At 71.7% G+C, this 230,686-nt stretch carries 195 protein-coding genes and 1 pseudogene (1 of these 196 running past the window's edge); 122 read left to right on the top strand and 74 right to left on the bottom strand.

All coding sequences use genetic code 11. The features are described 5' to 3' along the window. Positions 1-59: 59 nt before the first annotated feature. The gene (locus ABZX61_RS38735; RefSeq protein WP_355201353.1) at positions 60-1,250 is read left to right on the top strand and encodes an Ig-like domain-containing protein; all 1,191 of its coding nucleotides are present in this window, start codon (positions 60-62) and stop codon (positions 1,248-1,250) included. A 203-nt stretch (positions 1,251-1,453) separates the two neighbouring features. Here ABZX61_RS38735 and ABZX61_RS38730 read toward each other — a convergent pair whose 3' ends face one another. Both ABZX61_RS38730 and ABZX61_RS38725 read right to left on the bottom strand, forming a co-directional pair. Beyond that, positions 1,454-2,119: a response regulator transcription factor gene (locus tag ABZX61_RS38730; protein ID WP_355201456.1), complete on the bottom strand. Its 666-nt coding sequence runs from the start codon at positions 2,117-2,119 to the stop codon at positions 1,454-1,456. A gap of 62 nt (positions 2,120-2,181) precedes the next feature. Beyond that, the gene (locus ABZX61_RS38725) at positions 2,182-3,303 is read right to left on the bottom strand and encodes a sensor histidine kinase (protein WP_355201351.1); all 1,122 of its coding nucleotides are present in this window, start codon (positions 3,301-3,303) and stop codon (positions 2,182-2,184) included. A gap of 197 nt (positions 3,304-3,500) precedes the next feature. On the opposite strand from ABZX61_RS38725, the gene ABZX61_RS38720 reads away from it, so the two are divergent. From ABZX61_RS38720 to ABZX61_RS38710, 3 genes are all read left to right on the top strand, one after another. Beyond that, complete coding sequence (locus ABZX61_RS38720) at positions 3,501-3,944, top strand: hypothetical protein (protein ID WP_355201350.1); 444 nt, start codon at positions 3,501-3,503, stop codon at positions 3,942-3,944. Further along, positions 3,941-5,398: a multicopper oxidase domain-containing protein gene (locus ABZX61_RS38715; RefSeq protein WP_355201348.1), complete on the top strand. Its 1,458-nt coding sequence runs from the start codon at positions 3,941-3,943 to the stop codon at positions 5,396-5,398. Before ABZX61_RS38720 ends, ABZX61_RS38715 begins: the two co-directional genes overlap by 4 nt. A gap of 72 nt (positions 5,399-5,470) precedes the next feature. Next, the gene (locus ABZX61_RS38710) at positions 5,471-6,346 is read left to right on the top strand and encodes a fumarylacetoacetate hydrolase family protein (RefSeq protein WP_355201346.1); all 876 of its coding nucleotides are present in this window, start codon (positions 5,471-5,473) and stop codon (positions 6,344-6,346) included. Between the two features lie 39 nt (positions 6,347-6,385). Here the strand turns inward: ABZX61_RS38710 and ABZX61_RS38705 are convergent, their stop codons facing one another. Then, positions 6,386-8,371: a glycosyl hydrolase family 28-related protein gene (locus tag ABZX61_RS38705; RefSeq protein WP_355201344.1), complete on the bottom strand. Its 1,986-nt coding sequence runs from the start codon at positions 8,369-8,371 to the stop codon at positions 6,386-6,388. 162 nt (positions 8,372-8,533) lie between these two features. On the opposite strand from ABZX61_RS38705, the gene ABZX61_RS38700 reads away from it, so the two are divergent. Genes ABZX61_RS38700 through ABZX61_RS38685 form a run of 4 tightly spaced genes read left to right on the top strand, consistent with a single transcriptional unit; the run spans position 8,534 to position 12,437 of the window. Continuing rightward, positions 8,534-9,568, top strand: coding sequence for an ABC transporter ATP-binding protein (locus ABZX61_RS38700; RefSeq protein ID WP_355201342.1), 1,035 nt, complete (start codon positions 8,534-8,536; stop codon positions 9,566-9,568). A gap of 9 nt (positions 9,569-9,577) precedes the next feature. After that, positions 9,578-10,780, top strand: a complete 1,203-nt coding sequence (locus ABZX61_RS38695) for an ABC transporter substrate-binding protein (RefSeq protein ID WP_355201341.1) — start codon at positions 9,578-9,580, stop codon at positions 10,778-10,780. After that, positions 10,777-11,634, top strand: a complete 858-nt coding sequence (locus ABZX61_RS38690; protein ID WP_355201339.1) for an ABC transporter permease — start codon at positions 10,777-10,779, stop codon at positions 11,632-11,634. Before ABZX61_RS38695 ends, ABZX61_RS38690 begins: the two co-directional genes overlap by 4 nt. Beyond that, positions 11,631-12,437, top strand: coding sequence for an ABC transporter permease (locus ABZX61_RS38685; RefSeq protein ID WP_355201337.1), 807 nt, complete (start codon positions 11,631-11,633; stop codon positions 12,435-12,437). Before ABZX61_RS38690 ends, ABZX61_RS38685 begins: the two co-directional genes overlap by 4 nt. 35 nt (positions 12,438-12,472) lie before the next feature. Here ABZX61_RS38685 and ABZX61_RS38680 read toward each other — a convergent pair whose 3' ends face one another. The 6 genes from ABZX61_RS38680 to ABZX61_RS38655 are packed head-to-tail and all read right to left on the bottom strand — an operon-like array spanning position 12,473 to position 19,955. Further along, on the bottom strand, positions 12,473-14,698 hold the full coding sequence (locus tag ABZX61_RS38680) for a family 43 glycosylhydrolase (RefSeq protein ID WP_355201335.1): 2,226 nt from the start codon (positions 14,696-14,698) through the stop codon (positions 12,473-12,475). Further along, on the bottom strand, positions 14,695-16,164 hold the full coding sequence (locus ABZX61_RS38675; RefSeq protein WP_355201333.1) for a sulfatase-like hydrolase/transferase: 1,470 nt from the start codon (positions 16,162-16,164) through the stop codon (positions 14,695-14,697). Before ABZX61_RS38675 ends, ABZX61_RS38680 begins: the two co-directional genes overlap by 4 nt. Further along, positions 16,161-17,129 (bottom strand): aliphatic sulfonate ABC transporter substrate-binding protein, encoded by a 969-nt coding sequence (locus tag ABZX61_RS38670; RefSeq protein ID WP_355201331.1) that lies wholly within the window; start codon positions 17,127-17,129, stop codon positions 16,161-16,163. Before ABZX61_RS38670 ends, ABZX61_RS38675 begins: the two co-directional genes overlap by 4 nt. A gap of 38 nt (positions 17,130-17,167) precedes the next feature. Then, entirely contained in the window at positions 17,168-17,938 is a 771-nt protein-coding gene (locus ABZX61_RS38665; RefSeq protein WP_355201330.1) for an ABC transporter ATP-binding protein, read from the bottom strand. Further along, positions 17,935-18,735, bottom strand: a complete 801-nt coding sequence (locus ABZX61_RS38660) for an ABC transporter permease (protein ID WP_350736847.1) — start codon at positions 18,733-18,735, stop codon at positions 17,935-17,937. Before ABZX61_RS38660 ends, ABZX61_RS38665 begins: the two co-directional genes overlap by 4 nt. Continuing rightward, positions 18,732-19,955, bottom strand: a complete 1,224-nt coding sequence (locus ABZX61_RS38655; protein ID WP_355201328.1) for an ROK family protein — start codon at positions 19,953-19,955, stop codon at positions 18,732-18,734. The genes ABZX61_RS38660 and ABZX61_RS38655 overlap by 4 nt, the downstream gene beginning before the upstream one ends. 222 nt (positions 19,956-20,177) lie before the next feature. Here ABZX61_RS38655 and ABZX61_RS38650 point away from each other — a divergent pair, with 222 nt between their 5' ends. Next, complete coding sequence (locus tag ABZX61_RS38650; RefSeq protein ID WP_355201326.1) at positions 20,178-23,027, top strand: beta-galactosidase; 2,850 nt, start codon at positions 20,178-20,180, stop codon at positions 23,025-23,027. 241 nt (positions 23,028-23,268) lie between these two features. Here ABZX61_RS38650 and ABZX61_RS38645 read toward each other — a convergent pair whose 3' ends face one another. Beyond that, on the bottom strand, positions 23,269-23,601 hold the full coding sequence (locus ABZX61_RS38645; protein WP_355201324.1) for a putative quinol monooxygenase: 333 nt from the start codon (positions 23,599-23,601) through the stop codon (positions 23,269-23,271). A gap of 112 nt (positions 23,602-23,713) precedes the next feature. Here ABZX61_RS38645 and ABZX61_RS38640 point away from each other — a divergent pair, with 112 nt between their 5' ends. The 15 genes from ABZX61_RS38640 to ABZX61_RS38570 all read left to right on the top strand — a co-directional run bounded on the left by ABZX61_RS38640 (position 23,714) and on the right by ABZX61_RS38570 (position 40,319). Next, positions 23,714-25,324, top strand: a complete 1,611-nt coding sequence (locus tag ABZX61_RS38640; protein WP_355201322.1) for an ABC transporter substrate-binding protein — start codon at positions 23,714-23,716, stop codon at positions 25,322-25,324. Continuing rightward, positions 25,321-26,316, top strand: coding sequence for an ABC transporter permease (locus ABZX61_RS38635; RefSeq protein WP_355201320.1), 996 nt, complete (start codon positions 25,321-25,323; stop codon positions 26,314-26,316). Before ABZX61_RS38640 ends, ABZX61_RS38635 begins: the two co-directional genes overlap by 4 nt. Then, positions 26,313-27,119 (top strand): ABC transporter permease, encoded by an 807-nt coding sequence (locus tag ABZX61_RS38630; RefSeq protein ID WP_355201319.1) that lies wholly within the window; start codon positions 26,313-26,315, stop codon positions 27,117-27,119. Before ABZX61_RS38635 ends, ABZX61_RS38630 begins: the two co-directional genes overlap by 4 nt. Continuing rightward, positions 27,116-28,735 carry an ABC transporter ATP-binding protein gene (locus ABZX61_RS38625; RefSeq protein WP_355201318.1) on the top strand — a complete coding sequence of 540 codons (1,620 nt, stop codon included), beginning with the start codon at positions 27,116-27,118 and terminating at the stop codon, positions 28,733-28,735. Before ABZX61_RS38630 ends, ABZX61_RS38625 begins: the two co-directional genes overlap by 4 nt. Positions 28,736-28,767: 32 nt before the next feature. Beyond that, positions 28,768-30,096, top strand: a complete 1,329-nt coding sequence (locus ABZX61_RS38620; RefSeq protein WP_355201317.1) for a lanthionine synthetase LanC family protein — start codon at positions 28,768-28,770, stop codon at positions 30,094-30,096. A 96-nt stretch (positions 30,097-30,192) separates the two neighbouring features. Beyond that, on the top strand, positions 30,193-31,515 hold the full coding sequence (locus tag ABZX61_RS38615) for an NtaA/DmoA family FMN-dependent monooxygenase (RefSeq protein ID WP_355201315.1): 1,323 nt from the start codon (positions 30,193-30,195) through the stop codon (positions 31,513-31,515). Next, positions 31,512-32,726, top strand: coding sequence for an LLM class flavin-dependent oxidoreductase (locus ABZX61_RS38610; RefSeq protein WP_355201314.1), 1,215 nt, complete (start codon positions 31,512-31,514; stop codon positions 32,724-32,726). Before ABZX61_RS38615 ends, ABZX61_RS38610 begins: the two co-directional genes overlap by 4 nt. 5 nt (positions 32,727-32,731) lie before the next feature. Beyond that, the gene (locus ABZX61_RS38605; RefSeq protein ID WP_350736999.1) at positions 32,732-33,757 is read left to right on the top strand and encodes an LLM class flavin-dependent oxidoreductase; all 1,026 of its coding nucleotides are present in this window, start codon (positions 32,732-32,734) and stop codon (positions 33,755-33,757) included. After that, on the top strand, positions 33,754-34,878 hold the full coding sequence (locus ABZX61_RS38600; protein ID WP_355201313.1) for an LLM class flavin-dependent oxidoreductase: 1,125 nt from the start codon (positions 33,754-33,756) through the stop codon (positions 34,876-34,878). The genes ABZX61_RS38605 and ABZX61_RS38600 overlap by 4 nt, the downstream gene beginning before the upstream one ends. A 173-nt stretch (positions 34,879-35,051) precedes the next feature. Next, on the top strand, positions 35,052-36,062 hold the full coding sequence (locus ABZX61_RS38595; RefSeq protein WP_355201312.1) for an ABC transporter substrate-binding protein: 1,011 nt from the start codon (positions 35,052-35,054) through the stop codon (positions 36,060-36,062). Beyond that, positions 36,059-36,865 carry an ABC transporter ATP-binding protein gene (locus ABZX61_RS38590; protein ID WP_355201310.1) on the top strand — a complete coding sequence of 269 codons (807 nt, stop codon included), beginning with the start codon at positions 36,059-36,061 and terminating at the stop codon, positions 36,863-36,865. Before ABZX61_RS38595 ends, ABZX61_RS38590 begins: the two co-directional genes overlap by 4 nt. Continuing rightward, positions 36,858-37,766, top strand: a complete 909-nt coding sequence (locus ABZX61_RS38585) for an ABC transporter permease (RefSeq protein WP_355201308.1) — start codon at positions 36,858-36,860, stop codon at positions 37,764-37,766. The genes ABZX61_RS38590 and ABZX61_RS38585 overlap by 8 nt, the downstream gene beginning before the upstream one ends. Then, a complete protein-coding gene (locus ABZX61_RS38580; protein ID WP_355201306.1) occupies positions 37,763-39,109 on the top strand; it encodes an LLM class flavin-dependent oxidoreductase in 1,347 nt (448 codons plus the stop codon). The genes ABZX61_RS38585 and ABZX61_RS38580 overlap by 4 nt, the downstream gene beginning before the upstream one ends. Continuing rightward, positions 39,106-39,630, top strand: a complete 525-nt coding sequence (locus ABZX61_RS38575; protein WP_355201304.1) for an NADPH-dependent FMN reductase — start codon at positions 39,106-39,108, stop codon at positions 39,628-39,630. The genes ABZX61_RS38580 and ABZX61_RS38575 overlap by 4 nt, the downstream gene beginning before the upstream one ends. 164 nt (positions 39,631-39,794) lie before the next feature. Beyond that, positions 39,795-40,319, top strand: a complete 525-nt coding sequence (locus ABZX61_RS38570) for a flavin reductase family protein (protein WP_350736894.1) — start codon at positions 39,795-39,797, stop codon at positions 40,317-40,319. A 121-nt stretch (positions 40,320-40,440) separates the two neighbouring features. Here ABZX61_RS38570 and ABZX61_RS38565 read toward each other — a convergent pair whose 3' ends face one another. The 3 genes from ABZX61_RS38565 to ABZX61_RS38555 form a co-directional block, all read right to left on the bottom strand. Further along, a complete protein-coding gene (locus ABZX61_RS38565) occupies positions 40,441-41,343 on the bottom strand; it encodes a TauD/TfdA family dioxygenase (protein ID WP_355201302.1) in 903 nt (300 codons plus the stop codon). Between the two features lie 176 nt (positions 41,344-41,519). Beyond that, positions 41,520-43,247, bottom strand: a complete 1,728-nt coding sequence (locus tag ABZX61_RS38560) for a hypothetical protein (protein ID WP_355201301.1) — start codon at positions 43,245-43,247, stop codon at positions 41,520-41,522. Positions 43,248-43,351: 104 nt separating this feature from the next. Next, entirely contained in the window at positions 43,352-44,104 is a 753-nt protein-coding gene (locus ABZX61_RS38555; protein WP_355201299.1) for an NAD(P)H-binding protein, read from the bottom strand. A gap of 233 nt (positions 44,105-44,337) precedes the next feature. Here ABZX61_RS38555 and ABZX61_RS38550 point away from each other — a divergent pair, with 233 nt between their 5' ends. Beyond that, positions 44,338-44,865, top strand: a complete 528-nt coding sequence (locus tag ABZX61_RS38550; RefSeq protein WP_355201298.1) for a GNAT family N-acetyltransferase — start codon at positions 44,338-44,340, stop codon at positions 44,863-44,865. On the opposite strand, the gene ABZX61_RS38545 is transcribed toward ABZX61_RS38550, so the two are convergent. Further along, positions 44,842-45,453, bottom strand: a complete 612-nt coding sequence (locus tag ABZX61_RS38545; RefSeq protein ID WP_355201296.1) for a DUF6461 domain-containing protein — start codon at positions 45,451-45,453, stop codon at positions 44,842-44,844. The two genes, ABZX61_RS38550 and ABZX61_RS38545, sit on opposite strands and share 24 nt — an antisense overlap. 47 nt (positions 45,454-45,500) lie before the next feature. After that, entirely contained in the window at positions 45,501-45,953 is a 453-nt protein-coding gene (locus ABZX61_RS38540; RefSeq protein ID WP_355201294.1) for a helix-turn-helix domain-containing protein, read from the bottom strand. Positions 45,954-46,039: 86 nt separating this feature from the next. Between ABZX61_RS38540 and ABZX61_RS38535 the strand changes: the two genes are divergently transcribed. From ABZX61_RS38535 to ABZX61_RS38440, 20 genes are all read left to right on the top strand, one after another. Continuing rightward, positions 46,040-47,254, top strand: coding sequence for an MFS transporter (locus tag ABZX61_RS38535; RefSeq protein WP_355201292.1), 1,215 nt, complete (start codon positions 46,040-46,042; stop codon positions 47,252-47,254). 227 nt (positions 47,255-47,481) lie between these two features. Next, a complete protein-coding gene (locus tag ABZX61_RS38530; protein WP_355201290.1) occupies positions 47,482-47,817 on the top strand; it encodes a thiocillin family RiPP in 336 nt (111 codons plus the stop codon). A gap of 189 nt (positions 47,818-48,006) precedes the next feature. Next, positions 48,007-48,786: a hypothetical protein gene (locus ABZX61_RS38525; RefSeq protein ID WP_355201288.1), complete on the top strand. Its 780-nt coding sequence runs from the start codon at positions 48,007-48,009 to the stop codon at positions 48,784-48,786. 127 nt (positions 48,787-48,913) lie between these two features. Beyond that, on the top strand, positions 48,914-49,204 hold the full coding sequence (locus tag ABZX61_RS38520) for a hypothetical protein (RefSeq protein WP_350736923.1): 291 nt from the start codon (positions 48,914-48,916) through the stop codon (positions 49,202-49,204). A gap of 89 nt (positions 49,205-49,293) precedes the next feature. Beyond that, positions 49,294-49,587 carry a hypothetical protein gene (locus ABZX61_RS38515; RefSeq protein WP_350736926.1) on the top strand — a complete coding sequence of 98 codons (294 nt, stop codon included), beginning with the start codon at positions 49,294-49,296 and terminating at the stop codon, positions 49,585-49,587. A gap of 6 nt (positions 49,588-49,593) precedes the next feature. Next, positions 49,594-50,310: a hypothetical protein gene (locus tag ABZX61_RS38510; RefSeq protein WP_350736928.1), complete on the top strand. Its 717-nt coding sequence runs from the start codon at positions 49,594-49,596 to the stop codon at positions 50,308-50,310. Continuing rightward, positions 50,303-52,468 (top strand): cysteine peptidase family C39 domain-containing protein, encoded by a 2,166-nt coding sequence (locus ABZX61_RS38505; RefSeq protein ID WP_355201285.1) that lies wholly within the window; start codon positions 50,303-50,305, stop codon positions 52,466-52,468. Before ABZX61_RS38510 ends, ABZX61_RS38505 begins: the two co-directional genes overlap by 8 nt. After that, entirely contained in the window at positions 52,465-55,044 is a 2,580-nt protein-coding gene (locus ABZX61_RS38500) for an ATP-binding cassette domain-containing protein (RefSeq protein WP_355201283.1), read from the top strand. The genes ABZX61_RS38505 and ABZX61_RS38500 overlap by 4 nt, the downstream gene beginning before the upstream one ends. Before the next feature lies 1 nt (position 55,045). Beyond that, complete coding sequence (gene lanM / locus ABZX61_RS38495; RefSeq protein WP_355201281.1) at positions 55,046-58,258, top strand: type 2 lanthipeptide synthetase LanM; 3,213 nt, start codon at positions 55,046-55,048, stop codon at positions 58,256-58,258. A gap of 28 nt (positions 58,259-58,286) precedes the next feature. Further along, positions 58,287-60,545, top strand: coding sequence for a TOMM precursor leader peptide-binding protein (locus ABZX61_RS38490; RefSeq protein WP_355201279.1), 2,259 nt, complete (start codon positions 58,287-58,289; stop codon positions 60,543-60,545). Continuing rightward, positions 60,542-61,927 carry a SagB family peptide dehydrogenase gene (locus tag ABZX61_RS38485; protein ID WP_355201278.1) on the top strand — a complete coding sequence of 462 codons (1,386 nt, stop codon included), beginning with the start codon at positions 60,542-60,544 and terminating at the stop codon, positions 61,925-61,927. Before ABZX61_RS38490 ends, ABZX61_RS38485 begins: the two co-directional genes overlap by 4 nt. Beyond that, positions 61,927-62,241 (top strand): hypothetical protein, encoded by a 315-nt coding sequence (locus ABZX61_RS38480; protein ID WP_355201276.1) that lies wholly within the window; start codon positions 61,927-61,929, stop codon positions 62,239-62,241. Before ABZX61_RS38485 ends, ABZX61_RS38480 begins: the two co-directional genes overlap by 1 nt. Positions 62,242-62,286: 45 nt before the next feature. Next, entirely contained in the window at positions 62,287-62,595 is a 309-nt protein-coding gene (locus tag ABZX61_RS38475) for a hypothetical protein (protein ID WP_355201274.1), read from the top strand. Continuing rightward, positions 62,592-63,509 carry an ABC transporter ATP-binding protein gene (locus tag ABZX61_RS38470; RefSeq protein WP_355201272.1) on the top strand — a complete coding sequence of 306 codons (918 nt, stop codon included), beginning with the start codon at positions 62,592-62,594 and terminating at the stop codon, positions 63,507-63,509. Before ABZX61_RS38475 ends, ABZX61_RS38470 begins: the two co-directional genes overlap by 4 nt. Further along, positions 63,506-64,309: an ABC transporter permease gene (locus tag ABZX61_RS38465; RefSeq protein WP_355201271.1), complete on the top strand. Its 804-nt coding sequence runs from the start codon at positions 63,506-63,508 to the stop codon at positions 64,307-64,309. Before ABZX61_RS38470 ends, ABZX61_RS38465 begins: the two co-directional genes overlap by 4 nt. Continuing rightward, the gene (locus ABZX61_RS38460; RefSeq protein ID WP_355201269.1) at positions 64,288-65,481 is read left to right on the top strand and encodes a histidine kinase; all 1,194 of its coding nucleotides are present in this window, start codon (positions 64,288-64,290) and stop codon (positions 65,479-65,481) included. The genes ABZX61_RS38465 and ABZX61_RS38460 overlap by 22 nt, the downstream gene beginning before the upstream one ends. Continuing rightward, the gene (locus tag ABZX61_RS38455; RefSeq protein ID WP_355201267.1) at positions 65,478-66,116 is read left to right on the top strand and encodes a response regulator transcription factor; all 639 of its coding nucleotides are present in this window, start codon (positions 65,478-65,480) and stop codon (positions 66,114-66,116) included. The genes ABZX61_RS38460 and ABZX61_RS38455 overlap by 4 nt, the downstream gene beginning before the upstream one ends. 69 nt (positions 66,117-66,185) lie before the next feature. Further along, the gene (locus ABZX61_RS38450) at positions 66,186-67,316 is read left to right on the top strand and encodes a histidine kinase (protein ID WP_355201265.1); all 1,131 of its coding nucleotides are present in this window, start codon (positions 66,186-66,188) and stop codon (positions 67,314-67,316) included. Further along, positions 67,313-67,936 (top strand): response regulator transcription factor, encoded by a 624-nt coding sequence (locus tag ABZX61_RS38445; RefSeq protein ID WP_355201263.1) that lies wholly within the window; start codon positions 67,313-67,315, stop codon positions 67,934-67,936. The genes ABZX61_RS38450 and ABZX61_RS38445 overlap by 4 nt, the downstream gene beginning before the upstream one ends. Positions 67,937-68,154: 218 nt before the next feature. Then, on the top strand, positions 68,155-68,658 hold the full coding sequence (locus tag ABZX61_RS38440; protein ID WP_355201262.1) for a hypothetical protein: 504 nt from the start codon (positions 68,155-68,157) through the stop codon (positions 68,656-68,658). Here the strand turns inward: ABZX61_RS38440 and ABZX61_RS38435 are convergent. Both ABZX61_RS38435 and ABZX61_RS38430 read right to left on the bottom strand, forming a co-directional pair. Then, on the bottom strand, positions 68,549-68,887 hold the full coding sequence (locus ABZX61_RS38435) for a transposase domain-containing protein (protein WP_355201454.1): 339 nt from the start codon (positions 68,885-68,887) through the stop codon (positions 68,549-68,551). The two genes, ABZX61_RS38440 and ABZX61_RS38435, sit on opposite strands and share 110 nt — an antisense overlap. A 425-nt stretch (positions 68,888-69,312) precedes the next feature. After that, positions 69,313-70,944, bottom strand: coding sequence for a restriction endonuclease (locus tag ABZX61_RS38430; protein ID WP_355201260.1), 1,632 nt, complete (start codon positions 70,942-70,944; stop codon positions 69,313-69,315). 271 nt (positions 70,945-71,215) lie between these two features. Between ABZX61_RS38430 and ABZX61_RS38425 the strand changes: the two genes are divergently transcribed. The 3 genes from ABZX61_RS38425 to ABZX61_RS38415 all read left to right on the top strand — a co-directional run bounded on the left by ABZX61_RS38425 (position 71,216) and on the right by ABZX61_RS38415 (position 73,603). Continuing rightward, positions 71,216-71,878 (top strand): hypothetical protein, encoded by a 663-nt coding sequence (locus ABZX61_RS38425; RefSeq protein ID WP_355201259.1) that lies wholly within the window; start codon positions 71,216-71,218, stop codon positions 71,876-71,878. A 132-nt stretch (positions 71,879-72,010) separates the two neighbouring features. Next, a complete protein-coding gene (locus tag ABZX61_RS38420; protein ID WP_355201258.1) occupies positions 72,011-72,346 on the top strand; it encodes a metalloregulator ArsR/SmtB family transcription factor in 336 nt (111 codons plus the stop codon). A gap of 12 nt (positions 72,347-72,358) precedes the next feature. After that, positions 72,359-73,603, top strand: coding sequence for a GNAT family N-acetyltransferase (locus tag ABZX61_RS38415; RefSeq protein ID WP_355201257.1), 1,245 nt, complete (start codon positions 72,359-72,361; stop codon positions 73,601-73,603). Between the two features lie 184 nt (positions 73,604-73,787). On the opposite strand, the gene ABZX61_RS38410 is transcribed toward ABZX61_RS38415, so the two are convergent. Further along, a complete protein-coding gene (locus ABZX61_RS38410; RefSeq protein ID WP_355201255.1) occupies positions 73,788-74,444 on the bottom strand; it encodes a helix-turn-helix domain-containing protein in 657 nt (218 codons plus the stop codon). A 127-nt stretch (positions 74,445-74,571) separates the two neighbouring features. On the opposite strand from ABZX61_RS38410, the gene ABZX61_RS38405 reads away from it, so the two are divergent. The 8 genes from ABZX61_RS38405 to ABZX61_RS38370 all read left to right on the top strand — a co-directional run bounded on the left by ABZX61_RS38405 (position 74,572) and on the right by ABZX61_RS38370 (position 85,761). Further along, a complete protein-coding gene (locus tag ABZX61_RS38405) occupies positions 74,572-75,468 on the top strand; it encodes a maleylpyruvate isomerase N-terminal domain-containing protein (protein ID WP_355201253.1) in 897 nt (298 codons plus the stop codon). 125 nt (positions 75,469-75,593) lie between these two features. Then, positions 75,594-75,875 (top strand): hypothetical protein, encoded by a 282-nt coding sequence (locus ABZX61_RS38400; RefSeq protein ID WP_355201251.1) that lies wholly within the window; start codon positions 75,594-75,596, stop codon positions 75,873-75,875. A 410-nt stretch (positions 75,876-76,285) separates the two neighbouring features. Next, positions 76,286-77,311 carry a hypothetical protein gene (locus tag ABZX61_RS38395; RefSeq protein WP_355201249.1) on the top strand — a complete coding sequence of 342 codons (1,026 nt, stop codon included), beginning with the start codon at positions 76,286-76,288 and terminating at the stop codon, positions 77,309-77,311. A 38-nt stretch (positions 77,312-77,349) separates the two neighbouring features. Then, positions 77,350-78,813 (top strand): hypothetical protein, encoded by a 1,464-nt coding sequence (locus ABZX61_RS38390; RefSeq protein WP_355201248.1) that lies wholly within the window; start codon positions 77,350-77,352, stop codon positions 78,811-78,813. Then, the gene (locus tag ABZX61_RS38385; RefSeq protein WP_355201247.1) at positions 78,810-79,760 is read left to right on the top strand and encodes a DUF6569 family protein; all 951 of its coding nucleotides are present in this window, start codon (positions 78,810-78,812) and stop codon (positions 79,758-79,760) included. Before ABZX61_RS38390 ends, ABZX61_RS38385 begins: the two co-directional genes overlap by 4 nt. Positions 79,761-79,995: 235 nt before the next feature. Further along, complete coding sequence (locus ABZX61_RS38380) at positions 79,996-82,884, top strand: M36 family metallopeptidase (RefSeq protein WP_355201246.1); 2,889 nt, start codon at positions 79,996-79,998, stop codon at positions 82,882-82,884. Positions 82,885-83,010: 126 nt separating this feature from the next. Further along, positions 83,011-84,231, top strand: a complete 1,221-nt coding sequence (locus ABZX61_RS38375) for an amidohydrolase family protein (RefSeq protein WP_355201245.1) — start codon at positions 83,011-83,013, stop codon at positions 84,229-84,231. A 288-nt stretch (positions 84,232-84,519) separates the two neighbouring features. Further along, entirely contained in the window at positions 84,520-85,761 is a 1,242-nt protein-coding gene (locus ABZX61_RS38370; RefSeq protein ID WP_355201243.1) for a low temperature requirement protein A, read from the top strand. Here the strand turns inward: ABZX61_RS38370 and ABZX61_RS38365 are convergent. After that, complete coding sequence (locus ABZX61_RS38365; RefSeq protein WP_355201241.1) at positions 85,725-86,666, bottom strand: RNA polymerase sigma-70 factor; 942 nt, start codon at positions 86,664-86,666, stop codon at positions 85,725-85,727. The genes ABZX61_RS38370 and ABZX61_RS38365 overlap by 37 nt on opposite strands. A gap of 68 nt (positions 86,667-86,734) precedes the next feature. Next, a pseudogene (locus ABZX61_RS38360) lies at positions 86,735-86,890 on the bottom strand (aldehyde dehydrogenase family protein); the annotation flags it as partial. Between the two features lie 262 nt (positions 86,891-87,152). Between ABZX61_RS38360 and ABZX61_RS38355 the strand changes: the two are divergent. From ABZX61_RS38355 to ABZX61_RS38335, 5 genes are all read left to right on the top strand, one after another. After that, positions 87,153-87,893 carry an SDR family oxidoreductase gene (locus ABZX61_RS38355; RefSeq protein WP_355201239.1) on the top strand — a complete coding sequence of 247 codons (741 nt, stop codon included), beginning with the start codon at positions 87,153-87,155 and terminating at the stop codon, positions 87,891-87,893. A gap of 14 nt (positions 87,894-87,907) precedes the next feature. Next, the gene (locus ABZX61_RS38350) at positions 87,908-88,138 is read left to right on the top strand and encodes a hypothetical protein (protein WP_355201237.1); all 231 of its coding nucleotides are present in this window, start codon (positions 87,908-87,910) and stop codon (positions 88,136-88,138) included. A 34-nt stretch (positions 88,139-88,172) separates the two neighbouring features. Next, positions 88,173-89,216: a ferritin-like protein gene (locus ABZX61_RS38345; protein ID WP_355201235.1), complete on the top strand. Its 1,044-nt coding sequence runs from the start codon at positions 88,173-88,175 to the stop codon at positions 89,214-89,216. 77 nt (positions 89,217-89,293) lie between these two features. Further along, on the top strand, positions 89,294-90,268 hold the full coding sequence (locus ABZX61_RS38340; protein ID WP_355201233.1) for an alpha/beta hydrolase: 975 nt from the start codon (positions 89,294-89,296) through the stop codon (positions 90,266-90,268). 37 nt (positions 90,269-90,305) lie between these two features. Beyond that, positions 90,306-90,911 carry an NAD(P)H-dependent oxidoreductase gene (locus ABZX61_RS38335; protein WP_355201232.1) on the top strand — a complete coding sequence of 202 codons (606 nt, stop codon included), beginning with the start codon at positions 90,306-90,308 and terminating at the stop codon, positions 90,909-90,911. A gap of 177 nt (positions 90,912-91,088) precedes the next feature. Here ABZX61_RS38335 and ABZX61_RS38330 read toward each other — a convergent pair whose 3' ends face one another. Further along, positions 91,089-91,496, bottom strand: coding sequence for a hypothetical protein (locus ABZX61_RS38330; RefSeq protein ID WP_355201230.1), 408 nt, complete (start codon positions 91,494-91,496; stop codon positions 91,089-91,091). Positions 91,497-91,620: 124 nt separating this feature from the next. Beyond that, positions 91,621-92,940, bottom strand: a complete 1,320-nt coding sequence (locus ABZX61_RS38325; protein WP_355201228.1) for a serine hydrolase domain-containing protein — start codon at positions 92,938-92,940, stop codon at positions 91,621-91,623. A 254-nt stretch (positions 92,941-93,194) separates the two neighbouring features. Here ABZX61_RS38325 and ABZX61_RS38320 point away from each other — a divergent pair, with 254 nt between their 5' ends. The 12 genes from ABZX61_RS38320 to ABZX61_RS38265 all read left to right on the top strand — a co-directional run bounded on the left by ABZX61_RS38320 (position 93,195) and on the right by ABZX61_RS38265 (position 106,974). Continuing rightward, on the top strand, positions 93,195-94,187 hold the full coding sequence (locus tag ABZX61_RS38320; RefSeq protein WP_350733999.1) for a LacI family DNA-binding transcriptional regulator: 993 nt from the start codon (positions 93,195-93,197) through the stop codon (positions 94,185-94,187). Positions 94,188-94,474: 287 nt separating this feature from the next. Then, complete coding sequence (locus ABZX61_RS38315) at positions 94,475-95,371, top strand: sugar ABC transporter permease (protein WP_350734011.1); 897 nt, start codon at positions 94,475-94,477, stop codon at positions 95,369-95,371. Beyond that, positions 95,364-96,191 carry a carbohydrate ABC transporter permease gene (locus tag ABZX61_RS38310; protein ID WP_350733998.1) on the top strand — a complete coding sequence of 276 codons (828 nt, stop codon included), beginning with the start codon at positions 95,364-95,366 and terminating at the stop codon, positions 96,189-96,191. Before ABZX61_RS38315 ends, ABZX61_RS38310 begins: the two co-directional genes overlap by 8 nt. Before the next feature lie 22 nt (positions 96,192-96,213). Then, complete coding sequence (locus ABZX61_RS38305) at positions 96,214-97,494, top strand: extracellular solute-binding protein (RefSeq protein WP_355201226.1); 1,281 nt, start codon at positions 96,214-96,216, stop codon at positions 97,492-97,494. Between the two features lie 25 nt (positions 97,495-97,519). Beyond that, positions 97,520-98,617: a Gfo/Idh/MocA family oxidoreductase gene (locus tag ABZX61_RS38300; protein ID WP_355201224.1), complete on the top strand. Its 1,098-nt coding sequence runs from the start codon at positions 97,520-97,522 to the stop codon at positions 98,615-98,617. Continuing rightward, positions 98,614-99,519, top strand: coding sequence for a PmoA family protein (locus ABZX61_RS38295; protein ID WP_350733993.1), 906 nt, complete (start codon positions 98,614-98,616; stop codon positions 99,517-99,519). The genes ABZX61_RS38300 and ABZX61_RS38295 overlap by 4 nt, the downstream gene beginning before the upstream one ends. Then, a complete protein-coding gene (locus ABZX61_RS38290; protein WP_355201222.1) occupies positions 99,516-100,331 on the top strand; it encodes a cupin domain-containing protein in 816 nt (271 codons plus the stop codon). The genes ABZX61_RS38295 and ABZX61_RS38290 overlap by 4 nt, the downstream gene beginning before the upstream one ends. A 58-nt stretch (positions 100,332-100,389) precedes the next feature. Continuing rightward, a complete protein-coding gene (locus tag ABZX61_RS38285; RefSeq protein ID WP_355201220.1) occupies positions 100,390-104,319 on the top strand; it encodes a carboxypeptidase regulatory-like domain-containing protein in 3,930 nt (1,309 codons plus the stop codon). Beyond that, entirely contained in the window at positions 104,316-105,359 is a 1,044-nt protein-coding gene (locus tag ABZX61_RS38280) for a LacI family DNA-binding transcriptional regulator (RefSeq protein ID WP_355201218.1), read from the top strand. Before ABZX61_RS38285 ends, ABZX61_RS38280 begins: the two co-directional genes overlap by 4 nt. Before the next feature lie 125 nt (positions 105,360-105,484). After that, positions 105,485-105,895 (top strand): hypothetical protein, encoded by a 411-nt coding sequence (locus ABZX61_RS38275; protein WP_355201216.1) that lies wholly within the window; start codon positions 105,485-105,487, stop codon positions 105,893-105,895. Next, on the top strand, positions 105,876-106,199 hold the full coding sequence (locus ABZX61_RS38270) for a transcriptional regulator (protein WP_350733985.1): 324 nt from the start codon (positions 105,876-105,878) through the stop codon (positions 106,197-106,199). Before ABZX61_RS38275 ends, ABZX61_RS38270 begins: the two co-directional genes overlap by 20 nt. Positions 106,200-106,251: 52 nt before the next feature. Then, complete coding sequence (locus tag ABZX61_RS38265) at positions 106,252-106,974, top strand: class I SAM-dependent methyltransferase (RefSeq protein WP_355201214.1); 723 nt, start codon at positions 106,252-106,254, stop codon at positions 106,972-106,974. Here the strand turns inward: ABZX61_RS38265 and ABZX61_RS38260 are convergent. After that, positions 106,971-108,101, bottom strand: coding sequence for a hypothetical protein (locus tag ABZX61_RS38260; RefSeq protein ID WP_355201212.1), 1,131 nt, complete (start codon positions 108,099-108,101; stop codon positions 106,971-106,973). The genes ABZX61_RS38265 and ABZX61_RS38260 overlap by 4 nt on opposite strands. Then, positions 108,101-108,382, bottom strand: a complete 282-nt coding sequence (locus ABZX61_RS38255) for a hypothetical protein (RefSeq protein ID WP_355201210.1) — start codon at positions 108,380-108,382, stop codon at positions 108,101-108,103. The genes ABZX61_RS38260 and ABZX61_RS38255 overlap by 1 nt, the downstream gene beginning before the upstream one ends. Positions 108,383-108,527: 145 nt before the next feature. Between ABZX61_RS38255 and ABZX61_RS38250 the strand changes: the two genes are divergently transcribed. The 4 genes from ABZX61_RS38250 (at position 108,528) to ABZX61_RS38235 (ending at position 114,645) form a co-directional block, all read left to right on the top strand. Continuing rightward, a complete protein-coding gene (locus ABZX61_RS38250) occupies positions 108,528-108,944 on the top strand; it encodes a YbaB/EbfC family nucleoid-associated protein (RefSeq protein WP_350733978.1) in 417 nt (138 codons plus the stop codon). Positions 108,945-109,073: 129 nt separating this feature from the next. Next, positions 109,074-111,194 (top strand): hypothetical protein, encoded by a 2,121-nt coding sequence (locus ABZX61_RS38245; protein ID WP_355201208.1) that lies wholly within the window; start codon positions 109,074-109,076, stop codon positions 111,192-111,194. Beyond that, a complete protein-coding gene (locus ABZX61_RS38240) occupies positions 111,191-112,315 on the top strand; it encodes a DUF58 domain-containing protein (protein ID WP_355201206.1) in 1,125 nt (374 codons plus the stop codon). The genes ABZX61_RS38245 and ABZX61_RS38240 overlap by 4 nt, the downstream gene beginning before the upstream one ends. Before the next feature lie 134 nt (positions 112,316-112,449). After that, positions 112,450-114,645 (top strand): transglutaminaseTgpA domain-containing protein, encoded by a 2,196-nt coding sequence (locus ABZX61_RS38235; RefSeq protein ID WP_355201204.1) that lies wholly within the window; start codon positions 112,450-112,452, stop codon positions 114,643-114,645. Positions 114,646-114,651: 6 nt separating this feature from the next. On the opposite strand, the gene ABZX61_RS38230 is transcribed toward ABZX61_RS38235, so the two are convergent. From ABZX61_RS38230 to ABZX61_RS38220, 3 genes are read right to left on the bottom strand one after another with little or no spacing between them, the layout of a single operon-like run. After that, the gene (locus ABZX61_RS38230) at positions 114,652-116,403 is read right to left on the bottom strand and encodes a protein kinase (protein ID WP_355201203.1); all 1,752 of its coding nucleotides are present in this window, start codon (positions 116,401-116,403) and stop codon (positions 114,652-114,654) included. After that, positions 116,400-117,596, bottom strand: a complete 1,197-nt coding sequence (locus ABZX61_RS38225; protein ID WP_355201201.1) for a hypothetical protein — start codon at positions 117,594-117,596, stop codon at positions 116,400-116,402. Before ABZX61_RS38225 ends, ABZX61_RS38230 begins: the two co-directional genes overlap by 4 nt. 10 nt (positions 117,597-117,606) lie before the next feature. Continuing rightward, positions 117,607-118,239: a hypothetical protein gene (locus tag ABZX61_RS38220; protein ID WP_355201200.1), complete on the bottom strand. Its 633-nt coding sequence runs from the start codon at positions 118,237-118,239 to the stop codon at positions 117,607-117,609. A 301-nt stretch (positions 118,240-118,540) separates the two neighbouring features. Between ABZX61_RS38220 and mycP the strand changes: the two genes are divergently transcribed. The 8 genes from mycP (at position 118,541) to ABZX61_RS38180 (ending at position 123,389) form a co-directional block, all read left to right on the top strand. Beyond that, positions 118,541-119,599 carry a type VII secretion-associated serine protease mycosin gene (mycP, locus tag ABZX61_RS38215; protein WP_355201198.1) on the top strand — a complete coding sequence of 353 codons (1,059 nt, stop codon included), beginning with the start codon at positions 118,541-118,543 and terminating at the stop codon, positions 119,597-119,599. A gap of 84 nt (positions 119,600-119,683) precedes the next feature. Beyond that, entirely contained in the window at positions 119,684-120,007 is a 324-nt protein-coding gene (locus tag ABZX61_RS38210) for a WXG100 family type VII secretion target (RefSeq protein WP_192791395.1), read from the top strand. Between the two features lie 16 nt (positions 120,008-120,023). Then, positions 120,024-120,323: a WXG100 family type VII secretion target gene (locus tag ABZX61_RS38205; RefSeq protein WP_350733964.1), complete on the top strand. Its 300-nt coding sequence runs from the start codon at positions 120,024-120,026 to the stop codon at positions 120,321-120,323. A 5-nt stretch (positions 120,324-120,328) separates the two neighbouring features. Beyond that, the gene (locus ABZX61_RS38200) at positions 120,329-120,664 is read left to right on the top strand and encodes a hypothetical protein (protein WP_350733962.1); all 336 of its coding nucleotides are present in this window, start codon (positions 120,329-120,331) and stop codon (positions 120,662-120,664) included. Positions 120,665-120,678: 14 nt separating this feature from the next. Beyond that, positions 120,679-121,929, top strand: a complete 1,251-nt coding sequence (locus tag ABZX61_RS38195) for a hypothetical protein (protein ID WP_355201196.1) — start codon at positions 120,679-120,681, stop codon at positions 121,927-121,929. A 4-nt stretch (positions 121,930-121,933) separates the two neighbouring features. After that, positions 121,934-122,260 (top strand): hypothetical protein, encoded by a 327-nt coding sequence (locus ABZX61_RS38190; protein WP_355201195.1) that lies wholly within the window; start codon positions 121,934-121,936, stop codon positions 122,258-122,260. Positions 122,261-122,262: 2 nt separating this feature from the next. After that, complete coding sequence (locus ABZX61_RS38185; RefSeq protein ID WP_355201193.1) at positions 122,263-122,964, top strand: hypothetical protein; 702 nt, start codon at positions 122,263-122,265, stop codon at positions 122,962-122,964. After that, the gene (locus ABZX61_RS38180) at positions 122,961-123,389 is read left to right on the top strand and encodes a hypothetical protein (protein ID WP_350733955.1); all 429 of its coding nucleotides are present in this window, start codon (positions 122,961-122,963) and stop codon (positions 123,387-123,389) included. The genes ABZX61_RS38185 and ABZX61_RS38180 overlap by 4 nt, the downstream gene beginning before the upstream one ends. On the opposite strand, the gene eccCa is transcribed toward ABZX61_RS38180, so the two are convergent. Continuing rightward, complete coding sequence (eccCa, locus tag ABZX61_RS38175) at positions 123,386-127,381, bottom strand: type VII secretion protein EccCa (RefSeq protein ID WP_355201191.1); 3,996 nt, start codon at positions 127,379-127,381, stop codon at positions 123,386-123,388. The genes ABZX61_RS38180 and eccCa overlap by 4 nt on opposite strands. 102 nt (positions 127,382-127,483) lie before the next feature. Between eccCa and eccD the strand changes: the two genes are divergently transcribed. Then, positions 127,484-128,866 (top strand): type VII secretion integral membrane protein EccD, encoded by a 1,383-nt coding sequence (gene eccD / locus ABZX61_RS38170; protein WP_355201189.1) that lies wholly within the window; start codon positions 127,484-127,486, stop codon positions 128,864-128,866. On the opposite strand, the gene ABZX61_RS38165 is transcribed toward eccD, so the two are convergent. Both ABZX61_RS38165 and ABZX61_RS38160 read right to left on the bottom strand, forming a co-directional pair. After that, a complete protein-coding gene (locus ABZX61_RS38165) occupies positions 128,863-129,702 on the bottom strand; it encodes a hypothetical protein (RefSeq protein WP_355201187.1) in 840 nt (279 codons plus the stop codon). The two genes, eccD and ABZX61_RS38165, sit on opposite strands and share 4 nt — an antisense overlap. Continuing rightward, positions 129,699-130,016, bottom strand: a complete 318-nt coding sequence (locus ABZX61_RS38160) for a hypothetical protein (RefSeq protein ID WP_350733947.1) — start codon at positions 130,014-130,016, stop codon at positions 129,699-129,701. The genes ABZX61_RS38165 and ABZX61_RS38160 overlap by 4 nt, the downstream gene beginning before the upstream one ends. Before the next feature lie 151 nt (positions 130,017-130,167). Here ABZX61_RS38160 and eccB point away from each other — a divergent pair, with 151 nt between their 5' ends. After that, positions 130,168-131,586 carry a type VII secretion protein EccB gene (eccB, locus tag ABZX61_RS38155; protein WP_350733945.1) on the top strand — a complete coding sequence of 473 codons (1,419 nt, stop codon included), beginning with the start codon at positions 130,168-130,170 and terminating at the stop codon, positions 131,584-131,586. On the opposite strand, the gene ABZX61_RS38150 is transcribed toward eccB, so the two are convergent. The 3 genes from ABZX61_RS38150 to ABZX61_RS38140 are packed head-to-tail and all read right to left on the bottom strand — an operon-like array spanning position 131,580 to position 133,947. Beyond that, the gene (locus ABZX61_RS38150; RefSeq protein ID WP_355201185.1) at positions 131,580-132,659 is read right to left on the bottom strand and encodes a transglycosylase SLT domain-containing protein; all 1,080 of its coding nucleotides are present in this window, start codon (positions 132,657-132,659) and stop codon (positions 131,580-131,582) included. The genes eccB and ABZX61_RS38150 overlap by 7 nt on opposite strands. Further along, a complete protein-coding gene (locus ABZX61_RS38145) occupies positions 132,656-132,931 on the bottom strand; it encodes a hypothetical protein (protein WP_355201183.1) in 276 nt (91 codons plus the stop codon). Before ABZX61_RS38145 ends, ABZX61_RS38150 begins: the two co-directional genes overlap by 4 nt. A gap of 14 nt (positions 132,932-132,945) precedes the next feature. After that, entirely contained in the window at positions 132,946-133,947 is a 1,002-nt protein-coding gene (locus ABZX61_RS38140) for a winged helix-turn-helix domain-containing protein (RefSeq protein ID WP_350733940.1), read from the bottom strand. A gap of 451 nt (positions 133,948-134,398) precedes the next feature. Here ABZX61_RS38140 and ABZX61_RS38135 point away from each other — a divergent pair, with 451 nt between their 5' ends. Next, a complete protein-coding gene (locus tag ABZX61_RS38135; protein WP_350733938.1) occupies positions 134,399-134,587 on the top strand; it encodes a hypothetical protein in 189 nt (62 codons plus the stop codon). An 83-nt stretch (positions 134,588-134,670) separates the two neighbouring features. Here ABZX61_RS38135 and ABZX61_RS38130 read toward each other — a convergent pair whose 3' ends face one another. Then, entirely contained in the window at positions 134,671-136,095 is a 1,425-nt protein-coding gene (locus ABZX61_RS38130; protein WP_355201182.1) for a vanadium-dependent haloperoxidase, read from the bottom strand. 332 nt (positions 136,096-136,427) lie between these two features. On the opposite strand from ABZX61_RS38130, the gene ABZX61_RS38125 reads away from it, so the two are divergent. Beyond that, entirely contained in the window at positions 136,428-138,767 is a 2,340-nt protein-coding gene (locus tag ABZX61_RS38125; protein WP_355201180.1) for a glycoside hydrolase family 3 N-terminal domain-containing protein, read from the top strand. Here the strand turns inward: ABZX61_RS38125 and ABZX61_RS38120 are convergent. Beyond that, positions 138,764-139,753, bottom strand: a complete 990-nt coding sequence (locus tag ABZX61_RS38120; RefSeq protein ID WP_355201178.1) for an endonuclease/exonuclease/phosphatase family protein — start codon at positions 139,751-139,753, stop codon at positions 138,764-138,766. The two genes, ABZX61_RS38125 and ABZX61_RS38120, sit on opposite strands and share 4 nt — an antisense overlap. Before the next feature lie 470 nt (positions 139,754-140,223). Between ABZX61_RS38120 and ABZX61_RS38115 the strand changes: the two genes are divergently transcribed. Together ABZX61_RS38115 and ABZX61_RS38110 are read left to right on the top strand one after the other, a co-directional pair. Further along, positions 140,224-140,790, top strand: coding sequence for a sigma-70 family RNA polymerase sigma factor (locus ABZX61_RS38115; protein ID WP_355201176.1), 567 nt, complete (start codon positions 140,224-140,226; stop codon positions 140,788-140,790). Next, entirely contained in the window at positions 140,787-141,854 is a 1,068-nt protein-coding gene (locus ABZX61_RS38110) for a CU044_5270 family protein (RefSeq protein ID WP_355201175.1), read from the top strand. Before ABZX61_RS38115 ends, ABZX61_RS38110 begins: the two co-directional genes overlap by 4 nt. A gap of 6 nt (positions 141,855-141,860) precedes the next feature. On the opposite strand, the gene ABZX61_RS38105 is transcribed toward ABZX61_RS38110, so the two are convergent. Together ABZX61_RS38105 and ABZX61_RS38100 are read right to left on the bottom strand one after the other, a co-directional pair. Then, on the bottom strand, positions 141,861-142,328 hold the full coding sequence (locus tag ABZX61_RS38105; protein WP_350733926.1) for a hypothetical protein: 468 nt from the start codon (positions 142,326-142,328) through the stop codon (positions 141,861-141,863). A 61-nt stretch (positions 142,329-142,389) separates the two neighbouring features. Continuing rightward, a complete protein-coding gene (locus tag ABZX61_RS38100) occupies positions 142,390-143,142 on the bottom strand; it encodes a SpoIIE family protein phosphatase (protein ID WP_355201174.1) in 753 nt (250 codons plus the stop codon). Between the two features lie 280 nt (positions 143,143-143,422). Here ABZX61_RS38100 and ABZX61_RS38095 point away from each other — a divergent pair, with 280 nt between their 5' ends. The 4 genes from ABZX61_RS38095 (at position 143,423) to ABZX61_RS38080 (ending at position 147,602) form a co-directional block, all read left to right on the top strand. Then, entirely contained in the window at positions 143,423-144,577 is a 1,155-nt protein-coding gene (locus ABZX61_RS38095; RefSeq protein ID WP_355201172.1) for a hypothetical protein, read from the top strand. A 49-nt stretch (positions 144,578-144,626) separates the two neighbouring features. Continuing rightward, positions 144,627-145,766: a hypothetical protein gene (locus tag ABZX61_RS38090; RefSeq protein ID WP_355201170.1), complete on the top strand. Its 1,140-nt coding sequence runs from the start codon at positions 144,627-144,629 to the stop codon at positions 145,764-145,766. Continuing rightward, positions 145,763-146,446, top strand: a complete 684-nt coding sequence (locus tag ABZX61_RS38085) for a response regulator (protein WP_355201169.1) — start codon at positions 145,763-145,765, stop codon at positions 146,444-146,446. Before ABZX61_RS38090 ends, ABZX61_RS38085 begins: the two co-directional genes overlap by 4 nt. 97 nt (positions 146,447-146,543) lie before the next feature. Beyond that, entirely contained in the window at positions 146,544-147,602 is a 1,059-nt protein-coding gene (locus ABZX61_RS38080; protein WP_355201167.1) for a TauD/TfdA family dioxygenase, read from the top strand. Here ABZX61_RS38080 and ABZX61_RS38075 read toward each other — a convergent pair. After that, the gene (locus ABZX61_RS38075) at positions 147,599-148,219 is read right to left on the bottom strand and encodes a Uma2 family endonuclease (RefSeq protein WP_355201165.1); all 621 of its coding nucleotides are present in this window, start codon (positions 148,217-148,219) and stop codon (positions 147,599-147,601) included. The two genes, ABZX61_RS38080 and ABZX61_RS38075, sit on opposite strands and share 4 nt — an antisense overlap. Positions 148,220-148,497: 278 nt before the next feature. Between ABZX61_RS38075 and ABZX61_RS38070 the strand changes: the two genes are divergently transcribed. Continuing rightward, entirely contained in the window at positions 148,498-149,166 is a 669-nt protein-coding gene (locus ABZX61_RS38070; RefSeq protein ID WP_355201164.1) for a lytic polysaccharide monooxygenase, read from the top strand. 7 nt (positions 149,167-149,173) lie between these two features. On the opposite strand, the gene ABZX61_RS38065 is transcribed toward ABZX61_RS38070, so the two are convergent. Further along, complete coding sequence (locus ABZX61_RS38065; RefSeq protein WP_355201163.1) at positions 149,174-150,451, bottom strand: substrate-binding domain-containing protein; 1,278 nt, start codon at positions 150,449-150,451, stop codon at positions 149,174-149,176. Positions 150,452-150,910: 459 nt separating this feature from the next. Here ABZX61_RS38065 and ABZX61_RS38060 point away from each other — a divergent pair, with 459 nt between their 5' ends. Genes ABZX61_RS38060 through ABZX61_RS38020 form a run of 9 tightly spaced genes read left to right on the top strand, consistent with a single transcriptional unit; the run spans position 150,911 to position 160,549 of the window. Then, the gene (locus tag ABZX61_RS38060) at positions 150,911-152,809 is read left to right on the top strand and encodes a primary-amine oxidase (protein WP_355201162.1); all 1,899 of its coding nucleotides are present in this window, start codon (positions 150,911-150,913) and stop codon (positions 152,807-152,809) included. Between the two features lie 14 nt (positions 152,810-152,823). After that, positions 152,824-154,446, top strand: a complete 1,623-nt coding sequence (locus ABZX61_RS38055) for an ABC transporter substrate-binding protein (RefSeq protein WP_355201160.1) — start codon at positions 152,824-152,826, stop codon at positions 154,444-154,446. A 2-nt stretch (positions 154,447-154,448) separates the two neighbouring features. Continuing rightward, positions 154,449-155,429, top strand: coding sequence for an ABC transporter permease (locus ABZX61_RS38050; RefSeq protein ID WP_355201158.1), 981 nt, complete (start codon positions 154,449-154,451; stop codon positions 155,427-155,429). Next, entirely contained in the window at positions 155,426-156,244 is an 819-nt protein-coding gene (locus ABZX61_RS38045; protein ID WP_185072287.1) for an ABC transporter permease, read from the top strand. Before ABZX61_RS38050 ends, ABZX61_RS38045 begins: the two co-directional genes overlap by 4 nt. Next, positions 156,241-157,167 (top strand): ABC transporter ATP-binding protein, encoded by a 927-nt coding sequence (locus tag ABZX61_RS38040; RefSeq protein WP_355201156.1) that lies wholly within the window; start codon positions 156,241-156,243, stop codon positions 157,165-157,167. The genes ABZX61_RS38045 and ABZX61_RS38040 overlap by 4 nt, the downstream gene beginning before the upstream one ends. Then, positions 157,164-157,901, top strand: a complete 738-nt coding sequence (locus tag ABZX61_RS38035) for an ABC transporter ATP-binding protein (RefSeq protein WP_350733905.1) — start codon at positions 157,164-157,166, stop codon at positions 157,899-157,901. The genes ABZX61_RS38040 and ABZX61_RS38035 overlap by 4 nt, the downstream gene beginning before the upstream one ends. Further along, positions 157,898-158,884, top strand: coding sequence for a P1 family peptidase (locus ABZX61_RS38030; RefSeq protein WP_355201154.1), 987 nt, complete (start codon positions 157,898-157,900; stop codon positions 158,882-158,884). The genes ABZX61_RS38035 and ABZX61_RS38030 overlap by 4 nt, the downstream gene beginning before the upstream one ends. Before the next feature lie 4 nt (positions 158,885-158,888). Then, positions 158,889-159,485, top strand: a complete 597-nt coding sequence (locus ABZX61_RS38025) for an FMN-binding negative transcriptional regulator (protein ID WP_355201152.1) — start codon at positions 158,889-158,891, stop codon at positions 159,483-159,485. Continuing rightward, complete coding sequence (locus ABZX61_RS38020; RefSeq protein ID WP_355201150.1) at positions 159,482-160,549, top strand: C45 family peptidase; 1,068 nt, start codon at positions 159,482-159,484, stop codon at positions 160,547-160,549. The genes ABZX61_RS38025 and ABZX61_RS38020 overlap by 4 nt, the downstream gene beginning before the upstream one ends. Here ABZX61_RS38020 and ABZX61_RS38015 read toward each other — a convergent pair whose 3' ends face one another. Next, entirely contained in the window at positions 160,550-161,713 is a 1,164-nt protein-coding gene (locus ABZX61_RS38015) for an acyl-CoA dehydrogenase family protein (protein WP_355201148.1), read from the bottom strand. It lies immediately after the preceding gene. 67 nt (positions 161,714-161,780) lie between these two features. Here ABZX61_RS38015 and ABZX61_RS38010 point away from each other — a divergent pair, with 67 nt between their 5' ends. From ABZX61_RS38010 to ABZX61_RS38000, 3 genes are all read left to right on the top strand, one after another. Further along, entirely contained in the window at positions 161,781-163,214 is a 1,434-nt protein-coding gene (locus ABZX61_RS38010) for an aldehyde dehydrogenase family protein (RefSeq protein WP_355201147.1), read from the top strand. 64 nt (positions 163,215-163,278) lie between these two features. Next, complete coding sequence (locus ABZX61_RS38005; protein ID WP_355201145.1) at positions 163,279-164,403, top strand: CoA transferase; 1,125 nt, start codon at positions 163,279-163,281, stop codon at positions 164,401-164,403. Continuing rightward, on the top strand, positions 164,400-165,068 hold the full coding sequence (locus tag ABZX61_RS38000) for a GntR family transcriptional regulator (protein ID WP_355201143.1): 669 nt from the start codon (positions 164,400-164,402) through the stop codon (positions 165,066-165,068). The genes ABZX61_RS38005 and ABZX61_RS38000 overlap by 4 nt, the downstream gene beginning before the upstream one ends. 65 nt (positions 165,069-165,133) lie before the next feature. Here the strand turns inward: ABZX61_RS38000 and ABZX61_RS37995 are convergent, their stop codons facing one another. From ABZX61_RS37995 to ABZX61_RS37970, 6 genes are all read right to left on the bottom strand, one after another. After that, on the bottom strand, positions 165,134-166,465 hold the full coding sequence (locus tag ABZX61_RS37995) for a hypothetical protein (protein ID WP_355201141.1): 1,332 nt from the start codon (positions 166,463-166,465) through the stop codon (positions 165,134-165,136). Positions 166,466-166,517: 52 nt separating this feature from the next. Then, the gene (locus tag ABZX61_RS37990; protein ID WP_355201139.1) at positions 166,518-168,008 is read right to left on the bottom strand and encodes a carboxylesterase family protein; all 1,491 of its coding nucleotides are present in this window, start codon (positions 168,006-168,008) and stop codon (positions 166,518-166,520) included. Between the two features lie 109 nt (positions 168,009-168,117). After that, positions 168,118-168,915, bottom strand: a complete 798-nt coding sequence (locus ABZX61_RS37985) for an alpha/beta fold hydrolase (RefSeq protein WP_355201137.1) — start codon at positions 168,913-168,915, stop codon at positions 168,118-168,120. A gap of 42 nt (positions 168,916-168,957) precedes the next feature. After that, positions 168,958-170,169 carry an amidohydrolase family protein gene (locus ABZX61_RS37980; protein ID WP_355201135.1) on the bottom strand — a complete coding sequence of 404 codons (1,212 nt, stop codon included), beginning with the start codon at positions 170,167-170,169 and terminating at the stop codon, positions 168,958-168,960. Continuing rightward, entirely contained in the window at positions 170,166-170,609 is a 444-nt protein-coding gene (locus tag ABZX61_RS37975) for a GAF domain-containing protein (RefSeq protein WP_355201133.1), read from the bottom strand. The genes ABZX61_RS37980 and ABZX61_RS37975 overlap by 4 nt, the downstream gene beginning before the upstream one ends. Further along, on the bottom strand, positions 170,606-171,991 hold the full coding sequence (locus tag ABZX61_RS37970) for an MFS transporter (protein ID WP_355201131.1): 1,386 nt from the start codon (positions 171,989-171,991) through the stop codon (positions 170,606-170,608). Before ABZX61_RS37970 ends, ABZX61_RS37975 begins: the two co-directional genes overlap by 4 nt. A 113-nt stretch (positions 171,992-172,104) precedes the next feature. Between ABZX61_RS37970 and ABZX61_RS37965 the strand changes: the two genes are divergently transcribed. The 4 genes from ABZX61_RS37965 to ABZX61_RS37950 all read left to right on the top strand — a co-directional run bounded on the left by ABZX61_RS37965 (position 172,105) and on the right by ABZX61_RS37950 (position 177,331). Next, complete coding sequence (locus ABZX61_RS37965) at positions 172,105-173,004, top strand: MurR/RpiR family transcriptional regulator (protein ID WP_350733881.1); 900 nt, start codon at positions 172,105-172,107, stop codon at positions 173,002-173,004. 81 nt (positions 173,005-173,085) lie between these two features. Further along, positions 173,086-174,888, top strand: a complete 1,803-nt coding sequence (locus ABZX61_RS37960) for an ABC transporter ATP-binding protein (protein ID WP_350733880.1) — start codon at positions 173,086-173,088, stop codon at positions 174,886-174,888. Next, positions 174,885-176,603, top strand: coding sequence for an ABC transporter ATP-binding protein (locus ABZX61_RS37955; protein ID WP_355201128.1), 1,719 nt, complete (start codon positions 174,885-174,887; stop codon positions 176,601-176,603). Before ABZX61_RS37960 ends, ABZX61_RS37955 begins: the two co-directional genes overlap by 4 nt. 47 nt (positions 176,604-176,650) lie before the next feature. Beyond that, entirely contained in the window at positions 176,651-177,331 is a 681-nt protein-coding gene (locus ABZX61_RS37950) for a TetR/AcrR family transcriptional regulator (RefSeq protein ID WP_355201126.1), read from the top strand. Positions 177,332-177,338: 7 nt separating this feature from the next. Here the strand turns inward: ABZX61_RS37950 and ABZX61_RS37945 are convergent, their stop codons facing one another. The 3 genes from ABZX61_RS37945 to ABZX61_RS37935 all read right to left on the bottom strand — a co-directional run bounded on the left by ABZX61_RS37945 (position 177,339) and on the right by ABZX61_RS37935 (position 179,873). Further along, positions 177,339-177,878: a hypothetical protein gene (locus ABZX61_RS37945; RefSeq protein WP_355201124.1), complete on the bottom strand. Its 540-nt coding sequence runs from the start codon at positions 177,876-177,878 to the stop codon at positions 177,339-177,341. 74 nt (positions 177,879-177,952) lie between these two features. Then, positions 177,953-178,513, bottom strand: a complete 561-nt coding sequence (locus ABZX61_RS37940) for a hypothetical protein (RefSeq protein ID WP_355201123.1) — start codon at positions 178,511-178,513, stop codon at positions 177,953-177,955. Between the two features lie 73 nt (positions 178,514-178,586). After that, positions 178,587-179,873, bottom strand: a complete 1,287-nt coding sequence (locus tag ABZX61_RS37935) for an ArsB/NhaD family transporter (RefSeq protein ID WP_350733872.1) — start codon at positions 179,871-179,873, stop codon at positions 178,587-178,589. Positions 179,874-180,195: 322 nt separating this feature from the next. On the opposite strand from ABZX61_RS37935, the gene ABZX61_RS37930 reads away from it, so the two are divergent. Together ABZX61_RS37930 and ABZX61_RS37925 are read left to right on the top strand one after the other, a co-directional pair. Then, positions 180,196-181,188: a histidine kinase gene (locus tag ABZX61_RS37930; protein ID WP_350733871.1), complete on the top strand. Its 993-nt coding sequence runs from the start codon at positions 180,196-180,198 to the stop codon at positions 181,186-181,188. Then, a complete protein-coding gene (locus ABZX61_RS37925) occupies positions 181,185-181,841 on the top strand; it encodes a response regulator transcription factor (RefSeq protein WP_185072310.1) in 657 nt (218 codons plus the stop codon). The genes ABZX61_RS37930 and ABZX61_RS37925 overlap by 4 nt, the downstream gene beginning before the upstream one ends. Before the next feature lie 17 nt (positions 181,842-181,858). Here the strand turns inward: ABZX61_RS37925 and ABZX61_RS37920 are convergent, their stop codons facing one another. Genes ABZX61_RS37920 through ABZX61_RS37905 form a run of 4 tightly spaced genes read right to left on the bottom strand, consistent with a single transcriptional unit; the run spans position 181,859 to position 188,256 of the window. After that, the gene (locus tag ABZX61_RS37920; protein WP_355201121.1) at positions 181,859-183,250 is read right to left on the bottom strand and encodes a glycoside hydrolase family 28 protein; all 1,392 of its coding nucleotides are present in this window, start codon (positions 183,248-183,250) and stop codon (positions 181,859-181,861) included. A 9-nt stretch (positions 183,251-183,259) separates the two neighbouring features. Continuing rightward, the gene (locus ABZX61_RS37915; RefSeq protein ID WP_355201120.1) at positions 183,260-184,255 is read right to left on the bottom strand and encodes a hypothetical protein; all 996 of its coding nucleotides are present in this window, start codon (positions 184,253-184,255) and stop codon (positions 183,260-183,262) included. Continuing rightward, positions 184,252-186,744 carry a family 78 glycoside hydrolase catalytic domain gene (locus ABZX61_RS37910; protein WP_355201118.1) on the bottom strand — a complete coding sequence of 831 codons (2,493 nt, stop codon included), beginning with the start codon at positions 186,742-186,744 and terminating at the stop codon, positions 184,252-184,254. Before ABZX61_RS37910 ends, ABZX61_RS37915 begins: the two co-directional genes overlap by 4 nt. A gap of 15 nt (positions 186,745-186,759) precedes the next feature. Continuing rightward, positions 186,760-188,256, bottom strand: a complete 1,497-nt coding sequence (locus tag ABZX61_RS37905) for an alpha-L-fucosidase (protein WP_355201116.1) — start codon at positions 188,254-188,256, stop codon at positions 186,760-186,762. Positions 188,257-188,406: 150 nt separating this feature from the next. On the opposite strand from ABZX61_RS37905, the gene ABZX61_RS37900 reads away from it, so the two are divergent. Together ABZX61_RS37900 and ABZX61_RS37895 are read left to right on the top strand one after the other, a co-directional pair. Further along, complete coding sequence (locus ABZX61_RS37900; RefSeq protein ID WP_355201114.1) at positions 188,407-191,367, top strand: glycoside hydrolase family 2 TIM barrel-domain containing protein; 2,961 nt, start codon at positions 188,407-188,409, stop codon at positions 191,365-191,367. A gap of 15 nt (positions 191,368-191,382) precedes the next feature. Next, the gene (locus ABZX61_RS37895; protein WP_355201113.1) at positions 191,383-193,005 is read left to right on the top strand and encodes an acyltransferase; all 1,623 of its coding nucleotides are present in this window, start codon (positions 191,383-191,385) and stop codon (positions 193,003-193,005) included. On the opposite strand, the gene ABZX61_RS37890 is transcribed toward ABZX61_RS37895, so the two are convergent. Genes ABZX61_RS37890 through ABZX61_RS37880 form a run of 3 tightly spaced genes read right to left on the bottom strand, consistent with a single transcriptional unit; the run spans position 192,942 to position 198,542 of the window. Beyond that, positions 192,942-194,153, bottom strand: coding sequence for a GDSL-type esterase/lipase family protein (locus ABZX61_RS37890; protein ID WP_355201111.1), 1,212 nt, complete (start codon positions 194,151-194,153; stop codon positions 192,942-192,944). The two genes, ABZX61_RS37895 and ABZX61_RS37890, sit on opposite strands and share 64 nt — an antisense overlap. Before the next feature lie 22 nt (positions 194,154-194,175). Continuing rightward, complete coding sequence (locus tag ABZX61_RS37885; protein ID WP_355201109.1) at positions 194,176-196,842, bottom strand: family 78 glycoside hydrolase catalytic domain; 2,667 nt, start codon at positions 196,840-196,842, stop codon at positions 194,176-194,178. Further along, complete coding sequence (locus ABZX61_RS37880; protein WP_355201107.1) at positions 196,836-198,542, bottom strand: hypothetical protein; 1,707 nt, start codon at positions 198,540-198,542, stop codon at positions 196,836-196,838. The genes ABZX61_RS37885 and ABZX61_RS37880 overlap by 7 nt, the downstream gene beginning before the upstream one ends. 338 nt (positions 198,543-198,880) lie before the next feature. Between ABZX61_RS37880 and ABZX61_RS37875 the strand changes: the two genes are divergently transcribed. Beyond that, positions 198,881-200,752 (top strand): beta-L-arabinofuranosidase domain-containing protein, encoded by a 1,872-nt coding sequence (locus tag ABZX61_RS37875; RefSeq protein ID WP_355201106.1) that lies wholly within the window; start codon positions 198,881-198,883, stop codon positions 200,750-200,752. A 76-nt stretch (positions 200,753-200,828) separates the two neighbouring features. Here ABZX61_RS37875 and ABZX61_RS37870 read toward each other — a convergent pair whose 3' ends face one another. From ABZX61_RS37870 to ABZX61_RS37790, 17 genes are all read right to left on the bottom strand, one after another. Continuing rightward, positions 200,829-202,142: a glycoside hydrolase family 28 protein gene (locus tag ABZX61_RS37870; protein ID WP_355201104.1), complete on the bottom strand. Its 1,314-nt coding sequence runs from the start codon at positions 202,140-202,142 to the stop codon at positions 200,829-200,831. Further along, positions 202,139-204,145: a hypothetical protein gene (locus ABZX61_RS37865; protein WP_355201102.1), complete on the bottom strand. Its 2,007-nt coding sequence runs from the start codon at positions 204,143-204,145 to the stop codon at positions 202,139-202,141. Before ABZX61_RS37865 ends, ABZX61_RS37870 begins: the two co-directional genes overlap by 4 nt. Continuing rightward, on the bottom strand, positions 204,142-205,137 hold the full coding sequence (locus ABZX61_RS37860; protein WP_355201100.1) for a DUF5605 domain-containing protein: 996 nt from the start codon (positions 205,135-205,137) through the stop codon (positions 204,142-204,144). The genes ABZX61_RS37865 and ABZX61_RS37860 overlap by 4 nt, the downstream gene beginning before the upstream one ends. A gap of 2 nt (positions 205,138-205,139) precedes the next feature. Continuing rightward, positions 205,140-206,528 carry a DUF5060 domain-containing protein gene (locus ABZX61_RS37855; protein WP_355201099.1) on the bottom strand — a complete coding sequence of 463 codons (1,389 nt, stop codon included), beginning with the start codon at positions 206,526-206,528 and terminating at the stop codon, positions 205,140-205,142. Further along, positions 206,525-207,967 (bottom strand): ABC transporter substrate-binding protein, encoded by a 1,443-nt coding sequence (locus ABZX61_RS37850; RefSeq protein ID WP_355201097.1) that lies wholly within the window; start codon positions 207,965-207,967, stop codon positions 206,525-206,527. Before ABZX61_RS37850 ends, ABZX61_RS37855 begins: the two co-directional genes overlap by 4 nt. Continuing rightward, a complete protein-coding gene (locus ABZX61_RS37845; protein ID WP_355201095.1) occupies positions 207,964-209,145 on the bottom strand; it encodes a sialidase family protein in 1,182 nt (393 codons plus the stop codon). The genes ABZX61_RS37850 and ABZX61_RS37845 overlap by 4 nt, the downstream gene beginning before the upstream one ends. Beyond that, positions 209,142-210,176 carry a sialidase family protein gene (locus ABZX61_RS37840; RefSeq protein WP_355201094.1) on the bottom strand — a complete coding sequence of 345 codons (1,035 nt, stop codon included), beginning with the start codon at positions 210,174-210,176 and terminating at the stop codon, positions 209,142-209,144. Before ABZX61_RS37840 ends, ABZX61_RS37845 begins: the two co-directional genes overlap by 4 nt. Further along, positions 210,173-211,213 (bottom strand): oligopeptide/dipeptide ABC transporter ATP-binding protein, encoded by a 1,041-nt coding sequence (locus ABZX61_RS37835; protein WP_355201092.1) that lies wholly within the window; start codon positions 211,211-211,213, stop codon positions 210,173-210,175. The genes ABZX61_RS37840 and ABZX61_RS37835 overlap by 4 nt, the downstream gene beginning before the upstream one ends. Continuing rightward, positions 211,210-212,205, bottom strand: a complete 996-nt coding sequence (locus tag ABZX61_RS37830) for an ABC transporter ATP-binding protein (protein WP_355201091.1) — start codon at positions 212,203-212,205, stop codon at positions 211,210-211,212. The genes ABZX61_RS37835 and ABZX61_RS37830 overlap by 4 nt, the downstream gene beginning before the upstream one ends. After that, positions 212,180-213,310 carry an ABC transporter permease gene (locus ABZX61_RS37825; RefSeq protein WP_355201089.1) on the bottom strand — a complete coding sequence of 377 codons (1,131 nt, stop codon included), beginning with the start codon at positions 213,308-213,310 and terminating at the stop codon, positions 212,180-212,182. The genes ABZX61_RS37830 and ABZX61_RS37825 overlap by 26 nt, the downstream gene beginning before the upstream one ends. Positions 213,311-213,316: 6 nt before the next feature. After that, positions 213,317-214,315 (bottom strand): ABC transporter permease, encoded by a 999-nt coding sequence (locus tag ABZX61_RS37820; protein ID WP_355201087.1) that lies wholly within the window; start codon positions 214,313-214,315, stop codon positions 213,317-213,319. Between the two features lie 9 nt (positions 214,316-214,324). Beyond that, positions 214,325-216,307, bottom strand: a complete 1,983-nt coding sequence (locus ABZX61_RS37815; protein ID WP_355201086.1) for an ABC transporter substrate-binding protein — start codon at positions 216,305-216,307, stop codon at positions 214,325-214,327. Between the two features lie 16 nt (positions 216,308-216,323). Further along, complete coding sequence (locus ABZX61_RS37810) at positions 216,324-218,582, bottom strand: Ig-like domain-containing protein (RefSeq protein ID WP_355201085.1); 2,259 nt, start codon at positions 218,580-218,582, stop codon at positions 216,324-216,326. A 697-nt stretch (positions 218,583-219,279) separates the two neighbouring features. Beyond that, positions 219,280-220,302, bottom strand: a complete 1,023-nt coding sequence (locus ABZX61_RS37805) for a sugar-binding transcriptional regulator (RefSeq protein WP_350733827.1) — start codon at positions 220,300-220,302, stop codon at positions 219,280-219,282. A gap of 598 nt (positions 220,303-220,900) precedes the next feature. Beyond that, positions 220,901-221,764 (bottom strand): nucleoside hydrolase, encoded by an 864-nt coding sequence (locus ABZX61_RS37800; protein WP_355201083.1) that lies wholly within the window; start codon positions 221,762-221,764, stop codon positions 220,901-220,903. A gap of 89 nt (positions 221,765-221,853) precedes the next feature. After that, positions 221,854-223,194 carry a hypothetical protein gene (locus ABZX61_RS37795; RefSeq protein ID WP_355201081.1) on the bottom strand — a complete coding sequence of 447 codons (1,341 nt, stop codon included), beginning with the start codon at positions 223,192-223,194 and terminating at the stop codon, positions 221,854-221,856. Between the two features lie 374 nt (positions 223,195-223,568). Continuing rightward, entirely contained in the window at positions 223,569-224,888 is a 1,320-nt protein-coding gene (locus ABZX61_RS37790; RefSeq protein ID WP_355201079.1) for a pectinesterase family protein, read from the bottom strand. A gap of 211 nt (positions 224,889-225,099) precedes the next feature. Here ABZX61_RS37790 and ABZX61_RS37785 point away from each other — a divergent pair, with 211 nt between their 5' ends. The 5 genes from ABZX61_RS37785 (at position 225,100) to ABZX61_RS37765 (ending at position 229,776) form a co-directional block, all read left to right on the top strand. Next, entirely contained in the window at positions 225,100-225,615 is a 516-nt protein-coding gene (locus ABZX61_RS37785; protein WP_355201077.1) for a hypothetical protein, read from the top strand. Positions 225,616-225,781: 166 nt separating this feature from the next. Further along, entirely contained in the window at positions 225,782-227,065 is a 1,284-nt protein-coding gene (locus ABZX61_RS37780; protein ID WP_355201075.1) for a sugar ABC transporter substrate-binding protein, read from the top strand. A 119-nt stretch (positions 227,066-227,184) separates the two neighbouring features. Continuing rightward, a complete protein-coding gene (locus ABZX61_RS37775) occupies positions 227,185-228,045 on the top strand; it encodes a sugar ABC transporter permease (protein WP_355201073.1) in 861 nt (286 codons plus the stop codon). A gap of 2 nt (positions 228,046-228,047) precedes the next feature. Beyond that, positions 228,048-228,866: a carbohydrate ABC transporter permease gene (locus ABZX61_RS37770; protein ID WP_355201072.1), complete on the top strand. Its 819-nt coding sequence runs from the start codon at positions 228,048-228,050 to the stop codon at positions 228,864-228,866. A gap of 31 nt (positions 228,867-228,897) precedes the next feature. Beyond that, positions 228,898-229,776, top strand: a complete 879-nt coding sequence (locus tag ABZX61_RS37765) for a nucleoside hydrolase (protein ID WP_350733814.1) — start codon at positions 228,898-228,900, stop codon at positions 229,774-229,776. 3 nt (positions 229,777-229,779) lie between these two features. Here the strand turns inward: ABZX61_RS37765 and ABZX61_RS37760 are convergent, their stop codons facing one another. Further along, a protein-coding gene (locus tag ABZX61_RS37760) for a serine/threonine-protein kinase (protein WP_355201070.1) crosses the window boundary here: on the bottom strand, positions 229,780-230,686 show its 3' portion. Its footprint extends 602 nt past the window's final position; the window shows 907 of its 1,509 coding nt (coding positions 603-1,509); its start codon lies off the right edge, out of view; the stop codon is at positions 229,780-229,782.

The raw sequence follows: 230,686 nt of genomic DNA, 5'->3' as shown, positions 1-230,686 counted from the left end.
ATAGAAATACCGTCTAGTGTGAAATGTCCCTATTTGTCAGGTTGTGGGAGGCATTAGCGATGCGGAACGCCCGGACCGTACTCGTCGGCACCTTCGCCACGGCCCTGGTCCTGGCCGCCGGCTGCACCTCGGGTGGAGGCTCGGGCGGCGGCCCCGGCGCGCCCGGCACGTCGCAGGAGCAAGGACCGGTGGCCAAGCTGTCGATCACCCCCGCGAACGGCACGGAGAAGGTGGCCCCGGACGCCGGGGTCAGCGTCAAGGCCACCGACGGCAAGGTCACCAAGCTGACCGTCGCCGACGCCAAGGGGCGTGAAGTGCGCGGGACCCTCGGTGCGGACGGGGCGTGGCACCCGACGTGGCCGTTGCGGCCCTCGACCGCGTACACGGTGAGCGCGCAGGCGACCGGCACGGACGGCAAGCCCGTCAGTGCGCAGGCCACGTTCACCACGCTCAAGCCGAAGCGGGTGCTGGAGAGCGGCATGTCCCCGCTGGACGGCGAGAAGGTCGGCGTCGGCATGCCCGTCCAGCTCCTGCTCTCGCAGCCCGTGACCGCCGAGAAGGACCGGGTCGCGGTCGAGAAGTCGCTGGTGGTGCGGATGTCGAAGCCGGTCGAGGGCGCGTGGAGCTGGGTGAGCGACCGCGAGGTCCAGTTCAGGCCGCGCGAGTACTGGCCGGTCGGCGAGAAGGTCACGGTGGTTGCGCACCTGGCCGGGCTGCGGGCGGGCCGGGACCTGTGGGGCACGAAGGACCGCAGCCTGGCGTTCACCGTCGGCGACGAGCACATCACCGAGGTCAGCAACGCCACCCACCAGGCGGTCGTGCGGGAGAACGGCGAGGTCGTCAAGACCATCCCGGTCAGCCTCGGCAAGCCCGGGGACGACAGCTACTCCGGCGTCATGATCGCCCAGGAGAAGGCCGCGTCGACCGTCATGGACTCGGCCACCATCGGCAAGCCGGGCGAATATCGCATCACCACCAAGTGGAACGTCCGGATGACCTACAGCGGCACGTTCTTCCACGCCGCCCCCTGGTCGACCGGCGCGCAGGGCAACAGCAACGTCAGCCACGGCTGCGTGAACGCCAGCCCGGCCAACGCCCGCTGGTTCTACGAGTTCACGCAGCGAGGAGACATCATCGAGGTCAAGGGGACGTCGCGGAAACTGCGCTTCGGCAACGGCCCGACGCCGTGGGCGAAGTCGTGGGACGACTGGCTGGCGGGCAGCGCCCTGGGCAAGCCGATCAACAGCTAGTCGTCCTGGATCACCCTGTTACGTCACCATCCGGGCCGGGCATGGTCTGGGAGGCACACCGGAATTGTCATCGCCGTCGAGAGAAGGGCGTTGTGAAACTGCGTGCTGAATGACGGAATCGGACGGGGGATGGCCCGGCTTCCCGCCGTAGCCCTGTGGCTGCTGGTCTGGCTCTTGAACGCCTACGAGTTCCTGCTGACGATCTAGGCGCTCGTACCCGGGACCACCAGGCCGGACTCGTACGCGACGACGACCAACTGCGCCCTGTCGCGCACGCCGAGCTTGGTCATCGACCTGCTCACGTGGGTCTTGGCGGTGGCACCGCTGATCACCAGGTGCTCGGCGATCTCCTCGTTGGACATGCCCCGGGCCACCAGGGCCACGATCTCGCGTTCGCGGTCGGTCAGGCGTTCGAGGCCGGGCGCGGGAGTGGGGCGGGGAGGGGTGCTGACGTACTCCTCGATGAGGCGGCGGGTCACCGAGGGCGACAGGAGCGCGTCGCCGCGGGCGGCCACCCGCACCGACTGGAGCAGGTCGCCGGGCTCGATGTCCTTGAGCAGGAAGCCGCTGGCCCCGGCCCGGAGCGCGGCGAAGACATATTCGTCGAGCGCGTAGTTCGTGAGGATCACCACGCGGACGCCGTCGAGGTCGGGGGTGGCGCCTATCCTGCGGGTGGTCTGGATGCCGTCGAGCAGCGGCATGCGCACGTCGAGCAGGGCCACGTCCGGGAGCAGGCGTCTGGCCAGCTCCACGGCCTCAACGCCGTTGGCCGCCTCGCCGACCACGGTGATGTCGTCGGTGAGCTCCAGCAGCGCCCGGAACCCCGCACGGATCAGCGGCTGGTCGTCCGCCAGCAGAACCCTGATCACCGCAGGACCCGCGCCGCCGGCCGCTGTCACGTCGGGACCGTCACCGCCGCCGTCGGACGCCGTCATGCCGGGACCCGGACGGGCAGCTCGGCGCGGACCGCGAAGCCGCCGTTCTCGTGGGGCCCCGCGGTGAGCGAGCCGCCGATGGCGACCGCGCGCTCGCGCATCCCGATCAACCCCATCCCCGGCCCGGCGGTGCCCGCCTCGCCGTCGTTCTCCACCCGCAGCACGATCCTCGACGGATCGTATTCGACCGCGACCGTGACCGTCGCGGCGCCCGCGTGGCGCAGCACGTTGGTCAGCGCCTCCTGCGCGATGCGGTACGCGGCCCGGTCCACCTCGGGCGGCAGCGCGTACGGCGTCCCGGCCACGGTGTGCGCCACCCGCAGCCCCGCCCCCTCGGCCCTGGAGACCAGGCGCGGCAGCCTGGACAGCCCTGCCTCCTCCGGCTCGCTCTGGCGCAGCACGCCCAGCGTGGCCCGCAGCTCGCGCATCGCCTCGTGCCCCGACTCCTTGATCGCGACCAGCGACTCCCTGGCCCGCGCCGGGTCGCGCTCCAGCAACTGCATGGCCACCGCCACCTGCACGTTGACCACGGAGATGCTGTGGGTGAGCGAGTCGTGCAGCTCCTGCGCGATCCACAGCCGCTCCTCGCCGGCCCGGCGCAGCGCCGCCTCCTCGCGGGTGCGCTCGGCCTCCTCGGCGCGCTGCTCCACCGCCCGCAGGTACGCGCGGCCCTGCCCGGTCAGCCGGCCGATCACCACCATGGCCACCAGCCACCCGCTCAGCAGCCCCATCCAGCTGCCCGGGGGCGGATCGTCCGCGCCGATCGCCATGAGCCCGTACATCCCCGCGGCCAGCGCCAGCGACAGCCAGATCGCCGCCTTGCGGCGGCCGAGCGAGGCCAGCGTGTAGATCGAGGCCAGCGCGGGCGCCGAGGTGAACACGCCCGGGTAGTGCAGCGCGTAGTAGACGACCCCGGCGGCCGCCGCGACCACGCCCGCCGCCAGCGGCGCGGCGCGCCGGAAGGCCAGCGTCAGCGACGCGACCACGATCAGCGTCAGGCCCATCGGGTCGAGGGGGCGCTCCAGCGGGCCGGTCCACGAGAGGTTCGCGTACGTCCCTCCCGTGATCGCCGCCAGGGCGGCCGCCGCGACGAGGGCGTCCGTTCTCCGGCTGTCCATGCTCACAAGGTAGGCGACCGGGCCCGGGCCGGTCGTCGCCCCACGGTTGTATGTTCGCGGCCCTGGTGCAGGCCCGGCGTCATCCCACGGTCGTACGTTCGCGGCCCCGGACGGGCGGCGTACTCCACGGGGCGTATGCCGGGAAGCCCTCCTGCGTGGGACGCGGCTCCAGGGGGCCTGCCTGGAGCATTCCGTGCATGACCGCATCACCCTCCCCTCCGCCCGGCTGGATCGTCTGGCCGCTGCGGGTGCTCGCCACCGGGCACCTGGCCGGAGTGCTCGGGCAGGCCGCGCTGGCCGGGCTCTTCGTCACCGGCGACGTCGACCTGCTGACCTGGCACCAGAACAACGCCGGGTTCACGCACGGCCTGCTCTACCTGCAGCTGGTGGCCGCCGTCCTGCTGTGGCGACCGGGGCGGGGGCCGGGCTGGCCCGCGCCGGCCAGTCTGGGCCTCGTGGCGCTGGAGACGGCGCAGGTGGCGCTGGGGCAGTGGCGGGTGCTGGGGCTGCACTTCCCGATCGGCATGGCGATCTTCGGGCTGTCCGCCGTCTTCACCGTCTGGACCTGGCGCGCGCTCCGCCGCGGCGTCGGCGCGAAGGTCTCACGCGGCGTCGGCGCGGACCGCCCGAGCGCCGCATGAGCGCCCTGACCAGGCGGGGGTTCCTCGGGGTGCTGGGCGGGGCCGCGCTGGCCGCCGCCGGGTGCGCCGAGATCTCGGGAGAGCTGCTGCGCAGCCGGCTGACCCTGCCCCGGCCGTTCACTGTGCCGCTCCCGATCCCCGAGGTCGCCCGCCCGGTACGCCCCGGCCGCTACGAGGTGACGCAGCGGGCCGCCAGGATCGAGATCATCCCCGGCACCACCACCGAGGTCCTGGGCTACGGCGGGACCTTCCCAGGGCCCACGTTCGACCTGCGGCGCGGCAGCCGCGTCACGGTCGCCGTGCGCAACGAGCTGAGCGTGCCCACCTCCACCCACCTGCACGGCGGCGTCACCCCGCCCGGCTCCGACGGCTACCCGACCGACCTCGTGGCGCCCGGAGGCGGGGCGAAGGACTACGACTACCCGCTGGAGCAGCGGGCCGCCACCCTCTGGTACCACGACCACCGGATGGACTTCACCGGGCCGCAGGTGTGGCGGGGGCTGGCCGGGATGGCGCTGGTGCGCGACCAGGAGGAGGACGCGCTGCCGCTGCCGAGAGGGGAGCGGGAGCTGCCGCTGATGATCTGCGACCGGGCGTTCGACGAGGACGGCTCCTTCCGGTACCCGAGCCCGCCCGAGAGCGGTCACACCGGTCACATGGGCGGCCACATGGCCGCGGTCGACGGCGACTACATGGAAGGCGTCGAGGGGGACGTGATCCTCGTCAACGGGGCGCCCTGGCCGGTGGCCGAGGTGACGGCCACCCGCTACCGGCTGCGGCTGCTGAACGCCTCGAACGCCCGCCGCTACCGGCTCCGGCTCGCGCCGGGCGGCCGGTTCACGCAGATCGGGAGCGACTCCGGCCTCCTGGCCGCGCCCGTCGCGCACGACGAGCTCCCGATCTCGCCGGGCGAGCGGTACGACGTGGTGGTCGACTTCTCCGCCTACCCCGTCGGCACCGCGGTCACCCTCGTCAACACCCTCGCCGACGGCCCCGCCCGGAACGTCATGCGGTTCGTCGTCGCCCGCCGGGCCGCCGACGACACCGCCGTACCGGCCGTGCTGTCCCGCCCGCCCGGTCGCGTGGCGCCCGTGACCACCCGCGGGTTCGACTTCCGCAGATCGGCGGAGGGGGTCTGGACGATCAACGGCCGGCCCTACCGGCCCGGCGTCCCGCTGGCCCGCCCCCGGCTGGGCACCGCTGAGGTCTGGCGCCTGTCCAGCGACTTCCACCATCCCGTGCACGTCCACCTGGCCCACTTCCTGGTGCTGGCCAGGAACGGCCGGGCCCCCGCGGTCTCGGACGCGGGGTGGAAGGACACCGTGGACGTGCGCCCGTACGAGGTGGTGGACGTGCTCGCCCGCTTCGACGGCCACCGCGGCCGGTACATGCTCCACTGCCACAACCTGGAGCACGAGGACATGGCGATGATGGCCGATTTCGAGGTGATCTGACCCACCAGAAGCCCGCCCGGCCGGGTAGGGAAGACTCTCATCAGACTCGTCTGATGAGAATGAGGAGCAGGCATGCACATCGTACGGTTCGTCAGCCCTTTGACCGACGCTCCCGCGGTCGGCGTCGACGACGGCGAGCAGGTGGTGGAGCTGGCCGGCGTCACGACCGTGGCGGAGCTGCTGCGGCTCCCGGTCGAGGGGCTGCGCGAGCGGCTGGCGGGGGCCGACGGGCAGGGTCACCCGTCCGCGTCCGTGCGGCGGCTCGCGCCGGTGGACGGGCTGATGGAGGTCTGGGCGGCCGGCGTGACGTACCGGCGCTCGCGCGAGGCGCGGGTGCTGGAGAGCGAGCGCGCCGCCGACGTGTACGAGCTGGTCTACGACGCCGAGCGCCCGGAGCTGTTCTTCAAGTCGGTGGCCTGGAAGGTCTCGGGTGACGGCGGGAGCATCGCGGTGCGGTCGGACTCCGAGATCGACGTGCCGGAGCCGGAGCTCGGCCTGGTGCTGAACACGGCCGGGGAGATCGTGGGCTACACGGTCGTCGACGACGTGAGCTCGCGCACCATCGAGGGCGTCAACCCGCTCTACCTGCCGCAGGCCAAGATCTACCTGGGCGCGTGCGCGGTCGGCCCGGCGATCCGTCCCGTGTGGGAGGTCTCCGACCCGTACGCGCTGGACATCACGCTCACGATCGCCAGGGGCGGCGAGACGGTGTGGGACGGCAAGGCGTCCACGTCGGGCCTGCACCGGCGCCTCGACGAGCTGGCGGGCTACCTGTTCCGCGCCGACTCCTTCCCCGACGGCGCCGTGCTGGCCACCGGCACCAGCCTGGTGCCCGACCTGCCGTTCACGCTGCAGGACGGCGACACGGTGACGATCGGCATCGCCGAGATCGGCATCCTGACGACCACCGTGGTCAGGGGCCTGGAGGCTATGCAGCGTCCGGTGTGAGCCCCCGGCGGGGCCGGCGCGGCGAGCGCGCCGGCCCGGTCACCAGGGAGACGGAGGCGGGGGCGCCACGACCGGCGGACGGTCGTCGCAGGTGATGGTGTTCGGCAGGAGCCACGGCGCCAGCCAGGGCCCCGCCGCGCCGCCACCGTCGTTCCCGCCGAGATCGGTCAGGGCGAACTCCGAGCCCGTGGGCGGGAAGCCGAACGAGCCGCAGTTGTTCACCCCGACCGCGCCGACGTTCCGCGCGTCCACGTTCTCGAACGTCGCCGACCCCTTCACCCGCGCGCTCACCACCGACGTCCCGGTCCCGTCGACCCGGATGTCCTTGAAGTGCACGTTCGTGATCGAGTACAGGTCCTTCACCGACCACTCGCTCACCAGCATGATCGCGTTGTACGTGTTGTCCAGGAAGTGGTTGCCGACCACCTGGACGTCCGCGGAGATGTCCCTCTCCAGCGCGTAGAACCAGATGGCCCCGAGCCCGATGTTCCAGTTCAGCTCGTACGTCCCGGACCTGACCGTGGTGTTGCCGGTGATCAGCAGCCGCCCGGTGAACGGCTCGGCGCCGAAGCGGGAGCCGACCTGGATGGCGCTGCCCTCCCTGACCGGGTCGGCCACGAGGTTGTTCGAGATCGTGTTGTCCCTGCCGCCGTAGACGGCGATGCCGTTGGCGAGCACGGGCGTCTGGACGGTGTTGTGGTCGAACGTGTTGCCGCTGTCGGCGCTCTTCTCCGACCACATGGCCAGCGCGTCGTCGCCGCTGTTGCGGATGAAGTTGTTCGACACGACGGAGCCGGTGACGCCGGTGTGGAAGTTCACGGCGTCGGCGATCTGGTCGACGATCACGTTGTTCGTGATCCGCACGTTCGTCATCGGCCCGTCGAACCACACGCCGACCTTGGTGTGCCGGATGTGCAGGCCGTCGATGGTGGAATCGCTCATCGCGCCGCCGATCGCGTTCACCTGGTCGGTGTCGACGCGCTCCCGCACGTCCCCCTCGATGGCGAAGCCCGACAGGTGCACGTTCGTGCTGCCGCCGGGCTTGCCGTAGAAGCCGACGCCCGTGTGCACCGAGCCGTCCGGCGCCGGGCTCCCGAGCGGGACCTCATGGCCCTTGATGATCGTGTACCAGTTCCCCGCGCCCGTGATGGTCACGTCGTCCACGATGATGTGCCGGTTCACCTGGTACGTGCCCGGCGGGACGTACACCTCCAGCCGCTTGCGCTTGGCGAAGGCGATGGCCCGGTCGAACGCGTCCGACGACTCGCGGCGTCCGGACGGGTCGGCCCCGAACGCCAGCACATCGGCCGCCGCGAGCCTGACCCGCGGCGGTCCCACGAGCTGGGAGTCCAGCAGGTCGATGACCGTCCACGCGGCGGCGCTCCCCGCGGGGGCCGTGAGGCGTACCCGGTCGCCCGCGCGGTACGTGCGGCCGAGCAGCAGGCGCTGCTCGTCGTAGAAGTGGTTCGGGCGGAACGGCTTCGCGATCACGGGCGGCGGCGTCGTGGCGCTCGGCACGCACGAGCACTCGGTGATCCACCAGTCGGGGTGCAGCAGGCCGGCGCCGGGGTCATTGGAGAACGGGTACTGGTTGTACAGCCACGCGTACCGGGACGTCAGCGTCATGGTCCTGCGGCCCTTGCCGTTGACCGTGACGTCGAGCGGCGCGGTGATGCCGCCCCCGCCGGGCGCGTCGGGGATGCTGTAGCGGACGGTGATCGCGTCGGCCGCGCGCGGCAGCGTGAACTCCACGTGCTGCCCCGGCGCCAGCCGCACCGCCTTCCGGCCCGACGCCTCCGCGGGCAGCGTGTACGCGCCGCGGTCGGGGCCGATGACCGTGCCGTTCGTGACGGCGTTCTCCGCCTCCTGCTCCAGGAAGTCCACGGCGGCGCCCCGCCCCGCGACGAGCGCCGGATCGAGGGCCGCCCGCGTCACGACGGGGGCGGGGCCGGAAGAGGCGTGGGCCGGGGAGACGGAGAGGGCCGTCGCGGCCGCGCATAAGACAGCCATGACCGTGCGTGGCATCCGGTGCTCGTTTCTCTCGGGGGGTGAGGCGACAGTAGGCGTCCGCACACCGATACACAAGATGTTGTGAAGTAGTTTCGCGAATCTGCTGATTTCTTGCATCGACTTGCGTTCTGTTGCGGACCATGGCTTTGTCGGGGATGCGCATTTATGTTCATGAATATGAGCGAGACGGCCGTCGGCCTGCGCGGGCTGCGCAAGGAGTTCGGTCCCGTCACGGCCGTCGACGGCGTCGACCTGGACGTACGCGACGGGGAGTTCTTCGCCATGCTCGGGCCGTCCGGCTCGGGCAAGACCACCGTGCTGCGGATGATCGCCGGATTCGAGGCGCCGACGGCGGGCCGCGTCGAGCTGGACGGCAGGGACGTGACCCGCCTGGCTCCGTTCGAGCGGGACGTCAACACCGTCTTCCAGGACTACGCGCTCTTCCCCCACATGAACGTGCTGGCCAACGTCGAGTACGGGCTGCGCGTGAAGAGGGTGCCGCGGGCCGAGCGGCGCGAGCGGGCACGGGACGCGCTGCGCTCCGTGCGCCTGGAGGGCTTCGAGGAGCGGCGCCCGGCCCAGCTCTCCGGCGGCCAGCGGCAGCGTGTCGCGCTCGCCCGCGCGCTGGTCAACCGCCCGCGCGTGCTGCTGCTGGACGAACCGCTCGGCGCGCTCGACCTCAAGCTGCGCGAGGAGATGCAGGTCGAGCTGAAGGAGCTGCAGCGCGAGGTCGGCATCACCTTCCTGTTCGTCACGCACGACCAGGAGGAGGCGTTGACGATGAGCGACCGGGTGGCCGTGTTCGACCGGGGCAGGATCGAGCAGGTCGGCACGCCGGCCGAGGTCTACGAGCGGCCCGCCACCGAGTTCGTGGCCGGGTTCGTGGGCACCTCCAACCTCATCTCCGGCGCCGCGGCCGAGAAGGTGCTCGGCCGCGCGGGCACCTACAGCATCCGCCCCGAGAAGCTGCGCGTCGCCCTCGACGGCGCCCCGGACGCCGGTCCGGGGGAGCAGTCGGCCGCGGGCACGATCGCGGAGATCGTGTACGCCGGCGCCGCCACCAGGTTCGTCGTGGACCTCGATGCCGGCGGCAGGCTGATCGCGCTCCAGCAGAACCTCCAGGTCTCGTCCATGGACGTGACGGGCCTGCGAGGTGCCCGCGTCCGGCTCGTGTGGCAGCGGCGGCACGAGTTCGCGATCACGTCCAGGTAAGGAGAGGACATGCGACCGAGCGGATTAGCCATCACCGCGGCGGCACTCGCGCTCGTCACCGCCTGCGGTGGCGGCCCCGCCACGACCGGCGGCGCGCCGGCGCCGGGCCAGAGCGGCTTCGTGCCGCCCAAGATCGACGCGCTGGGGAGCCTCGGCGCGGGCGAGGGCCAGGTCAACCTCGTGGCCTGGGCCGGCTACGTCGAGGACGGCGGCAACGACCCCAAGGTCGACTGGGTCACCCCGTTCGAGCAGGCCACCGGATGCCAGGTGAACACCAAGGTCGCGGGCACCTCGGACGAGATGGTCAACCTCATGAAGACCGGCCAGTACGACGCGGTCTCGGCCTCCGGCGACGCCTCGCTGCGGCTGATCGCGGCCGGCACGGTCGCGCCCGTCAACACCGCCCTGATCCCGAACTACGCGGACGTGTTCGACGGCCTGAAGGAGAAGCCGTGGAACTCGGTCGGCGGCGTCCCCTACGGCGTCCCGCACGGCCGCGGCGCCAACCTGCTGATGTGGCGCACCGACACCGTGAAGCCCGCGCCCGACTCGTGGAGCGTGGTGTTCGACCCGGCCTCGCCGTACAAGGGCAAGGTGACGGCCTACGACTCGCCCATCTCCATCGCGGACGCGGCCGTCTACCTGATGGCGACCAGGCCGGAGCTCGGCGTCAAGAACCCGTACGCGCTGGACGACCGGCAGTTCCAGGCCGCGGTCGACCTGCTCAAGCAGCAGAAGCAGATCGTCGGCGAGTACTGGTCCGACTACACCAAGGAGATCCAGGCGTTCAAGAGCGGCGACTCGGTGGTCGGCACCACCTGGCAGGTGATCGTCAACGTGGCGCAGGGCGAGAAGGCGCCGGTCCAGGCCACGCTGCCGAAGGAGGGCGCGACCGGCTGGTCGGACACGTGGATGGTGGCCGCCAAGGCCGCGCACCCCAACTGCGCGTACAAGTGGCTCGACCACATCATCTCGCCGAAGGCGAACGCCCAGGTGGCGGAGTACTTCGGGGAGGCGCCGTCGAACGCGAAGGCGTGCCGGGAGACCGCCGACCCCAAGCACTGCGACACGTTCCACGCCACCGACGAGGCGTACTTCTCCAAGGTCCACTACTGGACGACGCCGATCGCGCAGTGCCTCGACGGGCGTACCGACGTGAAGTGCAAGGACTACGCCGAATGGACGCGGGCCTGGACGGAGATCAAGGGGTGAGAGCGGCCGCCTGGGGCCCGGCGCGGCGGTGGCTCGCGGGCTTCCTGCACCGCCGGGCCGGGGTGCGGCTGTCGCTGCTGCTGTCGGCGCCGCTGGCGTGGCTCGGGCTGGCGTACCTGGGTGCGCTGGCGGCGCTGTTCGTCACCGCGTTCTACACCACCGACACCTTCACCGGGAACCTGGTCAGGACGTTCACCTGGGCGAACTTCCGGGACCTCGGCACCGCCGAGGTCTACAGGACGGTCGCGCTGCGCTCGGTCGGCGTGGCGCTCGCGGTGACCGCGATCGACCTGGTGGTGGCCTTCCCGATGGCGTTCGCCATGGCCAAGCTGGCCTCGCCGCGGGCGCGACGCTGGCTGGTGATCGCGGTGCTGACGCCGCTGTGGGCGTCGTACCTGGTCAAGGCGTACGCGTGGCGGGTCATGCTGTCGTCGGGCGGGCTGCTGGGGTGGGGGTTCGGGGTGACGGCGACGATCCTGACACTGGCGTACCTGTGGCTGCCGTACATGATCCTGCCGATCTACGCGGGGCTCGAGCGGCTGCCGGACTCGCTGCTGGAGGCGGCCGGGGATCTCGGGGCGCGGTCGTGGCGGGTGTTCCGCACGGTGGTGTGGCCGCTGGCGTTCCCCGCCGTGGTCGCGGGGTCGATCTTCACCTTCTCGCTGTCGCTCGGCGACTACATCGCCGTCAAGATCGTCGGCGGGCGCAGCCAGCTCATCGGGAACGTCGTCTACGACAACATCGGGGCGGCCAACAACCTGCCGTTCGCGGCCGCGGTGGCGACCGTGCCCGTCGTGATCATGCTGGCGTACCTGGCGGCGGTGCGCCGTACCGGGGCCTTGGAGAACCTGTGAACCTTTCGCGCACGGCCCGGCTGCTGTTCCGCCTCGCGCTCTTCGCGGGGCTCGGTGTGATCTACGTGCCGCTGCTCGTCGTGCTGCTCAACTCCGTCAACGCCGACCGCACCTTCGGCTGGCCGCCCCCGGGGCTGACGACCCGCTGGTGGGGCGCGGCCTGGAACTCGTCGGGGGTGCGCGACGCGCTGTGGACGTCCGTGCAGGCGGGGCTGGGGGCGACGGCCGTCGCGCTGGTGCTGGGGACGATGGCGGCCTTCGCCGTGCAGCGCTACCGCTTCTTCGGGCGCGACACGGTCTCCCTCGTGATCATCTTGCCCATCGCCCTGCCGGGCATCGTGACCGGGATCGCGCTGAACAACGCCTTCCGCACCGTGCTGGAGCCGTTCGGGATCGGCCTGGGGCTGTTCACGGTGGTGGTGGGGCACGCCACGTTCTGCGTGGTGACGGTCTACAACAACGTGCTGGCGCGGCTGCGGCGGATGGGCGGCTCGCTGGAGGAGGCGTCGGCGGATCTGGGGGCGGACCCGTTCACCACCTTCCGGTTGGTGACGTTCCCGATGATGCGCTCGGCGCTGCTGGCGGGCGGGCTGCTGGCGTTCGCGCTGTCGTTCGACGAGATCATCGTCACCACCTTCACGGCGGGGGCGGGGGTCCGGACGCTGCCGATCTGGATCTTCGAGAACCTCTTCAGGCCGAACCAGGCTCCGGTGGTGAACGTGGTGGCCGCCGTGCTGATCGTCGCCTCGGTGGTGCCGGTCTACCTCGCCCAGCGACTGTCCACCGACGTGGGCGCCCACTGACCCGCCTTCAGGGGGCGCCCACGGGATGGCGTGTGTCAGTCGCGGTACGTGCGGACGTAGTCGAACTCGGCGAGGGCGCCCGACCGGTTCATCGAGATCAGCCCGATCCTGAGCGGCCCCTTCGCCGGAAGGGTCCACACGCCGTTGCGCACCCAGCGCCGGCCGTCCCGGCTGGTCGCCGCGCGCACCTCGTTCTCGCCGTTCGCCGCGTCGAAGTGGTACGACATCCGCAACCACATCGTCCCGGCCGTCGGCCCCCCGAACATCGGCCCGTTGAACACGGCGGTCGGCGGCGTGGTCGTCGGCCGCTCGCCCTCCTTGGAGAACTCGCTGACCTGCAGCATCGCCCCGTTGCCGCGGGCCAGCGGCAGCACCGAGTGGGCCATCTTGAAGTACCGGTCGTCGTTCTCGTACAGCACGAGCCCGGCCTGCTGGTTGCCCTGCGTCGGCGCGAAGTCCAGCTTCGCCTCCACCGTGTAGTCGCCCTGCGGCGCCTCCCGCAGCAGCACCGACGCCGTGTTGGTGCCCCGGTGCAGCTCGGCGTTCTGGGTGGGCCAGGACAGCGCGCCGCCGGAGACGGCGACTCCCGCCGCCGGGCCGCGCACCCACTGCCACTTCGCGTCGATCGCCGTGCCGTCGAACTCGTCGCCGAACTCCGGCAGCAGCTCCCCGGGCGACGGCTCGGGCACCCGTCGGGTGACGGGCGTGTACAGCCTGGCGGCCCCGACGTTGTCGGCGTCGGCCGCGCCGCGCGCCACCACGCCGACCGAGCCGGGACGGGCGGCGGCCCGCGGCAGGGAGCGCGTCTGCTCCGCGACCGGATCGCCGAGCTTGTCACCGCTCACCTGGACGGTGAGCCGGGTGCCGCGCAACTCGGCGACCACGGTGTGCCAGGTGCCGAGGTCGAATCCGGCGGGCAGCGCCGTCACCTGCGCGCCGCGACTCGTGCCGCCGATCACCACGTCGGTGACCAGGGCGTTGCGGTCCCGGTCGAGCCAGGCCGCCACGTGGTTGTTCCGGTTGACGTGGGCGAGCGTGAGCCCGGCCGCGCCGGAGGACACCCGCAGGTCCGCCTGCGCCCGCACGTCGGCGGACGGCGTCTTCTTCGCCGAGACCAGGTAGGACAGGGCGCCGGTGTGGCTCGCGTACCCGTGGGCGTCCTGGCCGGTCCTCGCCTGCCAGCCGGGCCCGGTCTGCCAGCCGTTCAGCGAGCCGTCGCCGAAGGTGCCCCCGGCGTCGTACGAGGTGACCGGCGCGGGCTGGGCACCCTCCGACGGCCCGGCCCCCGCGCGGACCACGGGCCAGCCGTCGATCCAGTCCAGCCGGTCGATCAGCAGCGGGCGCTTGGTCAGCCCCGACGGCCCGTTGGCGATCGGCGGGAAGTCCGGGTCGGCCGTCGAGATGGCGTGGTAGACCAGCCAGTCCTGGCCGGACAGGTCCGTGACGAAGCCGCTGTGGCCCGGCCCGGCCCAGCGGTTGCCGTTCGCGCCGACGACGATGGCGCCCTTGGAGGTCAGCTCCATCAGGTCCAGGCCCTCGTCGTCCGTGAACGGGCCGAGCGGGCTGGTCGCGCGGCCGGCCTTGACCTGGTAGCCGCTGTAGGAGCCGTCGCAGCAGCCGGCGTCGGAGTAGAACAGGTAGTAGAAGCCGCCGCGGCGGACCACGTACCCGCCCTCCATCCGGCGGCCCCTGGCGATCTGCGTCACCGGGCCCTCGACGCGGGTGGCGTCGGCGTTCATCCGCGCGACGCAGATGGTGTCGTAGCTGCCCCAGTACAGGTAGTGGCCGCCGTCCACGTCCGTGAACTGGGCCTGGTCGATGGTGTTCGTCGGGCACGCGTCCTGGGCGGCGGCCGGGATCACGTCGCCCCGGTCCGTCCACGGGCCGGTCGGGCCCGGCGCGGTGGCCAGGCCGACGTCGCCGGAGGCCAGCGAGTAGTAGAGGTGGTACTGCCCGTCGACGTAGCGGATGTCGGGGGCCCAGAGCCGGGCGCCGGCGTGCCAGGCGGGCTTGGTCTGCGGGGTGAAGACCTCGCCTGCGTACTCCCAGCTCACCAGGTCCTTGGAGCGCAGGATCGGCAGCATCCGCTCGCCGGCCTCGCCCTTGCTGCTGAACACGGGGTTCTGGGTGCCGTAGGCGTACCAGAGCCCGTCCCTGGCGTGGATCACCGTCGGGTCGGGGAGGGAGTCGACCACGCCGGCCGAGACCGGGTTGGTGAACAGCCCGGACAGCAGGGCGGCGACGCCTAAGAGGATCTTCATCCCGTGGTGCCCTCTTTCTCGAAAGCGCTCAGCGTGGGGTCGTAGTCGGAATGGCCGATGTCGTACATCGGGGTCATCCAGTGGTAGAAGTTGTCGCCGCGCTCGCGCAGCAGGTCGTACATCCTGCGCATCAGGCGGCGGCGGACCGGGGCCAGCTCGGGGTGGGTGTAGCGGTTGCTGAGCTCGTACGGGTCGGCGTGCAGGTCGTACAGCTCGTTGACCGACTCCGGGTTGACGACCAGCTTGTAGCGGTCGTCGCGGAGCATCCGCTGCGGGTAGGGAAAGTGGTGGCCGTGGAACTCGGCGAGCAGCTCGCCCGGCCACTCCGGACGCTCGCCCCGGACCAGCGGCACCAGGCTGCGGCTGTCCACCGCGGGCCCGGTGTCGCAGCCCGCCAGCTCCAGGATCGTCGCGGTGCAGTCGGTGAGCGTCACGAACTCGGTCCTGACCTGCGGTTCCGCGCCGGGGATCCGGACGATGCCGGGGATGCGGTAGATGTCCTCGTACATGGCCGGGCCCTTGTCGTGCAGCCGGTGCGCGCCGGTGAACTCGCCGTGGTCGGCGGTGAAGAAGACCGAGGTCTGGTCCGACAGACCCAGCTCGTCGAGGCGGTCGAGGACCCGCCCGAGCTGCCGGTCGATCAGCGTCACGTAGCCCCAGTAGACCGCGATCAGCTTCCGCGTGACCTCGATCGGGATCGTGTCGAACGTCCAGTGCTCGCTGTAGTTGCGCTGCACCGGCGGCTTGCCCTCGAACGTCTCCGCGATCGACGGCGGCAGCTCGACCAGCGCCGGGTCGTACATGTCGAAGTACTCGTCCGGCAGCAGGTAGGGCAGGTGCGGCCCGAAGAAGTGCGCGGCCAGGAAGAACGGCCGGCCGTCGGCCGCGTACCTGTCCAGGTGCTCGATGGTCCGGGTCGCCAGGTAGTGCTCGAACGTGGCCTCCTCCGGCTGGTGCAGCCGGGCGGCCAGCAGGTTGCCCTGGTTGCCGTTGGGCGTGGTGCCCCGGATCAGGTCCGAGATCCGGTACGGCGGCAGCCCCCGCTCCTCCAGGTACGCCAGGTAGTCGGGATGATCGACCGGGTTGTGCCAGCCGGGCAGGTCGGGCCCGTCGAAGCCGTAGGAGGCGGCGTTGCGCGTGGTGCCCCCGTGCCACTTGCCGATCAGCCCCAGCTGGTAGCCGCGCTCCTTCAGCGCGCCGGGGAAGGTGAAGGCGTCCTCCCGCAGGTCCTCCAGGTAGCCGACGTTGCGCTCGTAGTTCGCCAGCAGCCGGTGCCGGAACGGCGCCTGCCCGGTGAGCAGGCTGGCCCGCGCCGGCGTGCAGATGGCCGTCGGCGTGTAGAACCGGTCGAACCGGGTGCCGGTCGCGGCCAGCCTGTCCAGGTTCGGCGTGGCCACGTGCGGGTTGCCGTAGCAGCCCAGGGTGTCGACGCGGTGCTGGTCGGTCATCAGGAACAGCAGGTTCACTTGCTGAACGCCTTCTCGTAGAGGTCGCCGGTGTAGTACGTGGCCGGGTCGGGCCGCGACTTGAGCTGGCCGGTGCCGACGAAGAAGTCGCCCAGGCTGTTCAGCCACTTGGCGACCGTGCCGTCCTTGGTCTTGGCGACCAGGTCGGCCGTCGTCATCGTCTGGACGTTCGCCGCGTCGGCCTTGACCTTGGCCGGGTCGAGCTTGAGCAGCGCGGCGGCCTCGGTGATCGCCTCGTCGGGGTGGGCGGCCCGCCAGTCGTTGGCCTCCTGCAGCACCTTGATGACCTTGCCGGTGAGCTCCTGGTCCACCTCGGTGCCGCCGACGAACGCGGTCGGGAACGAGTTGTCCGGGAACTCCCTGGTGCTGGCCACCTCCACCATGCCCGGCACCTTCTGCTTGATCGTGTCGATCAGCGGATACCAGATGCCGGCGCCGTCGATCTGCCCCGCCGAGAACGCCGACACGACGGTGGCCGGGTCCATCGGCACCTTCTGGATGTCCTGGGCGGTCATCCCGGCCTTCTTCAGCGCCAGGTTGAGCACCATGTCGCCGGACGTGCCCTCGGGCACGCCGACCTTCTTGCCCTTGAGGTCCTGCATGGTCGAGATGCCGGGGCGGCCGATGACGCGGTCGGCGTACGCGAGCGTGTTGATCGCGACGACCTTGGCCTTGCCGGTGGCGGGCAGCCACATGGCGCCCGGGCCGATGTAGCCGAAGTCGAGGTCGCCCGCGCCGAGCGCCTGGATCTGCAGCGGCCCGTTGGTGAAGACCTTGATCTCGGGGGTGAGGCCCTGCTTCTGCCACAGGCCCTGCTTGTTCGCGATCGCGAGCAGGCTGGCGCCGTTGTAGTCGCTGATGTAGCCGAAGCGGACCGTGCTGCCGTCGCCGGAGCAGGCGGTCACGGAGAGTGCCAGCACGGTCGCCGCCGTGGCGGCCGTCAGGGCGCGGCGAAGAGAACGCATGGCGGGTGGCTCCTTTCGGGAGGCCGAAATGGGGAGGGTCAGGCCGCGGGTGCCTGGTGGTAGACGGAGTGCCAGACCTCGTTGCGGATCCGCCCGAACTCGGGCGACAGCCGCATCTCCTCTGTCCTCGGGTAGGGCAGGTCCACGTCGATGACCTGCTGGACGCGGCCGGGTCTGGCCGCCATGACGATCACGCGCCTGGCCAGGTAGACGGCCTCGTCCACGTCGTGGGTGATGAACATGACCGTGCGCTGCTCCTGGCTCCAGGTGTCGAGGAGCTGGTCCTGCAGCTGCACCCGGGTGAGCGCGTCGAGCGCGCCGAACGGCTCGTCCATGAGCAGGACCTGCGGGTTCACCGCGTACGCGCGGGCGATCGCGCAGCGCTGCTTCATGCCGCCGGACAGCGTCTTGGGCAGCGCGTCGGCGAAGTCGGACAGCCCGACCAGCTCGATCGCCCGCTCGGCCCGCTGCCTGCGCTCGTCGGCGGGCAACTGGGCCAGCTTCAGGCCGAACTCGACGTTCTTGCGCACGGTCAGCCACGGGAACAGCGCGTACTGCTGGAAGATCACCCCCCGCTCGGGCCCCGGCCCGGTAACCGGCACGCCGTCCACCAGCACCTCGCCCGACGTGGGCTCGACCAGCCCGGCCGCCATGCTCATCAGCGTGCTCTTGCCGCACCCCGACGGGCCCACGACCGTGACGAACTCGCGGTCGGCGATGTCCAGCGACACGCGGTCGAGCGCGGTGAACGTGGTGTCCTTCATCGGGTACGTCTTGATGACGTCCCGGAACGAGATCTTGCTGTTCATCGGCGTTCCTGCCAGTCGGTGAGGTGGCGCTCGGCCAGCAGCAGCAGCCGGTCCATCAGCAGGCCGAGCACGCCGATGGCGATCAGGCCCACGAAGATCGTGGACAGGTCGTAGTAGAGCTGGGCCTGCTGCATGCGGAAGCCCAGGCCCTCCTGGGCGGCGATCAGCTCCGCGGCGACCAGCGTGCCCCAGGCCGAGCCGAGCCCGACCCGCATGCCGACCAGGATGAACGGCGTGGAGGCCGGCACCACGACCTTGAGGAAGATCGTCCGGTCGGACGCACCGAGCACGCGGGCGGCGTTGATCAGGGTCCTGTCCACGTCCACCACGCCTTGGAAGGTCGCCACGACGCTGGACAGGAAGGCCGCCAGGAAGATCACGAAGACCTTCGGCACCTCGCCGATGCCGAGGAGCACGATGGCCAGCGGGATGATGGCCAGGGGCGGGATGGTCCGGAAGAACTGGATGTAGGGCTCGAGCAGGCCGCGCGCGGTGGCGTACCAGCCCATGAGGAAGCCGATCGGGACGGCCAGCAGGGTGCCGAGCAGGAAGCCCAGCAGCACCCTGCGCAGGCTGGCCAGCGCGTCGCCCAGGAGCGTGCCGTCGGCGATCAGCTCGCCTGCCTTGGCCGCGACCTCAAGGGGGGTCGGCAGGGCCTGCACGCCCAGAACGCCCAGCAGCGTCCAGACGGCCAGCCCGGCGGCGACCGCGATCAGGTTGAGCGCGACGGCCCGCTGGGGACGCCTGGGGGCGCGCCGCACCGCCGGGGATTTGGCCAGCGTGGTGAGCTGAGTCATGGTTGCCTCTGCTTGGTTTCCTCGAGGAGGTCGGGCGCGAGATCGGGGCCCGCGGGGTAGCGGGACAGCAGCGGGGACTCGTGCAGCACCAGGGCGATGCCGCCGAGGGCGCCCGCGGCCTCGCCGAGCGTGGCCCGGCGCAGGCTGACGCGGTGCCTGGAGACCGGCATGACCTGGGCGCGCAGCGCCCGCTCGACCGGCTCGATCAGCGCGGGGCCGGTCTCCGCCAGCTCGCCGCCGACCACGATCGCGGAGGGGCCGATCGCGTTGCACACGGCCGCGAGCACGCCGCCGATCGCGCCGCCGACGTCCTTCAGGAGGGTCAGGGCCGTGCCGTCGCCCGCCCTGATCGCCTTCACCAGCTCGGGCACGTCGTCGGCCCGCCCGCCCGCGGCGCGGTAGGCGTCCAGCACGGCTCTTATCGAGGCCACGGTCTCCAGGCAGCCGGCGCCGCCGCAGTCGCAGGGCGCGCCGTCCGGGTCGACCGTGATGTGGCCGAACTCGCCGGACAGCCCGTACGCGCCCCGGTGCAGCGCGCCGCCGACCACCAGGCCGCCGCCGACACCGTGGGACAGGCGCAGGTAGAGCACGTCCCGGTCGCCGGCGGCGGCGCCCCAGATCGCCTCGCCCAGGGCGGCCAGCCTGGTGTTGTTGTCCAGCAGCACCGGCGCGCCGAACCGCTCGCGCAGCAGCGACTGCACGGGGTGGGCGGGCTCGTCCGACTCCAGGTCGTCCTCGGGCTCCGGCCAGCCGACCGGGCCGACCACGCCGGCGCCGATCGCGCTGAGCGCGCCCAGCCGCAGGCCGCCGTCGTTGAGGGAGCCGACGAGCCGTTCGGCCAGGTCCACCCGCTGCCCCCAGGGCAGGTCGGCGTCGTGCGGCTCGCTGGCCGAGCCGACGATCTCGTGGGCCAGGTTGACGGCGGCGACGTGCACCGCGCGGCGGGCGAAGTCGATGCCGATGGCCTGGCCGGCCTCAGGGTTGAGGGTCAGCGTCTCGGCCGGCCGGCCGCGGCCGCGCGGGGCGTCCTGCGGGCTGGCGGTGACGACCGCGCCGCCGGCGACCAGCCCGGCGAGGATGTCGTACAGGGTGGTGCGGGAGAGCTGGCAGAGCTTGCCGAGCTCGCCCCGGCTGAGCGGGCCGTGCTTGCGCAGCAGCCCGAGCACGAGCTCTTCGTGCCCGCGCCTCAGCTGCGCCAAGGGACCACGGGGGTGTGACATAACGCGAAGTGTGCCGACCTTGCGTGTTTTTCGTCAATAACCCGGAAAAAACCACAAATATGGCGATGAGCTGGGAGAACGCCGTGCGAAGGGTTTCGCGGCGCTCGTAACTTTCCGGTAACAGGCCGTGCGCGGTGATCGCCCCGCAAGTCCGATCCGTTGACTTTTGTTTGGATGGTCGCCAAATTAAAGACTGTCCGCAGCCGACCCTGGAAGGCGACCATGAGGCGCTTGCTCGCGGTGTTCCTGGTCCTGCTCTGCGTCCTGCTGGGAGCGCCCGCGGGCGTCGGCGCGGCCGCGCACGAGGTCACGTACGACAGGTACTCGCTGAAGGTGGACGGCGAGCGGCTCGTCCTGCAGTCGGCCGAGTTCCACTACTTCCGGCTGCCGAGCCCCGAGCTGTGGCGGGACGTGCTGGAGAAGCTCAGGGCGGCCGGGTTCAACGCGGTCTCGATCTACTTCTCGTGGGCGTACCACTCGCCGAAGCCCGGCGTGTACGACTTCACCGGCGTGCGCGACGTGGACCGCCTCCTGCGGACCGCCCGGCAGGCCGGCCTGTACGTGATCGCCCGCCCCGGGCCGTACATCAACGCCGAGAGCACCGGCGGCGGCCTGCCCGCCTGGGTGAAGACCGTGCCGGGACGGGCCCGCAGCAGCGCGCCCGGCTACCAGGCCGCCTACCGCGAGTGGCTGCACCGGATCAACCCGATCATCGCCCGGCACCAGGTCACCGGCGGCGGCCCGGTCATCCTCTACAACGCGGAGAACGAGTACCAGGTCAACACCGACGCCGCGTACATGCAGGACATCCAGGACCAGGCGCGGGCGGACGGCATCGACGTGCCGATCACCACCAACGACTGCTGCGACGCCGGGAGCTGGAGCTCGACGTGGGCGACCGGCCCGGGGGCGGTGCAGATCCCGGGGGTGGACGACTACCCGCAGTCCTTCGAGTGCGCCACTCCCGAGGTCTGGGGGCCCTGGGGGGAGGGGCTGACCGAGCGGCTGCGCGACGACATCCCGGTGTTCGCCGCCGAGTACCAGGCGGGCGCGATCGACCTGGGCAACGCCGGGTACGACAGGTGCCGCGAGCTGACCGGCCCGGCCTACATGAAGTACTTCTACAAGAACAACCTGGTCACGACCGGGGCGACCATGTTCTCGTACTACATGGGGTACGGCGGCACGAACTGGGGCTGGCTGGCCCAGCCCAACGACGTCTACACCTCCTACGACTACGGCGCCGCCATCACCGAGGCCCGGCAGCTCACGCCCAAGTACGACGAGTTCAAGCGCCAGGGCTACTTCCTGGAGGCCGTCGCGCCGCTGGCCAAGACCGATTCGGTCACCTCGCCGGCCGCGCCGGACAACCCCGCCCTCACCACCACGGCCCGCGCGAACCCCGACACCGGCACCCAGTTCGTCCTGGTGAAACATGCCGACCGGGCCGCCACCGGCACGGACGACGCCACCCTCGACTGGGCCGCCCCCGACGGCCGCCACCGGGTGCCCGTGCGGGTCAAGGGGCGCGACGCGCACGTCCTGGTCGCCGGGTACGACCTGGGCGGCCAGCGCCTGGTCCTGTCCACGTCCGAGATCATGACGCACGCCTCCATCGGCGGCCGTGACGTCGCCGTCCTGTACGGCACCGCGGGCTCACCCGGCGCCACGATCCTGCGCTACGGCTCGCGGCCGGCGGTCAAGGTGCTCGAAGGGGACGTACGGGCCGAGTACACCGGGGGTGACCTGCGCCTCGACTACACGCACGACGGCCTGGCCCGGGTGCTCGTCACGGGCGGCGGGCGGCGGCCGCTGCTGCTCCTGCTCGGCATGGACGAGACGGCGGCCGGGTTCTGGCGGGCCGAGACGGGGGCGGGGCCGGTGCTCGTCCGCGGCACCGCGCTGGTCCGCTCGGCCTCGGCGAGCGGCGACACCCTGAGGCTGGCGGCGGACACCGCGGGCGGGCAGGTCGAGGTGTTCGCGGGCCCCGCGACGAGGCGGGTGCGGATCGGCGCGGAGGACGTACCCGTCACCCGCACCCCGAGCGGCTCGCTCCTGGGCTCCACCCGCGCCCCCGAACCGGTCCGCCTGCCCGCGCTGACCGCCTGGCGCTCCCGCGCCGAGGCCCCGGAGGCCGCGCCCGGCTTCGACGACTCCCGCTGGACCGCCGCCGACCACACCACGACCATCAGCCCACACCAGCCGAAGACCCTGCCCGTCCTGTACGCCGACGACTACGGCTACCACTACGGCAACGTCTGGTACCGGGGCCACTTCACCGCCGCCGGATCCGAGACCAGGATCGACCTGAACGCCGTCACCGGCCTGCGCGGCAACTACCTGGTCTGGCTGAACGGCCGCTATCTCGGCTCGGCCGCCGGAGGCGTGGAGGCGGACTCCGGCGACGCGTCGACCCCGCCCAACCCCGACCCGGGCCCCGGCCACTTCGACCTCCCGGCGGGCGTGCTCAGGCCGGGCGCGGACAACGTGATCTCCGTCCTCGTCGCCAACATGGGCCACAACGACGACTGGATCGCCGACGACCTGCGCTTCAAGCAGCCGCGCGGCCTGGTGGCCGCCACCGTCGGCGGCACTGTCGGCGGCCCTGTAGGCGGCACCCCGATCTCGTGGCGCATCCAGGGCTCACCGGGCACGGACCCGCTGCGCGGGCCGCTCAACAACGGCGGCCTGTACGGGGAGCGCACCGGCTGGCATCTCCCGACTTATCCCGATAAATCCTGGAAAACTGCCAGCGCTGAGCTGACCCCCGGCGTCACCTGGCTCCGGACCGCGTTCCGCCTCGACCTCCCCAAGGCCCAGGACGCGCCGGTCGGGCTCCGCTTCGGCGGCGACCCGTCGCCCGCGTACCGCGTGCAGATCTTCCTGAACGGCTGGAACGTCGGCCAGTACGGCGGCGACATCGGCCCGCAGCGCGACTTCGTGCTCCCCGCCGGGATCCTGGACGAGCACGGGACCAACACGATCGCCCTGGCCGTCACCGCCGAGCACCCCGTGGCGGGCCCCGGGCCGATCAGCCTGTTCACCTACGGCAACGTCCGCCAGGGCCCCTGACCGCCGTACTCCGGCGAAGGTCCCTTTGGGGGGAAGGGGGCGCCGCGCTCGGGCCCTACTAGGGCTTCGGAGGGCCGGCTGCCACACACGGGCCCCTGGACTTCGGAAGGTCGGCCGCGGCGCTCGGCCCTCGCGACCTCAGAGGGTCGGGCCGCCGCGCCCGGGGTCCCTGAGCCCCGGAGGGTCGGCCGCCACATGCGGGTCCTAGGCCCTCGGAGGGCCGCTCGCCATGCCCGGGGCGCTAGTCGCGGTCCGGGACGGCCAGTTCGCCGAGCAGGGACCAGTCGTCCTGCGGGACGGTGGCGTTCACGATGCGCGGCGTCTCGGCGAGGTAGGGCGGCAGCGTCTGCTGGGCCTGCTTGAAGTGGGCCGACTGGACGTGTGCCGCCCCGGCGTCGCCGCCGCGGAACGCCTCCACCAGGACGTACTCCACCGGATCCTCGACACTGCGCGACCAGTCGAACCACAGGCAGCCCGGCTCGGCCCTGGTCGCCTCGGTGAAGTCGGCGACGATCTCCGGCCAGCGGTCGGCGTGCTCGGGCAGGATGCGGAACTTGGCGGTAATGAAGATCATCAGGCTGGCTCCTTCGAGTCCGTGGGGATCAAGCGTATCGAGATGACGTTGACAGGCATTCATGCATTACCTACCGTTTAGCTAGGTAATGCCTCGGCCCCAAGGAATGCGTGTGAAGAGACTCAAGGGCATCGTCCCCTTCGTCCTCGTCGTCTCCCTGACCGCCTGCGGCTCTCAGCAGCCCGCCCAGCAAACCCAGGACACCTCCCTGACCTGGGCCATCGAGACCCAGCCGCTCACCTTGAACCCCCAGCAATGGGGCCAGAACAAGGTCCGGCTGCTCGTGTTCAACCAGTTCGACGCGCTGCTCTCGCGCCAGAAGGACGGCACGTTCCAGCCATGGCTGGCCAAGTCGTGGAAGGTGTCGGACGACGGTCTGACGTACACGCTGGAACTACGCGACGACGTGACCTTCCACGACGGCACGAAGTTCGACGCGGCGGCGGTCAAGGCGAACCTGGAGCAGTTCCTGGTGCCCGGCTACAACCCCGGCATCGCCTCCATCCAGCTCAAGTCCTTCGCCAAGGCCGAGGTGAAGTCGCCGACCACCGTCGAGATCACACTGAAGGAGCCGGACGCGCTCTTCCTCGACTTCCTCGCCTCGCCCCTCGCGGGGCAGGTCTCGCCGAAGTCGCTGAAGGCGGCCAAGGACCTCAAGTCCGGCGGGCCCGACCTGGTCGGCACCGGGCCGTTCATCCTGGAGTCGTACGTGCGGGGCCAGGAGATCCGCTACCGGCGCAACCCGGACTACAAGTGGCCGCCCGCCGGGTCCGGGCACCAGGGGCCGGCCTACCTGTCGCGGATCACGTACCGGTTCCTGCCGGAGGCGGCGGTGCGCGTCGGCGCGCTCACCTCGGGGCAGGTGCAGGTCATCGAGGGCGTCCCGGCCACCGACGCCGCCATGATCAAGCAGGATCCGGGTCTGACGTACCAGACCTCGCTCAACTCGGGCACCTCCTTCTCCTACTACTTCAACACCGCCCACGCCCCCTTCGACGACCAGCGCGTACGGGAGGCGTTCCGCGAGGCCGTGGACGTGGACGCGGTGCTGAAGGCCGTCTACCAGGGCACCGCCACCAGGGCGTGGAGCGTCGTCACCAAGGGCGGGCCGTTCTACGACGCCTCGCTGGAGGGCGCCTTCGGCGGCGACACCGCCAAGGCCAATGCCCTGCTCGACGCGGCCGGCTGGAAGCAGCGCGACGCCCAGGGCTACCGCGTCAAGGACGGCAGGCGGCTCACCGTGCGCTCCGTCGCCTCCGCGCCGTTCGTCCGCGACCGCCGCGACATCCTCGCCCAGGCCATCCAGGCGCAGGTCAAGCAGAGCGCAGGGATCGACTTCCAGGTCAAGATCGTGGACCAGGGAACGGCGCAGAAGGCCTACACCGAGGGGGAGTACGAGATCTTCGAGAACTCCCGCGGCGACGCCGACGCGGGCGCCGCGCTCAACCTGATCCTGCCGCGCAAGGGGCCGATCAACCGCACCGGCTTCTCCGACCCCGACGTGGAGAAGTGGCTGGCCACGGCCGCGGCCTCCGCGTCCCTGGACGAGCGGAAGGCGCTGTACGCCAAGGTGCAGCAGGCCGTGGTGAAGGACAAGGCGATCGTGTTCCCGGTCTACGTGCCCGCCGACCAGATCGCGGCGCAGAAGAGCGTCCAGGGCCTGGGCTTCGAGGCCGGCTCCGGCACGCCGCGCAGCGCGTACGACGTCCGGATCGGCACATGACCGGACAGCCGGTGACGGCCCGCGCCAGGGACGCCGCTAAAGCCCGCGACAGGGACGCCGTCAGAGCCCGGGTCAGGGGTGTCGTCAAGCGGGTGCTCGCCGGGCTCGCGGTGCTGTGGGCGGCGGCCAGCGCCTCGTACGTCGCGCTGCTGCTCGCGCCGGGCGACACCATCGACATCCTGGTCGGCGACGGCCCCGACACCCCCGAGATCCGGGCGCGGATCGTCGCCGAATGGGGGCTCGACCGGCCGGAGGTCGTCCAGTACGTGTCCTACCTGTGGCGGCTGCTCCACGGCGACCTCGGCCGCTCGTACCAGCTCCAGCTCGGCGTCGGCGAGATCCTGTCCACCCAGCTGGGCCCGACCCTGCAGCTCACACTGGCGGCGGCCGGGGTCGGGGTGTCGCTCGCCGGGGTGATCGCCGTCGTGACCGCGGGGCGGGGCCGGTGGCTGCGCGGCGCGGCCTCGGCGGCCGAGCTGGTCTCGGTGTCGGTGCCGCCGTTCCTGATCGGGCTGGTGCTGCTGGCGGTGTTCTCGTTCACGCTCGGCTGGTTCCCCGTGTCGGGCGCGTCCGGGCCGCAGGCGCTCGTGCTGCCCGCGCTCGCGCTGGGCCTGCCGATCGCGGGCGTGCTCGGCCAGGTGCTGCGCGGCGGCCTGGAGCGGGCGCTGGAGCAGCCGTTCGCCGTCACGGCCAGGGCCCGCGGGCTGAGCGAGCCGCGGCTGGTGGCCAGGCACGCGCTCCGGCACGCGCTGATCCCCGCCGTGACGCTGGCCGGGTGGTTCACCGGCACGCTGCTCGGCGGGGCCGTCATCACCGAGGTGCTCTTCGGCCGGCCGGGGCTCGGGCAGGTGGCGATGCAGGCCGTCACGGGCCGGGACATGCCGGTGGTGATGGCCGTCGTCCTGCTGTCGGCCATCGTGTACGTGACCATCAGCACCCTCCTCGACCTGGCCTACCGCGCCATCGACCCCCGGATCGGAGGCCGGCCGTGACCTCGTCGCGCTCGCTGCTCGCGCCCGCGGCGTTCCTCGTCCTGCTGGCGGTGGCGGTGGCCGCACCCGGGCTGCTGACCGGCGTGGACCCGCTGGCGGCCGACCCGGTGAGCGCGCTCGCGCCGCCCGGCGGCGCGCACTGGTTCGGCAGCGACCACCTCGGCCGCGACGTGCTGTCCAGGGTCGTGCACGGCGCCCGCCACTCGCTCAGCATCGGCGTCACCGCGACCGCCCTGGCCGTGACCGCCGGGGTGCTGCTCGGCCTGGCCGCCGGGCTGTCGCCGAAGTGGCTGGACGAGGCGCTGGCCAGGTCGTTCGACGTCCTGTCCACCCTGCCGGAGCTGCTGCTCGCCTTGCTCGTCATCGCCGTCACCGGCCCCGGCACGGGCAATGTCATCTTCGCCATCGCGGTCGCCCAGATCCCCAACTACGCCCGCGTCATCCGCGCCCAGACCTTCGTCGTGCGCCACGCCGGATACGTCGAGCAGGCCGTCACGTTCGGCCGGTCCAGGGCCGCGATCACGGCCGGGCACGTGCTGCCGAACGTGCTCGGGCCGATCCCCGTCCTGGCCACCATCGGGCTCGGCCAGGCCGTCATCGCCGCCTCCGGGCTCAGCTTCCTCGGCATGGGCCCGCAGCCCCCGGCCGCCGAATGGGGCGCGATGCTCTCAGAGGCCCGCAACTACCTGCGGGTGGCCTGGTGGGAGGCGCTGTTCCCGGGCGTCGCGATCACGCTGACCGTGGTCAGCCTCACCGTCGTCGGCCGCCGGCTCCAACGCCACTTCGAGGGGAGAACCCCATGACGACCTTTGTCTCCCCTCCGACGGTCGCCACCCTGGTCGCCGTGGAGGACCTGCGCGTGAGCTTCGGCGGGACCGAGGTCGTGCGCGGCGTCTCCTTGTCGCTCGCCCCGGGCGAGTGCGTGGCCGTCGTCGGCGAGTCCGGGTCCGGCAAGAGCGTCACGGCCCGCACGCTGCTCGGCCTGGCCGGGCCGGGCGCCACCGTGCGGGCGGCCGCGTTCAGCGTCGGCGGCCGGGACGCGCTCGGCTTCGGACCGGCGCAGTGGCGCGGGTTGCGCGGCGGGTTCGCCGGGCTGGTGCTGCAGGACGCGCTGGTCTCCCTCGACCCGCTGCGGACCGTGGGGGCCGAGATCGGCGAGGTGCTGACCGTCCACGACGTCGTCCCGCGGGCACGGCGCCGCGACAGGACGCTCGAACTGCTCGACGCGGTCGGCGTGCCCGATCCGCCGCTGCGTGTCGGGCAGCACCCGCACCAGCTCTCCGGCGGGCTGCGGCAGCGGGTGCTGATCGCCTCGGCCATCGCGGCCGGACCCGAGCTGATCATCGCCGACGAGCCGACCACCGCGCTCGACGTCACCGTGCAGGCCCAGATCCTGCGGCTGCTGGCCGCGCGCCGGGCCGCCGGCTGCGCGCTGCTGCTGATCAGCCACGATCTGGCCGTCGTCGCCTCGATCGCCGACCGCATCCTCGTCATGAAGGACGGCCGCGTCGTCGAGGAGGGCCCTGCCGGGAGCGTGCTGTCGGCGCCGTCGCACGACTACACCCGCTCGCTGCTGGCCGCCGTCCCGTCGGCCGCCTCCCGGGGCACCCGCCTGTCCACCACCCTGTCTACCGCGCCGCCGGGCTCGCCGCTGCCGCGCCGCACGCCGGACCCCTCGGCGCCGGTGCTCGCCGGCACCGGCCTGTCCAGGTCGTACGGGCCGCGCCGGGTGGTCGACGACGTCTCGTTCACCCTGTGCGAGGGCGAGACGCTCGGCGTCGTCGGCGAGTCGGGCTCGGGCAAGACCACCCTGGCCCGCCTGGCCCTCGGCCTGCTCGAACCGGACGCGGGCCGGGTCACCCTGCACGGCCGCCCGTGGAGCCAGGTGCCGGAACGCAAGCGTCGCCCGCTCCGCCGCCGGATCCAGCTCATCTCCCAGAACCCGCTCGACTCCTTCGACCCCCGCCACACCGTCGGCCGCCTGGTCGCCGAGCCACTCGACCTGCCCGCGGCCGAGCGCCGGGCGCGGGTGCTCGACCTGCTCGAACGCGTCGGCCTGCCGCCCGGCGTCGCCGGCCGCCACCCGCGCGAGCTGTCGGGCGGCCAGCGGCAGCGCGTCGCCATCGCCAGGGCCCTCGGCCCACGCCCCGACGTGCTGGTCTGCGACGAGCCGGTCTCCGCGCTCGACGTCTCGATCCAGGCTCAGGTGCTGGACCTGCTCGCCGAGATCCAGGCCGAGTACGGTACTGCCATGCTGTTCATCAGCCACGACCTCGGCGTGGTGCACCACGTCAGCGACCGGGTCCTGGTCATGAAGGACGGCCGGGTGGTCGAGGAGGGCGACGTGACGGAGGTGTTCACCCGCCCCCGGCACTCGTACACGCGGGAACTGGTCGCGGCGGTTCCTCGGCTTTCCTGAATTTCCTACCAAATGTGTGGGATACTGGACGGGTGAGTCTGGACAGGATCCGCGCGTCGAGCGCCCGAGCCGATTCCCCGCTGACCGCCGCCATCCTGGCGGGGCGATGGATCAGATCCGCCGCGGCCGACGACGAGCACGGAAGGCGCTGGCTGGCCAATCCCGATCCGCACGGCGGGTCGGCGGTCACTTCCGAGCCCTCGTCTCTCTACTCGGGGGCGGCGGGCGTCGTGCTGTTCTTCCTCGAACTGGCCGCGGCCACCGGCCACGAGGCGTACCTGGAGGACGCCAGGCAGGGGGCCCGCAGGCTCGCCGCCACCTGGCGCGAGCAGGACGACGTCTCCCTCTACCACGGGCTGACCGGCACGATGGTCGCGCTCATGGAGGCGGGCTGGGTGCTCGGCGACGGCGCGTTCGAGGCCGAGGCCGCCGCCATCGCGGACGTGATCGTCCGCCGGGGCCGGGAGTCCGAGGGCGGCGTCGGGTGGTCGCGGGATCCCGCGCAGCGCGGCGAGGGTGGCGTCATCCTCGGGCTGCTGCGGGCCGCCGCCCACCTCGGCGTGCCCGCGTACGAGGAGGCGGCCGTCGAGGCGGGCCTGCGGATCGCCCGGCTGCCCGTCCCCGGGCACCGGTTCGGCGACTGCGCCGACCTGCCCGTGGACGCCGTCACGCCCGGCTTCCTCGCCGGCACGGCCGGGACCGCGTTCCTGCTGGCCCGCCTGTACGGGGTGACCGGCGACGAGCGCTTCCTGTTCGCCGCGCGCAGCGGCGCGGCCTTCGTCCGCGAGGTCAGCGTCGTGGCCGGCGGTTGCGCGGTCGTGCCGCACCACGTGCCGCACGCCAGGGAATTGCACTATCTGGGCTTCTGCTCCGGCTCCGCGGGCGTGGCCAGGATGTTCTACGAGCTGTACCGGGTGGGGGGCGACCCCGGCGATCTGGAGTGGGTGGAGCGGCTGGCCAGCGGCATCGTCAAGAGCGGCGTGCCGCGCCGCCGTACCGAGGGCTACTGGAACGTGGCCTGCCAGTGCTGCGGGACGGCCGGGCTCATCGAGTTCTTCGTGGGGCTGTGGGCGGCGACGGGGGAGGAGTCCCACCTGGAGTACGCCCGCGGGCTCGCCACCGACCTGATCGGCCGGGCCACCGACCACGACGGGCGCGGCTACCGCTGGTACCAGGCCTACCGGCGGCTGCGGCCGGGCGAGGTGACGGCCGACACCGGCTACATGGTGGGCGCGGCCGGCATCGGCGCCGCCCTCCTCCACCTCGACGCCGCAGGTCAGGCCGACCATCCGCGCCGCGTCATCCTGCTGCCCGACAATCCGTTCCCCGCGATCCCGCTGCCTGCCACCGCGCTCCGTTGACAGCAATACCCAGTTTTCCTACTGTTTAACTGGGTATTGAGCCAAGGAGCACATCATGACCGAATGTGACGTCCCCTGCCGCCGCGAGCAGGTCGCATGAAGCAGGTCCACCTGGCCGCGCACTTCCCCGGCGTCAACAACACCACCGTCTGGACCGACCCCCGCTCCCGCAGCCAGATCGACTTCGAGTCGTTCGCCGACCTGGCCCGCACCGCGGAGCGGGGCAAGTTCGACTTCTTCTTCCTGGCCGAGGGCCTGCGGCTGCGCGAGCTGAAGGGCCGCATCCACGACCTGGACGTGGTCGGCCGCCCCGAGTCGCTCACCGTGCTGGCCGCGCTGGCCGCCGTCACGGAACGCCTCGGGCTGGCCGCCACCGTCAACGCGACCTTCAACGAGCCGTACGAGCTGGCCAGGCGGCTGGCCACGCTCGACCACCTCAGCGCGGGCCGGGCCGCCTGGAACGTGGTCACCACCTCCGATGCCTTCACCGGCGAGAACTTCCGCCGTGGCGGCTACCTGGATCGTTCCGAGCGCTACACGCGGGCCGAGGAGTTCGTCCGGCTGTCGCGCGAGCTGTGGGACTCCTGGCGGCCCGACGCCGTGCTCGCCGACCAGGAGAGCGGGCGGTTCCTGCGGCCCGGGTCCGTCTCGGCGGTCAGCCACCGGGGCCGCCACTTCACCGTCGAGGGGCGCTTCAACATCCCGCGCGGCCCGCAGGGCCACCCCGTGGTCATCCAGGCGGGGGACTCCGACGAGGGCAGGGAGTTCGCCGCGGCCAACGCCGACGTCATCTTCAGCCGCCACGGCACGCTGGAGGAGGGCCGGGCCTTCTACGCCGACGTCAAACGCCGGCTGGCCACGTACGGGCGGCAGCCGCACCAGCTCAAGATCATGCCGGCGGCGACGTTCGCGCTCGGCGACACCGACGCCGAGGCGGCCGAGCGCGCCGCCGAGATCCGCCGCCAGCAGGTGGGGCCGCAGACCGCGATCGCCTTCCTGGAGCAGATCTGGGGCCGGGACATGTCCGCCTACGACCCCGAAGGGCCGCTGCCCGACGTGGAGCCCGCCGTCGAGCAGGGCGTCTCCCAGGGCCGGGTGCAGGTGGCCGACCGGGTCGCCGTGGCGGCGCGATGGCGGGCCGTTGCCGAGGAGAAGGAGCTGAGCATCCGCGAACTGGTGATCCATATGACCGGGCGGCAGTCGTTCGTGGGCTCGCCCGCGACCGTGGCCGCGCAGATCGAGGAGTTCGTGCGCACGGACGCCGCCGACGGGTTCATCCTGGTCCCGCACCTCACGCCGGGCGGGCTGGACGACTTCGTGGCCGAGGTGGTGCCGCTGCTGCAGGAACGCGGCGTGTTCCGTACCGACTACGAGGGGGCCACGCTCCGCGACCACCTCGGGCTGGGAGGCACGGCATGACGCGGGCGCCCCTGCACCTGGCCGTCGCGCTCGACGGCGCCGGCTGGCATCCCGCCGCCTGGCGGGACCCCGCCGTCGACGCGCGGGAGCTGTTCACCGCCCGCCACTGGGCCGGGCTGGTCGCCGAGGCCGAGCGCGGGCTGCTCGACTTCGTCACCATCGAGGACGCTCTGGGCCTGCAGTCCTCGGGCCTCGACGGGCCCGACGACCGCACCGACCAGGTGCGCGGCCGGTTCGACGCGGTGCTGCTCGCGGCGGCGCTCGCGCCGCTGACCACGCGCATCGGGCTGGTGCCCACGGCCACGACGACGCACACGGAGCCGTTCCACGTGGCCGTCGGCATCGCGAGCCTGGACCACGTCAGCCTGGGGCGCGCGGGGTGGCGGGTCCAGGTCTCGGCCCGCGCCGGGGAGGCGGCCCACTTCGGCCGCAGGGAGATCCCGGCGCTCATCCCCAAACGGGACACGGCGGGCCGGTGGGAGCCCGACGAGGGGGCCCGGGAGCTCATCGCGGACCTCTTCGAGGAGGCGGCCGACGCCGTGGAGGTGGCCAGGCGGCTGTGGGACAGCTGGGAGGACGACGCCGAGATCCGCGACGTGGCCACCGGCCGGTTCGTCGACCGGGACAAGCTCCACTACATCGACTTCGCCGGATCCCGGTTCTCCGTCAAGGGGCCGTCGATCACGCCCAGGCCGCCGCAGGGGCAGCCGGTCGTGACCGTGCTCGACCACGGTGGGTCGCCGGTGCCGTACGAGCTGCCGGCCCGCGCCGCCGACGTCGTCTTCGTCACCCCGCACAGCCGTGACCAAGCGCGGGACATCGTCGAGCAGGTCAGGAGCCGTCCCAGGGACGGGCACCCGCTCAAGATCCTGGCCGACCTGCTCGTCCACGTCGGCGACGACGCGGCCGAGCGCAGGGCCCGGCTCGACGGGCTCGCCGCGCCGCCCGAATCGGACGCGTACACCTTCGCCGGCACCGCCGCCGAGCTGGCCGACCTGCTGCTGGACTGGCAGGAGGCCGGGATCGAGGGGTACCGGCTGCGGCCCGGCGCCGTGTCGCACGACCTGGCGGCGATCACCCGCGAGCTGGTCCCCGAGCTGCGGCGGCGCGGCGCCTTCAGGAGCCGGTACGAGGCCGCCACGCTGCGCGGGCACCTCGGCCTGCCGCGCGCGACCAACCGTTACGCCTCCCAGAAAGCAGATATTGCGTGAAATTTCTGGCCATCACCTTGATCGTTCATGACGGCCGCACGTCCACCAACGAGCGATTCCGCGAGGTCGTCTCCAACGCGGTCCTGGCCGAGGAGCTCGGGTTCGACGGGTTCGGGGTGGGGGAGCGGCACGAGCGGCCGTTCATCTCCTCCTCCCCGCCCGTGGTGCTCAGCCACATCGCCGCCCGGACCTCCCACATCCGGCTGTTCACCGCGGTCACCACGCTCAGCCTGCTGGACCCGGTCCGGGCGTACGAGGACTACGCCACCCTCGACCACCTGTCCGGCGGGCGGCTCGAACTGATCATCGGCAAGGGGAACGGCGCCGCCCAGGCCCAGCTCTTCCACGTCACCGCCGAGGACCAGTGGGAGCGCAACCGCGAGTCGTACGAGCTGTTCCGCAGGCTGTGGCGGGAGGACAAGGTCACCTGGGAGGGGCGGTTCAGGCCGTCGCTGACCGAGGCCGAGACCTGGCCGCGCCCGCTCCAGCGGCCGGTGCGCGTCTGGCACGGCAGCGCCACCAGCAAGGAGTCGGTGGACCTGGCCGCGCGCTTCGGCGACCCGCTCTTCTCCGCGAACGTCACCAACCCCATCGAGCCCTACGCCGAGCTGATCGAACACTACCGGGAGCGGTGGGCGCACTACGGGCACGACCCGGCCGAAGCCCTGGTCGGAGCGGGCACCGCGGGCTACTACGCCGCGAAGACCTCGCAGGAGGCCATCGAGACGTACCGGCCGATCTTCGAGGCCCGCCAGGAGACCTTCAAGCGGTACGGCGCCCCGCTCGTCTTCCACTCGCTGGAGGACGCCATCGAGCGCAGCTCCATCCTGGTCGGGAGCCCGCAGCAGATCATCGACAAGGTGCACCGCTACCACGACCGGTTCGGGCACGAGGTGATGCACCTGCACGCGGACGCCGACGGGCTGACGGACGCGCAGCACCGCTCGGCGCTGGAGCTGTTCCAGTCGGACATCGCTCCCGTGCTGCGCAAGGAGATACCCAGCAGGCCGTTCCCGGGAGGTTCCTCATGACGGTCCCCCTGTCCATCCTCGACCTGGCGCCGATCCCCTCCGGCGGGACCGCCCGGGACGCGATCCGCAACACCGTCGACCTGGCGCGGCAGGCCGAGTCCTTCGGCTACCGCCGGTACTGGCTGGCCGAGCACCACTTCGCGCCCGGCGTGGCCGGCTCGGCGCCCGCCGTGCTCATCGGGCTGGTCGCCGCGGCGACCGGCCGGATCCGGGTCGGCTCGGGGGCGGTGCAGCTCGGCCACCAGACGCCGCTGGCGGTGGTGGAGCAGTTCGGCCTCCTGGACGCGGCCCATCCGGGGCGCATCGACCTGGGTCTCGGCCGTTCCGGCCAGCGCCGCGCCGAGCTCGCCCGCCCCTCGGAACGTCCCCCTGAGCCTCCTCCTTCCGAGGCGAGGGTGGTGGACGGGCTGCTCATCCCGCCCCCGTTCGACTTCTCCGCGCTGATCAGGGCGGCGCCGCACCTCGCCGTCCAGGCCTCCCTCCTTCAGCAGCCCGGCGCCGAGACGCCGGACTTCGCCGACCAGCTCGACGACGTCCAGGCGTTCCTGGCCGGCACCTACACCTCCGCAGACGGGCGGAGCGCGCATGCGATCCCGGGCGAGGGCGCGGACGTCGAGGTGTGGATCCTGGGCAGCAGCGGCGGCCAGAGCGCGCAGGTGGCGGGGGAGCGGGGCCTGCCGTTCGCGGCCAACTACCACGTCAGCCCGGCCAGTGTGCTGGAGGCGGTGGAGGCGTACCGGGAGGCGTTCAAGCCGTCCGACGTCCTGGAGGAGCCGTACGTGATCGTGTCCGCCGACGTCGTCGTGGCGCGGGACGCGGCCACGGCGCGGGAGCTGGCCAAGCCCTACGGCCTGTGGGTACGCAGCATCCGCACCGGGCAGGGCGCGATGCCGTACCCCACGCCGGAGGAGGCCGACGCCCACGTGTGGAGCGAGGAGGACAGGAAGCTGGTGGCCGACCGCCTCGACACCCAGTTCGTCGGCGACCCGGAGGCGGTGGCGGACGGGCTGCGGGTGCTCCAGCGGGTCACCGGGGCCGACGAGCTGCTGATCACCACCATTACGCACGGCCACGCCGACCGCGTCCGCTCGTTTGAGCTGCTCGCGGACGCCTGGCGGTAATTCATGTATGTCCAGTAGGAAAAGTTGACTTTAGGGGCCGGGGAACGTAGTTTCGTAGGCATGGGCCTTTACCTGACCCGGCGCCCGCACGTGGACTTCGGCCACGTCGCCAGCGCGCAGTGTCGCTGATCACGTACCGCTGAACCCCCTCTCTCCCCTTCAGAGGAAACAACGTGATCAAGACCAGACATGCCCTCCTGGCCGCCTTGATGTCCGCCGTCCTGGCGGCCTGCGGCACGGCCCAGGCGAACCCCCAACAAGAGGTGAAGGTGCTGCGCTACCAGGGCAGCGCCGGCAACGTCACCTTCCCCGAGCTGGCCGAGGAGCTCGGCTATCTCGGCGACGTCAAGCTCAAGTGGGTCGGCAACACCACCTCCGGCCCCCAGGACATCCAGTCGGCCGCGACCGGGCAGACCGACTTCGGCGGCGCCTTCAACGGCGCCATCGTCAAGCTCAAGGCCGCCAAGGCGCCGATCAAGGCCGTGATCGGCTACTACGGCTCCGACCAGGCCACCTACAACGGCTACTACGTCAAAGAGGACAGCCCGATCAGGTCCGCCCGGGACCTGATCGGCAAGAAGATCGGCGTCAACACCCTCGGCGCCCACCACGAGGCCGTCATCAAGGAGTACCTCAAGCGCGAAGGGCTGACGCCCGAGGAGGTCAAGCAGGTCCAGCTCGTGGTGATCCCGCCGGTCAACACCGAGCAGGCCCTGCGCCAGGGGCAGCTCGACGTCGGCACCCTCGGCGGCGTGCTCAGGGACAAGGCGCTGGAGCGCGGCGGCCTGCGCCCCCTGTTCAAGGACGTGGACCTGTTCGGCCCGTTCACCGCCGGGTCCGTCGTGCTCCGCGAGGACTTCATCGCCGCCAACCCCCACACCGTCAAGACGTTCGTGACCGGATTCGCGAAGGCCATCGAGTGGGCGCAGACCCACTCGCGCGAGGAGGTCGTCGCCAAGTTCCAGCAGATCATCGCCAAGCGCGGCCGCAACGAGAGCGCCGACGCCGTGCGGTTCTGGAAGAGCACCGGCATCGCCGCCAAGGGCGGTGTCATCGCCGACCAGGAGTTCAAGACCTGGACCGGCTGGCTGGAACGCGAGGGCGAGATCAAGTCCGGCCAGGTCAAGGTCTCCGACCTCTACACCAACCAGTTCAACCCCTATGCCGGCGGGAGCGGGTCATGACCAAGATCAGCATCCGGAACGTGGTCAAGACGTTCCAGGTCAGGGACGCCGACCAGCCGTTCACCGCGCTGTCCGGCATCGACCTCGACGTGCGCGAGGGCGAGTTCCTCACGCTCGTCGGCCCCAGCGGCTGCGGCAAGTCCACCCTGCTCGACCTCATCGCCGGGCTGACCGCGCCGACGTCCGGGGAGATCCTCATCGACGGCGCGCGGGTGACCGGGCCCGGGCTCGACCGGGGCATCGTCTTCCAGCAGTACGCGCTGTTCCCCTGGCGCACGGCGCAGTCCAACGTCGAGTTCGGGCTGGAGGCCAAGGGCGTGCCCAGGAAGGAACGGGCGCGGCGGGCCCGCGAGCACCTCGCGCTCGTGGGGCTGGCCGGGTTCGAGGAGCGCTATCCGCACGAGCTGTCCGGCGGCATGCGCCAGCGGGTGGCCATCGCGCGCAGCCTCGCGTTCGACCCCGACGTGCTGCTGATGGACGAGCCGTTCGCCGCCCTGGACGCGCAGACCCGCGAGTCCCTCCAGGAGGAGCTCGTGCACGTGTGGGAGCAGACCGGCAAGACCGTCGTGTTCATCACGCACGGCATCGACGAGGCCGTCTACCTCGGGCAGCGGGTCGCCGTCATGACCTCCCGGCCGGGGCGGATCAAGGAGGTCATCGACGTGCGCTTCGCCTCGCGCGAGGGAGATCTGCGGGCGGATCCGGCGTTCGGGGAATACCGGCACCGGGTGTGGGGGCTGCTGCGGGAAGAGGTCGCGGCGGCGCAGGTGCAGGAGCGGAAGGTGGCGACCAGTCGTGGCTGACCAGAAACTGCTCCCCGGTGAAGTCCACCAGTACGACGAGGCCGCCCCGGCTCCGACCCCGCACCCGACCCTGGCCTCGACTCCGACTCCGGCTCCGACCTCGGCTTCGGCCTTGACGGAGCCGTCGCGCCGGCGGCTTCCCGGCGGGCGGTGGCTCAGGCGGGCGGTCACGAACTCCACCGCCATCCTGCTCCTCCTCGCCGCCTGGGAGGTGCTGCCCAGGCTCGGCGTCGTCGACCCCGTCTTCGTCCCGCCGCTCTCGGAGAACCTCGTCGCCTGGTACGACCTCCTCGTCGGCGGCCAGCTCCCCGAGCACCTCGAGGCTTCCCTCGCCCGCTCGCTGTCCGGCTTCGGCCTGGCCATCGTGCTGGCGATCCCGCTCGGCCTGCTGATCGGCTGGTACAAGCCGGTCGCCGACTTCCTCACCCCGCTGCTGGAGCTGTTCCGCAACACCTCGGCGGTGGCGCTGCTGCCGGTGTTCACGCTGATCCTGGGCATCGGGGAGACGACGAAGGTCACCTTCGTGCTGTACGCGTGCTCGTGGCCGATCCTGCTCAACACGATCAGCGGCGTGAAGACCGTCGAGCCGCTGCTCATCAAGTCGGCCAGGTCGATGGGCCTCGGCCCGGTCCGGCTGTTCCAGAAGGTGATCCTGCCCGCCGCCGTGCCCACCATCTTCACCGGGGTGCGGCTGGCGGGCGCGTACTCGATCCTCGTCCTGCTCTTCGCCGAGATGGTGGGCGCCAAGGCCGGACTCGGGTATCTCATCCTCGACACCCAGTCCAGCTTCCGCATCCCCGACATGTACGCGGGAATCATCACGATCTCCGTACTCGGCCTGCTGTTCAACCTGCTCCTGGTCGGCGTCGAGCGCCGCTTCTCCACCTGGAGGACCACTTGACGAGAAAGCTCCACCTGAACGCCTTCCTCATGGGCGTCGGCCACCACGAGGCGGCCTGGAGACACCCCCGAACCGAACCCGCCCGCCTCACCGACGTCCGCCACTACCAGGAGCTCGCCAGGATCGCCGAACGCGGCAAGCTCGACTCCGTCTTCCTCGCCGACGGCGTGGCCCTGCACGGTAACGTCCGGCACAACGCGCTCGGCGGCCTCGAACCCCTGACCCTGCTGTCGGCCCTGGCCGCCGTCACCGATCACATCGGCCTCATCGCCACCGTGTCGACGACGTACAACGAGCCCTTCCACGTGGCCCGCAAGTTCGCCTCGCTCGACCACATCAGCGGCGGCCGGGCCGGCTGGAACATCGTCACCTCCGCCGGCGAGGCCGAGGCCCGCAACTTCGGCATCGTCCGTCCCTCGCACGCCGACCGCTACGCCAGGGCCGGCGAGTTCCTGGAGGTCACGCGGAAGCTGTGGGACAGCTGGGAGGACGACGCGATCCTGGGCGACCGCGTCGCCGGCGACTACGCCGACACCGGCAAGATCCACCCGATCGAGCACGCGGGGGAGCACTTCTCGGTCAGCGGCCCCCTGAACACCTCCCGCTCACCCCAGGGCCACCCGCTCCTGGTCCAGGCCGGGTCCTCGGAGGACGGCAAGGACTTCGCCGCCCGCTACGCCGAGGCCGTCTTCACCGCCCAGCAGACCCTGCGGGAAGGGCAGGAGTTCTACGCCGACCTGAAGCGGCGGCTGGCCGCCTACGGGCGGCGGCACGAGGACGTGCTCATCCTGCCGGGCATCTCGCCGATCATCGGCTCGACCGAGCGCGAGGCGCCGCGGCTGGAGAAGGAACTGGAGGACCTGATCATCCCCGCGTACGGGCTGGCGCAGCTCTCCCACATGACCGGCATCGACCTCACCGAGGACGCGCTGGACGGGCCCCTGCCCGACGTGCCCGTGGAGACGGAGGGCGCGCAGAGCCGCCGCAAGCTCGTCGTGGAGCTGGCCAGGCGCGAGAACCTCACGGTCAGGCAGCTCCTCAACCGCCTGGCGGGCGGCCGGGGCCACCGCGTGGTCGCGGGAACGCCGGAGCAGATCGCCGACCAGCTCCAGGAATGGTTCCTGGCCGGCGCGGCCGACGGGTTCAACGTCATGCCGCCGATCCTGCCCGGCGGCCTGAGCGACTTCGTCGACCACGTGGTGCCGGAGCTGCAGATCAGGGGCCTGTTCCGGTACGAGTACGAGGGGCGCACGCTCCGCGAGAACTACGGCCTGCCCAGACCTCCGTCCCGCTACGCCGCCGCCGGGCGGGCTGCTCGGCGCGAAGTGGCGGTGGCGCGATGAGCATCGTGACCCTCGTGGGCAACCCCCGGCCAGGCTCCCGCACCCTCTCGGTGGCCACCACCGCAGCCCAGGCCGTCGGCGACCGCCTGGGAGCCGCCTCGGAGGCGTACGAGGTCGTGGACCTGTCGGGCCTCGCGCCCCACCTGCTCTCGCCCGTCGCACACCCCGAGGTGCACGCGGCCCTGGACCTGGTGACCGGCGCGAGCGTCGTCGTCGTGGCGAGCCCCACCTACAAGGGCACCTACACGGGGCTGCTGAAGTCGTTCCTCGACCGCCTGCCACCGGACGCGCTGGCGGGCACGGCGGCGCTACCGCTCCTGGTCATGGGGGATCCCAAGCATTCGCTGGCGGTGGAGGTGCATCTGCGCCCGCTGCTGGTGGAACTGGGCGCCTTCGTGCCGACACCGGGACTGGCGGTGCTGGAGTCGCAGATTCCGGAGCTGGGAGAGGTGGTGGCGGGGTGGGCCGATCGTGTGGCGCCGCAGGTGACCGCTGTGCTCAAGGAAGGGGCGCTTTCGTGACGGAGACGGTGGCCGCCCGGGAGGCCCGCCGAGCCAGAGAGGCCCGCCAGGCCCGGGACGCCCGCCGCACCTCAGACCCCCGCCCGGTGCCCGACTCCCGCCCTGTGTCCGACTCCCGCCCTGTGCCTGGCTCCCGCAATGGGCACGCGTCCGAGGCGCCGACGGTGCCTGCGACGCGCCCGGCCCCGGAGGAGCCGGAGAGGAGTGCGGTCGACGCCGACGGGTTCCGCCGGGCGCTCGCCGTACACGCCGCCGGGGTCGTCATCATCACCGCCCAGAACGACGGCATCCCCGTCGGGCTGACGGCGACATCCTTCTCCTCCGTCAGCCTCGACCCACCCCTGGTCTCGTTCTACGTCGACCAGTCCTCCACCACCTGGCCCTGGCTGCGCGACGCGGACCACTTCGCGGTCAACGTCCTGGCCAGCGACCAGGCCGAGCTGGCCGCCAGGTTCGCGCGCAAGGACATCGACCGGTTCGCCGAGCCCACCCGCTGGCGTCCGGGCCCCCTGGGCGCGCCCCTGCTCCAGGACGTCTCCGCCCACCTCATCTGCCTCCCGCACGAGACCGTGGACGTCGGCGACCACACCCTGGTGGTCGGCCTGGTCGCCGAGGCCAGGGTGCACAGCCCGGGCCGTCCCCTCATCTACCACCAGGGTCGCTTCGGCCGCTTCATCGCCCACCCCTAGAGAAACGACTGAACGGCCGCCCGGCACATCGCCGGGCGGCCGTTCCGTTTCCCCAGGGCCCGGACACGCGTATGGCCCTGGCCACGTCATCGGGGCCAGGGCCATACACAAGGAGCAGGGGTCAGGCGGCGATCGGCGAGTAGGCGGCCGCGTCGCCCTTCAGCACGACACTGGGCCGGCCGTCCACGCCCACCGGCACGTCACCGGCGATCGTGACCCGGTGCAGCCGCCTCGGACGGTCGCCGAAGTCGTGCACCACCCGGTGCTGCGTCGCCCGGTTGTCCCAGATGGCGACGTCGCCGGGTGCCCAGCGCCAGCGCACGGTGTTCTCGACCTCGGTGACGTGCTCCTGGATCAGCCGGATGAGCGAGGCGGACGTGTGCGCCGACAGCCCCACCAGCCGCTTGGCGAAGTCCCCGAGCAGGATCGAGCGTTCGCCGGTCTCCGGGTGCACCCGCACCACCGGGTGCTCGGTCTCGAACACCGTGGAGGCGAACACCTCGGCGCGTTCCCGAGCCCGTTCGGGATCGTCGGAGGTGGCGATGCGGACGTAGTCGTGCTGGTTGGTGTGCACGGCCCGCAGCCGGTCGAGCAGGTCCCGCAGCTCGGCGGGCAGGTGGTCGTACGCGGCCACGGTGTTGGTCCACAGCGTGTCGCCGCCGGCCGCCGGAACGGCGACGGCCCGCAGCACCGACGCCAGCGGCGGCCGGTCCACGAACGTCACGTCCGTGTGCCAGCGATCCACCTTCTGGCCGTCGCGGTAGTCGAGGTCGAGGACGTGGTCGTTCCCGTCGAGCGAGGGGACGGTCGGGTGCGCGGCGGTCGGTTCGCCGAGTAGCCGGGCGAAGGCCACCTGGCTCTGCTCGTCGAGATGGTCTTGTCCGCGGAAGAAGACCACCTTGTGGCCGAGCAGCGCCAGGCGGATCTCCGCGACGACGTCGGCAGGCAGATCGCCGCCGAGCCGTACGCCGGAGATCTCCGCGCCTATCCGGCCGGCGACGGGGATGATGGACAGGGATGACATGGGATTTTTCCTTCCGTTAGAGGGATTGCCTGCGTTCGGAAGGAAGGACAGAGCGCGCTGGCCACGCGGCAGAAGTCCACGTGACCCCTGATGGTCAGAGCCGTCGTCGTCACGTCATCAAACGTAGATCGCCCCACCTCTAAAGTCAATTGAACTGGTAGGGAATTAGGGTTTTTCTATGTGCAGGTGACCGAGTACGTCATCGGGCCGGAGGCGACGACGTTGGGCAGCCTGGTCTCCATGTATCCGGTGACGGTCTTGCCCGTGGACTCGTCCACTGTGAACTCGCGCTCGATGACCTTGGTCAGCGGATCACCCGGCGGGAAGGCCGCGTCGTCGAGCCAGGCGGCCAAGGTCTCGTCGAAGTACCACTGCGCGTACACCATCTGCTCCATCGGCGCCGACACCGTCACCTGGGCCCGGGCCTTCAGCGTGACCGGGCACTCGCCCCGGTAGGTCGCCGGGGTGACGGAGGCTTCGGTGACCGAGACCACGTGCGGGTATGAATCCGCGGGCGGCTTGCCACCGCAGTCCGCCTCGTAGCCGATCGCCTCGCCGCGCGTGACCCTGTCGTTCGCGGTCACCTCCAGCCAGATCTTGCCGGTCTTGCTGATCCACTCGTCCCAGACCCGTTGCGGACGCAGCGTGGCGGCCTGGGTGAAGGTGTGGGTGAACGGAGCGGTGTAGCTGCCGTCGGCCCAGCGCCACCGGTAGCTGATCGTGAGCGGCAGCGACGCGGAGGGCGTCGGGGTGACCTGCGAGAGGATCGTGAACTGTTTGGACGTTCCCGGACAGGGCTGCGGGTTCCGGCTTTCGATGACCTGGGTTCCGGTGATCGTGACCGCGTCGCCGTCCCGGCAGGTGATCGTGAAGGCGGCAGGCTGCGTGGTGGTCGCGTTCGGGGTGAGGACGCGCAAGTACGCCGAGCCGCCGCTCACCTTCGACGGGTCCATCACCTTCCAGGTGGTCTCCAGCACCGTGGTCAGGTCTCCTCCGAGCATGACCTCGCCGGGGATGGTCGTGCCGTCGCCGCGTACCCACTGGTAGGTGACCTTGGCTGGCTTGGTGACCGCGAGGTCGACGCGGAACACGAACTCCACCGGCCGTCCGCACGGCCCTTCGTACCGCGCGGGCGTCACCCGCGGGTTGGCGGCGGCGGCAACCGGGCCGGGCTCGGGCGGGTCGGTGCAGGTCACGTGGTAGGGGACCTGGGCGGAGTCCGTCACGCGGCCCTTGACGTCCAGGATCTCCAGCCGGCGGTGGCCGGAATGGCCGGTCAGGAACGTCCGGCGGGAGCTGACCGCCGTGCTCCGCGCGGTGAGCCACAGCCGCTCGACCGGCTCGGCGCCGCCGTCGCCGTCCACCCACCGGTACGCCACCGCCTCCGGCGTCCTCGACACCGTGATTCGCCCGTCGAACGTCACCGTGCGGCCGGGCACCCGGCACGCTCCTCGGTACGGCGCGGGCGTGGCCAGCGTGACCCCGATGCGCGTTCTGTCTTCGGAAACGTCCTGCAGTTGCAGGGGGGCACACGACACCGTGAAGCGGGCCTTGGCCGAGGTCGCCTTTCGGGGGCTGAGCACCTGCAGCGCCTGCCACCCCGACGTGCTCGCCGCGAACATCTGCCGATCCCGTACGACCACCGCCCCGCCCTTGACCTGGGCCGTGCGGATAGGCCCCTTGGTGCCGTCGCCGCGCAGCCAGCGGTAGGTGACCCTGTTCGCGCCGCGCACCGCGACCTTGGCCGCGAACGCCGTGGTGGCCGGACACGAGCCCGCATATCGGGCAGGTGAGGCCGTCACTCCGCCCACTTTCACCGATGCGGCCGAAGCCTGCGCCGGCGCGGCGGCCAGGCCGCCCGTCAGCGCCAGGGCGGCGGCCAGCGCCGTCCATGCTCTACGCACCTCGATCTCCTCAATCTCCTCAAGATCGGACTGATCCCGGGAGTCTGGCGGGAGAGGGTTGTGCGGGACTTGGGCGAAACTTGAGGCCCGAGGAGCCAGGCGTGCTACTCGTGCAGCCGATCGAGCATCGACTCTGCGGGCCTGCCCAGCACGTGAGCCAGGTCCGGGCTCTGGAACTCCAGCGCCCCCGCCCGTACCTGCGCATTGAGCCAGCTCATCGGCCCCGGCCCGGCATCGGGCACCTCCCGGTAGGGCACCCCCAGCACCTCGGCCGCCTCCCGGTAGGTCCACAACGGCCCGGTGAAGTCGTACGCCCGCCCCAGATGCCCGTCCCCGGTCAGCACCCGAACGGCGGCCTCGGCCAGATCGGACCTGAAAGCGGTGTTCAGCCCGCGCCCGCCGGTGCTGCCGGCGAGCTCGCCGGCGGAGACCTGCGGCACGAAGGCGTCGCCGTAGTAGGGGTGGCGCAGCAGCGTGTACGGCAGGCCGCTGTCGAGGATGGCCCGTTCGGTGGCGTGATGGGCCTCGGTGGCGCCGGTGGCGACGGTGCCCGCTCCCAGCAGGCTCGTGTAGGCGATGGCGCCGACCCCGGCGTCGGCCGCCGCCGCGACCGCGTCCAGGTGCTGCTTGATCCTGCGCGCCGGGTCGAGTTCCGGCGACGAGATGAGCAGGAGCCGCGTGGCCCCTTCGAACGCCTCGCGCAGGCTGTCCGGCTCGTCGTAGTCGCCCCGCCGTACCCGGACACCCTGCGGGGCCCGTACGGGATCGCGCACGACGGCCACCACATCGGGCCGAACGGACAACCGGTCGATGACCAGACGACCGAGCACCCCGGACGCCCCGGTGACCACGATCATGGAACTCCCTCCGACGAAGATCGGCCAAGTCAACCGCCCACGACCCGCCGCCTGCCACCCATTTCTCACCCACCCCGGTCACCGGCCTACGCCCCACCCCGGTCACCGGCGCCTGGGGGCCCGACCACCCTCGGTCGCCCGGCCTGCGGGCCCGACCGGCCACCCCCGGCGTGGGCCCGACCGGCCACCCCCGGCCACCAGCCCGCGGACGGCCCTCTGGGATACTGCCGCGCATGACAACAGACGGGGGGCGGCCGGGGTTCGCGACGCACGGGATCGGGTCGGACCACCCGATGACGTGGACGCTGCGCCGCGCGGAGCCGACAGACGTCGAGGCGATCGCGGACCTGCGCGCGTCGGTCATGCGCCCGGACCTGCAGCGGCTGGGCCGCTTCGACGAGCACCGGGTCCGGCAGCGGTTCCGGGACGCCTTCTCCCCGGACCACACGTCGGTCATCGAGACGGACGGCGACTTCGCGGGGTGCGTGACATTCCGCCCGGGCGAGGACGCGTGGTGGTTCGAGCACTTCTACCTCGCCCAGGAACTCCAGGGCCGCGGCCTCGGCTCGGCCGTGCTGCGCGAACTGCTGGAGCGATCCGACGCCGAGGGCCTGACCGTCCGGCTGAACGTCCTGCATGGGAGCGCCGCGCAACGGCTGTACGAACGCCACGGGTTCACGGTGGAGACCGAGGACCCGGTCGACGTCTTCATGGTGCGGGAACCGGCGGCGAGCACGTCAGGAGGTGGGCCTCATGCATGAGTGCTGCGCCAGGAACCAGTCGGTGGCGATGTCGGTTTCCGTGACACGTCCGATCAGCGCCAAGGCGGAGCTGATGCTCTCCATTTCCTCCACACGATCGTCGAGGACGCCGTCATCGCTGATCTGGAAGCGCAGTCCGTCCATCAGGTGATCGAGCGCGTGCGGGTCGTCGCCGTACCGCTTCTCTGGCCAGGTCGGGTCGAATGAGACGAGTATGTGCCCGTCACGGGCGTGATCGAAATATGCGTTGCCGTTGATGTCCATGCGGAGGCCGAGAGCCTGCCGGCCACCTTCGGTGATGGAACGCAGGCACTCGCCGTCGGCATGCGCCGGCACGATGCCGATCCAGCCGTTGGCCTCGGCAACCCAGGTGGATCCGTCGTCGATGTTGTGATCGAGGATCTCGCTCAGGTGGCACGGTGTACGGGTGGCGAGGTCCAGACACCAGTCCAGGGCGAGTGCGTCGAGGTCCGCGCCCTTGATCCACATGGCGCTGAATCCCAGCGCCCACAGGTCCATCTCGCCATCGAGCCCTTCGGTGAAGATGGTCGAGACCAGAAGGTCGTGCAGGTAGGTCGGTGACTGCATGGCTGCCTCTCGGAGGAGGGGTGCTGGGTTGCGGGGTGCCCTAGGGCTCAGGCAGTTTTCCGAACGTGCGACGCCTCGGCGGAGAGCGGCGCGCCGTCTCGGCTGAGCGGGTGGAGCTCGGGAAGCTCCCGCCCTTGGTCGTCGACGAGAACGGAGTGCGACTCGTCCGGGGCGAAGGCGTGGCGCTCGCCCCATTGGCGGAGGGCGACGACGGCCGTGAAGAGGTCCAGTCCGGCTTCGGTGAGCCGGTACGTGTGGCGTCTGCCGTCGGCCGCGGCGCTCTTGTCAAGGATGCCGTGCTCGACCAGTTTGCGGAGCCGGTCGGTGAGGATGTTGCGGGCGATCCCCAGCCGTTGAAGGAACTCGGTGAAGGTCGTCGCCCCGTCCATCGCGTCGCGGATGATCAGCAGGCTCCACCGGTCGCCTATCAGGTCGACGGTCCGTGCGACCGGGCAGGCCGGGTCGGTCCAAGCGCTTCCTGCGGCGAGTGCGACGTCCACCGTCCCCCTCCAAGATGAGTTGCAATATGAAACCAGTATGCCCTAGCTTCAGATGAGTTGCATTTTGCAACTTACTGGAGGGTGATATGTCGTCAGGATTGACCGGGAGGCAGCGGGCCGTGCTCGCGCTGGTGTGCGCGGTGGCGGTGTCGACCATCTACGGCATCCAGCCGGTCATCGAGGCCGCGGGCCAGGACCTCGGGCTGGGGGAAGGAGCGTTGGGGTGGCTGGTCGCCGCCGGCCAGATCGGCTATCTCGCGGGGCTGGTGCTGCTGGTCCCGCTCGGTGACCTGTTCGACCGCCGCAGACTCATCACGGTGCACATGCTGCTCACGGCAGTAGGTGCGGGGGTGGCCGCCGCCGCACCCGGTGGTGTCGTCGCGATCGCGGGCCTTGCCCTGGCCGGACTGTTCGCCGTGGTCGTCCAGATCACGGTGGCCTACGTCGCCGCGGTCTCACCGGCCGGCGAGCGCGGCCGCAACATCGGAGCGGTCACCTCGGGCGTGGTCATCGGGATCCTCGGAGTACGGGTGGTCGCGGGCACGCTGGGCGAGCTGGCCGACTGGCGCATGGTCTACCTCGTGATCGCCGGACTCTGCGGGATGCTCGCGCTCGCCGCCCGATTCACCCTCGAGGCCGACATCCGCCGCCCCCGAGCCCGGTACGGGCAGCTGCTGTCATCGCTGGGTCGTCTGGTCGCCGGCGACCGGCTCTTCCTCAGCCGGGGACTGGTCGCGTTCTTCCTGTTCGCCTCCTTCGGCACGCTGTGGAGCGGGCTGGCGCTCCCGCTCGGCGCCGCGCCGTGGCACTTGGGCACTACCGAGATCGGACTGTTCGGACTCGCCGGTCTCACCGGGGCGCTGGGCGCGGCCCGGGCCGGCCGATGGGCCGACCGGGGGTTGGCGCCCTCGGTCACCGGCTGGTCGCTGGCCCTGCTCACGGCCTCGTGGCTGCTGATCGCCCAAGCGGGGTCGTCGCTGTGGCCGTTGATCGTCGGCGTCATCGTCCTGGACTTCGCCGTGCAAGCCGTTCACGTCAGCAGCCAGCACCTGCTCACCAACGCCCGCCCCGACCGGAGCAGCAGCGTCATCGGCGCCTACATGGCCTTCTACTCCCTCGGCTCCGCGCTCGGTGCGATCACCACCACCTGGGCCTACAGCGCCGCAGGATGGCCGGCCGCCAGCCTGCTCGGCGCGGCCTACGCCGCGCTCGGACTCCTCGTCGCCACCTCGACCCGCCGCTTCACCGCTCTACCGCAGGCGCAGCAACCACGTGCGTCCGTATCGGACACGTCCCGCTGACACTCGATGGCGCGTTCGCTTCTCGGGTCTTCCCGCGCCCGCCGGCGTCACCTGAGGGAAGTGTCACATGACAGTTGTCACAGGGGTTCGTGTTAGTTGTTTCTACCGGCGAAGGGGCCCGGCGGGCGAGGCTTGACCTGCAACAAGGGGCAGCGAGCAGTCCAGATGCCCGCTGCCACTCCCATCGGATCTCGGCTGCGAGCCGAGGCGGAAGGAGAGTGGGCCCGATGGCCGAAAGCCTCTACATTCTCGGTGACGAGGACCGCAAGAAGTTCGCCAGGCTGATCGCCGCCGCGTGGTCGGAGGACGACGTGAAGACCCGTTACGGCCGCGAGCCTCGCCTGATGCTGGCCGAGTACGGCATCGCGTACCCGGAGGGTTTGGCCACGCCGCCGCTGCCCCCGAAGCCCGCCGGTCAGTTCAGCATCGAGGAGCTCGAGGTCGCGGCCGGCACCGAGGCTCCGGCCGACGGCTGCTTCGGCTCCGCCAGCACGATCAGCTGCTTCACCGGCTGCGTCGCCTCCGCCTCCACCTTCGGCTGCGCGGGCGTGGCGGAGACCTGACAGTGCCGCGGGGGGCGCGGTCCGGCCCGCGGCGCGCTCCCACGCCCTTGCCGTGGCACCCGGCGGCCCGCCGCCGCCGGGTGCCACCACCACCCCATCCCCGGCCGCGCGGCCACGAAAAATCCGATATGCGAGAAAAGTAACCAGTGATGCGTTGCCTCCGCCCAGATCGGTTGTCATGATCCGCTTGTGACCCAGACAGGGGTTTCCGGTTCGAGGGTGGCGGCTCGCGCGCCACTGGAGGTGCGGCTCGGCCGCGCGGCGATCGTGGCGTTCGCCGTTTACCTGATCTTTCCCACGTTCGGTTACTACATCGAGAATCCACATCCCTGGCGCATCCCAGGCATCCTCCTGGCGATCGCGGTCCTCGCCCTCTACATCGCGGCCGGCTGCACCGGCCCGCGCGGGCCGTGGCACCGGTGGGCGGTGGGGGTCATGGCGCTCCTGGTCTACCTGCCGCTTCCGTTCCTGGGCGAGTGGTGGGCCGCGTCGGGCGTCTTCCTCGCTGCGATGGCGCTGGGGCTCCTGCCCAGGCCGTACCCCCTGCCGGCGGCCCTGCTGGTGGCCGTCGCCGAGACGGCCAAGTCGATGGTGCTCGGCGACGATCTCGTGGGAGGGCTGTCCTGGACCCTGTCCCTCTCCGTGGCGGCCATCCCCCTGGCGGGTCTGACGCATTTCGCGGAAACGGCGCGGGTCCTCTACGCGACCAGGGCCGAGCTGGCCATGGTCGAGGTGGCGGCGCAGCGCGCGCGGGCGATGGGCGAGCTGGAGGGCATCCTCGGCAGCCGGATCGACGCCATCGCCGAGCAGGGCCGCAGGGCCGTCGCCGGCGTGGAGGGCGACGCGGAGAACGTCAAGAAAGAGCTGGGCCGCATGCTCGACATGGCCCGCGAGGCCCAGAGAGAGATGCGCGGTTTCGCGCATCGGGAGCAGCGGCTCCCATCGGGAAATCCTGATTACCAGAAATGATGAACATCACGATATGTCGGTGTTAGTTGTTTCTGGCGGCTTTTGCCGCTGATGACGAATCTGGACCTCGTAGGCGGCCGCCCCCGACCCACCCGGAACCCCGGGGCCTCATCAACGAGGTGACCTCATGCCAGAAGACCCCACCCTGTCCCCGGAACTGCGCAGGCAGATCGCCAGATTCGTCGCACGCGCCTGGTCCGACGAGTCGCTCAGGCGGGAGTTCGAACGAGACCCGCGCGCCGCCCTCGCCGAAGCGGGCGTCGACTGGCCGCGTGAGCTGGCCCCGCCCGACCTGCCTGATCAACCCGGCCAGGCCATCGACCTGGAGAGCCTCGAATCGTCCGCGGGCGGCGCCCTCGGCACGATCGGCACGGTGAGCTGCCCGACCGGATGCTTCTCCGGCGGACAGAGCGCCTGACGACCTCGCAAGGCGTGGTGGTGGGCAGTCCAGATGCCCACCACCTCGCCAGACCAGCATCTCACACACCCGCGGCGGGAGGACTTGTGATGACTGTGGACACGATCGGCTGGGACACGACTCAGCGCAGGGCGTTCGGCGAGCTGACCGCAAGGTCGTGGCTCGACGCCGACTTCAGACTCCGGTACGAGCGCGATCCCCTCTCGGTCCTGGCCGAGTACAACCTCCGGCCGGCCGACGGGGCAGGCGCCCCGACGCTGCCGCCGGAGCCCGGCGCCGAGCTCGTCATCGAGATCCTCGACGGGTCCGCGGAGATGCCGCCGCCGCCCCCGTGCCTGCTCAGCCTCTGCTTCTGCCTGTACACGCCGACCCCGGGAGAGTGACACGCGATGACCATGACCGCGACGGAGGCGCCAGGAGGCGAGCGGATCGACGAGCTCGTTTCCACGGTGCGGGCCAAGGCCTGGCTCGCCGCGGCCGCGCTCATCCTGGTCGCGGGCTGCGCGGCGAGCTGGGCCTGGCTGGGGCAGGTTCGTGACGTGGTCGCCGGCACCGGCGTGCTGGTGGCGGGCGCCGGTCCCGTGCCGGTGGCCGCCCCCGTGCCCGGCAGCGTGGCCGAGGTCCTGGTCCGTGTGGGCCAGGAGGTGACCCCGGCGACGCCGTTGGCCGTGCTGGCCGACGAGCGGGGACGCAGGCACGTCGTGACGGGCACCGCGAGGGGACGGGTGCTGCGGACGGCGGCCCCCGGCGCGGTCCTGGCCGCGGGTGGCACCGTCGCGGCGGTCGACCCGGCCGCCGGCCCCCTGCGGGCGCTGCTCATGGTCGGCCGGGACAGGATCGGCGCGCTCGCCCCGGGCCAGACCGTCACGTTCGGCGGCACGGGCGCGCGGGGCCGGGTGAGCGCGGTCGAACCGTACCCCGCCTCGGGCGAGCTGCTGCGCCCGCTGTTCGGCGAGGCCCTGCGGGCGGACGGGCGGCACCTGGTGACCGTCGACCTCGACCGGCAGGCCTGGCCGGGCGCCACGCTCACCCCGGTGTCGGGGGAGATCACCGTCGCCGTCGTCCGCCCCGTGGACGCCCTGTTCGCCGGAGGACGTCGTGGCTGAGCACGCGACCAGGCCGCGGCCGGTCCGCACCGAGCGCCGGCCGCAGATGGAGGACGCCGACTGCGGGCCCGCCTGCCTGAGCACGATCTTCGCCCACCACGGACTGCGCGTCCCCGTACGCGAGATCAGAGAACGGTGCGGAGTGGGCAGGGACGGCCTAACGGGCGCCGGGCTCAAGGCGGCGGCCGAGGAGTACGGCTTTACCATCGGTGGCTGGCGGGTGGAGGCCGACGCGCTGGAGAGCTTCCCCGTCCCCTCGATGATCTTCGTCGACCAGCGGCACTACGTGGTGCTGGAGGGCATGCGCAAGCGGTGGGCCTACCTCAACGACCCCGCCGTGGGCAGGATCCGGCTGAGCAGGGAGGAGTTCCGGCGGCGATTCAGCGGGATCGTGCTGGTACCGCGTCCGGGCGAGGGCTTCACGCCGGGAGGGCCGCGGTTCCCCATGGCCCGCTCGGTGCTGGCGAAGGTGCGGCCGTACCTGTCCACGCTGCTCGCCATCGCCGTCATGGCCTTCATGCTGGCCCTGCCCGCGGCGGTCACCGCGCTGCTGACCCGGCTCCTGCTGGGCAAGGTGCTGGTCGCCGGCGGCGCGGCCTGGTCCGCGCCCGTGTTCCTCGGGCTGCTCGGCTGCGTCGGCTTCACCCTGGCCGGCATGTGGGCGCAGCAGCGGCTGCTCGGCGCCGTGCAGCTGGCGATGGCGGCCGACCTGTCCGGCCGGTACGTGTGGCGGCTGCTCAGGCTGCCGGGCGACCACTTCCACCGGCGGCAGACCGGTGGCCTGGTGACCAGGACGTCCTTCGGCGCGGGCCTGGCCCTGCTGCTGTCGGACCGGGTCGCCGCCGTCATAGCGGCCGTGCTCACCATGGTGGTGCACTCGTCGATCCTGTTCGCCTTCCACCCGGCCTTCGCCGCCGTCGCCGTGCTGCTCGCGGCCGTCAATCTGGTGGCGATGCGCGCGGTCAGCCGCCGCACCGCCCCGCACCAGCAGCGGCTCATCTTCGACGAGCACCGCAGGGACAGCATGGCGTTCAACGGCGTCTCGATGGCCGAGTCGCTGAAGGCCGACGGCGCCGAGGGATGGTTCTTCGCCAAGTGGGCGGGGCTGTCGGCGCGGACCATGTCGGCCGTCCAGGAACTGATGCGGGTCACGCAGGCGCTGATGGTGGTGCCCGCCGCGCTCGGCTCGCTCGCCGGGGCCACCATGGTGATCACCGGAGCGGTGCTGATGGCCCGCGGTGAGGTCACGATGGAGACCGTCATCGCGGCCCAGCTCCTCGTCGGCGCCTTCCTCGTACCCATGTCCTCGCTGGTCGGGGTCGGCGCCGAGGCACAGGTCGCGGTCGCGCAGACCGGCATGCTCGACGACGCGCTGCATGCCGAGCCCGACCCCCGCCACGCCGAGCCCCCCGGCGCCCCCGAGGGGGCGGGGGGCCTGCGCGGCACGGTGGAGTTCGACGGGGTCACCTTCGGTTACGACCGCCAGCGCGGGCCGGTGATCGAGGGGCTGTCGTGGCGCGCGGAGCCCGGCCAGCGCATCGCCATCGTCGGCCGCACCGGCAGCGGCAAGTCCACGGTCGCCCGCCTGCTCACCGGAGCGGCCGTGCCGTGGTCCGGGCAGATCAGGTTCGACGGCGTGCCGAGGGACGAGATGCCCAGGGAGACGCTGTCCACCTCGATCGGCTACGTGGAGCAGAACCTGCAGGTGTTCGAGGGCACGGTGGCCGACAACCTCACGCTGTGGGACCCGACGGTTCCCGCGTACCGGCTGCGCCGGGCGCTCGGCGACGCTTGCATCGCCGAGGTGGTCCACCGCAGGGGCGGGCTGTCGGGCGGCTGGGTCGAGGAGCGGGGCCGCAACCTGTCGGGCGGCGAGCGGCAGCGCCTGGAGATCGCCAGGGCGCTCGCGCTGTCCCCCTCGGTGCTGGTGCTGGACGAGGCCACCAGCGCGCTGGACGCGGAGACCGAGGCCCTGGTGGACGCCAACCTCAAAGCCAGGGGCTGCACGTGCGTGGTCATCGCGCACCGGCTCAGCACCGTACGCGACAGCGATCTGATCCTCGTGCTGGACCGCGGCAAGGTCGTCCAGCGGGGAACCCACGCCGAGCTCATCGCCGAGTCCGGCCCCTACCGCACACTCGTCGAGGAAGCGGCATGAACGGCTACCCCGTCAGCGAGATCGAGCTGATCGACCCCTATGCCTGCTGGCACGTGGTCAGCGGCTCCATCGACGTCCTGCTGGCGCCCGTGGACGGCCAGGGCCCCCGCCGCCGCGTCGTCCGCGTGGAGAGCGGGCAGCTCATGCACGGCTTCGCCGCCACCGACCTGCCACAGGGCTACACCGTTCTGGCCTCCCCGGCCGACGGGACGTCGGTGCGCCGCGTCCGCAGGGACGCGGGCGCGCTGTCGGCCTGGGCGCGCCGCCTCCACGGGCCCGGTGTACAGGCCGGCGCAGGCGGCGGCCGGACGGCGGCGCTCGACCCGCCGAGCGAGCGCGAGCTGCGCGCACTGCACCGCGGGGCGCTGGAGCAGGTGCTGCTGCTGGCCGAGGCGGAGGAGGCCGACCGGGACAACTGGCGCGTGGCCAGGGTGGCGGCCACGAGCGAGACGCTCCGGAGGTCGTTCGCCGATGTCGGGGTCGCCGCCGGCGCGCCGCCCTCCCCTGACCGGCCCCGGACGACCGCCGAACACGCCGCGAAAGTGGTCAAGACGCTAGGCGACCACTGCGGGTTCGCCGTGCGGGAGAGTAGCCCGGGCCCCGACGCCGGCTCGGCGTCCCGCGACCCGCTCGGCGCGGCACTGGACGCCGCCAGGGTCAGGCACCGGCGGGTACGCCTTTCCGGACGATGGTGGCGCACGGCCACCGTCCCCATGATCGGCTTCACCCGGGAGGGCGGGCGGCCGGTGGCGCTCCTGCCGCACCGGGGCGGCTACCGCGCCGCGGACCCGGCGGCGGACCCGTGCCGGGTGACCGAGTCCGTGGCCGCCGGCCTCGCCCCGGACGCCTGGCAGATCTACCCGCCGCTCGGCGAGGGCGTCGCCACCCCCGTCGCGCTGCTCAGGTTCGGCCTGCGCGGCGCGGGCAGGGAGCTGGCCTGGCTCCTCGCGGCCGGCGGCGGCGCCGGGCTGCTCGCGCTCGGCGTCCCCCTGCTCACCTTCAGCCTGCTGACCTCCGCGTCCAACCCCGCCGACCGGCCCGCGACGATCTGGACCGCGGTGATCATCGCCGCCATGGTGTGCGCGAGCGCCCTGCTCCTCGCCGTGCGCAACTCGGTGCTCGTACGCGTCCACGGACGTCTCCAGGAACGGCTCGAACCCGCCGTCTGGAGCCACCTCATCTCCCTCGACCTGCCGTTCTTCAACCGGTACAGCACCGGCGAGCTGGTCCAGCGCGCCAACGCCATCTCCGACATGCGCAAGGCGCTCGGCGAGGCCGCGGTCAACTCCCTCCTCGGCGGCATGTTCTCCCTGTTCGGCCTGCTGGCGCTGCTCGCCGTGGACTGGCGGCTGGCCCTGGTCGCGCTGGGCGGGGTGGTCGCGCTGCTCGCCGTGCTCGCCGGGCGCGCGGTCCGGCAGCAGCGGCACGAGCTGGTCATGCACGAGCAGTACGGGAAGGTCTACTCCCTGCTGTACGCGTGCCTCGGCGCGATCGACAAGATCCACGTCGCGGGCCGGGAGGCCCAGGTGTTCGGGCTGTGGTCCCGGCTGTTCGCGACGCAGCAGCGCGCGGCCGAGGCGATCCAGCGCGAACGGGCGGTGTCGACGGCGATCGGCGCCTCGGCGCAGCCGGCGCTGCTGCTGCTCCTCGCCGCCACCGGCCTGGCCTGGGGCGTCCCGACGGCGTCCTTCGTGATCGCCGCCGTGGCGCTCGGCCAGTTCGTGCTCGCGCTCGGCCAGATGAACAGGGCGGTGGAAGCGGCCTTCGCCCTCCTGCCCCGGTTCGAGCGGCTGCGCCCGGTGCTGGAGCGGGCGCCCGAGACGTCGCCGGGCGCGAAGGACCCGGGCGAGCTGAGCGGGCTGGTACGGCTCAGCGGCGTCTCCTTCGCCTACCCCGGCACCGCGATGCGGATCCTCGACGACGTGTCGATGGTGTTCAAGCCGGGCGAGTTCGTCGCGGTCGCGGGCCCGTCCGGCGCGGGCAAGTCCACGCTGGTACGGCTGCTGCTGGGCTTCGAACCGCCCCGCACCGGCCAGGTGCTCTACGACGGCGGCGACCTGCGCGACCTCGATCTGCGGCGCGTGCGCGCCCAGGTGGGCGTGGTGATGCAGCAGGCCAGAGTGCTCAGGGGCTCGATCCTGGAGAACATCATCGGCGACGTGCCCGGCGCGACGGAGGAGGACGCCTGGTGGGCGGCCCGCCTGGCCGACCTGGACGGCGACATCGCCGCGATGCCCATGGGCCTGCACACCGTGGTCGGAGAGGACAACGCGTCCTTCTCGGGCGGTCAGCTCCAGCGGCTGCTCATCGCCAGAGCGCTGGTGAAACGCCCGCGCGTCCTCATCCTCGACGAGGCGACGAGCGCCCTGGACAACCACACCCAGGCGCTGGTCAGCCGGAGGATCGCCGAGTTGGACATCACCCGGATCGTGATCGCGCACCGGCTGAGCACCATCAAGTCGGCGGATCGGATCTACGTACTCGACCAGGGGAGGGTCGTCGCCGACGGCCCCTTCGAGGAGCTGGTGGACGACAGCCGGCTCTTCGCCCGCATGGTCCGCCGACAGGAGGTCTGAGATGACGGTCTCGGTTCACGCCGGATACGCCGAAGCGCAGGGCGAGGGCCTGCTCGCGGTTCCGGGTGGGGACGAACGGCTGATAGCCGTGCTCGCCGCGGCGGCGCCCTTCCCCGAGCGCGTGTCGGGAGAGTTCTTCGTCCCCGTGGCGGGGCGCAGCCCGCGCCAGGCGTCCGAACGCACCAAACGCTGGCTGAAGGCCGCCGTCGGCGACGACGAGGACGCCAAGCGGGCGCTGCTGCACCACCGCAGGCGCTCCGGCCGCGACCTCGGCGCCGGGCTCGTCGACGTCCGGCTCGCCGACCCCGGCAGGCTGCCCGACTGGGGTTACGCCCTGGTGGACTTCCTGCTCGCCCAGCCGCCCACGGCCGCGGCCGACCCCGCGTCCGGACGGCCCGGCTCCCCGTTCGTGGCGTTCAGGCGCGCCGTCAACCGGCTGGTGGACATGAAGGACGGGACGGTACGCGGAGTCCCCGTCACCCCCGAGGCGTGCGAGGACATCGCGGGCCAGCTGATCGAGCGCCTGACGCAGGTCTGCTTCTCCGGCTTCGCGTTCGAGGCGCAGCTCGCCGGCACCGCCAACGACGTGTCCGCCTGGCTGCAGAGCCCCGGCCTGGACGTCAGCCAGTCCGGCTGGCTCGACCGGCTGGAGACGCTCCCGGGGCTGGCCTACGTCATGGGCATGGCCTGCCTGCAGTGGCGGCGCGTCGTTCACGAGCTCTTCGACCGGTTGAACGCCGACCTGCCGGAGCTGCGCAGGACGCTGTGGGGCTGGACCGCCCCCGGACCGGTCACGGGATACTCCGGCGACTCGGGCGACCCGCACAACCACGGCCGGGTGGTCACGTTGCTCACCTTCGCCTCGGGCGAGCGGGTCGTCTACAAGCCGAAGGACCTGCGCTCGGTGGTCGGGCTGATGGACGTGTGCACCCTGCTGAACAGCCACGGGCTGCCGCTCACCCTGCACACCCGCGCGGTCGTCCTGCGCGACGGCTACGGCTGGGAGGAGTACGTCACCGCCGAGCCCGCCACCGACGAGGACAGCGTACGGCGCTACTACACGCGCCTGGGCATGCTGGCCAGGCTCGCCCAGTTCCTGGAGTGCCGCGACCTGTGGGCCGACAACCTGGTCGCCAAGGGGGACACGCCGGTCTTCATCGACCTGGAGAACGTCCTCCAGGGCCGCATCAGCAAGCCCGCCCTCATCGGAGACCGCATCCAGTCCCTGTGGGGGCAGGTCGAGGAGACGGTGGTCAAGACCGCCGTCATCAGCTTTCCCCGGGTGATCGCGGGCGGCGTCCAGTCGCACGACATCGGCTGCATGGCCGGACTGCAGGAGCAGGTCGCGCAGAACCCCCAGTTGTACCCGCTCGGCTGGGAGGCGCCGCCGTACCGGCCCACGTGGGGCCCGGGTGAGCTGGCCGACCCGAGCCGCTACGCCGACGAGGTGGCCGAGGGCTATAGGCAGATGCAGGACTGCCTGACGCGCAACCGGGAGCTGCTGGCCGACGCCCGCGGCCCGCTCGCGCTGTTGGAGGACGCGCCGGTCCGCTACATCTGGCGCAGCACCTGGGACTGCGTCGAGCTGCTCGGCATGAGCCTGAGCCCGGGGGCGCTGATCGACGGGATGGCCAGGGAGATCACCTTCGCCCACCTGTTCCGCAGCGCCCGCGAGACGCTGCGGCGGGACCCGGGACGCGAGGACATCCTGGAGATCGTCGAGCAGGAGATCGACGCGTTCCGCCGGATGGACATCCCCCTGTTCGTCTCCAGGCCCGGCTCGGACTCGGTGTTCACCCCCGACGGCGTCGAGATCCCCGGGCACTTCTCGGGCACGGCGTGGCAGCGGGTTCAGGACCGCCTCGCCGACCTGGCGGGGTTCCCGGTGGACGAGCAGCTCGCCGTGCTGGAGACCTGCCTGGACTTCACGGGCGCGGGGCAACTGCCCACCTTGTTCCCCGGCCCCGGGCCCCGGCCCCGCACGGTGCGCGAGATCGGCCAGTACGTCTACGACCTGTCGGGCCGGCGGGAGGAGCCCGAGGCCGAGGTGCTGCTCGCCCGCGCCGGCGAGCTCGCCGACCAGGTTCTCGCCAGCGCCGTCCCGCTCGGCACGCCCGCGGGCGGCCCCGTCGGCGAGCGGTCCGGCTGGATCGGCGTGGTCACCTATCCCGCGCACGGCCTGGACCAGGTCGAACCCCTTCAGGGTGACCTGCTCACCGGCACCGCCGGCCTCGCCGTCTTCCTCGCCGAGCTGTACGCCAACACGGGCGCCCCCGGCCACTGGACGGCCGCGCAGGACGCGCTGGACGCCTCGGCCGAGTTCGCGACGCTGTCCACGCAGTCGGGCGTCTACCGCAGGATGTGCGGGACGCTCGCGCCCGTCGGGGCGTTCGTGGGCCTCGGCTCGACCATCTACGCGCTGAGCCGCTGCGGCGCCACCCTGGCCGACACCAGGCTCGTGGAGCGGGCGGTCGCGCTGGTGCCGCTCGCCGAGGCCCAGCTGTCCCTGCCGACCAGCGCCGAACCCGTGCTGGGCCGGGCCGGGCTGCTGCTCGCCCTGCACAAGCTGCGCGAGGCCGCCCCGACGGCGGTCCCCGCGGCCGAGGCGCTCGCCGCGCGGCTGCATGAGGAGCTGCTGGCCGAGCTGGCCGGCGGCGGCGCGGCCCGGTCGCCGTACCCGCCGGGCGTGCCCGCGCTCGACGGGGTGCCCACCGGGGTGGACGGGCTGGTGTGGGCGCTGGCCGCCAGCGCGAGCGCGCTGGGGGAGGCCGGCCCCGGGAAGACCGGCCCCGGGAAGATCGGCGCTGCCGCCGCGCCGCTGCTGGCGCACCGGTTCGCCCTCGACACGCCCGGCTCGCTGCTCGCCGCCGTCGCCACCGCCCACCTCCTCACCGGCGAGGTGCCCGGCGACCTGCGGGAGCGCGTAGCCAGGTACTGCGCGCCCGAGGCCGGACGTTCCTGCGCGCGGCTCGTCGTGGACGCCGAGGTGGCGCTGCACACGGCCCGCCTGACCGGCGACGGGGCGCTGGAGCGGTCCGCCCGCGATCTGGCCGCCGAACTGCTGCGCCGCCGCGACCACACGGGCCGCTGGTTCGCCGACCGGCGGCGCGCCGACCGCCTGTCCCTGTCCGCCACCGACGGGCTCGCCGCGGCGGGGCTCACCCTCCTCCGGCTCGCCGACGACCAGGTCGCCTCGCTGCGCCTCGTGCACTGACCCGAGTGCACTGACCGAAAGGAACGCCATGGACGCCCGACCATCTTTCCGCCGCCACTTCAGGGTCGAGGTCATCGAGGGAGACGGGGTCTTCCTGATCAACGAGCGCGACACGCACGTGCTCACCGGCCGGTCGATCGAGGCGGTGGCCGGCCTGCTCGACGGCAAGCACACCGTCAACGACATCCTGGTCGCGGTGGAGCCGGACGTCCCGCCGGAGAACGTCTACTACGTGCTCCACACGCTCAGGCAGCGCGATCTGCTGGTCGACGTCACCGAGGACGTGGATCGGAGGACGGCCGCCTACTGGGAGATGGCCGGACTCCAGGCGCAGGAGGCGGTCGCCGCGGTGCGCGGCGGGCGGGCCGAGCTGCTCACCGTCGGGGACGTGCCCGCCGGGGAGCTGCGGGACCTGCTGGTCGCCGAGGGGGTGGAGGTGACCGGCCCCGGGGAGGACGCGGCGCTGACCGTCGTGCTGACCGACGACTACCTGCGCGGAGAGCTGGCCGACGTCAACCGGCGGCACCTGGCGGAGCGGCGGCCCTGGCTGCTGGCCCGCACGACCGGCCCCGTCCTCTGGCTGGGCCCCGTCTTCCAGCCGGGGGAGGACGACGGCGGCTGCTGGCGATGCCTGTCCCAGCGGTTGGAAGGGCACCGGCAGTCGCTGACGTACGTGGAGGACAGGTTACGGAGCAGCCGCCCGCTGGCCCTGCCTCCCGCCGACCTGGCGCTGACCCGCGGCGCGGGCGTGCGGCTCGTCGCGGCCGAGGCGGCGAAGTGGCTGGCCGGGGCGAGGAGCCCGCAGCAGCGCGACCTGGTCACCTTCGACACCATGCGCCTCGGCGCCACCCGCCACGAGCTGCGGCGCAGGCCACAGTGCCCGGAGTGCGGCGACGACGGCCTGATGGCCGCGGCCGCGCAGGCCCCGGTCGAGCTGCGCTCACGGCCCAAGACCTTCACCGCCGACGGCGGCCACCGCTCCAAGCACCCGGAGGACACCGCCGAGCGGTACGCCCACCTGGTCAGCCCGGTCACGGGCGTCATCCGTGAACTCACCCGGATGGACACCAGGACGCCGTTCGTCAAGGCGTACGTGGCCGGGCACAACTTCTCCCGGGAGACCCGCGACCTCGCCATGCTGCGCAAGGGCCTGCGGACCCAGAGCGCCGGCAAGGGCATGACCGACCTGCAGGCCAAGGTCAGCGCCATGTGCGAGGCGATGGAACGCTACTCGGGCATCTTCCAGGGCGACGAGGCCAGGCGCACGGCGAGCCTGCGGGAGCTCGGCGCGGACGCCGTGCACCCGAACGCCTGCTCGCTCTACAGCGACGCCCAGTACCGCACCCGCCGGGAGGTCCGCGCCACCTCCAGCTACTCCTACGTCAACGACCCCTTCGACGAGGACGCCGCGATCGAATGGACGCCCGTGTGGTCGCTGACCGAGCGGCGGCACAAGTACCTGCCCACCGGCTACCTCTATTACTACTACAACGACCAACGCTCCACCGGCCCGCTCTACACCTGGGCCGACTCCAACGGCAACGCCGCCGGCTCTTCCCTGGAGGACGCCGTCCTTCAGGGCTTCATGGAGCTCGTCGAGCGGGACGCGGTGGCCGTGTGGTGGTACAACCGCCTGCGCCGGCCCGCCTTCGATCTCGGCACCTTCGCCGACCCGTGGATCTCCGAGTTCCAGGAGGTCTACGCCGGTCTCGGCCGCGACCTGCACGTGCTCGACCTCACCAACGACCTCGGCGTCCCGGTGGCCGCCGCGGTCAGCCGCCGGGTCGACGGGCCGACCGAGGACATCCTCATGGCCTTCGGCGCCCACTTCGACGTGCGCATCGCCGTCCAGCGCGCCCTGGCCGAGCTGAACCAGTTCATCCCCGCGGTCATCGACGTCGGCCCGGACGGCGTCACCCGTTACCGGTTCCCCGAGCGCGACCAGGTCGACTGGTGGACGAACGCGCGCGTCGCCGACCACCCCTACCTCTCGCCCACCGCGATCTCCGTGCCCGCGTCCGCCTACTCCCGGCCGGCCACCGCCGACCTGCTCGACGACGTCGAGGCGGCCCGCGCGCTGGTCGAGGAGCGCGGGATGGAGATGCTCGTGCTCGACCAGACCAGGCCCGACATCGGCCTGCCGGTCGTCAAGGTCATCGTGCCCGGCCTGCGCCACTTCTGGCGGCGGCTGGCCCCCGGCCGCCTCTACGACGTGCCCGTACGGCTCGGCTGGCTCGCCGAGCCCACCCCGGAGGAGCAGATGAACCCCATCACGATGTTCCTGTGACCGGCCCGGCGCTCCTCCCCATGGTGGGGCTGCGCGAGGACGCGGTCGTCGAGTCCGCGGGCCACGTGCTGACCATCGCGCAACCCTTCGGCACGGTCACCCTGCGCGGCCTGCCGCAGGCCGTCGAGTCGCTGCTGCGCGAGCTGCCCGGCACGCTCGCGGATCAGGACGATCTGGCCGAGCGGCTCCTCGCGGCGGGCGGCACCAGCCACGACGCTGCCCTGCTGTACCTGACGCTGTCGCGGCTGAGCGCGGTCCTCGTCCACGCGGTCGAGCCGCTGCTGCGGGTGGTGCCCATCGCCCGCGACGCCCGGTTCCGGCTGCCCGCGCTCGCTCCCAGTGACACCGTGCGCCTGTCGAGGTTCGCGCTCGTCCGCAGGACGGATCAGGGACTCGTCCTGGAGTCCCCGCTGTCCCGGCACCGCGTCACGCTCACCGAGGACGCCATGCCGCTGCTCTCCGCGCTCGGCCGCCCGGTCATGGTGAAGGAGGCGCCCGAGGCGATCGGCCATCTCGTCGCCGCCGGCATGGCCTTCGCCGGAGACGCCGAGGAACGCGACCCCGCGCTGCGCTCGTGGGACTTCCACGACCTGCTCTTTCACGCCAGGAGCAGAGCGGGGCGGCACGACCAGCCGTTCGGCGCGACCTTCCGCTTCCTGGACGAGACGCCGCCGCCACCGGTGATCAAGCAGCCTCCCGAGGGCGCCGCCGTCGAGCTGTACACGCCTTCCCTGGAGGAGGCCGCCGCGGCAGACCCGCCGTTCACCACCGTGCTGGAGTCGCGCAGATCGGTCCGCCAGTACGCCGGCCCGCCGACGGTCCGGCAGCTCGGCGAGCTGCTCTACCGGGCCGCCAGGGTCAGGCGCGTCTTCGGGCCGGCGCCCGGTATGCCGTACGAGGCCAGCAGCAGGCCCTACCCGGGCGGCGGCGCCGTCTACGAGCTGGAGCTGTACCTGACCGTGGCCCGGTGCGAGGGCCTGGACAGCGGCGCCTACTACTACGACCCGCGCGGCCACCGGCTCGTCACCCTCCCCGCCAGGGACGAGGACGCGCGGGCGATGCTGGCCGCGGCGAGCCTGGCCACGGGCGGGACGGCCAGCCCCGACGTGCTGATCACCATCACCTCGCGCTTCCAGCGCATGTCGTGGAAGTACTCCTCGATCGCCTACGCCGCCACGTTGAAGACCGTCGGCGCGCTCTACCAGACCTTCTACCTGGTGGCCACCGCGATGGGCATGGCGCCCTGCGGCCTCGGCAGCGGCGACGCCGACCTGGCCGCCCGCACCTTCGGCCTCGACTGGGCCACCGAGTCGTCGGTCGGGGACTTCCTCATCGGCGGCGCCCCCGCAGAGTCCGATCCGCACAGACAAGGAGACCGTTGATGGCCGAAAGCATCTACATCCTCGGGGACGAGGACCGCAGGAAGTTCGCCCGGCTGGTGGCGGCGGCGTGGCAGGACGCCGAGCTGCGGAGCCGCTACGAGAGCGGCCCCAGGGCCCTGCTGAGCCAGTACGGCATCGTCTACCCGGAGGGGGTGCCCACGCCGCCGCTGCCGCCCAAGCCGGAGGGCGAGTTCGACATCACCGACCTGGAGTCGGCCGCCGGCTCTTCGGAGCCCGGCACGGTCAGCACCATTCTCACGCTCACCACCATGACCGGGCCGAGCGTCCCCAACACGACGGGCGACACGTTCTGAGCGATCGCGCTCTGCCCGGAATCCACACAGACAAGGAGACCTCTGATGGCTGAGAGCATGTACGTCTTCGGGGACGAGGACCGCAGGAAGTTCGCCCGGCTGGTGGCGGCGGCGTGGCAGGACGGCGGGCTGCGGGGCCGCTATGACGGCGACCCCAGGCCCCTGCTGAGCCAGTACGGCATCGTCTACCCCGAGGGGGTGCCCACGCCGCCGTTGCCGCCCCAGCCGGAGGGCGAGTTCGACGTCAGCGAGCTGGAGTCGGCCGCCGGCTCTGTCGCGTTCACGACGGACGGCACGGCCAGCTCGATCGGCACCGCCCTGTGCAATTCGGTCTGCTTCGGCGACACGCAGTGAGCGAGACGGTGATCGAGGTCTCCGGACTTCGTAAACGCTACGGGCAGTTCACGGCCGTGGACGGCATCTCCTTCGACGTACGCGAGGGGGAGGTGTTCGCCCTCCTCGGCACGAACGGCGCGGGCAAGACCACCACGATCGAGATCCTGGAGGGCTACCTCAGGCCCACCGAGGGCACGGTGCGGGTGTTCGGCGAGGACCCGGCGGGGCACCGCGCCCCGCGCGCCAGGATCGGCCTGGTGCTGCAGGAGTCCGGCCTGTTCGGCGACCTGTCGGCGGCCGAGACGGTGGCCGCCTGGAGCAGGTTCACCACCGGCGCCAGACCCGTGGCCGAGGCGCTGGAGCTGGTGGGGCTGTCCGGCCAGGCCCGGACGCGGGTCAAGCGGATGTCGGGCGGCGAGCGGCGCAAGCTCGACATCGCGCTGGCCACGCTCGGAAGCCCCGACCTGCTGTTCCTCGACGAACCGACCACGGGGCTCGACCCCGAGGCCCGCCACCGGGTCCGGGACCTGGTCAGGGATCTCGCGGCCGGCGGGATGACGGTGCTGCTCACCACGCACTACCTGGAGGAGGCCCAGGAGCTCGCCGGCCGGGTGGCCATCATGGACAAGGGCGCCATTGTCACCCAGGGCACGATGGCGGAGGTGCTGGGCCGGGGCTCGGGCCGGGTCGCCTTCGAGCTGCCCGAGGACACCGCCCTCGACGGGCTGCCGGTGGGCGAGCAGGACGCGCTCACCGTCACCGGGCGGCGGTGCGTGATCCTCACCGCCGAGCCCGAGTCGGTGGCGCACTCCGTGCTCGGGTGGGCGCATGTTCGTGGCGTGCGGCTCAGCGGTCTGGACGTCCGACAGGCGACGCTCGAAGAGGTCTTCCTCGACATCGCCGGCGCGCGCGGGGAGGAGGCCAGGACGTGACCGCCTACACGCTCGCGCACTTCCGGCTGACCCAGACGCTGTTCTGGCGCACGCCGGTGTCGGTCGGCGTCGCCCTGTTCTTCCCCGTCGTGTTCGGCGGGCTGATGCCGCTGATGCTGCCGGGCGGGACCAGGGACGGGGCGCCGGTCGATGTCGCCATCATGACCGGCGTCATCGTGATGGGCATCGCCACCCTGGGCTTCATGACCCTGGTGGAGTCCTTCGTCGTGCGGCGGCAACTGCTGATACTCAAGCGGCTGCGCGGGACGGAGCTGCCCGACCTCGCCATCTTCGGCGGGGAGATCCTCACCGTGCTGTCGATCGGCCTGCTGCAGCTCGTGCTGGTCGTCGGCCTGGCCAGGGTGATGCACGGTGTCGAGCTGCCGGCCAATCCCGCCCTGCTGGTGGTCACGGTGCTCCTCGGGCTCGCGGTGTTCGCCGCGATGGCCGTCGCGGTGAGCGGCAGGATTCCCGCGCAGGGCTCCACGGTCGTGGTGAGCCTGCCGTTCCTGCTGCTCGCCATCGGCCTGTCCGGGTTCGCCTACCCCGTCTCGGCGTTCCCCGGCTGGTTGCGGATCGTGTCCTCCTTCCTCCCGTTCGGACGGGTGGCCGAGGGGGTCAGTACCGCCTATCTCGGGCGGGACTACGTGGGACACGCCGGGGCCGGCGTGCCCCCCAAGGTGGGGATCCTGGAGGGCTTCCTGGTCATGTGGCCGGGGTGGCTCGTCCTGGCCGCCTGGCTCGTCCTCTCATTGCTCGCCGCGAGAAGGTGGTTCAAGTGGGAGCCTCGCAGAGGCTGAGGGGCGTCGGGCCGGGCATCGTACGGCTGGCCCGCGCCACGGCCGGGGTCTTCCTCGTCGGCATGGCGGCCTTCGCCGCCGTGCCGCTCGCGGAGGCGCTCGGCGCCTACTCCTCCGTCAGGGTCGTGACCGCGGTCGTCCTCATCATCGGCCTCACCGGCTGCTACCTGTGGCTGGCGGTGCGGGCCGTGCTCGACCGGGGTTCGCGGTGGGATCCCGCGGTGCTGGCCGTGATGTGCGTACTGGCCCTCGCCGTGCCGTTCGCCGCCGGGCCCACCTGGCTGAGCGTCGGGTTCATGCTTCCGCTCGCGTTCGCGGTCACGCTGCGGGGCCGGTGGGCGGCGCTGGGGTTCTTCGCCTCGCTGGCCGCCGGCCTGGTCCTGCCGGCCTCGCAGGACCTGAGCTGGGTGCTCTTCGGTTCCCTGCAGAACCTGCTCACGGCCGGCGCGCTCGCGGGCCTGACCATCTTCGCGACCTTGCTCGCCGAGTTGCAGCGCACCCGCGAGGAGGCCGCCAAGCTCGCCATCACCGAGGAGCGGCTCAGGTTCGCCCGTGAGCTGCACGACGTGCTGGGGCACAACCTCTCGGTCATCGCCATGCGGACCGAGCTGGGCACACGGATCCCGCCAGAGGAGATCGACCGGCTGCGCCGCGAGCTGACGGAGATCCACGACATCGCCAGTCGCTCGCTGCACGACGTGCGGGCGGTGGTCAAGGGCTACCGCGAGATGTCGCTGGAGAGGGAGCTGAGCGGGGTGCGCCGGGTGCTGGAGACCGCCGGCGTCCGATGCGACTTCGCCGAACTGCCGCCCTCGCTGCCGCCGGAGGTCCGCGTGGCGCTGGCCTGGGCGGTGCGCGAGGCGGCCACCAACCTGCTGCGCCACAGCGACGCCACGGTCTGCCTGCTCGGGGTCGAGACCGACGGTGACCGCATCACGGTGACCGTCGCCAACGACGGCGTGCGCCCGGACAGCGACTCGATCGCCGCCGGAGCGGCGGACGCCGAGGCGACCGTGGGCGGGAGCGGCCTGGCCGGGCTCGACGAGCGGCTCGCGCAGGTGGGCGGGAGCTGCGGACGGCACACCGAAGACGGCTGGTTCACGCTGTCGCTGGACGTTCCTGGCCGCCTGCCGGCGGCCGCACTCACCTCTGCTACAGGAGACCGGAGATGATCAAAGTTCTGATCGCGGAGGACCACGACCTCATCAGAGGTGCCCTGATCGCCCTGCTGTCGGAGGAGCGGGACATCCGCGTGGTCGAGGAGGTGTCCAGGGGCGACGAGATCGTGCCCGCCGTCGTCGGCTCCAAGCCGGACGTGGCGCTGCTGGACATCGGGCTGCCGGGCATCGACGGCCTGGAGGCGGCGGGCCTGATCAAGGAGCTGGAACAACCGCCCCCGGTGCTCATTCTCACCAGTGTCGGCACGCCCGGTAACTTCGAGCGGGCCATGGCCGCGGGGGTGCGCGGCTTCCTGGTCAAGGACGCGCCCGCCCACCGGCTCACCGATGCCATCCGGGTGGTGGCCAGGGGCGAACGTTACATCGACTTCGACGTGGCCGCCGACGGCGGCGAGCAGGAGATCGACACCAATCCGCTGACCACGCGGGAGATCGCCGTGCTGTCGGCCGTCGCGGCCGGTGGGCGGGGCAGCGACCTGCGGAGCACCTTGGGGCTGTCGATCCACACGATCAGGAACTACCTCGCCGCCGCCCGCCTGAAGACGGGCGCCCGCAGCGACGAGGACGCCGTGCGCATCGCGCGGGCGAACGGATGGCTGAACGAGGGATCGGCGGCCGCCGGTAGTTGATTCGCGGGCCAGGAAGGGGTCACGATCAGTACGAAATCATGATGCATCCGGACATGTGGGAGTCCGCCGGTGGCCCAGGACAGCGAAGTGCAGGTCAGGTGGTTGACGACGGCCGTCGTCGCGGTCACCGGGGCACTGTGGGGGCTCACCCCGCTCGCCTTCCTGCTCAACGGCGATCCGGTCCGGGCCCTGATGGCGCTCGTGCTGCTCGGAGGGCTGCTCGTGGTGTACGCCAGGATCGTCGCCCGGCACATCGCGGGCACGAGCCAGGGGCCGCACCGGGCGCGGACTTTCCTGCTGTTCGCCGTCGTCGTCTACGGGGCGATCCCGTTCCAGGGATCGGTGTGGATCTACACGCCGCTCGTCGTCGCCACCGCCGGGCTGCTCCTGCTGCCCTTCCGGTACGGCGTCATCGTGCTCCTGGTGGTGGCCGCCGCCGAGTACCCGCTGACGCTCGTCGAGTGGGCCCCCGTGGCATCCTCCGCGGCGCAGCGGAGCGCCGGAGTGCTCGTCGCCTCGGTGGTCGCCGCGGGCATCGTGCACTACGCGAGGTTCGTCCGGGAGCTGCGCGAGCTGCGGGTCGCGCTGGCCGAGATGGCCGTGGACCAGGACCGGCTGCGGCTGGCGGGGCAGCTGCACGACCTGCTCGGCCAGACGCTGGCGTCGATCACCCTGAAGACGGAGCTGGCCCTGGCCCTGGTCGACGTGGACCGCAGGCAGGCCGCCGCCGAGCTGGAGGGGACGATCGCCATCGCCGGCGAGGCGCGCGCGGAGATCGGCGACGTCGTGGAGGCCAAACGCTCGCTCGACCTGGGCGCGGAGCTGACGGCGGCCGCCGCGCTGATCGAGCTCACCGGCGCGAGCTGCGACCTGCGTCTGGGCTTCAAGGAGATCGACAAGGAGACCGGCGGCGTACTCGGCTGGACAGTACGCGAGGCGGCCACGAACATCGTCAGGCACAGCGACGCCCGGCACTGCCTGATCGAGCTGGACGAGGTCGACGGACGCGTTCAACTGCTGGTGCGCAACGACGGCACTCGCCGCGAAACGGGCCATCAACCCGGTTCGGGGCTCGCCGGGCTGCGCCGGCGGGTGGAGAAACTGGGCGGATCCCTGGAGGCGGGCGCCACCGGGGAAGGCGTGTTCCAGGTGCGGGTGTGCCTGCCCGCCGTACACGATCGGGAGAGTGGTCACCGGTGATTCGCGTCCTGCTCGCAGAGGACCACGGCGTCGTCAGGGGAGCCCTGACAGCACTGCTGAACCTCACGGGCGACATCCAGGTCGTGGCCGAGGCCGACCGAGGCGACAAGGTTGTCCAGCGCGCTCTCGCCTGCAACCCGGATGTGGCCGTCATTGATATCGAGATGCCGGGCGTCGACGGCGTCGAGGCCACCCGCCGTCTCAGACCGGCGATGCCGGACTGCCGCGTGCTCATCCTCACCGGCCTCGCCAGCGCCGGGCTGCTGAAGCGGGCGATGGAAGCGGGAGCGAGCGGATTCCTGCTCAAGGACGCCCCCACGGAGCGGCTGGCCGAGAGCATCCGCCGGGTCTCCCAGGGCGAGCGGGTGATCGACGCCTCCCTGGCCCTGGCCGCGATGAGCGCCACGGTGACCCCGCTCACCGAACGGGAGGTGGCCGTGCTCGGCCTGGTCGGTTCGGGCGCCGGCACCGGCGAGATCGCCGCCGAGCTCCACCTGTCGGCCGCGACGGTCCGCAACTACATCTCCAGCGCCATCACCAAGACCGGCGCCCGCAACAGGACCGACGCCGTCCGCATCGCCGCCGAATCAGGCTGGATCGAAGGCCTCCGCCACACCTGACCGGCCCTTGCCCACCCGGCACCCCGATCTCGGGGGCGGCTGGGCGCGGCGAATGCGCGACGCCACACCTGACCGGCACCTGCTCATCCGGCACCCCGATCCCGGGGACCGCCGGCCCGGCGAAAGCGCGACGACAACGCTACGACAGCGCCACGACAGGTCCGTTTCCTAACGTGTCCGTGTAAGGGGGACCCGGTTCGACACGGAGGGGAAAACACATGCGTGGAAGGCAACTCGGCCTGGTCGTGGCTTCGGCGGCCGTCGTCACAGGGGCGCTCCTGACCGCCCCGGCCGCGGCGGGGGCGGCGACGACCACGGGGACGACGGCGGCGGCGACGGGGGCGCGGGCGGCGGCAGGGCCGATCGACTGCGGCGGCTGGTGGCACTACACCGGTAACAACCCGCAGTCCGTACGGATGGTGCGGTGGGGCGGCGCCAATGGTCGCCCCCAGTTCAACGTCATGTCCGGCTACATCCAGGGCATCCAGCACGGCTGGGCCCAGCTCTCCGGGGCCAAGAAGGGCGACTGGGTCACGCTGGACGTGACCACTGACGGCGGCAGGACGTGGGGGTACTGCGGGCCGTTCGAGGCGCGCTGGGACGGCGAGATCGTCATAACGCCGGCCGCGCGCACGTCGAGCGACCCGAACCTGAAGTTCCGCGCCTGCGGCGCCCCGGCCGGAGTCCCCGGCAGCCGGGCGGTCTGCACGACGCCCTGGTGATCTGACCCGGGTACACGTCAGCGATACGTTGAGTACCGTTGCGGGGGTCGACGCCCGGCCCTGGTGCCCCTGGCACCAGGGCCGTCATGCCTGTCAGTTTCTCGGCGACCTCCTCATAGCCGTCGCCGGGGTAGAGGCACAACGCGATCAGCAGGTAGACGACCACATACGCGGGAAGCTTGCGAACGCGACGCTCCCGGCATCCGTGCGTGGTGACGGCCGCGCCCAGACCTGGCGAGGGATCGGCGAGGTCAGTGCGCCAACCGCGACCAGATCCGTCAACCGCCCGGAACCGCCTGCATCACCCGGGAAGATCACCGAGCGACGCTACGCGCAAGATCGCTATGTAAACGGCATTGGAACGCTCACCGGACTCCTAAAGCGGGTGCCGCAGGTTCGAATCCTGCCGGGGGCACCAGGTTCGACCAGCGACAAAGCGCCCTTGACCAGCAGTAACGCGGGCCATGGGCTTTTGATGTGTCCGGCGCTGTACGGTTGTCACTGATCGTCTGCGGATGATCCTTCCCAATGCCTTCCCACCGATGCACCGTGGCCGACGCCATTCCGTTGTGACGACGCTTCGACAAATCCGACAGCTCAGCTCAGTGCCAGGAGTCGACATGCGCGAGGGTGCGTGGCCGGCGGTCCGGCTGATCAAGAACGCTTTGGAGGCGGTTTTGGAAGGCTAATGAGCACATCGAGGTCAAGGTGTTCCTTGCACAGGAACTTGAGCTCTTCGCACTCGATGATCTGCATGCGCCCATGACGAGCGGCGAAATCGCGGCTGTCGGTGCCCACCCATGAGGTGGTGACAAGGATGCCCTTCGTCGCCCGCTTGTCTTCCATGACTCCGGCCAGTGCACGCACAGCCTCGATGCCGACGGCCTTGCTATAACGCTTCGCCTGGATGATGCAGAGGCCCCCGAACATCGGGTCTTCGTTGATGGCGACCGCGTCGACCCCGTCATCGCGGGACGATTGAGTCACCCATGACTTCATCCCCATCGCTTCGAAGAGCTGGCGCACGAAGTGCTCGAACTCGGTCGGCGACAGCCCGAGCAGATCACGCCTACTGTCCAGACCTGCTACCGCGTCGATCCCCTCGACGAACTTGTACTGCGCGAGCAGCGCATCGAAGTCCACCACGGGCCGGACCGCCTCGAGATCGTAGGGATGCGGGGAGACCAGGGCGTTCAGCTTCTTGAGGGTGTATACGGGATCAAGATCGGCCAGCACGAATGTGGAGAAGAGCTCACGGTCGGCGCTCACGTCGATCAAGTACGGGCGCTCAGGAAGGCCGGTCGCCTTGTCCTTGACAGAAAGGCGGCCCTTGAATGTGGCGACGGCGACGAGTTCTGCGGGATCTGCCGTAAAGATCTCGTGGAGCGTTCGCACAGCGACCTGTGCGATCACGCTCGCATACTTTGCGTCGATCTCTTTTTTCGGCGCCGGGTTGGAAATTATCTCGTCTCTGCTCTGCACATACTTGAAGCCCCGTAGGCTCGGGACGATCGTCAGCGGTGGGAGCTCATAGTCGACAACTAGTTCGCGCGCCTCGGAGCGATAGATCGCGCGAGTCTGATGCGGGAAGCCATCGGGATATACCGAGGCGTCAAGGACCATCGTGAAGTACTGCGCCGTAGGCTCCGGCTCACCCGCGCGGACGGCGCGCTCGAACTCATCGATCTCGTTGTTATGACGGTCCACCTGGGCTTTTTCACTGGCGGCCCGTTGCTGATGGGCATGGTAGCGCTCGTCCAAGCGCCGATGGCGCTCCGCATCACGGGCCTCATACTCGGCGCACGCTTGCTCGTAGAGGCGTCGTTGAGCAGCTTCCTGCTGCTCGTACCGAGCGTCCCCGCCGAGAAGACGTCCGAACCAGCCTGGCGGCCGTGGCGCGAACTGAGCCCATGTCGGTCTCGGCTTCGGACGGTCGAGACCGTCCGGGTCAAATGGCTGAGCGTCGAACACGCGCTTCAAAGAGGCGAACGTAAGCGGCATTCGCTTTCCGATGCCCGTCACCAAAACCGAATCCAGCGCCTTGACCGTCTCACTGACGTCTGCGGTCATCTCGGCGGCTTCGGCTTTGCGACCTTCGATGTGCAGCCGTTTGCGCTCCCGCTCGGTAGCGGCGGCCTTCTGGGCTGCAAGTCGCTCAGCACGCTGGCGCTCCCGCTGCGCCTTGAGGTCGGCCTGAGCCCGTGCCCGTCTGGCCTGCTCCTCCAGACGAAGCCGCCGTGCACGTTCTCTCTGGCGGTCCGTAAGTTGCCCTCGGCGCTTGGCCATAGCTTCCTCCAGCAGGTAGGGAGCTGACACATCCAGGACAAAGCTTGACTGCATGGGATCGTAAATCGAATAGGCAACTGCCTACTAATGACTCGAACAGATCTCGGACAATGGATTATCCGTAACGTCGATTTCGGCATGCCGGGCGGCGCAGCACCGCGATTGAACGAGTCCAGCCGGGTCGTCCCCGGGCTGAGGAACCAAATCGGGAACAAGTCGGACACGCCGTGTCTGCAAGGGCGAACTCCCACTTACTGATACCGTCACATGGGTGGCGTTTCCTGATTGGGGTAGCGTTCCAGCCTGGCTTGGAGCCGGATCTCTGCTGCTCGCATTTCGGATCTTCCTCAGAGACCGCGCTAACGCCGACCGTGGACAAGTCGACAAGGTCGGCGCGTGGTGCGAGTTGACCCATTCACCGCCAACGGACGACCAGCAACACGACTCGACGGTAAAGATCAAACTCTTCCTGCGAAACGGCAACGAACTTCCCGTTCAAGTGGTCCGTACGGCCGTGATGGTCAGAACGCCCTGTCTTGGTTCCGCGAGCCCGAACCTAGGTTACGACCGCGTCCGAACAGTGCGCTGGGGCCTGGTATCCGTCGCTCCTCTCGTCACCTGGGAGAGCGAGGCCGTGTCGATCCCGATCAGCGAGGAAGAACGTAGTGCGTTGCGGGAAAGGCCGGACGAGTCCGCCTGCTGGATCCGCTGGACGCTAGTCATCGACAACGCAGGACGTGTATGGGAGACCCGCCATATCAAGGGTAAGCAGGCCCGACGTCTCCGATGGTGGAGCCGACAGCGACAGGAGTACCCGCTCGCCTGGCTCTATCCCAAACCGGTGACGGTGCTGGCACGCTTGAACCCGAACTTTCGCAGGTGGCTGCGCGCGCATGAGGGCATCAGCTTGCCACGAGTCACGATCGACGAATAGCTACTGCCGCACAGAGAGCGGCGGCCAGCCATCGAGGGGCTCGCACCCTTGGCCTGCGAGGATCATCGACTCGCCGGCGATGTCGGACGCGGTCTTTCCCGCCGCTCTTTTATCGTTTATCGTCGATTAACGATGAACGAAGAGAAGGGACTTCTGCCGAGGGCGGAGGCCGAGGAGTACGCGAGCTGGTTCAAGGCCCTGGCCGATGCCACGCGGATCCAGATCGTGGCGCTGCTGGCCCGGCAGCGGAAGCCGATGAGCGTGGGTGAGATCGTGACAGCCTCTGGTGTGGGGCAGTCCACCGTTTCGCATCACCTGAAGATCCTGGCCGAGGTGCGGTTCGTGCTGGTCGAGAAGCAGGGCACCTCCAGCCTGTACCGGATCAACGAGAACTGCGTGAGCTGCTTCCCGACCGCCGCCGACGTGGTCATGGGCAACCCCGCCCCAGGCGCGCCCACCTGTGAGTGAAGGAGCGTCGTCATGACCAATGACGAGATCATCGACCACTACTCTGCTCTGGCCCGGGCCGCGGCCGACGGCCAGGTCGTCGCCGACTGCGGGCCGGATGCCTTCGAGGGGGGCTGTTTCGGCGCCGCCAGCTATGACGACACCAGCGCCCTGCCCTACGGCGCGGTGCGGGCCAGCCTGGGCTGCGGCAACCCCGTTGCGGTTGCCGACCTGTGTCCGGGCGAAACCGTGCTGGATCTCGGCTCAGGTGGCGGCATCGACGTGCTGTTGTCGGCTCGGCGGGTTGGTCCGTCCGGCAAGGCATATGGGCTGGACGCCAGTTCGGACATGCTGGCGCTGGCTCGCCGCAACGCCGAGCAAGCGGGGGTGGGCAACGTCGAGTTCTTGCAGGGCGGAATCGAAGAGGTGCCGCTGCCGGATCGGTCGGTGGATGTGGTCATCTCCAACTGTGTGATCAACCTGTCCGACGACAAGGCGGCGGTGCTGGCGGAGGCGTTCCGGGTGTTGCGGCCGGGTGGTCGGTTCGGGGTGAGCGACGTGGTGGTCGACGGCGACGTTGACCCGGCCCGTCGCCTGGCTGCCGAGCAGCGGATCGGGTGCGTGGCCGGGGCGCTGCCGGCGAGCGAGTACCGCGAGCTGCTGGCGGCGGCCGGGTTCGTGGGCATCCGCATCACGTTGACCGCCGGCCACGGCGATGGTGTCCACTCGGCGATCGTCCAGGCCGTCAAGCCCGCGGCGGGTCCCGAGGTGGAGATCCGGCCGATGCGGGAAGACGATGCCGAGCAGGTGCTGGCCATCTACCAGGCCGGGCTGGACACCGGGCAGGCCGGCTTCGAGACCACGGTGCCGAGGTGGGAGGGCTTCACCGTGGACAAGATGCCGCGCCTGCGTTACGTGGCCGCCGATACCGCGACCGGTCAGGTGCTGGGCTGGGTGGCCGCTTCACAGGTGTCGGCGCGGCCGGTGTACGCGGGTGTGGTGGAGCACAGTGTCTACGTTCACCCTGGCTGCCAGGCGCAGGGCGTCGGACGGGCGCTACTGGAGGCGTTCATCTCGGCGAGTGAGGACGCCGGGGTGTGGACGATCCAGTCCGGAATCTTCGGTGAGAACACCGCGAGCCTGGCCCTGCATCAGGCGGTCGGCTTCCGCGTGTTGGGCACGCGTGAGCGCATCGGCTGCCATCACGGCGTCTGGCGGGACGTGCTGATGGTGGAGCGCCGTAGCTCAGCAGTCGGCGGTGGCGGCCGGTCTAGGTAGGTGTGATTACTTCGGTGAGTTCGAACAGAGCTGAGGGCCGGTATGCGCGAGAAATGCCGGTCAGAAATGACAGCGCTGCGTCAGGCGTTCGGGTGCCGATAAACGGACATGTCACCAGCCGCAAACAAGTGTGACAGCGAGGCTCAGCGAGAGGGTTCACCCTGCGCCGTTAAGGTGCGAGAGGTCATCGGCGAGTGGGCCCCTCCGGCATGGCCCGCCGGGAGTTGAAGAGGGCTCGTACCGCGGCTTCATCGCCTTCGATGTCGACGAGCCCATGGGCGTCGTTGAGGGTGAGCGCACCTGCTGCCAGCCCGAGAATGATCGGGGCGTCAGCACGCACGAGGGCATCGAGATCGCCGCCATCATGCAAGGTCACCTCTATGCCCGAGCGCGTCGCCCGCACCTGGAGCAACTGGCCGTCGACCGCGATCCCCACCGTCGATGCCTGGTGCGCGGCGGCCCTGTCGGCGAGCAAGGCGCGGAGGGCGACGGTGAGCCATTCGATGTGGAAGCGGTCGCCGCCGGGGCCGCGCGCCATGAGCGGCGTGGACCAGCGGATGAGGCTCTCCACCGGCTCCCGCAGCTCGGCGCCCCATGGGGTGAGTGCGTACACGATGGCGTTGCCCTCCTCGGCCAGTCGCCGCTCGACCACTGCGGCGCTCTCCAGGTCGCGCAGACGGTCGGTGAGCAGGTTCGTGGCCACGCCGCCGAGCCCGTCGAGCAGCTCGCGGTAGCGGGCGGGAGCGATGAGCAGTTGGCGGACTATGAGCAGATTCCACCGGTCGCCCACGACATCGAGCGCCCGGGCAAGACCGCAGTACTGGCCGTAGCTCCGACTCATGGCGATCACTTTACATTCTCAAGTCTGCCTGACAATATCCAGCACAGCGCCGGTAGGGGTGTGGTCACCTTGCCCGGGGCCATGGGACGGCCGCCGCCACCAGCACTCACGCCACAGGAGCGAAACGATGACCGCCACCCCACCTTCCCGGAGAGGCCCAGACTCGGACGTCCAGGAAGGCGTCGGCACGGTCCCGGCTGCGACGCGCAGCGGCGCCTCCGACACCATGGCCCAGGCGCGTATGGCATTGCGGGACGTTGTTCCCAGCCTCGTCGAACTTGTGCGGAGCGTCCCTGACGCCAATGCCGATTCGGTCGGTACGTGGACGGTGGGCGATGTCGCGGCTCACCTGGCTCATGTTTTTCGCTTCGACACCGAGGCCGTCGCCGGAAGGCCGGTCCCGCAAGCCACGGTGACGACGGTGGGAATGGCCGAGGCCAACGCGAAGATGCTGGCCCAGGACGGCGAACGGGACCCAGCCGTCCTCGCGGACCGGATCGGCACGCTGGCAGACGAGTTCGACGACATCGCGTCGCGTTCGCGAGCGGCCACCGTCGATTGGCTGCAAGGTGCCCGCCTGCCGCCTGCGGCGGTGGCGTGTCACCTGCTCGAGGAATGTTTGATTCATGGCCATGACATCGCCGTAGCCACTGGGCGCTCGTGGCCGATACAGCGTCACCACGCCCTGCTCGCGGTCGAGGGTGGCGTGCTTCCGCTCATCGCGGCTCTACCGCCCACGGCCTTGTTGGACCAGGAGAAGGCTCGATCCTTCCGGGCCCGCTTCGACCTGCGCCTGCGTGGAGGCGGGCGCACGTTGATGGTCTTCGACCGCGGTTCGTTGACACTCGACGCGAGGGGCGCGCGCGACGTTGACGCCCACCTGTCTGCCGACCCCGCGGCGCTCATGCTGGTGTTCATCGGTCGGCAAGGAATAGGGAAGCCGCTTGTCGAAGGAAAGCTCGTCGCCTGGGGCCGTCGGCCATGGAAACTCGCCCGCATGCTCACTGCCATCAGTCCCCCGTAGGCCATTCGCCGCACCACCGACCAGCAATACCGGCTATGTCGGCTCCGGCGCACGCCCCACTCGGAGGGTTGGCCTCCAGTCGTTGACCTCACTGTCGTGGAACGAACGTCGCCCAGCGGGGTTGGGTGGACGACGCCGAGATCGAGGCGTTCCTGGCGGCCGGTTACACCCGTCGCCAGGTGCTCGACGTGGTCCTTGGGGTGGGGGTGAAGACGCAGTCGAACTACACCAGCCTGCAGCCGGACGGAGCGCTCATCTGGGCCAATCAACTCGGCGCCGAGGGGCCGCTGTTTGAGGACACCGCGACTTTGATCATTCCCAATGCCTTTCCAGACGCCGCACTCACAGCACGGTCCGAAGCCATCGCCCCTGCTCAGCGCCACAGAAGGCACATCGTGATCATCTGACTCCTAATGCGATGCGCCCTGCAGCGAAGGGTAGCCGGGTAAAGGCGATCGATGTCGCCCCGGTTGGCGAATAGACGATGCGCCATCGGCCGACCTGGCTCGGAAGGCACCCGGTCCGGGGTGGGCATCAGACGGCCCACCGCTTCGCAGGTCAGCGGGCGGGTTCGATGGCGCCGTCAGGCGCGGGTGCGCCGTCAGGCGCGCCACTGGAAGGGCAGTCCGAGCGGAGCGAGGTCCTTTGTGGTCGGGGTGGGTGTCAGCAGGCCCACCATCCAGTCGGGCAACGGGTGGGTGGTTCTTGGCCCACCTACCCAGCCAACTTACGCGTGACGTATTAGCCTGATTATCGCGTCCGTTTTTTTCGGATGGGAGAGCGAATGAAGGCCGATCCCGTTGTTCTGCTTACGGCGGTGTTCAGTCTCGTCCTCGGTCTCGGTGCCTTCGCCTGGCAGTGGCGCGCGCCGGACGGTGGAAACGAGCGGGTGCACATGATCTCCTGGACCCTGCTCGCCCTCTTTCCCGTCACGCTCCTGTTCTCATTCTTCCCGCAGAGCCAATTCTCCGCCGAGATCAAGGGTGCCACCATGACGGGCGCCGTCGGGCTGTGGGCGTTCATCTGGTGGTACGGGCTGCGTTCCCTGCGCACCGCGGGCCGGGCCGACGAATACCGGAAGGAGATCCGCGTGCTGCGCGAGCAGATCGACACGCACGCGAAAATGCGGCAGCCGCAGCCCATCGAGGAGACGCGCACGTACGAATACACGGTCCATGGCCGGCCCTCCCGGCGGCTCGTGCTGATCACCGGCGACCTGCGCAACGTCAAGGACGTGGACGTCTGGGTGAACTCCGAGAACACCGACATGCAGATGTCCAGGTTCCACGAGCGGTCGATCTCCGCCGTCATCCGGTACGAGGGCGCGCGGCGCGATCCCCTGACCGAGCGGGTGGTCGAGGACTGCGTGGCCGACGAGCTCGGCCGGCGGGTGGGGGCCAACGTGCCCGTGGAGCCCGGGACCGCCATCGTGACCGGGGCGCACCAGCTCGCCGAGCGCAACGGCGTCATGGGCATCGTGCACGCCGCCGCCGTCCACGGGGCCGCCGGCGTCGGGTACCGCCGGGTGGACAATCTGGGTACGTGCGTGCGCAACGTGTTCCTGCGGGCCGAGGAGATCGCCGACGGCGGGCGGCGGGCCGCCTCGATCGTGTTTCCCATCTTCGGGACCGGTGAGGCGGCGGCCGACGTCGAGTCCACGGTCCAGAGCATGCTGACGGCCATTGTCGCCCACCTGACCGACGGTCGCCCCCGGCACGTCGAAACCGTCTATTTGCTGGCCTACACCGACGCGGAATTGGCGGTCTGCGAAAAAGCACTTGACGCCGGCGCGCATATCTCTCCGGCCGGGAAAGCCGGGAAGAAACGTACTCGCCAAAAATAGGTGTCGCCCGGCGGGCCGGATTCCTTAATCTCGATCTCGTGGACACCCCGACTCTTCTCGAGCATTTCAGGACGCACGACGCCCCTTTGGTCCTGTCCAGGGGCGGCGATCTGGCCTGGGACGACGCGGAGCTCCACCGCAGTGCCCGGCTGAGCGACCCCGAGGGATACGCGCTGCTGGCGCTGGTGCCCGGTGTGCTCCCCTGGCAGCGGGCCCGCGTGCTGCTGTGCACGCTGGCCGCCTCGCAGGACTGCCTGGACGAGCGCACCCGCGCGACCCTGGCCAAGGTCACGAGGGCGCTCATGTTCGGCCTGCCGCCGGCGTACGCCGTTACCGCGCTCCTGGCGCTGCGGCGGCTGCGCGTCAACCACAAGCACGCCACGCGGGCCGTCGTCGCGTTCGTCCTGGAGCACCCGGAGGCCGACGCGCTCATCGAGGCGCGTCGGCCGGCGCTGGTCGACTGCTTCGAGCACGCGCTCGGCAAGGCGACCGCGCGCGGGTGCGCCCGCCTGATCGCGGAGGGCGACACCGGCTCCGGCCGGCTGCGCAGGAGCCTGCTGCGCTTCACCTCCGACCCGGCCGTGGCGATCGGGCGGGTGCGCGCGCTCTACGCGCCCGGCACGTACGGCGCGGAGGCCCCGCAGGAGCCGCCGGCGCCGCTCGACCAGGTCGGGGAGCGCCCGCCGATCGTGACGCCGACCAACCGGGGCGACATCGCCGCGACGCTGGTGCACCTCTACCGGGGTGGGCCGGCCGCCGAGCTGCGGCCCGCGCTGGCGGGCTACGTGGCCGAGGCGACGCGTGGGTTGCCGCGCCTGGCCGGCCACGTGGCCGTGGTGCTCGACACGTCGGGCTCCATGCGCGGGTACGGCGATCGCGAGTGGGCGGTCATGTCGCAGGCCGGGGCGCTGAGGCTGGTCCTGGCCGAGGTCTGCGAGCGCCTCACGGTGGTCGAGACGGGTGAGGTTTGCGAGCGCCGCACGGTGATCGAGGTCCCCGAGGCCCCTGAGGCCCCCGAGGTCCGCGAGGTCCGCGAGCGCCTCACGGTGATCGAGACCGCCGAGGCCCCTGAGGCCCGCGAGCGCCTCACGGTGATCGAGACCGCCGAGGTCCCCGAGGTCCGCGAGCGCCGCACGGCGGGCGAGACCGTCGATGGCGCGACCGACCTGGCGACCCGGCTGCTCGACGCCCTGGACACCCGCCCCGACCTGGTGGTGATCGTGACCGACGGCTACGAGAACGTCCTGCCGGGCGACCTGGCCAGGGTGGCGGCCACGCTGCCCCGCGCGGGCGTCACCACTCCGGTGGTGCTCTGCCAGGCCACGTTCACCGCCGGCGACGACCTGACCCTGCGCGACCCGGCGCCGCTGCTGCCGCGTCGGCCGTTCTGGCATCAGGACGACTTCGCCGGGCTGCTGCCGTGGCTGTTCGGCCACTGCGCGCCCGGCCGTGACTGGATCCGTACGGCCATGCTGAGCCGTCTGGAAGGAGGACGAACATGACCGCACTCGAGACGCTCCTGCCCGCGCCGCTCGACCTGCGCGGCTACCGCGCGGGCGCGCCGCAGCGCGCCGGGGCGCTGACCATGGTGCCGATCTGGGGCCCCGAGCGGCCCGGCATCGTGCCGCCCCGTTCCGGGCTGAAGCTCGAGCGGGTCGTCGGGTACGGCCGGGTCGAGCTGCTCAACGGCGCCCGCGAGGGTGTGGCGATCGTGCCGCTGCACATCGGCTACATCCAGGACGCCGCCCAGAACCACGCCCTGTGCTCCGCGGCGCTGATGGGAGCCGGGCAGACGAGGCGGTTCGACGACGCCTGCTGCGTCCAGGCCGGCCAGGGCGGTTACCTGGAGGGCCGCGACCAGTGGTTCTTCGTGCTGCCGGTGGAGCTGCGGGCCAAGGCGCTGGAGCTGCGCGGGCACCACGACTACGCCAAGCTGTGGCCGGACATCTCCGAGCTCAACGCCGCGTGCGGGCTGCCGTCGCGCGGGCACCTGGAGCAGATCCTGTCGCGCAAGCGGGCGACGCTGACCCAGTTCCAGAGCCGGCTGGAGCTGCTGCCGGGGCAGCTCGGCGCGCTGTTCTTCGTGGACGACAGGTTCGCGGGGCTGGAGCTGGCGCCCGATCCGGTGTACTTCGCCGAGATGTGGATGGCGCTGGTCTGCTTCGCGTACGGGGTCGCCGCCTGGCGGGCCGAGCCCGAGCAGGCCCACGCGGAGCCGTACGAGGCGGGCAGCCTGGCCGAGCTGCGCGCGGAGTTGGCGCGCGACCGGGCCGCCCGTCAGGCAGAGGTGGCCTCCTGGCTGCCGACGCCGGCCGGTGACGTGCGCATGGTCGAGGAGGAGCGCTACCTCGACCTGCGGCTGTCCACCGTGACCGGCGACGGGCTGGCCGGTCAGGTGGTCACCGAGCACGGGCGGCCGGTGTACGCGTCGCTGTTCGCGAGCCGGTAAATCCGGTTGCGGCGGGTCCACGACGACAGGTTGAATGATCAGTGCGGGAACTGCGCCGGGCACGGCGGGCTCAACCCCTCATGCCATGTAAGGGCGTCGTTTTGAGAACGGCTCTATGGTCCGCCGAGGCGCCGGCCACCGGTCCCGCACTGAGATCTTGCCAGCCCCCGGACTCGGTGTTACCTCTTGCGGGATGCGTGCAATCCGCGCATCCCTGAGACGCAGGAGGGAAACGTTGTCCTGGTTACGCAGTGCACTCGTCGCCGTCGCGCTCGCCGCGTCGGCACTACCCCTCGCAGGGCCCGCCCGGGGCGAACCCGGCGGGCAGGCCCCCATCCATGACTTCCAGGCCGAAGAGCACGGCAAGCCGGACGTGGACAACCGGCAGGGCAGGGTCGCCCCGCCCGCCGGACTGAACGCCCGCAGCGCCGGGACGGTGGCCGAGATTCGCTGGAACGCTCTCGGCACCCCCGCGGCCGTCACCAGCGCCGAACCACTGGCCGAAGGACTCGGGTCCGATCCCGAGCAGGCCGCCCGCACGTACCTCAAGAACAACCCCGCCGTCTTCGGCCTGTCCGCACAGGCGGTGGACGCGCTGGAGCGGGTCGCGGTCAACCCCGTCGGCGCGGGTCACGCCGTGCTGCTGCGCCAGCGCTTCGGCGACCTGCCGGCCGGCGTGGACGGCCTCGTCTCGATCGGCGTGCTGAACGGCCAGATCAGGCACGTCACCTCCTCGCTGTCCCGCGAGACGGAGGCGCCGCCGGCCGCGACGATCACCGCGCAGCAGGCGCTGGAGATCGCGGCCAGGGACGGCGGCATCGACCTGGCCACGGCGGCCACCAAGCAGGCCACGCCGGTGGCGGTGCCCGCTCCCGACGGGGTGCACAGCGCGTACCAGGTGGTCCTGATCGGCGGCTCGAGCGGCGAGGCGGCGGGGTACACGACGCACGTGGACGCCGTCAGCGGCGCCATCCTCGTACGGGAGAACCTGGTCGACCACTTCGACCCCGAGAACCCGCGCTGGAAGGCCTTCCCGGCGAACCCGCGCGACGACTACTCCTCCCGCGACACCCGCCAGACCTGGTGCTTCGCGGCGGGCCCCGGCTGCGACTACGTGACCGGCGGCGACCCGGCGACCGGCAAGGCGTGGGACGTCGACCACACCACGGACGCCTCGACGAACACCAGCGCCGGCAACGCGACCAAGACGACCGAGAACCGGGCGAACGGCGACCCGTTCTCCGTCGGGACCCGCACGAACGTGCTCACCCCGAGCAGGAACTACCTCTTCCCGTGGAAGAACACCTGGCACGAGTCCAAGTGCGACCCGGCGGTGTTCGACCAGGCCGGCGAGGCCGACCTGGAAGCCGCCATCGCCAACCTGAACGCGATGCACAACAGGATGCACGACTGGTCGTACCGGCTCGGCTTCACCGAGACGGCCTGGAACATGCAGGCGGACAACGGCGCCCGCGGCGGCCTCGGCGGCGACGCCGAGCAGGGGAACGCGCAGGCCGGCGCGCGGGTGCTGTCCGTGCGCGACAACGCCAACCAGATCACCGGCCCTGACGGGCTCGCGCCGATCACGAACATGTACCTGTGGCAGCCGATCGCCGGCTCGTTCTACTCGCCCTGCGTGGACGGCGACTACGACATGTCGGTCATCGGCCACGAATACACGCATGCGATCTCCGGCCGCATGATCGGCGGCCCGAACGCCGGCTGGAGCGGCGCCCAGGCCGGGGCCATGAACGAGAGCACCTCCGACCTGTTCGCGATGGAGCACCTCTTCGAGTACGGCTTCCGCCCCTCGGGCCTGACCCCGTACGTGACCGGCGGCTACGTGACCGGGGACAAGGAACGCGGCATCAGGAACTACGACATGTCCAAGTCGCCGCTGAACTACAGCGACGTCGCGTACGACATCGTCGGCCAGCAGGTGCACGCGGACGGCGAGATCTGGTCGGCGACCCAGTTCGACGTGCGCGCGGCGTTCGTCAAGCGGTACGGCGACGGCACGGCCAGGCAGCAGCGGGCCTGCGCGGACGGGCAGACGCCGGTCGAGCGGTGCCCGGGCAACCGGCGCTGGGCGCAGCTGTCGTTCGACGCCCTGCTGCTGATGGCCTCGGGCGCGGTCAGCTACGTCGACCACCGCGACGCGCTGCTGGCGGCCGACGCGATGCGGTTCGGCGGCAAGAACCAGGACATCATGTGGCGCGCGTTCGCCGAGCACGGCCTGGGCAAGGGCGCGGCCAGCACCGGCCCGAACGACGCCGACCCGACGCCGAGCTTCGTCAACCCCGCGGGCAAGAACGGCTCGCTGCAGCTCAAGCCGCTGGGTGAGGCGAAGGGTGCGGCGCTGCGGCTGTACGTGGGCGACTACGAGGGCCGCGCGGTCCCGGTCGCCGACACCGACCCGGCGACGCCGCTGGGCGACACGGTGGAGATGACGCCCGGCGTGTACTCGTTCATCGTGGCGGGCAACGGGTTCGGGCACACGCGGCTGAAGTTCGTGGTGGTGGGCGGCGTGCAGTTGCCGCTCCCGCTGCCGCTGACCCGCAACCTCGCCTCGGCGGCGGGCGGCGCGACGGCCACGGGCGACGGCGTCAACCAGGCCAAGCTGATCGACGAGACCGAGGCCACGAACTGGGCCTCGCTCACCGGCGCGCCCGCCGGCAAGTCGGTCGTGGTGGACCTGGCGGGCGACGCGCCGGTCAAGGTCCGCCGCGTGCAGGTGAGCGCGATGCTGCGGCCCAACGTCAACGACGCGGCCGACCCGGGCGGGCAGAACCGCTTCTCCAGCGTGCGCTCGTTCGAGGTGCTGGCCTGCGGTTCGGGCTGCACCGACCCGGCGAACTTCACGAAGATCTACACCAGCCCCTCGGACGCCTTCAAGTCGGGGCTGCCGCGTCCCCGGGGCGCCGACATGATCTTCAAGTCGTTCGACGTGCGGGCCACGAGTGCCACGCATCTGATGTTCCGGGTGCTCAGCACGCAGTGCACCGGCAATCCGCTGTACGCCGGTGAGCAGGACCAGGATCCGAACTCCGCGACGGACTGCGCCACGGCCAGCCCGCAGCGGGAGCAGGTGAGGGCGGCCGAGTTCCAGGCGTTCTCGCACTGAGGTCGTGATTCCGTACGGCCCGCGTCCTCTTGGGCGCGGGCCGTTCGCGTGCTTGCTCTCTGGTAGTTCGAGGTCGTACTATTCGAGGCAGATCTAGTTGGATATCGAATTATCTGGGGGAGAAGTATGCGTACCCTGATTCGTGGTGTCCGGGTCTTCGACGGCGAGCGGACCGTGCCGGCGGCCGACGTGGTGATCGACGGCGACCGCATCGGCGCGGTCGCCATCGGCGGCGAGGTCGCCGGCAACGTGGACGCCGTGATCGACGGCGCCGGGAAGACCCTGCTGCCGGGCCTGATCGACGCCCACACGCACGCCTTCGAGGGCGACCTGGCCGAGGCGCTGACGTTCGGCGTCACCACCGAGCTCGACATGAACAACCTGCCGCCGCTCCTCGCCGCCCAGCGCCGCCAGGCCGCCGAACGCGACGACGTGGCCGACATCCGCAGCTCCAGCATGATCGCCACCGCCCCGCACGGGCACCCGACCCAGATCATGACCGCGGACGTGCTCAAGGCCCTCGGCACGGACCGCACCCTCGACACGGTGGCCGACTCGGGCGAGGCCAAGGCGTTCGTGGAGGCCCGGCTGGCCGAGGGTGTCGACTACCTCAAGATCGCCATCGACGACGGCGGGTCGTCCGGGATGCGGCTGCCCGCCCTCGGCCCCGAGCTCGCCGCCGTCCTGGTCGAGGCCGGGCACGCCGCCGGCCTGCGGGTCATCGCGCACACGGTCACCGCCAGGGAGGCGCTCATCGCCCTGGACGCGGGCGCCGACGGGCTGGCGCACCTGTACTCCGACGTGAACGAGGAGCAGGCCGAGGAGATGGCGGCCAGGATCGCCGCGTACGACGCGTTCGTGATCAGCACGATCACCTACATCGAGGCCGTCACCGGCGACCCGAACGGCCGGGAACTGCTGCGCGACCCGCGGATCGCCGCGCGCATGTCGGACCGCTCGAAGGCCACGTTCGGCCGGGAGTGGGCGGACATCCCCATGCACTCCCAGGGCGTCATCAACGCCTCGCACGCGGCCGCGGCCCTGCGGCGGGCGGGGGTGCCGGTGCTGGCGGGCACGGACTGCACCCCGTTCGGGCCGGTGCACGGGGCGGGCCTGCACCACGAGCTGCTCCTGCTGACGGAGGCGGGCTGGACGGCGGAGCAAGCGCTGGCGGCGGCCACCGGCACCACGGCCCGCCTCTTCGGCCTGACGGACCGGGGCCGCATCGCCCCTGGCCTCCGGGCCGACCTGCTGCTCGTGAACGGCGACCCGACCACGGACATCACGGCGTCCCGGGCCATCGAGGAGGTGTGGCGAGGCGGCGCACGACGTAGGCAGGCCGACTGACACCCACCCTGCCAAAAGGACCAGCCCGGTCGATTGACCGCGTAATTGTTCGATCGGTCGTTACCCATGTCGGCCTGGCGAGATCGGCCCGACCGAGGTGATGGCCGCGCTCAGTGATCCGATCCGGGTCGGCCTGGTGCGGGCGCCGGCCGACGGTCGTGAGCGCGGGTGGGGCGAGTCGCAGGCGCCGGTGGCCAAGTCGACGCTGTCGTGCCGAGTTGTCACAGACCGGGCCGCCGCCCTGTCTTACAGACGGACCGGACGTTGCGCAGCGACAGGAGCGAGACCTTGCCACCCACCGGCACCACCATCCGCCTTCGGGTCCGGATGAGCGCCCGCCCCATCGACGAGCCGCACCGCGCTTCGAGCCAGCTCGAGCTGCTGTTCGACCTCACCTTCGTGGTCGCGGTCGCCGCCGTCACCGCCCAGCTCGCGCACAACCTCGCCGACGGTCACGGCCTCGCCGCACTGGTCCCGTTCCTCCAGGTGTTCTTCGCGATCTGGTGGGCGTGGATGAACTTCACCTGGTTCGCCTCGTCCTACGACACCGACGATGTCGCCTACCGGCTGCTGACGATGGTGCAGATGGCCGGCGTGCTGACCCTCGCCGCCGGCGTGCCCGCCGCGTTCAGTCACTCCGACTACGGCATCATCACCCTCGGCTACGTCATCATGAGGATCGGGCTCGTCGCCCAATGGCTGCGAGCCGGTCTCGAAGACCCGGCCCGCCGACGCACCGCGCTGCGCTACGCCGCCGGCATCGGCCTCGTGACGGCGGGCTGGGCGCTGCGCTACCTGTTCGCGGAGCTGGGCCTGCTGCCCTCCTTCGTCGGACTGCTGGTCCTTGTCTTCCTGGACGTACTGGAACTCTCGGTGCCGCGGTGGGCGGAACGGGCCAGGCCCACCACCTGGCACCCGCACCACATCGCCGAGCGCTACGGCCTGTTCACGATCATTCTGCTCGGCGAGAGCGTGCTGGCCGCGAGCAGGGGAGTCGAGGGAGCGCTCGAAGCGGGCCAGATCAGGGGAGCCTTCGTCGTCATCGCCGGTTGCGGGCTCGTGCTGCTGTTCGCGCTCTGGTGGCTGTACTTCCTCATCGAGGCGGGGGAGGGGCTCAGTGACCGCCGGCATCGCTCGTACCTGTGGGGGTACGGCCACTACGGCATCTTCGCGGCACTGGCGGCCCTCGGCGCCGGGCTGGAGGTGGCGGTGGAGCAGAGCGGGCACGCGGTCGCGACGCCGCCGCAGGCACTCGGCTACGCGGTCGCCATCCCGGTCGGTGTGTATCTCGCGCTGCTGTGGGCCGCGCACGCGCTGGTCGCCGCCGAGCCCGTCATCTATCCCGCCGCGGTCCTGGGCTGCGTCGCCGCCGTCCTGCTGCTGCCGCTCGCGGCGCCCTGGATCGGGGTGGCCGCCGTGGTCGCGGCGATCACAACTCTCTGCGTGCTGCTGGTCGCCGTCTCGATCACGACCGCGGCCGTCGGGAGGCGTCGTCAGGGCCCGCTGCTGTCCACCTCCGGCGAGTCGTGACCTTCGGCGGCGGTGGACATGGCGGTGAGCTTGGCGGGGTTCATCATCCACAGCACCTGGTCGATGCCCTGGTCCGAGGCGTTGACGGTGAGGACCGCGAACACCTGTCCGTCGCGGCTCAGCAGCGCTGAGGTCTGGCCGTTCGTGCTCGCCCAGGCCACCTCGACCCCGGCCCAGAACCGGCTCGCGAACGCCCTCAGGTACTTCGCCACCCGCTCCGCGCCCACCACGGGGAAGCGGGAGGCGCGGACGGCGCCGCCGCCGTCGGAGTAGCTGATCACGTCGGCGGCGAAGAGCTCTTCGAGTGCGGTCATGTCGCCGGAGCGGGCGGCGGCGACGAAGGCGGTGAGGAGCCGGCGTTGTTCGGCTCGGGTGACGGGGGTGCGGCGGGCGACGAGGACGCGTTTACGGGCTCTGCTGACGAGCTGGCGTACGGCGGGTTCGTTGAGGTCGAGGATGTCGGCGATCTGCCGGTAGGGGTAGTCGAACGCCTCTCGCAGCACGTAGGCGGCGCGTTCGGTGGGGGAGAGCCGTTCCAGGAGCAGCAGGACGGCGAACTCCAGGGCTTCGGCGCGTTCGGCGCCGAGGTAGGGGTCGGCGGCGGTGTCGACGGGTTCGGGCAGCCAGGGGCCAAGGTAGGTTTCGCGGCGGACGCGGGCGGACTGGGTGGCGTTGATCGCCAGCCGGGTGGTCGTGGTGGCCAGGAACGCGGCGGGGTCGTCGACCGTGGCGCGGTCGTAGGCCTGCCAGCGCAGCCAGACGTCCTGGACGAGGTCTTCGGCTTCGGTGACGCTGGCGAGCATCCGGTACGCGATCCCGAACAGGCGTGGTCGCACCCCGGCGAACACCGCCGCCGCCTGCTCCAGATCGGCCACCGCCATCTCCCCCTGCCCCTCGACTGCCACCTACCGCCTACCCCTCGAGCAGCGAGGACAGCCCGCGGCAGATAACAGTCCCGGGAGATCTCCGCTGGTCAGCTCTGGATGGACTTGGTCTCGAGATACTCCTCGAGGCCGTGGCGGCCGAACTCGCGGCCGTTGCCCGACTGCTTGTAACCGCCGAACGGCGCGAGCGCATTCCAGCCGGCGCCGTTGACGTCCACCTGGCCGGTACGCAGCCGACGACGTACGCCGCCGCGGCGGCCACCGCGAGCTCCACCGCCTCCTCCTGCCGCGACGCCGGCACCAGCATCCGCGGCCGCGCACCGCAGACCTGGCCGCCGTTGGTGAAGACCATGGCGATGCCGGGATGCGCCGCGATGGCCGCGCCGACGGTCCAGCACTGAGGTCGAAGGAATTTCGGCGGCTGCTGTCACAAGCCTGGAGGCTGCCCTGTCTTAGCTGATGACCGGCTGGCACACGGGTGCTCCGGCGGGCAGAGAGGGGGCACCAATGAAGGTTGTCGTGGTCGGCGGGACGGGCCTGATCGGGTCGAAGGTGGTGGCCATGCTGGGGGAGCACGGTCACGAGGCGGTGGCGGCGGCGCCCAGCACCGGTGTCAACACGCTGACCGGTGAGGGGCTGGCGGAGGTGCTGGCGGGCGCGCAGGTGGTGGTGGACGTGTCGAACTCGCCGTCGTTCGAGCCCGCGGCGGTGATGGAGTTCTTCGAGACCTCCACGGGCAACCTGCTGGCCGCGGAGGCGGCGGCCGGGGTCGGTCATCATGTCGCGCTGTCGGTGGTGGGCACGGAACGGATGCCCGAGAACGGCTATTTCGCGGCGAAGATCGCTCAGGAGCGGTTGATCGAGAAGTCGGGGATCCCGTTCTCGCTCGTGCACGCGACGCAGTTCTTCGAGTTCGTACGGGCCATCGCGGAGGAGGCCACGGACGGCGACACTGTGCGGATCGCGCCGGTGCGGTTCCAGCCCATCGCGGGTGAGGAGGTCGCCCAGGCGGTCGGCCGGGTCGCGGTGGGGCAGCCGCTGAACGGCCGGGTCGAGGTGGGCGGTCCCGACGACGTTCGGATGGACGAGTTCTTCCGCGATGCCCTGGCCGCCTGGGGTGACCCGCGCACGGTGGTCGCCGACCCGCAGGCCCGCTACTACGGCAGCGTGCCGGGCGAGCGGACGCTGGTGCCGGGCGAGGGCGCGGTCCTCGGCACCATCCACTACCGCGACTGGCTCGGCAAGTAACGCACGGAGGAAAGATGAGCGCTCCCAACAGCGAGGACGACTTCCTGTACGAGCTCCAGATCGAGGTCGAGACCGAGGTGACCCTGGTCGAGTCGAGCCATCCGGAGGAGGTCGCCGAGCTGCCGGTCACCGAGTGGCTGTTCGACCCGACGGACGCCGAGCGCGAGGAGATCGGCCTGCGGGGCCTGCTCGACGCGGTCGAGGCACTGGAGGACGGCTCCCGGCCCGGCGATCACGTCGCGTGACACGCCCCCTTCCCACAACAGAGTCAGGACACCGATGAAACACCTGGAACCCCAGCGAACCCGGATCGACACCCTCGAAAGCCTGCGCGAGCACCTGCAGTGGGCGATCGAGCTGGAACACGCGACCCTGCCGCCGTACCTGTGCGCGCTGTACTCGCTCGACCCGGAGCGCAACCCCGAAGCCGTCGAGGTCGTGGGCAGTGTCTTCGTCGAGGAGATGCTGCACCTGGCGCTGGCCGCCAACCTGCTCAACGCCGTCGGCGGCCGGCCGCGACTGGACACGCCGGGGATGTTGCCGCCGCACCCCCGGCCGCTGCCCCACGGCTCGCTGGAGCTGTCCCTGGTGCCCTTCGGGCCGCAAGCCCTTGAGATGTTCCTGCGGATCGAACAGCCGGCACCGCCCGGCGCCCCGGCCGAAGCCAACGGCTACGAGACGATCGGGCAGTTCTACGCCGCCATCGAGGAGGGCCTGCGCCACCTGTGCGAACGGCTCGGCGAGCAGGCGGTCTTCAGCGGCGACCCGGCCCGCCAGGTGAGCGCCGACCACTTCCGCCACACCGCCGGGCACCTGGTCCAGGTCGGTGATCTCGCCTCGGCGCTGGCGGCGCTGGAGGAGATCGTCGAGCAGGGCGAGGGCACCGCCCGCGGCGGCGTCTGGGACGGCGACCAGGACGTCTTCCACCCCGAACGCCAAGAAGTCGGCCACTACTACCGCTTCCAGGAGCTCAAGCTCGGCCGCCGCTACCAGCGGGGCGACACCCCGCAGAGCGGGCCCACCGGCGAGGCCATCCAGGTGAACCTGACCGGCGTACCCCCGATGCGGCGCAACCCGCGGCTGTCCGACCACGAGCCGGGCAGCGCGATCAGGACCGCGCAGGAAGAGTTCAACCACACCTACTGCACCCTGCTGAGCCAGCTCGAGCAGGCCTTCAACGGCAGCCCGAAGCTGCTCGGGGCCGCCACCGGCACCATGTACGCGCTCAAGGGCCAGGCCCAGGCCCTGATGCGGATGCCCGACGAAGACGGCACCACGGCCGGCCCCACCTTCGAATACGTGCCGCCCGAACTGCGGCGGTGAAGCGCCGGCGGCACCCTATTGCGCTACTCTTGGTATCGATACTTAAGGTAGCGAAACTAGCGGGCTGAGGAGGACACGTGAGCGAGGTCACCGCAACGGAGCGGCCGCCGCTGGGCATCCGGTTGATGCATGCCCTGGGAAAGGAGCCGGACTGGTTGGCGATGACGGCCGAAGAGCTGGTCGTCTTGCGCGAGGCGGTGAACCGCAAGCGGTCGTCCCGTCTGGCCCGGCTGATCACCGGGTTTCCGGACCGCGGCGCCACGATCCGGTGGCAGGAGGTCGAGCTGCCCGACCGCAGGCTCCGGGTCCGGGTGTACCGGCCCTCGGCCGGGCAGGCCGGCTCGCCTCTTGTGCTCCACGTGCACGGAGGCGGGTTCGTGGGTACGGCGGTGCAGAGCGACTGGGTCAACAGCCACCTCGCCGCGCGGCTGCCCGCGGTCGTCGTCTCGGTCGAGCACCGCCTTCTCGACCAGGAGACCCCGCTGCCGGCGGTCGTCGACGACGGCTGGGACGTGCTCCGGCACGTGGTGCGGCACGCCGGGCAGTGGGGAGTCGACCCGGCACGGGTCGCCGTCTTCGGTGAGAGCACCGGCTCGTTGGTCACGGCCCTGGCCGCGATCCGGGCCAGGGAGTCCGGTCTGCCCCTGCGGGCGCAGGTGCTGGTCAATGCCGCTGTCGACCTGACCTCGGCGGGGTTCGACCTCGCCTCCATGCGCCGGCACGCCCACGGCCCGGTCCTCACCATGACGCAGATGCGGCTGTTCCAGCGGCTCGCCGTTCTGCCCGGATCGGATCCCCGTACGGTGTCGCCGCTGTACGCCGGCGACCTGGGCGGGCTGGCCCCGGCACTCGTGGTGGTGCCGACCATCGATCCGGTGGCCGACCACGGCCGCTGTTACGCCGAACGGCTGCGGGCGGCCGGGACGCCCGCGCGGCTCGCCGAACATCCCGGGGCGACGCACGCCTTCCTCAGCATGCCGGGCGTGGTGCCGCAGGCGAAGGCCGCGCGGGCGGAGATCGCCGCGTTCCTCCGCGAGGCCTTCACCGGGTGAGGATCCAGGAGCTGCGTGAGCGCATGAGAATAGGTGCGTGACTCACGTCCACATCGTCTACGCGCATCCGAGCGAGCGAAGCTTCACGCGCGAGCTTCTCGACGCGTTCCTGGGCGGGCTCGACGACGCCGGCCACACGCGTACGGTCTCGGACCTCTACGCGATGGGGTTCCGCTCGGAACTCACATTGGAGGAGTACGAGCGCGAGTCCGGCTACCGCGCTGATGCGCGCGTCCCCGATGACGTCGCCGCTGAGCAGGCCAGGCTCAATGCCGCCGACGTGTGGGTGTTCGTCTATCCGGTGTGGTGGACGGACTGCCCGGCGCGGCTCAAGGGCTGGTTCGACCGCGTGTGGACGACGGGATTCGCGTACAAGCCCGGCAGCCTGCGCGTGGCACGGCAGGCGCTCGTCCTGTGCACGGCCGGGTACAGCGTCGCCGAGCTCGACGCGTCGGGTTGCCACCAGGCCATGAAGACCACCATGCTCACCGACCGGATCGGCGAGCGGGCGAAGGCGAGCGAGTTCGTCGTGTTCGGGGGTTCGGTGCTGCGCGATGGCGAGGGCGCCGACGATCCCGATCACTGGGCCGCCGTCAAAGCCGGGCATCTGGCACGGGCAGCCGAGCTGGCGCGGTCCCTCTGACCGGCGGCGGTGAGTCAGGGACCGCCCTCGAAGTCCCCAACGCAGCTGCGGCGACCGAGCGCCCGCCCGTTGACCGACGAAGGGGCGGGCCCGCTGAAGCGCGGAAAGGCCCGGCGCGCGGGGCGCCGGGCCTGGGGACCGCGTGTGGTGACGAGGTGGGTCAGGAGATCAGGCGGCTTAGTAGATGCGGTACTTGCGGCCGCAGTTGTCGAACTTGCCGGCCCAGCAGGTGAACGTGTAGACTTTCTTGATCCCCTTGCCGCTCCAGCTCCCGACCACCTTGCCGTCGAACGAGCGGTTGAACTTGTGCCAGCTGCCGTTCTGGTAGAACTCGAACCACACCCAGCCCTTCTTCCCGCCGACCTTGTCCACGCCGTACCACTTCGTGTGGACCACGTGGCCGCTCTTCCACGTCTTGCCGAACGTGTAGGCCTTGCGGTCACTGGAGAAGAACTTCCCCCAGCTCGTCCCCGTCGAGGTGGTGGCAGCAGTGGTGGTGGTGGCCTGGGCGGCGACCGGGCTCAGGGCGAGGCCGGTGACGGCCATCGAACCGGCCAGAGCCGCGATCGCAAGAGTCTTACGCATTGGGTTCCTCCCCGTTTGTCGTGCACCGGTTGATCCGGCAGCAGGGACATTACGGAGATTCCATGCGATCAACTGTGGACAAATCCGCACTCCGAGAGTGATGGGCAACACACCTGCCAGGCGATCAACGGACCGCGGCAGCGAGCCTGTCCGCCGGGAACGGGGTGAGCGGGAGCCGGGAGGACTTGGCCTGGGGCGCGGTGGTGCCGCACAGGGATAGGAACAGGTGGTCGACCAGGGCGAAGTCGATCGGGCTCGGCACGATCTCGCCGTTCTCGTCGATCCGCTGGTACTTCGCAAGGTTGATCCCGAAGGACAGCTGGCGGCTGCCGTCCGGGCTGGACAGTGACTGCGTGATCATCCCGAACACGCCCCCGTCGTGACCCCAGAAGCGGCCGCACGGCAGGTCGAGGGAGTAGAGGCCGAGGCCGTAGTTGATCGCGGCCCCGCCGGCCAGCACCGTCACCGTCTTCTGCATCTCGGCGACCTGCGCGGCGCCGACCAGCTCGCCGCGCAGCAGCGCGCGGTAGAAGCGGTTGAGGTCGTCCATCGTGGACACGATCGCGCCTGCCGTCCCGCCCCACGACATGTTGTAGACGCTGTAGTCGCGCGGCGGGTCGATCAGGCCGAACAGCGACTCGTACGCCTTGGAGTGCGGCCCCGGGATGACCGGGGTGCGCGGGAAGGACGTGTGCCGCAGGCCCGCCTTGCGGATGACGTTGCGGGTGATGTACCGCTCGGCGTCCGTGCCCGTCACCTTCTCCAGGAGCAGGCCGGCCAGGATGTAGTTGGTGTTCGAGTACGACCCGGGGATCGCCCCGGGCTCGCCGGTCGGGGCGGCGGCCAGGCCCATCCCGACCAGTTCCTTCGGGGTGAACGTACGGAAGCGGTTGTCGTCCAGGCTCTTGGCCGAGCCCTCCAGCAGTGACGGGAACGCCGAGCCGATGTAGTCGCCGATGTGGCTGGTGTGGTTGAGCAGCATCCGTACGGTGATCCGCCGGCCGCGGTCGCCGGGGACGAGGTCGGGGAGGTAGCGGCCGATCGGGGCGTCCAGGTCGATGGCGCCGCGCGCCACCTGCTGGAGGATGGCCACCGAGACGAACGTCTTGGTGATGCTGCCCACCCGGTGCACCATGTCGGGCCGTACGGGGCGGCGCGTGTCGACATCGGCCACGCCGGACGCGCCCTGCCAGGTCTGACCCTGGTCGCGAACCTGCGAGTAGATGCCGTACATGCCCGCCTCGTGGACGGCGTCCAGGGACTTCCGGAGCGCCTGCCGGTCCAGCCCGCCGTCCTGGCTCGTCCCGGTGGCGCTCGTCGTCTGCGCGGCGGCCGGTGCGGTGAGGGTCGTCGCGGCGAGCACGGCCCCCATCCCGGTCGCGAGGGCCAGCCGCCTGGCACGGCCCACGGTCGATAGCAGTGTCCTGAATCGGAGGGATGTCATGGTCGTCAGCATGATTGAGCCGGGCTCGCGAGGTTAGTCCGCTGTGTCACCGGGTCCCCATGAGCCGTGTCACCGGGTCCCCATGACACGGGTCATCCCGAACCCATGACACTCTCGGCCTTACGGACGATGCGCCTGGCGGGTGAGCGGGCCCGCCGATCCGGTACGGGTACTCTTCTAAACCGGTCTGTTCACCGTCGGAAAGGACACTGCGGATGCCCCATGCGGCGAGGCCCACGGTCACGCTGCACGACGTGGCCGCGGCGGCCGGAGTCTCGATCTCCACCGCGTCCAGGGTCCTGGGCGGCAGCACGCGTAAGGTGGCGCCCGAGAACGAGGCCCGCGTGCTGGCCGCGGCGGCGGCCCTGCGGTACACGGTGGACGCCTCGGCCAGGGCGATGCGCCGGGCCAGCGACTCGATCGCGCTCGTCGCCGACGACCTCACGACGCCGTCCATGGCCATGGTCGTGGCCGCGATGGAACGCGAAGCCCGTACGGCCGGGGCGTTCGTCACCGTCTCGTCCACCATGGGAGCGGTCGAGCGGCAGCTCGAGACGGTCCGGGTGCTGCGCTCGCTGCGGCCGCGCGCGCTGGTGCTGACCTCCAGCCGGTTCATGGCGAACGCGCTCGGCGGGCGGCTGCTGAAGGAGCTCGGTTCGTACGAACGGGAGGGCGGCCGGGTCGTCATCGTCGGCGAGACGGACATGACTTTCGACGCGATCGGATTCGACGATTTCGCGGCCGGGCACTCGGCGGGCGCATTCGTCGCGGAAACCGGGCACCGGCGGGTGGCGATATTCGGCGGCGCTCGCGAGCTTCGCAACATGGGCTCGCGTACGGCCGGTTTCATGGCCGGACTTCGCGCCGGTGGCCTTGACGATCGGGATATCCGGATCGTTTATTGCGAAGTCAGCCGCCAGGGCGGATTCGACGCGGCGCGGCGGCTGGCGGGGGAGGGGATGTCCGGCACGGACGCGGTTCTCGCGGTCAACGACACCGTCGCCATCGGCGCGATGTCGGGATTTCGCGCCGCCGGGCTGGCGGTTCCCGAGGACGTTTCCGTGACGGGCATCGACGATATTCCGCTCGCCGGGGATGTGACGCCGCGATTGACGACCGTCGCGCTTCCGCTGGCGCAGGCGGGGGTGGAGGCGATCCGTTTCGCACTGGGAAATGCGGGTGCGGGACGGCGGCTCACCCTGGAAGGGCGGCTGATCGTGCGCGAAAGCACCCGCCCGAGGAAATAACCCCTTCCTTCGCACGCGCTTGTGCCCGCTTCCGGGGATGGCGGCGGTGGCGGCACCGAGCCCGCCGAGTTGCGCCCCCCTGGTGGTGGTGCTGGGGCCGTGAGTGCCGCCCATGGCGGTGGCGAACGGGTCGCCGCACCGGGCGCGCTCGGGCGCTGTAGCCGGTCGGTAACACCCTTGACGCGCAGGTAACGCGCGTGCAAACTGCGGAATACGTTTTCCAACGGAATACGTTTTCCAGCAACCCCAGGAGGTCACGTGTGAGTGCTCTCGGCGAGCTCCAGCGCATGCGCAAGGGCAGCCGCGGACCCCTCGGCGGCGGCAATCGGGATAACAAGGCCGCCTTCGCGTTCCTCGCCCCCTGGTTCGTCGGCCTGCTGCTCATCACGGCCGGCCCGATCGTGGCCTCCTTCGTGCTGGGCTTCACCGACTACAACCTCATCCAGCCCCCGACGTTCAACGGCCTGGACAACTTCGCCCGCATGCTCACCGACGTCCGCCTCCACCGGGCGCTCGGCGTCACGCTGATCTACGTCGTCGTCTCCGTCCCGCTGCAGCTGGCCGCCGCCCTGGGGCTGGCGCTGCTGCTCGACAAGGGGCTGCGCGGGCTGGCGTTCTACCGGTCGGCGTTCTACCTGCCGTCGCTGCTCGGCTCCAGCGTGGCCATCGCGGTGCTGTGGCGGCAGATCTTCGGCGCCGACGGCCTGGTCAACCAGCTGTTCGGCATCGAGGGCCGCGGCTGGATCTCCGACCCGGACACCGCGCTGTCGACGCTGATCATCCTGAACGTCTGGACGTTCGGCGCCCCGATGGTGATCTTCCTGGCCGGGCTGCGCCAGATCCCGCGGATGTACTACGAGGCGGCGGCCACGGACGGGGCGGGGAAGTGGACGCAGTTCAGGAGCATCACGATCCCGCTCCTGTCACCGATCGTCTTCTTCAACCTGGTCCTGCAGATCATCCATGCGTTCCAGTCGTTCACGCAGGCGTTCGTGGTCTCGGGCGGCACCGGCGGGCCGTCCGACTCGACCCTGTTCTACACGCTCTACCTGTATCAACGCGGGTTCCACAACTTCGACATGGGGTACGCCTCGGCGCTCGCCTGGCTGCTCCTGGTGATCATCGCCGGCTTCACCGCCGTCAACTTCTGGGCCGCCAAATTCTGGGTCGTTTACGATGACTGAACTCCGAAAGCTGATCAAGCACGCCGCCCTCATCCTCCTCGCCCTGGTCATGCTCTACCCGGTGCTGTGGATGGTGGTCAGCTCCCTGAGACCCGACAACGAGATCTTCCGCCGCCCCGGCCTGATCCTCGACGGGCTCCAGACCCAGAACTACGGCGCCGGCTGGACCGCGCTGGCCTCCCCGTTCGGCCACTACCTGGCCAACTCGGCCATCCTCGTGCTGGCCTGCATCATCGGCAACCTGGTGTCCTGCTCGATGGCCGCGTACGCGTTCGCCAGGCTGGAGTTCACCGGCAAGCGCCTGTGGTTCGCGATCATGCTCGGCACCATCATGCTGCCGATCCACGTGATCATCGTGCCGCAGTACATCCTGTTCTCCCAGCTCGACTGGGTGAACACGTTCCTGCCGCTGGTGGTGCCGAAGTTCCTGGCCACGGACGCGTTCTTCGTCTTCCTCATGGTGCAGTTCATCCGCGGCCTGCCACGCGAGCTGGACGAGGCGGCCAGGATCGACGGCTGCGGCCACCCGAGGATCTTCCTGCGGATCATCCTGCCGCTGATGCTCCCGGCGCTCGCCACCACGGTGATCTTCACGTTCATCTGGACCTGGAACGACTTCTTCAGCCAGCTCATCTACCTGACGGACCCGGAGATGTACACGGTGCCGGTGGCGCTGCGCTCGTTCGTGGACGCCACGGTCTCGACCTCATGGGGATCCATGTTCGCCATGAGCGTGGTGTCCCTCGCCCCGGTCTTCATCGCCTTCCTCGTCGGCCAGCGCTACCTCATCCGAGGCATCGCCACGACCGGCGGCAAGTAACCCCCCGCGAAGAGGAATCATCATGCGACGAATAGCCCTCGCCATGGCGTCGGTGCTCATGCTCAGCGCGTGCGGCAGTGGCGGCAGCGCCGGTCAGGAGCTGTCGAAGGATCCGGTCACCCTCCGTTTCACCTGGTGGGGCGCGGACGAACGGCACAAGCGCACCCAGCAGGTTATCGACCTCTTCCAGAAGAAGTACCCGAACATCACGGTCAAGGGCGAGTTCAAGGACTGGAACGGCTACTGGGAGAGCCTCGCGACCACGGTGGCGGCCAACGACGCGCCGGACGTCATCCAGATGGACGAGCTCTACCTCTCCTCGTACGCCGAGCGCGGCGCCCTGCTCGACCTCGGCACCGCGAGCAAACACCTCAAGACCGCCGACTTCGACAAGTCCGCCCTGGACACGGGCGTGGTCAAGGGCAAGCAGTACGCGCTCCCCGTCGGCCTGTCCACGTACGCGATCGTCGCCAACACCGACCTCCTCGACCAGCTCAAGATCAAACTGCCGGACGACAACACCTGGTCGTGGGAGGACCTGAAGAAGGTCGGCGACGAGGTGTCGAAGGCGGGCGGCGGCAAGGTCACCGGCCTGCAGTCGCCGGGCTTCGACGCGGGCGGGCTCAACATCTGGGCCAGGCAGGCGGGCGCGGCCCTGTTCGACGCGAACGGCAAGGTCGCCGTCCCGCCGGAGGTGCTGGCCTCGTACTGGACCTACGTCAAGGACCTGGCCAAGCAGGGCGTCACGCCGTCGCCGTCGGTCACCATCGAGCGGGCCGGCGGCTCGCTCGACCAGTCGGGCACGGCCACGAACGCCTCGGTCTTCGCCACCTGGTGGAACACCCAGCTCAGCTCGCTGACCACGGCGAGCGGCGCGAAGCTGAAGCTGCTCAGGCTCCCCGGCGAGACGCAGGCCAAGTCGCCCGGCGCGTACTTCAAGTCCTCGATGTACTGGTCGATCTCGGCGCGCAGCAAGCACCCGGCCGAGGCCGCGCTGTTCGTGGACTTCCTGGCCAACAGCCAGGAGGCGGCCGACATCCTGCTGACCGACCGCGGCGTCCCCGCGAACAAGAAGATCCGCGCGGCCATCACCCCGAAGCTCACCGAAACGGACAAAGCCGCTGCGGAGTACCTGGACACCGCCAAAGTCGGACAAGCCCCTAGAGTGACCCCGAACGGCGCCAGCGATCTCGAAGCCATCATCAAACGGCACACGGAAGAGGTGCTGTTCGACCGGGAGACGCCGGAGCAGGCGGCCAAGTCGTTCATCACGGAACTGCAGGCCGAGATCGACGGCGCCTGACAGACCCCCACATAGGAGCAACATCTTGAGTCAACGGAACTACCGGGCCGCGATCGTCGGGACCGGCGCGATCGCCCACGCGCACGCGCAGGCCCTGCTCGGGTCGGGGCGGGCCGAGCTCGTGGCGGTGGCGGACGTGGACGCCGGGCGGGCGGGCGAGTTCGCCGGGAAGTACGGCGGGCCGAGCACCCACGCGAGCCTGGACGACCTGCTGCGGGAGGAGCAGGTGGACCTCGTCCACCTGTGCACGCCGCCCCAACTGCACGCCCCGCTGGCCATCGCGTGCCTGGAGGCCGGGGTCACGGCGCTGGTGGAGAAGCCGCCGACGCTCTCGCTCGCGGAGTTCGACGCGGTGATCGAGGCGGAGCGCCGCTCGACGGCGCACGTCGCGACCGTCCTGCAGCACCGCTTCGGGGCGGGCGCGCTCCGGCTGCGCCGGCTGCAGGAGGCCGGCGAGCTGGGCCGCCCGCTGCTGGCCACCTGCAACACCCAGTGGTACCGCGACGAGGCGTACTACGCGGTGCCGTGGCGCGGCACGTGGGAGTCGGAGGGCGGCGGCCCGACGATGGGGCACGGCATCCACCAGTTCGACCTGCTGTTCTCGGTGCTCGGCCCGTGGCGCGAGGTCACGGCCGTGGCCGCCCGCCAGGCGCGCCCGGTGGACACCGAGGACGTGTCGCTGGCGCTGGTGACGTTCGAGAACGGCGCCGTGGCCACGATCGTCAACTCCGTCGTGTCCCCGAGGCAGACCTCCCAGCTCCGTTTCGACTACGAGCGCGCCACCGTCGAGGTGGAGCACCTGTACGGCTACACCGACGACGACTGGACCGTGACCCCGGCGCCGGGCCAGGAGAGCGTGTCGGAGCTGTGGGCGCAGGGGCGCACGACCACGTCGAGCGGCCACGACGGCTGGCTCGCCGCCGTCTTCGACGCGCTCGACCGGGGTGAGGCGCCTCCGGTCACCGCCGAGGACACCCGCCGGACGATGGAGTTCATCGCCGCGCTGTACACCTCCGCCTTCACCGGCGATCGCGTACAGGCCGGACAGATCACTGCTGACAGCCCGTTCGCCCGGCGCATGGACGGCACGGGCGCCCCCTGGGAGAAGGTGAGGAACCCGTGACCCTGCAGGCCACGCACGCGCTCGGCCGGTCGGTGACCGTCGCGGCCGGCGATGTCGAGCTGTTCACCTACGTCTACAGCCCCGACACGCCGGTGCTGGAGTCGCCCAAGCCGTACCTGCACCCGATCCGCACCCTCGGCGGCCGGCTCGTGTCGCTGTTCAGGCCGCACGACCACGTCTGGCACAAGGGCATCGCCTGGTCGCTGCCGCACGTCGGGGAGCACAACTTCTGGGGCGGGCCGACGTACGTGCACGGCCGGTTCTACGTGCAGCTCGAGAACAACGGCAGCGCCACGCACCGCGAGATGACCACCCTGGCGGCCACCGGCGAGCGGGTCGAGCTCGGGCACACGCTCGACTGGGCCGCGCAGGCCGGCGACCCGGTCATCGAGGAGCGGCGCTCGCTGGCCGCGCACGTCGTGGACGAGGCCACGTGGGCGCTGGTGTTCGACACGGAGATGACCAACGTGTCGGGCGGCACGCTCGCGTTCGGCTCCCCGACCACGAAGGGCCGCGAGAACGCCGGGTACGGCGGGCTCTTCTGGCGCGGGCCCCGGTCGTTCACCGGCGGGATCATCCAGTCGCCCGCCGGCGCGGGCGGGGACGAGCTGCGCGGCACGCGCGCCGAGTGGTTCGGCTTCCGCGGCCGGCACGACGAGAGCGGAGACCACTCGACGGTCGTCATGGTGGACGCCGCCGACAACCCGCAGCACCCACCGCAGTGGTTCGCGCGCAGCGAGGACTTCGCCTGCCTGTGCCCGGCACCGTTCTTCAGCGAGGAGGTCGAGCTGCCGGACGGGCAGTCGCTGCGGTTCCGGTACGCGGTCGTGATCGCCGACGGCGACCGGGGCGAGGAGGGCACGGAGCTGCTGGCCAAGCAGGGGAGGGCGGCGCTGGCATGACGTTCCCCGGAGGCACGTCCGTCAGCCGCCTGTCGGTCTACTCGGGCAGCCCGTGCGCCGACGGCCTGGAGGGCGGCACGCCGCACCTGCACACGGCCTCGACGGAGTCGTACGTGGTCATCGGCGGGCACGGCACGCTGCAGACGCTCGACGTGAACGGGCTGCGCGAGACCGCGCTGAGCGCCGGGACGACCGTGTGGTTCACGCCCGGCACCATCCACCGCGCGGTCAACCGCAGGGGTCTTGAGGTGGTGGTCGTGATGTCGAACGCGGGCCTGCCCGAGGCCGGGGACGCGGTCATGACGTTCCCCCCGGAGATCGTGGCCGACCCCGAGCGCTACCGCCAGGCCGCCACCCTGCCCCCGTCGCCCCCGTCCGGCGGCCCGCTCCCGACCGGCGGGCCTCCCGCGTCCTCCACTCCCCCCGAAGGACTCGCGCCCGGTGCGGCGGGCGCGCTCCGTGACATCGAGGAGGCCGTACGGCGCCGGCGCGAGCTGGCCGTCGAGGGTTTCCTGCGCCTGGCCGACGCCGCCGCCGACGGCGACCTGGCCCCGCTGCACCGCTTCTACGACCACGCCATCGCGCTCGTGCGCCCCAAGGCCGCGGCCTGGCGCACGATCTGGGAGGGCACGGTCGCCGAGGAGACCCGTCGCACCGCCGGGATCCTCGACGCCCTGGAGCGCGGCGACGGCGCGCACCTGCGGCGCTCCGCCCTGATGGAGAGCCCGCCGCACGACCGATGGGGGATGTGCGGCAACCTCCGCGCGCACGACGTGGCCCACCCGATCGTCCACACCCCAGAACCGAGCTGATCGCCCACCGGCGCGCCCTGCGAGGGGCGCGCCGAATTCACCCCCCAGGAGCCCGGCGATGTTCCCCCAACTGCTGACCGCTGCCATGATCCTGATATCCACCCCGCCCACGGCCACAGTCACGGCCACGGCGGGCGCCACGTACTACGTAGACGCCGCGACGGGCGACGACTCGGCCTCGGGCCTCGACCAGGCACACCCCTGGAGGAGCCTGGGCAAGGTGAACGACACCACGTTCCGTCCGGGCGACCGCATCCTGCTGCGCGCCGGACAGCGGTGGACCGACCAGCTCTGGCCCAAGGGCTCGGGCGAGAGCGGCGCGCCGATCACCGTCGACAGGTACGGCGAGGGCGGCAAGCCCCGCATCGACGGCGCGGGCCAGGTCGGCGACGCCGTCCGGCTGTTCAACCAGGAGTTCTGGACCATCCGCAACCTGGAGGTCACGAACGAGGTCCCGCCGACGGGCACCCCCGGCGAGAACCTGCGCGACCTGCGCGGCATCCACGTCTCCGGCGACAACAGCCAGACCCTCGACGGCTTCGTCATCGACGGCGTGGCCGTGCACGACGTCACCGGCCAGGTCAACTGGATCAGCGGCAGCACCGACAACAACGCGCCCGGCGTGCGCTTCAAGACCGGGTGGGACGGCTCGAAGAAGACGGGCGGCATCGTGTTCGACACGACGGTGCCCGACATCCACACGCCGCCGGACAAGGCGACCGTCCTGAACGACGTGGTCATCCAGAACTCCACGGTCGCCAACACCTCGTTCGCCGGGATCGTGTTCAAGCAGTACACCGGGGACGGCAAGAACGACGCGGGTGAGACGATCGCCACGGCCACCGGCTGGGGCACGCGGCAGAACGCCGACGACCCCAAGTTCACCCCGCACACGAACATCGTCATCAGGAACAACCACGTCACCCAGGCCGACACGGCCTACGGCTGCAACGGCATGTACCTCACGAACGTCCGGGGCGCGCTGGTCGAGCACAATGTCGTCTACCGGGCGGGCACCTCGGGCATCGAGTCGTACTACGCCGACGACGTGACGTTCCAGTTCAACGAGGTGTACGAGACGCAGCAGAAGGCCGGCGGCGCCGACTCCAACGGGATCGACCCGGACAAGGGCACCACCCGGCAGGTCGTGCAGTACAACTACCTGCACGGCAACGGCGACGGCGTGCTGCTGTGCCAGTTCGCGTTCGGTGACGCCGTGGTCAGGAACAACGTGATCGCGAGCAACACCCGCTACCAGATCTACCTGCACTCCGACCGGGCCGCGACCGCCAAGGTCTACAACAACACGATCTACAACGACAAGAGCGACTACCTCATCTACGGGTACGGCTCCTACATCGAGGCCCGCTACGACATCTTCAACAACCTCCTGTACTCCACGCGCCCGGCGACGCTGACGACCAGCCCGACCATCGGCTACAGCCACAACCTGTACGGCGGCGCCGACCTCGCGGTCCCGGACGGCGACACCGGCGCCGTGGTGGCCGACCCGCTGTTCGCGAAGGCGCCGCCGGCCGGCCCGTACGGCACCCCGGAGTCGGGCCCCCGGCTCGACACCGCGTACGGCCTGCGCGTCTCCTCCGGCTCGTACGCGATCGACGCGGGCGCCGAGATCACCGGGAACGGCGGCCGCGACTACGCCGGGACCCCGCTCTACAACGGCGGCGCGGACATCGGCGCCTTCGAGTACACCACCGCCCAGGACGCCACCACCGAGTCCGTCACCGGCACCGCCCGCACCCCCTCGGGCGCCCCCGTCGCGGGCGCGACCGTGACGGCGGCGGGCAGGACGGCGACCACCGGCGCCGACGGCCGCTTCGCGATCAGGGACCTCCCCTTCGCCGACGGCGTCGAGGTGACCGCCGCCAGGAGCGGCTACGCGAGCGCAACCGAGACCGTGAACGTGCGCCCCGGCAACACCGCCACCGCCCGCCTGACCATGGCCCCGGCCAGCACGGTCGGCTCGGTCACCGGACGCGTGCTCGACCAGGCCGCCCGCCCGCTGCCCGGCGCCACGGTCACCGTCAAGGACGGCGGGCAGGCGCTCGCCACCGCGACCAGCGGCCCCGACGGCGCCTTCACCGTGGAGAACGTCCCGGTGGGGGAGGGCTATCTGGTCCAGGCCGCGTCCGGCGGATACGTGACGGCCACCCGGTCCGGGCTGACCGTGGAGGCGGCCACGGCGACCGACGCGGGCGCGCTGCTCCTCGTCCGCCCGATCCCGGACTACGTGGCCGTGCACGACTTCGACGACCTGCCGACCGGGCCGCTGACCAGCGGTGACGGCCTCACCGTGAGCTCCACGGGTGGGAGCGTCGAGGTCGTCGAGACGCCGGGCGGCAAGAGCCTGAAGCTCACCCGCACCGCGAACAGCGGCAGCACCGGCGTCTCCCGGACGTTCGCGCTCAAGGGCGTCGTGACCGTCGAGGCCCGCGTCATGAGCGAGCAGCCCTACACCTCGGGCAACCACTGGTGGTCCGTCCCCTATGTCAGGAACGCGAGCGGGCAGAACGCCGTCAGCCTCGCCTTCACCAAGAACACGATCGTCGCCTACGCGGGCACGACCACGCGCACGGTGGGCGCCTACGAGCCGGGCCGCTGGTACCACGTCAAGGCCGTGATCGACACCGTCAACCAGCGCTTCGACCTGCTGATTGACGGCCGGAAGGCGCTCGAAGGGGCCGCGTTCAGGACCGCGCTGGACACCGTGGCGCAGATCGACTACTACGCCAACAGCACCAACTACGGCGGCATCCACCTCGACGACCTCCGGGTCGCCCAGGGGGTCGGCCTCGCCCGCGACGACACGGGCCTGCTCAGCGTCGACACCAGCCAGGGCGCGCCCGACGGCGACGTGCTGGACGTGCCCGCCCGGGTCACCGAGGTGGAGGTGACCGCCGTGGCCCGCAGCCCGTTCGCCAGGTCCGTGAGCATCTCCGGCGAGCGCACCGCCGGCGCGCAGGCGACGCGGAAGGTCACGCTGGGCGCGACCGGGGCCGAGGTGCCCGTCGTGGTCACCGCCGAGGACGGCACCGAGGCCACCCACACCCTTCAGATCAGGCGCCGCCCGCTCGACCAGGACACCACCCTGTCCGGCCTCGTCCCGGACGCGGGCACGCTGGAGCCGGCCTTCGACCCCGACGTCCTCGCCTACGCCCTGACCGTCCCCGGGGATCGGGTCGTGTTCGCGCCGACCGCGCTCAACCCGAAGTCCGCCGTCACGGTCCAGGGGCAGCCGGTCGCGAGCGGCGCCGCCGCCCCGCCCGTGCCGCTCCCGGTCGGCGACACCGAGGTCGCGGTCAAGGTGGTCGCCGAGGACGGCACGGCCGACGCCACGTACCGGATCAAGGTCACCCGCCCCGAGCCCCAGCTGCCGCAGGACGGCGCCACCGCGCCGCCCGCGCGGGCGGCGCTCTCGACCACGAGCGGGTGGCGGAACGGCCTTCACGACGGCACCTACGACGTGACCATGAACCTCTGGTACGGCGTCAACGCCAGCGTGTTCGTCCTGTACGAGAACGGCAAGGAGATCGCCAGGCGCGACCTCACCCCGAGGACGCCGTCGGCCCAGAAGGCCACCGTCCCCGTCACCGGCCGCCCCAACGGCACCTACGTCTACACCGGCGAGCTGCTGAACCAGGCGGGCCGGACCGCCACCACGTCCGTGCGGGTCGTCGTGACCGACGCGAACCCCGGCAAACCCGTGATCGGTTCGGACAACTGGGACGGCGACGGCGAGTACACCATCCGCATGAACATGTGGTGGGGCACCAACGCCACCTCCTACCGCCTCTACGAGGACGGGGTCCTCGTCGACAGCCGGCAGCTCGACGCCGCCACCCCGGCCGCGCAGAGCGCCGCCACCGTCCTGTCCGGACGGCCGGCGGGAACGCGCACGTACGTGGCCGAGCTGGCGAACGCGGCGGGTGTGACCAGGAGCGACCCGCTGACTCTGGTGACAGAATGACCCGTATGGAGGAGGGGTCCACGGCCCCGCCGACCCTGCACGACGTCGCCCGCGAGGCGGGCGTGTCCATCGCGACGGCGTCGCGCGCGCTCAACGGCAGCACGCGCAACGTCAGGTCCGAGAACGTCTCCAGGGTGCGCGCGGCGGCGGCCAAGCTCAACTACGAGCCGCACCTGTCGGCGCAGGCCATCGCGAAGGGTTCGACCAGGACCGTCGCGCTGGTGGTGCGCGACGTGGCCGACCCCTACTTCTCCTCCATCGCCGCCGGGGTCACCCAGGCGGCCGAGGCCGCGCAGCTCATCGTCACCATGGCGGTGGCCGACGGGTCGCCCGAGCGCGAGCTGGAGATCGTCAGGACGCTGCGGGGGCAGCGGCCGCGCGTGATCATCGTCGCGGGCAGCCGGGTCGCGGGCTCCGCGACCCGGGACACGCTCATCGAGGAGTTGGAGGAGTACCGGACGGCGGGCGGGCGGGTCGTCATGATCAGCCAGCGGGACCTGCCGTTCGGCACCGTCACGATCGACAACCACGGCGGCGCCCGCGACCTCGCGCGGGCGCTGGTGGAGGTGGGATACCGGCGCTTCGCCGTCTTCCACGCCGCCGGCGAGCTGCGCACGTCCCGCGACCGCCACGAGGGCTTCCGCGCCGGGCTGGGCCCCGGCATGCCCGAGCCGCTGGCGATCGAGACGGCCTTCACCCACGCGGGCGGCTACGACGCGGCGCGCCGGCTGGTGGAGCGGGGGTTGGCGGACGTGGAGGCGGTGTTCGCGGTCAACGACGTGATGGCGATCGGCGCCATGACGGCCTTCCGCGACGCCGGGGTGGTCCCGGGCGCGGACATCGGGGTGGCGGGCTTCGACGACATCGCCTCGGCGCTGGACGTGGTGCCCGCCCTCACCTCCGTGGCGGTGCCGCTGCGGGAGGCGGGCCTGAGCGCGATGCGGCTCGCGCTGTCGGACGAGGAGAGCGCGGGCGATGTGCGGCTCCCGGCCCGCGTCGTCCTGCGCGAGAGCACACCTGGGGCTCCACGACTTTCCTGAGGGGAAAGTAGATGCTACTTTCCTCATAGGAAAGTAGTCGACCACGGGGGTGGCGTATGAATCCGCAGGATGCCCAGGCTTCGCTCAACCAGATCCGGGACTTCCAGGACAAGACCCGCGAGGAGATGGTCCGCAAGATCTTCCCCTGGCCCTATGTGATCATCTCGGCGCTTGGGCTCTTCGCCTCGTTCGCGTCGATCGACCTCGAGCAGCCTTGGCTCCCCATCGCTCGCGGGCTCGGGCTCGCAGTGTTCATGGGCGTGGGAATCTTGCACGCGTTCCGGATCTCCGTCCACCCGAAGCCCACGGCTCCGATGATCGGGGTCTTCATCGGCGTGGTGCCCATTCTCCTCGTGGCCTTCGTCATCGGCCGGATCGCCGGCTTCATCTTGTTCGGTGTGCCGGCGCACGGGCTGCTGTCGCAGGCCACGGTGGGCGGCGCCCTGGCGGCCATCGTGTACGTCGCCATCATGCCCGTGGTCCGCAGGATCATCACGTCGATTGCGCTGCAGGCTCATGGACCCGCAGTTCGATGAGTTCCTGCACGTGCCCGCGCGGCTGTCGGTGGTCGCGGTGCTGGCGCCGGCCGACTGGGTCGACTTCGGGTTCGTCAGGGACACGATCGGCACCAGCGACTCGGCGCTGTCCAAGCAGGTCTCCGCACTGGCCGGCGCCGGGTACGTGGAGGTGCACAAGGGGCAGGACAAGCGGGCACGCCGTACGTACGTGCGGCTGACCCCCGCGGGGCGGCTGGCGTTCCAGCGGCACGCGGCGGCGCTGGAGCGGATCGTCGCGCTCTCCCGGATGCCCGCGCCGGACGGGCCGCCCCCGCCCGAGTGACCGGGCGAAAAGGACGTGCGGAACGGCCGGTCCCCGGGGCACGATCATGCCCATGGAGTATGAGGAGCTGATCCGCGACGCGCTGGCCACGCCGTTCGAGGGGTGGGACTGGGCGGTGTTCCGCGGCCGGATGACCACGGCCGGCGACCTGCCCTGGGAGTACGAGCGGCTGGTGCGCGACCGGCTCCCGCGCACGCCGTCGCTGCTCGACCTCGGCACCGGAGGGGGTGAGCTGCTGGCGTCCCTGGCGCCGCTCCCGCCGCGCACCGCCGCCACCGAGGGCTACCCGCCGAACCTCCCGATCGCCCGCGACCGCCTGGAGCCGCTGGGCGTCGAGGTGGCCGAGTCGACCGGGCACTTCCCCGACGGCTCGTTCGAGCTGATCGTCGACCGGCACGAGTCGTACGAACCGCACGAGATCCGCCGCCTCCTGGCCGGGGGCGGCACGTTCGTCACCCAGCAGGTGGCCGGGCGCGACCTGGAGGAGCTCAACGCGGCGCTGGGCGGCCCGCCGCACGAGGATCACGCCTGGGACCTCGCCGGCGCGGCCGCCGCGCTCGACGCCGCCGGACTCGAGGTCACCTGGAGCGCGGAAGCCGGCTACCCCGTCGTGTTCCACGACGTCGGAGCGCTCGTGCTCTACCTGCGGGTCGTCTCCTGGCAGGTCCCGGGCTTCGACGCCGGCGCGTACGAGGACCGCCTCCGTGCCCTGCACGCTGACATGCCGCTCCAAGCGACCGCCCGCCGTTTCGCCCTGACGGCCCGGCACCGTTAACGGTCAAGCTGCGGCGGCGGCGACGAGGGGGCGAAGGGCACCGCGAGCCGGAGCCCCACGCTGGGCGCGAAGCCCAGCAGCGAGCTCTGCGCCATCGGCGGCAACTTCTTGAACCAGGCGGGCGACGGCACGCCCCACTGGCCCCGCGCCGGGTTGAACAGCCGCCCGACCGCACCGTTGAACCCGCCCGCGATGCCGCTGAACAGCGCCACGTCCCCGAACGTGGCACTCCACGACTTGCCCTCCACCCTGGCGTTCCAGAAGGCAGGCACGCCGCCCGCGAGGGCGCCCATGGCCACGTTGTTCACGAGCGGGCGGCTGGCGGCGAGCCCGGTGAAGTACTTCGTCTGGCCGAGGGGCCCGGTGAAGCCGGCGACGGTGGAGGCGTTGGCGGTCTGGGCGAGGGAGAGGATGGAGATGTCGAGGGGGTTCTGGCCGAAGACGCCCCTGGCCACGCCGCCCGCCAGCAGGTTGCCGCCGAACGACCAGCCGTGGATCTGGCCGTACTTCCCCAGGGCGGCCAGGGCCGTCTGGCGGAAGCCGCCGCCGGCGTACATGCTGAGGCCGCGCACCAGGCCCGACCTGCCCATCATCGTCGTGAACCCGCGCATGGCCGCCGCCGCGGCGGCGCGCACCGCGGCGAAGCGGCTCAGGATGCCGGTGGCCGTCGCCGCCCCGCGGGCGGCGGTCGCGGCGCTGGACGCCCACACCGCGAACGTGCTCAGGCCCGCCGCCGCCAGCGACGTGACGACACCTGCGGACACCGACGCGATCAGCGAGGTGATCAGCTGGTTGAGCGCCTCCCTGGTCTTCCTGGACGCCTCCACGGCCTGGTCGAGCACGTCGGCGGCGTCGCCGAGCCGCTCGGCCGCGGTGGCCCGGAACTCGGGGGCCAGGTAGCCGCGCCACTTCTGCCGGAACACGTCCGCGTCGCCGCCGATCCACCCCTGGAGCGAGCCGGGGATGGGGGAGAGCGCCGGCTCCAGGCCCTCGATGCCGCTCTTGAGCCGGCGGCAGGCCGCGGCCATGGCCAGCAGGCGCTGCTCCTGCTCGTCGTCGCCGATCGAGGCGACGGTGTTCTTCAGCGTGTTGACGAGGTCGACGACGGGGGTGAAGGGCCCGGACATCAGCCGCCCCCCAGCCGCTCCGCGCTCTCCCGCAGCCCGGTGGCGGTGTCGTCGAGCTTGGCCACCAGGTCCTTGGCGAAGCCGAGCAGCTCCTGGTGGTACTCCCGGTAGGACTCCTCCAGCTCCTTGCCGCCGCGCTCCAGAAGGCCGAAGCAGCCGTCGGCCGGCGCGGCATTCCGCTCGAAGTCGGGCAGCAACGGCTTCAGCGCGTCCCGCGCGTCCTCGCACCGCTTTCCCGCGGCCAGGAGCGCGCCCGGATCGATCCGGATTCCACCGCTCATGAAATGGCACCTTTCCCACGGATTAGCCGCTGAGAAATCTGCCATTAATCCATTGGTCAGAGCAATGAAACTTCGCATGCTTCAACTTTTTCCGAAATGGCGGGCCTCCCCCGTACTCTCCCGTCGCAGAGACCCGGGAGGTACGGTGAACGACTTCGACCCCGAAGAGCTGGAACGGATCACCGCGCGGGCGGAGGACATGCTGGCCCGCGTCGAGGAGCTCAGGAGCGAGATCGACGTGGTCGTCGGCCACGGCGAGGCGGCGGACGGTCAGGTACGCGTGACCGCCGGCGCCTCGGGCCGGCTCATGGACGTCGTCCTCGCGCCCAGGGCCATGCGGCTGGACAGCCAGAAGCTGGCCGAGGCCGTGCTGCGGGCCGCGCAGGAGGCCCAGGACGACGTCGCCGCCAAGGTCGACGCCGTCATGGCGGAGACGCTGGGCGGCGCGCTGCCCGGCAGGGAGCTGCTCGACGAGCAGTTCGGCAGCGTGCTGGAGTCGTTCGAGTCGTCCATGGACGAGCAGTTGCGGGCCATCGACGATCGGACGCGTGACAGCCGGTGATCGGACACTTCCAGGTTATTTGAAGGAACCTCGCGATCCGCGGACGCCCCCCTAGGGTGTCCGCGGGCACGTACACGTACGGGATGTGAGTCGGTGGCCATTCGGTGGCGGAATGCGGCGGGACGGCGGGTGGCGGGAATCGTCGCGGGCGCCCTCGTCGCCGTGCTGGTCGGCGTCGGCCTGTTCCTGGGCCAGGGCGTCTCCAGCGCCCGCCCCAAGCTCTCCGACGTCGGGGCGTGGCTCGGCAGCGCGCTCAACGGTGAGGTGGTGCACGCCAACGGCCTGTCCGGGCAGCTGGACGGCCGCGTGGACCTGGCCTCCGCCGAGGGCGAGCCGCTCAAGGTGGTGCAGGACGGCAACAACGTGCTCGTCATGGACTCCACGGGCAAGGTCGGCCGCATCGACCCCACCCAGCTCGAGGTCGCCCAGACCAACACGCTCGGCGCGGGCGGCATGCAGATCGTGATGGGCGGCGGGAAGGCGTACGGGGTCGACCCGCGGGCCGGCACCGTGCAGCAGCTCGACCCGCTGACGGTGAGCACGATCGGCTCCCCGCTCACCCTCAAGGCACCGCTCGGCCAGGCCGGCCTCGGCAAGGACGGCACGCTGTGGGTGCCGGTGCCCGAGGAGGGCACGCTGGTCCAGGTGAAGGACGGCCGGCCGGTCAAGGCCGTGACGGTCGGCGAGCCCGGCGACCCGCTCACCCTGACGCTCGCGAACGGCGCCCCGCTGGTCACGAACTCCGCCGCCGCCGCCGCCATGCTGATCGGCCCGGCGGGCACCCGGCTCCAGGTGTCCCTGCCCAGCACGGTGACGGGCGCGGGCGGTGGCGGGCTGCTGGTCCCGGCGGTGGCCGAGAGCCAGATCGTGCCGATCCTGGAGCCCAGGAAGGGCGCGCTCGTCCTGGTCGACACCGCCGGCGGCGGGCTGACCACGGTCTCGGTGAAGGGCGGCAAGCTGGGGGCGCCGCAGGCGCTCGGGCGGCGCGTCTACATCGCCGACGAGAGCAAGGGCCGGCTCATCGTGTACGACACGGTGGCCAAGGCGTTCGAGCCCGAGAAGGTCGTCACGGGCAAGGCGGGACCGCTGGAGGTGTTCGTCAAGGACGGGCTGCTCTGGGTGAACGACCAGTTCAGCGAGACCGCGCTGGTCATCGAGCAGGACGGCAGGGGACACCGGGTCGGCAAGTACGACGAGGCGCTCGGCCAGAAGGACACGCCGACGCCGCTGCCGATCCCGACCTACACACCCTCGGTGGTGCAGCCGACCCTGGTGCCCACCCGGTCGACCAGGCAGCCCACCGGGAAGCCGACGTCCGTGCCGACGAAGACGAAGACGGCCGTGCCGACCGTGACCGTGACGAAGACCCCCACCCCGACCGCCACTCCTACGGACACCCCGACCCCGACCCCGACGCCCACTCCGACGCCGACCCAGACCCCCGATCCGCCGGGATCCGTGACGGCCAAGTCCGGGCCCGGCTGGATGGAGGTCACCTTCACGCCGTCCCGCCAGGGCACGGTCAAGGCGTACACGCTCAAGGGCGCGTCCGACGTCACGCCGTCCCGCGTGCAGCCCGACGGGCCGTACCAGTTCCGGGTGAACGGCGGCCGGTGCGACCAGGAGTACACGTTCCGGGTGGTCGCCGAGTGGTCCGGCGGCGAGGTGGAGTCCCAGCCGTCCGTGCCCGTGCGCCCGTGCGTCGCGCCGGGGCAGCCGTCCGGCTTCGCCGCCAAGGGCAAGAACCACGGCGCCGACCTGACCTGGTCCGCCCCGGAGAACGCGCGGGACGGCGGCGTCACGTACACGCTGGACGGGCCCGGCACCCACCCGGGGTCGCCCGACGGCACCAGTGCGGAGGTCACCGGGCTCAAGAACGGCCAGTCCTACACCTGGACGCTGCGGGCCAAGAACGCGGCGGGCGAGAGCGAGGAGCGCGCGGAGGCCACGGCCGACCTGCGCCCGCCGTCCGCCCAGTTCAGGAACGCCAACAACAACAACAGGGACACCCTGATCCGCTCCGGGCCCAGCGCCGGCGCCGAGGCGGGGCGCATCCCCAAGGGCGAGTACATCACGATGACCGTGCTCTGCCAGCAGAAGGGCGCCGCCTTCACCGACACGGACACGGGCATGAGCAGCGACGTCTGGAACAAGGTGGAGTCCGGCCGCGGCAACGGGTGGCTCAACGACGTGCTGATGGACACCCCGAAGGGGGGCTTCCCCGCGGCCCCGCTCTGGGAGTGCGAATGATCACCAGGGCGGGGTGGGGCCTGGCGGCGGCCTCGGTGCTGGTCTACGCCGTGGGGGCGCCGTTCGGGTACGCCCAGGCGGCGGTCCTCGCGGTGGCGGGGCTGGCCGCCGTGGGCGCGGGCGCGCTGTGGACGCTGCGCGGCGCCGGGCTGGACGTGCGCCGGGAGCTGACGCCGGTGAAGGTGGCCAGGGACGACCCCGCGGTGGCCCTCCTGCACGTGCGCAACACCGGCCGCCGGCGCCACGCCGGGCTGGTGGCCCGCGACACCTGCCGGGGCACGTCCGTCACGGTCGAGGTGCCGGCGCTGGCCCGCGACACCGCGCGGACGGTGTCGTACCGGCTGCCCACCCGGCGGCGCGGGGAGACGCCCGTCGGGCCGCTGCTGCTCGACCGCACCGACCCGTTCGGGCTGGCGCGGCGCTCGATCGCGTACGGGCGCACCGACCTGCTCCTGGTCCGGCCGCGTACGGTGCCGCTCGCGCCCCCGCACGCCGGCCGCCGGCGGCAACTCGACGGGCTCGACTCGCGCTCCGCGCCGAACGGGGCGATCAGCTTCAACGGGCTGCGCGACTACGTGATCGGGGACGACCTGCGGCACGTCCACTGGCGCTCCACGGCCCGCACCGGCGTCCTCATGGTCAAGGAGCTGACCGACGTCAACCTGCCGAGCACCGTCACGGTCCTGGACACCCGGCACTCGTCGTACGAAGGGGACGACGAGTTCGAGCTGGCCGTGGACGTGGCGGCGTCGGTGGCCTGCGCGGTGGCGCGTGACCGCTTCCCCGTGCGGCTGCTCACGGGGGCGGGGGAGCTGCTGCACTCCAAGGGCGGGCCGGGCGAGACCGAGGAGGTCCTGGACCGGCTCGCCGTGGTGGAGCGCTCCGAGCAGGCGGACGCGCCGCTCCACGCGCTGCGGCGGGCGGGCTCGGGCGGGGCGCTGGTGCTGGTCAGCGGCTCGTTCGACGGGCTCGCGGACGCGGCGGCCGTGCGGCGGCGCTTCGACGAGGTGCTGTTCGTGCGGGTGGGCGAGCCGGTGGAGGGCGGGCGGCCCGCGGCGGCCGGGGTGACGGTCATCGAGGTCGGCGACCTGGCGGAACTGGCGGCGGCATGGCCCCGCTAGCCGGTCCGCCGCCTCACGACGTCGCGGTGCCGCAGGGGCGCACCGCGACCCCACCGGACCCCGCCCCGGAGCCGGCAGGCGCCTCGGGCGTCGGACCAGCGTCGGGCATCGGATCGGCGTCGGGTGCCGGGTCCGTGTCGGGTGGCGGGTCGGCGGGTGGCGAGCCGGTGGGGGCGCCGGGACCGGGGCCGGTGCGGGGGCTGGTGTCCGTGGGGGTCGTGGCGTTGCTGGCCGCGACGGCCGGGCTCGCGTTCGACGGGGTGTTCCCGTTCGCCGCCCTGCTCCCCGTCGTCGGCCTGGCGGCCGGGGTGCCGTGCGTGCTGTCGGTGGCGCTGTACGGCCGGTTGCCGCTCTGGGGGACGATCCCGGTCAGCGTGCTGGGCTGGCTGGTGGCGGTGTCGGCGACCCTGTTCAGGTCGCAGGCCTGGCTCGGGTTCCTGCCCGGCCCGGCCGCCGTGCGCGCGGCGTTGCTCGGCGTGCGCGACGCGGGCGGCCGGCTCCTGACCACGATCCTCCCGGCGCCGCCCGACAGCACGGCCGTCGTGCTGGTCAGCTTCCTGGTCTGGGCCGCCGCCCTGGCCGGGGCGGAGATCGCGCTGCGGTCCAGGTCCGTCATGCTGCCCGCCCTGGGCGCGCTCCCGGTGCTCGCCGTCGCGGTCGTGCTGGGGGTCGCCGGGTCCGGGTCCGTGGTGCCGTACGCGGCGGTGTTCGCCGGGCTCACCCTGCTGCTCGGCCTGGTCAGGGCGGCCAGGTCGGCGGGGACGATCGCGGTGGGCGTGCCGCTGCTGGCCTGCCTGGTCCTGGCCGCCGTCGTCACCGCGCCCGCCCTGCCCATGGCCGAGCGACCGTACGACGTGCGCCGGCTCGTCGAGCAGCCCCCGCCGCGGCCGATCAACGGCGTGAGCGCGCTCGACCAGGTCTCGGCGTGGCTGCAGAACCCGCAGCGCGAGCTGTTCACGGTCGGCACCGCCTCCGAGGCGAACCTGCGCCTGGCCGTCCTGGACACCTTCGACGGGGTCACGTGGACGTCGGGCGCGGGGTTCGTCCCCACCGGCGGGCGGGTGCCGGGGCAGGAGAGCGGCGGGGACCCGGTCACGCAGCGGTTCACCCTGCGGAAGCTCCCGGGTCCGTGGCTGCCCGCCGCCGACCGGCCGCTGCTGGTGAAGGGCGCGGGCATCGTCGTCGATCCCGCGACGGGCATGCTGGCCGGCACGCAGGCGCGCGAGGGCATGACGTACGAGGTGACCTCGGGGATCCGCCGCTACACGGCGGAGGACCTGCGCGCGGCCGTCCCCGCCGCCGACCCGGCCGCGCTGCGGCTGCCGGACGGGCCGGACGGCCGCACGCCGCCGCAGCGGGCCCGCCTCCTCGCCATCGCCCGCCGCGCCACGGCCGGGGCGCAGAGCCCGACGCAGCGGGCCGCCCGGCTGGCGGCCTACCTGCGCAAGCACGCGGTGAACGACGTCAACGCGCCGCCCGGGCACGGCTACCGCAGCATCGAGTTCTTCCTGACGGAGTCGCGCAGGGGGACGACGGAGCAGTTCGCCGCCTCGTTCGCGCTGCTGGCCCGCGCGATCGGGCTGCCGAGCCGGATCGTCGTGGGCTTCCGCCCGGGAACCGGCTCCGGCCCTGGCTCCGGCTCCGGCGGGGTGCGGCAGGTGCGGGGTGGGGACGTGCTGGCCTGGGCCGAGGTCGAGTTCGAGGGGATCGGGTGGGTGCCGTTCTACCCGACGCCGTCGCGTACGCGCTCGGGAGGGGGCGGTGACGTGGCCGAGGGCGCGCCGAAGCAGGCGCGGGAGATCGAGCAGGCGATCAACAGCGACTCCTCCGAGCCCAAGCCGACCCCCACGGCCGCCAACCGGGCCACCCCGACCCCGGTGCCGCGTCCCGGCGGCTCCGCGGGCCCGCTCGTCTGGGCGGCCGTGCCCGCCGCCGCGCTCCTGGTGTATCTCCTGGCCGTGCTCGTCGTGCCGCCGCTGAGGCGGATGCGCCGCCGCCGGGCCGCCGCGCCCGCCGCCCGGGTGGTGGGGGCGTGGCGGCAGACGGTGGCCAGGCTGCGCGTGGCCGGGATCCCTGTGCGCTCGGACGCGCTGACGGCCGGCGAGGTGGCGTCTCTGGCCGAGTCCGTCCTGGGTCCTGCCGCGCGCGAGCCGCTCACGACGCTCGCCGACCTGGCCAACCTGGCGACGTTCGGGGGAGCGCCCGTGGACCAGGTGGACGCCGACCTCGCCTGGCGCCACTTCGGCGGCGTGGACGCGCTGGTGCGGCGGAAGGTCGGCCTCGCGAGCAGGATCGCGCACCGCCTGTCGCCGCGATCCCTGGCGGGGTAGCCGGTCTCAGGAGGGTGGCGGGGTGGCCAGGGGGAGCACGATCGGGGGCTGGACCTGGTCGTTCTGGTTCGTCTCCGCGGCGCCGCGGATGCACAGGGCCGACGACCACGCCACGGACGAGGGCTGGCCGATGGCGACCACGGTGCCGACCTTGAAGCAGTAGCCCGTCACCGGGTCGAGGCCGCCCAGGGTGTAGGTGTTGCTGCCGCTCGCCGCCGGCACCAGCCGGTTGCCGGGGGCCTGCTGGATCACCACGGGATAGCCGCTCTTGCGCACCGCCTTCCAGGCGAGCGTCACGGTGGCGCCGTTGTCGGACACGACCTTGAGGCTCTTGGGACGGTACGCGGCAACCGCGGCGGGATCGACGGTCTGGCGGCGCGCGGGTGGCTCGGACGGCTTGCTCGTCTGCGGTTGCGGCTCGCTCGGTGGCGTCCGCCGGCCGGTCGGCTGGTCCTTTGGTTGCTGGTCCTTTGGTTGCTGGTCGGCCTGGGGTGGGGTGCCGGAGGTCGTGGGGTCGAGGGCGGCGGCCGTCGCGCCGGCGGGTTGCGGTGCGCCGGGCCGGCCGTTCATGGCCAGTGCCACGCTGCCCACGCCCACCAGCACGGCCAGCGCCGACGCGGTGGTGACCAGCAGCGGGACCCGGCTGCGGCGGTCCGGCGCGGCGGCGGGGGCGTGGGGTGCGGAGACCTCGGGGGGAGGCTGGGAGAAGGGCTGGGGGCCGGCGGGCGGCCTGACCTGGGAACGGTCGGGATCCACCGTCCAGACCAGCTCACGGGGGCCCGACCGTGCCGCCGCTCCCGAGTCCTCGAGCGATGGCGAGGGGGAGGGGAGCCGCGCGGTGAGGGGCTGACCCGCATCGCCGAGGGGCAGGCGGGCCGTCGGGGGCTGTCCCGCGTTCCCGAGGGGGAGGTGGGCGGTCGGTGGTTGGGCCGGGCCCGCGGCGGGCGGGTGGGTCGTCAGGAGCTGGGAGGCGACGGTGGCCAGGTCGGTGGCGGCCGGGCGGGCGGCCGGGGTCTTGGCCATCGCCTTCAGCAGGGTCTCGGCCAGGTCCGGCGGCACCCCCGGCGGGAGCGGCGGCGGCGCCTCCGTCAGCACCCCGAGCACGAACTTGGCCGTGCCCCCCGTCCCGTCCAGCGGGAACGCGGGCCGGCCCGCCAGCAGCTCGTACATCATCGACCCGAGCGCGTACACGTCGGAGGCGGGCACGGGCGGGTGGCCCTCCAGCTCCTCCGGCGCCGCGTGCACCGACGGGAGCGTGCCGTCGGGCAACTCCACGATCGACATCAGCGCGGACATGCCGAACCCCGTGAGCGCCACTTCGCGACCGGCCACGATGACGTTCTCGGGCGTGACCCGGCCGTGCACGCCTCCGGCCGCGTGCGTGGCGGCGAGCGCGTCCGCCACCGCCCGCAGCAGCCCCAGCGCCTCGTCGAGCGGCATCGGCAGGCTCCGCCCCGGCCGCTCGGCGAGCGTGAGACCGCCGTGGGGCGGCGTCACCAGGTACGGCCGCCCGTCACCGGTGGCCCCCACCTCCAGCACCGGGATCACGCCCTCGTGAGCCGCCAGCGCCTCCGGGAAGCCGAAGCCGCGGACGATCCGCTTCAGCGCCCGACGGTCGGCCCGATGGCACGCGAGCGTCTTGACCAGCGCCTCGGCCCCCGTGGCCGCGGATTGCGCGAGGTGCGCGGTCCACGGGCCGTCCTGGCCGGCCCGTTCCAGCAGCCGGTAGCCGCGGACCCGCTCGGTCGTCACCGTCATGCGATCACGGACGGGCCGCCCATGTCATCGGTCTCGAACGCCTCGTCCTCCACCAGCGGGAACCTGGCCCGGTCGCGGTCCCGCTCGGTCCCGTTCTGGCCGCCGCCCATCATCGGCGGCATCATGCCCATCCCCATGCCGGTGGCGCCCAGCCGGCCCGCGCCGCCCGCGGGCGATCCCGAGCCGCTGAGCTGCGTGGCCGGGACGCTGCCCGGCAAAGTGCTGGGGCCGCCGCTGGTGGGTGTGCCGGGCGGCAGGTTCGTCTGCGGCAGGGCCGTCTGGGGTGGTACGCCCGCCAAGTCCGTCCTGGGCGTCTGGGGCAGTTGGGGGGTGTTGAGCTCGGGCTTCTTCAGGTCCGGGGTCTGCGGGGTCTGGAGAGAGGGGTCCTTCAGCGAAGGGTCCTGCAGTGACGGGTCCTTGAGCGTCGGATCCTTCAGTGAGGGGTTCTGGAGTGACGGATCCTTCAGCGACGGGTCCTGGAGTGACGGGTTCTGGAGGCCGGGGGTGTCGGGGCCGGACGGGGTGCCCGGCAGGCCGAGACCGGGGGTCCCGTACGGGGAGCCCAGACTGGAGCCCTTGTACGGGTCGCCGGTCAGGCCGCTCGGCATCCCGGGACCGAGCGGGAGGGACGGGTCGGTCATCCCCGCCTGCGGGGCCGAGGACCGCTGCTCCACGTAGCCCGCGATGGCCCCGTACACGTCCCCCATGAACCTGTTGAGCTGGCGCAGGTGATGGCGGGCGAGCGCGTGGCCGTTGGTGTCGCTGCCGAAGGCGTCGCCGATGTCGTCGTCGAGGCCGACGCTGCCCGTCCGCGGCACGTTGTTGTGGAACCAGGGGAGAACCTGGGCGCCGTACCACTCCAGGGGCACGCCGACCGAATCGGCGGCGATGCTGATGCGCGCGAGGTCGCGCTGCAACTCGCCGACGGTCTCGAAGATCTTCTGCAGGGACTCGCCGCCCAGCGTCTCCGCGATGCGCCCGGCCTGGTTGTGCAGGAGCTCCACGGACGCGGCGCACATCTCGGCGATCTCCTTGTACCGCTTGCCCGCGTCGGCGACGCGGTCCGGGTTGGTGCCCTGGATCAGGGCGGCGACGCCGTCGCTGCTGTCGGAGTCGCCGTTGCCGGTCGGCGCGATGTCGTCGATCTGCGGCGCCCGGGTGTCCTTGAGCGCGTCCGTCCAGTAGTCGGTCATTCGTCCCCCGTCAGGTACGCGTGCGCAGGCCGCCCGCGATGGACTGGTCGGCGCCCTTGGCGGTCTTGACGGTGTCGTCGAGCGCCTGCACCACGGCCGCGTACACCGAGTAGACCCGGTTGATGGCGGCGTCCAGCGTGCTCTGCGCCTTGTCGGTGGTCGCCTTCATGTCGGCGGCGGCCTGCCAGCTGCCGAGGTCGCGGTCCGACAGCCCGGCGAGGGTGAGCCGGACCTTGAGGCTCTGGCCGCCTATTTCGCCCTGCAGGCGCTTGAGGTCCTGGCGGAGCTGCTCCACGGGCGACGACGGGAGCGACCTGCCGGTGGCCGGGTCCTCGTACTCGCCGACCTTGATGAACATCTCCTTCTTCGCCGTCCCCGGGTCGACCGGGTTGCGGGCGAGCAGGGCCTCGCGGTCGGCGTCCGTCGGCGTCCGGGGCGCCTCCGAGGGATAGTCGCCGTTGCGGTGGAAGTGGATGTGGTCGGCGTACGACTCCTCGATGTTGTCCGGATCGAAGTCGTACTCGGTGCCGCTGAAACCGCCTTCGTAGGTCTGGTTGATCTGCGGCCGCTGGTATACCGACAGGCCGAGGCCCGGCCTGGGGGTGCCGTGCGCGTCGCCTCCCTCGGCCTCAGGTGTCGACATGCTTCCTCTCCGCGGTCGAAGGACGTACCGGCACCTGCCTATCTCGCGCTCCACCCGGCGGCGCGTCATTTCAAGATATTTCTAAGAGACCAGCCGTAAATCGGAAATGTCGGCAGACTGCCTTACCGTGCCTTTCTCCTGGTACGGCGCCGCGGCCATCGGCCTGGTGCTGACGCTCACCCCGACCCCAGCGCCGACCTCTGGGCCGACCTCTGGGCCGACCTCTGGGCCGACCTCTGGGCCGACCTCTGGGCCGACCTCTGGGCCCACGCGCACGGTCTCGTGCGATCCCCAGCCCGGCGTGGCGGAGGTCACCGGGAAGCCGTGGCCGCAGGAGAGGCTGAGGTTCGAGCGGGTGTGGCGCTTCACCAAGGGCGAAGGGGTGACCGTCGCCGTCGTGGACAGCGGCGTGGACGCCACGCATCCCCAGCTCGCCGCCGCCGTCATCACCCAGGTCGATCTCACGGGCACGGACCTGCGCGACTGCGTCGGGCACGGCACGGCGGTGGCCGGGATCATCGCGGGCCGGGACCTCACCGCGCGCGGCGTGCCCGTCATGGGCGTCGCGCCGGCCGCCCGGATCCTGTCGATCAAGCAGACCGAGGGGAGCTCCGGCGACGTGTCCCGGCTGGCCCAGGGCATCAGGCGGGCGGCGGAGCTGGGCGCGGACGTGATCAACGTGTCCGTGCAGGCCCACGACCATCCCGCGCTGAAGGCCGCGGTGGCGTACGCGCAGGCCAAGGACGCGGTGATCGTGGCGGCCGCGGGCAACGTGCGGCAGGACGACGGCGTGGTCACGCCCGCGTACCCGGCCGAGTATCCCGGAGTGATCGCGGTCGGCTCGGCCTCGCCGGACGGCGGCAAGTCGGAGTTCTCCAACAGCGTGACCCGCATCTCGGTGACCGCCCCCGGAGCCGGGATCACGAGCGCGTGGACCGGCGGCGGCTACCGTACGGAACTGGACGGCACCAGCTTCGCCGCCCCCTTCGTGGCGGGCGTCGCCGCCCTGGTCAGGGCCCGGCACCCCGAACTCGACCACTGGCAGGTCAAGCGCCGGCTGGAGCGCACGGCGGACGGCGGCGGCGCGGCCGGCACCGGGGCCGGGCTGGTCAACCCGCTGCTCGCGGTCACCTCGGTGCAGCCCGACGCCGAGGAGCGCGCGCCCGCCGCGCCGCCGATCGTGCTGGCCAGGGCTCCGGTGCCGGACCCGCGCACGCGCGGCCTCGCGGTGGCGATCACGGCGGGGGCGGTGGGGGCCACCGCGCTGGTGGTGTTCCTGGCGTTGACGCTGCCCAGGGCCCGTCGCAGGGGCTGGCGGGCCGGAGGGCCCACGACATTTACAGGAAAGTTGAAATCGTAGCCCTGCCCGCTTTGACCCATTTACTTTGATCCACAGTACGGAAAACCCGGTCGAATTCGGGTTCACGAGATCCGAGAGGTGCACGTGGCAGAGCCGACACGTTATCAAGAGGGCAGCCAGCACAGCGCGGCAGAACGCGCGCTCATCGCACACCAGAACATCACGCAGATTCACAACAGGCTCACCCAGATTCCCGCGACGCTCGGCGCCGCCTGGCAAGGCGAGTCCGCGAACGTCTACCGCCAGGTCCTCGACGAATGGAACCCGCAGTTCAAGAAGGTCATCGACGCGCTGCACACGATCGCGGAGAACCTCAAGAGCTCGGGCATCACGTACACCGAGGCGAACACCCAGGCCAGCGAGGTCGCCACCAGGCTCAAGGCGGCGCTCGGCGGCGGCCAGCTCTGACGAACGGAGAATCACCATGACGGGTGGCGGAGACATCATCCTCGCCAATTTCGACGAGATGGACGAGATCGCGTCGGAACTGGGCCGGGCCTACGCCAATCTGGTCGGCGAACTGGCCGACCTCGAAGACGACCTCAAGGTCCTGGAGACCTGGGACGGCTCCGCCAAGGAGGTCTACCGGACGGCCAAGGAGCAGTGGAACAACGCGGTCGTGGCCATGGGTGACACCATGCAGCGCTTCGGCCCCGCCCTGCACGACGCCACGGAGATCATGCGCGACGCGGAGGCCATGAACATCCGCCGTTGGGGCACCTGAGGCCGGTGGATCAACCGCTCATCGACCCGGCCACCGCGGGCGACACGGCGATGTGCAAGCCGGAGGCCCTCATCGACGTGGCGGGCAAGCTCGGCGACAGCCTGCTGCCCCGGTTGCGCGCGGCTGTGTACCAGGTGCCCGACCTGTCGCCGGCCGCCCCGGGGAGCTGGGACATCGCCCAGGGGTACGGCGAGACCGTGCGCAGGGCCCGGGTGGCGACGGGCGATTCGCTGCAGTTCGTCATGGAGCAGGTCCAGCGGATCGTCGACGACCTGGCCGCCACCGCGAACACCGTGCGGGACGCCGACCAGCGGGCCGCGGGCGCGGTGCCGCGTACGTGATGTGAGGGGACCCGTTGCCGCAACCACAACCGATCAAGCACGGCTGCCTGCAGGGCGGGAACGTCAACGCGTACGGCGGGCGCGAGGAGATCCGGCGGCTGGTGATGGGGACCGGGCCGGAGGAGTTCGCGCCGGTCGTGGACGCGTACAAGAAGACGTCCCAGCTGCTCACCGACACGATCGCGGCGCTGGGCGACAGCGCGGCGCGGCTGGTGGCCGACGGGAACTGGGGCGGGGAGTCCGCCAGGGCCATGCTCACGCGCATGAACCGGCTCCAGGCGTACCTGCAGTCGCTGCGCAACGGTGTGGACGGCGTCCCGCCCGGGCTGGAGACGGTGGGCGGCGAGCTGGCCTCGGCCAAGGAGCGCTTCGACAAGGCCACGGAACAGCAGGAGTACTGGGTGGAGGCGAGCGGCATGGGCGCCGGGTCGATGGAGCCGCTCAACGATCCGGACGCGGACGCGCGGGCCTTCATGCAGCAGCTCAACGGCGTCTATCAGCGGGCGTACACGGCCATGCCGGACGCCCTGGCGTGGGACCCGGAGCTGGCCTCGCCGGCCCCCTACCTGCCGCCGCCGGTCGGCCCCGCCTCGGTGCCGGCGCAGAGCGGCGACCTGCCGTTCGAGAACACGGTGCCAGTACACTCCCGCACCGATCTGGCCGGCACGCCCGGCCAGCCACTGACTCCCGCGGGCCCGCTACCCGGTCAAGCTGCGGTACCGGGTGCGCCCGCGGGGGCGTCACCGCTCACCTCCCTGGCGAACTGGCCGGGCGTGCCGCCCGCCGTGGGAGGCGGGCAACCCGCCCCGCCCGGGACAGTGCCGCCCGCCGGGCTGCTGCCACCGCCCGGCACGGTTCCCACCCCGGCCGGACGCGATCCCCGCACGACAGGGACTACCCCGGCCGGGACCACGAGGCAACCGAGCAGCCAGGGAAACCCGGGCCGCCCGGGAACGAATCGCCCGGTGGACCCGTACCAGGGCCGCCCTGCCGATCCGGGCACGAGTGCCGCTCAGGAGCCGGGGCCGTCCGGGCCGTCCGTGCGGCCGGGCAGCGTGCCGGTCGTGGACGGCTCATGGCCCCCGGCCAGGTCGCCCGTGGCAGGGGCCGAGCCCGGCGCGACGGCCTCCGGCGGCATGCCGTTCCTGCCCATGGGCGGCCCCGGGGACGGCGGGCAGAACGCCCGCAGGTCGACCGCGTCGAAGGACGCCGACGACGACTTCTTCCGCCCCGAGGTCGTGCACGGCCCGCCGGTGGTGGGGTGAGGCCATGTCCGGCGACTTCGTGGCGACGCAGGTCGACTCCATCCGCGAGATGGGCCGCAACATGGCCGCCGCCCCCATGCGGGACCTGGAACGGATGTCCTCGGCCATCGGGCACGTCGATCTCTCCTCCGGCGCCTACGGCGCGTTCGGCCTGCTCGGCGGCTCGCTGGGGCAGGCGTTCGACGACGTCAAGCGGGCCGCGCTGACGTATCTGACGGCCAAGCGGGCGGAGGTGTCCGGCATCCACGACAAGGCGTACGGCACGGCCAACACCTACGTGGACGGCGACGGCATCGTCGGCCGGACGGCCGCCGACATCACCAGGACGTGAACATGATCGAACAACCGTGGTCCGTCATCGAGGGCTCGGCGATGGCCGTGACCGGCTCCCTGCTCCTCGGCTGGAACCGCGCCCGTTACGCCACCCTGGTCCTGCCCCTCATGTACGGCGACACCGCCCAGCAGCGGGCGGCGGCCGAGGTGTGGGAGGAGCTGGCCGGAGCCCTGCGGGCGCACCCGAACCTCGTGGACGGCTCCGTCAGGAACGTCGAGTGGACCGCCCCCAGCGCCGAGCTCTACAAGGGCACCGTGCAGCAGTACTCCGACGACGCCGCCGACAAGTCCGCCTCGCCCAAGGCCTCGGCCGACACCCTGCGCCTCACGGCCGGCGTGTACGACGTCCTCGGCAAGGCCGTCTTCCTCACCGGCGCGAGCATCCTCACCGCCGGGGTGATGCACAAGGTCGCCCAGATGAACGCGTTCACGAGGGTCGCCTCGGAGGTGGCCGCCACCGGCTTCGGCCGCCGGGCGGACCACCAGGCCGGCGCGATCGCCGCCAGGGCGCGGGCGTTCGCGGAGGGCGGCAAGGGCGTGCTGGGCAAGGTGGCGCAGAAGCTGGTGCAGATGTCGCCCGCCAAGCAGGCGCTCGTGGGCGGCGCCGCGGCCGTCACGGCCGGGATGATCGGACAGTCGGCGGTCGCCGACCAGTTCAGCGGTACGAAACTCGAGGCTCCGACTCCGGGGGTGCAGGCATGACGGCGTTCGACGAGAGTGCCATGGACCGGCTGATCGCCGAGGCCCAGCGGCCCGCGGGCGGGCTGGACGACCTCTACGATCAGGTTCTCGCCGTCAAGGGGTCCGCGCAGGACCCGGACAAGCTCGTACGGGTCGAGTGCTCGGCGCAGGGCGTCACCGGGCTGGACATCGACCCGAGAGCCATGCGCTGGGGCTCGCAGCGCCTCGCCGAGACGATCCTGGTGCTGATCGCCGACGCTCTGTCCGACATGCAGGCCAAATCGACCGAGCTCCTCGGGGACGTCCTGGGGGAGGGCCCGCTGGACCTGGCCGCCGAGAACAACCCCGCGGACCTGCGCATGCGGGAGGCGCGGGAGGCGTACGAGCAGGCCATGGACCAGGCGGTGGCCGAGCTGGGCCGCATCGAGCGCGACCTGGACCGTTAAAGGCCAGGGTCGAGGTAGGCGGTCTGCACGAGCTTCTCGCCCGACCGCCGGTCCACGTAGAGCCCGCGTCCCGGCGGGAGCTGGCGCGGGCGCACGTTCCCGAACAGCTGGCCCTCGTCCCGGGGGCCCGACAGCATCACGGCGGGCGAGTTCATCTCCTTCAGCCGCCGCACGATCGGGTCCAGCATGCTCCGCCCGGCCCCGCCCATGGCGCGCGCCAGGACCAGGTGCAGCCCGATGTCCCTGGCCTGCGGCAGCAGCTCGCCGAGCACGGACAGCGGGTTGGCCGAGGTCGCCACGAGGTCGTAGTCGTCCACGATGACGTACAGGTCCTGGCCGGTCCACCAGCTCCGCGTCCGCAGCTGCTCCGAGGTGAGGTCCGGCGGCGGCAGCCGCGTCTGCATCACCTCCTGGACGCCCTTGAGCAGCTCCGCGGCGGCGGCGCTGGAGGCCGCGTACCCGATCCGGTGCTCGGTGTCGGTCGCGTCCAGCAGCGAGCGCCGGTAGTCGATGACGATGAACCGCGCCTCCAGCGGCGTCTTCCCGGCCGCGATGCCCCGGGCGAGCACCCGCAGCAGGTTGGTCTTGCCGCTCTCCGTGTCGCCGAACACCACGAAGTGCGGGTCGGCGTCGAAGTCCAGCAGGACGGGCGCCAGCGCGGCCTCGTCGATCCCGATCGGGACGCGCGTGCCGCCCTGCGGGGGAGCGGGCAGGGTGTGCGCGGGCAGCAGGGCGGGCAGCAGCCGCACGGGCGGCGCCGGATGCCCGCGCCAGGCCGCCGCGGCGGCCTCGACCAGGGCGGCGACCCCGTCGGCGAGGTCGTCCACGGTGGAGCGGCCGTCGATGCGCGGCAGCGCGGCCAGGAAGTGCAGGGCCTCGCGGGTGAGCCCGCGCCCGGGGGCCCGCTCGGGCACGTTCGAGGCCGCCTTGCGGTCGATCTCGGAGTCGAAGGAGTCGCCGAGCCGCAGCTCCAGCCGGGTGCCGAGCAGGTCGCGCACCCCGGCCCTGAACTCCATCCACCGGTTCGCGGTGCCGATCACGTGGATGCCGAACCCCAGGCCCCGGGTCACCAGGTCGCCGAGGTCGGGTTCGAGCAGCTCGTACTCCTGGCGCAGGATCGCCCAGCCGTCCACCACGATGAACACGTCGCCCCAGCCGTCACCCTCGAAGGCGCCCGAGGCGACCATCCTCCGGTAGGTGGCCATGGAGTCGATCCCGCGCTCGACGAACAGCCGTTCACGCCGGTCGAGCAGCGTCTTGACCTCGGCGACCGTCCTGCGTACCGCGTCGGCGTCCAGCCGGTTGGCCACCCCGCCGACGTGCGGCAGCCCGGTCAGCGAGGACAGCGTGCCCCCGCCGAAGTCCAGGCAGTAGAACTGCACCTCCTTGGGGGTGTGCGTGATCGCGAGCGAGGCGATCAGCGTGCGCAGCAGCGTGCTCTTGCCGGTCTGCGGCGCGCCGACGATCGCGACGTTGCCCGCCGCCCCCGACAGGTCCAGCCAGTACGGATCCCGCCGCTGGTCGAACGGGCTGTCCACGATCCCCGCCACGGCGTGCAGCCGCCCCGGCCGGTCCTGGGCGGTGCCCGCGGCCGTCAGCCCGTGCTCCGGCGAGACCTCGACGGGCGGCAGCAGCTGGTCGAGCGAGGCGGCCTCCTTGAGCGGCGGCAGCCAGATCCGGTGCGCCGCGGGCCCCTGCCCGGCCAGCCGGCCCACCACGATCTCCAGCAGGCTGTCCTTCTTGCCCTGCTTTCCGGGCTCCGCCACCACCGGCGGGGCCTGCTCGACGGGCGGCATCGGCACCCGCTCCGGCCCGTACCAGACGATCTTCCCGCGGTGCCCGGCGCGCGCCGTCACCGCCGGCCCCTGCGCCGAGGCGAGCTGGTACGGCCCCGACACGTACGCCGCCTTGAACCGCGTCATGCCCGTGGTCTCGAACATCAGGTAGGCGTTGCCCGGCTCGGGCGGCAGCGAGTACGCGTCCGCCACCCCCAGCACGGCCCGGCTCTCGGCCGCCGAGAACGTCCGCAGGCCGATCCGGTACGACAGGTGCGTGTCGAGCCCGCGCAGCCGCCCCGACTCCAGCCGCTGCGAGGCCAGCAGCAGGTGCACGCCCAGCGACCGGCCGAGCCGCCCGATCATCACGAACAGCTCGATGAACTCCGGCTTGGCCGACAGCAGCTCGCTGAACTCGTCCAGCACGATGAACAGCGTCGGCAGCGGCCGCAGGTTCGCACCCTGCTCGCGGGCCTGCTCGTAGTCCCGCAGCGAGGCGTGGTTGCCGGCCGCCCGCAGCAGCTCCTGGCGGCGTACCAGCTCGCCGTGGAGCGCGTCGTGCATGCGGTCCACCAGCGGCAGCTCGTCCTCCAGGTTCGTGATGACCGCCGAGACGTGCGGCAGCGTGTCCAGCCCGAGGAAGGTGGCGCCGCCCTTGAAGTCGACGAGCACGAAGTTCAGGGTCTCGGAGGAGTGCGTGATCGCCAGCGAGAGCACGAGCGTGCGCAGCAGCTCCGACTTCCCGGAGCCGGTCGCGCCGACCACGAGCCCGTGCGGTCCCATGCCGCCCTGGGCGGCCTCCTTGATGTCCAGCTCGACGGGCCGCCCGTCGGCGCCCAGGCCGATCGGGACGCGCAGCCGGTTCCTGACCGGGCGGGGCTGCCACGTCTGGGCGGGCGCGAGCCGCCGCGCGTCGCCGATCCGCAGCAGCTCGGTGAGCGTCGTGTTCGTGGCGAAGACGTCCCGTACCTCCTCCGCGCCCGCCCCCGAACCGGTCCGCATCGGCGCGAGCTGCCTGACCAGGGCGGCGAACGCGGGCGGGTCGAGCCGGTCCGGCCGCCCCAGACCCGACCGGACCTCCTTGCCGAGCTCGTCCTCGGCGACCCGGACCACCTCGTCCGCGCCGACCTCCAGCCGCAGCGTGAGCTGCGCGGGCACCTGCGCGGTGCTGCCGCCGACGTCGATCACGGTCACGCCTTCGATGACGTCCAGGCCGAGCTGGCTGCCCGCGGGCACGGCGCCGCCGTCCATGACGACCACGTGGTACGGCAGCGCGTCCGGCGAGAGCCCCTTGCTGAAGCGCGGCCGGTCCTTCAGCTCGAACCCCAGCAGGTCGTCCAGCTCGCCCAGATCCCCCGAGACCAGCCGCACGGGGCCGGCCCCGTCCTCCTCGGTGGGGTGCAGGGCGTGCGGCAGCCACTTGACCGGCTCCCACTCGCGGGCCCTTTCGGCGCCCGCGCAGACCGAGATCCGCAGGTCCTCCGGCGAGTGCAGCGCCGCCGCCTGGGCCAGCAGGGCCCGTACGAGCCCGCGCGCCGCCGCCGGGTCGCCCGTGATCACGATCCTGGCGAACGAGTGCAGCGCCAGCGCCACCGGCAGCCCGGGAACGGTGGCGTGCGTGCGCACGAACCGCCGCAGCGCTCCCGCCGTCACCGGGTCGAGGTCCTCGATCGGCTTGGTCTCCGGCGGGATCAGCGGCAGCGCCAGCCGCTGCGCCGAGGTGGCGATCCTGATCTGGGCGAAGTCGTCGTCGCGGGGCCGCCGCTCCCACAGCCGGGTGGTCATCACCAGCGACCACAGGGCGGCCGGGTCCGGATGGCTCCAGGTCATGACCTTGTGCTGCTGCGCGGCGGCGGCCCGGACCCGCTTCCTGACCTGCTCCAGGTAGCGGTAGTAGTCGCGGCGCTGGCCGTTGAGCTGGCTCTTGCGCTCGCCCGCGCCGCGCATCATCTGGCCCACGGTCATGCCGATCATCGAGACCGCGAACAGGCCGCTGGAGACCAGCATGATCGGGTTGTTCGTGGACCCGCCGGTGAACATCAGCGCCATCGCGCCCGCGCCCGCCAGCATCGGCAGGTACGTCAGGAGCTGGGTCAGCCCGCCGCCCGTCACCGTCTCGGGGATCTCGGGCGGGGACTCCAGCAGGACCTCGCCGCCGGGAGGTTCGGGTGGCCGGCGCCGCTCGGGCCTGCGGACCACGATCAGGCTGCCGCTCACGACGCCATACAAGTCGCTGACGTAGCGAAACAGGCGATATTTCAAATTTCCTGTACGTATTAAGCCCGTCGCGTTCGGTGTCCGATCCATACACTCGTCCGGGTGAGCGCCACCGGAACCGACCTGTGCCGGGTCACCGTCGTGACCCCGCGTGGATTCCTGGACCTGGGCCTGCCGCCGGACATCCCGCTCGGCAACCTGCTGCCTACCCTGCTGCGCGTCGCCGGCGAAGGGCTCGCGGAGGCGGGTCTGGCCCACGGCGGCTGGGTGCTCCAGCGCCTGGGCGGCCCGCCGTTCGACGTGAACGCGACGCTGTCGGAGCTGGCCGTGCACGACGGCGAGATGCTGCACCTGCGGCCGCGCGGCCACGAGCTGCCTGAGGTCGTCTTCGACGACGTCGCCGACGCGGTGGCGACCGGCGTGCTGGAGCGCACCGGCCGCTGGCAGCCCGCCACGACCAGGGCCTACGGGTTGCGCGCCGCCGCCACCCTGCTCGGCGCGGGCGCCGCCGCGCTGCCGGCGACCGGCCCGCCCTGGCTGCCGACGGCCCTCGTCGCGGGGGCCGTCGCGCTGGTCCTGCTGCTGGTGGCCGTGGCGCTGTCGCGGGCCCTCGGCGACGCGCGGGCGGGCGCGGTGATCGGGTACGCGGCCCTGCCGTACGGGTTCGTCGCGGGCCTGACCGGACCGGCCTCGGCGGCCGTCGTCCAGCCGGACACCCTGCTGTCGGCCTGCGGCGTGGTGCTGATGCTGGCCACGGCGACCGGGTTCGCGGTCGCCCAGGGGCTGCCCACGTTCCTCGGCGTGGCCGCCGCCGCGCTGTCCGGGCTGCTGGCGTCCGGGCTGGTCATGGCCTTCGACCTGCCCGCGGCCGGGGTGGTGGCGGTGCTCGCGGCCCTCGCGGTGGGGCTGACCACGGCGATCCCCTCGCTGTCGTTCCGGCTGGCGGGCATGCCGCTGCCCGCGCTGCCGACGACGGCGGAGGAGCTGCGCCGCGAGAGCGGCGACCTGGACGGGGAGCTGGTGATCGACAAGACCGTGCTGGCCGACCGCTTCTGCACGGGGCTGGTCGCCGGCGTGGCGGTGATCGTACTTGCCGCCCAGGTGCTGCTGACGGTGGCGGGCACCTGGGCCGCGTTCGCGATGAGCGCCGTGCTGTCGCTGTCGCTGCTCATGCGGGCCCGCGTGTTCGAGGGCCGCGGCCAGCGGGCCTGGCTGCTGACCGCGGCCCTGCTGGGGGTGGCCCTGCCCGCCGCGGCCGCGGTGGTCACGGCGGCCGACGGGGTGGTGCTCTACGGGATCGTCCCCGGGCTGGTCGTGCTCGCCCTGGCCGTGGCGGGGACGGCGCTGTGGCTGACGTCCGCGCGGCCGTCCCCCTTCTGGGGCCGGGTGGGCGACATCTTCGACATCCTGCTGATGATCGCCCTGATCCCGCTGGCGCTGGCCGTGATGGACCTGTACGAGACCATCCGCGGGCTGGTGAGCTAGCTACGGCTCTTGACCACGTCCTCGAGGCTCATGTCGCCGCCCGATGCCTTGACCGTCCACTGGAAGGACCCCGTGCCGGGCGGGAGCGGCTGCCCCTGCGGAGGGGCGGCGAACGTCCCCGCCTTCGCGGGGTCGACGGCCCCCGTGCCGAAGTCGATCGCCGCGGCGCCGGTCGGGCGCATGAAGGCGAGCTGCACGGCCGCCGTCCCGCCGACGCCCGCCGCGACGCCGCCCAGCACGTCCTTGAGCCCGAGCGAGCCGAGGAACCGCTTCAGCACGCCGGTCGAGGCGGCCAGCGACGCGCTCGCCTGGACCCCCGTCCTGCGCATGGCGATCCTGGCGGCCAGCCTGGTCTGCGGCGCCAGCGCGAGGACCTGCAGCGCGGCCAGCCGCAGGTACGTCTCCTGCGCGATCTTGGCCGCCGCCCCCCAATAGACCATGAACCCGTCACCGATGCTGTCCACGTGCCCGGCCACCCACTGCACGTTGGTGCGGAAGGCGTCGAGCTCGGCCCGCAGCCGGTTGGCCGCGCTCGCGAACTCCTTCTGGTCCCCGGCGACCCAGTTCTGCCCCGAGTTGTTGATCACCATGGTCATCGAGTTGTTCGCGCCCTTGTCGAGCCGGCCGCCCGCGCCCGCCTGGAGGTTGGCGGCCGCCTCCCAGATGCCGGGCACGTTCGCGACCGCGGGAACGGTGGCCAGCATGCCGACGACGACCGACGGCTCCATCCTGGCCGCCTTGCGCAGGATGCCCTGCACGGCCTCGGGGTCGGGCGGGTTCTTCGACAGGCGCAGGGGAGAGCCGTCCCGGGCGCGCCCGGCCACCCTGGGCCTCACGGCTTCTTCACCCGCTGGACGATCAGGTCCTCGGCGGTGCGCCAGTTGCGCTCGGCGAAGGCCAGGTCCTCGCCCTCCCACTTCCGCATCACCGCGAGCGCGGTCTCGGTGTCGCGGACGAACGAGTCGATCAGCGACCGGTACAGTGCCCCGACCGTCCACTCGCCCAGCGGCCCCCAGCCGGGGAAGCCGACCGCCCGGTTCTGCTCGAAGATCTGGCGCACCTCGTCGAAAACCGGCAGGAGGTCGTCCCTGATGCCCCGCCGGACCTCGCCGATCGCGTCGGGGGTGATATAACGCGTATCCGGATTCACGATCATCAGCCTGTAACGTGCCGGGCGCGCGGGACAGGTACGTCATTCACTGGTCATTGATAATTCTCAATTACGAAACCAGACAGCTTCTCCCTATTTATCCCGATAAATTGGGTTAAGTAGGGGAGTCATGTGATCCAAGGGGCGGGAGTTGCACAGCCAGCGCGACCTTTATCAGGCGTACCGCCTCACCGTTCAGCGGATCGGCCTGGCGCTCCTGCGGGCCCAGCCGAACCAGCCCGAATGGCCGCTCCGCCGCCAGAACATCGGCTTCCTCGCCGGCATCATGGTCGCGGTCCTGCTCTGCGTCGGCTTCGCGGTCTTCGGCCTGCTGCGCCCGGGCGGCACGAAGGCGCTGGAGGAGCCCGGCACGCTGATCATCGAGCGCGAGACCGGCGCCAGGTTCGTCTACAGCCAGGAGCAGCGCCGGCTCATCCCCGTCGCCAACTACGCCTCCGCCCGCCTCGTGCTCGCCTCCCAGGACGTCAAGGAGCGCGTCGTCGCGCGGGAGGCGCTGGCCAAGTACGAGCGCGGCGCCCTCATCGGCATCCCCGAGGCCCCCGACTCGCTGCCCGGCCCCGCGAACCTGGCCCGCGGCCCCTGGGCGGCCTGCGTCCAGGAGCGCGCCGAACCGACCGGGCGCAAGCCGTACGTGACGCTGGTCGCCGGGCGCGACCTCGGCGGCACGCCGCTCGCGGAGGGGAACGCGCTGCTGGTCGACGTGGGCGGCCAGCGGTGGGCGATCTGGCGGGGCGCCCGCATGCGCGTCCCCACCGGCATCGCCCGCGGGCTCACCTCGGCCGTCCCCGCCGCCGTGCCCGTGGCCTGGCTGAACGCGCTGCCCGAAGGGCCCGACCTGGCCGCGCCCGACGTCCGCGGGCGCGGCCGGCCGGTGGCGGGGCCCGGGGGCAGGACGGCGGCCGTGGGGCAGGTCTTCCGCGCGGGCGGCGTGGCCGGCGGCGAGGACCGCTGGTACGTGCTGCTGGACGACGGACTGGCCCCCATCACGCAGACCCAGGCCACGCTGCTGCTGAGCGACCCCGACAGCAGGGCGGCCTACGGCGGCGGCGCGGTCAGGGAGATCGCCGTCGACGCGGCCTCCGCCAACGCCGCCCCCCACTCGCGGACCGCCGTCCCCGCCGACGGCCTGCCCGCGGTCATGCCACGCATGACCGCCTACGACCCGGCCGGTGCCATCTGCGTCGTCTACGCCGACACGGGCACCGGATCCACCCGCGTCCGGCTCACCACCGGCGCCAAGCTGCCCGAGCCGCGCGGCGACGCCACCGACCTGGTACGCCTGCCGCCGGGCAGGGCGGTGCTGGCCGGCGTCCTGCCCGGCGACGGGCAACTGAACGCGGTCCAGTCCTACTACCTGGTCACCGCCGAGGGCCGCCGCTACGCCGTGCCCGGCACCGACGTGCTGGCCAAGCTCGGCTACGCCCCCGGCCAGGCCACCCCGGTGCCCGCCAACGTGCTCCAGCTCATCCCCGAAGGGCCGGTGCTCGACCCGGCCAGGGCCGCCAAGCCCGTGCTCGAAGGGAGGGGGCAGCAGGCCGCGGGTCAGTAGCCGCGGTAGCTGCCGCCGGTCTTCATCCCGACCACGCCGGGCACGTTCGAGACCGAGCCGTAGGTCGCGATGGCGTACCGGACGCCTGCGATGATGTTGTCCACCGGGTTCCAGACGTTGTCGTGTCCCGGCAGCTTCCACCGCTGGAAGGTGGGGTCGATCGTCTGCATCAGCCCCTTGGACGGCGTGCCTCTGGCCGCGTTGGAGTCCCAGGTGTTGATGCTGTTCGGATTGCCGCCGGACTCGTGCCGGATGATCGTGTAGATGTCGTTGACGTTCATCTTCTCGACCGGGTAGCCGTTGGCCTTGAGGATCTCGATGGCCTGGCTGATCCAGCCGGCGATCTCCGCTGGAGGAGCGGGCCCGCCGCCGGGCGGGGGCGGGCCGCTGGTGCCGTACCCGCCGAACCCGGCGCCCGACGAGCCCGTGGTCGCGGCCAGCGCGGTCGTGCCCGGGCCCTGCTGCGCGGGCGACCAGCCGAGCGGCTTGCCCGCGCGGGGGGCGAAGGGTTGCGCGTCCGGCTCGCCCAGCTCGGCGGCGACGTCCGGGATCGTGCCGAGCGCCTTCTGGATCTTTCCCGCCGTGTCGGACAGGACCGTGCCGGTGTCGGCGACGAGCTGCTGCAGCGTGCCGCGAGCCTGGTCGAGCGCGGGTTTCAGGCTCTGGGTGACCTGCTCCTCGGTGGGCCGCGGCTCGCGGCCCCGCACCTCCTGCGCGGCGGCGGCGTAGGCGTGGCAGGTCTCCAGCGCCCGCGACTCTGCCGAGCGCAGGGTGCTCGCGGCGGCGTCGAGGTGGCCCGCGCACTCCTGCAGCGCCTGCCGCAGCCCGTCGCCGCAGCGCACCACCTGGCCCATGTAGCCGGTGAACGCGTCCGCGCTGCCGCCCTGCCACGCGCCGCCCACGCCGGCGGTCGCGGTGCGAATCGCCTCGCTGTGCCGCTGACCGGTGCCGGCGGCGGTGCGCCAGGCGTTCGCCGACGCGGCGATCCCGCCCGGGTCGCCGATCACCTTGGCGGCCAGCTCGGCCAGCTCCGCGCCACCAGGCGCGGCTCTGACCTCGTCGAGCGGGCTCATGCTCGAACCGCGCCGCCATCGGCCTCGATGACCGTGCTCCGGACGGCGTCGAGCGTGCGCTCGACCGCCTCCAGCCGGCCGCCCAGGGTCCTCGCCGCCAGCTCGGAGACCCGTGCCAGGTCGGCCGCCGCCGTGGCCATGGCCGCGGATCCGGACACGTTCCCGAACGCCGTCGCGCCCGGCGCCTGGCCCTTGATCCCCGAGAACGCGCCGGACGCCGCACCGGCCGCCTCGGCGCACGTGGCCAGCGCGTCGCGCTGGAACTTGAGCATTCCGCTCCTTCCCGTCAACGCCGGAACAGCTCCAGCAGTTCGTCCGCCCGATGGGTGCGGGCGATCCACACCTCGCGCCCGCGGCGCTCGCGCGTGATCAGCCGCCCGGCCCGCAGCCGGTCGCAGTGGTACGTGAGGCCGCTGGGCGCGATCTTCATGTCCGTGGCCAGCATCGACATGGTCATGGGCTGGTCGAGCGCGCACAGCAGGTCCGCGCGGACCGGCCCCACGAGCGCCGACAGCTCGTCCACCGCCGGCGCGAGGGGCTTGCGCCACAACGAGTCCGCCCCGCGCACGGGGTAGGCGATCCACACCGCCTCCGGGCTGTCCATGCTGAGGATCAGGGCATCCTTGCCGGCCAGCATCGGCACCAGGACGATCTTGCGGTCACCCAGCTCGAACGTGCCGGGTTCGAGGTCCGGGACGAGCAGGCCGTGCTCGCCGTACACGAGGCGGTCGCTGAGCGCGCCGAGCAGCAGCTCCGGGCCGCCGCGCACGGTGGCGACGCCGACCCGTTCGATCTCCCTGTCCAGCAGCGGGCGGCCGCGCTTCCACAGGGGCTCGGTGGTGTTCCAGACGTCGGCCAAGGCGCCGGCGTAGCCGAGCAGCCAGCGGGCCGGCCGCTCGGCGGCCGCCCGCCAGTGCGCGGGCAGCGGCCCCGGGCCGAACGCCTGCTCGAGGTCCCTGATCAGGTGGTCAGGGGGCGTGTCGTGCAGGGCGCTGATCTGGGCCTGCATGGAGACGTCCTGGCCGATGGGCGTGTGCGGCACCAGGATGTCCGGCGCGACGGAGTGGCCGGGTGCGGCCAGCGGGCGTACGGCCTCGTGGCCCAGCGGGCCGACGCGCGAGCTGATCGCCCGCCGCCAGAGCTCGGGCAGGCCGCGGCGGCGGCCGGCGAGGGCGTCGGCGATCATGGCGAGGACGGTCAGGTTGGGCGAGACGGAGATATAGAGCTGAGGAGTGGAGCTCACGCGCAGCTCGCTCCACACCTTGGTGCGTGTTACTTGGGCCCCCACAGGTAGGACTGTAGACAGGGAAGACATCTCCGGAGGAATGCTTCGAGAATGCTCGAAACGTCCGCAAGCGGGATGATCAACTTCTACGTGATGCGAACGCTCCGGCTTTCCGGGACGCGCGTCCGCCGCTCTGGGGTCACGTTCATGATGTGTCCTCTTTGTGGTGCTGTGCTGTGATTTATCGAGAACTTACGCCCCTCCACTAACTTCTCACTTAAAAGGCTCTAACAGACACTTGTCCATCACTGGCCACTGGTGCGCCCTGAGGGTCGGCAATCTTGCGCCCCGGGTCAAGAGATCGCCTCCTGTGAGTGGGTTCTTCCAACCTCCCTCGTCCCCGGCCCAGTGGCCGGGTCGCCCCTCGGGATGCAAGGCTTCCCGCATCCGCCCCGGTCCTCCTGCGAACGGGTGGCCGGGGTGGAATCCCCGCAGGGCACTGGAAGGAGTGCGTATGAGTCAAGTCGCCGGCCGCGTCGAGGCCAAGCGGATCAACGACCACGTGGAGCTCATTCACGTCGACAACCCGGACGCGGTGTTGGAAGTACCGCGCCGCGACTGGGAGTCGTTCACCACGGCGGTCAAGGCGGGCTCGTTCGACCTCGAGACGCTCAACCGGTTGGCCCAGGAGAACGTGGCCTGACGTCCCGCCGCACGAAGAGGCGCCCGCTCTCAGCGCAGTGGAGCGGGCGCCTCCGTGGTGGTGCGTCTGTCATGGGGCGGACGTCAGCCGCGGCCGGTCCAGTACGCCTTGGCGCGGTCCCAGGCCGCCGTGCCGACCGCGCGGCCGAGGGCGCGGCCCTGCAGGTCACCCAGGCGGAAGTGGATGCCGCCGTACCGGCGCGACATCCCGGCCTCGTCGGCCGCGGCGGTGAACGTGGGCCAGCGCAACGTCACGTCCTGCGCCGGCGTCACCCCGGGCTCCACCAGCGACGAGCCCTTCGCCACCACGGCCTGCCCGCCGAACGCGTCGCCGCCGGTGAAGCGCTTGAGCACCTCGGCCGCCGCCCCGCTGAACGTGCTGTGCCCCGAGACGTACTCGGCGAACGGCGGCGTCGGGAACGTCGGCACCTGGAACGGCACCCACGTGGCCCCGTCGATCGTCCGGCCGCCCCACGTCGGGATCTGCTGCCCCTTGTACAGGAACCGGATCGCGGTGATCGGGCGGCCCGAGTCGTGGTCGCGCTTGACCTCCCACGAGGCGATCCCGGCGTCCATGACCGAGTTGGCCAGCGCGAAGAACAGCTTCACGTCCTGGTCGAGACCGTAGTGGTCGCGCGCCGAGATCTGCTGCGCGAACAGGCTCCAGTGGCCGGGCGGCGTCTCGCTGCTGGGGCCGTCGGCCCAGTATTCGGCGATCGACTTCTGCCGGTCGGTCAGCGCGGCCGTGATGGACACGATCTCGGCGGCCTGCGTGCGGAAGCCGGACGAGCCGTAGGCGTACGGCGGGGGCACGGCGTCGGCGAGGCCGCGGGCGGTGCCGCTGAAGGAGGCCACCTGGCCCCAGTGCGGCGCGAGGAACGGCGGCGTGACCGTCGCCCCGGCCCGGTTGACGAACGTCAGCGGCGCCCACCGGCCGGGATCGTTGAGCGAGGTCAGCGGGTCGGCCACCACCACGGGGGCGTTGACGGGCGAGTAGCCGGTGGTGTCGGCGTAGCCGCCGAGCTGGTTGGAGCCGTCGGTGTGGCGGTAGTCGAGCACCGCCTGGCACGCGGTGACGCCGGTCTGCGCCGGGACGCTCGACGTGTCGGCCGGGTCGTAGCCCAGGTCGGTCATCAGCGCGTCGAACGTGGCCCGCTGCGCCGGATAGAGGTCGACCGCCGCCAGGTGGGCGGCGAAGCTGACGGCCTTGGCCTTGTTCGCATCGGTGCGCTCCGCCGCGGGCCGCCGCAGCGAGCCGCCCAGCCGGGTGCCGACGGCGACCGCGTCGTAGGCGGCCCACGCGTCGTAGGCGCAGGTGTGCACGATTGCCAGCGCCCTGGCCACGAGCGGCGGCCCCAGCGTGCCGGTGCGCACCGCGGTGAGCAGCGTCTGGTTCCACCGGACGACCACGTCGGGACCCGTGGCCTGGGCGGGTAAGGCGGGCAGGACGAGCGCGGCGGCGCTCACCAGCGCGAGCGCGGCCACGCGTAAGGATCTCAGAACGGGCAAGGCATTCCCTTCGCTGTCGGCGGCCCCGGGGGTGTCCCGGGGCATGACGACGATTCCACGCTCGAACACATTTTCGGGCTAGCCTTCTGGTGACAGTCGCCTGCCGTTGCGGTGACCCTCGCTCGATCTTTTCCGAGCGCGTCCTGGGGTGCTGACCTGGCCAGTGTGCCTGCGCGGGAGCGTGGCCGGATTTCTCGCAATTTTGCTTGATAACGCTGTAGTCCGAAAGTTTCGGCGAGCTATCGAAATATTCTTGACGGCTTTTGCGGTGGGCACCTAGAGTCCGAATTCAATGATCGGAATGAGCTTTCGAAGGTTTCAGAAGGAAGGCCATGACATCAGTGAACGCGCCGGGTCTGGCACCCTGGCGGGACAGCGCGCGGACGGTCGGCGAACGGGTCGAGTCCCTCCTCGCGGAGATGACGCTGGAGGAGAAGGTCGCGCAGCTCGGCTCCGTCTGGCTGCAGAACGGGCCCGAGCACGGCAACGTGGCGCCCATGCAGGACCGCTTCGACAAGACCGAAGGTCTGGACGAGCAGCTGGCCCACGGGCTCGGGCACCTCACCCGCGTGTACGGCACCGCCCCGCTGTCCGCCGCCGAGGGCGCGGCCCGGCTGCGCAAGCTCCAGGAGCTGGTGGTCACGTCGAACCGGCTCGGCATCCCGGCCATCGCCCACGAGGAGTGCCTGACCGGGTTCGCGACGTTCGGGGCGACCGCGTACCCGACGCCGCTGGCCTGGGCGGCCACGTTCGACCCGGAGCTCGTCGAGCGCATGGCCGCGGCCATCGGCGGCGACCTGCGGGCCGCGGGCGTGCACCAGGGCCTGTCGCCGGTGCTCGACGTCGTACGCGACTACCGCTGGGGGCGGGTCGAGGAGTCCCTGGGCGAGGACCCGTACCTGGTGGGCCGGATCGGCGCGGCCTACGTGCGCGGGCTGGAAAACGCCGGGATCATCGCCACTTTGAAGCACTTCGCCGGGTACGGGGCCTCGCGGGCGGCCCGCAACCACGCCCCCGTCAGCATCGGGCCGCGCGAGCTCGCCGACGTGATCCTCCCGCCGTTCGAGGTCGCGCTGCACGAGGGCGGCGCGCGTTCGGTGATGTGCTCCTACACCGACCTCGACGGCGTGCCGGTCGGGGCGAGTGCCGACCTGCTGCGGCGGCTGCTGCGGGATGAGCTGGGGTTCGACGGGACCGTGGTGTCCGACTACTGGTCCGTCCCGTTCCTCGCCTCCACGCACCGGGTGGCCGAGGACGACGCCGCGGCCGGGGAGGTGGCGCTGCGGGCGGGCGTCGACGTGGAGCTGCCCGAGACGGTGTCGTACGGCGCGCACCTGGTCGCGAAGGTCCGCGCGGGCCACGTCGAGGAGGCGCTGGTCGACGAGTCGGTACGCCGGGTCCTGCGCCAGAAGATCGAGCTCGGCCTGCTGGACGGCGGCCCGCTCGTCCCCGACGGCGCGGACGACGTCGATCTGGACAGCCCGCGCAACCGCGGGATAGCCGCCGAGATCGCGGAACGTTCCATCGTGCTCCTGAGCAACCCCGACGGCCTGCTGCCGATCGGCCCCGGCACGACCGCCCGGCTCGCCGTCATCGGGCCGTGCGCCGACGACCCGCGCACCCTCATGGGCTGCTACGCCTTCCCCAACCACGTGCTCGACCGCTACCCGGAGCACGGCATGGGCCTGCCCATCCCGTCCATCAGGGAGAGCCTCGCGCTGGAGTTCCCCTACGCCGAGGTGCGCCACTGCCTCGGCGCCGAGGTGTCGGGCGACGACGCGTCGGGGATCCCCGGGGCCGCCGAGGTCGCGGCCGAGGCGGATCTCGCGCTCGTGTTCGTCGGCGACCGGGCCGGACTGTTCGGCGGGGGCACGTCGGGCGAGGGCTGCGACGCGGCCGACCTGCGGCTTCCCGGACTCCAGCCCGACCTGGTCGAAGCGGTCCTCGCGACCGGCACGCCGACCGTGCTCGTCGTGGTCTCGGGCCGGCCGTACGCGCTCGGCGCCTACAAGGATCGGGTGGCCGCGCTGGTCCAGGCGTTCTTCCCCGGCGTGGAGGGCGCGGCCGCGGTGGCGGGCGTGCTGAGCGGGCGGGTCAACCCGTCGGGGCGGCTGCCGGTGCAGATCCCCGGCACGCCGCCGATCAGCCCGTCCACCTACCTCCAGCCGCCCCTGGGGAGGAGGGCGGAAGGCATCACGGTGCTGGACCCCACGCCGGCGTACGCCTTCGGGCACGGCCTGTCGTACTCGGCCGTCGAGTACGTGGCCATGACGACGGACGCGGCCGAGTGCCCCACCGACGGCTCGGTCGAGGCCCTGGTGAAGGTGCGCAACACCGGTGCCAGGCCGGCGGAGGAGGTCGTGCAGCTCTACGCCTCCGACCCGGTCGCGCAGGTCGCCAGGCCCGTCGTGCAGCTCATCGGGTTCGCCAGGGTGGCGCTGGAGCCGGGGGAGGAGCGGGCGGTGGCGTTCGGCGTGCCCGCGGACGCGTTCTCGTACACCGGTCCTGACCTGCGGCGCATCGTCGAGCCTGGGACGATCGTGCTGTCCGCCGGGCCCTCCGCCGAGGACCTGCCGCTGCGGGCCGCCGTCCGGCTCACCGGCGAGACCGTCGTGCTCGGCTCGAAGCGGCGGCTCACCACCTGCGAGACGCCGGCCCGCCGGGCCGGTTAGGGCAGGCGCAGCTCGGCGAAGACACCGCGGTGGTCGGTCCTGGGCACGTCCACGATCTCGACCCGGTTCACGGCCACCCGCCGGTCGGCCAGGACGTGGTCGATGGAGATGACGGGCGGCACGGCCCGGCCGTTCGGCCAGGTCGGGATCAGGCCCTTGCCCACCTGGTCGGCCGCGTCCACGTAACCGCGGTCGAGCAGGTCGCGGAAGGCACGGTGGTCGAGGCTGGCGTTGAAGTCGCCGGCCAGCACCCGGATCGCCGACGGCGAGGCCGGGGGCAGCGCGCGCAGGGAGGCCTTCCACTCCGCCTCCATGCGCCCGAGCGGCGGATTGGGGTGGATGGCCACGAACTCGACCTTGCCGCCGCCGGGCAGCGCCACGGTGGCGGCGGGCATGTTGTGGCCGATCGGGGTGAACAGGCCGGTCAGCTCCGTCACCGGATGCTTGGAGAAGATGCCGCTGCCGGTGGCGCCGAAGTCGGCCTGCAGCACCCGGTAAGGCAGGAGCTGCTTCAGCCCGGCCGCGTCCAGGCGCTCGACCTCGGCCGGGGTGAGCTCCAGGGCGCTGAACACCTCGACGTCGAACCTGCGTACCAGGTCGACGACGGTCTGCGCGTCACCGCGGCCGAACAGGTTGACCGACAGCACCCGCAGCGGCGCGCCCTTCGCGGGCGGCTGCTCAGCACTGAAGGCCCGCGGCGTCACGACCGACACCAGCACCGCGCAGACGAGGGCCGCGGCGAGCGCGGCCGGGCGGTTGCGCCTGAGCAGGGACAGGATCGCGGTCAGCGCCGCCAGCCCGGCCCCGATGGGGGTCACGGTCATGAGCTGGGTCACGAACGAGCCGCCCTCCATGCCGGCGACCCTGATGACGGCCCACAGGGCCAGCAGCGCGACGACCGTCCACGCGAGCCACCGCCTGCGCCGCTTTCCGGGAGCAGGGGAGCCGCCCTCCTTGGCCCGCCCGGTCTCCACCGTTGTGCTCACACTCCGCCGTCCCGTCCGCGCGTCGTTCCACTGCTTGAACCTTAAACCGCCTTGCGGCGGCTCGCGCTGGGTCCACAGCTCGCTCTCAGGGTTCGGCGTCGGCGGAGGTCAGCGCTTGTGGCCCACCCCGGCGTACATCCAGGTCGCCGGGTCGGCGAAGAGCGGCGTGCGGTGCCACTCCGAGACCGCCACGAGCCCCGGCTCCACCAGGTCGAACCCGTCGAAGGAGCGGGAGATCCGCCCCCGTCCCGGGCGTCCGGCGCCTGCGCGACCTCGTGGGTGTCGCCCTGGGTCAGGATGCCCGTGCCGAGGTCCGGCGGTCGGCCACGTAGACGCGGGCCGAATGCGGGACATCGGGGTTGATGCCGTGCGGTACGGTCACGCTCACGATCTTGAGCCGGGGATGTAAGAAACCCTTCCTTCGGACCACATACGCCATGAAAGACGTGATCCCGACCGAAGGAACGGGCTTGCCCAACCGACATGAGCGCTTCACCGTGCTCTACAACACCTACCAAGCGCGGGTGTACGGCTATGCGGCCGGCCGAGCCGGGCACCAACTCGCGGAGGAAGTGGTCAGCGAGACCTTCCTGGTCGCCTGGCGGCGTCTCGACGACATCCCCGACCAGGCACAGCTGCAATGGCTCTTCCGCGTCGCCCGCAACATCCTGCGCGACAACTTCCGGCAGGCCGCCCGCCGCGAATCCCTGGAGGCCGAGCTGCGCACGTGGATCACGGAGGCCGTCGCCGACGTGGGCGAACACGCCACCGAGCGGCTCACCGTGCTCCGCGCGCTGGCCACCCTGTCCGACGACGACAAGGAGATCCTGACCCTGACCACCTGGCACGGCCTGTCCACCGCCGAAGCGGCCCAGGTGCTGGGCTGCACCAGAGCCGCCTTCTTCGTCCGGCTGCATCGGGCGCGCCGCCGGCTGCAGTCGGCGGTCGACGCCCCGGACACCACCGACACTACCGACACCACCGACACCGCCACATCCCGAAAGCCCGTGACCGTTCCAGGGAGGGGACCCCGATGAGCCGTAAGCCCGACGCGATGCGCCTGCTCACCATGGCGCGACCGGCCTCGCTGGACCGCGGATCGAGCGTGTCCGCCGACGACCTGCTGGTCAAGGCGGCCGCCGAGGCGCCGGCGGAGCCCGGCCGCAGGCGGCCGCGCCTCTTGACCGCCTTCCGGCTCGCCTCCGTCGCGACGGCCGTCGCGGTCGCGGCCGTCGTCCTGGTCCGGAGCGAGGGCGCTACGCCTTCCCTGGAGCCCGCCCGTACGGTGCTGCTCGCCGCCGCGGATCGCATCGAGAACGCGAACCCGGCGACCGGCCGGTACTGGCACACCATCGGTCAGAGCATGGCTGTCGGGGCGGAAGCACAGGCGCCCGCCGGCATGGAGCCTCGATTGGTCGACTACCGGGTCACGTGCACCCACGAGGTCTGGATGGCGAAGTCGGGTCGGGATCCCAGCTGGCTCGTGGTCACCGCCCAGTCAGGGAAGCCGCTCACCGAGGCCGACGAGGAGACCTGGCGGCGGCAGGGAGCGTACCGGCTCGGCGGTTGCGAGGGGCCCGGCGTTCCCGGTGTGGGAGGTGTGGTGCCGTCGCCGCCGTTCGCCGTACGACTCGACGACGAGCTCGCTCCTGAAGTCTCTTATCCCCAGGTGGGATCCACCCACGTCACCACGAAGGAGGTCATGAACCTGCCGACCGACGTGGCGAAGCTCCGGCAGGTGCTCCAGGGGTGGACCCGGAGAAGTGGTCAGCGGGCCGACGACGAGTCCCTGTACACGCAGGCCACCAGCCTGCTCTCGCAACTTCCGACGACTCCCCGGCTGCGGGCCGCGCTCTACCGCGTGCTGGCGGACGTGCCGCGCATGCGGAACACCGGGGCGACCACCGACCCGATCGGACGCGCCGGGACGGGCATCGAGCTGTCGGGCAGCGGCCGGCGGATCGTCATCGACGAGATCTCGGGCCGCCTGCTGGCCGCGGAGGAACGGGGCGAACACGCACTGACCTCGTGGACCGCCCTGACCGCCTCCGGCTGGACGGACGCGAGACCGGCGCTTCCGACCAGGATCATCGGCCCATGAGCGCGGCTATGAGGCCAGCAGGTCGAAGTGGAAGCCGATCAAGAACAGCCCCAGGGACGCCCACCGCGCCGCCGGAGCGAACTTGGGATGCTGGAGCGCGTAGCCGATGACGCCCGCCAGCCCGCCGCTCACGCTGCCGACCGCCAGCACGAGCCCGTACCGCAGCTGGGAGTCATTGCCCATCGGCCCGGTGACGACGACCGTGAACGCCGCCGCGATCATCCCTGCGAAAAGGCCGACGATGAACGGGCGCACGGTGATCCGGGCGGCCATGAACCCCACCAGGCGTTCACCGTACCGGGCGAGCTTCTCCACCCCGACCAGGTCGATGATGACCACGGTGCCGGCGACGAACGAGAGGATCTTTCCGGTGCGTCCCCACCACAGCATCGGGACGCCGAACAGGTCGGAGCCGATGGTGGGCCTGCCCTGGAGCCACAGCTGCCACGCGTCGAAGTAGCTGATGTCCGCCACAACCGGAGCGTAGAAGCCTCCGGGATCTCTGCCTAGCCGGATCCCGGCCCGGGCAGACGTCTCAGGCGGTGGCGTAGTCGGCGATGATCACCGTGGCGTCGTCCTTGGGGTCGGCCGCGGCCATCTCGTCGTACAGCCGGTCCAGGCACGCGCTCGGCGACATCCCCCCGGTGACCAGCTCCTTCATGCGCGCCGCCCCCAGCGCCCTGATCGCGCCGCTCGTGACCACCACGACGCGGTCGCCAGGACGGAGCGGAACGGCGCCGACCTCGGGGTTGAGCTCTGAGGGTAAGCCGATCCCGCGTAACGGCGGGCCGTCGCCGAAGGAGTGCGACGTGGTGAGCGGCTGGGGTCGCCCGCCCTTCGGGCAGTGCCAGATCGCGCCGTCGCCGACGTGCGCGAAGCGCAGGCGCGGGCTCTCGCCCGGTTCGAGGACGATCACGTCCAGGCTGGTGACCAGGGCGGACCCCGCGCCGCCGCGCAGGGACGCGGTCCGCACGGCGCGATGCGCCGCCTGTGCGCACTCGTCCAGGTTCTCCTGGTACTTCGGCCTGGCGCCGACCACGGCGCCCAGGGCCAGGGCCGCGGCCGCGTGGGCCGCCCCGCCGCCGGCCGCGCCGCGGGCCGCTGCGACCAGCCGCTCCTGGATGACGTACGCGTCCGACGGCCGCCCGCGCGAGCCCTCGTACGTGCCCCCCACCGCCACCAGGCGCGGCCGGGCCACCGGCATGCCGGGCGGCCAGTTCCCCCGGCGGCCGCGGGCCGTCATCACCGACAGGCAGCCGACCAGGATCGAGATCACCAGCAAGGTCATGAGGTCCCCTCTCATCGCATCGTCGCGACCCGCAGCCCAGTACACGCGCTGCCGAGCGGACGCGACTGACGGCTGATCGGCCGTCGTAGCGAATGACGGCCGATCAGCCGTCGTGCCGCAGGACGCGCGGGGAGCGAGGGTGCGGAGAGGCGGTCAACACCGCGAGCAGAGCCGGCACGAGGGAAATGACGATGCGATCCATGTCTCCACCCGGCGCCACACAGACACTCTTACGTTATTGTGAAGCCCGTCTTGTGCTGTCATCGCGAGCGGGCGGCTCATGTCTCTCCCCGGTTCCACGAGATACGACTCCGCGACCAGGCACATGGAGCGGACCATCGCGCGCACCGGTGCGGGGGCACGGGGTGTGGTGGGGTTCGTGGCGATCGTCGCCGCGACCCTCGGCGCCGTTCCACCGGTGTCCGTCGCCTGGCTGGCGCCCGCGCTCGCGGTCGACCTGGTGTGGACAGGGCTGTTCCTGTGGGTGGCCTGGCGCGGCCGGCGGCTTCCGGCCTGGCTGGTGGCCGGTGACGCGGTCATCACCGTCGCCCTCTGCCTCGCGCAGGGCCATCTCGTCGGCGGGGCCGCGCTCGAGGGCGGGTCGAGCTGGATCGCGGGGCTGGTCACGATGACCATCGTCGTATCGGGGGTCACGTGGCGGCCGTGGGTGGCCGTGTCCGTCGGGCTCGTCGTGGCGGGGGCGTACCTGGCCGGGATGCGGCTGGCGGCCCCGTACCAGGAGGTGGCCGGCACACTGGGGATCCACCTCGTGCAGATCCTCTGCATCGCGCTGCTGATGACACTGCTGCGCCGCTCCGCCGCCTCGGCGGACGCGTTCCTGCGGGAGAGCGCGCGCGCCGAGATCGCGCTCATCGTCGAGCGGCTGCGCCGCGAGGACGAGCTGCGCCAGGTCGGCAGCGTCCACGAGACATCGCTGCACACGCTGACGATGGTCGGGCTGGGCACGTACGACAAGCCCTCGCCCACCCTGCGCCGGCAGGCGGTGGCCGACCTGGCGGCGCTGGAGAAGCTGCGCGACCGGCCGAGCGCCGAGTCCGCGCCCATCGCCCTGGACGCCCTGCTCGACGAGGTGGCCGGGCGGGTGACGGGGCTGGACGTCCGCAGGCGGCTGACGCCGGAGACGGTGCCGGGGGAGGTCGCGGAGCGGTTCGCCCGCGCGGTCACCGAGGCGCTGGCGAACGTGGCGCTGCACGCCGGGGTGCGCGAGGCCGAGCTGGTCTCCAGCCGGTCCGACGGCGAGATCAGGGTGGAGGTCGCGGACGCGGGAGGCGGCTTCGACATGGAACGGGTGCCGTCCGACAGGTTCGGCGTGCGCGGGTCGATCCTCGACACGATGCGCTCGCTCCCGAACGCGGGCGCCGACATCCGGTCCGGCGACCAGGGCACCCGGGTGAGCCTGTGGTGGCGGCCATGACCGGCGGCATCTGCGGCCCGGGGGGCGGCTCGCGGCGTTGGGGGCGGCCATGACCGATGACATCGAAGAGGTGGCGCAGCGGTACGCCCGCTACACCGCGATCGGCGCGGTCGTGATCACCGCGGTCTGGCACACCGGCTACGACCTCACCGTCACCGTCTCGGGCTGGCCGGCCTTCCGCTGGCCGTGGCTGGTGGCGGTGGCCTGGATCGCCTACACGGCGGTCGTCGTGATCGCGGCGCGATCGCTGGTCACGGCGTTCGAGGGGCCGGCCAGGGCCCGCGTGCTGGCCGCCGTCGTGCTGGCCGCGGACATCGCGGTGATCGTGTCCTGCCGCCCCGAGGACCTGCTCGGCCCCAGCGACTGGGGATGGGGCTCGGTGGGCTGGGTCGGCGTCCTGCTCCTGTGGAACCGGCCGGCCTGGCGGCGCGAGCTGATCGCGTTCCTCGCGCTCAACGCCGGGATCATGCTGACGGCGATGATCGTGACGGGGACCGACGACCGGGTCTCCATCGCCAAATACCTCATGGTCATGGTGGGGAGCATCACGCTTCAGCTCGGCTACGCGGCGGGCTGCCACACGCTGCGCGTCCGCGCCGAGGACGCCGCGCTGCTGGCCCGCCGGCTGGCCGCCGACGACGCCTGGCGGGAGTCCGCCCAGCGCATCCACGCCGACCGGATCCGCCGCTACGCCGCGATCCGTGACGTGGCGGAGACGCTGCTCGAACAGCTCGCCGACGGGGCCGACCCGGGGGATCCCCGCGTACGCGAGGACTGCACGGCCGGGGCCATGCGGCTGCGGCGGCTCATCACGGAGCGGGAGGACGTACCGGACGAGCTGGTTTCGGTGCTGCGCGAGCGCATCGACGCGGCCGAGCGGCGCCAGGTCCTGGTGACGGCGCCGCCGTTCGGGGAGCGCATGCCCGCGCTGCCGGACGGCGTACGGGAGGATCTGCTCAGAGCACCCGTACGGGCGCTGGACGGGGCGAGGTCGCGAGCCAGGGTCACGGTGTCCGCGATGTCCACAATGGTGAGCGTGGCCGTCGTGGCCGACAACGACGACCTGCCCGTCAGCGCCACCCCGGTACGGGAGCCGAGCGGGGTCGTCGTCACCTATCAGCGGCAGGGAGGGGAGGTATGGGTCAACAGCATCTGGGAGGGCCCGCCGGCGGAGCGGCGGGACGCGTGACGGTCGCCCTGGTGGAGGACCATCAGGTGGTGGTGGACGGCGTGAGGTCGTGGTTCGGGCCGCCGAGCCCGGTGGAGCTGGTCGCGCAGGGGCCGACCATCGAATCCGTACGGGGCGTGCAGGCCGACGTGCTCCTGCTGGATCTCAATCTCAACGGCACCATGGTCGTGGACCGGGTCGCCGAGCTGTGCGCGGGCGGCCAGCGGGTCATCGTCTTCTCCGAGCACGAGGAGCCGGAGACGGTGCGCGCGGTGCTGGACGCGGGGGCTTCGGCGTTCATCGGCAAGGGCCGGGCCACCCGGGAGTCCTGCCTGGAGACCATCCTGGAGGTGGCGGCCGACCGGCCGTCCGTCACGCCGCCCATGGCCCAGGCGATCGCCACGGACGAGGGCCCGCACCGGCCGCAGTTGTCCGACAAGGAGCGGGCGGCGCTGCTTTTCTGGTTCCAGTCGATGTCGAAGGCGTCGGTGGCGGCCAGGATGGGCATCAAGGAGCGCACCGTGCGCCAGTACATCGACCGCGCCAGGGTCAAGTACGCCGCCGCCGGCCGCCCCGCGCCGACCAAGGAGAAACTCCTCATCTGCGCCATCCAGGACGGGCTGGTCCAGCCGGACGAGGTGACCGTCTACACCTCACTGGCAGCCCGGGCGACGCCGTCCGACGAGTTCCGCCCTGGGTGAAGACGTTATGCCGTGGGCGATGCGGGGCTGCCCGGGGCGATCCGGAAGGGCAAGGTGATTCTCGAACGGTCTGCCGATCGAGAGGTGGTGTCACGCCATGGCGGTGGCGGAGGTGCTGGGCCCGGGGGAGTGGCTGGGGTCGGAGCTGAGAGGCGACGACAGCTGGCGGATCCGGCTCACGGAGGCCCACCGGCAGGAGGTGCTCGCCGCCGTGCATGCGGTGGGGACCGAGGTCACGGAGGCACGCCGGCAGGAGGCGCTTGCGGCGGGGAGCGAGGTCACGGAGGCGCACCGGCGGGAAGTGCACGCAGCGGGGAGTGAGGTTACGGAGGCACGCCGGCAGGAAGTGCTTGCGGCGGGGAGCGAGGTGTCGCGAGAGAGCTTCCGGCTGCCGACGCTCGGCCCCGTCCTGCGCCGGGTGCGCGACGAGCTCACGCACGGCCGCGGCTTCGCGCTGATCCAGGGGGTGCCCGTCGAAGGGCTGAGCGAGCGCCAGTGCGAGACGGCCGCCCTCGGCCTCGCCTCCCACGTGGGCGGCATCGTCCCGCAGCCCCCGGAGGGAGCGCCGCTGATGCACGTACGCGACACCGGCGCCGACCCGTCCCATGCGCGGACCAAGAGCTACCAGCACAGCGGCCGGCTCGGCTACCACAGCGACCCGACCGATGTCGTGGCCCTGCTCTGCGTCCGCCCGGCGAAATCCGGCGGGCTCAGCGCCGTCGTCAGCTCCGTGGCGGTGCACAACGAGGTCGTGCGCACCCGGCCTGACCTGGCCGAGGTCCTCTACGAGCCGTGGTGGCACGACCGCCGCACCGGCGACGGCCCCGACAGCTTCTACACCAAGCCGATCTGCGCGGCTCGCCCTGAGGGTGGGGTGTCCATCGCGTACGGCCCCGACTACCTACGCTCTGCCCAGCGCGGCGCCACCGTGCCGCCCTTCACCCGGGCGCAGGAGGAGGCCATGTCCCTCCTCGACGACCTGACCAACGATCCCCGCTTCACGCTCACCATGGATTTCCGGCCCGGCGACCTGCAGTTTCTCAACAACCACGTGACCCTGCACAGCCGCACCGCCTACGAGGACCACCCCGAGCCGTCCCGCCGCCGCCACTTACTCCGCCTCTGGCTCACCACCGCTCCAGGTGGGCGCCGTTAGTCGCCTACCAGTTCGGCAGGGTCGAAACTAACCGGGAACGGCGTCGTCAGGCTTACGACGGTACCGGCCTTGTAGTCAACTGGCGGGTCATAGCTGTTGCCGTTGAGTTCGTGGACGTAGAGTGTGGGCCCTTCATCTGTCTCGATCCGCCAATAGCTGGGGATGCCCGCAGCCGCATACTGATGCGTTTTGAGGATCATGTCCTTCGTCTTGGTGCTCGGGCTGGCCACCTCCGCCGCGAGCAGGATCTCTTCGGGCGAGAACATGAGAGGGTCGGTGTGTATCGAGTCTTTGGGCACGACGACAAGGTCAGGGATGTAGGAGTCCTTGTCGCTGATCCGGAGATTGACTGTCGAGAGGACCTTCAGCTCAGGCGGCGCTGCACCGGCGAGGATGAGCAGTAGTTGGGTGACAGCAAGTTGGTGCAGCTTAGAGGGGGCAGGGCTTGCCAGTAGGCTCCCGTTGAAGAGCTCGTAGCGGTTCCCGTCGTCGGGGAACTCGAGCAGGTCGTCGACCGTGTACGGCGGCGCAGGAAGGACAATCTCGCGCCTCGTGGTCGGTTCGGTCGTCGCCATTGCGGTCACCCACCAAGTATCGGGAACCTTGCCCTCGCTCACGTGCTACTTCCCCCATTCTCATCACTTTTAGTTCTGGGTCGATCGCATATTGCTACATCCCCTCCGGATCGGACATAACTGAAAGTTTCAGTCAATCTGCCGGGTTGGTGGGAAAGCCCTTTCCGCTGCTCATCCGGCACGCCGACCTGGGTGTGCGGAGCGATGACCATGAGCTGACATAGCCCGTCATTTGTGTGTACTTGCGGGGTCAGATACGGTCGCGTCGCGGAGTGCTCCCCTTTCCCGGAACCCCCCGACCGGAACACGGAGATCGCACTATGCCCCAAGCCGGACCCCACCGCTGGGCGCGGCGCGCCCTCGCGGTGCTGCTGACAACGGCGATGATCTTCGCCGTCCCCCTGGCCGAGTCCGCCTCGGCACACGGCTCGGTCGTCGACCCCGCCTCCCGCAACTACGGCTGCTGGCTGCGCTGGGGCAACGACTTCCAGAACCCCGCCATGCAGCAGCAGGACCCCATGTGCTGGCAGGCGTGGCAGGACAACACCAACGCCATGTGGAACTGGAACGGCCTCTACCGCAACGGGGTCGCCGGCAACCATGAGGCGGTCATCCCCAACGGCCAGTTGTGCAGCGCCGGCCTGACCGAAGGCGGCCGCTACCGCTCCATGGACAAGCCAGGGGCCTGGACGATGGCGAACCTCACCGGCAGCACCTTCAACATCCGCCTGAACGACCAGGCCAGGCATGGTGCGGACTACATCAGGGTCTACATCACCCGCCAGGGCTACAACGCCCTCACCACGCCCCTGGGCTGGAACCACCTGGAGCTGGTCCGCACGACCCCCAAGTACGCGCCCGGTGACGTGTACATGATCAACAACATCAGCAAGGGCTCGCGCACCGGCCGTCACGTGATCTACACGATCTGGCAGGCCTCGCACATGGACCAGTCGTTCTACTTCTGCAGCGACGTCAACTTCGGCTGAGCCGCTGCTACGGGCGGGGGCGGGTCGAGGCGCGGATGGAGAGCTCTATCGGGTGTACGCGCTCCGTGCCCAGGGGCGCGGCCCCGGACAGCAGCTCGAACAGCAACTCCGCGCAACTCGCCCCCGCCTCCTTCGGTCGCAGGTCGATCGCGGTGATCGGCGGATCGGACTGGCGGGTGGCGGCGCTGTCGACGCACGAGGCGAGCAGCACGTTCACGCCGGCCTCCCGCAGCAGCGGCGCCACCTCGGTCGCCGCCCCGGCCGGCGCACACACCAGGGCATCCAAAGGCCCATCCCCGCCCCGCCCCAAGGCCGCCCCCGCCTCATCCAGCCCCTGACCGGCGTCCCGGCTGATGGACCGGCCATCACCCCGCTCGACCCCACGGCCGGCTGGACGGTCGTCGCCCTGCTCGGCCCTTCGGTCGGTTGGACGGTCGTCGTTCTGCTCAGACCTTCGGCCGGTGGAGCGTCCGTCGCCTTGCTCGGCGCTTCGGCCGGTGGAGCGGTCGTCGTCCTGCTCAGCCCCTAGGCCGGCGCCTCGGCCGGAACCCCCGGCGGCGTCGAGGAGGGCGCGGGCGGCGGCACGGACCTCGTCGCCCGAGGCGTCGAAGGACACCCGTCGCACCAGCGGCACCACCCCGTGTGCCGCGCACCACTTCAGGTAGCCCCGGTGCACGCTGGCCGCCCAGTCGCTCTCGTCCCCGGCCACGATGAGCGCCGGCCGTGACGCGCCCGACTCGCGCAGGTGGTCGAGGAGGCGGCCCAGCATCGAGGCGTGTTCCGACCACACCACGCCGTCCGCCTGCCGGGAGCCGGGGAAGCGTTCGCACGAGACCGTCGGCAGGCCCGTCGCCATCAGGCTCTCCACCACGGGGTCGCCTCCCAGCGGGTCCCCGAGCACGAGGCCGTCCACGCGCGGCGGCCGTGAGCGGCGCTGGCCGGACGTGATCAGCGTGACGTCGTAGTCATGCCGCGCCGCCTGCTCCACCACGCCGAACACGAACGACATGTAGTACGAGGAGCGGGTCAGGACCTCGGGAACGTGCAGGCCGATGGTGCCGGTGCTGGCCTTGCGCAGGTGCCTGGCCGAGCCGTTGGGCACGTAGCCGAGCCGCTCGGCGACCTGCGCGACCGCCTCCCGGGTGCGCTCCGAAACTCGCCCGGAGCCGCGCAGCGCGTCGGAGGCCGTCGTCTTCGACACCCCCGCCTCCCTGGCGACGGTGAGGATCGTGACCGGCTCCTCCGTGCGCACGCCTGCCCGCTCTCGCCCCTCGTCTGCTCGCACGCCCCGATGCTAGCGGCCCTGATCGCCCACTTCCGCCGAGCGAGCCGCCGCGCCCCCACCGGACCGCCCGACGGTCTCCGCGTCTCGCGCGCAGCGGGGCCCTCCGGCGGTTCGGCGTTTCCAGTGTGGCGGGCCTTCCGGTGGTTCGGCGTTTCCAGTGTGGCGGGCCTTCCGGTGGTTCGGCGTTTCCAGTGTGGCGGTGTCCTTCGGTGGTCTCGGCGCTTCGCGTGCGGCGGCGCCCTTCGACGGTCTGCGCGTCTCATGAGGTGCCGGGCCGTCCGGTGTTCTCTCTCGTCGGGTGGCGCGACCCAATGGGCGGGCGGAGGTCCGCGTGGGTGGTGGGGGCTTCGGTAAACGGTCTGTTTCGGGTGGCGCTTGGGTCTTGTCTCCGTCCGGGGGTCGCAACTAAGTTAGCCCAAACCTTGCCGGAACGTTCCGGCATCAGAAAGGGGCGGAACGTTGCACCTGACCACCGGGAAGCACCCCCACCCTCTCGACCCCCTCGCCGCGCAGGAGATCGACGAGGTCAGGCGGATCCTGATGCAGGAGGGCCTGCTGACCGACACGGTGCGGGTGTCCTACCTCGGCCTCGAGGAGCCGCCGAAGGGCGAGGTCCTGGCGTACGAGCCGGGCGCCCCCGTCGGACGCCGGGCCCGCGCGTTCCTCCTGGACCTGGCCACCGAGACGGCCGAGGACGTGATCGTGTCGATCGGCGCGGCCACGGTCGAGGAGCGCAGGCCCATCGACCCGGTCACCGACGGCCAGGTGCCCATGCTGGACGAGGAGCACGCCCTGGTCAGGCGGGTGCTGCGGGAGGACCCGGCCTGGGCCGAGGCGCTGCGGCGCCGGGGGATCGAGGACCCGGCGGGCGTCTACCTGGCCGCGCTGAGCGCGGGCAACTTCGGCCTCCCCAAGGAGAAGGGCCGGCGGGTGGCGAGGGTGCTGGCGCACCTGATGCCCACGCCGGAGAGCCTCCCGTGGGCCCACCCCGTGGACGGCCTGGTCGCGTACGTGGACCTGGTCAAGGGCGAGGTCATGGAGATCGTGGACACCGGCCCCCAGCCGATCCCCGCCGAGCCCGGCGACTACCACCTGGGCCCGCACCGGACCACGCAGAAGCCCATCCACATCACCCAGCCCGACGGCCCCAGCTTCACGGTCGACGGCCCCCTGGTCACCTGGGAGAAGTGGAGCCTGCGCCTCGGCTACGACATGCGCGAAGGGCTCACCCTGCACCAGATCGGCTTCGAGGACGACGGCCGCGTCAGGCCGATCGTCTACCGGGCGTCGGTGGCGGAGATGCTGGTCCCGTACGGCGACCCGAGCCCGATCCGGTTCTGGCAGAACTACTTCGACACCGGCGAGTACCAGCTCGGCAAGCTGGCCAACTCCCTGGAGCTCGGCTGCGACTGTCTCGGCGAGATCACCTACTTCGACGCCGTCGTGACGGACGGGGCCGGCGTGCCCAAGGTGATCGCGAACGCGATCTGCATGCACGAAGAGGACTACGGCGTGCTGTGGAAGCACACCGATCCGGCCAACGGCTCCAGGGAGACCCGCAGGCAGCGGCGCCTGGTGATCTCGTTCTTCGTCACGGTGGGCAACTACGACTACGGCTTCTACTGGTACCTCTACCTCGACGGGACCATCGAGCTGGAGGTCAAGGCCACCGGCATCGTCTTCACCGGCGCCTACGACGACCGCGCCGCGCCCTACAGCTCGGAGGTCGCGCCGGGGCTGGCGGCGCCGTACCACCAGCACCTTTTCAGCGCCCGGCTGGACATGACGGTGGACGGCGTGGCGAACGCGGTCGACGAGGTGGAGGCGGTCGCGGTCGAGAGCCCGTACCGCAACGCCTTCGGCCGCGCCGTGAAGCGGCTGCGCACCGAGGGGGAGGGGCGGCGCGACGCCGACCTCGCCAGGGAGCGCACCTGGCATGTCGTCAACCCCGACGTGCGCAACCGCCTCGGCCGCCCGGTCGGCTACGCCCTGTACCCCGAGGGCAAGCCGGCCCTGCTCGCGCACCCGGAGTCGTCCATCAGCAGGCGGGCCGAGTTCGCGACCAGGCATCTGTGGGTGACGCGGTACCATCCCGCAGAGCGCTATCCTGCCGGTGACCTGGTCAACCAGCATCCCGGCGGCGCGGGCCTGCCCACCTACACCAGGGCCGACCGCGACATCGACGGGCAGGACATCGTGCTGTGGCACACGTTCGGCCTGACACATTTCCCCCGCACGGAGGACTGGCCGATCATGCCGGTCGACACGTGCGGCTTCGTACTCAAGCCGGTCGGGTTCTTCGACCGCAACCCCACGCTCGACGTCCCGCCGAGCGCCGCCGAACGTTCCTGCCACTAGAGGAGAAGAGGCCCATGCGTCCCATACGCCTGGCCTGCGGTGTCATGGCAGCCCTGCTGGCCTCGGCCTGCGCCGCCACCGGAACGACCACCACCCCCGCCACAGCCCCCGACCAGCCCAATCCGACCGGTTACCTCGCCACAGCCGACCCGTCGCTCCCCACCGGTGGCACGCTCAACCTGGCCGTGCACATCGACAGCGGCGCCGCCACCGGGTACGACCCGCAGCTCGCCGACGTCGCCACCACCTGGCAGCTGCTCTCGCTGTCCTACGAGACGCTGGTCACGGTGGGCCCCGACTTCAGCGTGCAGCCCATGCTGGCCGAGAAGTGGGACACCCCCGACCCCAAGACGTACGTCTTCCACCTGCGCGACGGCGTCACCTTCTCCAACGGCCGCGAGATGACGGCCGACGACGTGGTGGGCAGCCTGAAGCGGCTGCTGGCCTCCAAGTCGGTCTGGCGCGGCCAGCTCGGCCCGGTCAAGTCGGTCGCCAAGGACGGCGACCGCGCGGTCAAGGTCACCCTGAGCGAGCCGTACACGCCGTTCCTGGCCGCCCTCGCCAACATCCCCGCCGCCGTCCTGCCCATGAAGGAGATCGACGACAAGTCGGTCGACCCTGCCAAGACGCTGCTCGGCACCGGCCCGTACGTGGTGGAGAACCACCGCCAGGACGTGTCGTGGACCTTCAAGCGCAACGACAAGTACTGGTCCAAGGGCAAGCCGGCCGCCGACGCCGTCAACGTGACGATCGCCCCCGAGGAGGCCGCGCGCATCGCCGCCCTGCAGAACGGCAGCGCCGCCCTGGCCACGCTGGGCAACGTCGACTCGGCGACCATGCTGGCCGGGGCGAAGAACGTCCAGGTCGTCACCCAGGCCACCACGGACTTCTACTACCTCATGCTCAACACCCAGGCGGCCGGCTCCAAGTTCGCCGACCCGAGGGTGCGCCAGGCCGTCGCCATCGCGCTCGACCCGAAGCAGATCGCCGACGTGGCGCTCGGCGGCAAGGGCAAGCCGACGGCCGTCACCCCGGCCGGCCTGCCGGGCGCGTGCGACCCGGCCGCGCTGCCGTCGGCGTCCAAGAGCGTGGACGAGGCGAAGAAGCTGCTGGCCGACGCGGGCGCCCAGAACCTGACGTTCACGCTCAGCATCTTCTCCACCGAGCCAGCCCCGGCGGTCGCCCAGGTGATCCAGCAGAACCTCCAGCAGGCCGGCATCACCATGAAGATCGAGCAGCTGGACGAGGCGAGCTGGTCGGGCAAGGTGTACGGCAAGGCGCCCGCCGAGTTCGACGCCGCGATGTCCTGGTTCGCCGGTTACGCCGACCCCGGCATGGTCACCAAGTGGTGGAACCCGGAGACGGCCGGCTTCAACGTCGGCTTCATGAAGCCGGACAAGGAGCTGAACACCCTCATCGACGCGGCCGGCAAGGAGCCCGCGGGAGCCGCCCGCGACAAGGCGCTGGCGGCCGTCTGCGCCAAGGCCGACACCGACGCGCAGATGATCCCGCTGGTCACCCGCCCGGCCACGATCGCGTTCCGGACCGACGCGCTCAGCCCCAGCCTGTACGCCACCGAGGGGTACGGCAACGTGCTGCGCCTGATCGCCGACGCCCGCGTGAAGAAGACCCAGTAACCATGCGCCTGCTGATGTGGTGGTCCGGCCGGGCGCTCAGCTCGGCCGCCACGCTCCTGGGCGTCTCCGTGCTGATCTTCACGGCCGTGCGCCTGATGCCCGGCGGTTTCGCGGAGACCGTGCTGGGCCCGTTCGCCACGGCCGAGCAGAAGGCGGAGCTGGCCGCCCGCTACGGGCTCGACCAGCCGGTGTTCATGCAGTACGGGCACTGGCTGGCCGCCGTCGCGGGCGGCGACTTCGGCATCTCGATGATCAGCCGCCAGCCGGTCGGCACGGAGCTCCTGGCCCGGCTGCCGGTGACCGGCGAGCTGACCGTGCTGGCCGTGGTCGCCTGCGCGCTGGCGGGGGTGCCCCTGGGCGTGCTCACCGCCGTGCGCTCCCAGTCAGGCCGCTCGCCGGGCGGCGGCGGCGCGGCGGGGCGGCTGCTCAGCGGGCTCGGCGTCAGCGTGCCGGAGTTCGTGCTGGGCAGCCTGGTCGTGTTCGTCTTCTCCCGGTACGCGCTCGGCCTGGAGGTCGGCACGTGGGTGCCGTTCACCCAGGACCCGGCCGCGAACCTGGCCACGATGGTGCTGCCGGCCGCCGTCCTGTCGGTGTTCGCCATCTCCGTCACCGCCAGGACCACCCGGGACGCCGTGCTCGGCGTGCTGGTCGAGCCGTACGTCACGGCAGCCGTCGGGCGCGGCGAGTCGCCGTGGTTCATCGTCCGGCACCACATCCTGCGCAACGCCGCCACCCCGGTGGTGACGCTGCTCGGCACCATCACCGCGTACCTGCTGGGCGGGGCGCTCATCGTGGAGCACGTGTTCAACCTGCCGGGCGTCGGCTCCTACATCGTGCAGGCCGTCGGCCGCCGCGACTACGCGGTCGTGCAGGCGGGCGTGCTGCTGGCGGCGGCGGTGTTCATCGTGATGAACGTGCTGATCGACTTGCTCGTCGGAGTTCTGGACCCGAGATTGGGCGTGCTGGCGGGGAGGCGTTCATGAGGAAGCTGGACCGGCTGTCCATCGGCGGGCTCGTCTGCCTGGCGGTCCTGGTGGTGTTCGCGCTGGGCTCGCTGGTCGGGGCCGGGGGAGACCCGGACGCGATCGTCGGCCCGCGCCTGCAGCCGCCGGGGCCCGGCTGGTGGCTGGGCACCGACAACCTGGGCCGCTCGGTGCTGCCGCGCGTCATGGAGGGCGTGGGCACGACGCTGCTGCTGTCGTCCGTCGCCGTGCTGGTGACGGCGGCGCTCAGCGCGACGTTCGGCATCATCGCCGGATACCGCGGCGGCTACCTGAACGAGCTGGTGATGCGCCTGGTGGAGGTGCTCTACTCCTTCCCCGCCATCGTGCTCGCGATCCTGGTCGCCGCGGTGCTCGGCCCCGGGCAGACGGCGGCGCTGGCCAGCATCGTGCTGGTGACGATCCCGCTGATGACCCGGCTGGTGCGGGCCGCCGCCGTGGCCGTGTCGCAGCGCGACTACGTCACCTCGGCCGTCATCAGCGGGGCCGGGCTGCCACGCGTGCTCGGGCGGCACGTGCTGCCCAACGTGGCGGGCACGATCGCGGTGCAGGGCACGTACGCGCTGTCGGTCGGGATCGCGGTCGAGGGCGGGCTGAGCTTCCTCGGGTTCGGCGTGCAGCCGCCGCAGGCCTCGCTCGGCGTGCTGATCCAGCAGGGCGGCACCTACATGATCGCCGCGCCCTGGCTGATCCTCGGCCCGGGGGTCGTGCTCGTGGCGGCGATCCTGGCGATCAACGTGGTGGGCGACGGGCTGCGCGACCGGCTCGAACCCCGGGAGACGAGGTCCTTGACATGAGCCTGCTCACGGTGCGGAACCTGGTGATCGACTACGCCGAGACCAGGGCGCTGGACGGCGCCGACCTGGAGGTGGCGCAGGGGGAGACCGTCGGCCTGGTCGGCGAGAGCGGGTCCGGCAAGTCCACGCTCGGCTCAGCCGTCGGCCGGCTGCTGCCAAGGGCGGCCCGGCGGAGCGAGGGGGAGGTCGTGGTGGCCGGGGAGCCGGTGTTCGACCTGCCCGCCGACCGGCTGCGCCACCTGCGCAGGAAACGTCTGGGGTTCGTCTTCCAGGACCCGATCGCCTCGCTCGACCCGACCATGCGCGTCGGCGACCAGCTCCGCCTGGTGCTTGGGCGCGGCGCCGACGTGGGCTTCCACCTGGGGCGGGTCAAGCTCGACGACCCACGCGTCGTGCGCTCGTACCCGCACCAGCTCTCCGGCGGCATGGCGCAGCGGGTGGCCATCGCGATGGCCATGGCCACCGAGCCCGAGCTGCTCGTCGCGGACGAGCCGACCGCCGCGCTGGACAGCCAGGTGCGCGAGGAGGTGCAGAACGTGGTCTTCTCCCTGGCCGCCGCGGCCGGGACGAGCATCCTGTGGCTCAGCCACGACCTGCCCGCCGTCGCCCGCAGGTGCGACCGGGTCGCGGTCATGTACGGCGGCCGGGTCGTCGAGACCGGGCCCGCCCGCGAGGTGCTGGGCCATCCCGCCCACCCCTACACGGCGGCGCTGGCCGGATCGGCGCCCGCCGCCGCGGCCCACGGCGTCCGCCTGGAGCCCGTGCCCGGCCGCCCGCCCGTGCTCACCGGGCCGTCGCCGGGCTGCGCCTTCGCGCCGCGCTGCCCGTTCGCGGAGGAGCGCTGCGAGCACGAGCGCCCACAACCGGTCCGGGTGGGCGACCAGGACGTGCTTTGCCACCGCGCGGGGGAGGTGGCGGCGTGATACTCGAGCTCGACGACGTCACCGTCACCTTCGCCGCGGGTCCGCCGCTGCGGCGCATCCACCTGGACGCCATGCGGCACGTGTCCCTGTCCGTCGCGGAGGGGGAGACGCTCGGCCTGGTCGGCGAGTCCGGCTCGGGCAAGACGACCAGCAGCCGGGTCGCGCTCGGCCTGCAGCGGCCCACGTCCGGCACGGTCAGGTTCGACGGCCGCCCCTTCCCCAAGCGGCGGCGCGAGCTGGCGGGCCGGATGCAGGCCGTGCTGCAGCACCCCCACTGGTCGCTCAACCCGCGCATGCGCGTCGGCCAGAGCGTCGCCGAGCCGCTGGACGTGCTCGGCCGCCCGGCCGGCGACGCGGTCACCGAGATGCTGGAGCACGTGGGGCTGGAGGCGTCGTTCGCCTCCCGCTACCCCCATGAGCTGTCCGGCGGCCAGCGGCAGCGCGTCTCCATCGCCCGCGCGCTGGTCACCCGGCCCAGGTTCATCGTCTTCGACGAGGCCGTCAGCGCGCTCGACGTCTCCGTGCAGGTGCAGATCCTCAACCTCATCAAGGATCTGCAGGCCGAGTACGGCTTCAGCGCCCTGTTCATCTCCCACGACCTCGGCGCGGTCCGCTACGTCGCCGACCGGATCGCGGTCATGCGCAAGGGCGAGATCGTCGAGACCGCCGACACCGCCACCTTCTACACGGCACCCGCCCACGAGTACTCGAAGCAGCTTCTGGAGGCATTGTGACCAGTGAGCCCCGGCTCGCCACCCCGTCCGCGTTCGCGCCCGGGGTCCCGCGCAACGCGGACCTGCCGCTGACCCCGCAGGCCAGCCCCGGGCGCGGGTCGGTCGCGTTCGACCTGCCCGGCGTGCTCGTCGGCACGGCCGAGTACGCGGAGGGCCCCACCGGGTGCACCGTGATCCACGTGCCGGCGGGTGCGCGCACGGCCGTGGACGCGCGCGGCGGCGCGGTCGGCGTGAGCGGGGGGTACGACTACAACCACGCCATCTGCTTCGCCGGCGGCTCGGTGTACGGTCTGGCCGCCGCCGCGGGCGTGAGCGACGAGCTGCTGGCCCGCAGGGACAACCGGACCCGATGGGACGACCTCCAGCTCGTGTCCGGCGCGGTGATCTACGACTTCTCGGCCAGGGAGACCGCCGTCTACCCGGACGGCAAGCTGGGCCGGGCCGCGCTCCGCAACGCCGTCGAAAGCGAGTTCCCGGTGGGCCGGTGCGGCGCGGGCCGCACGGCGAGCGCCGGCAAGGTGGACTTCGGCCGGGCGGAGTTCGCCGGCCAGGGGGCCGCGTTCGGCACGTTCGGCGAGGCGAAGGTGCTGGTGGCGACCGTGGTCAACGCCGTCGGCGCGGTCGTCGACCGGCAGGGCGGGATCGTGCGCGGCAACTACCACGCCGAGGACGGCGCCCGCCGCCACCCCGGCGCCGACTACGCCGCGATGGTCGGCGACCCGGCCCCGGCCGTCATGGGCAACACCACGCTGACCGTCCTGGTGACGAACGTGAAGCTGACCGACATCGAGCTGCTCCAGGTGGGCCGCCAGGTGCACAGCTCCATGCACCGCGGCATCCAGCCGTTCCACACCATGAACGACGGCGACGTGCTGTTCGCGATGACCACGGACGAGGTGGACCTGGTGAGCGTCAAGCCCACCGGCTTCGGGACGCTCGCGTCGGAGCTCGCCTGGGACGCGATCCTGAGCGCGGTGGAGTAGCCCGATGCACGTCTTCCCCCGTTACGCCGCCAAGGACCCGGCCCAGGCGGTCGAGCTGGTCAGGCGGAACCCGTTCGCCCTGGTCGTCAGCACGGTGGACGGCGTGCCGGTCGCCACGCACGTCCCCGTCATCCTCGAGGAAGGCGTCCTCGAAGGCGGCGCGCTGCTCGGCCACATGGCCCGCGCCAACCCCCACTGGCGCTCCTTCGAGTCCTCGCCCGAGGTGCTCGTGGTCTTCTCCAGCGCGCACGGGTACGTCTCGCCCACCGTGTACGCGACCGACCCGGCCGTCCCGACCTGGGACTACGCGGCCGTGCACGTGACGGGACGGGTGGAACTGCTCGACGATGCGCTCGACGTGGTGGAGCGCACCGTCACGGCGCTGGAGTCGCTCCGCTCGCCCTCCTGGGAGCCGACCCCGGCGTCCAGGGAGAGGTTCGCGGCGCTCTTGCCGGGGGTAGTGGCTTTTCGGGTGCATGTGCATACCGAGAAGAGCATGTTCAAACTGAGCCAGGACATCGACGCCGAGCGGTACGCGCGCGTCCGCGCCTCGTTCGCGGCCGAGAACCCCAGGCTCGCCGACCTGATGGATGGTTCATGACTTTCCCCACCTTCACGTCCACGCAGATTGACCCCCGAGCCCGCGGCAAAGAACTCGGCACGCACCGGAGCAAGGCGATCCGTGCCAACCTCTCCGGCTACACCGACCTGTTCAGCGTCGCGGGCGCCACCGCGGCGCAGGTCCGTACGTGGGGCGAGCTGAGCCTGGAGCGCACCGCCGACTGGGCGCCGCACCTGGCGGAGGAGATCGCGGGGATCGCGCGCGGCGCCGGCCTGGAGCCCTGGCAGGTCGCCGTCGTCAACGCGCGCACGGAGATCCTGGCCGCCATCGACGCGACCGGCGAGGGGGAGTGCTCCACCTCCGTCGTGCTGCCCGGGGCGGGGGAGGCGCCGCGCACGGTGCAGACGTGGGACTGGCACGACCACCTGCGCGACGCGCCCATGCTCTGGGAGCTGGAGCCGCGTCCGGGGCACGTCGTGCGCACGTTCACCGAGGCCGGGGCGCTGGCCAAGATCGGGGTGAACACGGGCGGGCTCGGCATCCACTTCAACATCCTGCGCCACGACTCCGACACGGCCGACCTCGGCGTGCCCGTCCACCTGATCGCCCGCAGGATCCTGGACGAGGCCACCACGGTGGCGGAGGCCGCCGACATCGCGCGCTCGGCCACCGTCTCCGCCTCGACCGTCATCACGGCCGTGACCTCGTCGGACGCGGCCTCGATCGAGATCTCCCCGGCCGGCGTCGCGGTCATACCGCCGGAGCCCGACGGCGTGCTGCAGCACTGCAACCACTTCCTCGACCCCGCGCTGGCCAAGGACGAGCGGCATTCCACCGACCGGCCCAGCACGTATGCCAGGTTCCAGCACCTGCGGGCCAACACCGAGGGTCTGAGCAGCGACGACCACACCAAGCGGGCGCTGGCCATGCTCAGCCACGGCCCTGAGGACGCGCCGGTCTGCGCCCACCCGGACCAGACGATGCCGATCAACCAGCGGTGGGAGACCGTCGCGACGATCGCGCTGGACCTCGTCGCCGCGCGGCTGCGGGTGCACCAGGGCGGGCCGTGCCAGGTCACCGAGGCGACCTGGCAGACGTTCTGATCAGTGGAACGCGGCGATCCCGGTGAGCGCCTTGCCCAGGACCAGGGAGTGGATCTCGGACGTGCCCTCGTAGGTCAGCACCGACTCGAGGTTCACGGAGTGCCTGATCACCGGGTATTCGAGGGTGATGCCGCTCGCTCCGAGCAGCGTGCGGCACTTCCTGGCGATCTCCAGGGCCTCGCGCACGTTGTTCAGCTTGCCGGCGCTCACCTGCTCGGGGGTGATCGTCCCGGCTTCCTTCAGCCGGCCCAGGTGCACGGCGAGCAGCAGGCCCTTGCCCAGCTCCAGCGCCATGTCGGCGAGCTTCTCCTGGGTGAGCTGGAACGAGGCCAGCGGCCTGGCGAACACCTCGCGGTCACCCGCGTACGCGATGGCCGTCTCCAGGCAGTCGAGCGCCGCCCCCATCGCCCCGAACACGATCCCGAACCGCGCCTCGTTCAGGCAGCCGAGCGGTCCCGACAGGCCCCGCGCGCCGGGCAGCATGGCCGCGTCCGGCAGGCGCACCCCGTCGAGCACCAGCTCGCTCGTCACGCTCGCGCGCAGCGAGATCTTGTGCTTGACGTCGTTCACGGTGAAGCCCGGGGTGCCCGCCGGGACCAGGAAGCCCCTGACGCCCTCGTCCGTACGCGCCCACACCACCGCCACGTCCGAGACCGAGCCGTTGGTGATCCACATCTTGGTGCCGTTCAGCACCCAGTCGCCGCCCTCGCGCTTGGCCGTGGTCCGCATGCCCGCCGGGTCGGAGCCGAAGTCGGGCTCGGTCAGGCCGAAGCAGCCGATGCGCTCGCCGGCCGCCATCGCGGGCAGCCACTCCTGCTTCTGCTCCTCGCTGCCGTACTTCCAGATGGCGTACATCGCGAGGGAGCCCTGCACCGACACCAGGCTGCGCAGCCCCGAGTCGGCCGCCTCCAGCTCCAGGCAGGCCAGCCCGTACGAGACCGCGCCCATGCCCGCGCAGCCGTACCCCTCCAGGTGCATGCCGAGCACGCCCAGCGAGCCGAGCGTGCGGGCCAGCTCGCGGGCCGGCAGCTCGCCGGTCTCGAACCACTCCGCGACGTTCGGGCGGATTTCCCGGTCGCAGACGCGCCTGACCGTGTTCCTGATCTCGCGCTCCTCCTCGGTGAGCAGCGTGTCGATGGCGAAGAGCGCGGTCGGGGTGATCATCGGATGGCCTCCGTATTTTGGATCCAATATTGAAAATCCAATATTGCACAGTTAGGGTTCGTTGACCATGGACCTTCTGAATCTCATCGGCGGCCGCTGGATCGAGGGCGACGGCGAGGAGTTCGCCGACACCAACCCGGCCCGGCCCAGTGAAGTGGTCGCGCGGGGGCGTTTCGCCTCCGTCGCCGAGGTGGAGCGGGCCGTCGCCGCGGCCCGTGCGGCGGCGCCGGAGTGGGCGGCGACGCCCCACCACGCCCGCGCGGCGGTGCTCGTGGCCGCCGCCGACCTGGTGGACGCCGCCGCCGAGGAGTGGGGCGCCGAGCTGGCCCGCGAGGAGGGCAAGACGCTGCCCGAGGCGGTCGCCGAGGTACGGGGCTCGGCCCGGATCCTGCGCTACTACGCGGGCGAGGCCGACCGGGAGAGCGGCGAGATCTTCGCCTCCCCGCGGCCCGGCGAGAACGTCCTCGTGGTCCGCAAGCCGATCGGCGTGGCCGGGCTGATCACGCCGTTCAACTTCCCGATCGTCATCCCCGCCTGGAAGATCGCGCCCGCGCTCAGCTACGGCAACACCGTCGTGTGGAAGCCGTCGTCGCTGGTGCCGCTGCTGGCCTACCGGCTGGCGCAGGCGCTGACCTCGGCGGGGCTGCCGGACGGCGTGCTCAACCTCGTGTACGGCGAGGCCGAGGCCGGCTCGGCCATCGTGGAGCACCCCGGCGTGGACGCGATCTCGTTCACCGGTTCCACGGCGGTCGGGCGGGCCGTGATCGCGCGCTGCGGCGAGCTGGGCAAGCCGGTGCAGACGGAGATGGGCGGCAAGAACGCCTCCGTCGTGCTCGCCGACGCCGACCTCGACCACGCGGCCGAGCAGGTCTGCCTCGGCGCGTTCCGCTCCACGGGCCAGAAGTGCACGGCCACCTCGCGGCTCATCGTGGCCTCCCCGGTCGCGGACGAGCTGCTGGAGCGGGTGGCCGAACGGGCCGCGCGCCTCGTGGTCGGCGACCCCCTGTCGCCCGGCGTCGAGATGGGCCCGCTGGTCAGCTCGGCCGCCCGGGACCGGGTGACGTCCGGGGTGGCGCGGGCCGTGGACGAGGGGGCCAAGCCGCTGGCGGGCTCCTCCCCGTACGACGGCGAGGGCTGGTTCGTGCCGCCGACCGTGCTCGACCTGCCGGGGACCGGGGTGGACTTCTGGCGTACCGAGCTGTTCGGGCCCGTGGTGGGCGTGGTGCGGGCGTCGGGGGCCGAGGAGGCGCTGGGGCTGGCCAATCTTAGTGACCACGGCCTGTCGGCGGCCATCTTCACCAGGGACCTGGGGGTGGCCCTGCAGGCGGTCGATCGGCTGGACGTCGGGGTGCTGCACATCAACTCCGAGTCGGCCGGGACCTTCCCGTACGTGCCGTTCGGCGGGGTCAAGCAGAGCGGGTTCGGGCCCAAGGAGCAGGGGCGGGCGGCCCGCGAGTTCTTCACCCACACGATGACCGTCTACCTCGGGGCGCCGGCGTGAGCGAGCGTAGCGAGCGAACAATTGGACACAGCAGTTTGCGCACGCGACCGACGAAGGAGGGCGCGTGACCGGTGCGCTGTCGGGGCTGCTGGTGGCGGACTTCAGCCGGGTGCTGGCGGGGCCGTACGTCACGATGCTGCTGGCCGATCTGGGCGCCGAGGTGGTCAAGGTGGAGCGGCCGGGCGCGGGGGACGACACCCGCGCCTGGGGGCCGCCGTACGCGCCCGACGGCGAGGCCACGTACTTCCTCGGCGTCAACCGCAACAAGCGCTCGATCGCCCTCGACCTGCGCGCGGACGTCGAGGTCGCCAGGGCCCTGGCCGCCCGGGCGGACGTGGTGGTCGAGAACTTCCGGCCCGGCACGATGGACCGGCTCGGGCTCGGCTACCCCTCGCTGCGCGAGCTCAACCCCGGGCTGGTGTACTGCTCGATCACCGGGTTCGGGTCGGGACCCGCTGCCGGGCTGCCCGGCTACGACCTGATCGCGCAGGCGGTGGGCGGGCTGATGAGCGTCACGGGCGAGCCCGGCGGGCCCGGGACGAAGGCCGGCGTGGCGCTGGTGGACGTGATCACCGGCCTGCACGCCGGGCTGGGCATCCTGGCCGCGCTCCGCCACCGCGACAGCACCGGCGAGGGGCAGCACGTCGAGGTCTCGCTGCTGTCGTCCCTCCTGTCGGCGCTCACCAACCACGCCTCCGCCTACGCCGCCGCCGGAGTGGTGCCCCAGGCGATGGGCAACCGGCATCCCAGCATCGTCCCGTACGAGGTCTTCGAGGCCGCGGACCGCCCGATCGTGATCGCGGCCGGCAACGACCGCCAGTTCCAGGCTCTCTGCGGGGTGCTGGACCGCCCGGACCTCGCCGGGGATCCCCGCTACGCCACCAACGCGGACCGGGTCGCCGGCCGCATCGGGCTCGTCGCCGAGCTCAACGCGGCGCTGGCCGCCCGTACGGCCGACGAGTGGTTCGAGACGCTCACCGCCGCCGGGGTGCCCTGCGGCCCGATCAACGACCTGGCCGCCGCCTTCGCCCTGGCCGACGACCTCGGCCTGGAGCCCTCCGTACGGCTCGACGGCGTCGGGCAGGTCGCGAACCCCCTGCGGCTCAGCGCCACCCCGCCCTCCTACCGCCACCGGCCGCCCCGGCTGGGGGAGGACGAGGAATGGGTTCGTGAGATATTGGGGCGATGAGTTCGGACGAGGCACGACGCAGGCCGCCGACGGCCCAGCAGTTCGTGCTGGGCGAGCTCCGCCTTGCCATCACCACCGGGCGCCTGCGTCCCGGCGCCCCCATCCGGCAGGACGCGCTGGCCGAGGAGCTGCAGGTCAGCCGCGTCCCCCTGCGCGAGGCGCTCAAGACGCTCGAAGGCGAGGGCCTGGTCACCTACAAGGCGCACAAGGGCTACTGCGTCGTCATGCTCTCCCTCGACGACCTGCGCGAGGTCTACCGCATCCGTGAGCTGCTGGAGGAGGAGGCCGTCCGGCGGGCCGTCGAGCGGCTTACGGACGACGATCTCTCCCGGCTGGAGTCGGCCCAGGAGGAGGTCGAGCGGGCCGCCGTGGCGGGCGACGTGCTGGCCATGGCGACGGCCAACCGGCTGTTCCACATGACGCTGTTCGACTGCGCGGGCATGCCCCGGCTGGTCCGCCTGATCAGGACCCTGTGGGACACCACGGACGCCTACCGGTCGATGTACTACGGCGACGCGGGCAACCGGGAGCGGGTCGTCAAGGAGCACCGCGCCACCCTCGACGCCCTGCGCCGCCTCGCCGCCGACGAGGTGGTGACGACCCTCGACATCCACCGCGCCCACGCGGTCGCCGAGCTGGAGTCACTCCTCGACCACCCCTCCTGAGCCACCGGGCGCGGGGTCGGCGGGGGCGGCCTCGGGGTCGGCCGCGCACGCGGGGGCCGGAGGGGTCACGGTGCGCAGTGGTCGCGGCAGTCGCCGAAGCGCGCCAGGTCCGGTTTCGCGAACGCCGTCCCCGCGCTGCCGGCCAGCGCCTCCGTCATCGAGGACTTCCAGATCGGGCCGGGGATCGACGTGCCCTCGACGTGCCGATAGCGACGACCGCCGATGGTGATGTCCGACAGCTTGTGCGTGACCGCGCCGCGCGGGTCGCCGAGCGAGACGGCGGAGGCCAGGTCGGGGGTGTAGCCGGCGTACGAGGCGCTGGAGAACCCGTCAGTGGTGCCCTCCATGCCCGCCGCGTCCCGGCCGAGCCCCTTGAGCGGGCCCTTGGCCAGCGCCTGCGCCAGCACACCGGTCACCGCGTCGGCGACGGCGGGCTCCAGCGCCACCTCGCACCGCGCCGGGAAGGAACGTACGACGCCCGAGCCGCCGCGCACCTCCGTGACCAGCCGCGGCTCGCACCGCCTGCCGTGCGCCGCGAGGGTGGCGTACGAGCCGGCGAGCGAGACCGGGTCCACCTCGTTGATCCCCAACGAGAACGTCTCGAATTCCTGGAACGGCAGGCCGTCGGCCCGCTTGAGCCCGAGGCGCTTGGCCGCCTGCACGCTTTCGCACAGGCCGACCTTCTCCGTCAGCTTGATGAAGAACGTGTGCTCGGCGGTCCGGGTGCCCGAGCGCAGGGTCGTGAACGCGCCGTGGTCGCGCTGCCTGTTGACGATCGAGAATGACGGCTCGGCGACGTTCTGACCTTTGCAGTTCTTGAACGCGTGGTAGTTCGCCGCCCGATACTGGCTGAGGTAAGGGAAGCCGTCGTCATAACGCATGCCGCTCCCCAGCGCGGCCGTCAGCGTGTACACCATCGCCGTGGTGCCCTGCTGGAAGCCGAACCGGTCGGTGGGCGGTTCGGCGGCGGGTCCGGGCGCGCGGCTGGCGGCCAGGGCCCTGATCTCGCCGGTGCCCGGCACGATCATGGCCTGGGCGGCGACCGGCGCGTCCTCGCGGCGCACGTACCGGTCGATGCCCTGCTGGGCGGCGCGCTGCACGCGCTGGTCGATCGCCGTCACGATGGTCAGGCCGCCGCGGCGGAGCAGGTCCTCGTCGAGCTCCTCCGTCGCCTGAATGCAGACGTACGGGTAGCGGCCGGCCGAGCAGTCGCCGGTGAGCTCCTCCAGGACCGCGCCCTGGGCGTCCACCAGCACGTTGGGCCGCACGACCACGGGCGCGACCACCAGGCGATCACGCGGCGGCGCGGGGTCGCCGCCGCCGCGCAGTAACAGGAAGCCGCCGGCCAGAAGCGCCCCCACCCCCACGGCGGCCACGACGACGCGGAGCGGTTTCATGGCTCACCTCGGGGACTCGCGGATCTTCAGGGACAATCCGCATTATGGGCCTTCATGACTGCAAAGAGCCCCAGAAGGCGCAATTGCTGGCGCCGGCGGTGTCGGTCAGGTGGATGCCGCCGCGGCCCGGCGCCAGGCTGAGCACGTCGCCGGAGCCGCTGAAGCGCGGCCAGCGCGGGACCCAGGGGGCGTTCGGGTGGCCGTCGCGGGCGAACGACGTCCAGTAGCCGATCATGGCGTTCGACAGCTTCTCCTGCTCGGCGTTGAGCCGGCCGAGCAGGCCGGGGAACAGGTAGACCAGCTCCGTCGCGTGCTCGGCGCCCTCCTCGAAACCGGGCACGTCCATCAGCGGCGGCGCGGCGCGGTCGGCGAACTGGTAGGCGTAGACCTCGACCCCGGCCCGGGAGAGCAGGCCGAAGGCGTCCTGGTGCGTGCAGGTGGCGAGCGGGCCGGTGCCGTGGGTCAGCATGGTGGCCAGCCCGATCCGCAGGTCGGGGCCGGTGGCGGGATAGCGGGCCAGGACCTGGCCGGCGTTGGCCCCGTACGTGGCGCGCACGAACTGCTCGTATTGCGCCTGCGTGATCGGCTTCGGATAGGTCAGGCCGGCGTACAGGCGCATCTCGTCGAGCGTGTTGCCGTGCATGACGGGCACGCGGTTGATCCGGCCGCTCTCGATCGCCGCGCGGGGCTGCAGCGGCAGCACGTGGTCGCCGCCCGCGACCGGGTACGGATTGTGGCCCCGGAACGCCTCCAGCAGCGTCTTGACCGGCAGCGCCCGCAGGCAGGCGGCGGCCCCGGCGGCACAGCCCACGGCCGCGGCGAACCTGGCCCCCTCGGCCTCCGCCTGCTCCTCGGTGCGGGTGGGGGAGGAGCAGCTGAAGCTCTGCACGATCGCCTTGTCGAACAGCCCGGCGGCGGTGGGCGAGGCCAGGCCGGCGCAGATGTCGGCGGCGCCGGCGGACTCCCCGAACACCGTCACGTTGCGGGGGTCGCCGCCGAACGCCGCGATGTTGCGCCGCACCCAGCGCAGCGCCGCCTGCTGGTCGAGCAGCCCGTAGTTGCCGCTCTGGTAGCGCTCGCCCGTCTCCAGCGCGGGGTGCGCCAGCCAGCCGAGCGCGCCGAGCCGGTAGTTGACGCTCACGACCACGACGCCGCCCCGGGTCGCCATCCTGGTCAGGTCGTAGAAGGCGGGGTTGCCGCCGGCGTTGCCGCCGCCGTGCAGCCACACCATGACCGGCCGGTCGCGGCCCCTGCGCGGCGCGGTGACGTTGAGGTAGAGGCAGTCCTCGCCGTACGACGTCTTGCCGCCGTAGGGCTCGGCGAGCTGCGCGCACTGGCTGCCGAACGCCGTCGCGTCGCGGACGTCCGTCCACGGCTTGGCCGGCTGCGGCGGCCGCCATCGGAGCGGGCCCGTGGGCGGCTGGGCGTACGGGATGCCGCGGAAGGCCCGGTGGTCCTTGCGTACCTCGCCTTTGACCATGCCCTTGTCGGTGCGCACCAGCGCGGACGGGGCCGACTCGGCGGCGACGGGAGTGGTGGTCATGACCAGGGAGAGTGCCGCCGCTGCGGCGCGAACGAGTCTCACTGGGCCCCCTATTGTTACCGTACGTAATCCTTCCGTTCCTGAACGTACACGATGAGGGGGTGTGGAACTACTGATTTATGCGCCCGGCCAGGTCGACCACGGCGCCCACGACCTCGTCGCCGGCCAGCATGACCAGGTCGTTGTGGCCCGCCCCGGCGACCTCGACGGTCGTGGCCCGCTCGCCCGCCGCCTCGGCGACCGCCCTGCTGAGCCGCGGGGGCACGATCGTGTCGCGGGTGCCGTACACGACGACGACCGGCGCCCGTACCCGCCGGATGCTCTCCGCGACCGGGAAACGGTCCCGCAGCAGCGTCCTGACCGGCAGGAACGGGTAGTTGGCCCGTCCAGCGGCGGCCAGGTCGGTGAACGGCGAACGCAGCACCATGCCGTCGGGCGGGCGCTCCAGGGCGAGCCGGGTGACCACGGCCGCGCCCAGGCTCTCGCCGAAGTAGATGACGCGGGTGTCGCCGAGGTGGTCGCGGGCGGCCAGGGCGTCCTGGCGCAGCCCCTCCTCCGTCGGGCTGCCGGGGTTGCCGCCGTAGCCGCGGTAGTCCATGAGGAGCACCGCGAACCCGTGCTCCGACAGCGCGCGGGCCAAGGGGGCGCGGTCGCGCCGGTTGCCCCCGTTCCCGCCCGCGATCAGGACGGTCACGCCGCGGGTGCCGGGGACGTACCAGGCCGCGAGCCGGAGCCCGTCGCCGGTCGTGAACGTGACGTCCCGCGCGCCCGGGACGACCTCGGCGGCGGGCGGCACGGGCGCGCTGTCGGGCAGGTAGATCAGCCGCCGCTGGAACACCCACAGCAGGGCGAGCAGCAGGAGCAGCACCGCGGCCACCACGAGAGCGGCGCGCGTCAGCGTGGTCACCCTGCCACTATGCAACGCCGCCCGCCCCGAAGCGGCCCCGGCTCAGCCGGAGACGACGCGGCCCGCCTGGACGACGTGCCTGAAGTGGGCGGGATCCGCGAGGACGCCGATGTCGGCCAGCGGATCGCCGTCGAGCACGAGCAGGTCCGCGTGCGCCCCCACGGCCAGCGTGCCGACCTCGCCCGCCATCCCGACCAGCTCCGCCGCGCCGGTCGTCGCGGCCCGCAGCACGTCGATCGGCTGCTGCACCTCCCGCCGCAGCCGGAACTCGTGGTTCTGGTGCCGGTGCATGCCGCCGAGCAGGTCGGTCCCGTACGCCAGCCGCACCCCGCCCCGCGCGGCCCGCTCCAGCGCGACCAGCCCGGCCTCGAGCACCTCGTCCACCTTGCGCCAGCTCCGCTCGGGCAGCCCGAACGTGAGCCCCTCCTCCTTGAGCGCCCAGTACGTCACCAGCGTCGGCACCAGGAACGCGTCGTGCCGCCGGAACAGCTCCACGCTCGTGTCGTCGATCAGGTTCCCGTGCTCGATCGAGCGCACCCCGGCCTCGAGCGCCCGGTTGACGGCCCGGGCGGTGTAGGCGTGCGCGGCGACGTACCGGTTGGCCGCCTCGGCCTCCTCGACGACCGCGCGCAGCTCGTCCATGGAGTACTGGGTCGAGTCGATGCGGTCGGTCGGGGAGGCCACGCCGCCGGAGGCCATGACCTTGATGTGGTGCGCGCCCTTGCGCAGCTCGTCGCGGGCGGCGACGCGGACGGCGTCGACCCCGTCGGCCACGCGGCCGACGCCGGCGCAGCAGGGGTGGTCGTCCTGCTGGTGCTCGCCCCGGCCGCGGAAGTCGGCGTGGCCGCCGGTCTGGCTCAGCCCCTTGCCGCAGAACAGCAGCCGTGGCCCCCGGATCAGCCCCTCCGCCTGCGCGTCGGCCAGCCCGAAGTCGGCGCCGGACGCGTCGCGCACCGTGGTGAAGCCCCGGTCGAGCATCCCGCCCATGATCTGGGCGCTGTGCGCGGCGGCGTAGGAGGGGGACATGGAGCCGAGCGTGCCGAGGTTCGCGGTGGAGGCGGTGACGTGCACGTGCGCGTCGATCAGCCCCGGCACCACGTGCGCACCGGCGAGGTCGATCACCCGCGTGCCGTCCGGCGCGCTCAGCCGGGGTCCCGTCTCGGCGACCCGGTCGTCCGCGCAGCGCAGGTCGCCCTCGGCGTACTCGCCGCTCGTCACGTCCAGGATCAGGGCGTTACGCAGCAGCAGGCTCATGCGGCACCTCCGGGCGCTGCCGACGACCGAAGCGCCGGGACGGCGAGCGGCGCGAGCGAGCGCGCCACGGCCACCGACTCCTCGTCGTAGCTTCCCTCGGCGTCGAGGATGTTCAGCACGCCGAGCACCTCCCCCTGGTCGACCACCGGGACGTTGATGATCGTCCCGCAGCCCAGGCTCTCGATCAGCTCGTGGTCGGCGAAGATCTCCCGTACCGCGGCCGGGTCCTTGCCGAAGTACGGCTCGCGGCCCTCGATGCACCGCGCCAGCCAGCCCTGGGCGACCTCCACGGTCTTCTCCCCGCCCACCGGATACTGCTCGGGGTGGCTGGTGTGGACGCGGCGCAGCGCGCGCCGTTCCGGCACCCAGGCCAGGACCGTGAACAGCCGCACTCCCACCTCCCGTCGCACGGTCTCTTCAAGCTCGCTCAATCCGGTCATTTGCTCGCCTCCTTGGCGGGTTCCGTCAGCTCCTCAAGTGATCTCCCGGCCGTGGCCAGGCCGAACACGACCACGCACACCACCCCGACCACCAGCACCGCCGTCGTCAGGCCGAACACGCCGCCGAAGCCGAGGCTCGCCGCCGACAGCCCGATGATCGTCGGGGCCAGGATGCTGCCGACCCGCCCGAACGCGCTCGACAGGCCCGTTCCGGTGGCGCGGATCCAGGTGGGGAAGACCTCGGGGGTGTAGGAGTAGACGCCCGCGTACGTGCCGTTCAGGAAGAACGACAGCACCGCGCCCGCGAGCGTGATCGTGGCGGGCGTGTCCATCTGCGACAGCCAGAACGCGCTGACCGCCGAGCCGGACAGGTAGATCGCGATGGTGTTCTTGCGGTCGAGCCGCTCCGACAGCCAGGCCGCGGAAAAGTAGCCGGGGACCTGCGCCAGGTAGATGATGATCGAGAACTCGAAGCTCTTGGTCACCGTGATGCCGCGCTGCACGAGCAGGGTGGGGATCCACGAGAAGAACCCGTAGTACGAGAACGTGATCACGAACCAGATCAGCCACGTCACAGCCGTCCGCCTGGCCATGACCGGGCTCCACAGGAACCGGAGCGCGCTGATCAGGTTGACCCCGGCCGTCTTGGTGGCGGTGTTGGTGGCCGGCTGGGCGGCCGGCTCGGGCACCGGCGGGAGCGGCTGTCCGGTGGCCCGCTCGACGCGGCGTTCGAGGTCGGCGACCACCGCCTCGGCCTCGTCCACGCGGCCGTTCTGCAGCAGGAAGCGCGGCGACTCCGGAAGCGAGCGGCGCCACCACAGCAGCATGACGATCGGCAGCGCGGTGATCACCTGCGCGATCCGCCAGCCGTCGTCCATCGTCGGCACCACGAAGCGGCCGATCAGCGCCGCCATCACGAACCCGAACGAGAAGAACCCGGCCAGCGCGCCGATGAACCATCCGCGCCGCTTCGCCGGCACGAACTCCGACAGGAACGGCGCGATGATCGCGCTCTCCGCGCCCGCGCCGGCCCCGGCCAGCACCCGGGAGCCCAGGAAGACCTCATAATTCGGGGCGAACGCGGCGATCACGGAGAAGGCGGCGTAGAAGGCGAGCGCGTACATCATGACCTTCTTGCGGCCGATACGGTCGCCGAGCAGGCCCGCGACGGTCGCGCCGAACAGGAACCCGAACGGCGTCGCGGACCCGATGAGGCCGAGCTGGCCGTTGGACAGGCCCCAGGCGTCCTGCGCGCTGGGGAGCAAGAATGCCACGACGGCCGAGTCCATGCCGTCGAAGGTGTAGCCGAGGCCGCCGATGAGGAGGAGCAGGTAGTGAGGGCGGCTCAGCGGGAGCCGGTCCAGACGGGCCAACAGGGTCATTGAACAACACCTTCCCGAGGTCATGGCCCCTTCAGGTTGATTGCGCAGCAACATATAGTGCGAAATATCCGAAATGCAATGGTCTTTGCAGAATGGCAGGGGAGAGGGACACGGTGACAGAGCAGGCCGCGGACAGCTTCGAGGAGTGGTTGCGGACCCGGGTGCCCCCGCGCGGGCTGCGCGGCAAGGCGGCCGCGGTGCTGGAGATCCTGCTCTCCCAGCCGCGGCGGGCGTCGTTCGAATCCGCGGCCGAGTTGGCGCAGGTCGCGGGGGTGAACGTGGCGACCGTGACGCGTACGGCGCAGGCGCTCGGGTTCGCCGGGTGGCCGGCGCTCCAGCAGGAGCTGCGGGCGCGCTACCTGTCCTCGCTGAGCGCCGGCCAGGTGGCCGCCGAGCACCGCGGCACCGGCTCGCCCAGCTCCCGCTCGCTCCGGCGCGACCTGGACAGCCTCGCGCTGCTGAACCGACGCCTCGACGAGGGCGTCCTGCTCACGATCGCCGAGGCCGTGGCCGCGGCGGGCCGTACCGTGATCGTCGCCGACGGCAGCTACGCGGCCGTCGGGCTGGCCCTGGCCCACAACGCCCGCCTGGCGGGCTATCCCGTCACGGCCGTGACCAACGGCGACGCGGAGCTGGCCAACGCGGTGGCCGCGCTCGGCGCCGGGGACGTGCTGGTGGCGATCAGCTTCTGGCGCCTGTACGAGAGCACGGTCCTGGCCGCGAACGTGGCCCGCTCGCGCGGGGTGCGGGTGTTCGCCCTCACGGACGCGGCCAGTCCCGCGCTGGCCGAGGCGGCCGAGGAGGTGGTCATGGTGCCGGCGGAGGGGGAGGCGTTCTTCCCGTCGCTGACGGCGGGCATGGCGGTCGCCCAGGCCCTGGTCACCCAGCTCGCCGCCGTGGACCCGGCCCGCACCGGGGCCTCGATCGAGGCGGCGGAGGCCATGTGGACGCGCTTCGGCCTGCTGCACCGCCGCCCGGCCACCCCTACACCCCCCAGTCCGCCGAGGCCTTAGTTATGTGAGCCTTGCCTATTCGAGAATGCCTGTAACAAAATCAATTCCAGGCGGAAACCCTCGAAGCGCGGAGGCTCACACATGACGATCACCGCCGAACCGGCGGCCCCCGTGGCGTCCCCGCCCGAGGACGGCGGGCCCGCTCCCGACCGAGCCGCGTTACTGGCGCTGCTCGCCCCCATCCGCCCGAGGCTGGTCGCCGCCGCCGTGCTCCAGGTGGTGTACGCCGTCTCGGCGCTCGTGCCGTTCGTGTGCGTGGCCGAGCTGGCCCGGGTGCTGCTGAGCCCGGCCCCCGAGGCAGGCCGGGTCTGGCTGATCGCCGGGATCGCGGTGGCCGGGCTGCTGGTCAGGTTCACGTCGTTCGGCCTGGCCGGGGCGATCACCCACTTCGCGGACGCCGACCTGCAGCTCCACCTGCGCCGCCGGATGGCCGCGCACCTGTCGCGGGTGCCGCTGGGCTGGTTCGGCGAGCGCAACTCGGGCCAGGTCAAGAAGGTCCTTCAGGACGACGTGCGCGAGATGCACCACCTCGTCGCGCATGCCCTGCTCGACCTGCTCGCCGCCGTGGTGACCCCGCTGGCCGCGCTCGCCTACCTGCTGTACGTTGACTGGCGGCTCACGCTCGTCGTGCTCATCCCCGTGCCGCTGTTCGCCGTCGCGTTCGCGGTCATGATGCGCGGCTACGACGAGCAGATGCGGCGCTGGAGCGAGGCGAACACCAGGATCAGCGCGGCCGTGGTCGAGTTCGTGCAGGGGATCGCGGTGATCAAGACGTTCGGGCAGGCCAGACGCTCCTACCGGCGCTTCGCCGAGGCCGCCGACGACTTCGCCGAGTTCTTCGGCGCCTGGGTGCGGCCCATGCTCAGGCTCAGCGGTGTCTCGAACGCGCTCATCTCGCCCCCGACCATGCTGCTCGTGGCCACCGCGGGAGGCGTCGTGTTCGCCGCGAACGGCTGGCTGGCGCCGGTGGACGTGCTGCCGTTCGTGCTGGTCGGGGTGGCGCTGACGGCGCCGTTCCTCACCCTGGACATGGGCTCGATGCGGCTGCGGCGCGCGGCCGAGTCGGCCGGGCGGGTGGCCGCGCTGCTGGCGACGCCGCCGCTGCCCGAGCCCGCCGAGCCGACCCGCCCGCAGGGCCGCCGGGTGGAGTTCCACGACGTGTCGTTCTCGTACGACGGGAGCACGCCGGTGCTGCGCGGGGTGGACCTGACGCTGGCGCCCGGCACCGTGACCGCGCTGGTCGGGCCGTCGGGCTCGGGGAAGTCCACGCTGGCCAAGCTGCTGCCCCGCTTCTACGACCCCGGCTCGGGCCAGGTGACGGTGGGCGGCGTGGACGTGCGCGACATCGGCTCCGCCGAGCTGTACCACCACGTCGGCTTCGTCCTCCAGGACGTGCAGCTCCTGCGCGCGTCCGTCGCGGACAACATCGCGCTCGGCCGCCCCGATGCGGGGCGCGAGGAGATCGAGCGGATGGCCCGCGCGGCCCAGATCCACGACCGGATCACGGAGCTGCCGCGCGGCTACGACTCGGTGATCGGGGAGGATGCCCACCTGTCGGGCGGCGAGGCGCAGCGCGTGTCGATCGCCCGCGCCCTGCTGGCCGACGCGCCGATCCTGGTGCTGGACGAGGCCACCGCGTTCGCCGACCCGGAGTCGGAGTCGGCCATCCAGGACGCGCTGTCCACGCTGGTGGCCGGGCGCACGCTGCTGGTCATCGCCCACCGGCTGGGCACGATCACCGGCGCCGACCAGATCGCGGTGCTCGACGGCGGCCGGATCGTCGAGCGCGGCACCCATGACGAGCTCCGCGCGGCCGGCGGGCTCTACACCCGGCTGTGGGCGGCCCACGTACGCGACGACGATCGGGATTGGACCCGGGCATGATCGGAGAACTGGGCGCCGTACTCGGCCCCGAGCACGGGGCGCGCCTGCGCCGCAGCCTGCTCGCGATGATCGTGTACGGCGTGCTGCAGGGCGCGTCGTTCGCGATGCTCGTGCCGGTGCTGCGCGCGCTGCTGTCCGGGGAGGCGGCCGGACCGTGGCTCGCGGCCTTCGCCGCCGTGGTCGCGGCCACCGCCGTCGCCTCCTACCAGCAGTCGCAGTACGGCTACGCGGTCGGCCTGGCCGCCCTGCGCACGCTCTACCACCGGATGGGCGACCACGTGGCCGGGCTGCCGGTCGGCTGGTTCAGCGCCGACCGGGTGGGCCGGCTCGGCCAGCTCGCGGGCAAGGGCGTCATGGACGTGATGAGCGTGCCCGCCCACCTGCTCCAGGTCGTGGTGACCTCGGTGACCGCGCCGGCGACCGTGCTGGTGTGCATGTTCGTGTTCGACTGGCGGCTGGGGCTGGCGGCCCTGGTCACGGCGCCGTTCCTGTGGCTGGCGTTCCGCTGGACGCAGACCCTGGTGCAGCGCAGCGACACCGCGATGGACGACGCGGGGGCCGAGGGGGCCGACCGCGTGGTGGAGTTCGCCCGGCAGCAGGCGTCCCTGCGGGCGTTCGGGCGCACGGCGGACGGCTACGACCTGCTCGACGACGCGCTGGTGCGGCAGCGGTCGGCGCTGCGGCGCCTCCTTCGGACCACGCTGCCCGGCCTCGGAACGGTCGCGCTGACCGTGCAGCTCGCCTTCACCGCGATCCTGCTGGTGGGCTGCTCGCTGGCGCTCGGCGGCGCGGTGGACGTGCCGGAGCTGGTCGGGGTGCTGGTCCTGGCCGTGCGGTTCACCGAACCGCTGCTCGCCGCCGCCGACGTGGGCGGCGAGCTGCGCATGGCACGCGGCGCGCTGCGGCGCATCCGCGACGTCCTGACCACGCCGCCGCTGCCGTCCGGCGGCACGGCGCGGGCCGGTGAGCCGTCGATCGAGCTGGACGGGGTGAGCTTCGCCTACGACGAGCGGCCGCTGCTGCGGGACGTGAGCTTCACCGTCGCGCCCCGCACGGTGACCGCGCTGGTCGGGCCCTCCGGGTCTGGCAAGACCACGCTCACCCGTCTCATCGCCCGCTTCTGGGACGCCTCCGCCGGGTCGGTCCGGGTCTGCGGGAACGACGTGCGCGACTACCCGCCCGAGGACCTGATGGCCCAGCTGTCGATCGTGTTCCAGGACGTGTACCTGTTCGAGGGCACGCTGGAGGACAACATCCGGCTGGGGCGGCCGGACGCCACGGACGAGGAGGTCCGCGAGGCGGGCCGGCTGGCGCGCGTCGAGGAGATCGCCGCGCGGCTGCCCGGCGGCTGGCAGGCGAGGGTCGGCGAGGCCGGGGCGACCCTCTCCGGCGGCGAGCGCCAGCGGGTGTCCATCGCCCGCGCGATCCTCAAGGACGCGCCGATCGTGCTGCTGGACGAGGCCACCGCCGCGCTGGACCCGGAGAACGAGTCCGCTCTGATGGACGCGCTGGCCACGCTCGCCCGCGACCGGACGCTGCTGGTGATCGCGCACCGGCTGACCACGATCGCCGCCGCCGACCAGATCGTCATGCTGGAGGGCGGTGTGATCGCCGAGCGCGGCACCCACCAGGAGCTGCTGGACGCGGGTGGCCGGTACGCTGCGTTCTGGGAAGAACGCGCGCGGGCCCGCGGCTGGCGCCTCGTACGCGCCTGACCGGTGGACGGCCCGGCGCGACGTGATCGACGGCGGTAGGGGGCTCGATGGGTGAGGAGACGACGGCGCGGGAGTGGCGCGTGCTGGGCCGCCCGCGGGGCCGCCCGCCGCGCATCACCCGGCCCGACATCGCCGACGCGGCGCTGGCCGTCGGGTTCGACAACCTGACCCTGGCCACTGTGGCCGACCGCCTCCGGGTCGCCCACTCGGCCCTCTACCGCCACGTGGCCGACCGCGAGGAGCTGGTCATCGTGGCCATCAACCGCGCGATCGGCAAGGCGGACTGGCCGGAGCCGACCGGCGAGTGGCGCTCGGACCTGGAGACGCAGGCCGGGGCGCTGTGGGCGCTGCTGGAGGCGCATCCCGGCCTGATCAAGGAATTCCTCAAGCTCAAGCGCTTCCCCGACGAGGTGATGCACCGCTTCGGCGCGGCCGTCCAGCGCCTGATCGGCTACGGCTTCGCGGTGGAGGACGCGTTCCTCGCCGTCGACACCGTCTTCGACCTGGCGATCGACGTCTTCGGCAGGGGCCAGCAGCTGGACGCGCCCGCGGGCAGCTCTGCCGGCACGGCCAAGGTCCGCGACAGCTCGGTCGACGCCTGGGCCGAGGCGGTCGGCCCGGAGGTGGCGCCCGTCATGCGGCGGGCGCTGTCGGAGCCGGCCTCCGTGTGGTTCAACCGCAAGCTCGGCCTCGTCCTGGACGGTATCGCGGCCGGCCTGGCCCCCTAGGTCATGCTTACAACCAGCTGGCGCGGACGGCGGCGGTCGAGGCGTCGTCCGGCGGGGTCGCGAGGGCGCCGGAGTGGACGCCGTCGAGCAGGCGGGCGACGGTCTCGACGATCTCCTCGGCACGCTCGCGCAGGCCGGTCACGTCCGCCGGGCTCACCTCACCGCGGTCCACCCCGACCTCGTCGAGCACGCCCTCCAGGTCGGCCAGCCGTCCGCTCAGCCACTTCAGCGGCTCGCCGGAGAGCTCCTTGTCGAACACCCGCCTCCCCGGTTCCCACCCGTCGATGCCGGGGTGATGGTGGGTGCGGTCGAAGCTGCCGGGCGTGCTGTTGACCGACTCCAGCAGGTCAACCCGCCAGAGGGGGCGTTCGACGGTGATGGGCCGGGCCGAGTAGATCGACCCGTTCAACTCGCCGGGATGCAGCTTCCGCAGCTCCAGGCGTACGCCGCGCTCGGCGCCCTCCTGTCCCCTGATCGGGTCTGGATCGACGAAGTAGATGTCGCTGACCGCCACGCCGATCCGTTCGAAGCCGAAGACATAGAGCATGGGGAACCACTCCTTCATGAAAGCCGGGAGTCGGGACCTTCATGGACGTACCCACTTGAAGCCCGGGCGATCGCTCAGTGGAGCCGGTAGCCGATCTGCCCCGCCGGTTCGGCCGGGCCCCTGCTCAGCAGCAGCGTGCCGAGCCAGATGAGCGCCATGCCGACCGGCGTCAGGGCCGGTTCGAGCAATGCCCCGATCAGCACCGCCACGCCCGTGGCCGTGACGGCCGCGCTCAGCACCGTGACCCGCCGCAGCGCCGCGAGCACGGACGCCAGCGCGACCAGGGCGGCGAAGGCGGCCCCGTAGACGAACGGCTCCCACGCCGCGACGCGCGGGCTCTCGAACCTGTTGTAGAGGTCGACGGCGAGACCGACGACGTTGGCGGCCGTGCTGAGCAGCGCCACCGCCGTGGCGGCGTCCGCCGCCGCCCGCCACCCGCCCGTCACGGGCCCGGCCATACGGCGCAGCCCCAGGAGCATGACGCCGAACATCAGGAACCCGGCCAGCAGGACCGCGTGCGCGGCCGCCCACCACGGCCCGCCGACGGCATCGGCGCCGGGGAGGCGCGTGAGGAGACTGCCGGCGAGCAGCGCGGCGGGGGCCGCGGTGAAGGAGATCTGGGTGAGGCGGTTCATGAGGCCCACGATGCCTCGTCGGGTCAGGGGCGCTCATCGGTGATCGCCCCTGACTTTCCCCTGATCTCCCCGGTCAGGCGAAGTAGCGCAGCCAGACGTACGCCCAGGCCATCAGCGTGCTGATGACGGTCACGACGATGCCGTACCGGGTGAACTGCCAGAAGGTGATCTTGTGTCCGGAACGCGCCGCGATGCCGAGGGCCACCACGTTCGCGCTGGCCGCCACCGCCGTGCCGTTGCCGCCGAAGTCCGCGCCCAGCGCGAACGCCCACCACAGCGCCTGCCCGGTGCTCGGGTCGGGGATCTGCGCGACCACGCCCTCCACGATCGGGGCGGTCGTGGCGACGTACGGGATGTTGTCGAAGAACGCGCCCAGCACGCCCGAGCCGAACAGCAGCGCCGTCGCGGCGACGAAGTAGTCGTCGCCCAGCGCGCCCAGGGCCCACGTGCCGATCGCCCCGATGACACCCGTGTGGACCAGGCCCGCGACCATGACGAACAGGCCCATGAAGAAGACCAGCGTGGACCACTCGACCTCGCGCAGCACCTCGTGGACGTCCGTGCGCGAGACCATCAGCATCACCCCGGCCCCCACGAGGGCCACGATCGACGGGTCGACGTGAGCCACCGCGTGCAGCGCGAACCCGGCGATCACCAGGCCCAGCACCACCAGGCAGCGGGTCAGCAGCCGCGGGTCGGTGATGGCCCGCCGCTCGTCCAGCGCCATCACCGCCGCGGCGTGCCCGGCGTCATAGTGGAACGACCCGCGGAACAGCACCCGCGTGAGCAGCACGAACACGGCGAAGACGACCACCACGATCGGCGCCATGTGGACGAGGAAGTCGTTGAACGTCAACCCCGCCCGGCTGCCGATGATGATGTTGGGCGGGTCGCCGATGAGGGTCGCGGCGCCGCCGATGTTGGAGGCCAGCACCTCCGCGATGAGGTACGGCTGGGCGGGGATGCGCAGCCGGTCGCACACCATCACGGTGACCGGCGCGACCAGCATGATCGTGGTGACGTTGTCGAGGAAGGGCGAGGCGATGGCGGTGATCGCCATCAGCATGACCATCAGCCGGTACGGCCTGCCCTGCGACCGCTTGGCGGCCCAGATGGCGAGGTAGTCGAAGACCCCCGTCTGCTTGATGATCCCCACGATGATCATCATGCCGAACAGCAGGAAGATGACGTTCCAGTCGATGCCTTCGTGCTCGGAGAAGAACACCTCCGCGCCCGGGACCAGGCCCAGGACGGCCATCAGCCCGGCGGCGATGAGCACCACCTTGACCTTGTCGGCCTTCTCGGTGGCGATGAAGAAGAACGCGACCAGGAAGATCGCGAGGGCTACGTATGCGCTCATCCGTCAAGCCCCGGCGGCCCGGACCGGGCGGCGGGGCATGACGATACAAGGCGGGATTGGCGGCACACGACTAACGACCTCCGGAGTCGGAACGGGTTCGGGCTTGGTGAGCCGCCGCTCCAGGATGATCGTCTCGTCGCGCGCGCCGCTTCGAGGACATCCTTCGCGGGCGGCGGCTCCGTCCCAGTCTCGTGGCCCGGGCGGGCCCGGCACCATCGGGTCCAGCACCCATACCGGGAGGGACGGAGCATGTAGGGACGTCCCGCAGGATGGGGGTCAGGCCGGATCGACAACCGGACCAGGAGACAAAGAGGCTGGTGAAATGACCGAGAGGGCGAAGAGGACGACCGGGAGCCCGGCACAGGCGCTGTTCCGGCGGCTGTTCATGATCAACGGGCTGGTGTTCGCGGTGGCCACGCTCGTCCTCGCGATCTCACCGGCCACCGTGTCCGCGCCCCTCGTGCTGGCCGAGGTGCCGGTGCTGATCGTGGGCCTGGCGCTGATGCTGGCCGCCAACGCGCTGCTCCTGCGCCGCAGCCTGGCCCCGCTGGACGCGCTGACCACGCTCATGCAGCGCGTGGACCTGCTGCGTACCGGTGAGCGGCTGACCGACGGCGGCAACAGCGACCTCACCCACGTGATCGCCACGTTCAACGCGATGCTCGACCGCCTGGAGGCCGAGCGCAGCGCCAGCAGCGGCCACGCGCTGGCCGCCCAGGAGGGCGAGCGGCGGCGCATCGCCCGCGAGCTGCACGACGAGATCGGCCAGAGCCTGACCGTGGTGCTCCTCGGCCTGAAGCGGGTGGTCGACCGCGCGCCCGACGACCTGCGCGAGGACCTGCACGGCGTGCAGGAGACCGTACGCGCCAGCCTCGACGAGGTCCGGCAGGTCGCCCGCCGGCTGCGGCCCGGCGTGCTGGAGGACCTCGGGCTGCACGCCGCCCTGAGCGCCCTGTGCAGCGACGTCTCGCAGATGAGCGGGGTCCAGGTGACCCGCGCCGTCCAGCACGACCTGCCCGAGCTGGGCGCGGACGTCGAGCTCGTGCTGTACCGGATCGCCCAGGAGAGCCTCACGAACATCGCCAGGCACGCCCGCGCCACGCGTGCCGAGCTGTCACTGGCCACGCACGACGGGCGGCTGACCCTGCGCGTCACCGACGACGGGCAGGGCGGCGCGCGCCAGGACGGGGCCGGGATCCGGGGCATGCGCGAGCGAGCCCTGCTGATCGGCGCCCGCCTGACCGTCGACTCCCCACCGGGGGAAGGCACCCGCGTCCACCTGACCATCCCGAACGATCGGAGCCCAACGCGGTGAGCACTGCCAAGACCAGGATCCTGCTGGCCGACGACCACGCGCTGGTCCGCCGGGGACTCAAGATGATCCTCGACGCGGAGCCCGACCTGGAGGTCGTCGCCGAGGCCGCCGACGGCGCGGAGGCCGTCGCGGCCGCGTCGGAGGACGCGGTGGACCTGGCCATCCTGGACATCGCGATGCCGCGGATGACCGGGCTCCAGGCGGCCCGCGAGATCTCCCGCCGCGCGCCCGGCATCCGCATCCTGATCCTGTCCATGTACGACAACGAGCAGTACTTCTTCGAGGCCCTCAAGGTCGGCGCCTCGGGATACGTGCTCAAGTCGGTCGCCGACCAGGACCTGCTGGAGGCGTGCCGGGCGACGATGCGCGGCGAGCCGTTCCTGTATCCCGGGGCGGTCACCGCGCTCATCCGCGACTACCTGCAGCGTTCGCGCGAGGGCGAGCGCATGCCCGAGAGCATCCTGACGCCCCGGGAGGAGGAGATCGTCAAGCTGATCGCGGAGGGCAACTCGGCCAAGGAGATCGCGGAGACGCTGGTCATCAGCGTGAAGACCGTGGACCGGCACCGGGCGAACATCCTGCAGAAGCTCGGCATGCGCGACCGCCTCGACCTGACCCGCTACGCCATCCGCGCGGGCCTCGTCGAGCCCTGATCAGGGGCGGAACCGTCTCATCCTCCGGAGTCCACGCGGCGGCCGTTGATCCAGACGTCGCGCAGCACGAGCCCCGTCACGTCGCGTACGACGTCGTCCTCGGCCATCTCCTCGAACACGCTGCCGGTCACCCGCACGCCCTTGATCGGGTTGCCCGGATTGCCGATCAGGTTGAACGCCCTGGGCGCCCGCCCGGCCCGCAGGCGGCGCACGTCGATGGCGCCCACGTCGGGGAAGTACGGGCCGGTGTCCTTGTTCTCGTAGTTCAGGGCCACCTCGATCACCGCGTCGGCGGCCTGCCCCACCGTGATGTCCCTGAAGTAGACGTCCCTGACGTAGCCGCCGCGGTCGGGGTTGGTCTTGACGCGGATCGCGCGCTCCAGGCGGGGGCTGCTCATCGTGCAGTTCCAGGCGTAGACCCAGCGCACGCCGCCGGTGGTCTCGCTGCCGATCGTCACGCCGCCGTTGCCGTCGCGCATCACGCAGGAGTCCACGAGGACGTTCAGGGAGGGCGCGTTCACCCGGCGGCCGTCGGCGTTCTTGCCCGCCTTGATCGCCACGCAGTCGTCGCCGGTGTTGAACTCGCACCGCTCGATGAGCACGTCCACGCAGGACTCGGGGTCGCAGCCGTCGTTGTTGGGGCCGTTCGGGCTGTCCACGGTGACCTCGCGGATCGTCACGTTGGTGCACAGGACCGGGTGGATGTTCCACATGGGGGAGTCCTTGACCGTCACGCCCTCGATCAGGACGTTGCGGCAGCGGTAGAGCTGGATGAGGTTGGGGCGCAGGTAGTGGCCTTCCCCGAACACCCGCTCGGCCACCGGCACGCCCTGCTCGGCCATGGCGGCCAGCAGGTTCTTGTCGGGACGCTCGGCCGGCGGCGGGTCGCCCGACCAGTCCCACCAGTGCGTGGCGTCGGCCTGGCCGTCGATCGTGCCGCTGCCGGTGATCGCGACGTTCTCCCGCTCGTAGGCGTAGACGAACGGGGAGTAGTTCATCAGCTCGACACCCTCGTAGCGGGTGTGGACGACCGGCAGGTAGTCGGCGGGGTTCCGGCTGAACCGGATCGTGGCGCCCGCCTCCAGGTGCAGCTCGACATTGTCGGCCAGGTGGATCGCGCCCGTGAGGTACGTCCCCGCGGGCACGAGCACGCGCCCGCCGCCCGCCGCCGCGCAGGCCGCGATCGCCTGCCTGAAGGCGCCGGTGCACATCGCGGTCCCGTCGCCGACCGCCCCGTGGCGCGTGACGGGGAAGGTGCGGCGGGGGAAGCGGGGCGGCCTGATCCGCCGCCGGATCCGCGGCACCCTGGCCCAGCCGTCGAGGTCGGGGGCCGCCTCCGCGCGCCCGGCCAGCTGGGGGGCCAGCACGGCGCCGGCCGCCACGGCCAGGAAGCTCCTGCGGGACTTCATGGTGCGCTCCTATCCATGGGCCAGGGAGATGCCGCGCCGCTCGACCAGCGTGTGCTCGCCGACCTGGTACGGCTCGACCCGCCGTACCGCCGTGTAGAAGTGGTGGGGCCGCCCGCCGTGGGAGACGAGCGCGGGCTTGTGCGCGTAGGTGTCGTCGGCCGAGCCCGGCGGGCCCACGTCGATGAGGATCTCGCCGCTCTTGCGCCAGGTGCGCAGGTCGCGGGAGACCGCGAAGCTCTCCCTCGCGTGCCCGTCGAACGAGAGCCCGAAGTAGAACATCACCCACCAGTCGCCGTCGCGCAGCACGCACGGGTCGGAGGCGAAGCGCTCGTCGAACTCGCCCGGACCGCCGTGCGGGACGACCGGGCCGGGCTCCGGGCGCTCCCAGTGTTCGAGGTCGGGGGAGACGGCGTAGCCGATCTGCTCGCGCCAGCCGTCGTAGGTGCGGTTCTTGGCGTTGTAGAAGCAGTAGTAGAGGCCGTCGTGGCGGAGCAGCCACGACTTGTACAGGCCGCCGCGCTCCCACGCGCCGCCGTCCTGCGGGCGCAGCACCGACCCGACGTCCGCCCAGGTACGCAGGTCGTCGCCGGCCACGAACCCGATGACCGCCGCGCCCATCTCCATGCCCGCCTCGGGGTAGGCGTGGTACGTGCCGACCGCCCGGCCGTCCAGCCAGGTCACCTGGCCGGGGGAGTCGAGGCGGTTGTCGCGCACGATCGACGTGAGCGCCGCGTTGTAGCCCCGGTACGGGTGCGCGGGGTCGCGCGGCAGGATCACCTCCCCCGGCGTCCACGACACCAGGTCCGCCGATCGGCTCAGCGCGGTCTGGTAGCCGGTCCCGTCGAAGCCGACGTACGTCATCAGGTACTCGCCGCCGTCGGAGCACACGAACGGGCAGTCCACGAAGAGGCTGTCGAACCTGCCCGGCTCCCGTGACCCCTCGACCAGCAGCCTGCCGGCCTTGTGCGGGGTCCTGACGCGGGCGGCGTCGTACGTGCCGATCACCTGCCTGCCCCGAACGTCCAGCGCCCGGCCGGCACCTCATAGGCACGGGCCCCGAGCTTGACCGCCGCGTCCGGCACGGCGTGCCGGGCGAGCCCGAGATCGGGCAGCCGCACCTCGGCCGACGAGCCCGGCGGGACCGCCACGTCGAGCGTGAACTCCCCGTCCGCGCGGGTCCAGGACACCTCGACCCCGCCGTACGGGGTCACGGTGCTCGCCCGCACCGACTCCAGGTCGCCGGGGGCGGCAGGCTCGATCAGCAGCCTGCGGAAGCCGTTCGAGCCGGGGGCCTGGCCGATGCCGCCGAGGCCGCGGTAGAACCAGGCGTCGACGGCGCCCAGCATGTAGTGGTTCTGCGACAGGCCCCTCGTCGGCCCGTCCCACGCCTCGGTGAGCGCGGTGGCGCCGTGCCGTACCTGGTAGCCGTAACTGGGGTGGCTCGTCGAGGTGGCGAACGCCCACAGGGCGTCGTGCCGTCCCGCGCGGCCGAGCACCCTGAACAGGGCGGGCAGCGCGATCTCGCCGACCGTGATGCCGCCGCCCGCCACCGCCTCGGAGATCCGGTCCAGCGCCCGCTCGTCGGTGATCACGCCCATGTCGAGCGCCAGGATCTCCGACGCCTGGCTGCGGGACCCGGCGAAGGTACGGGAGAACGCCGCGGTGATCTGCTCGGTCAGGGCCCGGTAGCGCTTGGCGTCGTCGTCGCGGCCCAGCACGCCGGCGGCACGGGCCAGCGTGCCCGCGGCCCGCCAGTAGCCCCAGGTGGAGACCAGCGGGACGGGCGTCGAGTCGTCCAGTCCGATCCAGTCGCCCAGCCCGTGGCCGAGGACGCCGTCCTCGGCCTTCGACGTGAGGTAGTCGACATAGCGGCGCATCGCGTCGTAGTGCGTCTCCATCGCCGACGGGTCGCCGTACCAGCGGTAGAGCTGCCACGGGATGCGGACGATCGCGCCGCCCCAGTTGGGGTCGTCCCTGAAGGGCGCGTCGAACACCAGGAACTCCGGCGCGATGTCCGGCACCAGCCCGTCCCCGGTCTGCGCCTCGGCGATGGTGACCAGCAGCTCGCGGTAGTAGGCGGCCACGTCGTAGTTGTAGGCGACGACGTCGAACAGCAGGTGGGTCTGCTCCAGCCAGCCCAGCTTCTCCCGGTGCGGGCAGTCGGTGAGGACGCTGTACATGTTGCCCCGCACCGCGCGGTCGATGATCGTGTGGATGTCGTTGACCAGGGCGTCGGAGGTCTCGAACGAGCCGGTGGGAGTGTTGTCCGCGCGGAGCACGAGCGCGGTCACGGCCTCCGGGCCGACGTGTTCGGGCAGGCCCTGGACCTCGACGTAGCGGAAGCCGTCGTAGCGGAAGCTCGGGTGCCAGGTCTGCGGGCCGTCCTTGGTGACGTACGTGTTGAAGATCGGCGCACCGGTGGTGGGCTTCGACTGGATGACCCGGCCGTAGTCGTCGAGCTGGTCGCCGGGCACGAGCCGCAGGTGGCGGCCGGCCGGGAGGTCCAGGCTCAGCTCGGCCCAGCCCGCGACGACCGTGCCGACGTCGAAGACCGGCGTGCCGTCGGTGGCGGCGAGCCTGGCGGTCGCGGGCAGCCGTTCGGTGACCCTGATGGGCGGGCAGGCGCGCGACCTGAGCACGTCCTTCGTGCCGGGGACGACGGTGGCGGGTCGCCAGGCGGAGGCGGTGCGGCGGGCGTCGTGGTCCTCGCCGCCGTACCAGTGGGAGCGCACGGTCGGGCCCTCGGCGGCCCGCCAGTCGGGGCCCGTGACGAACCGGCCGAACGAGCCGTCGGCGTAGTCCAGTTCGAGCTGCGCGATGGCCCGCGGGGCGGCCTTGGAGCCGAAGAACTTCATGTACCGGTCCTGGTGCGGGAAGACGTGCGCGATCCCCGGGCCCAGCTCGACGCCGAGCGTGTTGCGGCCCTCGCGCAGCAGCTCGGTCACGTCGTGGGTGGCGTACACGACGCGCCTGGTGAAGTCCGTGTACGGCGGCTCCAGCACGGCGTCGGTCACCGGCCCGCCGTTCACCGTGGCGACGTAGACGCCGAGGCCCGCCACGTGCAGCCGGGCGCGGACGACCGGCTGGGCCAGGACGAACTCGCCCTTCAGCAGCGGCAGCGGCCTGCCCTCGCCCGCGCGCGGGTTGCCCTCGTCGTGCCAGTCGGGGTGGGTGATCCACGAGGCCGTCCAGTCGTCCGGGCTCAGCAGGCCCAGCTCGAAGCGGGCGGGCGGGCTCCAGCCGGACCATCGGCCGTCGCCGTCGCGGATCCGCACCCGCCAGCGCGCCGCCGTCCGGGAGGTCAGGGGTCGCCCGTCGTACACCACGCGCTGGTCGGCCGACTCGACCTCGCCGGTGTCCCATAAGTCGGGCTCGATCCGTACGTGGTAACCGGTCTGCGTCGTGGCGCCGGTCAGCTGCCAGCTGAGTGTCGGGCGGGTGATCTCGATGCCGAGGGGGTCGATCAGGTCGCACGTTCGCAGGTTGGTCGCCATGGCAGGGGCTCCAGGTCAGGTGATTTTGAGGATGTACGCGGCTTTCGTGGGTGGCGTCGGGGGCAGGTCGGCATACAGGGCCTCCTCGGCCAGCCGCCAGGCGACGGGGCCGTGGCCCAGGAGCTCGACCCGGGCGGGGCGGCGCTCCAGCAGCCCTTCGCCGGTGCCCATGCTGGTGATCGCGGCCGTCCCCTCCTCCGGCCAGGCGAGCAGCGTGGCGTACACCGCGTCGCCGCGCCGGGTGAAGCGGATGTCGCCCGGCCGGTAGGCGCGGTCGGCCTCGTTGTAGCCCTCGTACCCCTTCGTCTCGCCCAGGCCCGTGGCGCCCTCGGCGGCGCGCTTCCACGGCGTCGTGCCGTACACGCCCTCGCCGCAGATCCGCAGCCAGTCGCCCACCTCGCCCAGCAAGGTGCGGGCGTGCGCGTCCACGGTGCCGTCGGCGCGCTGCGGGACGTTGAGCAGCAGGGTGCCGTTCTTGCTGACCACGTCGATCAGCGTGTGCACGACCTGCTGCGACGTCTTGCGCGGGTGGAACATCGGGTCGTCGTCCGAGCAGTCGAACCACTCGCCGTCGCTGGTGTCGAACTGCCAGGGGTACGGCTGCGCCGCGTCGAGCTGGCGGCGTTCGCAGTCGAGGACGACGGCGGTGCGGTCGGCGTCGGGGACGTCCTTGACGGTCACCAGGCCGCCGGTCGGGCAGGTGTTGTAGTAGTGGGCGAGCAGGTCGAGACCGCGCGTGCTGACCGGCTCCGACTCGACCACGCTGCCCGCGTCGAACGGCAGGCGGCCGTCGTCGAGATAGACCAGGTCGGGGCGGTAGCGGTCGATCGCCTCGCGCACGCGGGCGTAGAAGCGGTCCGCCACCTGGGGCGGGGGCTTGGCGCCCGGGGCGTGCCTGGCCGGGTAGAGCTCGGCCGGGTCGAGGCCCTCCCACCAGGTGCCGGCGCCGTCGCCCTTGGTCAGCCCGCCGTCGTGCGGCCGGCCGGTGGCCGGGTCGGCGCCGTGCGCGACGTCGAGCCAGCGCCAGGTCCAGTTGTTGTGGAAGCTGAGCCCGAACGGCAGCCCGGCCGCGCGGGCCGCCCGCTCCCAGGCGCCGACGATGTCGCGTCGCGGGCCGATGCGGGTGGCGTTCCAGGCATGCTGCCCGGAGTCCCACAGGTCGAAGTTGTCGCAGTGGGCGGCCAGGGCGACGAAGTAGCGGGCGCCGCTGGAGACGTACAGGTCGATCAGCTCGCCGGGGTCGAAGCGCTCGGCGCGCCAGCGGTGGAAGAGGTCCTTCGCGCCGCCCGCGCCGAAGCGGGTGCGGTGGTGGGCGTGCTGGCGGTCGGCGCGGCGGCGCTCCCAGGCCTCGGAGGCGGGTTGCATGCCGTAGAGGTGGCGGGCGTACCAGTCGCCCGAGCTCGCCACGGACTGCGGGCCCCAGTGCGACCAGATGCCGAACTTGACCTCCCCGAACCACTCGGGGATGCGGTGACGGCGTAACGATTCCCAATCCGGCAGAAACCCTCTCAATGGGCGCACCTACCTTATTGAAACGATTTACTCATGATATATTTATTCAATGTCTGATGTCAATGCATGAGGCGAATTATGTGGGGGTGGTCTTCTCGGGGCTTCGCGTCTAGGGTTAAAACGTTTTGGTCTGGGAGGGGACAGTTCGGAATGGTTGATTTCCACGAAGACCCCGGGCCGGGCTCCGGGCGGCGGGCGGCACGCGCGGACTTCCTCTCCGACGCGCCGCGCCTGTCACTCAACGGTCAGTGGCGCTTCCGGCTCTCCGGCACGGCCGAGGGCACCGGCCCCTCGCTGCCCGACCCGGCGCTCGACGACACCGGCTGGGAGACGATCCGGGTGCCGTCGCACTGGGTGCTGGAGGGGTACGACCGCCCGCTCTACACCAACACCGCCTACCCGTTCCCGATCGACCCGCCGCACCTGCCCGACGGCAACCCCACGGGCGACTACCGCCTCCGCTTCGACCTGCCCGAAGACTGGCCCGACGGCCGGCCGGGCGGCAGGGCCGTGCTGCGCTTCCAGGGAGTGGACTCCTGCGGCACGGTGTGGCTGAACGGCTCGTTGCTCGGCCACTCGAAGGGGAGCAGGCTGCCGTTCGAGTTCGAGGTCACGGGGCTCGTCCGGCCGCGCGGCAACCTGCTCGCCGTACGCGTGCACCGCTGGTCGTCCGGCAGCTACCTCGAGGACCAGGACATGTGGTGGCTGCCGGGCATCTTCCGCGACGTGGAGCTGCTGGCCCGCCCCTCCGGCGGCATCGACGACTTCACCGTCCGCGCCTCCTACGACGCCTCCGACGGCTCCGGCACCCTCCTCGTCACCGCCGACGCCCCCGGCCTGGTCGAGATCCCCGAGCTGGGCCTCGCGGTCGAGACCGGGGAGGAGGTCACCGTCCCCGGCGTCGAACCGTGGAGCGCGGAGTGCCCGCGCCTCTACCGCGGCACCCTCACGGCGGCCGGGGAGACGATCGACCTCCCTATCGGGTTCAGGACCGTCGAGATCGCCGGCGGGCGGCTGCTGATCAACGGGGCGCCGGTCCTCTTCCGCGGCGTCAACCGGCACGAACACCACCCGGAACGCGGCCGGGCCCTCGACCGCGACACCATGATCCGCGACATCGTGCTGATGAAGCGCAACAACGTCAACGCCGTCCGCACCGCCCACTACCCGCCGCACCCGGAGTTCCTGCGGCTGTGCGACGAGTACGGGCTGTGGGTGGTGGACGAGTGCGACATCGAGACCCACGGGTTCATCTACGCCGGTTGGGAGGGCAACCCGCCGGCCGAGCCGATGTGGCGCGACGCCCTGCTCGACCGGGCCCGGCGCATGGTCGAACGCGACAAGAACCACCCCAGCGTCGTCATCTGGTCGCTGGGCAACGAGAGCGGGAGCGGGCCGGCGTTCGGCGACATCGAGCGGTGGATCCGGGCCCGCGACCCCGGGCGGCCGCTGCACTACGAGCGCGACCCGAGCTACCGGCACTCCGACTTCCACAGCCTCATGTACCCGTCGCTGGACGACCTGGAGCGCATCGGGCGGCGCGAGGAGGACCCGCCGGACGGGGTGGCGCCGGGGTCGGCCGACGACGTCCGCCGTCGCGGGCTGCCGTTCCTGCTGTGCGAGTACGCCCACGCCATGGGGAACGGGCCCGGCTCCCTGGCCGACTACCAGGCGATCCTGGAGTCGTACGAGCGGTTCTGCGGGGCGTTCGTGTGGGAGTGGATCGACCACGGGCTGACGGGGCACGACGCGCTGGGCCGCCCATACTTCCGGCACGGCGGGGACATCGACCACCAGCCGAACGGCGGCCGGTACTGCCTGGACGGGCTGCTGTTCCCCGACCGCACGCCGTCCCCGGGGCTGGCGGAGCTGCGCAAGGCGCTCGAGCCGGTCGGGATCGCGGTGGACGTGGGGGCGGGGGAGGTGGTGGTCGCCAACAAGCACGACCTGATCGACCTCGGACACCTGGACTTCCGGTGGTGGGTGGAGGTGGACGGCGTGCCTGCGTCGAAGGGCGGGGTGCTGCGGGTCCCGGGGTGCGGGCCGCGGGAGACGGTGCGGGTGCCGTTGCCGGAGGTGGCGGTCCGCACCCTGGAGGGCGAGACGTGGATCACGATCGAAGCCGCGCTCGCCACCGCGACCGGCTGGGCGCCGGCGGGGCACGTGGTCGCCTTCGCCCAGTCCCGCCTCGGCCTCACCGTCCCCCAGTCGGCGGGCGGAACGGCGGATGGCCTTGTGGGCGGTGATGCGACGAGCACGCCGGGCAGTGCGCCGGGTGGCGGGTTGCGGTTGGGTGGGGCGGTGTTCGAGCCCAGGACAGGACGGTTGGTCCGGCTGCACGGGGTCGAGCTGGACGGGCCGGTGCTGGACGTGTGGCGGGCCCCGACCGAGAACGACCGCGGCCAGGGCCCCAGGAACGCGCTCGCCGCCGACTGGGAGGCCGTGGGGCTCGACCGCTTCCTGCACCGGACCGTCACCCTCGAAAGGCCGGACGAGTGCACGCTGGTCGTCCGCGGCCGGAGCGGCCCGGCCACCCGGACCCTCGGCTTCCGCACCACGTACACCTGGCAGTGGCGCGACGGCGCGCTGCACCTGCGGATCGAGGCCGAGCCCGTCGGCGACTGGCACGACACCGCCTACGGCCACCTGAACGTGAGCCCGCCGCGCATGGGCGCCAGGTTCGCCCTGCCCGGCGGCTACACCGACGTCACGTGGTTCGGGCGGGGCCCGGGCGAGTCGTACGCGGACAGCCGGGACGCCGCGCGGGTGGGCCGGTTCGCGCTGGCGATCGACGCGCTCCAGACCCCGTACGTGGTGCCGCAGGAGAACGGCAACCACGTCGAGACCCGCTGGCTGGAGCTGTCCGGCCCGGGGCTGCCGACCCTGCGCGTGGCCGGCGAGCCGCACCTGGACTTCACCGCCCGCCGCTGGACCAGCGAGGCGCTGCAGGCGGCGGGCAGGCCGCACGACCTGCGCGACTCCGGGCGCGTCTGGCTGAACCTGGACCACGGGCAGCAGGGCCTCGGCAGCGCCTCCTGCGGCCCCGCCCTGCCTGAGCGGTACCGGCTGCCGGTCCGCCGCCACTCCTGGTCGATGACGTTGACCGCCTGAGAGGATGCTGATCACATGACGGAACCGACCAAGTTCGACTTCTGCCCGTGGCTGTTCTGGGACCACGCGACCGAGGAGGACCGCCGCGCCCAGGAGAGCCACCTGGAGGAGCTGCGGGCCAGGTTCGACCTCAAGGCGGGCAAGGTGTTCGTCTCGCCGCTGGCCGCCGTGTACGCCGACCGCCTGCGCATGGGCGACCACTGCTACATCGCGGCCCACGCGTACGTCACCCATGACGTCGTCATGGGCGACGACTGCACCGTCAACCCGTACGCCGTGGTGCGCGGGAACATCGTCCTCGGCGACGCCGTGCGGATCGGCGCGCACACGTCCCTGCTCGGCTTCAACCACGGCACCGCCCCCGACCGCCCGGTCTTCCGCCAGCCGATCACGTCGAAGGGCATCCGGATCGGCGACGACGTGTGGATCGGCTCGAACGTGGTCGTGCTCGACGGGGTGACGATCGGCGACCACGCCGTCGTCGGCGCGGGCGCGGTGGTCACCAAGGACGTGCCCGCCTGGGCCATGGTCGCGGGCAACCCGGCCCGCCGCATCCGCGACCGCCGCGCCACCGGCTCGGGGGACGATCTGGAAGGGCTGCTCGCCGGGTTCGCCGCCCGCGCCAGGGAGCAGGCGGAGGACGTGCTGGGGCGGTGCTGGACGGGGGAGCGGTACGTGGACCGCCCGGACGCCCCGCCGACCGTCCGCGCCTGGTGCGACGCGGTGGAGATCGCCGACCTCCTCCTGGACGGCCCGCCCCCGACCCCGGCGCGGGAGGAGATCGTCGCGTTCCTGCGGGACCGCCAGGACCCGGCCACGGGCCTCGTCCCGGAGCTCGGCGCCTCCGGGCCGCCGGAGCTGGACGGGGTCGCCGCCTATCACGTGCTCTGCGTCGGCTACGCCCTCGACCTGCTCGGCACCCGCTTCCGGCATCCGGTCCACGCCGTCGCGGACGTCACCTCGCAGGACCTCATCGCCTCGCTCGACGCCCTCGACTGGGAGCGCAACGCCTGGACGGCGGGCTCGTGGGTGGACACGTTCGGCACCGGCCTGCACCGCAACCTCGCCGACTTCGGCGTGCGCGGCGAGACCGAGACCCTGTACGGGTGGCTGCTCACCCGCTGCAGCCAGGCCCACGGGATGTGGGGCGAGCCGGACCCGGACGCGGGCTGGCTGCAGGTGGTCAACGGGTTCTACCGGCTCACGCGGGGGACGTTCGCGCAGTCCGGGGTGCCGGTGCCGTACCCGGAGCGGGCCGTCGACACCGTGCTCGCGCAGGCCCGCGACCCGCGCTACTTCGGCCCGGACACCGGCAACGCCTGCAACGTGCTCGACGTCATCCACCCGCTGTGGCTGCTGGGCAGGCAGACCCGGCACCGCCGCGAGGAGGGCGCGGCGTGGGCGAAGGAGCACCTCGTACGGGCGGTCGGCGGCTGGCACGACGGGGCGGGCCTCAGCTTCGCCCTGACCAGGGGGAGCGGCGCGGCCCGCACGCCGGGGCTGCAGGGCACCGAGATGTGGCTGGCCATCATCTGGCTGCTCGCCGACTACCTCGGCGTCTCCGACGCGCTCGGCTACCGCCCCCGGGGCATCCACCGCCCGGAGCCGGCGGCGCGCCTGCCCAGACCCGGCCGCTGACCGGCGGCGTCGAGCAACACGCGCGGTTCGAGCGCGGCGGCCATCGCCCGGTGACCCGCCGCGCTCGGGTGCAGGTGGTCGCCGCAGTCGTAGCGGGGCAGCAGGCGGCGGGGGTCGTCGGGGTCACGCAGCGCCGCGTCGAAGTCGGCCGGCCCGTCGAACACACCGCCGTCCCGTACGAACGCGTTCACCGCCTCCCGGGCCCGCTCGCCCGCGGCCGTGTGGTACTCCGCGCCCGCGAAGGGCGGGAGCGTGCCGCCGATCACGCGTACCCCGGCGGCGTGCGCCCGCTCGACGATGCGCCGGTAGGCGGCGACGAGCGGCTCCGCCCGCGCGCCCGCCCCGAGGTCGTTGACGCCCGCCAGCAGGATCACGGCGCCGATCCCCGGCTTGGCCAGCACCTCGGCGGCCAGCCGCGCCTCGGCGTCGCGTCCCGTCCCGGCGGCCAGCACCCGGCCGCCGGACACGCCCTCGTTCACCACGGAGAGCGGCCACGACTCCAGCAGGGCCCGGTCGGCGAGGAGGTCCGGCCAGCCGTGGCCGGTCTCGGAGCCGACCCCGGTCGTGATCGAGTCCCCGAGCACCGCCACGGCCGAAACCGGCTCGGGCGCGGTGACGATCAACGCGTCCAGCCAGTGCCAGACCGCCACCCCCTCGACGTACGCGGCCCCGTCCTCGTCGGCGGTGTGGTCACCGGGGAGCGACCGGTAGGCCGCGTCGTCCGGCGGGGCCGTGGCCCGGTTGCGGCCGGTCAGGACGCCGCCGTCGCCCCGCAGGTGCAGGCTGACGGCCAGGCGCTGCCGGGGCGCCACCCGGCCGGGCAGCGCGTCCCCGAGCGCGGTCGCGCCCGGGGCCAGCGTCACCTCCGGCCGCCCGCCGAACGTCACCGTCCGGTTCGACCCCGGCACCAGCGCCGCCCCGGAGCGCGGGACGCCCACGCGGACGTGCCCGAACGTCACCGGCCGGTCCCCGAGCGCGTTGGTCAGCCGTACCCGCAGACCGGTCCCGCCCGCGCCGGTCCGCACCAGATTGCGTACGGTGAGATCCCGCAGCCCGGCCCCCGCCCGCTCCGCGGCGGCCGCCCACGTGGTCACCGGACGGCCTCCCGTCATCAGGCTGCTCCCGGCCCGCTCGGCGGTGGCTGCCACGTTGTCACCGGACGGCCTTCCGTCATCGCTCCCACGCCGCGGTGAACTCGTAGCGGCCGGACGCGACCCGGCACACCAGCGCCCCGCCGACGACCTCACCGGGCACGGGCGCGCCGGACTCGCGGACCGACGCCGGATCGGTGGTCGGCACGTGCACCGTGGCCTCGGCCCCCGGCGGGATGCGGACCTCCAGCCGGAGCGTGTTCCCGTCCACCTCCCACCGGCTGCCCAGCCGGCCCAGCGGCGTGTCGTACGAGGCCGCTGCCCACTGGAGCCGCCCGCCGGGCAGCGGCCGGATGAGCGGGCGGCGGAACCCGACGGACCCCTCCTCCTGCCCGATCCCCGCGACCCCGCCGTACAGCCACGCCCCGACGGAGCCCAGCGCGTAGTGGTTGAAGGAGTTCATGGCGACGGGCCCGAAGCCGCTCTCCTCCGTCCACCCGTCCCACCGCTCCCAGATCGTGGTCGCCCCCCGCTTGATCGAGTACCCCCATGACGGGTAGCGGTCGTCGTGCAGCAGGGAGTAGGCCAGGTCGTGGTGGCCGTGCGCCGACAGGACGGGACCGAGCAGCCCCACCCCGGCGAAGCCGGTGGTCAGGCGTCGCCCACGCCGTTCCAGGTCGGCCACCAGGTGCCCGACGGCGGAGGCGACGAGGGGTCCGGGGATCAGGCCGTGCGCGAGGGCCAGCAGGTAGCCCGTCTGCGTGTCGCCCGTGACGCGGCCGTCCGCCGACACGAACGCCCGGACGAAAGCCTCCCCGATCCTCGAACGCAGCTCGGCATAGTGGGCGGAAGCGGCCACGTCGCCCACCACGGCGGCGGCCTTCGAGGTCAGCTCCGCGCTCAGCGCGAAGTACGCGGTGGCCATCACCTCGCGCGAGGTCCGCACGCCCGCCTGCAACCAGTCGCCGTAGTGGCTGCCGGTCCGGTTGCGCCAGATCAGGTCGGGGTTGTGGCGTTCGACGTGGTCCACCCAGCGCCGCATGCTGGGCAGGCTGTCGCGCAGCACCCGCTCGTCCCCGTACACCCGGTACAGGTGCCACGGGACGACGGTGGCGGCGTCGCTCCAGCCGGGCGTGCCGTGCCGCTCGGTCATGACGTGCGGGATCACGTCCGGCACCGCGCCCTCGCCGGTCTGCGCGTACCGCAGGTCCGCCAGCCAGCCGGTGAAGAACGCGGCCACGTCCGCGTTGTAGCAGGCGGTCGGCAGGAACACCTGCGCGTCGGCGGTCCATCCGAGGCGTTCGTCGCGTTGCGGGCAGTCGGTCGGCACGGAGACGAAGTTGCCGCGCTGGCTCCACCGGATGTTGCTCATCAGCCGCCGCACCATGTCGTCCGAGCACGAGAACTCGCCCGCGACCGGCGTGTCGGAGTGCAGCACCCGCCCCACGACCTCGACGTCCGCGTGCCCGCTGACCTCGACGTACCGGAAGCCGTGCACGGTGAAGCGCGGCTCGAACGTCTCCACCGCCGCCCCGGCCGCCACATAGTGGTCGGTGGCCTCGGCCGAGCGCAGGTTGGCGGTGTAGAGGCCGCCGTCGTCGTCGAGCGCCTCGCCGTGGCGCAGCGTGACCCGGGCGCCCTCGGGGGCGCCGCGCACCACCAGGCGGACCCGGCCCGCGATGTTCTGGCCCAGGTCCACGATGGTACGGCCGTCGCCCCGGTGGACGTCCACCGGCACGAGGTCCTGGGTGACGCGGACGGGCTCGGCGGCGGACGGGACGAGGACGTCGTGCGCGGTGTCCACGACTCCGGCGGGGGCCCAGGAGGCGTCGTCGAATCCGGGCAGGTCCCAGCCGGGCTGTTCGAGGCGCGCGTCGTACCACTCGCCCATGAGCAGGTCGGCGTGGCGCAGCGGCCCGGTGCTCTCCCGCCAGCGCCCGTCGGTGCCGACGACCGTACGGGAGCCGTTCTCGTGCTCGGCGACGATCTGGACCAGCAGCTGCGGGCGCCGGCCGTACCGTTGCGCCTGCTGCCGCATGTCCCAGCCGAGGCTGCCGGACCACCAGCCGTCCGCGAGGATCGCCCCCACGCAGACGGGACCGTCGCCGGTCAGGTCCGTGACGTCGTACACCTGGTACGGTACCCGCTGCCGGTAGTCGGTCCAGCCCGGCGTCAGCTCGCCGTCGCCGACCCGGTGGCCGTTGACGCGCAGCTCGTACAGCCCCCGGGCGCTGCACGCGATCCGCACGGCGGTCGCCGGGGGCAGGTCGAGCACGCGCCGGAAGTACCGTGGCGCGGGCAGGCCCGCGGTGCGGGTGGAACGCGGCTCGCCCTCGTCGGTGGGCGGCTCGAACGGCGGCTCGGTCTCGGGATCGTGCCCGATCCAAGCCGCCACCCACTCGTCCTGGTGCATCACCCCGGTGTCGAACCACGACTCCGCCACCCCGCCCGGTCTTGTCTCGACCTTCCAGGTGTAGCGGGTGAACGACGCCAGCGGCGCGCCGCCGTAGTCGGCGCTGACGTCCTGGCCCCCGACCCAGCCGCTGTCCCAGACCAGCGCGCCGCGCGCGTGGACCCGGATCCGGTACGCGTCCTGCGCGTCGCCGCGCCGGTCCGAGGCCAGCCGCCAGCTCAGCCGGGGCACCGGCGTGCCGATGCCGAGCGGGGTGCCGCGGTGCTCGCAGCGCAGGTCGTACGGCCGCAGCGAGCCGCCTGCGGGCACCTCGGGGAGAGACCAGTTCACCATGCCCACTCCTTCGCCGGCCGGGCCAGCTCGTAGTCGCGCCGGGGCGCGGTTGGATGGACCTTGCGCCCGCTGTACATCGGTCGGGCGGTCCCCTCCGGGCTGATGCCGATCACGTCGTCCCCCCGCCAGCGCACGCGGTACTCCCGCCCCGCCGCCACCTCGGTGGTCGCCGTCTCGGGCACGGGGAACGTGACCGTGACGCGCTCCCCTCGCCGTGGCGCCGGGATCGACAGGTAGCCGTCCGGCGCCCACGCTCCGGCCTGGGTCCCGTCGAAGCCCCCGCTCTCGCGGGCGACGCGCACCTTGGCGTACCCGGCCCAGTCGGGCACCCGCATCCGCAGCTCGCGCAGGTTCTCGTGAACGTCCAGGTCGACGCGGCCCTCGTGGGGGAGGTGGCTGAGCACGGTGACCTGCCGGGTGGCCCGGGTGAGGAGCAGGTTGACCCGGACGGCCACGGGGTCGGCGGTGACGATCGAGTTCCAGCCCCAGAACAGGCCGCGCAGCCCCGAGCCGACGCAGCACGCCTGCACGTCGGCCGTGTGCCCGCGGCCCAGCTCCACGTCGCAGACGAAGTCGTTGGGCGCGCCGTACCCGGCGAAGGCCCCGCGTACCCGCTCGCCCACCCGCACGTGGGTGACCCAGCCCGGCTCGTCCCCCGAGGCGTCGGGCGCGGACTCCACCCAGCTCAGGTCCAGGAGCTGCGACTCCACGAGGTGGTTGCGCAGGAACCGCTCCACCACGCCCCAGTACGCGGTGTGGCCCGACCCGGCCAGCGTGCTCCCGGTGCCGATCAGGTCCACCAGGGAGCAGCTCTCGTGCTCGTAGCGCTGGTCGGCCAGGTCGCCGGGCGTCCAGCCGAACGCGGTGGCCTGACCGAGTGCCCAGTCGTAGGCGCGGCGGACGTACGCGGTCAGCTCGTGGTCGCCGACGTGGCGGGCGTAGCGGGCGAGCCCTTCGAGCGTGCCGAGGCGGGTGTGGAAGTGGGCGCTGCGGTACGCGCGGGCGGGGTTGAAGCTCCCATCGTCCCCAAAGACTCCGCTCTTGTGCACGATCAGCCGGGCGAACCAGCCGCACAGCTCCAGCGCGTCCTCGTTGCCCGTCGCCTGGTGGTAGCGCAGCAGCGGCATGATGAGCCGACCGCTGAACGAGGCCGGGTCGGGGGCGAGGTGGAGCGCGATCGCGTTCGGCGAGGGCCAGCCGCCGGGGGTGTACTCGGAGGCGGGGTAGAACCACACGTCCCGCTCCTTGATCGCGACCCGCTTGAGCGCGGCCACGTGCCGGTCGGCCAGCCTTCTGGCCTCGGGGTCGCCGTCGGAGACGTACCAGGTGGTGAGCGAGAGGAGGACCGCCCGCTGGTCGATGAGGTTGGCGTTCGGAGGCCAGCCCACCTCGGGGCGCGCCAGGCGGTAGCTCAGCCCGTCGTCGCCGAAGAAGCCGATCAGCCGCCGCCTGAACCCCTCCTCCACCTCTCGCCAGGTGTCCTTGCCGGTCATCTGCCGGGCGAGCACGCAGGCGTCCAGGAGTCGTCCGTGGCTGGAGCCGTAGTCCCAGTCGCCGTGCCGCAGCGCCGCGGGGCGGGCCAGGAGGTCGGCGCTGAAGTACGGGATGCCGTCCATGTCCTGGTCGGGCAGTCCGGCCACCGCGTTCATGGCCAGCTCGGCCCGTTCTTCCAGCAGCACCGTGTCGGGGATTTCGGGCATGGGCGTCCCTTCGCATAAATATTCATACATGCATAGACGTCCCATCAAGCGTGCGTCGTCCCTCCCGCCCCGTCAAGGCGCACCCCCGCACTTCGGTCGAGGTTCTTCTGGGGGGCGAGGGTGCGCGCCGCCTCGCCCCACGGCGCGCTCGGCGGCGCACGACGGGCGGTCGGTGGTGTGCGCCGCCACCCCGATTCCGGCAGGTGGCCGGGTGGGCGTCCTTTCGTCTCCTCTCCCCAAAGGACGGCAACCCCGGTCGGCGGGTTCCGGATGCAGCATCGGGGAGCATAAATATTCGACCCTTGTTGGATATTTGGCCCTGAGGCAGGATGAGCAGTATGAGCGATGATCGGATGTCTTCGGTCGTACGGCCCGGCCCCGACGCGGCGGTGGCCCTGCGTCCCGTGGCGGGCGGGCGGGTCGAGGGCGGGTTCTGGGGGGCACGGCAGCGGGTCAACCGCGAGGTCACGATCCCGCTGGGCGGCGAGCGGGTACGCGAGTCCGGCGCGTTCGACAACCTCAGGCAGGCGGGCCCGCATCGCGGCAAGGTGTTCGCCGACTCCGACGTCTACAAGTGGCTGGAGGCGCTCGCCTGGGAGCGCGGCCGGGCGGACGACGACGACCTCGCGCGGCCGTACAAGGAAGCGTCCGAGCTGGTCGCGGCCGCCCAGTGCGACGACGGCTACCTGCACACCCACACCCGGCTCACCGGCGCCGAGCGCTACTCCGACCTGGCCTCCAGCCACGAGCTCTACTGCGCGGGCCACCTCATGCAGGCGGCGGTGGCGGGCAGCCGGGCGGTCGGCGACCGTACGCTGCTGGGGGTCGCCACCCGGTTCGCCGACCACCTGGCGGCGGCGCTGCCCCCGGACGCGCTCGACGGCCACCCCGAGGTCGAGATGGGCCTGGCCGAGCTGCACCGGGAGACCGGCACGCGCGCGTACCTCGACCTCGCCGCACGCCAGGTCACCACCCGCGGCCACGCGCTCATCCCGCTCAAGGGCCACCACGGGCCGGGCTACCGGCAGGACCGGGTGCCGGTGCGCGAGGCCGCCACGGTCGAGGGGCACGCCGTACGCGCCATGTACCTGGCCGCCGGGGCGGCCGACGTCGCCGTGGAGACCTCCGATCTCGAGCTGCTCGCCGCCCTGGAGCGGCAGTGGCGCGACATGGTGGCGACCAAGACGTACCTCACCGGCGGCCTCGGCTCGAACTGGTACGGCGAGGCGTTCGGCGGCCACCACGAGCTGGCCCCGGACACCGCCTACTGCGAGACCTGCGCGGCCATCGGCAGCATCCAGTGGTCGTGGCGGATGCTGCTGGCCACCGGCGCGCCCGCGTTCGCGGACCTGATCGAGCGCACGCTCTACAACGCCGTCCTGCCCGGCGTCTCGCTCGGCGGCGACCGCTTCTTCTACGTCAACGCGCTGCGCGTCCGCGCCGGCGCCGACCCCGACGACCTGCGCTCGCCGGCGCGCGGCCGCCAGGACTGGTACGGCACCGCCTGCTGCCCGCCCAACGTGATGCGCCTGCTCTCCTCCCTCGACCATTACCTCGCCACCAGGGACGGCGACGGCGTCCAGCTCCACCTGTACGCGCCCGGCACCGTGCGGGCGGGTTCCGTGGTGCTGGAGGTGGCGACCGGCTACCCGTGGAGCGGCCGGATCGAGATCACGGTCAGGGAGACCCCCGACCAGCCGTGGACGCTCTCGGCCCGCATCCCCGCCTGGGCCGACGCCGCCGGCGTGGACGACCGGCCGGCCGAGCCCGGCACCTACCACCGTGTCCGCAGGACCTGGCGGCCCGGCGACCGGATCGTGCTCGACCTCGGGATCCGGCCCCGGCTGACGGTGGCCGTACCCCGCCTGGACGTGGCCCGCGGGCAGGTGGCCGTCGAGCGCGGCCCGCTGGTCTACTGCCTGGAGCAGGCCGACCACCCCGGCGTCATCGTGGACGACCTGTGCGTGGCGGGCGCGGACCTCCGCGACGGGACCGCCGTCTCCGGCCTGCCCGACGAGGTGGTGCCGGTCATCGCGCGCGGCCGGGCCCACGCGCACCGGGAGGAGGACGGCGGCTTCCCCTACCGCACCGCCGCCGCCCCCCGCGAGCCGGAGCACGCGGGCCCGGCCGACCTCACGTTCGTGCCGTACTACGCGTGGGCGAACCGGGGGGCGGGCCCGATGACGGTCTGGGCGCCGATGCACGGCTGACACATGATCTCCGGGCGCGCGTGGCCTGACCACGGCCGTCGCCGCGCGCGCCCGGCCATACATACCTCCCAGGGACCTACTCCTGAGACGCGGCGGTCACCGTGACGCCGGTGACCGACAGGTCCTCGACGTGCTGTGCCACGTCGGCCCGGAGCACCCCGGTGAACGAGCTGTCCCTGATCGTGATCTCCCTCAGCGGCTGCTCGGGATACCCCCGCAGCAGGTACGCGCTGCGCGTCCGGTCGCTGCGCAGCCCCGCGACGTTGATGTTGCGGATGAGCGGCGCCTCGTCGCCGTTGTGACCGTCGCCGTGGTAAAGATCGATTGAGACCGCCTCCTTGGTCAGCCCGCTGATCTCGATGTCCTTGACGAAGACGTTCTCCACGAAGCCGCCGCGCACCGAGTTCGTCTTGATGTAGAGCCCGAAGTACAGGCCGGGCCCGCCCCAGCGGCAGCGGCGGACGAAGACGTTGCGGATACCGCCGGTCGTGTCCGTGCCGATCGCGACCGAGCCGTACCGGTAACGCATGTCGCAGTCCTCGATCAGCACGTCCTCGCACGGCACCCCGACCCGCCGCCCGTCGGGGCCGCGCCCCGCCTTGATCGCGATGCAGTCGTCGCCCACGTCGAACACGCACCCCGAGATCACCACCGAGCGGCACGACTCGGGGTCGCAGCCGTCGTTGTTGGGGCCGCGCGAGTGGATCGTCACGTTCCTGACCAGGACGTTCTCGCAGCGTACGGGATGGATCTCCCACATGGGGGAGCGGACGATCCGCACGCCCTCGACCAGCACGTTGCGGCACAGGTACGGCTGGATCAGGTTGGGCCGCAGGTAGTGGCCCGCGCCGAACACGCGCTCCTCGACGGGCACGTTCCGCGCGGCCATCCGCTGCAGCGCGGCCCAGTCGTCGGCCTCGTGCGGCGTGCCCGGCCGCCAGCCGAACTCCGGCGTGCCCACCCACGGCCACCAGTGCTCGGGCCCCGCCCCGCCGTCGAGCGTCCCGGCGCCGGTGATCGCGATGTTCTCCTGGCCGTAGGCGTAGACGAAGGGGGAGTAGTTGTAGCACTCGATGGCCGAGAAGCGGGTGTAGACGGCGGGGAGGTAGTCGGCGGGGTCGGTGCTGAACAGGATCGTCGCGCCCGCCTCCACGTGCAGGTCCACGTTGCTGAGCAGGTGGACGGCGCCGGTGGGGTACGTGCCCGCGGGCACCCGCACGTGGCCGCCGCCCGCCTGGTGGCACGCCTCGATCGCGGCGTGGAACGCCCCCGTCCACGTGCCCCCCGAGCCGCCGAACTCCGTGAGGTCGAACCACCGGTCGGGGAACTCCGGCGGCCGCACGCGCTCGCGCAACTCGTCGGCGTACCGCCACGCCTCTTCCTCGTTCATGGAACCTTCCTCATGCGCAGCGCGTGGTAGAGGGGCAGCGCGATCACCCAGGACGGGTTCCACGTGTTCGCCTCGCCTTTGCGCTGCCAGTTGGTCTGGAAGAACCCCTCACCCTGCTCGCCGGGCGTCTCGAAGCCCCAGTCGCCGGGCTCGCGGCAGATGCCCTGGCCCATGGTGTGCAGGATCGTCTCGGCCCTGGCCGCGTACCGGGGCCGGCCGGTCAGCAGGCCGAACTCCATCAGCTCGGAAGTCGGGAAGAACACGTCGAGGTGGTGGTTCTGCACGCTGACCGACGGCCAGCCGCACGCCTTGAACCCGCGCCGCTCGAACGTGCTGCCCGCGTCGAACTCCGGCGACCACACGTAGACGAACGTCAGCAGCCAGTCCGCCGCCGCCTCCGCCCACCGCGCGTACAGGTCGCGGCCGGTGAGCCGGTAGAGCTCGAAGGCGGCCAGGAAGTAGTACATCCCGGCCTCCTTGTCCTCGCCGGAGGCGTCCAGCGTGGCGTGCGCGAACGGCCGCTCGAACGTGGCCGCGTGCAGCCGGTGGTAGCACCCCAGCACCTCCTCGGCCCGCCGCAGCCACACCCGCTCGCCGCCCAGCCGGTACGCGCCCAGCATGGCCTGGACGCAGGCGATGCCGGCCGCGCTGACCATCGCCGAGAACGGCCGCCCGTCCGGCGTCCAGCCGATCGGGACGATGCCCTCCTGGAGCCTGGTCCGCCAGAAGAAGGCGGCGGCCTCCGCCACGGCCTCCTCCCAGGCGGGCGGGACCGGCAGCCCCGCCTCCCTGAAGTGCAGCGCGATCCCGGCCAGGTCGGCTACCGTCTCGCCGTGGGCGCGGCTGGAGACGAAGTCCGCGCCGTCCTTGCGGAACGTCTCCCACCGGCCGTCGTCGAGCAGGTACCGGCCGTGCCGCAGCCCCGGGGTCGGCGTCCGGCTGCCCTCGACGTAGAAGTCCGCCGCCCGGCGGGTGCGTTCCGGGCGGCCGAGCAGGGCGTCGCACAGCGCGAGCTTGAGGCACTGGCCGGTCCAGCCGTACAGGTACGACCGGGGCCGCCCGTGGCGGGCGCCCTCGTAGGCGAGGTAGCCGTGGCCGGTCCAGCGCGCGTCCATGGCGCCCGCCTTGAGCCGGACGATGTCCTCCCGGCCGAGCGGGCGGGCGCCGTCGTCCTCCGGGTGGATCCGCGTATGGACGAGCTTCCTGAAGCCGTGGCCGCGCGGCTCGACCGGGCCCCAGTCGAGCGTGTGCCTGGTGGTGATCGTCTCGCCCGGGGCCAGGGTCCGGTAGCCGATCGGGTCGTCCGCGACCTCCGCCTTGCTGACGTAGCAGACGTCGGGCCTGCCGTCGAACATGATCACGCCGGTCATGGCGGCCACCGTCAAGCCCGGTGACCTGATGACGCCCAGGGAGTCGTAGGTGACCCTGCCCTCCGTGTCGCGGCGGGGGGCCGGGTGGGCGAAGAGGCTGACGTACCGGCCGGACCAGGCGGCGTTGACGGCGGGGATGGGCAGGCGGTCCTGCTCGCACACGAACCCGCCGCCCGGCTCGACGCGGGGGACCCTGCGGTGGGGGTCGGAGGAGGGGTTGCCGTTGTAGAGGACGCCGGGCATGGTGATGTTCGCGTCGTCGGTGGGGAGGGGGAGCAGGAGGCCCGCCGCCACGTCGGTCACCTCGCGCCCGGAGTCGTTGTGCCAGGTGGCGGTGAGGGTGAGCAGGCCGCCGGGGGTGAAGGCCAGCTCCAGCCTGGCCCCGAGCGGCCCCGTCCGCGCCGTCACCACCAGGGCCTCGCCCAGGGGCGCGAGGTGGACGGAGCCCGGGTGCTCGATCCGCCAGGGGCGGCCGGTGGAGACGGTGAGCAGGCCGCGCAGCGGCGCCCGCAGGTGCGGGCCGTCCGCGTCGCGGTGGCGCAGCCGCACCTCGGGGCCGCCCTCGCCGGGCACCACCTCGACGACCTTCCCGCCCGGCTCGGTGCGGGCGGCGACAACAGCGGACACCGTCACGCGTGCCTCCTGAGGCGGACGGCCTGGGCCCCGGTGGCCGGCAGCGGGACCGTCAGCGTCCCGCCCTCCTGGACCCCCAGCGAGCCGACCGTCATCGCCCACGTGTCGATCACCTCGACCTCGTACCGCCCGGCCGGCACCTCGTACACCCGCTCAGGGAACCGGTGCTCGCCGCAGTACTCCAGGTAGAACTCCCCGGGCACCTCCAGCATCGGCGCGTCCCGATCCCGGTAACGCGCCTGCGCGGGCGTCTCGGCGATCACCTCCCGCAGCAGCCCCAGCCGCGCCACGGCCGCGCCCGCCAGCGTGCCGCCCGCCTCCGACCAGGTCAGTCCCTCGTCGTCGAGGTACGACTCCCCGTGCGTGACGTACCGGCGCCGCACCGACCCGTCCCATGCCTGGGCGACGACCTCCTCGGGGGTCAGGCTGTGCCATGGATCGTCCGAGTCCCCCTCGTACCCGCACATGTCCATGAGCACCGGCTTGTGGTGGTCGCGCGTCCCCACCCAGGCGTCGCGCGGGCTGCGCGCGGCCACGCTCCCGTGCGTGAACGCGCGCCGCCACAGCAGCGGCGAGCCCGCCTCTGCGGTGATCGACAGCGGGTGGTGCCCGGGGTCCTCCTCGGCGACCAGGTCCGCGAGACGTACCCAGTCGTGTTCGGAAATTTCGGGGAAAAGGGTGGGGTCGGCGGCCAGCGACCACCACACGTTCGCGTGCGCGGCCAGCCGCGGCACCACCTCCGCCACCAGGCGGGCCGCCGCGTCCACGTCCCCGATGCCGTCGGAGGGGTGCAGCAGGACCAGCTCGGCCGTCACGCCGATCGCGCCCAGCTCCGCCACCCGCTCCTCCAGCGAGTCCAGCGAGCACCGCATCGCGAACGCCGCCATCCGCACCCGGTCGAACGGCGACGACTCCAGCGTGGCCAGCGTCCGCGCCCGCCGCTTCTCGCCCTGCAGGTGCCAGCCGAGCGCGGTAGTGGCCAGCGAAATCATGATCACACCCTCGTCATTCGCAGCGCCAGGTACGGCCGGCTTGGCAGCCCGACGCGCACCCGGTCCCGGTGCACCCCGTCCACCGGGGTGATCGCCATGTTCCAGGCGTCGATCAGCTCCACCTCGTAGTTCCCTTCCGGGAGTTCGACGGTCACGGAGGAGGGTCGGCGCCGGCCGAGGTAACGGAGCAGGACGCCGTCGCGTCGGGCCTCCATGACCTCGCGCAGGAACGCGATCCTGGCCGGGCTCTGCCCGCGCAGCTCGCCGCCGTTGCCGACCCACGGCCGGCCCGGTCCGCCGGTCACCACCTCGCCGTGCCCGACGTACCCGCCGCGCACCATGCCCTCCCAGAACCGGTCCACCAGCTCGGGCCCACTGATGTTGCCCCAGCGTTTGCCCGCGTCCCCCTCGTAGGAGATCTCGTCGATCACCACGGGCTTGGGGCACGTACGCAGCCACTCGTCCGTCAGCGTGGCGTCCCAGTGCTGCACGCTCTGGTGCGTCACCCACGGCTTGGTGAAGTCGTACAGGGAGGCGACCTCGTACATCCGCGTCCCGTTGTGGATCGACCGCAGATGCTCGTACGGGTCCAGCCGCACGACGGTCCGCAGCAGGTCGTCCCAGTCGGCGACGGTCTTGGCGTGGTTGAAGTCGTACTCGTTGGCGACCGACCACCACACGTTGCGGTAGGCCGCCAGGCGGGCGACGACGTGGCGCAGGTACGCGTGATCGGCCTCGCGCCCCATGTCCTCCACCCCGCGCAGACCCTCGTCGTACGGGTGGAAGAGGATCACGTCGGCCTCGACCCCGATGTCCCGCAGGTCCCGGATCCGGGCCTCCAGGTGCCGGAAGAACACCGGGTTGAAGCGCGTCTTGTCCAGCCCGCCGGGGTCGTCCCCGGCGAAGGGCACCTCGGGCGGCCACATCCGCCCGGTCGGTAGCACGCACATGCGGAGCTTGTTGAATGGCGAGGCCGCCAGCGTCCGCAGCGTCTCGCGCTCGCGCTCCTCGTCCATGTCGTGCGTCCAGTGGTAGCAGGTCGTCCCGAACGGCAGGTACGGCGTCCCGTCGGCGTACGCGAAGCCCGTCCCCACGGCCCGCACGGGACCGTGGTTGCCGGCGGACGCGGGCGTCACCTCGAAGCCGCCCGCGTGCCCGTCCAGCTCGCTCACGTTGCTGACGGTCGTGAACCGCCACGGACCCACCGCGTCCGGCATGAACCGGACGCGGTAGACACCGTCGCCGTCGTAGAAGCCCTCGGCCTCCACAACGCGGTTGCGGTACCGGTACCGGGCCGACAGGCGAACCTCCGCGAAGGGATTGCCGCCCGCCGGTCCGGCCAGCTCGATCTCGTGGACGCCCCAGCGCTCCACGGTGTCCGGAGAGGTCACCAGTCCTTCCCAGCGGCGGCCTGCGCCTTGATGTAGGCGGGGATGTCCTGCTGCTCGGAGACGGTCAGCGACTGCTCGGCCGTCATGCCGTCACGCAGCACGTGCTGGCGGAAGACCGAGTACAGCGGCAGGTCCCAGAACTCGGTGTTCTGGTAGTTCGACACGGTGGCGTTCTCGCCCCAGTACACGCCCGAGGTGTCGATGCCGGCCAGCTCGGGGACGCTCTTGCCGAAGTTCGACACGACATTGTCGGTCTGCAGGACGGCCTTGATGCCCTGCTTGGACAGCTCGGTCTGGGCCTCCTCAGAGACCAGCCACTTGACGATCTGCAGCGCCTGCTCCTTCTTCGCCGAGGACGGCGGGATGAACGCGGCCCGGGTGTTCGGCTGGTAGATCGCCTTGGAGCCCCGCTTGAGCACCGGGATGGAGGTGACCCCGATGTCGACGTTCTTGGCCTGCTCCTTGAACGACTCCTCGTCCCCGTCCTCGATGAACAACTCGCTGCCGGCGTACATGTTCAGCCGCGACAGCGTCTCGACCGCCATGGCCAGGTGCCCCGGCCGGCTCATGTCGCCCTTGAAGAAGTCGGTGACGGTGGTGAAGTCGTTGCGCGGGATCTCCAGGAAGCGGTACAGGTTCTCCACGTACTGCTTCCAGCCGTTGCCGCTGATGCTGACCTTGACCTCTTCGGGCCTCGGCTCCTCGCTCGTGGTGGGCTGGAACGGGTAGAGGCCGAGCTGGTTGAACTCCAGGTACTGGTCGGGGTGCTGCATGTAGCCCTTGTAGTGGTCCAGGCCGTCGTCCCTGGTCAGCTTCTTGGCCATGTTGTACGCCTCGTCGTACGTCATGCCGGGCTTGGGGTACTTCACCCCGAACTTGTCGAAGATCTTCTTGTTGTAGAGCAGCACGTGCTCGTCGATGAACAGCGGCACGCCGTAGACCCCGCCGTCGGAGCGCGACTTGACCAGCTCCACGCTGGCCTTGTTGAGCTTGCTCAGGTCGATGCCGGCCTTCTGGAGGTCGGGGGTGAGGTCGCCGACCCAGCCCATCGGCTCCAGGTCGCGGTCGATGCGGGACTTCGGGTCCTCGATGATGATGTCGGGGGTGACCCCGGCACTCTTGAGGTTCTCGTAGCGTACGGGGAGGTCCCACGTCGCGTACTTGATCTTGACGCCGGGGAACGCGGCCCGCAGCCTGTTCCCGATGATCTCGTCGAAGACCCTGGTCCCCTGCCTGTTCCCGTCGACGCTCGACTCGAACGGCTTGTAGTTGGCGGCGAAGATGAACAGCTCGTCGTCACAGACGCTGAACGGCTGGTTGTACTTGTTGGGGACGTTCTTACAGTCCGCGGCCGAGGCGCCCGCCGAGGCGTTCGCGGGGGTGGCGACGACGGTCAGAGCGAGCGCGAGCAGCGCGAGCCCGCGGGTGCTGTGGTTCATTGTGACTCCCCCTTGGAAGGCGTGTAGCTGCACTGGCGCACGACATTCCGCCGGACGCCGCTTCTGAATTCGGTGATCGTGTGCTCGGGCCAGTTCGACAGCAGGCCCACGGCGTCACGCAGGTAGGACTCGTTGAAGACGACGTGCCGGATGTTGTTGCGGTTGTAGGAATAGACCATGTGGATGAAGCCGTCGCTGCTCTGCGTCATCACCGGATAGGTGAACTGCGGCCCCGACTGCGCCTCCACGTCGACGGAGTTCTCCCAGGTCCGGCCCTTGTCGGGGGACAGCGACACCCGCATGGGGGAGCGGTGCTCGACCCAGGGGTTGTAGGCCAGCACCAGCTTGCCGTCGTCCAGTTTGAGCGCGGCGATCCGCGAGTTCGGGTTGCCGATGGGCTCGGCCACCGGCGCGCTCCAGGTGCGGGCGAAGTCGGTCGACACGCTCTTGTAGATCGCGCCGTCGCCGGTGCGCATGTAGGCGACCAGCTTGCCCGGCTCCACCTCGACGACCGTCGGCTGGATCGAGCTCTTCGCCGTCTTGATCCAGCTCGTGTGCTCCTCCGGATACGCCTTCCACGTGCTCATGTCCTGGCTGAAGACGTAGAAGCCGGAGCTGGACCCCGCCTCGTCGTAGATCGGCAGCAGTACTTCGCCGTTGGACATGCGGATCGGGTTGGTGCCGACCATCCACCCCCACTCCTTGCGGAGGTAGGTGGGCTGACTCCAGGTGTGGCCGCCGTCGTCCGAGGTGATCAGCCGGATCGGGGCCTGTTCCCAGCCGTGTCCCTCGATCGTCACGAAGAACAGGTAGAGGCGCTTGCCGTCCGACCACAGCACCGGGTTGCCGTCGGCCTTGCCCGGCTCGTCGAACACCACCTCGGGCGTGGACCACGTCTTCTTGCCCACCGCCAGGCGCGACAGGTAGAGCGCCTGGTTGGGCGCTCCCTCCGAGGTGCCGCCGTAGTAGACGGTCAGGATGTCGCCCGTCGGCGCCTGCGCGATCGCGGCCGCGTGCACCTTGGGCACGTTCGGGTCGGGGGCGGCCACGTCCTGGCGGCAGGCGTACGAGCCGGTCGGCTCCACCCGCACCACGCCGCCGCCGTCATCGGTGAGGTACGACGGGACGGCCACGGCCACCGCCAGCGCGCCGTACAAGATGCTCTGCCTGAATCTCATGGCTGGCTGATCTCCAGATATTTGATGGTCTTCCGCAGGTAGGAAAAGGCGACGTGGAGGCGTCCGCCGCCGCCGTCGATGACGCTCGGGTAGGAGTAACCGAGCTCGTTCTGCCAGTACTCGGGGTCGGCGTCCTGCAGCACCCGCCGGTGCGGCCACCGGGCGCCGCCGTCCTCCGACACCGCGAGGACCAGCGGGGTGCGCAGTGCCTTCCTGCGCCGCTCCCCGTTCTTGGTCACCCATCTGAACTGGTCGCGCTCCAGGCTCGCGTCGTTGTAGACGAGCGCGAGCCGGCCATCCACCCTCGTGAGCTGGACGGAGGAGTCGTTGTTCGGCAGGTCGGTCCGTTCGGGAGCCGACCACGTACGGCCGTCGGCGGAGGCCGAGGCGTGGACGCGGCCCGCCTTCCGGTCCCTGAACAGCGCGAGCAGCCGGCCGTCCGGCCGCCGCGCGATCGTCATCTGCACCAGGTCGCGGCTGCCGGGGACCGGGTGCTCGGCCCAGGTGCGCCCGCCGTCCGCGCTGACCTCGACGACGCTGCGGTCGCCGGAGGCGCCGCAGTGGTAGGCGGGCAGCAGCCAGGTGCCGTCGTCCAGGATCAGCGGCGGGTGCCGCACGAAGATCCCGGGCTCGGCGAGCAGCACCCGGGGTTCGCTCCACGTACGTCCGGCGTCCGCCGAGGTCCTGGCCACGACGTGCGCGCTCTTCTGGTCGTACGGCTCGCTGGAGGTGTGCAGCAGCCAGAGCAGCCCGTCCGCCTCGAACAGCACCGGGTTCTGCTCGCTGCGCTCCGGGTCGGCGGCGATCACCTGGGGCGGTTCCCAGCGGTCGCCGGCCAGCCGCGACAGCACGACGTCGGTGCCGGGGTGGCCCTCCTCGGGGCCGCTGAACCAGGTGCACAGCAGGTCGCCGCCCTGGGTGCGCAGCAGGTTGGCCGCGTGGTTGTCCGGGCCGTGCGGCGCGGGCAGCAGCGCCTCGCGCACGCCCGGAATCGATGGCCTGATGATGCCGTCGAAGCGCGGATCCGTCATGCCTTCACCTCCCGTACGTCCGGGTCCGGCACGCCGCGCAGCTCCAGCTCCTCGGCCAGGTGGCAGGCCACCCGGCGGCCCCCGATCTCGCGCAGCGGCGGCGGCTCCGTACGGCAGGTGTCCCTGGCGTACACGCAGCGCGGATGGAACGGGCAGCCCGGCGGCACGTGCGCCGGGTCGGCGATGTCGCCCAGCAGCTTGATCCGCTCCCGGTGCCGCTTGGCCGCCGGGTCCGGGTCGGGCACCGCCGACAGCAGCGCCTCGGTGTACGGGTGCAGCGGCCGCGTGTACAGCTCCTCGGTGGGGCCCTGCTCGACGACCTTGCCGAGATACATGACCGCGACCACGTCCGAGACGTGCTCGACGATGCCCAGGTCGTGGCTGACGAACAGGTAGGCCAGGCCCGAGTCCTCCTGCAGGTCCCTCAGCAGGTTCAGGATCTGGGCGCGGACCGACACGTCCAGCGCGCTCACGGCCTCGTCGGCCACCACCAGCCGGGGTGACAGGGCCAGCGCCCGCGCGATCCCGACCCGCTGCCGCTCGCCGCCGCTGAAGGCGTGCGGGTAGCGGTTGGCGTACTCGGGGCGCAGGCCCACCCGGTCGAGCAGCTCGCCGACACGTTCGTCGATCTTCTCCTTGGAGCCGTACCTGTGGGCGCGCATCGGCTCGCCGATGATCTCGCGCAGGGTCTTGCGCGGGTTGAGCGAGGAGTGCGGGTCCTGGAAGATCATCCGCACCTGCGCCCGGTACGGCTTGAGCTCCTTCTCCTGCAGCCCCGCCACGTCGATGACCGAGCCGTCCGGCTGCCGGTAGAGCATGCGCCCGCCGGTCGGGTCGTGCGCCCGCACGATGCACCGGCCGAGCGTGGTCTTGCCGCAGCCGGACTCGCCGACCAGGCCGAGCGTGCTGCCGGGCTCGATGGCCAGGTCGACCTCGTCCACCGCCTTCACCGCGCCCACCTGGCGGCCCAGCAGCCCGCTGCGGATGGGGAAGTGCTTGGTCAGCCCCTCGATGCTGAGCAGGGGTTCCGTGCTCACGCTTCCTCCTCGTAGAGCAGGCAGGAGACCTCGCGGTCGGCCATCGGGACCCGGCGCGGCAGCACGACGTCGCATTTCCCGGCCACGACGGAGTCGCAGCGCGGGTGGAACGGGCAGCCGTCCGGCCGCGCGTACGGCGGGGGCACCATGCCCTTGATGGCCGTCAGCCGGGTCCGCGAGGCCCGTCCGAGCCGGGGCATCGAGCGCAGTAGCGCCCGCGTGTACGGATGCCGGGGCGCGGCCAGCACCTGCTCGGCCGCCCCGTACTCCACGACCCGGCCCAGGTACATGACCGCCATGCTGTCGGCCACCTGCGCGGCCACCCCCAGGTCATGCGTGATCATCATGATCGCCATGCCGAAGTCCGCCTGCAGGTCCCGCAGCAGCTCCAGGATCTGCGCCTGGGTGGTCACGTCCAGCGCCGTCGTCGGCTCGTCGGCGATGAGCAGGCTCGGCCGGCACGACAGCGCCATCGCGATCATCGCGCGCTGCCGCATCCCGCCGCTCAGCTCGAACGGGTACGCGTCCACCCGGCGCTGCGGCATGGGGATGCCAACCCGGTCGAGCATCTCGATCGCGCGCCGCCGGGCGGCGGCCTTGCCGACGTTCTCGTGCAGCCGGACCGCCTCGACGATCTGGCTGCCGATCGTGTGCACCAGGCTCAGGGAGGCCATCGGCTCCTGGAACACCATCGCGATGTCCCGCCACCTGACCTGCCGCAGCAGCCGGCGGTTCGCGCCGACCAGCTCGACGGGGCCGCCCTCGCGGTGCAGCGTGATCCGCCCGCCCTCGATGTGGCCCGGCGGGTCCACCAGGCGCAGGATCGAGCGGGCCATGACGCTCTTCCCGCAGCCGGACTCGCCGACGATGGCGAGCGTCTCGCCCTTGCGCACCCGCAGGTCCACGCCGTCCACCGCGCAGACCACGCCGTCGTCGAGCAGGAAGTGGGTGCGCAGGTCCTCGATCTCAAGCAGCACGTCGTCTGCGGCCACGCCGGACCCTCCTGTTCCCGTACGGATCGGCGGCGTCCCGCAAGCCGTCACCGAAGAAGTTCATGGCCACCACGACCACCACCACCGCGACGCCCGGCGCCAGCAGCCAGGGGGCGTTCGCGACCACGCGGATGTTCTGGGCGCCCTCCAGCAGCACGCCCCAGCTCACCGCCGGCGCCTGGAGGCCGAGCCCGAGGAAGCTCAGGCTCGTCTCGCCGAGGATCATGCTCGGGATGGCCAGCGACAGCGACGCGATGATGTGGCTGGCGAACGACGGGATCATGTGCCGGAAGATGATCGACAGCCGGCCCACGCCGTCCAGCCGGGCGGCCATGACGAAGTCCTCCTCGCGCAGCGACAGGAAGCGTCCGCGCACGTCCCTCGCCAGCCCGGTCCACCCGATCAGCGACAGGATCACCGTGATGGCGAAATACCTGGTCAGCGGCCCCCAGTCGGTCGGGAGCGCGGCCGAGAGCGCCATCCAGAGCGGCAGCGTCGGGATCGCGATCAGGAACTCGATGACCCGCTGCACGGCGTTGTCCACGCCGCCCCCGAAATATCCGGATATGCCGCCTATGAGCATGCCGAGTAAGAAGCTGGCCGCGACCCCCACCAGGCCGATCGACAGCGACACCCGGGCCCCGTGGATGAGCCTGGACAGCAGGTCGCGCCCGTTCTGGTCGGAGCCCAGCAGGAAGACCGGCTCGCCCTTGGTGACCGGGCCGATCAGGTGGAGGTCCGACGGGATCAGGCCCAGCAGCTCGTACTCGTCGCCGTGCACGAACAGCCCGACGTCGATCCGCTGGCCGGGGTCCTCGGTGTAACGCTGCTCGTACGTCTTCGGGTCGCGCTCGGTGCGGTAGCCGTGCACGTACAGGCCGAGGTCGCCGGAGAAGCGCAGCACCTGCGGCGGCGCGTACGTCATCGACGTGTTCGCGGTCGAGCTGGACATCGGCGCGAAGAACTCCGCGAAGATCGCCACGAAATACACCGGCACCAGGATGGCCATCCCGGCCAGCGCGAGCCGGTGCCTGCGGAACTGCCGCCACATCAGCCGCCACTGCGGCAGCGTTCCCACTTCCTTGGTCGGTCGCCTGAGGAACATGCGGCGCTACTCTCTCTTGTACCTTTTACGGATTCGCGGGTCCCACCACGCCAGCGCCAGGTCGCTCAGCACGGTTCCGATCACGGTCAGCGTGCTGAGGATCATGATGAAGCTGCCGACCAGGTACATGTCCTGGTTCATGACGCCGTTGAGCAGCAGCGGGCCGCCGGTCGGCAGGCTCATGACCACCGACACGATCGTCTCCCCGCCGATCAGGCCGGGCAGCAGCCAGCCGACCGTGCTGAAGAACGGGCTGAGCGACATCCGCACCGGATACTTCAGCAGCAGCTTCCACTCCGGCAGGCCCTTGGCCCTGGCCGTGTGCACGTACGGGCGGTAGAGCTCGTCCAGCAGGTTCGCCCGGGTCACCCGGATCATGCCGGCGGTGCCCGACACGCCGATCACCACGATCGGCACCCACAGGTGGCCGAGCAGGTCGAGGACCTTGCCCAGGTTCCAGGCGGCGTCCTGGAACTCGGGGGAGAACAGGCCGCCGACGCTCTGGCCGAAGTAGCGGAAGCCGACGTACATGAGGACCAGCGCCAGCATGAACTCCGGCACCGCCATGCCGATGAACCCCAGGAACGAGAAGCCGTAGTCGCCCCACGAGTACTGCTTGACCGCGCTGTAGATGCCGATCGGGAACGCGATCGCCCAGACCATGAGCAGCGAGCTGATCGACAGCACTGCCGACAGCGCGACCCGTTCGCCGATGAGCGTGGAGACCGCCTGGTTCCAGGCAAACGATTGACCAAAATCGCCGTGCAGGAGGATCGCCGTGATCCAGCGCCAGTACTGCAGCAGGAGCGGGTCGTCGAGGCCGTACCGGTGCCTGAGGTTGGTGATCTCCGCAGGGGTGAGGCCCTCGCCGCCGGCCTGCGCGTTGGCCACGAGCGTCGAGACGTAGTCGCCCGGCGGCAGGTTGATGATGACGAACGTGACGATCGAGATCGCCCAGAGCGTCACCACCACGTACACCAGGCGGCGGCCGAAGTAGCCCAGCACGTCGGCCCCTCAGAGGGAGTACTGCTCGGGCTGGGTCGGCCCGGGGGTGGTGGGTGCGCCGGCCATCGAGTCGGGCACGTTCTTGAAGCTGTTCGACACGATGCCGTACTCGTCCGGGTACGTGCTGATCCCGATCGCGTAGAACTGCTGCGCCGCGATCTCGATCACCTTCCTGGCGGACTCGATCGCCTTGGTGGTGTCGGGCTCGGTGCGCATCGTGGTGAATGCCTCCAACTGGTCGCGCACCTCCTTGGGCGGCTCGTCGCCGGCCTTGCCCTTGCTGCCGTACCACTGCGCCCAGCGGATGGCGTAGCGGGCGCTGCCGGAGTTGCTCGGCACGTAGTAGTGGTCGCCGCCGGTGCCCGTGATGATGTCGAAGTCGCTGCAGGTGTACGTGGAAACCTGCGGCTGGTTCGCCATCGTGCGCTCGGTGAACAGCGTGCCCGCGACCGGGTCCACCCGCAGCCCGACCCCCACCGCCTCCCAGCCCTTCTTGACGAACTCCAGCGCCTCGGTGTGGTGCGGGAACTCGGTGCTGGCCATGATCGTGACGATCAGCGGCTTGCCGTCGGGGCCCAGGCGCTTGCCGTCGGCGTCCTTCTTGGTCAGCCCGGCCTTGTCGAGGTGCTCGTTCGCCTTCGCCGCGTCGAACTCGGTGTACTGCTTGCCGAACGCCTCGTTGTGGACCACGTTCCGCTTGGACGGCGCGGCCTGCCACGGCTCGCCCTGGCCCGCGTACACGCCGTCGATGATCTCCTTGCGGTTGATCGCGTACGACAGCCCGACCCTGAAGTCCCTGTTCTGGAACAGCTTGCGCAGCTCGTCGTCCGCGATGTTCTGGTTGAACTGGATGATCATCGTGTTGCTGAGCCGGCTCGGCACGTCGAACAGCCGGTACTTGCCCTTGGCGGCGTTCTGGGAGACCAGCGGCTTGTTCTCCGGTGTGTTGAAGTTGCGCAGCTGCATGCCGATCTCGCCGTTCATGATCTTCAGCAGCTCGACCTGGACGTCGCCCAGCACCTCCGCCCGGTAGCGGTCGATGTACGGGAGCTGGCGCCCCTGCTGGTCGACCTTCCAGTAGTACGGGTTGCGCTCGGCCACCAGCGCCGTGCCCTTGCCGATCGGGCTGCTCACCTTCCAGGCGTGCAGCGTGGGCTGGTCGGCGTTGTGCCACGGGTCCTGCTTCTGCATGAACAGCTGCGTCCAGTCCTCCAACTGCTCGTCCTTGGCCAGCTGGTCGACGTCCGGGTTGTACTTCTTGTGGAACTGCTTGAGGTAGTGCTTGGGCAGCAGGAACCCGATCGGGCCGGGCCGCTCGAACGTCGCGACCGCGATCTGGAACAGCAACCCCGCCTTCGGCTCCTTGTAGACGTAGCGGACGGTCCGGTCGTCCATTTTCTCGACCTTCACCCGCTCGGTGGTGCTGCCGTTCTCCAGGTAGAGGTCGTAGATGCCGGTGGTGTGCAGGTCGTGGTACGTGGCCACGTCCTCGAAGGCGAACATCAGGTCGTCGGCGGTGCACGGCTGGCCGTCCGACCACTTGAGGCCCTCGCGCAGGCGGAAGACGTATTCCCGGCCCCCGTTCTTGACCTCGAACTCCGCCACGTTGGCCACGATGTCGTCAGGGCCCTTCTGGCCGTTCGTGCCGGGCTTGAGCCTGACCAGGGGCTCGTACCCGAGGGTGTTGGTCAGCCAGTCGATGTCGTCGTCGCCGACGAGGGCCGAGGCCCAGGTGCCGCCGTACCTGCCCGGTTCCTTCAGCGGCGTGACGACGAGGGGGTTCTTCGGCAGGCGCTGCTCCAGCGGCGGCAGCTTGCCGCTCTTGACCAGCTGCGCCAGCGCCGGGGACTCCTTGGCGGACATGTCGGCGGCCTGGACGGCGCCGCCCGTGTCGGGGCTGGTGTCGAAGAAGCTGCAGCCGGTGGCGGTGGTCAGCAGGAGAAGGCCGCCGCCGCGGAGGAGGTTCCTCCTCGTGAACGGTTGGTGGGTCATGGGGGGTACTCCAGTTCTAACGATTGACCTTCACCAGGCTGAACCTGGCCGTGGTGTAGGCGTGGACCGCGTTCGCCTCCTGGTTCCCGTCGACGGCGAGGCCGATGTAGAACCGGCCGGTCCGCATCGCGATGCGCTCGTAGCCGATGCGGTCCCAGTTCAGCGAGTTGGACGACAGGAAGGCCTCGAACTCGTTGTCCCCGGTCAGCAGGCTCCGGCAGACCAGGCGCAGCCAGTACGGCTTCTTCGGGTTCAGCGGGTCCTCGCCGGCGGCCGGCCAGATGCCGACGCTGGGCTGCTTGCCGTTCGAGGCGACCCTGATGGCTTTGGCGCGCATGCCGGCGCCGTCGTCACCGCTCGCGGACAGACCGATGCCGGCCAGCATGAACGGTGAGTTCGGCGCGAGGTCCTGACGCACCATGATGCCCGCGACGGCGTCGACGTGCCCCATGCTGATGCTGTCCACCCGCGCGGTGATCTCGATGACCTCGCCCCGTTGGCTGAACCCGACGGCCTGATAGGCGAAGTGGAAGGAGTCCTTCCAGCCGGCGATCTTCCCGGACCCCTTCAGCGTGAACACGCCGTCCTTCAGCGCCGTGCTCCCGGGGATGGCCACCTCGCCGATGTCCTGCGCCGTCCACGGCTTGTGGGTCATGGTGCGGGTGACGTGGATCGGCACCAGCGATGAGGTGGTCGCCGACCCTGTGCTGTCGGTCGCGCGCGCCGTCAGGGAGTAGGTGCCGTCGGTCGCGTCCGCCCAGGTCGCCTGGTACGGCGCCGCGGTGGCCTCGCCGATCTTCTTGTCGCCGTGGAAGAACTCGACCTTGGCGATGGACGCGCTGTCGAGGGCCTTGGCGTCGGCCTGGACGACGACGGACTGCTGGTCCGTGTCCGCCGCGAACACCTGGTCGATCTTGGGGGAGAGAATCGCCACCTCGGGGTTGCGGGCCCCGGCTCGCTGGATGGAGTTCAGGTAGCGCTCCAGGTTCGTGTACCCGCTGCCGTCCACCGTCTTGGCGTCGTCGGCGTTCTCCGGGTTCAGCCCCTGGGCGGTCTCCCACTCGTCCGGCATGCCGTCGTGGTCGCTGTCGGCGGGAGCGGGCACCTCGGGCGGCGCCGGCAGCCAGCCGCCCACGTCCTTCTGGGAGTTGATGTGGCGTCCCGTGCCGGTGCCCGCCTCGTTGATCAGCCTGGCGTCGATGGCGTCCCGTCGCGGCAGGGTGGCTCCGGCCTGTTCCAGGACCGTCGCGAACGCCTGCTGCGCGGGCTGCTCCGTGATGCCGTTCTCGAACTCCACCGGCCTGGGCCGCAGCGTGATGCCGCCGGTCGGGTAGGTGATGCCGAGCGTGTTGTCGGCCGTGAGGTCGGCGTGGCCCTCGACCGTGTTGCCGCTGACGTGCCACTCGCCGAACCGCCCGGGGGCCACGATCGTTCTGGCGATCGGGGGCAGCGTGTTGGGGCCGGGCTTGTAGTAGTTGCCGATGATGTTGATGCCGTTGGCCCACTCGCCGCCGTAGCAGGTCGTGATCCCGGGGTTGTAGATCACGTTGTTGCGGTGGTCCACCACCAGGCTCATGCCCTCGGTGAAACTGAAGCGCGGGTTGCGGCCGTTCTCGTGGATGAGCAGGTTGTGGTGGTAGGTGATGGTGTCGCCGCCCCACAGGCCGCCCATGCCGTGCCGGCCCTTGGGGTGCACCGAGTTCACCAGGCCCTCGGAGATGATGCACCACTGGACGGTCACGTTGGTGTTGCCGTAGACGGAGAAGCACTCGTCCACGCCCCAGCTGAAGGAGCAGTGGTCGATGATGATGTCCCGCACGCCACGGGCGCCGAAGGTGTCGATGGCGGTGCCGAGTTCGTCGCCGCCGCGGAAGCGCAGATGGCGCAGGATGATGTTGCTGCCCTTGATCTGCGTCTCGTTGCCGATGACGGTGATGCCGTGACCGGGGGCGGTCTGGCCGGCGATGGTGAGGTTCGAGCCGGTGATGTCGAGGCCGCCCTTGATCCTGATGTTCCCGGAGACCCGGAAGACGACCGTCCCGTCGGACTTCGCCACCGCCTCACGTAAGGACCCGGGGCCGTCGTCGTCGAGGGTGGTCACCTCGTACACGGCGCCGCCCCGGCCGCCGGTGGTGTACATCCCGGCCCCCTCGGCGCCGGGGAAGGCGGGCACACCCTTCGCCTTCACCTTCGGCGCGACGGTGGGCGTGGGGCTCGGGCTGGGCGGTGCCGCCACGCCGGAGGTGCCCGCCCATGCCACGGTGGGCGGAACCAACGCCGCGGACCGCACGAAATCCCGGCGACTGAATTCTGATTGCTGGCGATCGAAGCCTTCGGCCTCGCTCATGCGAAACGCTCGCTTTCTGCCCCGAATAGACAGGGCTGTGCCGTCTTTCGGCACGACTCCGGACCACGCTGTCGCTAAGTGAGAATTTTTATTCAGCCATGAATGGAGTGGATTCATCACATCGTGAACGACACCGTTGTGACTGTCAAGAGCGCTTTCCAACCCGCCAGATCCAGCGTCAACCCCCGCAACGGGCCCACCCGAACCCGCCCACCCACCTCACACCCCCAGCCGCCCGGGCCCGCCCCGGCCTCACGAGCCCGACGGCGTCCGCCCCCACGAACCTGAGAGCCCTCACGAGCCTGACGGTCTGCGGCGCCACGAGCCCGACACCTTTAGGCGCGCACGCCGACGGCCTCCGTCGCGCGGGATCGCCGACCCGCCACCCAAACCCGGCGGCCTCCTGCACCCAAGCCCGGCAATCTCCGCCGCCCAGCCCGGCGACCTGCAGCACAAAGCTGACGGCCCCGCCGCGCAAGACCTACGGCCCCTCCGGCACGCGGGTGCGGCTCGGCGCACGATGCACGGCGCCCAGCCGGCTCCTCACCGGCCCTCAGGCAGCCGCGCCCAACTGGGCCCCAGCAAGACCGCCCCCAGCAAGACCATCCCCCTGACCAGGCGAAGGTCAGTCCTTCAGGAGTTGCTCAGCCACACCCACATCCGTGATGAGGGTGTTCACCCAACCCCCACGCAACGCCGCCCGAATGGCCGCCGTCTTCCGGCGACCCCCCGCGATGGCGATCCGCCGCGGCACCCGCAGCAGATCAGCCGCCGAGATGCCAAGAATGCGCTCCTCGAGCGGCGACGCGACCAGCCGCCCCTCGGCGTCGAAGAAGCGCAGGCACACGTCACCCACCGCCCCCAACTCCCGCAACGTCTCGAAGTCCTCCTCCGAGATGGCGTTGCCGCTGTCACGCAGCAGCGGCGACGGATCCAGGCTGCCGATCCCCACCAGCACCGTGGTCAGCCGCGACCAGGCATCCACGACCTGTCGTACGACGTGATCGTCCGAAAGCGCCTGCCGGGCGGCCGCGGACCCGACCAGGCCGGGCGCGGGCAGGAAGACGGGCTCGGCGCCCGTGAGGTCGGCCAGATGGGCGGCCAGGCGGGTGGCCTGGACCTGCGCGGACCCCTTGCCCACCCCGCCGATGAGCTGGACGACCTCCTCCGCCACCTGCACCGGACGGCGCTGCATGGCCTCCACCGTGGCCAGCAGGCTGGCGCTCCAGGACGAGATGCCCAGGTGCTCGCCGCCGATCAGCGTGGCGTCCAGGTACGTGGCGCCGGCCGAGCCCAGCGCGGCCACCACGTCGTGGTTGTCGCCGGTGGCGTCCACGACGATGATCTGCTCCACGCCGTACTTGCGCTCGAGGTCCTCCTCCAGTAACGCGTGCACGCCGCTGGGCACCACGACCACCGTGCGTACGATGCCGATCTCCGCGGCCTCCTTGAGCAGCCGCGACACCCGCGGCTGCGAGATGCGCAGCTGCGCCGCGATCTGCGGCTGGCGCACCCCGTGCTCGTGGTAGAGGCGGGCGACCCGCACCAGGAGCCGCATGCGTTCCGACTCCTGGCTGAGCCGGCGACCGCTGAACCTCATGGGCTCACCGCCGGAGCGGCCCTTCTCGAACTGACTGTCAGCTCCCACGATCGCTGGCCTCCGCTTCGGCTCCGCCGCTCATGCTGGTCCGGTGGCGAGCCCGGGCCACTGCCGAGTGCCATTCTGCTAGCCCGCGGCCACGCTCGCACCACGATGCCCCGGGTACGTGGCACGCGCCACGACCCGCCACCCAGGACAGGACCCGACGGGACCGTACACCGACCGCGCCACCGCCACCCCCGCCAGCTCCACCCAACGGCCACGCCGCCACGGCGCCGTCGCCCCGCTGCCCGGTTGCCGCAGCCGCCCCAGCACCGTCCCCCCGCCCCCAAGCCGCCGTCGCCGGTCCGGCACCACCGCAGGACCCGTTCGACGTCGCCGCTCCAGTACCCGCGACCCACCGCCCGTTCGACATAGCCGGTCCAGCACCATCGGCCCGCGGCCCCTTCGACCTGGTCCGCGCCGCGCCGAGGCCGCCGAATAACCCCAGCTTCGTGTGCAGCCCACTCCTCCGGCCCAGGGTCGCGAGCCGGGCGAGCCCCGCCCGAGCCGCAGACCGCCGGCAGGGTGCCCGACCGCCCCACTCCGGCCCCCACCCCCGAGCGTCAGCGAGCCCACGTCGCACCCCTCCCTTCCACCATCGCGCCTACCGCCGGGCGAAGGCCTGCAGCTTCGCGAAGAAGTCCTCGAAGATGAACCCCGCGTCGATCGAGTCGTACGTACGGATCGCCCGATTTTCGAGGGAGAAGTCATACGACCCGTCGTGGCGGAAGTTCGGGGCGGGGCGCTCCACCCACGTCCCGCAGTCGGGGTGGAGCATCAGCCCGATCGCGGGCGAATCGCCGAGCGCGCGGAACTCGATCGACGGCCCGCTGTGCTGCTCGTTCCACTCGACGAGCTGGCGTACGAGGTACTCGCCGATCTCGCCGTACGGCGCCACCTTCGCGTCGAGCTCGGCGTATCCGACCGCCGTCATCCGGTACGTCGGTGCCGGGACCTGCCAGACCTTGACCGCCGAGGAGAACACGACATTGGCCGCCACGATGTCGTTGGACAGGTTGAACTCCGGCCGGGCCGGCAGGCCGCCGCGCCCGTCGTACCCGTTGCCGCCGATCCAGATCACGGTCACGTCCCGCCCGGCGATGCGCGGCTCCAGGAGCAGGGCCGAGGCCATGTCGGTCAGTGGGCCGAGGAAGGCCACGTACAGCGGCTCCGGGACGTCCCGCATGGCCTCTTCGATGATCAGGTCCGCGCCGGGCGACGGGACCGGGGTGACCACGTCGGGCAGCGCGTACGGGGCGCCGTCCTCGACCCTGACCGTGCCGTCGAGCTTCATCAACCGCAGCAACAGGTCGATTTCCGCGCGGCTATCCTCCAGGCTCGACCGGGTGCGGCGATTGCCGAAATGCGCGGCGATCAGCCCGCGAATATCGAGGCTCGGTGAGAGCAGGGCGTGCACGATGGCGAATTGGTCGTCCGCCTCGTTTTTGGCGTCGGTGTTGACGATCACTCTGCGCCGGTGGGAAAAGGTACGGCCCGCCATGCACACCCTTCCAGCTATTTTGAATATCTATTCAAGTACGTATCTATATTCCGATATTATGTTGTGACATCAGTGGTGTCAAGGTCCCAGAGGATGACGGACAGCGCGAACGGCGAGATGGTGTGGTCGTCGTGCGTGGCGTCCTCAAGGAGATCCCACCGTCCGTGCTCGGGCCGCCCGCCGGCGAGCAGCGCCACCCGGTCGCGTACCGGGGCCTGATAGACGCGGTGCCCGACCCCGTTGAAGCAGCACTCGTCGAACCGGTTGAGGATCTGCACCTGCCCGCGCCCCGGACCGACGGACGCCAGCACGTACATGTCGAGGAAGTCGTCGGAGGTGGCGGCGTAGAAGCCGGGCAGCGCCTCCTTGGTCTGCTCCCAGTCGCCGGTCGTGGGGCGCGGCTTCGGCGAGGCGGGACGCAGGAAGAACGGCAGCGACCCGGCCGTGGGATAGCTGCGGGTGACGCGCGGGTCGAGCGCCGCGAACACCGTCGTCGCCCAGCCCCCGCCCGACAGGCCGATCATCTCGACGGAGGCCGGCCGGTACGTGGCCTGCGCGTAGTTGAGGGTGACCGTGAGCGGTTCGAGGAAGAAGGTCAGGGCGGAGAACTCGGTGCTCTCCCAGGGCGGGAGCTCGCGGTGGGAGGGGTTCGGCAGCAGCTTCGCCGGGTCCTTGGGGTCGGCGATCTGCTGCTGGTTCCAGTGCTGGAACGGCATCGCGTACGCCATCACCCGATAACCGCGGTCGAGCAGGGCCTGGACGGTGCGGAGCATGGTGTCGAACGGCTCGCCGTGGCCGTTGTGGTAGAGCGCGAGGCGCCGGTTCCAGGCGCGGCGCGGGACGATGTCGTACACCTTGGCCGAAACCTGGTAGCCCAGGGGGACCGTCAGCCGGTCGATCCGGCGAACACCCGTCAGGGAGGCGAAGTCGGGAGCCGGCACGCCGGTCTCGACGGTGGGGAGCGTCTTCGGCTGCCCCGCGCCCTTCCAGATGTAGTCGATCATGCCCTTGCGTTTGGCGGCGATGTCGGCGGCCGACGCGATTCCGATCAGCGGCTCGATGTCGACGCCTGCGACGGCGGCCGGCAGCGTCTTGTACTCGGGCCCGAACCTGGCCGCCACCTCCTGATTGACCGGCGCCACCGGCCGCGGCGCCCCCTTCCCCCCGCGCACCCCCTCATCCAGCCCACCCGTTCCCACCGCACTCCCGACCCCCGCCGCACTCCCGCTCCCGGCGTGGCCCACGACCCCGGCCGCGCTCCCGCTTCCGGCGCGGCCCACGACCCCGGCCCCCGCACCGGTACGACTCGCCGCCTCGGCCGGCCCCGCGACGACGGCAGCCCCGATACCACCCAGCACCCCGCCCAGCAGAGCACGCCTACTCGCCAACTTGTCCATCTCATCCATTCCTTCCACTACGTCAAACCCGTGATCTCAGCACCCGCCGCCACCCCGACCCGGTTACCGGGAGGTGCACCGCCCCGGCTCGGTGGCCGGAGCCGTATCGCCCCGATCCAATGGCCGGGATGCGCCGCCTTGGTCCGGTGGCCGGGAGGTGCACCGCCCTGGCTCGTTCTCTGGGAGGCGTGTCGCCTTGGTTTGGTGGTCGGGAGGTGCACCGCCTTGGTCTGGCGGCCAGGAGGCGCACCGCCCTGGTCCGGCGTCCGGGGTGCACCCCTCCGGTCCGGGGGCCTGGAGAGGCACCGCGGCGGTCCTTCGCCAGGAGAGCGCATCGCCCTGGTTCGGTGGCCGGAGGTGCGCCGCTGCCCGGCTCAGCGTGACCGGGGATTCCAGCCGCCCAGGACGAACGACGGGTCGCTCCACTTCTCCGCCTCGGCGGTCGTCAGCTGGCGGGAGCAGGGCAGCCGTTGCGCGGTGTCGATGGCGCGGCCGGTGGTGAGGTCGGTGCTGCCGTACTCCCAGAAGGAGAGAGTCTGTGCCTGCGCGCAGTCGTTCGGGTCTATGGCCCAGCCGACAGGGGCGATGTGGCCGTCCATCTCGGTGTCGATGAACACCGCCTGGCTGTGCGTGAACCGCCACACGGCGCTGCGGCTCAGCACCACCGAGCCGTCCGGTACGCCGGGGGCGCGCGTCAGCTTGGTGCGGACGAACACCGCGCCCGGCCGGGTCGCGTCGTTGCGGCTCTGCGAGATGTAGCCGGCGTCCGTCGACTCCAGCACCGAGTCCTGGATGAACACCGTGCCGGTGCCCCACACGAAGTCGGTGTCGCCGCTGATCCGGCTGCCGGTGACGAACCCCTTGCCCTGCAGGCGCAGGGTGTCCTGGTGGCTGCGCAGGTCCACGCGTTCGAGTGCGATCCGCTCGTTGTTGCCCCGGAACGCCTCCGCCTGCGAGCCGCCGTCGGGGGTCGTGTTGTGAAGTGTGAGGTTCTGAATCCGGAAGTCCGCCGCGTCCACCCCGAACATGGCGCGCCAGCAGTTGTGCAGGTCCGAGGTCTCCAGCACGCGGCGCGGGCACACATCGGCGGGGCCGCCCTGGCGCAGCGCCGCGTCACCGTTGCGCAGATCGTTGTTGGCGTACTGGATCACGGTCCGGCCCGCGCCCGCCCCGCGCACGGTGATGTGCGGCCGGTCCTCGCGTACGTAGACGATCTCGGTGTAGACACCCGGCCGTACGTCGATCGTCACAGGCGACTGATTGCCGGTCGGCACGGCGTCGACGGCGCCCTGCACCGTACAGAAGTCCCCGGTCCCAGCCCCGGAAACCGTCAGGTGCCGACTCTGAACCCCCCGCTTCCGGGTTTTGAAGCCCCACCTTCCGGCATCCTGCACCCCGCCGAACCCCGTGAACACCTCGGGGTCGACGGTGACGTAGTACTCCTGTCCGTACTCGAGCTGCCGGTGCAGGTACACGTTGGCCGCGTTGCCGTCGATCATGATCGATTCGTACGAGAAGTCGTGCGGCAGGCCCGTGTCGGAGACGGCGGCTCCGATGTTCTTCTTGTCGGCTTTGGCCGCGGCGGCTTCGACCCGATCGACCAAGGCGCCGTCGGCGACCCGGCGCACCTCGATCGCGCCAGAGGAGCCCAGCGTCGGGGGTGCCGGGAAGCTGATCTTCAACGGCGCGTCCACGCAGGTCCCCCTCGCCCGCCCGGGCACCGAAAACCGCACCCCCGTCCCACCGTCAGTGTCTGGTCCGCCGAGGGTTCCCGCCCCATTGGGCACATCCCGTCCGCTGAGGGTCCCCGCTCCATCGGCCACGGTTAGTTCCGTGAGGGTCCCCGCCCCATTGGCCACGGTTGGTTCCGTGAGGGTTCCCGCTCCATCGGCCATGGTTGGTTCCGTGAGGGTTCCCGCCCCATCGGTCGTGCTTGGTCCGTTGACGCTTGCCGCCCCGATGGCGGCTGCGGCTCCGCTGGTCGTCGCTCTGTCGATGGCGGCGTTGGCTCTGCTGCTGGTGGTCGTGGCTCCGTCGATGGTGGCTGGGCCCCAGTTGGTGGTGGCCGCTGCCGCGGTGGTGGTGGCTGTCGTGCTGGTGCTGGTGGTCGCTCCGTTGGGGGTGGCTGTGGTTCTGGTGCGGGTGGTCGTCCCGCCGGTGGTGGTTGTGGCTCGGCGGTGCCGGTCACGGTGGATGGGGGCGTGTCCGGTGGTTGTCCCGTCGGTGGTGGTTGTGGCTCTGCTGGTGGTCGTCCTGGCGGTGGTGGGTGAGGTGTTGCTGGTGGAGGTGGTCCCGGCGCTGGCTAGGGGGGTCGTTCCCGGGGAGGTGAAGGGTGGGGGAGTGGGGGATAAGGCGAGCGCTGCGGTGAGGAGCGTGGTGATCGGGGCCTTCACATTCACCTCTCTGAGAGCGAATGGATAGTTGGCTTTGAATATATATGTAGACGGCTCGACAAGATCGGTCAAGAGTGGAAGGTCTTGTCGGTTCGTGGGGGTTCGTGGCATGCTGGGCGGCCATCGTGCATGTGACACGTGTAGAGTCGGCGCTTGACCTGGTCAGCGGCCGGAAGGCTTGAAGGAGCAAAGCCATGAAGAAGAGCCTGGCCCTGGTGAGCCTCCTGGCCGTGCTGGCGGCCGGGTGCGGATCCGGAGGAGGCGGGGGCGGGGGAGATTCGGCGTCGAAGACGCTGCGGTTCGTCGGGCCCGAAGATCCCAAGACTTTCCAGCCGGTCATCGACGGGTTCCAGGCCAAGAACCCCGGCGTGCAGGTCGCGTACACGCAGATCCCCTTCGACCAGCTCAACAGCACTCTGCAGCAGCGGCTGGCCGCCAAGGACGACACGATCGACGTCTACACCGTCGACCAGCCGCGCGTCGCGGCGCTGGCCACCCGGGGGTTCCTGGTCGATCTGAGCGACTGGAAGGACCGGGTCAAGCAGGCGGCCCTGCCCGCCCAGTACGAGGTCAACGAGCACAACGGCAAGCTCTGGTCCGTCCCCATCTGGACCTCCGACCAGTTCCTCTTCTACAACAAGACCCTGCTGAAGAAGGCCGGGATCACCCCGCCGCCGAGCGACCCCGCCAAGCGCTGGACGTGGGAGCAGACGATCGAGGCGGGCAAGAAGGCGCAGGCCGAGGGTGGCGCCCAGTGGGCGTTCATCCCCGAGCAGATCGAGCAGTACTACCAGCTGCAGAGCCTGGCCGAGTCGCTCGGCGGCGGCTCCGGGATCACCGGGCCCGACATGCTGACGCCCGACCTGACCACCGACGGCTGGGTGAAGGCGATGACCTGGTACCGCGACCTGTTCGCGAACAAGCTGGCGCCGCGCGGGGTCGGCTCGTTCCAGACCTCGCCGCTGTTCAGCGAGGGCAAGGTGGCCTTCTTCGCGGGCGGCCCGTGGGACGTGGGCGTCTTCTCGGGGGCCAAGGACCTCGACTGGGGCGTGGCGCCGTACCCCTACTTCAAGGGCGGCAAGCAGGTGACGCCGACCGGCTCGTGGTCCTGGGGCATCAACCCGGCTTCGGAGAACCAGCCGCTCGCGCGCAAGTTCCTCGAGTACGCCTCGCTCGACCCCGAGGGCAACCTGCTGACCACGAAGGCCACCACGATCATCCCGTCGAACCGGGCCGCCTTCGAGAAGTACGTCCCCACCCTCGACGCGCTGGGCGGTGACAAGAGCAAGGGGGTCGGCGAGATCCTCACGTACGACGCCGACAACACGGCGGTCGCGCGGCCCAGGTCGGTGGGGTACATCCAGTTCGAGGACATCATGACCAAGGCGTTCGCCGACATCCGGAACGGAGCCGATCCCAAGGCCCGGCTCGAACAGGCCACGCAGGAGGTCAAGACGGCCTGGGCCCAGCTGCGATGACGGGCGCGTCGGACGGGCACCACCTGTCGTCCGGAGGCGGAGGCGGAGGCGGAGGCGGAGGCGGAGGCGTGGCGGGTATGTCGGGCGCGCCGTCGTCTCGGCGTAAGCGGAGCGGCCGGGTGGTCGGGCGGCCGGTGCTGGTGTCGCTGGCGTTCCTGGCGCCCGCCCTGGTCGCGCTCCTCGTTCTCCGGCTGATCCCCGCCGTCATGGCGTTCGCCAGCAGCCTGAGCCACACCAGCCTGGTCACCGGCGAGACCACGTTCGTCGGCCTGGGCAACTACGCCACGCTCTTCGCCGACCCGACGTTCCTCCAGAGCGTCCGCGTCACGCTCGTGTTCAGCCTGATCGTCAACCCGCTGCAGATCGCCGCCGCCCTGGCCCTCGCGGTCCTGTTCACCCGCCGCTTCGCGGGCGTCCGGTTCCTGCGGGTGCTGGTGATCCTGCCGATCGCGGTGCCCCCGGCGGTCTCGGCGGCGATCTGGAGCGTCGCGTACCGGCCGGACGGCCTGCTCAACTCGGTGCTGAGCGTGCTGGGCATCCCGCCGCAGCCGTTCCTCACCTCGCCGGGCCAGGCCCTGTGGTCGCTGATCGTGCTGCTGTCGTGGATCGGCGTCGGCTACTGGATGATGTTCCTCATCGCCGGGCTCCAGGACATCCCCACCTCCCTGTACGAGGCCGCCGCGATCGACGGCGCGTCGGCCTGGGCGCGCTTCTGGCACGTCACGCTGCCGCTGCTGCGCAGGCCGCTGGCGTTCGTGCTGGTGGCGGACACGGTCTCGAACTTCCTCGTCTTCGCCCCCGTACAGATGCTGACCAACGGCGGCCCGCAGGGCTCCACCAACGTCACCATGTTCGACATCTTCACCCGCGCCTACTCCGTGGGCGACCTGAACCTCGCCCAGGCCGAGGTGATGCTGCTGGTGCTGCTCGTGCTGGCCGTGGTGATCGTGCAGTTCCGGCTGCTCCGGGGGAGGGACTGACCGTGTCCAGACGTCTGTACGCCCTGCTGGGCACGATCGTCGGCCTGGTCTTCGCGCTGCCCCTGCTCTGGGCCCTGTCCAGCTCGTTGCGCGGCGGCTCGGAGATCTTCCGGCACATCTCGCGGCTGTCGTGGGAGACGCTCGTACCGGCCGTTCCCACCCTCGGCAACTACGCGAGCCTGGTCACCGGCGACTTCGGCCGCGCGATACTCAACTCCCTGCTCGTGGCGCTGGCCACCGTGGCCGTGGGCCTGCTGATCTCGGCGGCGGCCGCGTTCGGGCTGTCGGCGGTGCGGTTCAGGGGCCAGGGGGCGCTGTTCGCGATCGTGGTGCTCAGCTTCCTCATCCCCTTCGACGCGATCGCGATCCCGCTCGCCACGCTGTTCCGCGACTGGGACCTGACGAACACGTACGCCGGGCTCATCCTCCCGGGCCTGGGCCACGGCCTGGCCATCTTCCTGCTGCGCCAGTTCTTCCTGGCCATCCCCAAGGACCTGGTGGAGGCGGCGCGCATCGACGGGCTCGGCTGGTTCGGCGTGTTCGCCAGGATCTACCTGCCGCTCTCGCGTCCCGCCCTGGTGAGCGCGGGCCTGACGCTGTTCATCTTCCAGTGGCAGTCGTACGTCTGGCCGCTGCTCATCGGCACCGACGCCGAGCACCAGCTCGGCCCGATCGCCTTGGCGAACATGCGTGGCCAGTTCACCATCGACTACGGGCAACTGTTCGCGGGCTCGATCGTGCTGACGGTCATCCCGCTGCTGATCATCCTGCGCTTCCAGCGTCACTTCACGCAGTCCATCGCCACCACAGGTCTCAAATAACCTCCGAGAATAACCTCCGAGAAGGGTCTCCATGAGTTCTTCGACCATGCGCGTCATCTTCGACACCGACATCGGCTCCGACGTGGACGACGCGCTCGCGCTCGCCGTCCTGCTCGGCTCGCCGGAGGTGGACCTGGTCGGCTGCACGACCGTCTACGGTGACACGTTGCTGCGGGCGCGCCTGGCCAAGCGGCTGGTACGTCTCGCGGACCGGTCCCTGACCGTCATCCCGGGGGCGGCCAAGACCCTGACGGACCGGCCCGTCTGGTGGGCGGGTCACGAGGGCAGGCTCTTCACCGACCTGGAGACCGAGGCGGTCGACTCCGGGGACGCGGCGGCGTACCTGGTGGACCAGGTGAGCCGCGCGCCCGGCCAGGTGGACGTCGTGGCGGTCGGGCCCCTCACCAACCTCGCCAACGCTCTGACGGCGTCGCCGTCGTTCGCCCGGGACGTCCGGCACCTGTGGATCATGGGAGGCCGCTTCAACGACCCAGAGCCTGAGCACAACCTGCGCTGCGACCCGGAGGCGGCGGCCATCGTCTTCGGCTCGGGGGCGCCGATCACGGTGACCGGCCTGGAGATCACCACCACGGTCCGGATGGACGCCGCCGACGTGGCCGCCGTCGCGGGGGCCGGGGCGCTGGGGGAGGCGCTGAAGGCGGAGATCGAGCAGTGGTGGCGGTTCTGGAACGAGGAGTGGAACAGCCCGCACGACCCGATCACGGTGCTGAGCATGCTGGCGCCGGACTTGTTCGCCTTCAGCCCGGAGGGCCGGGTGGAGGTGGGGGCGGACGGCTCCAGCACGTTCGTGCCCGGGGGTGGCCGTACCCGGGTCACCGTCTCGGGCTCGCCGGAGCCCATCGCCCAGGAGATCGTCCGCCGCATCGTGGCCGCCGCCACGAAGGCATGATCATCATGACAGCCGGCAGGTCGTCTCCTGCGAGTACGCGTACTGAGGCTGCTCGGCGACCGCGTCGCGGCCCTGGTACTTCCACTGGCACACCGCCGTCGCGGTGATGGGTTTGGTCGTCATGCCGAAGCACGACAGCGAGCTCCAGTTTCCGCCGGCCATGCTGTAGCCCTGCGCTTTGCAGTATTCATGCGCGTCGTTGAAGGTGATCGAGCCCTGGGAGGGCGCCGGCGGGCTGCTCGGGGGCGGTGTGGTTCTGGTCGGCCTGGTCGTGGGCCTGCGGGTCGGCTTCTTGGTCGGCTTCTGGGTGGGCTCGACGACCGGTGCTTTCGTACGCGGCGTCCTGCGGGTCGGGCTCGACGTGCCGCGCGGGACGGCGCTCGTGCTGGGCACGGCCTCGGCCGCCGACGACCGCTCGATCTCCGCCGGGGCGGGTGTGTCCTGCGTGGTCGGCGTTTCAGGCGCGCTGGAGGAAGGCAAGGCCACGGGCACCGACGCTACCGCGGTCGCCGCGGTCGTCCCGGTCGCCTTGCTGCCGGACGCGGCGGGCACGAGCGCGAAGTAGCCGGCCGCCGCGGCGGCGACGAGCAGGGTCGCGCCCGCCGTACCCATGATCAGGCCGCGCCTCCGGCCGTCCGCCTTCTGAACGGTGACGGCCGGGCGTCCCGGCCGGCTCACCGGAACGGTGTTCCAGACCGGGGACGGCAGAGCGCGCAGGCGTTCGATCACCTGAGCGGCGGTGGGCCGCCGGGCCGGGACCTTGGACAGGCACTCCCCCAGCAGCGCCCGCACCGCCCCGTCCAGCCCGCCGAGGTCCGGCTCGCCGTGCAGGATCGTGTGCAGGACGGCGGGGATCGACTCGCCGGTGAAGGCGTGCTGCCCGGTGGCCGCGTAGACCATGGTCGCGCCC

This window comes from Nonomuraea sp. NPDC003709, from assembly GCF_040610775.1.
Lineage (GTDB): Bacteria > Actinomycetota > Actinomycetes > Streptosporangiales > Streptosporangiaceae > Nonomuraea > Nonomuraea angiospora_A.
The sequence above is the reverse complement of the archived record's forward strand: the minus strand, read 5'-3'. Positions and strand labels throughout refer to the sequence as shown.

What these genes read in the sequence shown, in the direction of transcription:
- ABZX61_RS38735 (WP_355201353.1), top strand. Translation starts at nt 60, where the DNA reads ATGCGGAACGCCCGGACCGTACTCGTCGGCACCTTCGCCACGGCCCTG.
- ABZX61_RS38725 (WP_355201351.1), bottom strand. Translation starts at nt 3,303, where the DNA reads ATGGACAGCCGGAGAACGGACGCCCTCGTCGCGGCGGCCGCCCTGGCG.
- ABZX61_RS38720 (WP_355201350.1), top strand. Translation starts at nt 3,501, where the DNA reads ATGACCGCATCACCCTCCCCTCCGCCCGGCTGGATCGTCTGGCCGCTG.
- ABZX61_RS38715 (WP_355201348.1), top strand. Translation starts at nt 3,941, where the DNA reads ATGAGCGCCCTGACCAGGCGGGGGTTCCTCGGGGTGCTGGGCGGGGCC.
- ABZX61_RS38710 (WP_355201346.1), top strand. Translation starts at nt 5,471, where the DNA reads ATGCACATCGTACGGTTCGTCAGCCCTTTGACCGACGCTCCCGCGGTC.
- ABZX61_RS38705 (WP_355201344.1), bottom strand. Translation starts at nt 8,371, where the DNA reads ATGCCACGCACGGTCATGGCTGTCTTATGCGCGGCCGCGACGGCCCTC.
- ABZX61_RS38700 (WP_355201342.1), top strand. Translation starts at nt 8,534, where the DNA reads ATGAGCGAGACGGCCGTCGGCCTGCGCGGGCTGCGCAAGGAGTTCGGT.
- ABZX61_RS38695 (WP_355201341.1), top strand. Translation starts at nt 9,578, where the DNA reads ATGCGACCGAGCGGATTAGCCATCACCGCGGCGGCACTCGCGCTCGTC.
- ABZX61_RS38680 (WP_355201335.1), bottom strand. Translation starts at nt 14,698, where the DNA reads ATGAAGATCCTCTTAGGCGTCGCCGCCCTGCTGTCCGGGCTGTTCACC.
- ABZX61_RS38670 (WP_355201331.1), bottom strand. Translation starts at nt 17,129, where the DNA reads ATGCGTTCTCTTCGCCGCGCCCTGACGGCCGCCACGGCGGCGACCGTG.
- ABZX61_RS38665 (WP_355201330.1), bottom strand. Translation starts at nt 17,938, where the DNA reads ATGAACAGCAAGATCTCGTTCCGGGACGTCATCAAGACGTACCCGATG.
- ABZX61_RS38660 (WP_350736847.1), bottom strand. Translation starts at nt 18,735, where the DNA reads ATGACTCAGCTCACCACGCTGGCCAAATCCCCGGCGGTGCGGCGCGCC.
- ABZX61_RS38655 (WP_355201328.1), bottom strand. Translation starts at nt 19,955, where the DNA reads ATGTCACACCCCCGTGGTCCCTTGGCGCAGCTGAGGCGCGGGCACGAA.
- ABZX61_RS38650 (WP_355201326.1), top strand. Translation starts at nt 20,178, where the DNA reads ATGAGGCGCTTGCTCGCGGTGTTCCTGGTCCTGCTCTGCGTCCTGCTG.
- ABZX61_RS38645 (WP_355201324.1), bottom strand. Translation starts at nt 23,601, where the DNA reads ATGATCTTCATTACCGCCAAGTTCCGCATCCTGCCCGAGCACGCCGAC.
- ABZX61_RS38635 (WP_355201320.1), top strand. Translation starts at nt 25,321, where the DNA reads ATGACCGGACAGCCGGTGACGGCCCGCGCCAGGGACGCCGCTAAAGCC.
- ABZX61_RS38625 (WP_355201318.1), top strand. Translation starts at nt 27,116, where the DNA reads ATGACGACCTTTGTCTCCCCTCCGACGGTCGCCACCCTGGTCGCCGTG.
- ABZX61_RS38615 (WP_355201315.1), top strand. Translation starts at nt 30,193, where the DNA reads ATGAAGCAGGTCCACCTGGCCGCGCACTTCCCCGGCGTCAACAACACC.
- ABZX61_RS38610 (WP_355201314.1), top strand. Translation starts at nt 31,512, where the DNA reads ATGACGCGGGCGCCCCTGCACCTGGCCGTCGCGCTCGACGGCGCCGGC.
- ABZX61_RS38600 (WP_355201313.1), top strand. Translation starts at nt 33,754, where the DNA reads ATGACGGTCCCCCTGTCCATCCTCGACCTGGCGCCGATCCCCTCCGGC.
- ABZX61_RS38590 (WP_355201310.1), top strand. Translation starts at nt 36,059, where the DNA reads ATGACCAAGATCAGCATCCGGAACGTGGTCAAGACGTTCCAGGTCAGG.
- ABZX61_RS38575 (WP_355201304.1), top strand. Translation starts at nt 39,106, where the DNA reads ATGAGCATCGTGACCCTCGTGGGCAACCCCCGGCCAGGCTCCCGCACC.
- ABZX61_RS38565 (WP_355201302.1), bottom strand. Translation starts at nt 41,343, where the DNA reads ATGTCATCCCTGTCCATCATCCCCGTCGCCGGCCGGATAGGCGCGGAG.
- ABZX61_RS38555 (WP_355201299.1), bottom strand. Translation starts at nt 44,104, where the DNA reads ATGATCGTGGTCACCGGGGCGTCCGGGGTGCTCGGTCGTCTGGTCATC.
- ABZX61_RS38550 (WP_355201298.1), top strand. Translation starts at nt 44,338, where the DNA reads ATGACAACAGACGGGGGGCGGCCGGGGTTCGCGACGCACGGGATCGGG.
- ABZX61_RS38545 (WP_355201296.1), bottom strand. Translation starts at nt 45,453, where the DNA reads ATGCAGTCACCGACCTACCTGCACGACCTTCTGGTCTCGACCATCTTC.
- ABZX61_RS38535 (WP_355201292.1), top strand. Translation starts at nt 46,040, where the DNA reads ATGTCGTCAGGATTGACCGGGAGGCAGCGGGCCGTGCTCGCGCTGGTG.
- ABZX61_RS38530 (WP_355201290.1), top strand. Translation starts at nt 47,482, where the DNA reads ATGGCCGAAAGCCTCTACATTCTCGGTGACGAGGACCGCAAGAAGTTC.
- ABZX61_RS38520 (WP_350736923.1), top strand. Translation starts at nt 48,914, where the DNA reads ATGCCAGAAGACCCCACCCTGTCCCCGGAACTGCGCAGGCAGATCGCC.
- ABZX61_RS38515 (WP_350736926.1), top strand. Translation starts at nt 49,294, where the DNA reads ATGACTGTGGACACGATCGGCTGGGACACGACTCAGCGCAGGGCGTTC.
- ABZX61_RS38510 (WP_350736928.1), top strand. Translation starts at nt 49,594, where the DNA reads ATGACCATGACCGCGACGGAGGCGCCAGGAGGCGAGCGGATCGACGAG.
- ABZX61_RS38500 (WP_355201283.1), top strand. Translation starts at nt 52,465, where the DNA reads ATGAACGGCTACCCCGTCAGCGAGATCGAGCTGATCGACCCCTATGCC.
- lanM (WP_355201281.1), top strand. Translation starts at nt 55,046, where the DNA reads ATGACGGTCTCGGTTCACGCCGGATACGCCGAAGCGCAGGGCGAGGGC.
- ABZX61_RS38490 (WP_355201279.1), top strand. Translation starts at nt 58,287, where the DNA reads ATGGACGCCCGACCATCTTTCCGCCGCCACTTCAGGGTCGAGGTCATC.
- ABZX61_RS38480 (WP_355201276.1), top strand. Translation starts at nt 61,927, where the DNA reads ATGGCCGAAAGCATCTACATCCTCGGGGACGAGGACCGCAGGAAGTTC.
- ABZX61_RS38475 (WP_355201274.1), top strand. Translation starts at nt 62,287, where the DNA reads ATGGCTGAGAGCATGTACGTCTTCGGGGACGAGGACCGCAGGAAGTTC.
- ABZX61_RS38455 (WP_355201267.1), top strand. Translation starts at nt 65,478, where the DNA reads ATGATCAAAGTTCTGATCGCGGAGGACCACGACCTCATCAGAGGTGCC.
- ABZX61_RS38440 (WP_355201262.1), top strand. Translation starts at nt 68,155, where the DNA reads ATGCGTGGAAGGCAACTCGGCCTGGTCGTGGCTTCGGCGGCCGTCGTC.
- ABZX61_RS38430 (WP_355201260.1), bottom strand. Translation starts at nt 70,944, where the DNA reads ATGGCCAAGCGCCGAGGGCAACTTACGGACCGCCAGAGAGAACGTGCA.
- ABZX61_RS38420 (WP_355201258.1), top strand. Translation starts at nt 72,011, where the DNA reads ATGAACGAAGAGAAGGGACTTCTGCCGAGGGCGGAGGCCGAGGAGTAC.
- ABZX61_RS38415 (WP_355201257.1), top strand. Translation starts at nt 72,359, where the DNA reads ATGACCAATGACGAGATCATCGACCACTACTCTGCTCTGGCCCGGGCC.
- ABZX61_RS38410 (WP_355201255.1), bottom strand. Translation starts at nt 74,444, where the DNA reads ATGAGTCGGAGCTACGGCCAGTACTGCGGTCTTGCCCGGGCGCTCGAT.
- ABZX61_RS38405 (WP_355201253.1), top strand. Translation starts at nt 74,572, where the DNA reads ATGACCGCCACCCCACCTTCCCGGAGAGGCCCAGACTCGGACGTCCAG.
- ABZX61_RS38385 (WP_355201247.1), top strand. Translation starts at nt 78,810, where the DNA reads ATGACCGCACTCGAGACGCTCCTGCCCGCGCCGCTCGACCTGCGCGGC.
- ABZX61_RS38375 (WP_355201245.1), top strand. Translation starts at nt 83,011, where the DNA reads ATGCGTACCCTGATTCGTGGTGTCCGGGTCTTCGACGGCGAGCGGACC.
- ABZX61_RS38355 (WP_355201239.1), top strand. Translation starts at nt 87,153, where the DNA reads ATGAAGGTTGTCGTGGTCGGCGGGACGGGCCTGATCGGGTCGAAGGTG.
- ABZX61_RS38350 (WP_355201237.1), top strand. Translation starts at nt 87,908, where the DNA reads ATGAGCGCTCCCAACAGCGAGGACGACTTCCTGTACGAGCTCCAGATC.
- ABZX61_RS38345 (WP_355201235.1), top strand. Translation starts at nt 88,173, where the DNA reads ATGAAACACCTGGAACCCCAGCGAACCCGGATCGACACCCTCGAAAGC.
- ABZX61_RS38330 (WP_355201230.1), bottom strand. Translation starts at nt 91,496, where the DNA reads ATGCGTAAGACTCTTGCGATCGCGGCTCTGGCCGGTTCGATGGCCGTC.
- ABZX61_RS38325 (WP_355201228.1), bottom strand. Translation starts at nt 92,940, where the DNA reads ATGACATCCCTCCGATTCAGGACACTGCTATCGACCGTGGGCCGTGCC.
- ABZX61_RS38315 (WP_350734011.1), top strand. Translation starts at nt 94,475, where the DNA reads ATGCGCAAGGGCAGCCGCGGACCCCTCGGCGGCGGCAATCGGGATAAC.
- ABZX61_RS38310 (WP_350733998.1), top strand. Translation starts at nt 95,364, where the DNA reads ATGACTGAACTCCGAAAGCTGATCAAGCACGCCGCCCTCATCCTCCTC.
- ABZX61_RS38305 (WP_355201226.1), top strand. Translation starts at nt 96,214, where the DNA reads ATGCGACGAATAGCCCTCGCCATGGCGTCGGTGCTCATGCTCAGCGCG.
- ABZX61_RS38290 (WP_355201222.1), top strand. Translation starts at nt 99,516, where the DNA reads ATGACGTTCCCCGGAGGCACGTCCGTCAGCCGCCTGTCGGTCTACTCG.
- ABZX61_RS38285 (WP_355201220.1), top strand. Translation starts at nt 100,390, where the DNA reads ATGTTCCCCCAACTGCTGACCGCTGCCATGATCCTGATATCCACCCCG.
- ABZX61_RS38280 (WP_355201218.1), top strand. Translation starts at nt 104,316, where the DNA reads ATGACCCGTATGGAGGAGGGGTCCACGGCCCCGCCGACCCTGCACGAC.
- ABZX61_RS38275 (WP_355201216.1), top strand. Translation starts at nt 105,485, where the DNA reads ATGGTCCGCAAGATCTTCCCCTGGCCCTATGTGATCATCTCGGCGCTT.
- ABZX61_RS38270 (WP_350733985.1), top strand. Translation starts at nt 105,876, where the DNA reads ATGGACCCGCAGTTCGATGAGTTCCTGCACGTGCCCGCGCGGCTGTCG.
- ABZX61_RS38265 (WP_355201214.1), top strand. Translation starts at nt 106,252, where the DNA reads ATGGAGTATGAGGAGCTGATCCGCGACGCGCTGGCCACGCCGTTCGAG.
- ABZX61_RS38260 (WP_355201212.1), bottom strand. Translation starts at nt 108,101, where the DNA reads ATGTCCGGGCCCTTCACCCCCGTCGTCGACCTCGTCAACACGCTGAAG.
- ABZX61_RS38255 (WP_355201210.1), bottom strand. Translation starts at nt 108,382, where the DNA reads ATGAGCGGTGGAATCCGGATCGATCCGGGCGCGCTCCTGGCCGCGGGA.
- ABZX61_RS38240 (WP_355201206.1), top strand. Translation starts at nt 111,191, where the DNA reads ATGATCACCAGGGCGGGGTGGGGCCTGGCGGCGGCCTCGGTGCTGGTC.
- ABZX61_RS38230 (WP_355201203.1), bottom strand. Translation starts at nt 116,403, where the DNA reads ATGACGGTGACGACCGAGCGGGTCCGCGGCTACCGGCTGCTGGAACGG.
- ABZX61_RS38225 (WP_355201201.1), bottom strand. Translation starts at nt 117,596, where the DNA reads ATGACCGACTACTGGACGGACGCGCTCAAGGACACCCGGGCGCCGCAG.
- ABZX61_RS38220 (WP_355201200.1), bottom strand. Translation starts at nt 118,239, where the DNA reads ATGTCGACACCTGAGGCCGAGGGAGGCGACGCGCACGGCACCCCCAGG.
- ABZX61_RS38205 (WP_350733964.1), top strand. Translation starts at nt 120,024, where the DNA reads ATGACGGGTGGCGGAGACATCATCCTCGCCAATTTCGACGAGATGGAC.
- ABZX61_RS38190 (WP_355201195.1), top strand. Translation starts at nt 121,934, where the DNA reads ATGTCCGGCGACTTCGTGGCGACGCAGGTCGACTCCATCCGCGAGATG.
- ABZX61_RS38185 (WP_355201193.1), top strand. Translation starts at nt 122,263, where the DNA reads ATGATCGAACAACCGTGGTCCGTCATCGAGGGCTCGGCGATGGCCGTG.
- ABZX61_RS38180 (WP_350733955.1), top strand. Translation starts at nt 122,961, where the DNA reads ATGACGGCGTTCGACGAGAGTGCCATGGACCGGCTGATCGCCGAGGCC.
- ABZX61_RS38150 (WP_355201185.1), bottom strand. Translation starts at nt 132,659, where the DNA reads ATGAGCCCGCTCGACGAGGTCAGAGCCGCGCCTGGTGGCGCGGAGCTG.
- ABZX61_RS38145 (WP_355201183.1), bottom strand. Translation starts at nt 132,931, where the DNA reads ATGCTCAAGTTCCAGCGCGACGCGCTGGCCACGTGCGCCGAGGCGGCC.
- ABZX61_RS38135 (WP_350733938.1), top strand. Translation starts at nt 134,399, where the DNA reads ATGAGTCAAGTCGCCGGCCGCGTCGAGGCCAAGCGGATCAACGACCAC.
- ABZX61_RS38125 (WP_355201180.1), top strand. Translation starts at nt 136,428, where the DNA reads ATGACATCAGTGAACGCGCCGGGTCTGGCACCCTGGCGGGACAGCGCG.
- ABZX61_RS38110 (WP_355201175.1), top strand. Translation starts at nt 140,787, where the DNA reads ATGAGCCGTAAGCCCGACGCGATGCGCCTGCTCACCATGGCGCGACCG.
- ABZX61_RS38100 (WP_355201174.1), bottom strand. Translation starts at nt 143,142, where the DNA reads ATGACCTTGCTGGTGATCTCGATCCTGGTCGGCTGCCTGTCGGTGATG.
- ABZX61_RS38095 (WP_355201172.1), top strand. Translation starts at nt 143,423, where the DNA reads ATGTCTCTCCCCGGTTCCACGAGATACGACTCCGCGACCAGGCACATG.
- ABZX61_RS38090 (WP_355201170.1), top strand. Translation starts at nt 144,627, where the DNA reads ATGACCGATGACATCGAAGAGGTGGCGCAGCGGTACGCCCGCTACACC.
- ABZX61_RS38080 (WP_355201167.1), top strand. Translation starts at nt 146,544, where the DNA reads ATGGCGGTGGCGGAGGTGCTGGGCCCGGGGGAGTGGCTGGGGTCGGAG.
- ABZX61_RS38070 (WP_355201164.1), top strand. Translation starts at nt 148,498, where the DNA reads ATGCCCCAAGCCGGACCCCACCGCTGGGCGCGGCGCGCCCTCGCGGTG.
- ABZX61_RS38055 (WP_355201160.1), top strand. Translation starts at nt 152,824, where the DNA reads ATGCGTCCCATACGCCTGGCCTGCGGTGTCATGGCAGCCCTGCTGGCC.
- ABZX61_RS38050 (WP_355201158.1), top strand. Translation starts at nt 154,449, where the DNA reads ATGCGCCTGCTGATGTGGTGGTCCGGCCGGGCGCTCAGCTCGGCCGCC.
- ABZX61_RS38045 (WP_185072287.1), top strand. Translation starts at nt 155,426, where the DNA reads ATGAGGAAGCTGGACCGGCTGTCCATCGGCGGGCTCGTCTGCCTGGCG.
- ABZX61_RS38040 (WP_355201156.1), top strand. Translation starts at nt 156,241, where the DNA reads ATGAGCCTGCTCACGGTGCGGAACCTGGTGATCGACTACGCCGAGACC.
- ABZX61_RS38025 (WP_355201152.1), top strand. Translation starts at nt 158,889, where the DNA reads ATGCACGTCTTCCCCCGTTACGCCGCCAAGGACCCGGCCCAGGCGGTC.
- ABZX61_RS38020 (WP_355201150.1), top strand. Translation starts at nt 159,482, where the DNA reads ATGACTTTCCCCACCTTCACGTCCACGCAGATTGACCCCCGAGCCCGC.
- ABZX61_RS38015 (WP_355201148.1), bottom strand. Translation starts at nt 161,713, where the DNA reads ATGATCACCCCGACCGCGCTCTTCGCCATCGACACGCTGCTCACCGAG.
- ABZX61_RS38010 (WP_355201147.1), top strand. Translation starts at nt 161,781, where the DNA reads ATGGACCTTCTGAATCTCATCGGCGGCCGCTGGATCGAGGGCGACGGC.
- ABZX61_RS38000 (WP_355201143.1), top strand. Translation starts at nt 164,400, where the DNA reads ATGAGTTCGGACGAGGCACGACGCAGGCCGCCGACGGCCCAGCAGTTC.
- ABZX61_RS37995 (WP_355201141.1), bottom strand. Translation starts at nt 166,465, where the DNA reads ATGAAACCGCTCCGCGTCGTCGTGGCCGCCGTGGGGGTGGGGGCGCTT.
- ABZX61_RS37990 (WP_355201139.1), bottom strand. Translation starts at nt 168,008, where the DNA reads ATGACCACCACTCCCGTCGCCGCCGAGTCGGCCCCGTCCGCGCTGGTG.
- ABZX61_RS37980 (WP_355201135.1), bottom strand. Translation starts at nt 170,169, where the DNA reads ATGAGCCTGCTGCTGCGTAACGCCCTGATCCTGGACGTGACGAGCGGC.
- ABZX61_RS37975 (WP_355201133.1), bottom strand. Translation starts at nt 170,609, where the DNA reads ATGACCGGATTGAGCGAGCTTGAAGAGACCGTGCGACGGGAGGTGGGA.
- ABZX61_RS37970 (WP_355201131.1), bottom strand. Translation starts at nt 171,991, where the DNA reads ATGACCCTGTTGGCCCGTCTGGACCGGCTCCCGCTGAGCCGCCCTCAC.
- ABZX61_RS37960 (WP_350733880.1), top strand. Translation starts at nt 173,086, where the DNA reads ATGACGATCACCGCCGAACCGGCGGCCCCCGTGGCGTCCCCGCCCGAG.
- ABZX61_RS37955 (WP_355201128.1), top strand. Translation starts at nt 174,885, where the DNA reads ATGATCGGAGAACTGGGCGCCGTACTCGGCCCCGAGCACGGGGCGCGC.
- ABZX61_RS37950 (WP_355201126.1), top strand. Translation starts at nt 176,651, where the DNA reads ATGGGTGAGGAGACGACGGCGCGGGAGTGGCGCGTGCTGGGCCGCCCG.
- ABZX61_RS37945 (WP_355201124.1), bottom strand. Translation starts at nt 177,878, where the DNA reads ATGCTCTATGTCTTCGGCTTCGAACGGATCGGCGTGGCGGTCAGCGAC.
- ABZX61_RS37940 (WP_355201123.1), bottom strand. Translation starts at nt 178,513, where the DNA reads ATGAACCGCCTCACCCAGATCTCCTTCACCGCGGCCCCCGCCGCGCTG.
- ABZX61_RS37935 (WP_350733872.1), bottom strand. Translation starts at nt 179,873, where the DNA reads ATGAGCGCATACGTAGCCCTCGCGATCTTCCTGGTCGCGTTCTTCTTC.
- ABZX61_RS37930 (WP_350733871.1), top strand. Translation starts at nt 180,196, where the DNA reads ATGACCGAGAGGGCGAAGAGGACGACCGGGAGCCCGGCACAGGCGCTG.
- ABZX61_RS37920 (WP_355201121.1), bottom strand. Translation starts at nt 183,250, where the DNA reads ATGAAGTCCCGCAGGAGCTTCCTGGCCGTGGCGGCCGGCGCCGTGCTG.
- ABZX61_RS37910 (WP_355201118.1), bottom strand. Translation starts at nt 186,744, where the DNA reads ATGGCGACCAACCTGCGAACGTGCGACCTGATCGACCCCCTCGGCATC.
- ABZX61_RS37900 (WP_355201114.1), top strand. Translation starts at nt 188,407, where the DNA reads ATGGTTGATTTCCACGAAGACCCCGGGCCGGGCTCCGGGCGGCGGGCG.
- ABZX61_RS37895 (WP_355201113.1), top strand. Translation starts at nt 191,383, where the DNA reads ATGACGGAACCGACCAAGTTCGACTTCTGCCCGTGGCTGTTCTGGGAC.
- ABZX61_RS37885 (WP_355201109.1), bottom strand. Translation starts at nt 196,842, where the DNA reads ATGGTGAACTGGTCTCTCCCCGAGGTGCCCGCAGGCGGCTCGCTGCGG.
- ABZX61_RS37880 (WP_355201107.1), bottom strand. Translation starts at nt 198,542, where the DNA reads ATGCCCGAAATCCCCGACACGGTGCTGCTGGAAGAACGGGCCGAGCTG.
- ABZX61_RS37875 (WP_355201106.1), top strand. Translation starts at nt 198,881, where the DNA reads ATGAGCGATGATCGGATGTCTTCGGTCGTACGGCCCGGCCCCGACGCG.
- ABZX61_RS37870 (WP_355201104.1), bottom strand. Translation starts at nt 202,142, where the DNA reads ATGAACGAGGAAGAGGCGTGGCGGTACGCCGACGAGTTGCGCGAGCGC.
- ABZX61_RS37860 (WP_355201100.1), bottom strand. Translation starts at nt 205,137, where the DNA reads ATGATTTCGCTGGCCACTACCGCGCTCGGCTGGCACCTGCAGGGCGAG.
- ABZX61_RS37850 (WP_355201097.1), bottom strand. Translation starts at nt 207,967, where the DNA reads ATGAACCACAGCACCCGCGGGCTCGCGCTGCTCGCGCTCGCTCTGACC.
- ABZX61_RS37845 (WP_355201095.1), bottom strand. Translation starts at nt 209,145, where the DNA reads ATGAGATTCAGGCAGAGCATCTTGTACGGCGCGCTGGCGGTGGCCGTG.
- ABZX61_RS37840 (WP_355201094.1), bottom strand. Translation starts at nt 210,176, where the DNA reads ATGACGGATCCGCGCTTCGACGGCATCATCAGGCCATCGATTCCGGGC.
- ABZX61_RS37825 (WP_355201089.1), bottom strand. Translation starts at nt 213,310, where the DNA reads ATGTTCCTCAGGCGACCGACCAAGGAAGTGGGAACGCTGCCGCAGTGG.
- ABZX61_RS37815 (WP_355201086.1), bottom strand. Translation starts at nt 216,307, where the DNA reads ATGACCCACCAACCGTTCACGAGGAGGAACCTCCTCCGCGGCGGCGGC.
- ABZX61_RS37795 (WP_355201081.1), bottom strand. Translation starts at nt 223,194, where the DNA reads ATGGACAAGTTGGCGAGTAGGCGTGCTCTGCTGGGCGGGGTGCTGGGT.
- ABZX61_RS37780 (WP_355201075.1), top strand. Translation starts at nt 225,782, where the DNA reads ATGAAGAAGAGCCTGGCCCTGGTGAGCCTCCTGGCCGTGCTGGCGGCC.
- ABZX61_RS37765 (WP_350733814.1), top strand. Translation starts at nt 228,898, where the DNA reads ATGAGTTCTTCGACCATGCGCGTCATCTTCGACACCGACATCGGCTCC.